Genomic DNA, 163,246 nt, shown 5'->3' on the forward strand with positions numbered 1-163,246 from the left:
AAAATAGAACCCGCTCCCAATACACAATTATCGCCTATCTCTGAGCCTAACATGATAATGGTATCTGCACCAATAAAGCATTGCTTTCCAATCTTTATACGTCCGAAAGCCCTTACATCTTTATACTTTTCGAAAAAATGTAAAGCGTTATACCCTCCATCATGATTAATGAAACGAACATTATTGGAAAGAGTAGTCTCGTCACCTATTTCAATTAAAAAAGGTTCCGTACCCAATTCGGGAACTTCCACAAAACGAACATTTTTTCCTACCTTTAATCCTTTAGCAATACAAATTTTGAGATAGATCCTCTTGATCAGGTATTGATAAGTAGTATGTATTTTTAATATGATACGATATATAAATATCATTCTTCTAAATTTGTTTTCCTCCTACAAAGAAAAGAATTTATATGATAAAAATTTCTAAAATAGAATATTATTTACCTGAATTAGTTCTTACTAATATGGATTTGGAAAAGGAATTTCCTGAGTGGAGTTCAGAAAGAATTCAGGAAAAAGTAGGGATCTCACAACGGCATATTTCTGCCGAAAATCAAACAGTGCTGGATCTGGCTATACAATCATCAGAAAAGATTTTTAAAGAGTATGACAGGGATAAAATTGATTTTATTCTTTTCTGTACTCAAAGCCCTGATTATTTTCTTCCCACTACAGCATGCATTTTGCAGGATAAGCTTGGACTGAGGAAAAATATTGGAGCCATGGATTTTAATTTAGGATGTTCAGGGTTTGTTTATGGACTGGCTATTGCTAAAGGATTACTTGTAGCAGGAGTCGCCAAAAGTGTTTTACTGGTAACCTCAGAGACCTATAGCAAACATATTAATCCAAAAGATAAAGGAAACCGTTGTATATTCGGGGATGCTTCAGCTTCAGCAATTATAGAGAAAAATGAAAATGCTGGAGATTATAAATTCTGTTTGGGAACAGATGGAAGTGGAGCGGAGAACCTTATGGTAAAAAAAGGAGCATTCAGAACAGATTTTACACTGAATCCAAATCATGAGTTCAATCCTGAGAATCTTTATATGAACGGACCGGAAATTTTTAATTTTACAATAGAAAAGATTCCTGGGCTAGTAAAGGAAACTATGGAGGTGAATGGCTTTACAATGGATGATATAGATTATTTTGTTTTTCATCAGGCGAATTCTTTTATGCTGAATTATCTGAGACGGAAAACTAAAATACCAGCCGAAAAGTTCTATATCAACATGGAAGAAACAGGAAATACCGTTTCTGCAACCATTCCGATCGCATTAAAAAATATGATGAATGAAGGAATGCTGAAAAAAGGAGATAAGGTATTGCTTGCCGGTTTTGGAGTAGGATATTCCTGGGGAGCTACGATAGTGGAATTTTAATAATCAAATCAATCACAAAATAAGAATATATGAAAACTTCCATTTTTTTAGAAAAACTACAAGAGGAATTAGAAGAAAATCAGGCGTTGAGCCTGGATACTAAACTGAGTGATCTGGAAAACTATGATTCTATCAGTTTACTTTCGGTAATTGCCTTTGTGGATGAAAATTTTAATAAGCAGCTTGATGTCAACCATTTTAAAGATATGGAAACCGTTTCCGATCTTGTGAATATTATTGGTCCGGAGAATTTTGAAAATGAATGATGATAGCTATCATCATTCATTTTGCTTTTGCTGATAAAGATTTTCAAGAATTTCTTCTACAGCATTGAATATTTTTTGATTATCAAATTGTTCTTCAATAGTTTCAAGATTCTTTCTGATTTTGGAGATCAATTCCGGATCGGTAAGAAATTTTTTCATTGCTTCATACATTTCGTTGGTGTCGTAGTTGATCAGGTATCCTGTTTCACGGTCTTTGATCATAATTCCTACATCACCGGTTTCAGTTGCAATAATTGGTTTTTGAAGAATCAATGCTTCGGCAATTACAAGTGGCCAGGCTTCTGATTCGGAAGGAAGGATGAAATAATCCGCATTTTTAATATAAGAATACGGGTTCATCTTATTACCACCCAAAATAAAGGTATCCTGAACATTATTATTTTTTATCTGCTCTGTAAGATTTTGCATTTCCTCTCCGTTTCCAAGTACAATGATGCTGTGATGAAAACCTTCATCAATAAGTCTTTTGTGAGCGTCAATAAGTTTATGGAATCCTTTTCTGTGATGAAGTCTTCCTACGGAAACGAATACGGGTCCTTGAGGAAATTTCTCTAGCTTTTCCTCAGCTTTTCTTTTTATCTCTTCAATAGGAATAGCATTAATTACAACACTTTCTGAAGGATATTTTAAATCAGGATAATAAAGATGCATCATCTCTTTGATTCTTTGGGAGCAGTAGATCATATGATCAAATCTCTGAAAATTCTCAATGATTTCAGGAACTGCTGGTTGTAAAGCAGGAAGATTGATCTCCGAGTGAAACCAACCTATTTTTTTTGAATCCTTATTGCTTGAGTTGTTGACAGCTGAAAAAGTAGCGTAAGAAGGGGAAATCTCTATATCATACTTTTGATTCCCAAGAATATGGTCTGATATTTTGTGATTTTTTAATATTCTTGTGAGTTTTAGTCTTCTTCGAACGAGCTGTATCTTATTAATAATAGGATTTTGGGAAAAACTCTCTTTGCCCTCGGTAAGATATATCTTTTTTACATGGTTGGGAATTTCGTTTCGAAGCTCTCCCTGATTCATGTTGAGACATATCGTTAAATCAAATTTATCTGGATTAAGATTGTTGAGCATACTTAATACCACCTTTTCTACACCCCCCATTTCCATAGAACGGTGCCTGAAAAGGACCTTTATTTTTTTATTTTCAGTCATCACTTGAAAAGTTTTTGTAAAGTAATAATAATTTTTTTCTTTATCCTATATAAAATTCCATTTTGATATTCTAAAAGAGCAAAAATCTCTTGTTGATTGGTATATGTTTCCGGGATTTTTTTTCCATTGATGTGAGTGAGCTTCCTTCTCTTCATGGTGTTAAAAATTACCTGGGCAAAGTAATCATAGGATTTTGCCTTGTTGTTATTTTGAGAAATCCCACCTGCATGTGCTCTGTATAAATAGTTGATGTCATCAATAAAGTATACATCTCCTTTTTCATACATTTTTAAGTAAAGATCCTGATCTTCGGCAATCCTTAGTTCAGTGTTTATTTTTTCAGTTTTTTCATAAACGCTCTTTCTGAATGTTGTAAAATGATTAATCTGATTAGGATAGTTGAAAAAATAAGGGTCTCCGTTTCTTACCTGCATTGCCGATCTGAATGGAGCTATTGATTTAAGATCTTTATTACAGCTCATAAACCGGGAATAGGTAAGCACTACATTTTTTTTCTTTTCAAAAACATGGATAGCTGATTCAATTGCTGAAGGAAGAATAGCATCATCGGGATCTAAAAAACCGCAAATTTCACCATTTGCTAATTCTATCAACTTACTTTTAGTAACTCCTACACCGCTATTTTTTTCATTTTCATAATACCTAAATCTCTTGTTTCCTGAAATAATGCTTTTTATCAGCTCCTTCTCGTTATCAAAAGATGCGTCATCGAGAATAACAGCTTCCCAGTCTGTGTAGGTCTGCTGAAGCAATGATTCATAACAATTTTTGAAGAAAACTGCATTGTTATAGTGAGCAATAAGTACGGAAAACTTCATATTATTTAAAAGGGAGTTAAGAACCAATTTTTACAGGATAACAATGATTATTAATGTCAAAGAATCTGTAATGGACTATACTATTTGTTAATTTTAAATACTTCAGAAAATGAAGGAAACGGTTCATTGTATAATTAAATTTCAAGTAGTAAAGAGAAATGTTTCATAAAGGATACCAGCTATATTTTTTTCATTTGAGCTACACAAATATAGCTTGTTTTTATATAAATGAGAAAAAAAACGTTTCCAACAATAATGTTTTTTCTCAATTCTTTTTAAGCTTCATAAAAAATATGCTTTTTGAATAGTAATTTTTTAATAAGCGTAACTTTTATTAAAGTGAAGTATTAACAATATTAGGGTGTTATGGTGTAAAGTACATATGAAAAAATTAAGAACTACTGCAACCTTATTTCAAAATAATCATCCCAATATATTCTTTACTCCTAGGCGGTAAAGAATAATAAATTACTGATTAGATAAAGAAATATTCTTGATGTGAATTTTTTTCATGAAATTCGAACAAACGTAATTGTTTTTCATGTAAATGAGAAAAATTATTTATTTTTGTTTTTATTAAAGGCAAAAGAGTGAGTGAAGTAGCAAGAGTTCTCAAAACATTTATCGGATATCTAAAAAGACCAGACCTTTATCCGGAATTAGGTCGAAAAATTATAAAGAACACTATCAATAGAGGTAATGCCTTTAAAGGAAAAGAAAAAACAAATTCCTGGGCAGCTGAAAGAGCAGTATCGCAGAAAGAAGCGGTTTTACATTTGTTTGGGGTTGATATAGATGGGTTTCGTAAAGATTATCAGGACATTTTATCGAATGCAGCAGAAAAAGAAAGGGTATGTCCGGTAAAAATGGGTGGTCCAGGAGCTTTGGAACTAATCTATTACGCTTGTGAATTTGCGAAAGCTGAGCATGTGGTGGAAACAGGAGTTGCCTATGGCTGGTCTTCATTAGCATCCCTTTTATCTCTGGTAAAAAGAAATGGAACTTTGTATAGTTCAGATATGCCCTACCTTGCACAGGATGGCGATCAGTATGTAGGATATGTAGTTCCGGAGAATCTTAGAGAAAACTGGAAGTTATTCCGTTTCGCAGACAAAGAATCTTTACCTAAAATTTTCACTGAAAACAAAGTATTTGATGTACTTCATTATGATTCAGATAAGAGTTATAATGGTAGAATATGGGCTTATCATGAACTTTACAGACACTTAAGAAAATGTGGTGTTTTCATCAGCGATGATATTGGTGATAATTCTGCATATCAGGATTTCTGTGAGCAAAATAATATTGAGACCACAGTAGTAGAGTACGAGGGAAAATATATTGGAGTTTTCATCAAATAAATTTTAGAAATTCCGGGATTCTGTCTTTTCTATTTTTTTGATAAATTGCGGAAAGATTTTGTTCCATGAAAATAATATACGGCATTGCTCTTACAGTAAAGTATAGAGTGGGGTTTCCAGGTGAAAAATATGTAAATAAAACTCTTAGTATTACTGTTTAGTAGTTTTATGAAGATTACTCAGATTACTTTTACCAGGTTTCTTGCGGCAATGGCAATTGTCATCTCGCATTTCAATAAAGACTTATTTTTATATAAAATTAATTATATATCAAATATTTTTCTGAAAGCTAATGTCGGGGTAAGCTACTTCTTCATTCTTTCAGGTTTTATTATGATTGTAGCTTATCATAAAAAGGATAAGATAGAATATTTTGATTATTATAAGAATAGGTTTGCGAGGATCTATCCCTTATATGTTCTTGGTCTTTTATTATATCTAGTAACCAGATTTTCCAATTTTAGTATTTACAAAGGATTCCTGTATTTGTTCGGATTACAGAGCTGGATTCCTGGGGAAGCCATGATTCTCAACTTTCCTGGCTGGTCTATTTCTGTAGAATTTTTGTTTTATCTGATTTTTCCATTGCTGTATAATCGTTTTTATTCCAAAGGAAACAAAAGCATATGGATAGTGACAATTCTTATCTGGCTTGCTACACAAGTAGTTTGCAGTTTATATGCCGACTCTTCTTATTATGAAGGACCTCATACAGAAAGCCATGAACTTTTGTATTATTTTCCGCTGATGCATATTAATGAATTTTTAGTAGGAAACCTCGCAGGCTTATACTTTGTGAAACATTCGGGACAGAAAAATTATGATGTTCCTGTAATTTTAATCTTCGGTGCCATTTTACTATCATTGATTTTTACTTCGTTTTTCTATCACAATGGGCTGATGGCATTATTGTTTATTCCGCTTATTCTTTTGATCTCGAAAAATAATGGAACACTTACAAAGTTGTTTTCATGGAAACCTCTGGAGTATCTGGGAGAAGCAAGCTATGCTGTGTATATTACTCATATTCCGGTTTTATATATTTTGAGAGAAGTAATAAAATGGAGCCAATATGATTTGAATATCAATACTGTATTTGGAATTTACACTATCGTTCTCATTATTACTTCTGTTGTATTTTATCAGTGTATTGAAAAACCATTAAGAGATTATTTAAGAAAACTGAATCTGTGGTGAAAAATTTTAGATAGTTGGGTTTAATCATTGAAAAATGAAAGAATAATTGTAAAGAGTCGTTGATTTTAAACCGAAAATTATTAGAAATAATATATTTTTGTAAAAACATAAAAGCAACCACAGTGATCGAAATAACAAATGTTCCCATAATAGCAAAGAGTATTATTACAGAAAAAGGCTCATTATTTATTTTGTTGAAAGAATAGACTGAAGACTGAAGTCGTAGGTATTAATAATTTCTAAAGCTATAATATGCTATTCAATTCAATAGGGTTTCTCATTTTTTTACCAATCGTTTTTTGTTTGTATTGGTTTGTTTTCAATAAAAAATTTCAACATCAGAATAGGCTGTTATTATTTGCGAGCTTTTATTTTTATGCTTGCTGGGATTGGAGATTTCTTTTTCTATTAATGTTTTCGATTGGATTAGATTATTTATCAGGTATTAAAATTGAGAATAGTAGGAGCAAAAAAGAAGCTAAATTCTGGCTCACCTTGAGTATTGTTATTAATCTTGGATTTTTAGGTTTTTTCAAGTACTATAATTTCTTTGTAGAAAGCTTTGCCGAGCTTCTTGGAGGTTTTGGTTTCAAAGCCAATGTTTGGCTTTTGAATATCATTCTTCCGGTAGGAATATCATTTTATACATTTCATGGCTTATCTTATGTGATTGATGTCTATAAAAAAAGAATCAGTGCAGAAAGAAACTTTACGGATTATGCTGTTTTTGTGAGCTATTTTCCGCTTTTAGTTGCGGGTCCTATAGAACGTGCCACCCATCTTTTACCTCAGATACAAAAAGAAAGAATTTTCAATTACGAACAGGCTGTAGATGGCATGCGGCAGATACTTTGGGGCTTTTTTAAAAAAATGGTAATTGCAGATAATTGTGCACCTTTGGTCAATGAAATTTTTAATAATTACCAGACAGAAAATCCAGTAAACCTGGCAATAGGTGCTGTTTTATTTGCTTTTCAGATCTATGGTGATTTTTCAGGGTATTCCGATATTGCGTTGGGAGTTTCAAGATTATTTGGAATAGAATTACTAAAGAATTTTTCATTTCCATATTTCTCGAGAGATATTGCCGAGTTCTGGAGAAGATGGCATATTTCGCTTTCGTCCTGGTTTAGAGATTATCTTTATATTCCATTAGGAGGAAGTAAAGGTGGGCTTGCTATGAAGATCAGAAATACTTTCATCATTTTCCTGGTTTCGGGCTTTTGGCATGGGGCGAACTGGACATTTATTATCTGGGGAGGATTGAATGCACTGTATTTTATGCCATTGCTGATCATGAATAAGAACCGACAGAATATTGAAGTAGCTGGCCAAGGGAAGATTTTACCGTCCTTTAAAGAATGTCTTCAGATGATAATTACATTTTTTGTGACGTGTATAGCTTGGATTTTTTTCAGGGCAGAATCTGTTTCTCAGGCATATCATTATATTGCAAGAATTTTGAGCAAAGATATATTTTCCTTCCCAAATTCATTACCTGTGAAAACAATGGCTCTAATAGGTCTTATGTTGCTCATAGAATGGATTAATAGGGAAAGATTCCATGGATTGGAAATAAAGAGATTCAGACCTTGGATAAGACGTGCTTTTTATATTGCGATCATTTATATTATTCTTCGTTATGCCAATTTTGGAAATAACGAATTTATCTATTTTCAGTTTTAGCATGAAGAAGTTTTTAATTAAAATAATACCTTATTTTGTTGCGATCATTATTGTGCTTGCTGTATTGGGTTCCTTTGCAGACGGAAATACGGATGACAATTATATGCACTTTGCTGTTAAAAAGCCACAAAACATTATCCTGGGTGATTCCAGAGGTTCACAGGGAGTTGTGCCGGGAGTTTTGAAGAAAAAGCTTTCTACACAATTTGATAACTTCTCTCTGAATATTGTAGAATCTCCTTATGGTCCGGTTTATTTTAAAGCAATAAAAAGAAAGTTAGATCCTGAAACGAAAAACGGTATTTTCATCTTAACAGTAAGCCCATGGAATCTTTCCGCAAGCTATGGAGCTAAAAGTGAAAAAGATTTTCCAGAATTGAAATCTCCACTGAATGATATGTATTTTTATGACAGGTCTCCTAATTATGAATACCTTCTGAAACGGTACACCAGAAGCTGGTTCAAAATTTATACTGAAAGAGCAGAAGTAGAACGTTCCAATACCTTTTTACATGAAGATGGTTGGCTGGAAGTAAATATTGATATGCATAAAGATTCTGTAGCCGCGAGAACTCATAAAAAAGAAATATTCTACAAAGACATTGCGAAAAATATAGATCTGTCTCAGGAGCGATTGAAAGCATTTAATGAAATAATAAACTATTTACGAACTAAAGGAAAGGTTTATCTGGTTCGTATTCCAACATCTCAAAGTCTTACTAGTCTTGAAAATCAAAAATATCCTCATTTTAGCAGGCTAATGAAAGATGTTGCCCATAAACAAAATGTCAAGTTCTTTGATTTCTCAAAAGATTATAATAAATATGATTATACAGACGGAAATCACATGTATAAAGAATCAAGTAAAAAGTTGACGGCACAGATTGCTGATTCTATTGTTTTCAGCAGAAAGTATTAGGTTTTTAGAATAAATTATTCCTGAAATTAATATTATAGATTCCAGATCGTATGCTCTGATAATCTGTAAACAGGTATTTAAAAATCATTCCCCATTTTTTAGAAGCAGGAGAATTGGCAATCTGAAAACTTCTGTACATTCTATTGATATGCTGTTTTACATGATCAGGGATTGTATTTTCATTTTCAGCCCAATCATTCACTTCTTTCCATAAAAGAACCCTGGTGGTTGCTGGATTTATTTTTTTAGAATCTATAAGTGTAATTCTGTTACTTTCATGAACCCCTCTTATAGCCACAGCTTTATCCAGAATTCCCGGATAAAGATCAAGATAATATGATAAACGGTATAAAAATTCGGTATCTTGGTGCAATCTCAAGCTGGACTTAAATAAAAGATTCATTTTCTTCATCAAAGAATCCCTACGAATCGTTAGTGCATCAATACTAAATAGCCCAAAGCTTCCCAGCATATAAATCTGACCCGGAAATACCTCCTTTGGATCATGCCTTTTATAAACTGTAGTCAGTTTATCTTTGAATAATGAATAATATTGTTCTTTTGCCTTTTCTGTGTAATAATGTACGCCAAGAGCACCATAAACGCCTTCTACTTCTGGACGTTTAAATAGTTCTTTTTCAGCATCAAATCTATTAGGAAGGTAATAATCATCAGCATCTAAAAATGCAATAAAATCACCTGTTGATTTTTCTATTCCCAGATTTCGAGAGGGACCAGCTCCATGGTTTTCCTTATCAGGATGTTGATAAAGTCTTACCCTATCATATTTCTCGGTAAGCTGTTCACATACTTGTAATGCTTGGTCAGGCGATTGATCCTCAACCAAAATAACTTCGTGCACTTCATCAAACTGAAGGGCAGATTCTACCGCTTGGGTTACGAATTTTTCGGCATTGTATACAGGAATAATGACTGAAATCTTCATGCTTTTATCAACTTAATTCTTTTAGATCATGTGTGTGGAAAGTGAATGCAAGATAATCAATTCTAAAGACTTATATCTTATTTTTTTACATTAAAAAAAGTAGACCTATTTTTAAGTGAGTTTTATATTGAAAAATGATATATAAAATAAGAAAACCTGCTTATCTCAGCAGGTTTATTTTTTTTTGTTGACAGGTATTCAGGATATCAAAGAATGCCTGAAATTAATATTATACAATCCGGATCTTATGCTTCTATAATCCGTAAATAAATACTTAATAATCATTCCCCATTGTTTGACCATTGGAGCTTTTGCAATTTCGAAACTTCGATGCATTCTTTTAATGTGGATTTTTACATCCTCAGAAATGTTGCTTTCGGTTTGTGACCAAAGATCTACTTCATGCCAAAGTATAGCTCTGGAAATTGCTGGATTTATTACACGCAGATCTACTTTTGTAATTCTGTTATTTTCGTGTACTCCTCTCACCGCTATGGCTTTATCTAAGATCCCGGGATAAAGATCTAGGTAATAAGAAAGACGGAAAAGAAATTCTGTGTCTTCATGAAGTCTTAAATGTCCTTTAAATAAAGGATTCATTTTCTTCATTAAGGATTCCCGACGTATCGTTAAAGTATCGATGCTGAAAAGCCCAAAGGTTCCCAACATATGAAGTAGCCCGGGGAAAACGTCTTTTGGACTGTGCCTTTTATAAACTGTGGTTAATCTGTCCCGAAATAGCTTATAGTATTGCTCTTTTGCTTTTTCTGAATAATAGTGAACACCAAGTGCACCATACACTCCTTCTACTTCCGGGTTTTTGAAGAGTTCCTTTTCTGCATCGAATCTATTGGGTAGGAAATAGTCATCTGCATCCAGAAACGCGACAAAGTCACCTGTTGATTTTTCAATACCCAGGTTTCTACTAGGTCCGGCTCCATGATTTTCTTTATCAGGATGTTGATAAAGTTTTATTTTACTATGTTTTTGGGCAAGTTCCTCACATACCCTTAATGCATTATCCGGAGATTTATCCTCAATCAATATGATTTCATGAACCTCATCAAACTGGAGAACTGATTCTACCGCCTGATGAATATATTTTTCTGCATTATAAACGGGAATAACTACTGAAATCCTCATTTTTATTTCTCCTTTTTACAAAAAATTAGAAAATTAATTGCGCTTTTATTTTTAGTACCTTTTAAGTACGAAATTTAAGATTTTAATTTCATTTTTGACTATTAAGAAATGTTTTTTTACATAAAATAAAGAGTTACTAACGTAGGAGTAGTTACAACGGTGATTTTACCGCTTAAGACACTCTTTTTTGTCTTATGAGAAACATTAAAATCTCTATGCTGGGAAAAATATTTTAACGAATTTTATCCTAAAATTGGAGTTTAAGGAGAAAATTTATAACATAATTTAATTATTTTTTATGAATGATAATAGGTGTATCTATATTTTGTCCTTAAAATATTTGGATTTTTAAGCATGACATTTAGGAGACAAATTGCTTTGGAAAATCCACTTTTTCCGGTAAGTTCAAATGCTTTTTTCTGAAGAAAAATATGCTGCGCTGCATCCGAATCTAATGGTAAAGATTTGGACCATTCATATAAGGAATTCCAGAAAAGAAACTGTCTTTGATTATACTGTGGAGAATACCGTACAATTTTAGTAATTCTGTTGTTATCATGAATTCCTCTCATCGCGACTGCCTGATCAATAATTCCTGATTTCAGGTAACAATGATAAGCAAGTTTTATGATGAAATCCGAATCCTGATGTACGCGAAGAACTTCATTGAATCTCAAATGATACTTGTCAATAGCAGACTTTCTTATCGTTAAGGCATTCAGATGAAAAAAAGTACCGAAAGTTTTCGGTGTAAGACTCAGAAGACCTCTGAATACTTCCTTTCCTTCCGCAGCGTAGTTGACAGTGGTAAGTGAACTGTCTGCAAATTTAGATTGAAATTCTGCCTTACCTTTTTCGGTTAAATATTCAATGCCAATCGCACTGAAAACACCTTCTATTTTAGGATCATTAAATATTTTTTCTGCATCGAATCTGTTGGGAAGATAATAATCATCAGCATCCAGAAAAGTAATGAAAGCGCCTGAGGATTTTTCAATCCCAAGATTTCGCGAAGCTGCTGCACCATGATTTTCTTTATCAGGATGCTGGAAAAGTTTTACTTTTGGATTTTCTACGGCTAATTTTTCACAGATTCCCAGAGAGTTGTCAGTAGATTTATCTTCTACCAAAATCACTTCTTTTACTTCTTCAAACGGTAATGCGGAAAGAACTGATTTTTCTAAAAATTCAGCAGCATTATATACAGGTATAATTACAGAAATATCAAGCATTATAATACAGTTTGGTTATTGTGAGCCCAAAGAGCAAGATTGAGAAGATTCCAGTGTTTATGATCCTTGTTCAGGAACTTTTGTGCTGCACCAAAATCAATATAATTGAATATTTTTTGATCTTTATTTTTCAAGAGATCATTGGATAGCTTCATTAGGTTTTCTTCTTCAAACCAGCTTTTAACACTAAGCCCAAAGCCTTGTTTGTGTCTTTTCCTGATGGTTTCCGTCCAATAAGATCCCATTGTTTCACGAAGGATGATTTTATCGTTTTCATTGGATAGTTTCAGCTGGTCAGGTAGTTGAATACAGAATTCTGCAAAATCCAGATCGAGGAAAGGAGTTCTTACTTCAAGGGAATTTGCCATAGCCATTCTATCGGATTTTACCATCATATTGCCAGGAACGTAATTTTCCATGTCTACTCTCATGATATCGTTCAATGAGTTCGGATTGGGAGTAAAGCTGTATCCCTGCTTATAATCTGTTGAGATACCAAGCATTCTTCTTTCTTCTCTGTTGAAGTCGTTTCTGACCGAATTGAGGTGGAAATCAAGAATAGAACTGTACTTCAGATTTTGTTGAGTAAGGAAAGATATAGGTTTTACTTTCTGGTAAAGATTCAGTCCAAATTTTGCAATAAGATTCTGATAGCTGAAATGATTTTTCAGTTTATTTTCTACAGTATAAAAATGATAACCTCCGAATAGCTCATCGCCCACATCTCCTGAAAGAGCTACCGTAAGATTTTTTCTTGCATTCTTACAGATTTCATAATGTGGTAAATAGGAAATATCAGCAAAAGGTTCATCAAAGAACGGCGAAATATTCAGCAGTGATTCTGACAGATCTTTTTTCTGTTCGTGAACTTCGATGTGATTGGTTCTATATTTATCTGCTATTTCCTTGGCATATTTCAGTTCACTGTCTTTGTGATCATAACCAAAGCTGATGGTGGTCTGATGAGGTAAAAATTCATCAACAAGTGCAACTACAGAAGAAGAGTCTAAGCCTCCACTTAAAAAGCTTCCCACCTCTACATCTGCAATAAGTTGTTTTTTAACTGCATTTTTAAGAAGGTAAATAAATTCTTCTTTAGCATCGGATAAACTGATGACTCTGTCCTTTGACGGAAGGCTGTAGTAGCGGGAAACAGAAACCTTTCCATCCTTCCATATCATCTGGTGAGCTGGAGGAAGAGTAAAAATATTGCTGTAAATACTCTGGTATGTGCTTACATATCCATATTGCAGGTAATTGGAAATGCCTTCAGGATTTACCTTAGGCTGAATTAATCCGGATGCAAGAATAGCTTTGATCTCTGAGGCAAAGATAAATTCATTATTCTTTCCGATGGCATAGTAAAAAGGTTTTTCACCAAAACGATCTCTGGCACAGTATAACTGTTGTTTTTTCTCATCCCAGATGGCGAAGGCAAACATCCCCGGAAGATCATGGATGAGGTTTTCTTGTTTTCTCTGATACATCGCAAGAATAACTTCTGTATCAGAACCTCCATGATAGGGATATTCTGAGTATTGTCTTTTAATATCCTGGTACCCGTAGATTTCACCATTCAGGACAATACATTCGTTTTTTGTATTGGAGAACATGGGTTGCTTTCCGTTTTCAGAGAGGTCTATAATGGACAGTCTGCGATGACCCAGTGCTGCATTTTCATAAAATTCATAATGTGAAGAATCCGGACCACGATGTATCATGGAGTCTGTCATCTTTTGGATTTCTTCCTGATAATTTCTGGCATTATTGCTGATAATTCCTGCTATTCCGCACATAATATTTTATTTTTCATCATTTATTTTCCAGTTTTGGATATGCTAATTTACGACAGATTAAGAAAAGTACTGCCTGGTTGAGATACCTTATTTTTAAAATCTATAAGTTTTGCAGCGTCTCCACTGATCTTTTTATAAGCAGAGGATAAGGTTTTATAGTTGCCGATATTACCCATCATAAGGTTTTTTAGCATACTTTGTTTGAGATGTTTTTTTTCAATTTCCAATCCATTTGGTATGCTTGGATTCATGATATTGGTTTCAATCCGTAGGTCGGGATACTTTTTTAGATCTATTTTACGGATAAGCTGTACGCCGTCATGTACTGCTTTACTTCTGGGAACAAGAAGTACCTTTTTTTGATGGAAATGAATTCTGTTTACATATTCGTCATCTTCTCCATAATGGAAAAAGTAAGGATTAAAACCTCCGATTGTTTCAATTGTCTTTTTTGGTAACAGCCAGTGGGCGGCATTGATAAAATGAATTTCGTAGTAAGGTTTTAAGGTCTGAAAATACAGGTCAGAGATCATTCTTGTTTTTTCATAATTTTTAGCAATATACTGATCTACAAAAATATCAAGGTATTTTTCGGTACCGTCTATATGAATTGGGCTGATAATTCCTATTTCATCTTTATTGGGATACTGATTATAGATTTCCAGTAAATTTTCCATGCTGTTTGCATAGAGCCATGCATCTTGGTTCATTAGGTAGAAAAATTCAGCTCCGTCTTTATATGCCTTTTCAATACCGATATTGTTTGCCTTTCCGAAGCCAAGGTTCATTTCAGATTGGGTAAAGTTAACTTCAGGAAAATTATTTCTGATATACTCTTGAGTTCCGTCTGTGGAACCATTGTCTACTACGAAGCATTGTATAGGAACAGAGGATTTTCTAAGGCTGTTAAAGCATCGTTCTGCCCATTTCATGGCATTATAGGTAACAATAATAACGTGGATCTTCGACATTTTTGTTTTAATATTTTGTTTCAGAAGCGTTTGGCATCCGTGTTTTACAGCAAATTTGAAATTCTAAAATACAAAAAATAGTATAGCTTCTTAAGTAAAGCATCAAATTCCGGGAAGACCAGGAATCCTTGGGTCATCAGCAGCATTTTCCAGGAAAGATTAAATAAAATCAATAAAACTGTAATAATGACCTGCTTTGCTGTAAGGACAATTTTCTGCTCAGTAGCAATCCAAATCGTTAATAAAGAGAAAAATATATAAGTCCATCTACCCCAATCTACCGCCATATAATATAACGGGATTAAGAAGAGTATCTGTACAATAAGGAATACTGTATTGATTTTAACTTTATTGAATCTGCAGTATATATAAAACGTCAGAGCACCGATTAGAATGCTGATAGAGTAGGTTTGATAATCATATAAATGAGACTTGTAGATATTGATCACATTATAATTTGGATCATAATCAAAGATTCCCATTTCGGTTAGAGCCAATCCGTGCGCTTTAAAGAATGTAATTGTATTTTCTGTTCGGAGGCTGATCCCGAATTTATAAAGGATAAGCATGATAATGACAGCCGGCAGGAATTGATAGATCAGTATTTTCTTTATTTTATAAACTGAAGAGCCACTATTGTTCATATAGTAAGCCATTCCTACAAATGGTAAGAAGAAAAATGCTGCCTCATGGGTTAAGATCGCTATGATGATAAAAAAAGTAATGCTAAGGTCCTTTACAATAACTTTGGAACGAAGACGAAGAATATAGATCAGATATAAAAGGAAGAACAAAATTTCCTTTCTTGTAGCAATATTTGGATCTTTTATCATCATTCCTAAACCAGCTGGAAGCAAGATTAAAGCTATAGAAAGAAGATTATTGTTTTCTTTCCGGAAAAGCTGGATCAAAAGATAAAATAGTGCCGTATACAATAGAAGTACAAATGCAAATACAATATACTCAAGAGGAATATTAGTAAGTTCATTGATCAAAATAAATAAAGTCCCGAAAAGTCCCCTGCGTTTAAAACCACCATCCTGGTAATTAATAATCCAGTCTCCAAAACACCAGCCTCCTTTTTGAGTCACAATAAGAAAATACGATGTCTTTATACTGACAACGTAGTAAATGACAAAAAGTAAGCTGATGATATAATTAATAATTTTCGTTTTCATATTTGTAATCTCAATCAGAATGAAGGTTTATACCTTTTTAAAAAAGTTTAAAATAAAAGAAATAATAGAGTTTTTTGATCAGGGTATCAAGTGCCGGGAAAGTCATGAAACCTGCTGTAAAAAGCATCATGGTCCAGAATGTATTGAATATGATCAAAGCAACGGCTATTATATCATGTTTTATAGTACTTGTCAACTGCTTTTCACCTGCGATAAAGATGGTTAATAAAGTAAAGAAAATATTAACCCATCTGCCCCAATCGTATGCGATATAAAACAAAGGAAGCAGGAAAAGGGTCTGGATGATAAGAAAACTTCTGTTGATATTAATCTTGTTTGTTTTACAATAGATAATAAAAGTAAAGGAAGCCAAAAATATACTTATCAGATAGGTAAGGTATCCATACGAATGTGATTGATAAAAATTCAAAGCATTGTAATGAGGGTCATACCCATAAATACCTTTAAGAACAAGCTTTAATCCATGATTTTCCAAAAACTGAATAGAGTTTTCCGTACTTATGCTGTACCCAAATTTATAAAGGATAAGCATTACAACCGTTGCAGGAACAAGATGGTAAAAAAGTATCTTTTTTATTTTGGTAATAGTCTGTGAAGGGTCTTTCACAAAATAGGTAAAACTTACAAAAGGAATATAAAAGAATGCGGCTTCGTGGTTCAGAATTGCAATAATGATGAAAAGCGTAACCATAATATTCTTTACTACTTTTTTTGATTCAAGGAGTAAAAAATAGATGAGGTAGAATATAAAAATAACAATTTCCTTTTTGGCAATAATAGTCGGATCTTTCAAGATCATGCCTAATCCTGCTGGAAGCAACAATATACTTATCGTAAGCAATGTGTTTTTCTTCCGGACAAAAAGAGAGATAAGAAGTGAAAAGAACAAAGAGTATAATGCTGCTACAAAAGCAAAAACAATGAACTCCAGTTTTATTCCGGTAAGTTCATTGATCCAGACAAATAAGGTTCCGAAGAGTCCTCTGCGTTTAAAACCTCCGTCCTGATAATTAATCAGCCATTCACCAAGATACCATCCGTTCTTATGAAAAACGATCTGAATGTAACTGTTTTGTATACAGATCCAATAGTAAATAATAAATATTAAACCAATTATGTAATTGATTATCCTTGTTTTCATATATCTGCTGATTGGTAGGTTATTGTTTTTAAATATTTTTTAATCAATAAAAACTTTTTTAAATGTATCCATCACGGGATGAGGTAAAAACTTCTGATAAAATTCTTTTGGAGAAAGTGTCAGGTCTGCATCCAAAATAATATCCTGAAGTTCTTTACTGTCATTATAGTAATAGGCATGGTCTTTCATATGGCTGATATGAGCCTTTTCCGGAGGGTTGGCAAAAGCAATGACTGGTTTTCCCATGATAGCAAATTCCGCAACGGTAATCCCAAAGGTTTCTCCTCTTTCGCGGGCATGAAGTAGTGCATTACAGGTATTGATGAATTTTTGCTTCATCACAATCTCTGAGCTTGGAGGAAGAAATATAACATTGGAAGGAAGTGATTTCCACCATTTCTTTTTAATAAAAGGATTTACGCCCATGAAAATAAAATAGACGTCTTTGTATTTAGATGCTATTTTCTCAATGGTTTTTTGCGCAAAAAGAATATTAAAACTGGCATGTCCGCCATAATATCCAAATACTTTTGCTTTGGAAGGAATATTAAGTTCTGCTCTCAGATCCTGTTCTGTATGGGTTTCAAAATTAACCATATGAGGAACGTAAGGGTATTTGGATCCTGTCATTTCTTCGCTTAGCCATTCCGAAACATAAGCATACACATCGCCGTGAGGTTCAAAATGAGTAAAGACGCTGTGTATTGCGGTTTTGCATTCTTTGGTGTCTATTCCGTCGACATATCCGTTTTTGATGGCATAAAACAGATCTATATTATTTTCACGAATCAGCTGATCTACTTCCTTGAAATCTGAATATCCATGTACACGGAAACGCTTCTCAAACTTTTCAATTCCGAGCGGGTGATTGGTTTTTGAGTTTTTGTTGTACACAATTATAGATTCATTTCCCAGATATCTTTCATTGAAATCTGCGTAATCGTAAACTGCGATGGAAGTTCCTCTGTAGTTGAGTTCATCCTCATGGAAAAGAATTTTCATCCTGATCGTGTTATTTAAATTTATTTTTCAATCTTCCTATGACTTTCTGAAGAAGTGTTTTCTTTGGATATTTGGTAAGGTCGTTGTGCATAAAAAGTCCTTCTCCCTGAGCTATTTTAAAGCTTTGCTTTACCCACCATGCCGCAATATTTCTTTCCAGAGAAGCCGTTTCCCCTGAAAAAGGAATAATGGTGTCCAGTAGGAAATTTTTTCTGACAAGATAAGGATTATTGGTCCAGTTTGCCCAGCGTGAAGTGGTAATAAAATACTCACCTTGTTTTTGTATTTTATCAGGAAACTCTGTGGCGGGATTCAGCCAATGTAAGGATTCCAGCAGGTGAGGGGAGGTGCATTCATGCCAGTCATCATAATAATCCAGTTCATTTCCTTTATGTCTTATCGAGATAAGAGGATATCCTGGATTTTTTCTGCTTCGGTAACGAACTACATCAAAACCATTGTCGAGCATTTCAAGTCCACTTTTAAGTCTTGAAAATGTGGCATTCTTGTCTTCAAGAAGTTCCCAGTCATGTTCTAGAAAGAGAATATTTTCGCAAGTAGCATTTTCTGCCAGCATTTTCATTCCTTTTCCGATCCCGATGTTTTCTTTCAATCCAATATACCTGATATTATATTGATCTGCCAGTTTTTTATCATCCTCAGTAACTTCCTGAAAAAGAATAAGAATATCATCAACGATATCCAGAAGACCGTATTTTTTGTAGGACTTTAGTGTGTTTTTCAGGGTTTTTCCGGTTTTCCAAGAAAGGATACAGATGCTTACAGGTAATTTTTCCATATAGATCGTGTCTTAAAGATTCAGGAATGGATGTTGCGCGGTCATAGAAGTTTTTCTTGCCGTTTCTATCTCTTTGAATTTTTTGGAAAAATACTGATATTGTTCCTTATAGAATTTGTATTCACTGATATTTCCTTTAGCTCCCATTTTCAGGGTAAAGGTGAGGAGTGCATTTTTCTCTTTTTTAGTATCAAAAGGATAATTGGGATCAAGATATTTTGTTTCCCGCTGCATGATCATGGAAAGTCTTTTGTTCTTTAACAGCTCTTCCCTGTTAGTAGGTTCTTTTTTATAAAATGACTGTACGGTGTCATGAACAACTTTACTTTGAGTACAAACCACTGTTTTAAGTCCGAAATAAGTAATACGGTTTACATACTCATAATCTTCAGCTCCATGGAAAAAGTAAGGATTAAAACCACCTACTTTCTCAATGATTCTTTTTGGAATAAACCAATGTGCCGCATTCACAAAACCTATTTCATAGAATGCTTTTGCTTCACCAAAATAAATATCGGAAAGCATTCTGTTGTGTCTGAGGTCTTTTGCAAGATAATCTTCAAAATGGAGATCAAATCTCTTTTCACTTCCATCAAGGTGCATCGGGCTTAGAATTCCTATCTGATTTTTGTCTGGATAAGAATTGTATACATCCAGCAGTTGTTGAATACTGTCCGGGTAGATCCATGCATCCTGATTCATCAGATAAAAGAAGTCTGCTCCTTCTTTATAGGCTTTTTCAATACCGAGATTATTGGCTTTTCCAAAACCTGAGTTTCCCGGAGACTGAATAAAATCAACTTCCTGAAAATGAGTTTTTATATATTCCTGAGTGCCATCCGTAGAACCATTATCTATGGTGATACATTTTACGGGAACAGAAGAAAGCTTTAGGCTTGTAAAACATCTTTCTGCCCATTTCATGGCATTATAAGTAACTATAATAACATACACAACCATTTTAAATATACTTTTGAGTTAACGTTTCCAAATAATTTTTCGGATCTATTCCTGAGAAAAATTTTGTAATATTATCATCAAAATCCACTTTATAGAAATCTCCTTCATTGGCTTCTGAATATATTCCCTTCTGGCTGGTCTCTTTTTCAATAGCAGTAATGATTTCTTTTAAATCATAATAGTAAGGAAAAGAACAGTTTACAATACAATTATCTAGAAGATGACCATTTAATTTTAAAAACAGGGTAATATCATCCATATCAATCAGTAATCGTCTGGCTTTGTTGTGTACGACAAACTGATTGTTATTGATAATCTGGCTTTTCAGATAATTAAAAAGTGTATTTGGATTTCCTCCTTTTCCTACAATATTACCAATTCTTAGGATGAGGTAGCTTTCCGAATTGTTTTTAATATACTCTTCCATTGCCAGTTTATGGAAAACATACAGGCTGTTTTGCTTTGACTGGTCTTTTATACTTAATGTGGAAAAATATATAAGTTTGACACCGCTGCTATTCTCTAAAGTATTTTTTAAAAGAGAGAATTCTCTTTCAAACTCAGAGCTTCTGGTTTCAAGGGAATTCGAAACACCGGATGCAAAGAATAAATAATCCTTTGAGTCAATACTTTTTAATGAATTAGCGATAAGCCCGTTTCCTATAATCATATTAGCTAATTATTTCCCTGTGTTAAATTGATTTTTTTATTGATATCTCCAGAATGCCTTATATAGTTAAAATACTTTTTCATTATTTCCACGTGATCCTTGAGCTTAAGCTTTTTGGGATAAAACTTCAAGGTAAATAAAATATTTGTTCGGTTGATCAGGTAATACGTGAAATAACGATAAAGGAAGCTGATAAATACACCTTTTTCAACTTCAGAATCTGTATATGAGTTGAAATTGGATCCTAATTTTAATTTAATAGCCACATTTGTATCAAACCAGCCCTTGCTCAAATTCCCTTCAGAAAAGTGTTGAATAAGGATATCATCTACAACGTAATTCTGAAATTTTTGAGAAGCTCTCAGGCTAAAGTCAAGATCGTATCCGTGAAATCCTTTCAGGTTTTCATCAAATCTGAGCTGAATATACTTTTCTTTTTTTATAGCTAAAAAAACACCATCAACAGCTAATACTTTCATTGTATTTTCTGTCATGGAATAGAGGTGTTTATATTCTGTATTTTGTTTATTTCCCTGTAAAATATTTACAAAATTATATTGTGTTGCTACGGTCCAGCTTGAAGGAGCTGTCGGAACATAAGAAGAACCGGCTATTCCAATGACTCCTGTTTTTTCTTTGTTTAGGTGATTTAAAAGTTTTTCACCCCAGTTTTTGGTATGAAAAATAATATCTTCATGAAGGAACAGAAGGTTTTCATACTGAGTTTTTTCAGTTCCTAAATTGTAGGCTTTTGTAATACTCATTAGATCAGGATTCCATATTTGAATAATTTCATAGATAAAATTATCGCCTATAGTCTCATTAATATTTTTAACAAGCTGGTCGTAATAGTACTGTTGATATGATGAAATTATGATGGATAGCATTCTTTTCTTTTTTATATGAATGAATCATATTCTTGGGATGTGTGTTGCCCTTCTTTATTAATCTTCCATGAAGAAGACTTATTTGCGGTCTCTATATAAAACAAATTTTCTTCTGTCATATTATTAGGATCAATATACCAGCCACCGTGTAGACAGGTATAAGAACCAGCCATCCTTATGGCAGTCATGAAATTAAATAAATTAAATAATGTTTTTGGATACTTGGGCTTATATAATGCAAAAGTTGTATCAATATTTGCAAAAAACAAATCTTTTTCCAGTTCAGTTTCCCAAAATCTTTTTTCCCATGCCTGTACTTTTTGCTTCAATGGATAATAATCCGGAATTGATTCGGTATCTATGGCAAATCCAATTTTATTAATTTTTTTATAGTATTTTAATAACAGACTGAGCATTGCAGAAGGAAAATCCTTTGGCAGATTCTCATTAGGAACAATATCTGCATCAGTCAAAAAATAAAATCCTCTTGCATATTTTTTCTGTAAGTCTTTATTTTTGAAAAAGACGTCATGACCCTCATTTATAGTTAGTTTCTCAACTTTTATGACCTTTTTATTTTCCTCATAATATTTTAATAAAGGAGGGTAAGTTGAAGCATTATCTATAATAACAATATTTTTAAATTCCCTTTTCAGTAAAAAATCAACTAGTTTTTTTAAAAAAAATAACTGATTAAAATTAATGATTATGATAGGGATTTCTTTTGGGTTATTAATTTGATTAAAAACCGTTTTGTCAAATTTCATCAGGAACTTGAGGTATAAGAAATCCAAATGTAGTTGAATTCTCCGTTTAGTAATCATTTCTTTATGTTTTTATTGATCTTTGTAATATACTTACTCATCGTAATATATCTATTAGGATAGCCTCTTAGAAGGAGTATTTTGAATAGATTTAACCTTGGAGAGATAAGGTTTTGATCACAGAATTTAAGGTAATCATTGAGCAATCTAATTAAAAAGCTTTTATCAAAATATTGAGAATAACGATTTAAAACAATTTCCCGCATGCTGTTATAAGCTCCGTCTTTTTTATTTTGTAATGAGAGATTTCCGGAAATGCTGGAAGTTGATATTCTTACATTCACATAAGCATTTGAGAGATAATAAATATCTTTGAACCCTGAAAAAGTTAATAATGCAAGATCATCTGTTCCCCATGCAAAAGGTATTTTTTCAAATTTATATTTTTTAAATGCGGCTAAAGAAAATATGTTTTCGGATAAACTGCTTGCAATAATTCCTTTATATTTCATTTTGAAAACTTCGGTGGAAGGAATAATCGTTTGACCAATATTAATAGATCTCAATATATTATTTTCTTCATCTATAAGATGGTGTGAAATTTTAATTGTAGATATTTTTTTTGATTCTACAGTTGATATATGCTTGTGAAATTCTTCTACAAAATTTGTGGAAATCATATCGTCATCTCCCAAAATCTGGAACCACTCTTCCTCTACGTTTTCTAAAATTCTTTCCCACTGTTGAGCCGGATTTTTGCCCCCCATATTATCTGAATAGTGGAAATATCTGTAGTCACCTTCTTTAAAATACTTTTCAATAATTTTTATAGGATCTGTAGAGCTTGCATCATTTCCAATATATAAAGTGAAGTTTTTATTTGTTTGTGCAGCAACAGATTGTATAGATTCTTCAAAAAAATCTATTTTATAATATGGAATAACAATCGCTAGTTTTTTCATTACCTATTAAAAATTGAAAATAATTTTTCCATTAATCGGTATCTTTTGGAACTAATTAATTTCTGTAGTTGTTGATTATAATATTCTGCTTTTGCTTGATTTTGTTCCTTTTCAAAGTTTAAATCATGTATACTTCCTAAATGTTGGTGGAAAAAATCCAGATGTTTTTTCTCAATATAGGAAAGCATCAACATTTTTCTTGCCCGGGTAAGTTCTGTGATCATAGAGTTTTCTTTGATTCTGTAATAAAAACATACCTCATCAATTCTATACACCTTACCTCCATCTTTTAAAAGAGAAATCCAGAATTCCCAATCTTCTAATCCATATAACATATTAATATCGTAACCGCCTACTTCTTCCCAACTTTTTTTTCTGAAAAATGCGGTACAAAATATTATATTGGTTCGGGCTAAAGTTTTAGGGGTGAAGTCAAGAAGTTCCCAAAATTCATTGATAACTCCAAATTTTTCAGCTTTGCAATAAATAACTTTGTAATCCTTATCAAAAACCTTTTCAGCTAATTCTAAATATTGATTACTGATTTTATCATCCGCGTCTAAAGGCAAAATCCATTCACCTGTGGCAACTTCTATACCAGCATTTCTAGCTGAAGATAATCCACCATTTTGTTTGTAGAGATATTTAAAACGGCTGTCTTTTTCAATCCATTTTTCCACAACCTCTTTTGTGTTATCGGGAGAGTCGTCATCTACAATAATACATTCCCAATTACTGTAAGTTTGGTTAAAAACAGACAGCAAGCACTCATCAAGATACTGTGCCTGATTGTAGCATGGGATGATAATGGAGATCTTAGCATTCATTTTATAAGTAATTGATTAAATCTGTTTTATCTTTTTCCGAAAGAAAAAATGATGAAAGAGTAGTTTTATTTTCATTTATTATTGTTGAATCAACTTGTTCTTTATTTTGTGATATCTGTTTTAAAAGGTTATATAAGTCTTGATGGTTTCTACAAAAAGATTCCATAGTATGATTAGCATTACTTATAAGATTGAAGTCAACATTATAGAAAATTGTTTTGAACTTTCTTTGAATACACTCAATTGAAGAGTATCCAGCAAAATCACCAATACTTGCATTTAGAAAGTAATCATTTTTGGTCGGATTTATTTGAGTTAGTGGAATAGATTTTTTTGTGAATTCTATTTCATTATTAATTTCAAATAATTTTGAAGTCCTGACAATATTATTATAAATAGCTGCATTAAAAACTTCACCAATGAACTTTAAATTAACGATTATTTTTTCCTTTCTAAGTAAATATAAGACAAATAAATAATCAGTAAAAAAGTCTTTGTCAACATCAATTCTGGAGATAATATTAAGTGTTATCATTATTAAGAAATAATTTAAATAAAGAGACTTTACAGTTTATATTTTTGTATTGTTTTACAATTTCCTCAATCTGGTAAGGGTTAATACAAATAAGTTCATTATTGACATTGCTAAATATTGCCTTGTCAAAAGGTAGCTGGTAATCGGGGTATTGTATGGCGTTGCCTACGTGCCAAAAGACCTTTTTCTTATGTCGAAAAAGATTATGATATGCTGATGCAACTCCTAAATTGATGAAATGAATTCTATCAAAATTTTTATTCAATAAAAATCTAATATATATATTCCAATAAAAGTCTTTACTGAAGAGATTTCTTAAAATGTCTTTTTTAGAGAAAATTTTAAACCGGATTACATCAATTTTCTTTGATTTAAAATAAATGTCATAGTATTCTTCTTCCAAATTGTTTGGAATCATTATTGTAGGATGTATATTGTGTTGTAAAGAAAAATCACAAATTTCCTTTATATATTTTTCCCCACCTCCTAATCTAAGGCAGTGATGTATGAAAAGTATCCGTTGCATTATCTATAACCATTTATTATTTTAACAATATACTCGTAGCTCATCTAGAACTGAAGAAAGTCATATTATTCATTTTCATCAATTTGTGATGGTATTTGTATGGTATAATCAAAATGAGGCCTTGTAATTCCTGGGTATAAATGTAACTTACTTCCTACCTTAACATTTTCAACTTCAAATCCGATGAAATTATCAAGAATGAATAGAGCTTCTGATTGGTCTTTTCCAAAAAACAATTTAAAATAATAATTACCAGCATTTAATAGACCTGGTGGGATATTGAACTCGACAGAATATACTCCTTTTCTAGAATCTTGATTTTTAGTAATTATTTTCCCTACATGAAAGATCGTAAGTTCTTCATAGTTTCTCAATTCAAAAGTTGTATCAAGATTAATATTAGGACAATTATTATGGAAAACTAATTTAACCTTTATACCAGAATCAATATCAATAAGTTTACCATTTAATGCAGATACAGAAAATTCTTTAATTCTGATTTTGTCGTTACCTAAAGCTTCTTCAATATTTCCATTGTAGTGATATTGAGTGATCGCCGCACTATTTTTTTGGTATTCTATAATTGTATTTAGCATACTTCCCTGATAATCTATAAGACCTTGATTCAAAAGTATTCCTTTTGTACATAGCTCTTTAACTGCGGTCATATTATGGCTTACAAACAAAATCGTTCTTCCTTCACCTTTTGTAACGTCTCCCATTTTTCCAAGGCATTTTTTCTGGAAATCAGCATCTCCCACAGCTAAAACTTCATCTACAATAAGTATTTCAGACTCCAGATGGGCTGCTACAGCAAAAGCCAATCGCACATACATTCCTGACGAATATCTTTTTACAGGGGTGTCAATATATCTTTCTACACCGGAAAAATCTACAATTTCGTCAAATTTACGTTTGATCTCTTTTCTGGTCATTCCAAGAATAGCACCATTCAGAAATACATTTTCCCTTCCTGTCATTTCAGGGTGAAATCCTGTTCCTACTTCCAGTAAGGAAGCGATTCTTCCGTTGGTGTATATTTGTCCTGTCGTAGGCTTGGTTACTTTACTTAAAAGTTTTAACAGAGTAGATTTACCAGCTCCGTTTCTTCCGATAATTCCTACAGCATCTCCCTGCTGTATTTCAAAATTAATATCACGCAGCGACCATACATATTCTGAATCTCCTTTGGAAGTTCTATCATTGGCTTCTCCTATTTTCAGATAAGGATCTTCTTTCCCTCTTACTTTATGCCAAAACCTATTCAGGTCATGAGATAAAGTTCCGGTTCCCACTTCTCCCAGTCTATATTGTTTTGATATATTTTCTGCTTTTAAAGCTAGCATGTTGTAATGTTTTAAATTTTTTATTCAGGTGTTTTTTAGATCTAAAATACAGTTTAAACCGTATCCATAAATGTTTTTTCAACCTTATTGAAAGTAACTACTCCTATAACGAGAAGAATTAAAATAATAACGGTACTGGCAATTAACATTGTCGGAGAAAAGTCTCCTACTCCCAACCAGCCATATTTGAAACATTCAAAAATACCTGTTAATGGATTGAAACTCGCCAGTTTTTTAAAATATCCAGGTAACATGGATACAGGATAAATTACTGGTGTTGCATACATATATAACGTTATACCAAAACCTAATAGCATGCTTAGGTCTTTATATTTTGTAGTCAATGCTGAGAAAATCATTCCTACTCCTAACGCGAATAAAGCCATAAGTATAAGTAGGAAAGGGGTGGCAAGAATCCACCAGTTTGGAGAGATCTCTTTATTGATCAGATAATATGTCCAGACAATAAGAAATAAAACAAATTGTACACTTAGGCGCATAAGATTGGAGATCACGATAGAGATGGGGGTTACCAGTCTTGGGAAATATACTTTACCGAAAATATTGGCATTTCCAGTAAAGGTAGCTGATGTTCCGAGCAATGCACCTGAAAAATAATTCCATAAGGTGACTCCTGCAAGGTAAAATAATACACCGGGAGCTCCATCTGTCGGAAGTTTAGCAAATCTACCAAAGATAATTAAATATGTGATCGTCGTGAAAATAGGATTAATAAAGAACCAAATAGGTCCTAAGATCGTTTGTTTGAAACTTGATATGAAGTCTCTCTTTACGAACATGTAAATAAGATCTTTATACTTCCATACTTCTTTGAGTTTTAAATCAAATAAAGAATGATTGGCTTCAATCGTTTCTGTCCACTTTTGCTGTGGTTCATTCATCTGTGTAAGGTTTTTACAAATTTATAATAATTAATTCTTACCATGCTTTTTGAGTTTGTGAATTATTGTTTACATAAACCTAAAAATTACAACTAATATATTGATATTTGTTGTTATGACAAAAAAACTATTGACTGTAAAGTCAATAGTCTGTAAATTTTATAAATTATATTGTTATTTTCTAACAAGTTGCTTCAGGTATTCACCATAGCCGCTTTTGCCATATTTAACTGCTGTTTCCAATAATTTTTCTTCATTAATGAATTTATTACGGAAAGCAATTTCTTCAATACATCCGATTTTAAACCCTTGTCTTTTTTCGATAACACTTACAAACTCAGATGCATCATGTAAGGAGTCAAAAGTCCCTGTATCGAGCCATGCGGTACCTCTGTCCAGAACACCTACTTCCAGTTTGCCATTTTTCAGATAGACATTGTTGATGTCTGTGATTTCAAGCTCACCCCTGGCTGAAGGCTGTATGTTCTTAGCGATTTCTACCACATCATTGTCATAGAAATAAAGTCCTGGGACAGCATAATTTGACTTTGGTTGTAAAGGCTTCTCCTCAATAGAAATAGCTTTTAAATTGTCATCAAATTCTACCACGCCATATCTTTCAGGATCCGCAACGTGATAAGCAAAAACAACTCCTCCCTCTGGATTAGTTTTGTTTTTTAATAAAGTCCCCATTTCAGAGCCGTAGAAAATATTATCACCTAATACAAGCGCGGCAGGGTCATTTCCTATAAATTTATCCCCCAGAATAAATGCTTGTGCCAGTCCATCTGGGCTAGGTTGTACAATGTATTCTATATTGCAGCCAATCTGAGAGCCATCACCTAAAAGTTTGATGAAACCTTCTTGATCGTGCGGTGTTGTAATAATAAGAATATCCTTTATTCCAGCCAAAAGAAGCGTAGAAAGCGGATAGTAAATCATGGGTTTGTCATAAACAGGCATAAGCTGCTTGCTTACAGCAATCGTTAGAGGGTAAAGTCTTGTTCCGGATCCTCCGGCTAATATTATTCCTTTCATCTTTTTATTATTTGATATTCTCTATTGTATAGTCCATTTCATTCTTAACATTCAAATCTATATAATTGTTTTCTGGTATGAAAGAGAATGAACTGTATAATGAAATTTTAAAATCATCAAAATCAAATTTTTTTGATGATTGAGCTGGCTTGTTCCTTTGTCAGTAATTCTTTAGGAGGATCTACCGAATAATTGAACATTTTAAGCTCTAATATTCTTTTGCATAATTAATCAATGCTTCTTTATAATATAATGTGAAACTTCTATAAATTCATCAATCAGTTTTTATTGATATGAATTAGACATAGCCGGCGGCGGGATCGACTGTGCGCCAGCTAAAGAAGATACAGTTATAAAAAGCAATAGAAAAATATGCTTCATTATCTGATTAGTTATATTGGTTTTCGTAATATTTCTGATAATCTCCGCTGGTCACATTTTCTAACCATTCTTTGTTTTCAAGGTACCAATCAATTGTTTTTCCTAACCCTTCTTCAAAAGTTACAGATGGTTTCCAGCCTAGATCTTTATTTAATTTAGTAGCGTCAATTGCATAACGCTTGTCATGGCCTGGTCTGTCTTTTACAAATGTGATAAGCTTTTCAGAATGACCTGCTGGTTTTCCAAGTTTAGCATCCATCTGTTTGATTAGTTCTTTTACAAGATCAATATTCTGCCACTCATTGAAGCCTCCGATATTGTAAGTTTCTCCTGTTTTTGCTTCGTTAAAAATCTGGTGAATTGCTCTGGCATGATCAATTACGAATAACCAATCTCTGGTATATTTTCCATCACCATAAATTGGCAAAGGTTTTTCATTGATAATATTTGAAATACAAAGAGGAATCAGTTTTTCTGGAAAGTGGTTCGGTCCATAATTGTTTGAACAATTTGAAACAATGAATGGCATTCCGTAAGTGTTTCCATATGATCTCACCAAATGGTCAGATGCTGCTTTAGAAGCTGAATATGGAGATTGAGGATCATAAGATGTTGTTTCAAGGAAGAACCCTGTTTCTCCTAAGCTTCCGTATACTTCATCTGTAGAAACATGGTAGAATAGGTTGGTTCTTTTCTCATCAGGGAATCTACCGTGAGTATGATCTTGGTTTAATGTCCAGAACTCTTTACAAAGATTAAGTAGGTTTGCCGTCCCATTTACATTGGTATTTATGAATGCCATTGGATCGGTAATACTTCTGTCAACATGGCTTTCCGCAGCTAAATGAACCACCGCATCAGGATTGTACTTTTCAAAAACCTTTCTTAGCTCTTCTGGGCTGGTAATGTCAGCTCTTTCGAAAACGTAGTTAGGCTCATTTTCAATATCTTTTAAATTCTCAAGATTTCCTGCATAAGTAAGCGCGTCAAGATTAATAATCATGCTATCCGGATTATTTTTTACAAACTCTCTTACAACATGGGATCCAATAAATCCAGCACCTCCTGTAATAATTATATTTTTCATTTATCTATTTTAATATTGTTTTTCTACCTATACTTTTATAATAAAATCCATTTTGCTCTGGAATTTCCAGAGGATACATATTTCTTCCGTCAAAAATAACTTTATTTTTCATTCTCTTAGCCATAAGCTCAAAATTGGGATTTTTGAATTCCGGCCACTCTGTCGCAATAAGTAATGCGTCTGCATCTTCTAATGCGTCATACATTCCCTTTGCATATTGTATGCTGTCACCAAGGATTTTTTGAACATTGGTTTCTGCAATGGTGTCATATGCTACAATTTTTGCGCCCTTTTTTAATAAAAGAGCAATATTGTCCAAAGAAGATGCTTCTCTGATGTCATCTGTATTAGCTTTGAAGGCAAGTCCCCACAATGCGATTTTCTTTCCTGCAAGGTTTCCATCAAAATATTTTTCAATTTCAGAAACAAGGATTACCTTTTGAGTTGTATTTACATTTTCTGTAGCTTCTAGGATTTGGAAGTTAAAATCTTCTTGCTTACCGGATTTAATAAGTGCCTTTACATCCTTAGGAAAACAGCTGCCTCCATATCCGATTCCAGGAAAGAGGAATCTGTGTCCAATTCTGTCATCGCTTCCCATTCCAAGTCTTACTTTGTCTACATCAGCACCTACCTTTTCGCAATAATTGGCAATCTCATTCATGAAAGTGATTTTCACCGCCAAAAATGAGTTTGCAGCATATTTTGTAAGCTCAGATGATTTTTCATCCATGAAAATAATAGGAATACCGGTATTCGTAAATGGCTGGTAAATTTTAGCCATGATGTCTTTCGCTTTATCAGAACTGGCTCCTACTACAACTCTTGAGGGATTCATTGAGTCTTCAACGGCAAAGCCTTCCCTTAAAAATTCAGGATTCGAAACTACATCAAAAGGGATATCTGTTTTAGAGGAAATAGCTTCTCTTACTTTATCAGCAGTTCCTACGGGTACTGTGCTTTTATTGACAATTACTTTATATTCCGTCATCATTTCGCCGATGTCATTGGCTACCTTTAATACATAAGAAAGGTCCGCAGATCCGTCTTCTCCCGGAGGGGTAGGAAGCGCCAGATATATAACTTCGCTTTTGTCTAAGGCTTCTTTAAGATTTGTAGTGAAGAATAATCTTTCAGATTGGATATTTCTAAGAAACATTTCCTCAAGGTTCGGCTCATAGATGGGAACTACGCCGCTTTTCATACCTTCTACTTTTTTTTCATCAATATCAACACAGTATACTGAATTGCCAAGCTCTGCAAGAGTAGTTCCTGTAACCAGTCCTACATAACCTGTTCCTACAATCGTTATATTCAAAATGTTTGTTTTTAAAATTCAAAGACAAAAATAATAAAAATACTTTCACGCGCTTCTTTAATTTATTGTAAATGAACGTTGCGCTATTTGTCTGATAATAAGATAATTTTGCTTTTTTAGAAAAAAAGCGTATATTTGCAATGGATTTACGGAAAAAATGGGAAGGCTTCGCAAGAAAGCCTTTTTTCGTACTGTAAATCAAGATAAAAGAATGTATGGAGTTTAAAAAAAGAATTGAAGAATTATTAAATGAATTCCTTGAGACCAGAAAAGATCTGTTTCTTATTGATCTTAAGATCTCTACAGGGGATGACATTACAGTGATTTTAGATGGTGATAATGGAGTTTCTTTGCAAGACTGCCTTGACGCGAGCCGTGCAATAGAATTCAATATGGATCGTGAAGAGCATGACTTTAGCCTTCAGGTGATGTCTGCAGGATTAAGTGAGCCATTATCTACTCCAAGACAGTTTAACAAGAATTTAGGAAGAGAGATCGAAGTAATGCTTGAAGATTCTTCTAAAATTGAAGGAGAGCTGTCAAAGGCAGATGAAGATAAGATCACACTTATTTTACGTTACCGCAAGCCGAAAGATATCGGAAAAGGAAAGGTAGATGTGGAGGAGGAAAAGGAAATTCCTTACTCTGAGATCAAAAAAGCATTAGTAGTAATTAAATTTTAAAAAAGAAAAAAGAATAGATGGATAATATAGCGTTGATTGAATCCTTTGGTGATTTTAAAGACGAAAAGGGGATCAGTAAAATTGATCTTATGGCAATTATTGAAGATTCACTGAAGACACTTTTGAGAAAAAGATTTGATTCAGATGATCATTTTGATGTAATTGTGAACCCGGATAAAGGAGATTTTCAGATATTTTTAAATAAAACAATTGTAGAGGACGAAATGTCTGAAGATGATGATTTGGAAATTGAAATTTCTGAAGCAAAGAAGATTGACCCTACTTTCGAAGTAGGTGAGGACTTTACAATGGAAATTCCTGTTGCTCAGTTAGGAAGAAGAAATATTCTTACTCTTAAGCAAATCCTGGCTACAAAACTTCAGGAACACAATAATGCTATGCTGTACGAACAGTTTAGAGATAAAATTGGGGAGATTGTAGTAGGAGAAATTCACCATATCCGTCACAAGCACGTGATTTTGTTGGATGATGAAGGGAACGAATTCATTCTACCGAAAGAAAACCAGATCCCATCCGATTTCTTTAAAAAGGGTGAGAATATCAGAGCTATTGTTGAAACAGTAGATTTTAAAGGTTCAAAACCACAGATTATTATTTCCAGAACTGCACCTAAGTTCCTTGAGAAGTTATTAGAGCTGGAAATTCCTGAGATCCAGGATGGAACAATTATCTTGAAAAAGGTAGTGAGAATCCCTGGAGAAAAGGCGAAAATTGCAGTAGATGCTTATGATGACAGAATTGATCCTGTAGGAGCTTGTGTTGGGGTAAAAGGATCCAGAATTCATGGGGTTGTAAGAGAGTTGAGAAATGAAAACATCGATGTTATTCAGTGGTCTAAAAATCCTGAAATTTTGGTGAAGAGAGCTTTAGGAAATGTTACCATCAATAAAATTGACATCAACGAAGATACTACCTATGCGCTAGTATATACTCCTGTTGAAGAGATTTCTAAAGTAATTGGAAAACAAGGACAGAATATCAGACTAGCTTCTTGGTTGTCAGGATATGAAATTGATGTATACAGAGAGTCCAGCGAGGATGACGATGTTGAATTGAGAGAATTTAATGACGATATCGAGCAGTGGATTTTGGATGAGTTTAAGAAAGTAGGACTTACAACTGCAAAATCAGTATTGGATAAAGAAACTGAGAGTCTTTTAAATATGGTAGACCTTGAAGAAGAAACAATCGAAGAGGTTAAACGTATTCTGAGAGAAGAATTTGAAGATTAAGATTTAAAATAAATCTTAATAAACAGTAAAAAAGAAATACTTTAATTTTAAAAATTAAAAAACAGTAAATAATATAGATGCCAAAAATTAGATTAAATAAAGCGGTTAAGGAATTCAACATTTCGATGTCCAGATTAGTAGAATTTTTACAGTCTAAAGGATTCGAGGTTGAAAGCAATCCTAACGCTCAATTGGAAGAATCGGCATATTCTGCATTGGAGGCTGAGTTTGCTAAAGATGGCGAACAACGAAAGGCTTCCCATGAGGTGGTGATCACTAAAGTTCCGGAAGAAAAGCTGGAAATTGAAGAAAAGAAAACCCCTGAAGTGATAAGAGCTAAAGCAAATAAACCAGAAACTAAAATTTTAGGTAAAATAGATTTGGAACCTACTAAACCTGAGGTGGAAGAAACCCCTGCTGCTCCTGTAGTAACACCGGTTGAAGAAAAGAAAGAAGAAATCGTGAAAGAAGAACCGGAAGTGAAAGCAGTTCCAGAAAAGCAGGAATTTAAGGTTTTGGATAAAATTGATTTGTCTCAGATAGAATCTAGAAATAGACCTGTGAAAAAAGACAAACCAAAAATGGAGGAGAAAAAAGAAGATATAAAACCAGTGGAACCAGTAAAAGAAACTCCAAAACCTGTAGTGGTAGAAGAGAAAAAAGTAGAGACTCCAAAAGCTGAGGCTGAACCAGAGTCTCAGGAACCACAAAAAATTGAAACAGTTTATCAGAAACTTGATGGTCCTAAGATCGTAGGTGAAAAGATCGACTTAACTCAGTTTGCACCAAAACCAGGTGCTGGAGCAAAAAAGAAAAGAAAGAGAATTGAAAAACCGGGCGGAGGTCAGAATAACCAAGGTCAAGGTGGAAACAATCAAAACTCTGGAAATAATAACCAAGGAGGTCAAGGAAACCGTCCACACAATAACAATGGTGGTGGACAAGGTGGAAACCGTCAAGGTCAGGGTGGACAAGGAAATCGTCCACAAGGTCAAGGTGGTCAAGGAGGAAACCGTTTCGGAAATAACCAAGGAGGAAACCGTCCAGGTGGACAAGGTGGTGGATTCAAGAAAGGTGGACAAAACAACAGACCTGGTCAAAGAGTTATGCCAGTTGAATTAACTGACGAACAAGTTAAAAACCAGATCAAGGAAACCTTAGAAAAACTTACCAATAAAGGAGGTAAATCTAAATCTGCAAAACACAGAAAAGATAAGAGAACTTTCCGTAGAGAACAGGATGAGCGTCAACAGGAGCTTGAAGCACAAGACAGAACACTTAAAGTAACGGAATTTATTACTGTAGGTGAATTGGCAAGCTTAATGAATGTTTCTCCAACAGAAGTAATTTCTGCTTGTTTCTCACTTGGGGTAATGGTTACCATGAACCAAAGATTAGAAGCGGATACTTTATTATTAGTAGCAGATGAATTCGGATACAAAATTGAATTCTCTGATGCTGATCTTGAAGATACAGATGCGGAAGATGAAATTGATTCTGAAGAAAGCTTAGTGTCAAGAGCACCAGTAGTTACTGTAATGGGACACGTTGACCACGGTAAAACTTCATTACTGGATTACGTTAGAAAAACAAACGTAATTGCAGGTGAATCAGGAGGTATTACACAGCATATCGGTGCTTATAATGTGAAATTGGAAAACGGTCAGAGAATTACATTCTTAGATACTCCAGGTCACGAAGCCTTTACGGCGATGAGAGCGAGAGGTGCACAGATCACGGATATTGCGATTATTGTAATTGCTGCCGATGATGATGTAATGCCACAGACGAAAGAAGCAATTGCCCACGCTCAAGCGGCACAAGTGCCAATGATTATTGCAATTAACAAGGTTGATAAGCCAAATGCTAATCCGGACAACATCCGTCAACAGCTTTCAGGTTTAAATCCTCCGGTTTTAGTTGAAGAATGGGGTGGAAACGTTCAGGCACAGGAAATTTCAGCTAAGTTTGGTAATAATGTTGACGTATTATTGGAGAAAGTTTTATTACAGGCTGAAATGCTTGAACTAAAAGCGAATCCAGAGCGTTCGGCAAATGGTGTTGTTATTGAAGCATCTCTAGATAAAGGTAGAGGTTATGTTGCTACAATGTTAGTACAAACCGGAACCTTAAGAGTAGGAGACTATGTGGTAGCAGGTAAAAATCATGGTAAAGTAAAAGCTTTACTTGATGAAAGAGGAAAAAATCTTGCAGAAGCAGGTCCTTCAATTCCGGCAACAATCCTAGGATTAGACGGGGCGCCAACAGCTGGTGATAAATTCCGTGTATATGCTGACGAAAGTGAAGGTAAAGCGATTGCAAATAAGAGAGAACAGCTTCAGAGAGAACTTTCTATCAGAACGAAAAAACATACAACACTTGAGGAATTAGGTAGACGTATTGCTTTAGGAGAATTCAAAGAATTGAATATTATCCTTAAAGGTGACGTGGATGGTTCAGTAGAGGCACTTTCTGATCAGTTACAAAGATTATCAACTGAAGAGATCAGCGTGAAAATTCTTCACTCAGGTGTAGGACAGATCACGGAATCTGATATCAACTTAGCGGCTGCATCTGATGCAATTATTATTGGATTCAACGTAAGAGCAGGTGCTAATGCTAAAGAACTTGCAGATCGTGAGGAGATTGAAATCAGAACTTACTCTGTAATCTATAAAGCAATTGATGAAGTAAAAGAAGCAATGGAAGGAATGCTTTCTCCGGAAATCCAGGAGCAGGTAATTGGTAATGTTGAAATCCGTGAGGTATTCAAGATTTCTAAAGTTGGATCAATTGCAGGTTGTATGGTTCTTACCGGAAAAGTTACAAGACAATCAAAAGTACGTCTATTGAGAGATGGTATCGTTAAGTTTGATGGTGAGCTTGAAAGCTTGAAGCGTTTCAAAGATGATGTGAAGGAAGTAACAAAAGGTTACGAATGTGGTCTTAACTTGAAAGGTTATAATGATATTGAAATCGGTGATATTCTTGAAGTTTACGAAGAAGTTGCTGTTAAGAAAAAGCTGAAATAATTATTCAGATATATTATAAAATAAGCCGTCTCATTGAGACGGCTTATTTTTTTTCTTTTATTTTGAATTTATAAAATTTTCTTAATTCTGATTAAGAAAAGTAACCAATTTGATTAGGTCTTCATCTTTGTCAAATTTGATCTTATTAGACTTAAAAAATGCTGTTAAAGCATCTTTTTTATCTGGGAACTCTGCTATGATTTCTTTTTGATTTTTTGGTTTCTTAATGAAGCCTTTTTCTGTTTTAATGTAATATATGGGGTCTAGATTACGGAAATTAGCTGGTCTTTCAGTTGCGTAGCCATTTGCTGCCGGAACAACATCTACAAACTTTGTTTTAATTTTTTTGTACAAAGAATTTTTGCCGTTTACAAGCTCAAAAAAATATCCGCTTAATTCATCTGATGTTTCAATTAGAATCATTGTTTGCTTAGGTGATGAAATTTCAATTCTTGCAAATTCAGCGCTTTTTGGAAGCACTTGAGTTTCGTTATTTTTTTTAAATTCTATTTCATCTGTATAACTATTGTATCGTACTGGTATCTGCTCATAGTTTGTTGCGATTTTAGCTGTGACAAAGTCTTTACTATAGTAAGGGGAACCAGCAATATCTTCATATTTAAATGTTTTGCCTGTTGTTGATTTTATACCATCAAATACTGATTGAGTATGTGTGGCTCCGTTTACTGAAAGTGTATTTTGTGCAAAGCTAAAATTTATACCTGCTAAAATTAATGTGGCTAAGACTGTTTTTTTCATTCTTTAAAATTATGATTTTTTAGTTTTTCTTTCAAAAGTAAGAATATATTATTCTAAATAGAAGTATTGAGATGCTTTTTTAGGTTTATGAAAAATAATATTTATTGTTTATTTAAGTAAAATACTAATATATAGACTTTAACTGATTGATTTTTTACTTTAAAAAGCAAGATGAGTTGAGAATAAGGGTTGTTGTAATTTAGATTGATTATAAATAATTTTACACTAACTGATTATTAATTGTTAAAATTTAATGTTTTGATTAATGATTTTAAAATTTGTTAAATTTGAGTGAATGAAAATTACGGAATCTTCTATATATAGTAGGTGAAGCTTGTAATATTGTGAATAAAAATGCTGTAGGACTGTATAAAAAATTTGCCAGTGTTAATATTTATTAACATATTTGCCTCTAAAATATATTAAAATTTGTTAATATGAATGTTAAACTACGTGTATTAACAGCTGGTGTTTTGTTTTTTACAGGACAGGCTGTATTTGCTCAGGAGGGTAAAAAAGACTCCAAAGACAAAGAAACGAAAATTGAGGAAGTAGTTGTTTTGGGATATAGTAAAACATCCACAAAAGCTAAGTCTACATCTTCTTCGGTAACTGTTGGAGCAGAAACATTAGAAAACAGACCTAACATTTCTGTTTTGAATTCCGTCCAAGGTACGGCTCCTGGAGTTGTTGTTAACTCAGGTTCTGGTTCACCTGGTTCAGGGAAATTCAATATTTTGATTAGAGGTATGAGTTCATTAAATGGTTCTACAGATCCTTTGTATGTAATTGACGGTGTTATTACTTCAGGATCTCAGTTTAGAAACTTGAACTCTTATGATATTGAAACTTTCAGTATTTTAAAAGATGCTCAGGCAACTGCTATTTATGGTAACAGAGCTGCAAATGGAGTTGTTGTGATTACGACTAAAACAGGAAGATTTAATTCTGGACTAAAAGTATCATATGATGCATTAACTTCTTTTAGTAAAATGCCTAATGTTGATTATAACATGGCACATGGTAAAGAGCAGTTACAAATACAGAAGAATTTTGGAACCAGTGATGGCGCAAAAATGACTCAGCAACAGATTGATAACTGGGGAGTAGATACAGATTGGAATAAACAATTTACTCAAATCGGTATTGGTCAACAGCATAATTTATCAATCACTGGCGGAGGTGAGAATATTAATAATTTCTTGTCTTTAGGTTATCTAGATCAACAAGGAACAATAAAATCTACAGACTTTAAAAGATTTACTTTAAGAAATAACCTTAATGGAAAGTCTAAAGATGGTAAATTGACTTTTGGAGCGGTTTTAGGACTAGGTTACTCTAAGAGAAATCAGTTAGATGATGAAGAAAATGCAGCAATTAATGCTAACCCATTACAGAACCCATTGTTCGGAGGTGTACTTTCTTCTACGTATAAAACTCCTTCTCCATATGCAAGTGGGCAAGAATTATTTAACAATATTGGGCAATCAATTACAGGTAATACCCAATGGATTCTTCAGGATAACATTAATGGAGGAATTAGAAATAAATATACTGAGCTAAGTATCTCTGCTAATGCTAACGTTAACTATAAGCTTACTGATTATTTAAGTGTAGGGAATAGAACTGGGATTGATTATAAAGAATACGAAAGAATCTTTGCTAGAGCTGCTCAAGGATATCTTGCGCTTTCTGTTGCAAGAGGTCAAGGAGCAAAATATGCCGGTATTGAAACATTTGATACAACACAGGATTTGACTTTTAATAGTATCACAAATATTACATTTAACAAGTCTTTTGGTGATCATACCATTTCAGCTGCGGCTTATATGGATTATATCAAAGTTCATGTTAATCGTAATAGCCAAACACAGAATGGACTAAATCCTTTACAGTGGCAATTTGGAGCGGGTACAGGTTATATTCCATTTAACCCGGATACACCAAACATTTACAGACCTACTATTTTTGCTACGAAAGTTACTGCTGGAACTTTAGCTTACTTTGGTACATTAGACTACGACTATAAAGACAAATATGGTGTAAGTGGGGTGGTAAGAAGAGATGGATCTTATCGTTTCCTTCCTACCAACAGATGGGAGACTTTCTGGTCTGTGGCTCTAAGATGGAATATTGATAAAGAAGATTTCATGGCTAACTCTGGATTCAGATTATTGAAACTTAGAGCGTCAATGGGAACAACAGGGAACCAAAACTTAGGTGTAGCAGTAAATAATGTTAACCCATTAGTTCAGCTTCCAAATAACTTCCTTGATTTATATAATGGTATTTCAGGATATCAAAATCTATTAGGATATAATTTCGCTAACTTATCGAATCCTTATTTAAGATGGGAGCAAGTAAAGCAAACCAACGTAGGGGTTGATTTTAACTATAAAGGTATTGTAGAAGGTAGCTTTGATTATTATCAAAAGAGAACTTCAAGAATGTTTAACAACCTACAAAGGTCTGCAGTTACTGGAGTTTGGGATATAAGAGGAAACGATGGAGTTCTTGATAACAAAGGAGTTGAAGGGTTAATCAGATATAACGCTATCAAAACCGAAAATACGAAGTTGTCAATTTTCGTAAATGGAGCTTATAACTCGAACAAGATTGTCTCAATGAACAATGAGGATATATCAGATGATATTGCAGATGCAATTGGAGGTCCAGCTAATCAGTTTATTATGTATCCTTATGTAGGTGTAAATCCTAATAATGGAAACATGTTATTCCTTGATATTAATGACAATATTACAGAGAATCCACAAACAACTGATAGAAGACGTACAGGGAAGTCTCCATATGCAAAATTTACAGGAGGATTTGGATTTAACTTCCAACATAAAGGATGGTTCTTAGATACATTATTCTCTTTCCAACAAGGAGGATGGATTTATGACAACTTACTTTCTTGGGCTATGAACCCTAGTTATTCAAGTGGTAATAATGTTTCTGCAGATTTATTAAACGCATGGACTCCAAATAATAGAAACACAGATGTTCCAGCTTTAGATGCTGAAAATACAGGTAGAGATGGTTCTTCTGACAGATTCTTAAAGAGTACGGATTTCATCAGACTTAAAAATGTTTCTTTAGGTTATAGCTTTACTAAAGATCAATTAGGAAAATTACCAGTTAGAGGTATTAAAGTATTTGTTCAGGCAGAAAACATTTATACATGGACTAAGTGGAAAGGGTTTGATCCTGAACCAGTTACAACATCTTCGTTAAATGTATACCCTAACCCTAAAACAGTGTCAGTAGGATTAAATGTTGATTTTTAATAGAAAAAAGTTATGAAAAGAATAATAAATACAATATTAACAGTTGCAACGTTATCGACAGTAGGATTCACTCTGAATAGCTGTCAGGATGCGTTAGATATTAAACAGGCAGGAGAATTGCAGCCAGATGATTTATTTACATCGGTAGCCAATCTTAATGATGCTTTAAATGGATCTGTTTATGCTCAGTTAGAGCCTATAGAAGAAATATATTTTACAGCCGTATTTACAGACGAAGTAAAGCCTGGTTTCGGTAGTGGTGGACAGGAGTATGAATTACATAGACATTTCTTAGATGCATCTTCCGCTACAGTAGGATCAAGTGCTTCTATTGCTGCTGGAGCAACTAGCTATGGAATATGGTTAAATCATTACAGAGTTATTAATAGAGTTAATAGATTACTTGAAGGGGCAAAAGGAATTACTCCTAAATCAACAGAAGTAGCTCAGTATAATAGTATTCTTGCACAGGCAAGAGCAATTAGAGCGTATTCTTATCTTCAGTTGGAGACTTTTTTCTCTACTGATATGAAAGATCCTAATGCGTTAGGCGTTATTTTATTGAAAGATGTTCCTGCTACAGATGCTAAATTACCAAGAGCTAAAAATCAGGATGTGTACGACTTTATTAATGCAGATTTAGATTATGCCAGAGGTATTTTACCAAATTCTACAACTGCTAGAAGATATGCTGTTGATAAGAATTTTGTAAATGCTGTTGCAGCTCGTTTAAATCTCTATAGAGGAAATATGGCTTTAGCAAAACAGTATGCAGAAACAGTAATCAATAATTCTGGTTTAACTCTTACGGTTGCAACCCCAATGACAGGTACGAACTCTGCAGTTCCAGTTACAGAAGCAAATGGAACACCATTTCAATCTGGTAACTTTACTGAACCGCCAACTAATAAGTGGAATATAGCATTTTATGGAGGTGTTACTGCTGCCAATGGAAATGGTATTGTAGGTGGATCTTTCAACCCATATAGAAGAATGTGGGCTGATTCTGATAACGGAGAAGTTATATTCTCTCTTAACAGACTTCCTTTAGGTGCCGGTGTAAATATAGGTTCAAGATGGAACACAAATGCATCTAATATTAATGGTAACCCAATGTGGAACTGGGGAAGAAATTTATACAATTTATTTGAGGCTCTTCCTGGAGATATTAGAAAGTATGCATATGTAGATCCTACTTTTGAGGATAACCCAGATTGGGATCAGCCAGGTCAAGATACTCGTGATGATGTTTTGATGATTGATAAATATCCTGGAAAGACAGGTACTGCAGTTAGAAATGATATTAAAGTTTTCAGATTATCTGAAATGTATTTCATTTTAGCTGAAGCAGAGGTGGCAGCAGGAAATATGACAGCAGCTCATGATTTGATTCAAAAAGTAAGAGTAGCAAGAACTTTTGCTGGGACTCCAACAACTCCTACTTATACAAGTACTCAAGTTGCATATGCTGACATTTTAAAAGAGCGTAGAATTGAACTTGCATTAGAAGGTCACCGTTATATTGACTTGAAAAGGTTAGCTGTAGTGGCTGGTGTTTCTATGGATAGAAATCCTACGGATGATATCATTACAGTAAAAAATCTACCAAACGGAGATTACAGGTATACACTACCTATTCCTTTGAAGGAAATATCTGCAAACCCTAATTGCGTACAAAACCCTGGTTATAACTAAAATATAATCATATTATATACAACCCCTGCTCAAAGCAGGGGTTTTTATTTACTATTATTTCTTATTTTTGCTGTACAATAATGAATAATGAAGTACATACTTTTCATACTTACTTTCTTTGGCTTTGCTGCACACGCACAGGTTGTTAATACACCGGATAATAATAAATCTCAACCAAAACCGGAAGATACACTTGTCATAGACTCAGGAAAAAAAGACTCCTTAAAGATTTTTAAACCCACTATCAATGATTATCAATATCAGACGCAGTTTTCAGAGAAAAAAGTGTTCGATACGGTGATGACATTTGATAAAACCTATATATTTTCACAGTATAACAATACAGATAACTTTGGAAGAGTACAACCTGGAAATATCGGGTCAGGTTTTAATCCTTTAGTATTCGAAGTGAATGCTGAACAGAATTTATCTCTATTACCGTCCAATAAATCTTACATGATTTTGGGAGCAAATGACGTGAAATATTATGATGTAAAAACTCCGACAGCAGCATTTGTCTATCACAATGCAATGAGAAATGGAGCAGCTTTAAGATCTACATATACTCAAAACATTGGTAAAAGGTTTAATTTTGCTTTAGAATATACAGGGCTTCGTTCACAAGGTCTTTATAGAAATTCATTGTCTGCCAATAACAATACAATATTCTCAGGACACTATACTTCAAAAAGTGGAAACTATGAACTTTTTGCTCACTACATTCACCAAAATGTAAATAACCAGGAAAATGGCGGTATCGTAGAAGATGATTTGTTTCAAGCTGGTAGCAGTGATTATAAAAACAGACAAAATGCCAGGGTTAATTTAGAATCAAGCAGCTCGCAATTTGCCTACAGAAGATATTATTTAAGTCATCAGTTTACTCCTTTCAATTCAGAGAAATTTCCTTTCAGCATCAGACATACAATTTCTCATCAAGGAAATAAATATTACTATAACCAAGGAGCATTGGAGGGATATTGGTATAAAGATCCTGTAGAATTAGTCAATGGATTTCCTTTAACAACAAAAAAATATTCAAGTAATTTCAGCAATACTTTAAGCTTGGTTTTTAACAATGAAAAATTCAAGTTGGATGCCGGAGTTCGTTATCAATCCATTAAATTGGGGATAAGAGATGTCGTTGCATTAAACGGAGTTCCTTTTCCTGAAGAACTTAAAGAAAACAGAATTGGTGCCGTAGGAAACTTACAGGTAAAACTTTGGGACAAAATTCAATTGAATTCATTCTTAGAATTTTCAAATGGAAGTCAATTTAAAAGTTATCTTAAAACAACCAATAATCTGAAGTTTGAGCCAATAAAAGATTATTTTGTGAATGCAAAAGTAAACTTTCAAAGCGCTTATCCTTCGTTCAACTACTTGTTAAACACATCTGTTTACAACAAATTCAATTATTATCTTGAAGATGCGAAAAACCAATCCGTAATGGAACTTGGCGGAAGTATAAATTTAAAATGGTTTAAAACGGAAATCTTCGCCAATTATTTCAGAATAGATAACTATACCTATCTTGATAGCAATGCAGCTCCAAAACAGAGCGAAAGTTCATTGAATATTTCTCAGATCGGAGGAGACGCAACATTCAGCTATGGTAAATTCCACCTGAACACAAGATTACACTTCCAAAATGCATTGACCAATAAAAATCTATTGCCAATGCCAAGCTTTATCGGAAGAGCTAACTTTTTCTATCAAACACTTGCATTTAAAAAGGCAGCAGAAATCCAGGCTGGGGTAAAAGTATATTACTTCTCTAAGTTTGGTTCAAGAGATTATTCTCCTATTCTTAACGAATATCTCCTTCCGGACTCAAAGGCTTTTGTCATAGGAGGGCAACCCATTGCAGATTTATATATTAATATGAAGGTTAAAAAAATGTTTTTCTTCATAGAAGGACAACAGATAGGAACCTTTATTTCTCATAACAAAGCATATGCATTTCCGCATTATCCGGTATATGACTTCAGATTGAATATCGGAATTGTGTGGTATCTGTTCAACTAAAAACTATACAAGTTGAAAACAATTAATAAAATATCATTTAACGATATAGAAAGCATACCTCAATTGGTAAAAGATTTTCTGAATCAAAAAATTGAGGGTTTTGAAAATAAAACATTTTCCTTAGATCACTTTAGCCAACAGATTCATCTGAAAAAAGAGTCCTTTTCTGAAGAGCAAAGAAATATCTTATCAGAAGTATTTGAAAAACAGCTTTCAGGTCTTTCCCTTTCTTCAAAGCAAAAAGAAAATCTGGAAAACCTTAAGTTGCCCAATACATTCACTATTACAACAGGACATCAGTTGAATTTGTTTTCAGGACCTGTTTTCTTTGTCTATAAAATTTTGCAGACCATTAAAACATGTACTTATCTGAAAGAAAACTTTCCGGATTTCAATTTTGTTCCTGTATATTGGATGGCTTCAGAAGATCATGATTTTGTAGAAATTAATCATTTTAAGACAGAGAATAATTACTACGAAACCAACGAAAAATCAGGAGGTCCTGTAGGTAGAATTGAAATTAATGATACTTATTTTATCTCAGAATTTGAAAATGAATTCAAAGATTCAGTTTTTGGGACAGAATTGATTTTGATGTTGAAGGAAGCTTATAAAGTAGGAAATACTTTAACTCAAGCTATTCAAATTCTTGTGAACCGTATTTTCTCTGAATTCGGACTTCTGATTCTTGATGGAGATTCAAGTGAACTTAAAGAACAGATAAAACATGTTTTCAAAGACGAATTGCTTCATTTTAGCTTACAGAAAACATCCAAAGAGAAAGTGAACTTACTGACTGAAAAATATGGAAAGGTTCAGGTAAACCCACGTGACATTAATCTTTTTTATCTTTCAGAAACAAGAGACAGAATTGATTTTAACGGACAGAAATATATTGTTGTAGACACAAATATTCAGTTTACAGAAGAAGAACTTCTGATAGAACTGGAAAATCATCCTGAAAGATTCAGTCCCAATGCATTGATGCGTCCCGTATATCAGGAAAAAGTATTACCCAATCTTGCATATATTGGTGGAAACGCCGAAATCATGTATTGGCTGGAACTTAAAGACTATTTTTCAAAAGTCAATATTCCTTTCCCGATTTTGATTCCAAGGAACTCCATGCTTTTCCTTAAAGAGAAAACATTAGGTAAAATTGAAAAACTGGATCTTAAAATAGAAGACTTCTTTCAAAACTTTACCGCTATTACCAATCATAAAATTTTAGAAGATAATACGATTTTAAAATTACTGGAAGAGAAAGAAGAACTGCTTGTTAATAATTTTAATCAATTAAAACTATCTGCAGAAAGCACAGAAAAATCCTTTGGAAATATGGTGAAAGCAGAAGAAGTAAGACAATTGAAATCATTCAAAAGAATGAAAAAGCGTTTGCTTCATGCTGAGAAAATAAAGCAGAATGAATTATTGGAAAGGCTTGAAAATCTGTTTATGGATGTTCACCCTTCTAAAACATGGCAGGAAAGAGTATATAACTTTAGTGTATTCTTTTCAGATTATGGGTATTCGTGGCTTGAAAATTGTTTGGAAGAGATGGTGGTTCAAGATTCCAAATTAATAATTGTTGCCATTTAATTTTAAAGAAGTATTTTTGTAAATTATAATTATCTAATATGATAAAGAGGTTTTTTATTCTATCCAGTTTATGTATGGTTTTGGGAGTTTCAGCCCAGAAATCACATACGGTTGTACAAGGCGATAACCCTTACAACATTGCAAAAAAGTATGGAATGACTGTAGATGAATTGCTGAAGCTAAACCCAAAGCACAAAGATGGTAAATTGGCTATCGGAGATGTTTTAACTATAAAATCAGAGAAGGCAGCAACTCCGGTTGTAACAAAAACTGCCGTAGCTGAAAAAGTAAATGCCACTGGTGGTGTTGCTGTAGGTAAAATAGTTTTACAGCCAAAACAGACCATTTACGGAATTACAAAACAATACCGAATCTCTGAAACTGATTTAAGAAAATTGAATCCCGAACTGGATTCTCACATGAAAATCGGTGACGAAATTACTTTACCTCTTGCAAGCATCAAAAAATATGGTGATCAGCAAACGGTGGTTGCTCCTCCTAAACATGTGGAAACCCCAGTTGAAAAAGTAGAAACTGCTACACCTGCTGTAGAAGGAGAATCTTATGTAATTCAGGCTAAAGATAATTATTACAGAATTACAAAACAGTTTGGTATCAGTCAACAGGATCTTTACGCTTTAAATCCAGGATTGGAAGAAAAAGGATTAAAACCTGGTGAGACCATCAAAATAAAAAGATCAAATAACAACGATACCGTTGTTGAAACAGCTAATCCAAAAGAAAAAATGGATTCAGGGAACGAAAAAACTTCCACTGTTTCCAATAATGTGGTTGTAGGAGAGGATTACGTTACTTATACCGTTCAGCAAGGAGACACAGTATTCTCTATTGTGAATAAATTTGGGGTAAGTATTGATGAATTAATAGCTCTTAACCCTGATCTTTCAAAAGGATTAAAAGCTGGAATGGTTCTAAAGATTAAGAAACAGGATCCAGTATATATTAAGAAAAATGGAGATGCTCTAAGTGTTGTATTAATGCTTCCTTTTGGATACAGTACCAATGAAACGCAATACAGAACAATGGCTCTTGACTTTTTGACAGGTGCTAAACTTGCAATCGAAAGAAATGCAAAAGGAGGGCAGAAATTGGATATTAAAATTGTAGACTCAGGAAATGAAGCTTCTTTCAAAAATTCCCTGACTCAGATTAATCCTGATAATACAGACCTTATTATTGGTCCATTCTTTAAGTCTAACGTAATTGATGTTTTAGATTTTACTAAAAATCAAAAAATTCCTGTGGTGGCACCATTTGCCAATACACCGGAACTGTACAACTATAGCAACTTGATTATCGTAGAAACGAACAATCAAACCTATGCAGACAAAATCGTAGAAGAAGTAAAAGGAGTATATTCAGATCAAAAAATATATGTAGTAGCAGATTCTAAAAAAGAAAATGCAAACTATATTAAATCAGGACTTGAAAAAGCTGTGAAAAATCCTAATATCGTGATTGTAAATTCCCCTGCGGAAATTCAATTAGACCAGAATATGATGACAGGACAATCTGCTCCGGTTATTGCAATTTTGGCGAATGATGATATGGGGGATGCCTTTGCAAACAAAATCGTAAGTCTTTCTAAAGAAGTACAGGGAGTAAAAGCATTCAGTATGTTCTATTCTCCGGTTTTCGAAAAGAAAGTAGATGAATTGAGCCAGGCTAGCTTAGTATACCTGATGGATAGAAAAATCAATACGGACGGTAATTTTGAAAAAGAGATCCTTGCAGCTTATAAAAACAAATACTGCAAAACACCTCCAAAATATGCCATCGTAGGATTTGATGTTGTTAATGATATGTTGACAAGAGAAAATAAAAAAGGAGAAATTTTTAAGCAAATGAACAAGGTTCAGACTCAGCTTGCAACAAAATTTGAGTTTGTAAAATCTAAAGCTAATGGTGCTTATGTAAACACAGGTTACAGAGTAATCAGGTTAGTTCCTTAATGATTTATAACTCTTACACAGAATATTGTTAACATTATAATTATATTTGCATAATATTTAATTCAATACATGAAAGCACTTGTATTTCCAGGTCAGGGTTCTCAGTTCGTAGGAATGGGAAAAGAATTGTATGATTCTAGAAAAGATATTAAAGATCTTATGGAATCTGCCAACGAAATTTTAGGTTTCGACATTCTTTCCATTATGTTTCACGGAACAGATGCGGATCTTAAGAAAACAGAGGTTACCCAGCCTTCAATTTTTATACATTCAGTAGCAGCATTAAAAGCAGTAAACGGGCTTGGAGCTGAGATGGTAGCAGGACATTCCTTAGGAGAGTTCTCTGCATTGGTAGCAAACGGCGTTTTATCTTTTGATGATGGTTTGAAACTAGTATCAGAAAGAGCTAAGGCTATGCAGGATGCTTGTGATGCAAATCCAAGTTCTATGGCAGCAATCCTAGGATTAGAAGATGCTAAAGTTGAAGAAATCTGTGCTCAAATCAGTGGAATTGTAGTTCCGGCAAACTATAACTGCCCAGGACAATTGGTAATTTCAGGAGAAACTCCAGCAGTGGAGGAAGCTTGTGCTAAGCTAAAAGAAGCAGGAGCAAAAAGAGCCTTATTACTACCGGTAAACGGAGCTTTCCATTCACCATTGATGCAGCCTGCACAAGAAAGACTAGCAGCAGCTATAGAAAAAACAAAATTCAGAAAAGCAACGATTCCTGTATATCAGAATATCACTACTACAGCTGTCACAAATCCAGATGAGATCAAACAAAATCTGATTGCTCAGCTTACAGGTCCTGTAAAATGGACACAGTCTGTTCAGAATATGATTAAAGACGGTGCATCTAATTTCGTAGAAGTTGGACCAGGAAAAACCCTTCAGGGATTAATCAAAAAAATTGACGGATCAGTAGATGCTACTTCTGCAATCTAATTAATAAAAAATATGAACGCGATATTTTCACCGGGCAAGCTTATGCTTACTTCAGAATATTTCGCAATAGATGGAGCTCTTGTCTTAGCGGTACCTACCAAGCTGGGACAAGAGTTTTTCTTTGAAGAAAAAGATGATAATCAATCATTGATTTTCTGGGAGGCGCTCCATCAAAACAAACCTTGGTTGAAAGCTGTCATCGATTATAAAAACTGGCAGATTCTAGAAACCAATATTCCTTTAAGCGCTGAATTTATTTTAAAGACATTAAAGAATGTTCAGCAGCTTTCTACTATTAAATTCAAAAAAGATTTTACATATCATTTAAAGACAAATCTTCAATTTCCCGCAGACTTTGGTCTTGGAAGTAGTTCCACACTAATGAATAATCTCGCGGAATGGGCAGAAATTGATCCTTTTTACTTAAATACTATCAGTTTAGGAGGAAGCGGATATGATATTGCAGTCGCAAAAGAAAAATCTGCAGTGCTTTTCCAGAGCAAACCTGAGATTAAATTTGAGAAGGTAGATTTTAATCCTTCATTTAAAAACGAATTAATTTTTATCCATTTAAACCAAAAGCAAGATAGCAGAGAAGGGATCAATCTTTACAAGTCTAAAAATAAATTTCCGGAGTTGATAAATGAATTTTCTGATATTACAAAGAAAATTTTATTATGCAATGAATTGGATAATTTTTCTGAGCTAATGATGATTCATGAGCGAAAAATTTCTGATTTTATTGAAATTCCTACAGTTAAGGAGAGGTTATTCTCAGATTGCCCCTCTTTTGTCAAAAGTTTAGGTGCTTGGGGCGGAGATTTCGTGATGAGTGCCAAATTTGGGGGTTATAAAGACTATTTTTGGGAGAAAGGTTTTACTACGGTTTTTGAATGGTCAAATATAATTGATTTATAATCAATAATTTACAATCCTGTTTTTTTATTTGTCATTCTGACTTATATCAGTATATTTAAACCACCTTTAACAAATAATTAATATTATTTTTGTTGAAGTCAATAAAGAAATAGAAAATATAAGTAAAATGAAAAACACTAAAATCATCCAGGATTTAGAGAAATTAGGGATTAAAGGAAACTATGAAGTAGTGTATAATCCTTCTTATGAAGAATTATATCAGGCTGAAGTTTCTTCTGAAAATCAGGGGTTTGAGAAAGCGGAACTTACAGAATCGGGCGCGGTATCAGTAAAAACAGGAATTTTCACAGGTCGTTCACCTAAAGACAGATATATTGTTCAGGATGATGTTACAAGAGATACAATTTTCTGGGATGGTAAAGTAAATTTACCAACTACGTCGGAAATTTTCGGGTCTTGTAAAGAATTAGTGATGAGCCAGCTTTCTGAAGCTAAGAAAATTTATGTTGTAGATGCTTTCTGTGGAACAAATGCAGATACAAGACTTAAAGTAAGATTTATTGTGGAAGTAGCATGGCAGGCGCATTTTGTTACAAACATGTTTATCCGTCCTTCTCACTATGAACTTGAGAACTTCGGAGAACCAGATTTCACAGTAATCAATGGTTCCAAAACAACTAACCCGAACTGGGAAGCTCAAGGATTGAACTCTGAGAACTTCATTATGTTCAACCTTACTGAAAAACTACAGATCATCGGAGGTACTTGGTACGGAGGTGAGATGAAGAAAGGAATGTTCGCTATGATGAACTATTACCTTCCATTAAAAGGTATGGCTTCAATGCACTGTTCTGCAAACGTAGGAGAAAAAGGTGATGTAGCTTTATTCTTTGGTCTTTCAGGAACAGGAAAAACTACTTTGTCAGCAGATCCGAAAAGATACCTTATCGGTGATGACGAGCACGGTTGGGATAACAACGGAGTATTCAACTATGAAGGTGGATGCTACGCTAAAGTAATTGATTTATCAGAAGAAAAAGAACCGGATATCTTCAGAGCAATTAAGAGAGATGCACTTCTTGAAAACGTTGTTATTAACAATGGAGTAGCAGATTATACAGACGGATCTATCACTGAAAATACAAGAGTTTCTTATCCAATCTATCATATTAACAAGATTGTATTACCATCTAAGGCTGGTCATGCGAAAAAGATCGTTTACCTTTCAGCTGATGCATTCGGAGTACTTCCTCCGGTTTCTATCCTGAACGAAGATCAGGCACAATACCACTTCCTTTGCGGCTATACATCAAAATTAGCAGGAACTGAAAGAGGAATCACTGAACCTCAACCATCTTTCTCTCCGGCATTTGGTGAAGCGTTTCTTACATTACACCCAACAATGTATTCCAAGACGTTGATCGGTAAAATGCAGGAGCACGGAGCTAAAGCTTATTTGGTAAACACAGGTTGGAATGGTACCGGAAAGAGAATTTCTCTAAAAGATACAAGAGCAATCATTGATGCTATCATCGACGGTTCTATTGATAACGCTCCTAAAACTCAGGTTCCAATCATGAATCTTGAAATCCCTACTGAACTTCCAAATGTTTCTACAGGTATCCTTGATCCTAGAGATACTTATGAAAATACTTCAGAATGGGAAGAAAAAGCGAAAGATCTTGCTTCAAGATATATCAAGAACTTTGAACAGTACTGTGATACTGAAGAAGGTAAGAGATTAATTGCTTCAGGACCTCAATTGCAAGAACAAACTATCTAATCAGATATTTATAAATAGAAAGCCTCATCATTGATGAGGCTTTTTTATTTTATATCTCGCTGATAACGCAGATTTTGCAGATATTTGCGCTGTAAATAAACACATGAAAATCAAGATCTGCTTCATCTGTTAAATCTGCGAGCAAATAATATTACATCTTGTATAAAGAGTAAGATTTGTTATTACTTCAAACTAATAATAGCCAATCTGTACCCATCCATCCCAAATCCGGATAAAACAGCATCGGTATTGGCAGCAGTTACAGATTTTTGTCTGAATTCTTCTCTTTTGTAAATATTACTGATATGAACCTCAACTTTAGGTTTTCTAATGTTTTTCAGACAATCTGCAATGGCATAAGAATAATGAGTGAAAGCTCCGGGGTTAATCACAACAGCATCAAAATCATCTTTCTGCAATCTATTAATAATTTCCCCTTCAATATTTGACTGGTAATATTGAATTTCATGAGATACAAATTCGGATTTTAAATTTTCCAAATAAGTTTCCATAGAAACAGTTCCATAGATTTCCGGTTCTCGGGTTCCTAACAGGTTAAGGTTAGGACCATTTATAATCAAAACTTTCATTCTATAAAATTAAAAAGTTTTTTTAATTAAAGGTTAAAAATATTTGCTCAGTATGACATTTGCTTCATTGAATTATTAATAATGATATTTGTCATGTTTAAGAAAGTGATAATTTTTGTAAGTCCTTATTTTAAGGGGTTTTAATATAATCTTATGTTAATTTTTGAAAATTTATCATGAAAAACAAATAAGTCTACTTGTTTTGTAGACTAAAAGTTTATAGCTTTGCAACCATATTTCGATCGGCTTATAAAGAAAGATGGAGGGAACTGACCCTGTGAAGTCTTAACAACCTGCTACGCGCAAGGTGTTACATTCAGCCTTTAAAGGAAAAATAAGCGTTTGGTTTATCGTATCAATCGATGCCCTTTGCTGACTTTTCTGCAAGGGGCAAAATTTTAATATATGATAAATAAAATTGATTATGATTAATAAAAAATTAATTAATTCTAAAATTTGGATACCACCTGTGGCAGCGTTTTTCTTAGGAATTGTAAGTGTAAGCGGGCAGAATTCCAAACCTAAAAAAGATACACTTAAAGAAAAAGAAATCGATGAAGTAGTGGTTGTTGCTTATGGTAAAGCTAAAAGAAATAGCTATACAGGTTCAGTGGCTACTATCTCCAGCGATAAAATCAATAACAGACCGGTAACCAATATTACAAAGGCATTGGACGGACAGGTGCCAGGTGTGCAAATCACAGGTGCTTCAGGACAGCCGGGAGCCATTTCTACTATCCGAATCAGAGGAGTTGGCTCTGTAAGTGCCTCAAGTGATCCTCTATACGTAGTGGACGGAATTCCTTTTGATGGAAATTTAAATTCAATAAGCCCAAGTGATATTGAATCTATCAGTGTACTGAAAGATGCTACGGCAAGTGCATTATATGGTTCAAGAGGAGCAAACGGGATTATCATCATTACAACAAAATCCGGTAAAAAAGGCGAGGCTAAGGTAAATTTTAACATCAGCCAGGGATTTTCTAACCGAGCAGTAAAAGATTATGAACAGGTAAATACTGATCAATATTTTCAATTGTATTGGGAGGCGATGAGAAACGGATATCAGTCTAAGCAAATTTCTGCACAACAGGCTGGGCAGATGGCTTCAGATAATCTTATTTACGGTCCAGGAGGTTTGTCTATCAATCCTTATGGAGCTAATTATCCTAAGCCAGTAGGACCAGATGGAAAATTATTACCAGGTGCAAAAGCATTGTGGAATGATGACTGGAGAGATATTTTACAAAGAGTAGCTTCCAGAAATCAGGTAGATTTAGATATTAGTGGCGGAAGTGATAAAAGTAATTATTTCTTTTCATTAGGATATCTTGATGATAAAGGTATGGCAATTGAATCCGGATTCAAAAGATATAATACCAGATTAAAGATCAATTCTGAAGTAAAAAGCTGGTTGAATGTTGGAGTGAATTTAAGCTATACCAACAGTATTCAGCAGGCGCCTCCTTCATCAGATTCTAAAGCAAGTAATATCATTCATGCTGCAAGATCTATTCCTTCGTTCTATCCTTATTATGAAAGAAATGATGACGGGTCTTATGTATTGGATAAAGAAGGAAATAAAATTTATGATTTTGGTAAATACAGACCTACGGCGGCTCTTCAGAATCAGAATGCTGCGGCAAGTTTACCATTGGATAAGAATGAGAATAAGGAAGATAACTTCTCTGGAAAAGGGTTTATGGAACTTACTTTCCTTCCGGAATTGAAGTTCAGATCGAGCTTTTCTGTAGATCTAGTGAATTATAACGGTCATTTATATTCCAATCCGCTTTTAGGACAAGGTTCTGAAATCGGAGGTTCGGTGACAAGATCGAACAACAGAACGCTTTCTTATACTACCAGTAATATTTTGACGTACGATAAGAGATTTGGTAAACATCACGTTAATGTTTTAGCGGGACATGAATTTTATAAATATGATTACCAGACTATTTCAGGAACAAGAAATAATTTCTCTCTTCCTTATTACTATGAGCCGGATGCGGCTTCTTTATTGGTGAGCTTCAGTGGAAACAGTGATAAATTAAGCTTATTGAGTTTCCTTGGGAAAGTAGAGTATGATTATGCTAATAAATATTTCATATCAGCTTCAGGAAGAGCCGATGCATCTTCAAGATTCTCTCCTGATAACAGATGGGGTAGATTCTGGTCAGTAGGAGGTTCTTGGAAAGTTTCCAATGAAGACTTTATTAAGGACCTGAATTTCTTCAACCTTTTAACACTACGTGCGAGTTATGGTGGACAAGGAAATGATAAGTTGCTAAGACCAAATGGATTACCTCTTTACTATGCTTATCAGGAGCTGTATAGAAATCAAAATCTTGGTGGTGAGGCGGGAACAACATTGGAAAAGGCAAGAACTGAAGATTTGAAATGGGAAACCAATCTTAACCTGAATGTGGGACTTGAGTTTGCAATTCTTAATAACAGAATTAAAGGTAATATCGAATATTTCCAGAGAAAAAGCCAGGATCTTTTGTTTAACATGCCTGTAGCCCCATCTGTGGGAATCAGTGATTTTCCTATGAATATCGGAACGATTAAAAATACAGGATTTGAGTTTTCATTATTTACAACCCCTATAAGAAATGATAATTTCCAATGGAATGTAGATTTGAACTTAAGTACTTTGAATAATACAATCACCAAGTTACCTGCAGGTTCTATAGTGTCAGGAACAACCAAACTATTAAGGGAAGGAGGTTCTGTATATGACTTCTTTATCCCGGAATGGGTGGGAGTAGATCCTACTAATGGAAATCCGCTATGGAAGACTATTTATAAGGATGCTAATGGCAATTCAGTAGAAGGAACAACTTCAGAATACGGTAAAGCAGTAAAAACATTACAGGGATCTGCATTGCCAAAAGTAACAGGGGGAATCAGTACAAGTATTACGTATAAAAACTTTGATTTTTCAGGATTGCTGACATTTAAGATCGGTGGGAAAATCCTGGATACGGATTATACTTCTATCATGCATAATGGTAGCGCAGGAGGACGTTCATGGAGTGCAGAAATGCTGAACAGATGGACTCCGGAAAACCGTTACACAGATGTTCCTGCTTTGAGTACAACAACAAATAACTGGACTTCAACGTCTTCAAGATTTTTATATTCAGGGACATATGCGAGACTTAAAAATGTGAGCTTAGGATATACTCTTCCATCTGATTATTTTGAAAAAATAGGACTTAAAAAGTTCAGAATTTATGTACAGGCAGAAAACCTTCTGACTTTCTACAAACATAAAGGAATGGACCCTGAGCAAGCGTTGGATGGTACAACATATTACAGATATCCGGCAATGAGAACGATCACTTTTGGCCTTCAGGCAACTCTTTAATCTTTAAAATTGAAACAATGAAAAAATTAAAATATTTATCTTTTGCTCTGATTGGATTATGGTCATTGACAAGCTGTGAAAGCGAACTGGATACGGCTCCTACAGATCAATCCAACAGTACAGAGGTTTTCAAAACAGCAGAAAGTGCTGAAACAGTTATCAACGGAACCTGGGCAAAATTCAATAATGACGGGACAACATTTGCGAACATTGGTTTTTCAACTGTTATGAGAGCAAGTGATGCAATGGGAAGCGATGTGGCTGTATTGACCAACAAATATGGTTTTGCAACTACTTATACTTTTTCCGAAATGGAAAATAGAACTGCTGGTCGCCCGTTATTTATTTGGGGAATGCTTTATTCTGCAATTAATAACATGAATAATGTTATTGCAAAAATTGACGCGACAGAAGGCAGTCAGGAAAAAAAGAACCAGGTGAAAGGTCAGGCAAAGGCATTGCGTGCTTTTTGTTATCTTAATATTGCCAGCTTCTATCAGTTTAGTTACCTTAAAGATAAGTCTGCATTAACGGCTCCGATTTATACAGAACCTTCTGCGATCACTACAGTTGGAAAAAGCAAATCCAGTCTTGAAGATATTTATACTTTGATCAAAAGTGATCTTACAGATGCAGACAACTTATTGAAAGATTATACAAGAAACAATAAGGATAAGATCAACAGAAATGTTGTTAACGGAATTTTAGCGAGAGTTTATCTGAATACCGGAGAATGGAGCAAAGCTGCAGCGTCTGCAAAGATTGCTAAAGAAGGATATCCTTTAATGGCTCCGGAAAAATATAAAGATGGCTTCAATGATATTACCAATGTAGAATGGATCTGGGGACACGCTCAGACTCAGGAACAGTCGGATGCAAGTTATGCTTTCCACTATCTTGATGTATCTTCATCAGGAAGTTTTTACTACAGTTTTATGGCTGATCCATACTTTAAGGCTTTATTTGATACCAATGATATCAGATACCAGTTGTTCTCATGGGATAATCTGCCTTCAAGAGAAGGGTTGCTGAAATATGCGAAATTTAAATTTAAGCCTACCCTTATCGGAGATATTGTGTATATGAGAGCTGCTGAAATGTACCTTATTGAGGCGGAAGCAGAGGCAAGAAGTGGAAATGTATCTCAGGCGGTAACAGTTCTGAACCAATTAAAATCAGCAAGACATGCTAATACTTACAGTGGTTCACTGGCTCAGAATAATGTAATAGATGAAATTCTGATCGAAAGAAGAAAAGAATTGTTTGGAGAAGGTTTCTCTCTTTCAGATATTATCAGAACACAGGGAACAGTAGTAAGAAAACCTTATGTAGATACAGAAGGAAAACCTATCAAAGTTCAGATTACGACTCCGAACGGAACTGTAAAAACGGTTGATGGAAGAGGACATTCTATCTTCAATTTCCCTGATAAAACAGAATTTGTACCGAACAGCAGATATTATTTATTCAGTATTCCACAAAAAGAATTTGAGAATAACCCGAATTTATAATCTATAGTCCATAATTAGATTTGATTTTTTAGCCACCGCTTTTGCGGTGGTTTTTGTTTTTACAAAAGGTTTTAAATTATTTACCTCGAGATCTGTAATAGACCAGAGAATCAAAAGTCTTCATAAATTTATTGAAGCTGATACTCTTTACACTGTCAAATTTTTCTCTTTCCCCAATAAAATAACGGTATTGCATTGATAACAGCCTTTTATTAGTCCTGATTTTAAACCTATCGGACATATAAATAGAATTAACTCTTCGTCCTATTTTTGTATTGTCATTGATAAGGTAAATCTGATTCTTGTCAAAGCTTTCTCTTAAAATAGCCCAGTCCTTTTCTGTTAATTTAAATCTAAGAGTATCAGAAGTATCCGGTTCGATCAGAAGATCCGATGTATAAATATCAGTTCCAAGAACTGTAGAAAGGTTTCTAACTGGGGTTAAAATAGTAATGTCATTACCTAATATTTCCTTTTCCTCACATGAAAATGTAATAAAACAGAAAGATATAAGAAGGGCTTTTATATTAAAATATTTCATTTAAATGTTGAATGTTTGTAGAGTTATATAAAGAATAAAAAGTAATATCTAAGTCATTAATTTATTTCTAAAACTTAACCTGTATACTATCCTTGATCACAAAATCATCCAGATAAATTTTATATTGTTCGTCCTTCCTGCATTCCAGCATTTTTTGTAACATTTCTAAATTATATGGAGTATTTAAAATATCTCTCATTTTGCTGAAACAAGTCTTGTATTCCTTATTTAAGACGAAGTTATTGTTGAATTTATATTCCAGCTGTTTTGTACTTTTTTTCTTGACGAATATCGCGGTAGGAAACAATGTCTTAATGTCATTTGGCGAAGCACTTGGACTTAAAGAAGAATTGATGGAGTCAATTTGTTTAGAAAAAACAGTTTGTTCTTGGTTGACAAGATATGCATTCACAGGTTTGTTCTCTTCAAGTTTTTCACTTCCCGAATGCTTCCCGTCAAAGTTCAATGTTTTGGAGATAATAACCAGGAAATCCTCATTGGTGTCATTATGCAACATCAAGTTGATCTTATTTTCTTTCTTCTCAAACGAATAAGATAATTCTATTCTATCACTATTGTTTTTTGTACAGGAAATAACACACAATAAAAATGATAATAAAATAAGGTGTTTGAATAATTTCATGGGTAAAATTCGGATGAGATAAATAAGCCTGTTTGATTTTACAAAGGTAAGAACATTATTTTGGGATCACAGAAAATTAGGAAATGATATTGGTTTTGGTAACAGATAAATATAGTTTGATAGTAAATACTAAAACTATATTAAAGACTTCAGGATTCACCCATTTTATAAAAAATCTTTACCTTTGTCACAATGAACTTCTTAAGATGGATATTGGCAATTTATTTCATGGCGTTATCACTGATGCCATGTGAAGATGTGTCCCGTCTTTCTTCGGATTCAGAAGGTCAGAAGATTTCATTAAGTATTCACGGAGCACATTCTACAGAAAACGGAGATATTTGTTCGCCACTTTGTGCATGCAGCTGCTGCCAGATTACGGTTTCAGCATTTAAAATGGATCCTTTATTGGAGATTCCTGAGCAAGTTCCTGCTTATTTTTCAAAAAAGATCTTATTTCATAAAAACGACTTTGCCTATCAGGTATACGATCCTATCTGGCAACCTCCTAAGATTTAATTTTTATTGATTTTTAGAAAGTTATGCTTTCTAAGCCTACTTGAAACTTTGCAATACCATTGCAGAGGTTTTCAAGATATTTTTGCTGCAGTATTTTATGCTGTGTGCATTTATTTTCAATATAAATTAAATAAAAATCGTGTTAGATAAAATCATAAAATTCAGTATCAAAAACAAGGTGATCATTGGTGTTATGACCTTGTTGTTGGTCATTTGGGGTGCCTGGAGTGCTACAAAATTACCCATAGATGCGGTGCCGGATATTACCAATAATCAGGTTCAGATCATTACGGCATGTCCTACATTGGCAGGGCAGGAAGTAGAACAGCTAGTAACCTTTCCCATTGAACAAAGTATTGCTAATGTTCCGGATATTCAGGAAACGAGAAGTATTTCCAGATTCGGACTTTCTGTAATTACCGTAGTTTTTAAAGAGAATGTAGACATCTATTTTGCCAGACAATTGATCAATGAACAATTAAAAAATGCTGTCGAAGAAATACCTAAAGGTGTCGGAACTCCAGAACTGGCTCCTGTAAGTACAGGTCTTGGAGAAGTGTATCAATACATTCTTCACCCTAAAAAAGGAAGCGAAAAGAAATACAATGCCAAAGAACTCAGAACCATGCAGGACTGGATTGTCCGAAGACAGCTTAACGGAACACCGGGAGTAGCTGAGATCAACAGTTTTGGAGGTGAATTAAAACAATACGAAGTTGCCATAGATCCTAACAGGTTGAAAGCAATGGGAACAAGTATTACCGAAATTTTTACAGCTCTTGAAAAAAATAATCAGAATACAGGAGGTGCCTATATTGATAAAAAGCCAAATGCCTATTTTATCCGTGGAATTGGTCTTGTAACGTCTCTTGAAGATATTAAGAATATTGCTGTTAAAAATGAAACAGGAAGCGTTCCTATTTTTATAAAAGATGTTGCAGATGTTCGTTTAGGGAGCGCTGTGCGTTACGGAGCTTTGACTTATGATGGAAAAGTAGACGCTGTAGGAGGTGTCGTAATGATGCTGAAAGGAGCAAACAGTAATGAAGTTGTAAATAATATCAAAGAAAAAATACCCACCATTCAGAAATCGCTACCTGATGATGTGGTGATAGAACCATTTTTGGATAGAACAGACTTAGTAGGAAGAGCGATCAGTACCGTTGAGAAAAACCTCATCGAAGGAGCCCTGATTGTTATTTTCGTTCTCGTTATTTTCCTTGGAAATCTGAGAGCCGGGCTTATTGTGGCTTCGGCAATTCCGCTTTCTCTTTTATTTGCTTTGGGAATGATGAATGTCTTTGGAGTAAGTGCCAACCTGATGAGCCTTGGAGCAATAGACTTCGGGTTGATCGTAGATGGAGCAGTTATTATTGTAGAAGCAACCTTACATCATTTAGGCTTAAGAAAATCCACCCGTGCATTGACGCAATCTGAAATGGATGAAGAAGTATTCCTTTCCGCCTCGAAGATCAGAAACAGTGCAGCATTTGGTGAAATCATTATCCTGATTGTATATATCCCGATCCTTACATTGGCTGGAGTAGAAGGTAAAATGTTTACTCCGATGGCGAAAACCGTAGGATTTGCAATCTTGGGAGCTTTGATTCTTTCATTGACATATATTCCGATGATGAGCGCCTTGTTTTTATCCAAAAAAATATCACACAAGGAAACATTCTCAGATAAAATGATGAATCGTTTACAAAGGATTTATCAGCCATTACTACACAAAGCGATTAAAGTAAAATATATTGTCGTTTCAGCTACAGCAGTTGTTTTTCTTATATCAGCTTTTACATTTAAAAATATGGGTGGGGAATTTATTCCTCAATTACAGGAAGGAGATTTTGCTTTCCATTGCATATTACCACAGGGAAGCTCACTTAGTCAGAGTATAGAGACTTCAATGCAGGCTTCCAGAATCATTAAACAATTCGATGAGGTGAAAATGGTAGTCGGAAAAACCGGATCCGCCGAAGTTCCTACAGACCCGATGCCGCCGGAAGCTACCGATATGATCGTCGTATTAAAGCCACAAAGCGAGTGGAAAACAAAAAAATCTTACAACGAACTGGCAGATGAGATCAGTGAAAAATTAGAAACCATTCCAGGGGTGTTTTTTGAGAAAAACCAGCCTATCCAGATGCGTTTTAATGAATTAATGACCGGGATCAGACAGGATGTAGCCGTAAAGATCTTTGGAGAAAACCTTGATTCACTGGCGGTATATGCTGATAAAGTAGGAAAGATCATTCAGACCGTTGATGGAGCTACCGCACCTCAGATTGAAAGGGTAAGTGGGCTTCCTCAGATCAATGTACAATATGACAGAACAAGAATTGCCAACTACGGATTAAATATAGAAGATGTAAACAATGCCGTGAGTACAGCCTTTGCAGGAAAATCGGCAGGGCAGGTTTTTGAAAATGAAAGACGTTTTGATCTGGTTGTACGTTTGGACAGTCTTCACAGAACCGATATTTCTGATGTTAATAACTTAATGATCACTTCTGCAACAGGAGCTCAGATTCCGTTATCCCAGGTTGCGAATGTAAGTTACAAGCTCGGTCCGGCACAGATTAGCCGTGAACAAGGGAAGCGTAGAATTGTAATAGGATTTAACGTTAAAGATCGTGATGTTCAAAGTGTGGTGAAAGATATTCAGACTAAATTAGATAAGGTGAAATTACCTTCAGGATATTACTTTACCTACGGCGGACAGTTCGAAAATCTTCAGGAAGCAAGTAAACGTTTAATGATTGCTGTTCCCGTATCGCTATTGCTTATTTTCATGCTGTTGTATTTTACATTCAAATCATTCAAGCAGGCAGCTTTGATCTTTACAGCCATTCCAATGAGTGCGATCGGAGGTGTATTTGCTTTGATCGTAAGAGATATGCCATTCAGTATCAGTGCCGGAATCGGGTTCATCGCCTTATTTGGAGTTGCCGTTCTTAACGGAATTGTATTGATTGGAACTTTTAATCAGCTCGAAAAAGAAGGAGAAAAAGACATTTTAAAACGTGTTTTTGAAGGAACCAAAACAAGGTTGAGACCCGTTCTGATGACCGCTACCGTGGCTTCATTAGGATTCTTACCAATGGCAATTTCCACCGGAGCCGGAGCAGAAGTGCAAAAACCTTTGGCAACAGTTGTGATTGGAGGTTTGGTAACGGCAACGTTCCTTACGCTTTTCGTTTTACCAATGCTTTACATCATTTTTAACACAAAGATTTTGAAAAGAAAGAATAATAACACACAATCATTCACAATTGTTCTTATTTTAGGATTAATGATGCTGGGGCAAAACTTTAAAGCTCAGTCCAGACCTATTTCCGTAGATGAAGCAGTAGAAATGGCAATGAGTAATAACTTAACCTTGCAGTCAAAGGATTTAAGTATAAAATCAGCAGAAGCTTTGAGACCTACAGCGAAAGAACTTCCCAAATTAAGCTTTGATGCTCAGTTAGGACAATACAACAGCCCGAAATTTGACCAGTCTTTTGCCATTTCACAGAGTATTCCTTTTCCGACATTGTTTAAAGCAAGAAAAGAACTCATCAATGAAACCGTTAAGAGTAAACAGATCGAGAAGGAAATCACAGTCAATGAGCTGATAAAAGACGTTCGTACCTATTATTATCAAATTGAATATCTTCAGTACAACAAAGAAAAACTGACAAGTCTGGCAGATTTTTATGCAGAATTTATCAGAATTGCAACAGTGAGATTTAAAGCCGGAGATATTAAAAAGATTGAAATTAATACAGCAGAAACCCAGAAAGGTGAAATAGATCTGCTGTTAAGACAAAATGAAGTGTATCTGAATAACGCCTATAAAAATTTAAAAACCCTTCTCAACACCTCAGAAAACCTTGAAATTCCATTCAAAAAAGATTATGAACCGCTGAAAGCAGAAAATGTACTGGATAGCGCTGTTGTAGCAAACAATCCTAATGTAAAAGCCTTCTATCATGAAATGGAAATTGCTGAGAAGAATAAGAGAGTAGAAAAAGCTACAGGATTGCCGGATTTTAGTCTGGGATATACCAGTCAGTCACTGATAGGCTTTCATACGATTAATGGACAGGAGAATTTCTATGATTCAGGGAAACGTTTTCAGTCGGCAACAGTAGGAGTATCTATTCCTTTGACATTTGGCGCTACCAAAGCAAGAATGCAGTCGTTGGAATATGAAAAACAAGTTGCAGAAACCAATGCAAAAATGCAAAAGAAACAGCTTACTGCACAGCTGGAGAATGCTTTTAACCAATATCAGCAGGATATACAGCAGTATGATTATTATAACAATCAGGCACTTCCGAATGCGGAGAAAATTGTAAAAGCAGCTCAATTGGGATACAAAACAGGAGAAATTTCCTACGTTGAATATCTTTTTGCCTTACAAACCGCTACCAACATTCAGTTGAAATATCTGGAATCGATTCAGCAGGTGAATCAGTCTGTAGTGACCATTAATTCAATCATTAATAAATAATATGAAGTCGATTTCAAACGACCTTAGAAAAAATAAAAATTCGAATATGAAACTCAAATATAATATCATACCCCTTGTATTCATCTCCATCTTAGCAATAAGTTGCGGAAAAAAAGAAGCTACAGAAGAAAAAGCTCCTGAAAAGACAGAACAGAAGGAGCATGCACATGAAGAAGCACCACAAACGATTGCTTCCCTTACAGAAGAGCAGATGAAATCAGTAGGAGTTACTTTGGGACCAATAGAAATGAAAGAACTTACTTCTACCATCAAGGCAAACGGTCTTTTGAGTGTTCCCAATAGTAATAAAGCAACCATCACTTCATTGTATGGCGGAATTATTAAAACCATCAATATCCAGGTCGGAAGCATTGTGAAGAAAGGGCAGGTGATTGCAACCATTGCCAATCCCGAATACATCCAGCTGCAAGAAGATTATTTGACCACAAACAGTCGAATTACTTACGCTGAGCAGGAATTCAGAAGACAAAGAGAACTTTTTGATAACGATGCCGGAGCAAAGAAAAACCTTCAAAGCGCAGATGCAGAATTGAAAACCTTAAGAACCAAAAGAGCATCTCTGTTAAAACAGCTTCAGATGATGGGAATAAGCCCAGGAAGTGTTAATAACGGAAACATGAAATCAGGATTGGTAATCACCGCTCCGATTAGTGGTACGATCAGCAGTATTTCAGCACAGATAGGAAGTTATGTAGATATTTCTTCTCCTGTTGCAACAGTGATTGATAACGGATCTATTCACCTGGATCTTCAGGTATTTGAAAAAGACCTCCCGAAAATGAGAGTAGGACAGATCGTACACTTCAAACTGACCAACAATCCGGAAACGGAATACGATGCAAGAATCTACAGTATAGGTTCCTCTTTTGAAAATGAAAGCAAAACCATTTCCATGCATTGCGAAGTAATAGGAAATAAATCAGGATTGATTGATGGAATGAATATCACCGGAATTGTAAGCCTTGATAAAAGTACTACACCTGCAGTGCCTACCGAAGCTATCGTAGAAGCAGACGGAAAATTCTTTGTCTTTATTCAAACCGATAAAAAGGTAGAGGAAGAACATGATGAAAAAGGAAAACCTCATCCTAAAACTTTAAACTTCGAGAAAATAGAAGTGGTAAAGGGAACTTCCGATATGGGATATACTGCGATTACCTCCGTAGGAGATATCCCGGACAATGCGAAAATTGTAGTGAAAGGAGCCTTTTTCGTTAATGCTAAGCTGGTGAATTCAGGAGAGCATGAACATTAATGAAGGAGATCAGAATCAGTGAAATGTCGATTTTTATGCTTAATTTAGAGCTGCTTACGGAATAGCTTTATTAAGCATAAAAACTGACTGAGGAAAGTAAAGATTATCTTACCCAATTTAATACATGAATCATTATGCTATTAAACAAAAAAATATCAGTCTGGTATTTCATCCGTGAAATAAAATCTCAAATTCTGTTTATAGGAATATTTGCCATTGCCATAGGACTTTTGGATATGTTGCCGTGGTTCAGAAAAATTTCACTTCCCTTGAATATTCCGGCACTTCTAGGAACAGCAGTATCATTACTATTAGCATTCCGAACCTCCCAGTCCTACGAAAGATGGTGGGAAGCAAGAACGGTTTGGGGAGCAATTGTAAATGATTCCAGGACATTCGTAAGGCTCGTGACTCAGTTCTTGCCTTCGGAAGATCACAACACAATCAGAGATTTTGCCGATAGACAGATCATCTGGACATATGCTTTGGGTGAATCCCTGAGGAAGCTGCCTTTTTCAGATAAAGTTCAGAAATATCTGGATGAAAATAATATCAATGGACTCAATATTCCTAATGCTCTTTTAGATGCACATTCAAAACAGATTAAAGATGTTTCGGCATCAAAAGGACTGACAGATTTTCAACAGATACAGTTAAATGATATGGTAACAAGGCTGTGTGACAGTATGGGGAAATGTGAAAGATTAAAGAACACTGTTTTTCCGAGATCTTACAGTATTTTAGTACATATTTTGATCTATGTATTTGCACTGGTACTTCCCTTCGGATTGGATGATTCTCAGCTGACCATAGAAATTATCATTACTTTCCTGATCCCGATTGTATTCATTGCCATAGAAAAAACTTCGATCATAATGCAGGATCCATTTGAAAACAGACCTGTAGATACTCCGGTAACTTCTCTGGCGCAAACAATAGAGATCAATATCAGACAAATGATTGGGGAGCAAAACGTCCCTTTGAAAAAAGAAAATACATCCTATTATGAAATGTAAATAATCATTAAGTATGGAAGCCAAAACACAAATACAAACTCCGTCCGCAGCAAGCCGGCATAAAAAAAATCTGCTGATTGTACTTTGTCTTAGCGGGACCTATCTCATCGCTGAGGTTATAGGCGGAATAGTTACCAATAGTCTTGCTCTATTAGCAGATGCAGCCCATATGTTGACCGACGTTGTTGGTTTATTACTGGCTTTTATAGCCATAAAAATAGGAGAGAAAAAAGCAGATCCATCCAGAACGTTTGGGTATTATCGTACAGAAATATTAGCCGCGGTTATTAATGCTGTTGTTTTGCTGGGGATTTCCATATATGTATTATTTGAAGCCTATAAGCGTTTTCAGAATCCGCCGGAAGTACAAAGTAAATCCATGTTGATTGTAGCTGGAATAGGATTGCTTGTGAATGTGATTGGAATGATGATTCTAAGAAAAGACTCTGAAGGAAGCTTAAATATGAAAGGAGCTTATTTTGAAGTGCTTTCAGATATGTTAACCTCTGTTGGAGTAATGATTGCCGGAATTATTATGCTTACAACAGGCTGGTATTATGCCGATCCGTTGATTTCAGCAGCCATCGGATTATTAATATTCCCAAGAACATGGAGATTACTGAAAGAAGCCATAAATGTACTGTTGGAAGGAACTCCGAATGATGTAGATATTCATCAACTTCGTAAATCACTGGAAGAAACTCCGGGAGTAAAGAATGTTCACGATCTGCATGTGTGGTCACTCACTTCTAGTGTAAATGCAATGAGCGCTCATATAATAAAAGATACAGGAACCTCTCAGAATCAATTATTAAAAACATTGACGGATACCACCGTTGAAAACTTTAAAATAAACCATACCACTTTTCAGATTGAAGAAGAAGGATACGAAGAAAATGAAGTACATCTGTAAAATTTAAAAAGTTTAAAATGAAAAAAGATATAGAAAACAAACTCATTGATAAAAATACCAAACCTACAAGCATGAGGATTCTGGTGTATGATTTTCTAAGCTCACAGGATGCAGCGTTATCTCTGTCTGAAATAGAAAATCACTTTGAGCATGCAGACAGAATTACAATATACAGAACATTAAAAACCTTTGAAGAAAAAGGAATTGTTCATAGCATACAGGAAAATACAACCACAAAATATAAACTTTGTGATGACGATTGTGATGAGAAAACCCATAAAGACTGGCACCTTCATTTCTATTGTAAAATATGCAAGCAGACCACCTGTAAAGAAGATATTTCCTTCCCTGAAAACATACAAACCAATTTCAGAATAGACGAAATAAGACTCTTTGCAAAAGGAATCTGCGAAAATTGTCTTGAAAGTTTGCAATAGCATTGCATCAGTCTCATCATTAAATTTGAATAAAAATATCAGTTATGGAAAAGTGCTGTAGTACAACCCCAGAAAAAACAGATCCAAAAGGACACAAACATAATCACTCAGAAGGAGATGGACATGACCACTCTCACGATACCGGAGATCAGAGTATCTTTCAGATGTTTCTTCCGGCGATTATATCCTTTGTGATTCTGTTATTAGGAATTGCATTCGACAATTATATAAAACCTGCGTGGTTTACAGGCTGGGTACGTTTGGTATGGTTCCTTGCTGCCTATATTCCTGTCGGATTTCCAGTATTGAAGGACGCTTATAAAAGTATCATCAAAGGAGATGTATTTTCAGAGTTCTTCCTGATGGGAATTGCAACTATCGGTGCCTTTGCTATCGGAGAATATCCCGAAGGAGTTGCCGTAATGCTTTTTTATGCAGTAGGAGAGGTTTTCCAATCTATGGCGGTAACCAGAGCAAAAGGAAACATCAAAGCTTTATTAGATCAGCGTCCAGATGAGGTAACGATCATGGAAAATAATCAGCCGAAAACCATTAAAGCAAAAGAAACCAAAATAGGAGATGTGATCCAGTTAAAACCTGGTGAAAAACTTGCGCTTGACGGAGAGTTACTATCAGATTCTGCATCATTCAATACAGCGGCATTGACAGGTGAAAGTAAACCGGATACCAAAAATAAAGGTGAAGTAGTACTGGCAGGAATGATCAATATGAACAGCATTGCTCTTGTAAAGGTAACTACAGCGTATGAAGACAGTAAGTTAAGTAAAATATTAGAACTGGTTCAGAATGCAACAGCTCAAAAAGCGCCTACAGAATTATTTATCAGAAAATTTGCGAAAATTTACACCCCAATTGTAGTATTTCTGGCAATAGGAATCACATTCTTACCTTACTTCTTTGTCAGTGACTATCTGTTCAGAGACTGGTTGTACAGGGCGTTGATTTTCCTTGTAATTTCTTGCCCTTGCGCGTTGGTAATTTCTATTCCTTTAGGATATTTCGGTGGAATCGGAGCAGCCAGCAGAAACGGAATTTTATTTAAAGGAAGTAATTTCCTGGATAGCATTGCAGAGATTCAAAATGTAGTGATGGATAAAACCGGTACCATGACAGAAGGAGTTTTTAAAGTTCAGGAAGTAAGCATTAATTCTGGATTTAATAAAGATGAAATCATGCAGTTGGTCAACCTTCTGGAAAGTAAAAGTACACACCCGGTAGCCACTGCTATTCATAATTATGTTGGAGAGATTAATTATTCTATTCCAATGGAAAATGTGGAGGAAATCGCTGGGCATGGGCTGAAAGCAACGGTCAACGGAAAAGAACTTCTGGTAGGAAACTTCAAGTTAATGGATAAATTCAATATCAGTTATGATATCAACCATGCAAATATTGTATACACACTTATTGCTGTAGCTTATGACAAGAAGTTCGCCGGGTATATTACCATTGCAGACAGCATTAAAACAGATGCTAAAGAAACGGTAGATAATCTTCACAAAATGGGAGTGAAAGCAACCATGTTGAGCGGAGATAAAGGAACCGTGGTAAAATATGTTGCGGATCAATTGGGTATTGATAATGCATTTGGAGACCTTTTACCGGAAGACAAGGTGAATAAAGTAAAAGAGATCAAAGCAAAAAATCAGACAGTAGCTTTCGTAGGAGATGGAGTAAATGACGCTCCGGTAGTCGCTTTAAGTGATGTAGGAATAGCAATGGGAGGTCTGGGAAGTGATGCCACCATTGAAACGGCAGATGTAGTTATTCAGGATGACAAGCCAAGCAAAATCCCGATGGCTATCAATATCGGTAAACAAACAAAAAAGATAGTCTGGCAGAATATTATTCTTGCATTTGCTGTAAAAGCGGTTGTGTTAGTTCTCGGAGCAGGAGGTCTGGCAACAATGTGGGAAGCTGTTTTTGCCGATGTGGGAGTTGCATTGCTGGCAATTTTAAATGCAGTGAGAATTCAAAGGATGAAATTTTAAGAAAACAGAAAATACAATAAACGTTCAACTAAATTATATTTAAAGGCTCTGCTGGTTTTCAGTGGAGCTTTTTTTGTTTATTGCCACGGATAGACGAAGGAATTAATTAGTGTATTCATGGCAATAAAAAAACAGCCCTCAATTTTATCAGAAATAAAATTCTTACTTCTTGTAACAAAATATATAGCAAAAAAAGCCCCGTTGAAAATCAACAAGGCTTGACAAGATTAAACTTTTATAAAGAACTAAATTTTTATTTTTTTGAGCGTTATAATCAAAGTTCGGGATAATGTCACGATGATAACAGATACAGTTTTGATAATTTTATGGGTAACAGATAAGTCAATCTTTTATTAACATCAGTTCAATCAAAATAATCAGCCAGAGATAAAATTTTTCCTAGCAAACATATAAGAAAAATTAGTGCATTTGTGGCAATTAAATAAGTATCCAACGTATTCATAGATTGAATCCTTATTCCTTACAACGGTTTTTTGTATTCGAACAGAACAAGCAGAACAACAAATGACATTCATCATAAACAGAACGGAAAACAATTTTGAAGTAGTATATTTGTAAAACAGAACAGAATAATTGAGGTTATTGATTTACATATCCATCATTTTTACCATTGCACTACGCCCGGTTTTGCCATTGGTAAACTATGTGGTAAATTATGATTATATTGTAAAGAACCTTTGTGAAAACAGAGAAATTCCTCAGTCTACCTGTAAAGGAAAGTGCTACGTAAAAAAAGAATTAGCAAAAACAGAAAAACAAACCGGGAATTCTCAAACCATAAAAATTGCAGGATTAGATGTTTTCCTTTCTCATGATATTCTTTCCTTTTTAGATCAAAAATATTTTGAAAAGTTGATTGCTATACCGGATTCAGGGTATGTGAATCTCCATTGTTCGGATTATTTCTCAAGGATTTTCCATCCTCCTTTGGTTTAATTTTTATTATTAAACTATATGTTTAGTTTATTGTAATTATCGCTTCAGTAGTCAATTAAGAATACTAAACGTATTACTTAGGTCTTCAAAAGATTTCTTTTTCGAATAAATAATACTCGTGTTATATGAAACTTTATGAGAAATTGAAAAACATTTTGGAGCAAATATTTTATAATTAATTACTGATCATAACTTTATTCAATACTATTAATTTCAATTTAACATTAAAATGAAATCTCCAATTATTTTGACTGCCCTGCTGTCAATATTACTTCTGTCGTGTGCAAAAGAACCACAGGTAAAGCATAAAATGAATATGAATTCTTCTAAAGAAAATATGAAGAATGTACAGGTTGTAAATGATGAAGATCCGATCTGCCATATGAAGACGGCACAGTTTCTGAAAGATACTGCTATGTATAAAAATAAAACATACGGTTTCTGTAGTTCATATTGCAAAGACGAATTCAAGAAAAATCCTGAAAGCTATGCCCAAAAATAAACAGACAACTAACAAAGGTAAGGTCATTATCCCAATTGCGGTTATTGCTCTGCTTTTTCTGGGAATCGGGATAGGAATGGGATACTTCAAAAAGAATCTTTATACAGTAATGAAGGTTCCTGATTTTGAACTGACCGATCAAAACAATAAAAAAATTACCAACAAGGATATGCTTGGAAAAGTGTATCTGGTAGAATTTTTTTATAGCAAATGTCCCACTATATGCCCCGTGATGAATACCAATATGAAAGCTATCCAAAATCAGATCAACAGTTCAGAATTTGGTATTGTATCCATCAGTATTGACCCGGAAAATGATACTCCGGAAGCTTTGAAGGAACATGCAAACAGAATTGGCGCGAAATCTCCTAATTGGCATTTTCTAACAGGAGACAGAACCTATATTGGAAATCTGGCGGATAAATTTAATATCTATGTAGGAGACAAAGAAGATGATGCAGAAAGTCTTAACCATAGCGGAATGATTGCTCTTGTGGATCAGGAAGGAAACATCCGTTGCCGATACAATAAAGAAAATATGCCGATCCTTTATTATTCAGGATTAAATTATGAAGATCCAGAAGGAAAGAACCCAAGATTAAATGGAAAATACCATCCGGATAGAGAAATTCTGATAGAGGATATTAAGAAGTTATTAAAGTAGGATGGAGGAAAGGGAGAAGGAAGCTGGAAGTACCGAAACTTAAGCAATTTTATAGTTGTCTTTAAAACTTCAATTACTTCCATATTTCAACATCAGGTTTCCATTCTTTAGAAGAATATTGTTTAACCATATAACAAAAACATTATGAAGATTATGAAAATAGCTGCTTTAGGGGCAGTATTTGCGGCTCAGTTTACACTGGCTCAGTTTAAGCAGACGCCTTTGCCATATGCGTACAATGCATTGGAAGGATCAATAGATGCACAGACAATGGAGATTCACTATTCAAAACATGGTGCAGCTTATGCAACGAACCTGAATAAAGCCATTGCAGGAACTCCACAGGAAAAACAAACGTTGATTCAGATTTTGTCTGAAACCTCAAAACTAACTCCTGCAGTAAGAAATAATGCCGGCGGGCACTATAACCACGAACTTTTCTGGATGATCCTTACACCAGAGAAAAATACTCAGCCATCTGCAAAATTAGCAAAGGCTATCAATGAAACATTCGGAAGTCTGGATGCTTTTAAAGAAAAAATGAGCAAAGCCGGAGCAGATCGTTTCGGTTCAGGATGGGCTTGGCTTTCGGTAGGTAAAAACGGGAAATTATTCGTTTCTTCTACGCCGAATCAGGATAATCCATTGATGGATATTGTAGAAGAAAAAGGAACTCCTATTCTTGGAATTGATGTTTGGGAACATGCTTATTATTTAAAATATCAGAACAAAAGAGCCGATTATCTTTCTGCAATCTGGAATGTGCTGAACTGGAAAGAAGTAAGCAAAAGATATGATGAAGCTTTAAGTAAAAAATAATTTCATGAAATTACTTTACAGCATACTTTTTACCTTTTATATGGTGTTCAGACCTCTGATACCAATGGTAGAGTATGCTGTAAACTATGATTATATCGTTAATACCCTTTGTGTCAATAAAAGTAAGCCTGAAATTCACTGTAATGGAAAATGTTACCTGAGCAAAGAACTGGCAAAAACAAATAACGATACAGAATCTACACCCTTCAATAAAGTGAAAAACTCTGGGCAGAAAATCCTTGATATTTATATTCTTCCCGAGATAGCAGAACTCATCATTACTGAAAAGATTCTTTTTTTCAATTTCTCTTTTACATACGAAGCAGCCTATTCTTTTCTGTTTCTGAAACATATTTTCAAACCACCGGTTTTTTAAGTAGGAAATCACTATTCAACTACAAACTACAAAAACTCTTAATAAACTTAAGAGGAAGAATTTCTTTGTGTTTTGTAGTAAAAAGATGAATGTTTTAAGCATTCAAAATCATCTTATTGTATTTACTCAACTTAAAAAATCAACAATGAAAATTTATAAATTTTTATCATTACTATTTATTGCCATTACTTTACTTTCCTTTTCATCTTGCTCAAGCAGAGACGATGATGATAATCCACAGGATACAACCCCGGGAAACCTTCAGATTAAATTTGAAAACGGTTTTAATAATTTGGGAAATATTGTACTGAACCAGACCGTACAAACCTCTTCACAAGGGCAAAAACATAATTTTTCAACTTTAAAATACGTCATCAGTAATATTACGTTGATCGATGAAAATGGAAAGGAGTTCAGATATAATGAAAATAATCCAGATAAGGGAGCATTTATCATTGATCAGGCAGATGCTGTGGCAGGAGTTGTTTACCTGAACCTGAATGATATTCCTAAAAATAATTATAAGAAAATAAAATTCGGATTGGGAATCAGTCAGAATGCTTATTTGCTGGGAATGGACGGACAGGCTGAATTCTGGAACAGAGCAAAACAGAAAGGGATGTCATGGTCTTGGGCAGCAGGTTATGTTTTCGTAAAACTGGAAGGAAAGTATGGAACCGGTTCAGCAACCACTGAATTTATGAATCACACCGGAAATATGGGTAAAGTAACAGAAAATAATACACCGGATCTGTACAGAGAAGTTACCTTGAATTTACCTACAACTGCAAGAGTAAATGGTAAGATCAGACCATCTATTCATATTCTTGCTGATCTCAACCAGTTCTTGAGCGGAGAAAAGCCATTAATACTTACAGAATCTAATGCAATGCTGATGGGCTCAAGCCAACATTTAGTAGATGTGACAAATAATCTAACAAAAATGTTTAAAGTAGACCATGTACACAATGATTAATTTCTTTTTGAAAACAGTATTATTTCTGACCGTTGTGTTGCTGAGTTTTGTTTCCTGCTCAGATGAGGTGATGCAGCCATTGGAAAAAGATGAAGCATATAATCTTAACTTTCCGTCTTACTTCCCGAAAATGACATTCGATCAATCTGCCAATCCGATAACAAAAAATGGAGTGGAGCTAGGCAGAAAATTGTTCTATGAAGGGAGACTTTCAAGGAATAATACTATTTCATGCGGCTTCTGCCATATTCAGGAAAATGCTTTTACGCATCATGGGCATACAGTAAGCCATGGAGTAGATGACCGAATCGGGATCAGAAATGCACCACCGATTCAAAATATGGCATTCTTAAAAAGATATATGTGGGATGGTGTTATTCATAATTTAAACGAACAACCTATCATTCCGATGACAGACGTTAATGAAATGGACAGTTCCATGCCGGAAGCGATTTCAAAAATAAAAGATGATCAGAAGTATAAAAAACTCTTTGCTGCTGCTTACGGCGATGAAAATATTACCGGGGAAAGGGTTTTAAAAGCATTATCCCAGTTTATGGCTTCAATGATTTCTGCAGATTCCAAATATGACAGAGTGAAACAGGGCAGAGAAAGTTTTACTTCCGAAGAATCTCAGGGGATGGCTTTGTTTAATAAAAACTGTGCTTCCTGTCATAGCGGAGGACTGTTTACTGATGAAAGTTTCCGAAATACAGGAATGTATTATAATAATCAGTTTAAGGATGCAGGTCTTTATCGTGTGACTCTGAGTCAAAATGATTGGATGAAATTCAGAGTCCCAAGTTTAAGGAATATTGAATATACAGCTCCATACATGCATGATGGAAGATTTTATACACTGGAAGCAGTGCTCAACTTCTATTCTGATAATGTAGAAGATAATCCAAACCTTGATCCGCAGCTGAAGCAGAACAATCACATCGGAATTGCCATGAACAGTGAAGAAAAACAATTGATCATTACCTTCCTGAAAACATTATCCGACAAAAGTTTCATTACCAATCCAAAATTTGCAGAATAATTAAATGTAGACATGAAGAAGATTATTTTAATCATAAGTCTGGTTTTAGGGACAATAAGTCAGGCAAAAACAATGATAGACAGTGCTTATATTCCTCAGGAATATTTCAGTACAATAGATTTTGATGAAGACTGTGATGCTTGCGGGTGTGCAGCAGGAAACGGATCATCTGGTTTTGAATCCTTATTGAATCCTCAGTTTATCGGAATTAAATATTTTGCCCAACATTATAAAGCAAAAGAAAACCTATTTGTAAAAGACCTTACGCAGGATCAGTATTTTAATACATTACAACTTTGGGGCAAGATTCCTTTAACTAAAAAATTAAGTGTGTACGCAAGTCTGCCCTTCCATTTTCATGAAAAGAAAACTATGCAGGGGGATATAAAGATCAATGGAATTGGAGATCTCAATGTAATGGGAATTTATAAGCTTCTTGTTTCTAAAGATAACTTTCATCAGTTAAGCGGAGGTTTGGGAATAAAAGTTCCTTTAGGAAAGTTTGATGAAAAAGGAGCATCAGGGGTCAATCCGAGTTTTCAGCTGGGAACCGGAAGCTGGGATTATCAGGCAGCCCTGAATTATAAATTTCAGAAAAATAAAGTGGCTGTATTAATCAACACAGATTATACTGTAAAAACTGAAAATAAAAAACATTACCGCTTCGGAAACCAATGGAATTATGCTGCTACAGGTTTTTATCAGATCGCAGGGAATGAAAAGACTATTTTTTCAGCAAAAGCCGGACTTCAGGGAGAAGTATATGATCAGAATAAACAGTTTAACGAAGCCTTACCTAATACTTCAGGAAGTGCTTTATATGGAAAACTGGGGTTTGAAGCTTCTTATAAAAAGTTCAGTTTGGGAAGCGAAATAATGCTGCCGGCATATACCAATCTGGCTGGAGGAGATATTGAAGCAAAATCACGTTTCAGTATTTTCTTAAACATTGGAATATAGTAGACTTTTAATTTTCTGACATCAAGAATCAGATTACCATAAGTAAAACGGGGTTATTTCATTTTGGAATAATCTCGTTTTTTATTTCTACAGTGAGCAGAACAAAAGTTGAAATATTGTGCAGACAGCTAAAATTAAAGTGTTGCTTTATTATATTTAATTTCTATATCAACAGTCACTATTCTGATCCATTCTTTTATAATATTGTAAATCATTTTGTTATTTGTGGCATTATATTAATAATTGCCTATCTTTGCCGAAATTTGGTGAGCCATAAAAAGCTCTTAAAAGGGAATCCGGTGAGAATCCGGAACAGACCCGCTGCTGTAAGCTCCGCACCAAAGATTTTGAAGATTATATCCACTGTTTTTTTAATGGGAAGGATTTCAAAAATGGAGTAAGTCAGAAGACCTGCCAGACAATTAAACGTTTGACGCTTTCGTGGAATAAAGCTTAGGACATCAATGATTCTGTGCAGTGAATGCTGTGCTTTGTCGTTGCTTTCTTACATCCATTAGCGTCATCATTATCCCTAAATGAGCTAATGGTGGCAAAACTGACTACATCTCAACTTCATAAAGTTGTTTTCACATTATGTGTGTTAACATCACAATTTCTGTTTTCCCAATCCAGAAAAAAAGACAGTATTAAGGAAGAAGCTATTAAGACTGTCAATATTTATAAAAAGAATTTTAGAGAAATCATTCCTGCTCAGGTTCTGCAAGGTGAAGAGCTTGAAAGACTGAACAGCCACTCTGTTGCAGATGCACTCCGTTATTTTTCCGGTGTTCAGATTAAAGATTACGGAGGAATGGGTGGTTTGAAGACCGTTAATATCCGAAGTATGGGAAGCCAGCACGTTGGAGTTTTCTATGATGGGATTCAATTAGGAAATGCTCAGAATGGAGTGGTAGATTTAGGGCGATACTCTCTGGATGATATTGAAGAAATATCATTATATAACGGGCAGAAAAGCGAAATCTTTCAGCCTGCAAAAGATTTCGGGTCCTCAGGATCTATTTATATGCAGCCCAAAACTCCTGTATTTAAAGGAACAAGAAAAACGAATCTTATCATAAGGGCGAAAAGTGCCTCTATTGATCTGTTTAATCCATCTTTCCGTCTTGAGCAAAAGATTTCCGAGAAAATATCCAGCAGTTTCAGTTCTGAATTTCTACAGAGTGACGGGGTTTATAAGTATCGTTACGGAAAAAAATACTCTAATGGGCAGACTGCTTATGATACGATTGCCAAAAGGTATGATTCCGATATTAAAACAAAACGTTTTGAAACATCCCTCAATGGAATTTTAAATAACGGAAACTGGAATGTGCGCGGTTATGGTTTTATTTCAGATCGGGGGATTCCCGCACCTATTGTGAACAACCGTTTTGATGCCAGGGGAGCCAGAATGAGGGATGAAAATTATTTTGTACAGGCAAATCTCAGAAAAAAGCTCTTCCCTAAATTTGAAACCCAGCTGAAGGCAAAATTTGCTTATGATTATACTTATTTTAATGATACCGTATTATCACAAGCTGTTTATCCTGCACAAAATACCTATATCCAAAGAGAGGTTTACCTTTCTTCTTCCAATATATATTCTGTCAATTCCAATTGGGATATTAGTTTGAGCGGAGATTTCCAGTATAATAATATGGATGCCGACTTAAAAAACTTTTCTTTTCCTACCCGATATACAACACTTGTGGCATTGGCTACAACGTATCAGTGGAATAGATTCAAATTCTTAGGAAGCCTTTTAGGTACTTTTACTTTTGAAGAAGTAGAGCGTAATCTAAGACCTGACGACAGAAGAGAGTGGACACCAGCCTTCTTTATGAGCTACCAGCCTGCTGCGATTCCGGAGCTTACCATCAGGGCTTTTCATAAACAGATTTTCAGGCTGCCTACTTTTAATGATTTGTACTATACCAATATCGGGAGTTCTTATCTGAAACCCGAATTTACCTATCAGTATGATCTGGGATTTACCTATCAGAAAAAATATGATAATGCTATCATGAAGGCTTTTTATATAAAGGTTGACGGATATTATAACAGGGTAAAAGATAAGATCGTTGCAATGCCTCAACTCAATTTGTTCCGTTGGACGATGCTGAATCTTGGAAGAGTTGAAATTATTGGAGCTGATGTGAATGTTCAGGCTGAGGTAATGCTTGGGCAGGTGAAATTGAAACCATTATTGTCTTACACCTATCAAAGTGCAGTAGACAAGACTAATAAAGGATCGGGAATTGATGATGGCGATACATTTTATAATAAGCAGATTCCTTATACACCATGGCATACCGGTTCATTTACCCTGATGGCAGATTACAAAGACTGGAGTTTCAACTATAGTACAATCTATGTAGGGAAGCGCTACGACGGACAGCTGGATAATATCAGAGCCAATTTTATTCAGCCTTGGTATACGCATGACCTTTCTGTTCAGAAGAAATTTAATCTTGACGGGCATCCGTTTAAGGTCAATCTTGAAATGAATAATGTTTTTAACCAAAATTATGATGTTGTACTCAACTATCCTATGCCGGGAAGAAACTTTAAACTCTCTTTAAATTTTACATTATGAGAAAGCTGAACTTATACTTTTTATTTTTTGCATTGCTATGTTTTACAGCCTGTCGTACAGATGACACGATCATTCCAATAGAAGTGGTAGACGGTCTTGCTCCTGTTGAAAATACAGCGATCAAAGGATTCTACGTCCTTAATGAAGGTAATATGGGAAGCAATAAATGTACACTCGACTTCTTTGATTACACAAAAGGAACTTACTATCGAAATATCTACGCCGAGATCAACCCTGAAGTTATAAAAGAATTGGGAGATGTAGGAAATGATATTAAAATCTATGGAAGCAAACTGTACATCGTGGTTAATGTTTCCAATAAAATAGAAGTGCTGGATGCTAAAACAGCAAAACGTATTAAATCTATTCCTCTTCAGAACTGCAGATATTTAACATTCAAAGGAGGGAAAGCTTATGCAAGTAGTTATGTAGGACCTGTAGATATCAATCCCAATGCACCCAAAGGAAAAGTAGTGGAAATTGATACCGTATCTCTTTCTGTGCAACGTGAAGCAACAGTGGGATATCAGCCTGAAGAGATAGAAATTGTGGGCAACCAGCTTTTTGTGGCAAATTCAGGAGGCTATATGGTTCCGAATTATGACAAAACGATTTCAGTGATAGACCTGAATACTTTTACAGAAATAAAGAAAATTGATGTAGCGATCAATCTTCACCGTCTTAAAAAAGATAATTACGGAGATCTTTATGTGACATCAAGAGGAGACTATTATGACGTTCCTTCCAATTTATACTTAATTGATGCTGCTACAGGAACCATCAAGAAAAACTTCCATATGGCTGTCAATGAAATGACAATCGTGAATGACAAGCTTTATTTCTATGGAAACGAATTCAATTACAATACCCATACCTACAAAAAAACATTTGGAATCATTGACGTAAAGACCGAGCAGGTGATTTCAAATAAAATTATTGATTCCGAGTATGAATCTATCATCAAAACACCTTACGGAATCGCTGTAAACCCAATCACAGAAGATATTTACATTACAGATGCCCGAAATTATGTGTCCATGGGATTTGTGTATTGCTTCGATAAAAACGGAAAGTTTAAATGGAAAACCGAAGGCGGAAATATCCCGGCTCACTTCGCTTTCTTATATAAATAGTAAAACTGAGAAACATGAATAAAAAAACTGTTAATTATGTTATAACCGGGCTTTTATCTCTTCTTTTTGCAGGAATGATAGCCTCTTGTAAACATGACGATGATGAGGTGAATACGCCTACAGATCCTATTGTGACAGAGCCTTTCAAAGGATTGGATTCGGCTTATACGATTGAGCGTTTCAGAGTATTGAGTATTCCTACGAATATTCCCAATAACATTACCTGGAGCATTAATGACTCTATTATTTCTCAGAATTCTGAATTGGAATTTATCAGTACCAAGGTAGCTACTTATCCTTTAACCTTAAAGATCGGAAGTACAGGAGAAGTATTTCATTCTAAAATTAAAGTAACAAAAGAAGCCGGTACAATGAGTAAATATATTTCTGATGTATTGGATTTCCGTCCGGCTGTAGGACAGTTTATGAACGAAATTCCTGAATATGAACCGGGACATACAGCTAATGATATACTTGCCAAAGTAAAAAAAGCACTAGTTGGTCCTACTACTTCAGATATAACTCTTGGTGGTTTCGGAGGTTACGTTGTTTTTGGCTTTGATCATACCATTCCAAATAAGGAAGGAAGAGATTTTAAAATCCTTGGGAATGCATTCTTTGGAAACGCAGCTACTGATCCCCGTTCAGGATCTTGTGAGCCGGGAATTATCATGGTTGCCTATGATCGAAATAAAAACGGAAAACCAGATGATAATGAATGGTATGAAATAGCAGGAAGTGAATATTTTAAAAATACAACAATAAGGAATTACAGCATCACTTATTTCAAACCGGATGAAAATAAAACACCTGTCCCAGGAAATCTGGGGTGGAATATAGATGTGGAATATATCAAATGGCAGGATAACCAAGGAAACAGTGGTTTCAAAACAAAGAATGTCTTCCATTTACAGAGTTATTACCCTCTTTGGATCCCTGGTCCTTCTTATGCTTTTACAGGAACAAGGCTTAAAAATAATTTTTATGATCAAAGTGGTAATGGATCGTATTGGGTAGGGAAATCATATGAGTATGGATATGCAGATAATGCTCCCAATCAAGATGAGGCATCCAATATTGATATTTCCTGGGCTGTTGACCAAAGTGGTAAATACGTAAAGCTTCCGGGGATCGATTTTGTAAAAGTATATACAGGAATCAATCAGGAAGCTGGAAGGCTGGGAGAGGTTTCTACAGAAGTTTCAGGAGCATATGATTTACATTTTAAATAAAAATCAATAATTCAACTATAAATTAATAAAAATGAAAAAGTTTTATCTTTTGACCCTGCTTTTTCTGTTTGCATTTTTTACGAATGCACAGATTCAGGTACAGGGTGTTCTGAGGAATGATATTCCTGGGACGGCGCAAAGCCAGCTTAGAGCAGCAGCTGCTCCATCAATCAGTTTTTCTGATATCAAGTATTGGGTAGGAACCGGTACCAATGAAGCTGCTTTTGTGGTACAGTGGAATGACAGTAAAAATCCTGATGCTCTAGTTTGGGGTTTCAGATGGAATGGAACGGCAACAGGAACAGATATGATCAAAGCAATTGCTAAAGAAGATCAAAGACTTTTTACTTTACTTTATCAGGGAACGCCACAGGGAACAGCTGTAGGAGGCTTCGGTTTTGACCTTGACGGACAGAATTTGCCAGGTCTATATTATAATGGAAATACATCTGCTCCGCTTCTTCCTGTAAACGGAATCGTTAATACAACAGCATATAATTTTGATGGTTATACTGCGATAGATACTAATGATCACTGGCAATCTGGTTGGGCAACTAAAGGATATTGGTCTTACTGGATTAAAAACCCTGCAAATGCTAATTTTGGATATTCAGGAGTAGGAGCATCTTCCCGTGTATTACAAAACGGATCATGGGATGTATGGAACTTTAATCCATCATTTAGTACAGTTCCAATTTCTTCAACATTGACACCTGTTTCTCCTTATGCTCCATCCGCTGCTTTAACAAGTGTGATGAATTTAAGGTCAGCAAATAGACTGAACAATTATACCAACGGATTCTTTATCGTAAATGAAGAATGGTTCGGACACACCAACGGATCTGTAAACTTTTTAGACAACAACGGAACCACTGAGTATAGAGTATATAGCAGTGCAAACAATAATCATGCTTTCGGAGCAACTACTCAGTACGGAACCATTTATGGAGACAAATTCTACTTTGTTTCAAAGCAGGAAGCTGATTTTGGTGACACACAATATACTCCTGGAGGAAGACTTGTTGTGGCGAATGCAGAGACTATGGAGAAATTAGCTTCATTCAATGATATTGGCGGTGGAGATGGAAGATCATTTGTCGGGGTGAATGAACACAAGGGATATATCGGTGCTTCTAATGGGATCTTCGTATTTAATATTGATAATCTAACGATAGGAAATATAATCCCGGGAACAGAAGGAACAGATCTTTACAGTGAGCAGATTGGGAATCTGATTCGTACCTCAAAGCATGTATATGCCGTAAAACAAGGAGTAGGAATTTTAGTCATTGATCCAAATACGGATACTGTAATTCACACGGTTGCTGGAGACTTCGATTCAGTAGTTCAGGCTAAAGACGGAAGTATCTGGGCAATTCAGCAGCAAGCTGTTGTGAATATTAATGCAGCAACATTTGCAACGCAATCTTACAATATCCCAACTTCAACTTACCTTAGTTCTTGGGGAGCTTGGACTGCAGGTAGTTTTGCAGCGAGTAATACTGAAAATGTTCTTTATTGGTTCAAAGCAGGAGCTGTATGGGGAATTGGTAGTGAAGTTGTAAGATTTGATGTGGCTACCAAAGCATTCAATGAAAGCTTTATTACAATACCTGGGCAACAGGCAGGAGTTGATAAGCAAAGTCCTTACGGTTCAGCATTACGAGTAAATCCGGTAACTGGAGAGCTTATAGTAAATACGACTAACAGTCAGTATAACAAGAACTGGGTACATATATATAATACTAGCGGAACGTTAACGAATACAAGATCATTGACTGATTATTACTGGTTCCCGGCATTAACGGTATTCCCGGATAATACAGCTCCAACAGTAAATAATACATTCCCATCACAAGCTACAGTTGGAAATATTACAACTATTGACCTGAAAACAGTAGTTTCAGATACGGATAATTTCAATGTTGCAATTGTAAAATCAATCAAATCAAACAGTAATTCTTCTGTAGTTTCAGCAGAGATCAATGCAAATGATGAATTAGTTTTAACTCCGCTTAGTGCAGGAACTGCAGATATTGTAATCAAATTTAATTCTAATGGAAAACTTGTTGAAAAAACACTTACAGTAAACAGTCTTGGTAATACTTTATCCACAGTTGAGGTGAAAAAACTTCAATTCAGTATTTATCCAAATCCAGCTACGGATATTGTTTATATCAAAACACCTGAAAAAATTATAAGCGTATCTATTTATGATGCTTCAGGTAAATTGGTTAACGCACATTTCAGTAATGGGCAGGTAAATGTAAATACGTTGCCAAAAGGAGTATACATTCTAAAAGCTACAACTGATAAAGCTTTGTATCAGGAAAAAATAATTAAAAAATAATTTTAGCATAGCTAATTTTTGTTTCACTCTTGCCTCGTTCAATTTTTTGGACGAGGTTTTTTTATATTAATGGAAAAGTTGTAGTGATGATATTTGAATCCGTGAAAGAATTTTTCAAGTGAATGTTTCTTAACTTTAAGAAACATTTCTATTTCTGTAGATGATATAAAACAAAAACGGCAGGCTTAAAAAGCCTGCCGTTTTTTCTGGTTGCAATATTTTATTTAATCATAATTTTTTGAGAGTAGATTTCTCCTTTTTTCGTTTGAAGAGTCATAATGTAAACCCCACGAGGTTGATTGGTCTCAAACGTATTTGACTGTAGTTTCGTACGGAAGACCTCTTTTCCTGATGTATTTACCAATGTTACTTCAGAACCTTCTGCCGGAAGACTCTTATCAAGAGTAACCTGCCCATTTTGACTAGCAACTTTCATGCTGATGAATGGATCTCTATATTGGTATCCATAATATACTCTAAGTTCACCACCCAAACTCAATAAACCTGCATTTACGTTAATTTTAATACGATCATAAGGGATATTCATTGTAAGTTCAATTTCTCCTTTACTAGGGTCTGTATCTCCAAGTTTAAGAATCTTGTTGGTTAAGTTTTGATAATCATTATTGGAAACATCACCATTGAAAGTCTCAATAGAAACACCTCCTAATACCTGAGCATTTAACGGAGTTCCATTAGAGCCAATACCAATAACTAGCTTGTTGGTATAAGTACTGTTTGGGAAAATTAATGTTTGTTCAGTACGTGCCAGTAACCCAACGGATACTTGTAATACAGAGTAATCATTTTCGTTAGGTCCAATTGCGTTAAGAGGATTTACCACTCCACAACCTATACAAACACCATATACCTGACTGGTTTGAGCATTTGCATAATACTTGGTGATCTGTGCAGAAGACATAGAGCTCATTAAGAACAAAAATAGGGCTGACATAGCGGCTTTTGCTGCCCCTAGTCTCACAAATAAATTGGTTTTCATATGTTGATATTTTAAGATTTTAGTTTTTGTAAATTTACATATAAAATGATTATGTTAGTGAATTTATTTCTTTTTTTTGTGATTTATTAATATTTCATTTAAATAAAATTAAAATTTTGCTTTTGTTTGAATGAAATGAAATAATTGTTGTTCTTGCTATTAAACATAAAAAAACGGTAACCTCCAGATGAGATTACCGTTTAATTTTGTTAAATTATTTGATGATAATTTTTTTAGAATAGGTTTTACCGTCTTTAGTTTGAACCGTTATAAAATAAACACCTTCAGTTTGATTAGACTCAAACGTTTTTGATCTTAATGTAGAACGGAAGACTTCTTTTCCTGAAATATTGGTTAATGCTATTTCAGCACCTTCCAAAGGAATATTTGCATCAAGGGTTACTTGTCCTCCTTGGCTATGAGCTGTAATATTGATCAATGGATCCTGATAAGCGTAGTAGATTCTAAACCCTCCGCCAAGACTTAATACACCTCCTGTTAAACCGATTCTTATTCCATCATAAGGTTTTTCTGGTTTGAATTCTACAGTACCTCTGTTTGGAGTTGCTCCAAGCTTTAATAAACTTACATCAATTGTTCTTCTGTCTTCATTGGATGTTCCACCATTCATTGTTTCAAGAGTTACGCCACTTAATAATTGTACAGATAGTGGAATATTATCTGTTCCGATGCCTACTACTAATCTTGTATTTGATCTAAGATCTGGAAATGTCAATGTTTGTTGGATACCACCTAATAATGCAGTCCCTAGCACCATAGTAGAATAATCATCTTGATTGTTTCCAATCGCATTCTGAGGATTCTCTACACGACATCCTAAACATGCTACTCCAAATACGCCTGAACTTTGAGCGTGAGCATAGATTCTGTTCTGTGCGAATGACATTGTACCTGCTGAAAATAAAAATAAAGCCATCAATGAAGCTTTAAAAGAGGAGCGATTTCCCAAAAGTAAATTAAATTTCATGTTATTTATTTTTAAATGAATAGTTTTATTCAAATTTAAGCATTAAAAGGAAAAGGGAAAAATAATATTTCCATTTATGGTGATTTTTACATGAAATTTAATATTACTATATAATGAGATATTGAGAATGCCCTTTTAAAAGGTTTTCTTAGATTAACTTTTGAAGATGTGCTCTAAAATATTAGGATTAAAAGAGCTATAGTATTGATGCAGGCTCTTGTGAATGTAGAAGTGATTATTAGATAAATAGGAGAGGTATATATACAAAAAAAAGGACTTTCGAAAAAGTCCTTTTTGGTAGCCCGTAGGGGAATCGAACCCCTCTTACCAGAATGAAAATCTGAGGTCCTAACCGATAGACGAACGGGCCCTCTATCTTCCATTACCGAAATAATGTGTTAGCTTTTGTTTTTATAAGTATCAACTCTTATTGTAGCCCGTAGGGGAATCGAACCCCTCTTACCAGAATGAAAATCTGAGGTCCTAACCGATAGACGAACGGGCCGGTTAGATTATGAAGTAATAGCTTTCTACTTTGTTTTTAAAAACCACTATAAAAACAAGTGGTTTTTAAAAATTAAGTAGCCCGTAGGGGAATCGAACCCCTCTTACCAGAATGAAAATCTGAGGTCCTAACCGATAGACGAACGGGCCGCTATACTTATTACGCTAATTTATTAACGTGTTTTGTCAATTTGCTTTTCAAGTTAGCCGCTTTGTTCTTGTGGATAATATTTTTCTTAGCTAATTTATCCAATAAAGCGATAACTTTTGGCAGTTGCTCTGTTGCAGCAGCTTTGTTTTCCTCATTTCTTAAGGCTTTCAATGCTGTTCTAGCAGTCTTGTGATAATATCTATTACGAAGTCTTCTAGTTTCGTTCTGTCTGATTCTCTTTAGTGCTGATTTATGATTTGCCATATCGTTCAAATGTGAGTGCAAAACTATAAACTTTTTTTGAAACTACCAAATTTATTTTTAAAAAATTTAATTTTCTTCTGAAAGGTACTTTCTAAGCTTATCTATTGCTTGTTCTATTTTTAAATTTTCTTGTTCTTTTTCTATTTTTTTGATCGTATTTCCCAACATGATCAGTGCGTTATTCCATTCTCCAGTAGTATTGGTGAAAGTAAGTCCATCTATTGTTACTTCAAAAGCAACCCTTTCTCCGGTCCTGTAAAGCCTGAAACTTATTTTATCATCCTTGCCTGTAATCCCTTCTTCATTGATTTGTAAATCATAACTTTTTGGGTTAGAGTGGATTTTCTTAAAAAGCAATTTCGCTTCTTGTATTTTTAAATCCGGCATGATATAAAATTTGATAATCTGTAGTCTCCTACAGACTGTGGGTTATCAATAATATTTTTCATCAGTGTCACCATATTTGTTGACCAATTATGGTTAAATTTATTAAAAAATTTTTGCAAATATAATGCTTTTGTGAGATATAACGTAAATAGAATGCTTTTTTGAAAGAAAAGTAATGGTGTTTTTATAGTGTTAGAAAATAAATGGCTCATTACCAATGTGCTATAATTCCAATATTTTCAGTGATGATCTTACAATTTAATGAAAATATCCAGTGAAAGAACAAGAAAATAGTCATTCAATGTTTTATACTGAGCCATAATAAGAGAGAAATGAGCCTCGTAATCCATAAAATGGACTGTGGTTAAAAAGTAGCCGATGGGTTATTTTTACTAAGAAATTTGGTTTTAATAGGAAAAGCATCAAATCACCAGAATAATATCTTTCAGATTAGCCTATAGTTTTAAAATAAAAAAAGGAGAAATGATCATTGTCATTTCTCCTTTTTTGTAGCCTATAGGGGAATCGAACCCCTGTTGCAAGAATGAAAATCTTGAGTCCTGACCACTAGACGAATAGGCCAAATTTTTGAGGTAGCAAAAGTAGAAAAACCTTTTGGAACCTCAAAATTATTTTTTAGTTATTTGTAAACTTTTTGAATCACGGTATTCTTAATTCCTTTGGCTTCAACTTCTTTCTGTAATTTCACAGCATCTTCCAAAGTATATACCTTTCCGTAAGTATAATAGAAAACGCCGCTATCCTTCTCTCTTTCTACATCTTTAAGGTTCTGAAGAATGTAAGAGTTTCCATTAAGTTTTTCACCCGTATAAACCTCAATGGTATAATATCCCATGCTTATTTTCTGATTAGGCATAAATCCTACAGCAAAAGCATTTCTGAAGCCTGCATCCTTGGCAGATTTAAGGTTGATATCCTTTACAGAAGCCATATTCGTTACAGCGTAATAATACTTGTATTGTCCGTTTTCCTTAATGGTAAGAATATAGCTAAGCCCTTTTAAAGCTGGGTCATTTTCATTGTATTTGGTAGGAGAACTCATCAGTAGTATTCTGAAATCATTTTTCAGAGGTACTTCGGCAGGCTTTTCAGGTTCCTGCTTTTTGATAGCAATAGACCCTCCAGATTTTCTGTCAATCGCTTTTTTATAATCGATGATAGCATTATAAATACTTTCAGAAATTTCATTCTGTCCTTTTTCGGATGCTATATAGTGACTTTCTTCCGGATGGTTAATGAATCCAGTTTCAATCAATACTGAAGGCATGGCATTCATACGAAGAACGTGAAGGTTCTTCTGGAAAACACCTCTTGAAAATCTTTTGTCTTTATTAACAAAGTTGCCTTCTACTAATCCTCCTAAAAGAAGACTTGATTCAAGATATTTACTTTGTTGAAGTTTCAATGCAATCAAAGATTCAGGAGAGTCTGGGTTGTAAGAACCGAAGGTCTGCTTATCTTTTTCATCCAAAAAGATTACATCGTTTTCTCTTTTTGCCACCTCAAGGTTTTCATTATTTTGATTCGGTCCCTGTACGTAAGTTTCCGTACCATAAGCGGTAGGTCTCGCTGAGGAATTACAGTGGATAGATACAAAAAGATCCGCTTTACTTCTGTTGGCAAGGTTTGTTCTGTCAGATAGAGATGGGTATTCATCAATCTTTCGGGTATAGATTACCTTAAAGTCTCTGTTTTTTTCTAGCATGGCGCCTACTTTTAGCGTAATTGCCAGTGTAACATCTTTTTCTGCTACTCTTCCAATGTCCGAATAAGACCTGTTAGCTCCATGATCACTTCCTCCGTGTCCTGCATCCAGAACGATTGTAAACTTCTTTTGAGAGAAAAAAAAGTTACTGATTAGAATAAGGAGAAATGATAAAATTATTTTAAAATTTTGTTTGTGCATCTTACAGTTATAAAAATTATATTAATTTTGGGCCTTAATTATATAGCATAAAATTGACCAAAACCGTCCTCAAAAATATATTACAAATTTTAATTATCCTAATTTTTAACAATTTTTTAGCACAGAAAACGCCCGAAAAATTGCCTAAAAATGTGGTTAATGATACTATTTCCAAAAAGGATACCATAGTCGCAAAAAAAGAAACTTTAGATGACGTACTCCGCACTAAAGCAGATGATCAGCGAAGAGATATCCCCAAGAAAATGACGTTCCTGAACAAGAACGCTCAGGTAAAATACCAGGATATGCAGATTGATGCAGATTATATTTCGATTGATGATAATAAAAATCTGATCTATGCTCGTGGTAAACAAGATTCTTTAGGAAAGATTATAGAGCCTGTAATCACTACTCAGGCAGGGAAAAAGTACGAAACCAACGAGTTTAGTTATAATACAAAGACAAAACAGGCAATCGCTTTCAATGCAAGAACAGAAGAAAGTGAGGGGGTAATCATCGCCCAAAAAACTAAGAAGTATAATGATACGGTTTTCGCAATGAGAAACGCAGATTATACGACCGATGATTATTTTATTAAGAAAAAAGATACTGCTGCCGATTACTTTATGAGAGCTTATTATATCAAGCTTATTAAAACCAAAAAGAAATCTCAGATTGTTACCGGTCCTATTCAAATGTATATAGAAAAGGTTCCTACGCCTTTATATCTTCCGTTTGCTATTTTGCCATTCTCAGATAAAAGGGCAGCCGGGATTCTTATACCAAGTTTTGGAGAAAGAGAAGATGTAGGTTTCTTCCTTAATGGAATTGGATATTACCAGCCGATAGGAGAGCACTTCGATCTTAAAGTTCTTGCGGATATTTATACAAAAGGAAGCTGGAATGTACGTCCGCAAATGAATTATCAGAAAAAGTACCGTTATTCAGGAACTTTCAATGCTGATATCGGAACAATGGTAAGAGGAATTAAAGGATTGGATGACTACAGCAGAAACAGCACATATAGAATCAACTGGAGTCATTCTCAGGATTCTAAAGCAAACCCTTTCCTTACATTCAGCGCTTCGGTAGATGTTGTAAGTACAAAGTTCTATAACAATCCGCTTAACAACAATTATATTTTCAACCAAAACGTTCTGAATACTCAGCAAAACTCAACAGTAACCCTTACCAAGAGATTTTTAAAGCTTCCGGTAACGATTACAGGTACCGCTTCATATTCTCAGAATTTTGCTACTGGATTTGCAGACCTTCGTTTGCCACAAATGAATGTTGCTATTAATCAATTTTATCTGTTTAAATCAAAAACAGGGGTAAGACAAGGTCTAATTGAAAATATTACAGTAAATACAGGTTTCAACCTTACCAATTTTGTAAATACTCAAGAGAACGAATTGTTCAAAAAAGAAATGTGGGACAAAATGCAGACAGGGCTTAAAAATAATATCTCCCTGGCTACAAATACTACATTGGCAAAATATTTTACTTTCAGTTTAAGTGCGAATATTGATAATGCTTTAACTACAAAAACATTGAACAGATATTATGATCCTGTGAAAAATGTTACCGTAGACGAAATCAATAAAAATTTTACAGGTTTTTCTACTTTTACTACCACTGCAAGTCTTCAGACAACATTGTATGGTATGATGAAATTTAAAAAAGGATCAATAGTAGAAGCGGTTAGGCATATGGTAACTCCAAGTCTTGGATTCAGCTATTCTCCGGATTTCTCAAGCCCAGGTTTTGGGTATTACAGAAACTACTACAATGCAAACGGAGCGATTACTCCTTATTCAATTTTCGAAAAAGGGATTGTAGGAAGCCCTTCAATAGGACCTGTTGGAGCATTAAACTTCAGTATCGGAAACAATATTGAAATGAAGGTGAAATCTAAGAGCGATTCTACCGGAGTGAAGAAGGTGAAGATTTTTGAATCCTTAAATATTACAGGAGGATATAACTTTGCTGCTAAAGATCACCCTTGGTCTTTGTTCAGTATTAATGGGCAGTCATCTTTCTTTAATAGCAAGCTTACAGTAAATACGAGTCTTACCCTTGAACCTTATAAAATTGCCTTTAACCCGGGAGAAACTTCAGGGATCAGAACAGAGCAGTTCGGGCATTTCAGTGTACAAGGATTCAATGTTCAGCTTTCATATCCGTTAAGCAGCGAGATCTTTGGAGAAAAGACAGATTATGCTAAAAAATACTCTTCAAAAGGAGAAGTAAGGAATGAAAATTATTATTTTGATGATGATAATTATGCTCATTTTGATCAGTCATGGACATTAAATGTAAACGCAAACTATGCTTATTCAAAAGGATTAAACAGGTTTGGAAGCAAAATTGCATCAATAGGTCTTGACGGAAGTATTAAGCTTACTCCTTACTGGAATATCAACGGAAGTACGCATTATGACCTGGTGACTAAAGAACTTGCATATACAAGGATTGGTTTCTCAAGAGATCAGCGAAGTTTTACAATCAATTTTAACTGGGTTCCGTTTGGGCAGTACAAAGTATATGACTTCTTTATTGGTATCAAAGCCAATATCTTAAGTGATGCACTGAAGTATAAGGACAGAAGTTTTACTCAGCCTAATGCACCTTTCTAATATCAGATTGGCATTTGTGAATATAAATTTTATATTTGCAACCAAAATAAACTTTAATGAAATTTCTATTGATTATCTTTTTTAAAAGTAAATAATGGTGATTTCATGCATAAAAATAAATATCCGAATATGAAACAAATAATCAACACGGTGAATGCACCAGCAGCTATCGGACCTTATTCACAAGCTAATATGGCGAACGGAGTTTTGTACATCTCTGGACAGATTCCTGTAGATCCGGCAACTGGTAAACTGGTAGAAGGAATTGAAAAAGAAACGCACCAGGTAATGAAAAATCTTGAGGCAATTCTTACTGAAGCCGGAATGACATTTAAGAATGTTGTAAAAGCAACCATCTTCCTTAAAAGTATGGATGACTTTGCTGTAATGAATGATATTTATGCTTCTTATTTAGATGCGGAAAGCTATCCTGCTCGTGAAACAGTACAGGTTTCTTGCCTTCCTAAAAATGTGGATATCGAAATTTCTATGATCGCACATCAGGATTAATGAATTTTATAAGAAATACAATTGCGGTGTTAGTGGGTCTTGGTATAGCAGGGCTTATCATTACCCTTGGTATTAGGGTTTTTCCGCAATGGGTTACTTTCGAGGCTTTTGCTCCTTTTGAACATTGGCAAAGGTTTCTTTTCAGTATGAAGGATGATAAGGCGTTTTTTGGTTTTCTTTTGTTTATTTCCGGACTGGGAACTACGATTGGAGGTGTTGCAACCGCTATCATCGTTAAATATGCCAAAGTTGCCTATGCTATTCTGATTGGTTTTATTATGCTTTTCATTGCGATGCTGGATGTGATTATATTTCCTTATCACCCTACATTCTATAAAATCTCAATCTTTCTTACTTTTTTTCCGTTTTCATGGATTGGTGGTAAGATTGTAGAAGTAATCTACGAGCGTAATAAGAAGAAAAGAATCTCAGAAAAAATAAATAAATCTAAATAACCTGAATTCAGGTTGATAAATAATTAAAAACCGCTGCAAATACTTGCAGCGGTTTTTCTTTGTGATATGAAAATAACTATTGTTTAGTTCTTGATTAAGGCATTTTAAATCCTTTAGTGTACATTCTTCCGTAGTCATCTACAAATTTCACCTGAACATTTCCTTGGTATTTATTCAGAATGCTTTCGATGTCTTTTTGCGAATTCACTGGCTTGCCATTGATTTCAATGATGATATAGTTGTCTACGATTCCGATTTTAGCCATTTCACCTCCTTCAGATACATTTTTGCTAACTACACCACTATTAAGACCATATTCTGTTTTGAATCTTTCAGTAAGAGGATCAAATTCAGCTCCGATTTTTTCCGTTACGCTAAGGTCAGCTTTAGTTCTTGTAGAAGTTCCTCCTTTCTGGTCTCTTAAAGTTACACTTGTTGTAGATTCTTTACCATTTCTTGAATAAGTTACCTGAACTTTATCACCAGGACGTTTGCTACCAATAGACATAGACAGGTCAGCAAAATCGGTGATGTCATAGTTGTCTATTTTAGTAATGATATCTCCTTTTTTCAATCCTGCATCTTCTGCACCACTATTATCTCCAAATCCAGTTACATAGACTCCGCTACCTGACTTAATTGTAGTCTTGTATTGTTTGTTGTAAGCCTGAACCTGTTGGTCGTTTGAAAGATCTAGCGATGAAACTCCTAAGAATCCTCTTTGTACGATACCGAAATTCTTAATATCCTCAACGATTTTTCTCGCTAAATTAGATGGAACGGCAAATCCGTATCCCTGATAATATCCTGTTGTAGATTGGATAGCAGAGTTAATACCGATAAGTTCTCCGTTAGTATTTACTAATGCACCACCAGAGTTACCCGGATTAATAGCAGCATCCGTTTGAATAAAGCTTTCTATTGGGTTAGTTGCTTTCCCCTGGCTTCCTAAAATACCAATTCCTCTTCCTTTAGCAGAAACAATCCCTGCTGTTACCGTAGAATTTAATCCCAGTGGGTTTCCTACTGCCAATACCCATTGTCCAACGTCAATATTGTCTGAGTTAGCAAAGTTCAAGTAAGGAAGTCCTTTTTCTTCAATCTTTAATAAGGAAATATCCGTATTCGGGTCAGTTCCTACTAAAGTTGCGATATATGATTTTTTGTTGCTTAGTACAACTTCAAGTTTATTGGCACCAGCTACAACGTGGTTGTTTGAGATGATATAACCGTCAGGAGAAATGATTACCCCAGAACCCATTCCTGAAGGCATATTTTCCGGAGCCTGTTGCTTTTGCCTTTGTTGTCCTCTTCCTCCAAATGGATCTCCAAAGAAGAAATCGAATAAATCCTGCTCAGAAGCTCTGCTTGCTGTTCTGCTTTGATAGTTTTTAATGGTAACTACAGCCGGAACGGTTGTCTTAGCTGCCTTTACAAAATCATCACCCACTGCTCCCGTATTCATTCCAGCGAATGATGCTGTAGGGGCTGCTGTTGTGAAATAAGATTGATCTCCATTATTAGAGCCATGACCAAAATATTGTATAGCTCCAACGGTAGTAGCTCCTGAGATTACTCCGACTACTGCAAATGGTAATAGTTTTTTTAAAGTACTCTTCATTGTATATCTTTCTTGTTTATTAATTAATTTATAATTATTGTTTTTGAGTAAACAAATTTAATGTTAAATAAGTAAGCAATTAGTATGCTATGTTTCAATTTTAACTAAAATTTAACGGGTATTATGTCATTTTATGCATTATGTCATAATTGTTAATGCCAGAGTTAACAAAAATTAAAAAAATATTAAAGGAAATGTGACGCAATATCACTTTGTAATAGTATGATCACAGAAAATAATAATATGAAAAAATGAACATTTACAGAAGCTGTAATTACTCATGATTTATCATTTATTAAAAATGACTATCTTTGCAAAAATATTTTTCTCACTTAAAACGTTTATAGCATGCAACTGTATAACACCTTAAGCGCAGAAGAAAGAGCTAAACTTATTGATGAAGCTGGTAAGGACCGCCTTACATTGTCTTTCTATGCGTACGCCAAAATTGAAGATCCCAAAAAATTTCGTGACGACTTATTTATAGCCTGGAATGCCCTTGATGCATTAGGTCGTATTTATGTTGCCCATGAGGGTATAAATGCTCAGATGAGTGTTCCTGCAGACCAGTTTGAGGCTTTTCGTGATACGCTGGAAGTTTACGACTTTATGAAAGGAATCCGTTTAAACGTAGCGGTTGATCAAGACAATTATTCCTTTTTAAAACTTACCATTAAAGTAAGAAATAAAATTGTTGCTGACGGACTGAATGATGAGACTTTTGATGTTACCAACAAAGGAATTCACTTAAAAGCACAGGAATTCAACAATATGCTTGATGATCCGAACACAATTGTAGTGGATTTTAGGAACCATTATGAAAGTGAAGTCGGTCATTTTGAAGGAGCAATTACTCCGGATGTTGAAAACTTCAGAGAAAGTTTACCGATTATCAACGAGCAATTACAGGATTTTAAAGAAGATAAAAACCTTTTGATGTATTGTACAGGAGGAATTCGTTGTGAAAAAGCGAGTGCCTATTTCAAACATCAGGGTTTCAAGAATGTTTATCAATTGGAAGGCGGAATTATTGAATATACGCGCCAGATAAAGGAAGAGAATATTGAAAGTAAATTCATTGGAAAGAACTTCGTATTTGACCACAGATTAGGAGAAAGAATTACAGATGATATTATTTCTCAATGTCACCAATGTGGAAAGCCTTGTGATAATCATACAAATTGCGCAAACGATGCTTGTCATCTGTTATTTATCCAATGTGATGAATGTAAGGCTGCTATGGAAAATACCTGTTCTACAGAATGTCTGGAAACTATTCATATGCCTTGGGAAGAGCAGGTGAAACTCAGAAAAGGTTTACAGGTTGGAAATAAAGTTTTCAGAAAAGGTAAATCTGATGCGTTGAAATTTAAAAATTCAGGAGACTTATCTACTCAACCTTTAGCAAAGGCTGAAACAAAGAATATCAGACAGAAAATTGCCGTTAAGAAAGTATTGGTTGGAAAAGCTGAGCACTATTACTCAAAATCAAAAATCGGACAGTTTTTAATTGAAAATCAAGAATTATCAATTGGAGATAAAGTTTTAGTTTCAGGACCTACAACTGGTGAGCAAGAACTTACAATTACTGAAATTTTTGCTAATGGAGGTCCTTGTGAAACAGCAAAGAAAGGAGATCAGATCACTTTTGAAATTCCATTTAGAGTTCGTTTATCAGACAAATTGTATAAGATATTACAACCCGCTGAAAACGCATAGCCTATAAATATACTGGTTCGGTAAGATTATTTTAATTATATTTAATAATGTTAAAAGCTGAACTTAGAAAAAAATATATGCAAAAAAGAAAAGCCTTATCTACTGATGAGGCTTTTTTGCTATCTGAAAAGATCTTTGCAAACTTTATAGACTACTTCAACCCTAAAGAATGCCAAAAAGCGCATGTTTTCCTTCCTATTTTGACTAAAAAGGAAATTGATACCCAAATCTTCATTAATTATTTTTTTGAGCATAATATCCGTGTTTTTGTCCCTAAAGTTGTTGGTGATGAACTTGTCAATATTGAAATTTTTGAGGGTTCGGCTTTTGAAACGAGTCAATGGGGAATTTCTGAACCTGTTTCTAATGAAGATTCGGGAGAGAAATATTTTGACTATGTTATTACTCCGCTTTTATATTGCGATAAAAAAGGAAACAGAGTAGGGTATGGAAAAGGTTTTTATGACGGGCTTTTTCAAAGTATTTCCCTTGAGACAAAAAAAATCGGAGTCAATTACTTTGACCCCGATGAATATATCGATGATGTCTGGAAGAATGATATTCCCCTGGACTATTTGGTTACTTCTACAGAAGTACTGTCTTTCTTAAGCGGCTTGGAATAAAAGTCTAAGAAATAGAACTTGAATTCTTTTTTCAGTTTGGATGTTGACAACAGGATATACTGTGCATTTTTCTCAAAACTTCCCAAAGACTTATTCTTATCGTCAAAATATTCTACATTGAATTTGGCGTAATCTAAGGTGTCTTTCTTATAGAATTCCTTGTAAACGTTAAGTGAATTTACCTTTGCTGCCTTTACTTTCATACTGTCGAGTTCTTTAAACATTCTTTTAAAGGTCAAAGAATCCGGCTTGTGGAAATAGCTTTCCATCTGAGAATATATAAAGCTGTCTACTTCCGTATTTCTGTTTCCACTTACATAAAGTGTGGAAAGATCAAGAAGTTCCTGAACTTTCTGCTTGGTAATAGTATTGATGGCCTGCATGCTATCCATTTGTACAGCCGGATAGCTCTTTGTGTTATTGCTGTTTCGAAGTTTATCTAAATCACTAGCTTCTGTCTTTTTATTACAGGCAAAAAATAAAGTCAGAAGTATAGAGAGAAGTAAAAAGTTATTTATTTTTTTCATCTGTAGTCGCAATTTTGAATTTAATGGATACGATCTTACCGTTGTCTTTTTTCATTTCTATTACATTCAGATTCTTGAGGGATGTAGTAGGGGTTGTAACGAGGGTGATATACTTTTGTTTGTCTATTTTTTCAATACCATAGGTGTTGTTGTCATACACCTGATAAATAACCGCATTATTACTGATTAAGTTTTCCAGCTGATTTCTTTTCTGCTTAATAAGGGCTACCTGTTCTTCTGAATTTCCTGTAATATCTTTTCTGGAGAAATAATAAGCCGCCATCTTGTAATCATCAGGTTTAAGCTCGATTTTTTCTTCTCCAGGAGCATTCTCCAGGTTTCTGTTGACTTCCAGCGGTTCATAAAATGCAGCACTGATCTTCATTTTAAGGTTTTTATCCTTGGTAGAATATGAAAAACACTCGCCTGGTTTTATTTTATACATCAAAGGAGATTCGTTTTCCTTGATTACCATTATGTCTAATGTGTTAATCACAGAAACACCTCTGTCCTTATCGATAAAACAATACGTGTAAGTTTTTGAAAAAAGAACGTCTTTGAATCCTAACAAACCAGTAATTGCAATTAATACTGAAGTAATAAGGGCCCAAGCATTCTTTTTGAAGAAATTTTTCTTAGTTGGAATTGTTGAAGTTTCAACTTCAGTTGTGGTTGTTGGTTTTTTATTAACTTCTTGATTTTCAGTGTTTGTTTTTTGTAAATCAGCGTTTTTGGGAGTCTGGATTTCAACTTTTTTAGGCTGAATTTCAGTTTTTAGAAGTTCAGGAGCTTCAGAAACTGTTTTTTCCAATTCATTGATGTCTTCTTCTTCCAGATTTTCATTTTCCAATAATAATTCTCCGGCAAAAAGATGCTGTTTTTTGAATTCGTACCATGAGTCGTAACCCGCATAAATACTCAATAAATTGAGCATGTCAATTCTTGGTAATTTGGTGACCGGTGAGTTTTTGAAATACGTGTAAAATGATTTTTCGCTGATGTTACCTTTCGCTTTTTTGCGTAGGTCTTCCTGAAAATATATGATATCTATACCCTTCCACTTGGATATGTCATCCTGCGAAGGGGTATATTCTTTTAAATATTGACCTTGGACATCCTTTTTTAGCTGTTCAAAGTGTAATAGATCTAAATCTGTCAATTTTTTTTAAAATAATTAAATTGTTGATTATCAGTTATGTTTTTTTGTAAAACTATTTTACAAAGGTATTACAATTATTTTTCATAGACAAACTTTCTAACTGCTATACCTTTGTCTTGTTCAAATAACAGAACAGAAGAAAATTTTATAAAACAATATTAACAAAATTAAATTTAATTTATTATGAAAAAGTCATTATTCGTAGCTGCTATCGCTGCAATCTCTCTAGTTGCTTGTAAAAAAACTGACGCTACAGCTACTGAAGGTACAACTGATTCTGCTGCTGCTACTGTAGCTGATTCTGCTGCTACTGTAACTGATTCTGCTGCTAAAGTTGTTGATTCTGCTGCAACTACTGCTGTAGAAGCTACTAAAGATGCTGCTGCTGCTACTACTGCTGCTGGAGCTGAAGTTGCTAAAGATGCTGCTAAAGGTGCTGCTGACGCTGCTAAAGGTGCTGCTGATGCTGCTAAAGGTGCTGCTGATGCTGCTAAAGATGCTGCTAAGAAATAATTCTAGCTTAAGCTTAAAAATAAAAGAACCGTTTCCCTGTGAAACGGTTTTTTTATGCTTTATAATCAATCATTCCCTTAGCCTGCATCGAAGGTGAAGTAGTCTATAATAAATAAAAGGAATATAGCGATGTTATATTCCTTTAGTGTTTATCCTTTCTTTTGTTTTAAAGATTCATAGCAGGTGATTGCTACGGCATTACTTAGATTTAAAGAATCTATACTTCCAGCCATCGGAATCAGAGTGTTTTTTCCTTTTCCAATCCAGAAATTACTTAACCCGGAATGTTCTGTACCAAATAAAACGGCAGAACGCTGCGTGAAATCTCTTTTATAAAGATCTTCAGCAGTTTCATCCATCAATGTTGTATAGATATTAAAACTGTTTTTCTTAAGAAATTCGAATGTTTCTTCGTTTTCAGCCTGATAAACTTCCATTCCGAAAAGGCAGCCTACGCTTGATCTGATTACATTTGGGTTATAAAAATCTGTTTTTCCATCAGCAACAATCAGGGCATCTACTCCAAATGCTTCACAGCTTCTCAGTATAGCACCTAAATTTCCCGGTTTTTCTACTCCTTCAACGATGATAACAGTGGAATTATCTTTTGGTTTATAAGATGTAAGAGGAGTGTCTTTTGTTTTATATACACCAATAATCCCTTCGGAACTGCCTCTGTAAGCTATTTTTTCATATACTTTATCGCTTACATAATGAATTTTCCCATTAGGAAGCTTTTCCTTAAAGATATTTTCACAGATAAAGAATTCCACAGGCTCAAAATCATATTGTATGGCTCTTGCATTTTCCTGCTGCCCCTCTACAACGAATACGTTTGATTTTTTACGAAACCTGTTGTCAGTAAGAAGCTTAGTGACATTTTTTATTTTTTCGTTTTGAAAACTTTCTATCAACATTTCGCAAAATTATGCAAAATTTATGATTGAACTTCTCTAGTTTTTATAAAAAGGGTTTTCCCAGTAATCTGAAATGTCTTTTTCTTCTTCTTTTTATCGTAAATCACGATACCTGTAATAAGAATTATAGATAAAAGTTTATAAAGGTTCCCATAAAAGTTTCCGGAAACATTCTCCGATACATTGAATACTTCCCAATATAGGTTCATGAAAAAATGTAGAAATATAGCAGCCCAAATATTGAAATCTTGTTCAAAATATACCCATGTGAAAAATACAGAACCTAAAAATGTAATGGCAAATATCTCAATAAGTTCTATTGTGTTCTGACTTTGATATAAGTGAACCTGCGCAAATAATAAAGATCCGAATAATATAGAAGAAAGAAATCCCAGTTTAGTAAACCTAAATAATATTCCTATGAGAAAGGCTCTGAATATGATTTCCTCAAAAAATGCTGATGAAATAGTATTGATGAACAGTGACTCAAAGCTGAGTGTATGTGCTATTTTAAAATGTAATATGTATCCAATTAAAATGGGAAAGGTTCCAATGAATGCTAGGGTAAAGCCTTTAAGTACATTTTGATCTAAAGAGAACAAGTTGAAGATTTTCTTCTGGGGAAATAAAATTTTCAGAGTAATGATTATAGGAATTAAAGTAATAGTGTATGCTAATACATGGGCTAGAGCCTTACTGCGAAATAATTCTTTTATAAAATGCTGTATATTTTTAAAGTAAAATAGATCAAAGAAATAATAGATTACAAACCCTAAGATAAAGATCAAAAAGAAGCGAATGTTTTTACTCATGTTAATTATTTTGAGCAAAAGTGTAGCTTTCCAGAATAGAGAACAATTTAATGTGATGAACATCAAGAAATAGTGACTAATAGCAAACCTTTATGTTTTAATATGTTGTAATTCGGGAATTATAATTGATATAAAGCTTCTCGATACCGGAATTTCAAAATCTATTTCCGGAAGAAATAATTTATAACCTTGAGCATTACCTTTAATATTCTTTACTTTTCCGAGGTTGATGATATAAGAACGATGACATCTTTTGATCGTTTGGGTTTGGATCTGAGTTAATATATTAGATAAACCTATTCTAAGCCATATTTTTTTAACTGTATTGCTTTCCAAATAATATAACGTACAGTAGTTTTCCATAGATTGAACACATAATAAATCTTTTTCAGCAATGGTCAAGATTGTATTGTTTGCAGAAATCCTAAGAATAGTATTTATAGAATGTTCTGGAGTTTCAATCTGCTGTGGAGTATTATTTGGGGTTATATTTTTATGGGAATTCAAATAAATATATCTTGATAAAATATAAATAGCAGAAATAGGAATACCTATAGAAAGGGAATACAAAAACATATAGCAATAATTTCCGAAACTAAGCGCTACATGACTTATAAATAATGAATTATAGAAATAAGAAAGAGTAGATCCCAGAAATAAAATCAAAAGTATTTTTAAAAGTTCCGAGATGATATTCCAATTCTTAAATCTGGAAGTGCAAAGATCTGAAGCAAAGAAAGAGCTTCCAAAAATAACAGTGTAAGGAAAGAGAATTAGATATTTGTAAGGATGATGGAAACTTTCCGTACCAAATGGCTGGAAAATAATCAGGAAAAGATATACTAAAATTCCTGCTGCCAGAGAGGAAAATAATATCTCTTTTATAGATTGGGATTTAGGATAGGGTGTAAAAGCAAGCATACCTTAGATTTTTACAAATTATAGGTTTTATCCTAAACTTTCTTAGAAGTAATCATAAGAATAATACTCCCCAATAATAGAGTGAAGCAGCTTGCCATCCAAAGAAAATATCCAGGTCCATATCCTGTAATTGGAAATTGATGTCCAGCTTCGTTTACTGTAATTTCGCCAACGGATAGATAGCAAAAGGTAAGTCCAAATGCAATCAGGCTGATGGCTGCTGATATTTTAGTTTTTTTTAATAAAAGAGAAAAAGCAGCAAAAAATAGAAGTGGATTTGCCAGCCATGCAATTCCGCCGCCCTCCATTTCTGCCCAGCCTAATAATGCGCAGGCTAGTCCGCTCATTTCATGGTCCTTTGCATATACTGCTGTGAAGGGAAGTGAAGCGAGATAAAAAAGAAGGCATATTAATAGGATAAGATTGGATTTTTTCATGGTGTTTCAGTTTTTATTCTATTAAATTACTGTTGTCAATGAGGCTTTGAGGGAGATCCTTTTTGTTTTTAATTCCCAATGATTTTAGTTTTTGAGTCTGGATCACAAGATTATCATTTCCCGTGTAAAGTTGTTTATAAGCATCATTGTAAACATTTTTGGCGAGATCAAGATTTCTTCCTACTTTTTCAAGATTATCTACGAACCCTACAAACTTGTCATATAGTTTTGCTCCTCTTTCTGCTATTTCAAGGGAGTTTCTGTTCTGGTATTCACGTTTCCAAAGGTCTGCTATCAGTTTCAGGGAGGTGATCAGGTTACTTGGATTAAGGAGAAGAATTCTTCTTTCGTAGGCATAGTTCCAAAGATTTTGGTCTGCCTGCATAGCCGCAATATAAGCGGGTTCACTTGGAATGAACATCATCACAAAGTCTAAGGATTTTCCATAATCGTCATATGCCTTTTGGCTAAGCTGCATAATATGGTTTTTGATGGAACCTAGGTGCTGATTAAGTTTCATCATATAAACATCCTGATCGGTTTCGTCTACCAATTCTGTGAAGGCTGTAAGGGAAACTTTAGAATCTATGATGACATTTCTTTCATCCGGATATTTTACAACAGCATCGGGACGCATTTTTTTACCGGAAAATTCTGAAAATAAAGCTTTGTTGTCTTCATCACGAAGCTCATGTTCCAGGAAATATTCCCTGCCTTTTACCAATCCTGATTTTTCAAGGATACTTTCCAGAATCATTTCGCCCCAATTTCCTTGGGTTTTACTTTCTCCTTTTAATGCACGGGTTAATTTTTTAGCATCTTCCGAAATCTGTTGATTCAGTTCAGCAAGTTCTTTTACTTTTTCAGCAAGAGAGAAACGCTCTTTGTTTTCTTTTTCATACGCTTCGTTGACTCTGTTTTTAAGGTCAGCGATTTTCTCTTGAAATGGCTCAAGGATGTTTTTTAAGTTATTTTGATTTAAAGTGGTAAACTTCTCTGTTTTTTCTTCCAGAATTTTATTGGCAAGGTTTTCAAACTGTAGTTTGGATTCTTCCTGAATTTTTGTAATTTCTTCTTTTTGGGTAATAAGAGATTTTTGCAGGCTTTCGTTTTGTGCAGAAAGTTCGGAGTTTTTAGCAAAGAAATTCTGCTTCTCAGCAATGAGAGTTTCTATCTGATAATCCTGTTTGGTAATTATTTGTTTTTGTTCCTGAAATTGAGCGTTCAGTGAAGAATGTTGAGCGGATATTTTTGCAAATTCATTTTTCAGATCATTCAGAAGATCTTGATGTTCTATATTTGAATCTTTTTCTTTAACAAGGTTTTGTGCCAGTTCCTGGATTTTTATATTTGAATTTTCAAGATCAGATTTGTTCTTGATATGTAAGAAATTTAATTCATCAAAAGAACTTCTTGAAACCGTAGACGATTTCAGGGCAAAGTATAAAATAATGGCTCCTAATGCTCCACCCACAATACATCCGATAAGTAAATATGTCATCTCCATTCTTCAAAATTATGAAAAAAGGCTGGAAGTTTGCATCCTATAATTCAGTTCTGAAAACTTTGGAAGTGATTCCCTCAACTTCCTTTCTTCAATCAGAATCCTTATATTTATGGGAAATTTCAGAAACATTATGAATATCTTATTGGTAGAGGACGATCAGAGAATTAGCAGTTTCCTCTTGAAAGGGCTTTCTGAGGCGGGACACAATATTACGCTTGCAGATTCCGGAGAAAAAGCCCGCGAAATTCTTCATACCTATGATTTTGATATTATTTTAATGGATATAATGCTTCCCGGATTGGATGGAATGCAGCTTACTCAAATTATAAGATTTAAAGGGAACTATACCCCAATTTTGGTTTTAAGTGCATTGAACAGTCCTGATGATAAAATTAAAATGCTGGATCTGGGAGCAGATGATTATTTATCTAAACCTTTTCACTTTGAAGAATTGATTTCAAGGATTAAAGCTTTAACAAGACGTAATAAATTAAGCTATCAGAAAGAAGATACTCTTTTGTCTTGTGGCACGATTACGATCGATACGGATCTTCATAAAGTGACTCAAAATGGGAATGAAATTGAATTTTCTCCTACAGAATACAAGCTTTTTACTTTCCTTATGGAGAATAAAAATAAAGTATTGAGCAGAACTCAGATTTTACACAACGTTTGGGGAATTGATTTTGACAGTGCAACGAATGTAGTAGATGTTTACATTTCCTATGTCCGTAATAAAATTGATGAATCGGAACAGAAAATTATTCATACGGTAAAAGGAACAGGATATTTAATTAAAGATTAAATGACGCTCAGAAGTAGATTTACCCTTATTTCCAGCCTTTCGTTTGGCATTGTTTCTATCATCACATCTGCGGTGATATTTTTTGCTTATTATGACAGTACGAAGATCTTTTATTTTGAAAAGCTAAGGAATACGGCGCTTATTTCTGCTATTTATTATTTGGAAAAGGATGAGTTGCCAAAGGACAGACATGCCCAGATCAAAAATGAATACAATCATCTGATCCAGAATAATAGAGTAGCGGTTTATAATCAGAATAATGAAGTAACGTTCGGGCAGAATCTAAATGACAAGAACATAAAACTATCTCATATTCAGGCTGCAAGGAACAATAAAGGAACGCAGTTTATGTCTGATAATCAGTTTTACTATGGGATTTTTTATCCGGATAATCAGGGGGATTTTGTTGTTTTCGTAAAGTCACCGAATGATTCCTTCCAATCGCAGATATGGCGGCTTTCCATTATTATGCTTTCTGTGCTTATTATCGGATTGCTGGCGATTTATTTCCTGAGCCGTTATCTTTCAAAGGTTGTTTATAAACCGATTTCAAATGTGGTGGAACGTATTAATAAAGTAGATTACAATAATATTTCTACAGCTATTACATCAACAAATACCAACGATGAGATTGAAGATCTTATCAAATCTTATAATAAATTATTAGGTCGTATCTCAGAAAATGTTTTGCTCCAACAGAATTTCATCAATTATGTTTCTCATGAATTCAAAACTCCTTTAGCTGCTATTTCCGGTAATCTTGAAGTTTTTGCTCAAAAAGACAGAACCCCTGAAGAGTATAAAAAGGTAGCCAAAGAATCTTTGGAAAACGTGTATGAAATTGAAAATATACTCAATAATCTTCTTTTAATGTCAGGAATGACTAAGCTAGAATCCTCACACAAACAGGTAAGAGTAGATGAACTGATCTGGAAGATTTATGAGAAGCTGGAATCTAAGGCAAAAGAGAAAAATTCAACTCTCAAAATAGATCTTCAGGTAGCAAAACCAACTTTGCTTGAATTACCCGGAAATGAAACTCTTTTATATCTTGCTCTTTATAATATTGTAGAAAATGCGATTAAATATTCTCAGAATCATCCCGTCGTTATTACGCTGTCTGAAAATAATAACAGATTGAATATTGAGGTCAAAGATCAAGGGAAAGGAATTGATGCTGAAGATCTTTTGAAAATTACAGATACTTTTTACAGAGGAAAGAATGTGGATGATGTTAAAGGAAGCGGCATTGGGTTGTCATTATCTAAAAGCATTTTTGATCATCATCATATTGTAATGAAAATTGATTCTACAATAAATGTGGGAACGAGTGTTTTGCTTTTGTTTCCTTCAATCTAAGTATTTTAAGTTTTGGCTAAAGCCAATTGGATTTTAAATACAGAGATAAACGGACTAAAGTCCGTTTCTATTGATGTTTGTATGGCTCTCGCAGATTTTGCAGATTACGCGGATGTTTGTGAAAAAAAATATTGTGTGATATGATTTTATCGTGTTATTTATGTTTAAAAAATCTACTCAATCTCCTTAATCAGTGGGCACAGTAAATAATTTTTTCATCAGAATTGATCTCCCAGCTTTCCATAACTTGTGTTCTTCGTGAAAAAATTGGTGTTATTCGTGTTAAAAAAATCTGCTAAATCTCCATAATCAGCGAGCATATTTAAAAATATTCTAATCGAACTCTAATGTTGAACTAATTGAATTTTAATTTCACTCGAAATTCCCTCTAATATTAGACGAATAGCTTTGTGGTCTTAAAATAAAGACCTTGAAGAAAATCTTTTTTACACTATTTTATATTCCTTGTTTCAGTTTCTTTTCAGCTCAGATTTCAGACACTTTGAAAATTGACAGAAAGGAAGCTGAAACAATTTTTCTATCCAAAAATCTGGATCTTATTGCTCAGAAACTTGAAATCTCTCAGGCAGAAGCAAGAGCTGTACAGGCTAAATACTGGCCTAATCCTACCTTAAGTATCAGTGAAGTAAATCTTTGGAGAACTTACGATATTGAAGAACAACCTGCACTTATTGGAAATTGGGGGAAGAATACTCAGATCTCTGCGGAAATAGAGCAGGTGATTCAAACGGCAGGAAAGCGAAGAAAAAATATTGAGCTCCAGAAAATAGAAGTAGAAGGTGAGAAATATGAATTGCAGGAAGTATTACGTGAAATTAAAAAGACGCTGAGAAATACGATTACGGAGATCCTATATAATCAGGAACAGCAGAAAATTTATCAGGGACAAATCGCTTCTATCGAAAAATTAACAAAGTCTTACAATAACCAATTAAACCTTGGGAATATCAGTAAAGCGGAATATATCCGTCTGAAGGCACAGGAAATTGAGTTTAAGAAAAAGCTTGTTTCGCTAAAGCAGGAAATTGAAGATCAGCAGGCAGAATTGAAGTCTTTGTTGATGATTCCTTCTAATCATTACCTCGTAATTTCAGATGCTTTTACCATGCCGGAGAAACAGCTTTCCGAAGTTGAATTAACGCAATGGCTGGATAAAGCAAAAGAAAATCGTCCAGACATTCTCATCTCTAAAAATAAAGAAAAACACGCAGCAAAGAATCTTGAAATTCAAAATGCGATGAAAACACCTGATGTAGCGGTTTCAATAGGATATGACCGTGGCGGAAATATTATGAAAGATTTTATTGGATTAGGTCTTTCCGTTGATCTTCCCATTTTCGATAGAAATAAAGGAAATATTCAGGAGGCGAAACTTGAGATTGAGAAAAGTAAGAATGAAACCCGTAAAAGTATGCTGAAATCTGAGAATGAAATTGTTTCCATCTTCAGAAATTATATCCGTACTCAGGAAGTTTCTGAAGAAATAGATGATACTTATGAATCCACACTGGATGGATTGTTGGTAAGCCATGAAAAGAATTTCAGATTAAGAAATATCAGCATGCTGGAATATATGGACTTTCTGGATACCTACATCGGAAATAAGATGATCATTCTGGATACTAAAAAAGAACTTAATCAATACTATGAAAACCTGCAATATGTTGTAGGACAAGACTTATAAGGCATCATGGTTTTAAAATAAAATTCCTCATTTCCTTATCAAAAACATAAACATCTATAATAATGAACACTACCAAATATATTGCAGCAATATACCTGTCTGCCCTAGTTACACTTACAGGCTGTAAAGATCAAAAGCAGAATGCTGAAGCAGAAAAAAACTATTGTATCAGTAAAGAACTTAAAAAAGATATTAAACTTGCCAAAGCAGAAATGCTTCCCATCGAAGAAAGTATAACGCTTACCGGAGAAGTGGAAAGTAATTCTGATAAAACAGTTCCGTTCGTAAGTCTTGTGGATGGAGTTGTTACAGATACTTATTTCTCTCTTGGAGATTACGTGAAAAAAGGGCAGGTGCTGGCAAGTGTAAAAAGTACAGCGGTGAATGAAATGCAGGACGATACCCAGACATTGCAGGCACAGCTTGCAGTTGCGAAAAGAAAGCTTGCGTCCGTAGAAGCTATGTACAAAGATGATATAGCCTCTCAAAAAGATCTTCAGGAAGCAAAAGCTGAAGTTACCATATTACAATCTAATATTTCCAAGACCCAGAAAAATATGCAGTTGTATTCCGCGGGAGGAAGTACACTTCAGATTAAAGCACCAGCAGACGGTTATGTGATCACTAAAAATATTTCTAAGGGAATGCCCGTGACTGCTGGCGGAGATCAGCTTTTTACTATTTCCAATTTGGATAAAGTCTGGGTGATGGCAAATGTATATGCTACCAATATGAGACATGTTTATGTAGATCAGCCGGTTGTTGTAAAGACTTTGGCTTATCCTGATGACAGCTTTTCAGGAAAGATCAATAATATTTCGCAGGTTTTTAATGAAAATGAAAGAGTATTAAAGGCGAAAATCATTATGGATAATAATGGGATGAAGCTAAGACCGGGAATGTCAGCAGATGTTGTTTTACCAGTTAACTCCCAGAATAAAAGTGCGCTGGCTATTCCAGCGAAGGCTTTAATCTTTGATAATAACCAAAGCTATGTAGTGGTGTATAAAAAAGATTGTGAACTGGAGATCAGACCAGTGACGGAAATAGCTTCCAACAACCAATACATCTATGTGGAGGGTAACTTAAACCAAGGTGAAAATGTCATTGCATCCAATGGATTACTGATCTACGAAAACCTGAAAACACAATTAAATAATTCCAAGAAGTAATGCGAAAATTTGTACAGAATATAGTTTCCTTTTCTTTAAAAAACTCATTGATCGTTCTTCTGGGGACTTTCCTTTTGTTGATTGGAGGAATCTATTCCTATATACATACACCTATTGAGGCATTCCCGGATGTTACCAATACAAGAGTAAGAGTAATCACCCAATGGCCCGGAAGAAGTGCCGAAGAAATAGAGAAATTTGTTACCCTTCCGATTTCCAAAGAAATGAATGCCATTCCCAATAAAACATCGGTGCGTTCCATTTCTTTATTTGGATTGTCGGTGGTTACCGTGATTTTTGATGATCATGTCAATGACTTTTATGCGCAGCAATATGCCTCCAATAAACTCGGGAATGTAGATTTACCCAACGGTGCGGAATATAGTATTGAGCCTCCATCAGGAGCAACCGGAGAAATTTACAGATACATTATTAAAAGTAAACTTCCCATTAAAGAAGTTACGGCTATTCAGGATTGGGTGGTTGAAAGAGAATTGCTTGCCGTTCCCGGAGTTGCTGATGTTGTGAGCTTTGGGGGAGAAGAAAAAACATATGAAATAAAAATTAATCCTACGGAATTACACAATTATGACCTTTCCCCCCTGGATGTGTATGAAGCGGTTTCGAGGAGTAATATTAATGTAGGAGGAGATGTTGTTGCAAAAGGAGATCAGGCTTATGTAGTGCGGGGGATTGGTCTTTTAGAGAAAAAAGAGGATATTGAAAACATTCAGATTGAAGTAAAAGGTTCTACCCCTATTTTGGTAAAACATGTTGCTGAAGTAAAAATTTCTGCAAAACCAAGATTAGGGCAGGTAGGTTATAATAAAGAAAATGATGTTGTAGAAGGAATTGTGATCATGCTTCGTGGCGAAAATCCAAGCGAAGTTATTGCAAGACTTAAAGACAGAATTGAAGAGCTGAATGGAGGAGAACTACCTGGCGATGTTCAGATTGTTCCGATCATTGATCGTACTGAGCTGGTGAATACAACTGTAAACACAGTTTCCAAAAACCTGATCGAAGGAGTTATTTTGGTTTCCATCATTGTATTTATATTCCTGTACAATTGGAGAACTACTTTTATTGTGGCTTCAGTAATTCCGTTGGCATTCCTTTTTGCTATTATTATGCTGAAAATTCAGGGACTACCGGCTAACCTTATTTCTATGGGAGCGCTTGACTTCGGTTTGTTGCTGGAAGGTACGCTCGTTATTGTAGAACATGTATTTGTCGCCCTCGAACTTAAAGCCAAGAAAATAGGACTCAGAAGGTTTAATAAAATTTCCAAGCTTGGAATCATTAAGAAGAGCGCCGGAAGTGTAGCAAGCTATATTTTCTTTGCCTTATTAATTCTGATTGTTGCATTGTTACCAATCTTCTCATTCCAGAAAGTGGAAGGTAAAATGTTCTCACCATTGGCATTTACATTAGGATATGCTTTGCTAGGTTCGTTGATTTTGAGTTTAACATATGTTCCGGCAATGTGTAAGCTTTTATTGACTAAAAATATTGAGGAGAAAGAGAACTTTATTTCGAGATTCTTCAGAGTGAATATCTATAGAATTTATGAATTCAGTATTCGTTATAAAAAAGGCTTTTTGATTGGTTTTCTCACCCTATTAGCAATTTGCGGATGGAGATTTTCAAACTATGGATCAGAATTCTTACCTAAGCTTAATGAAGGGGCAATCTATGTGCGTGCAACACTTCCGAATAGCGTAAACCTTGACGAATCCGTACGTCTTACCAAAGAAATGAAGGAGATTTTAATGAAGTATGATGAAGTGAAATTCGTAATGACCCAAACCGGACGTCCCAATGATGGAACAGACCCTACGGGATTCTTTAATATTGAATTTAATATCCAGTTGAAACCTGAAAAAGAATGGAAGAAAAAGATCTCCAAAGAAGAACTTCTTGAGGAAATGAGAACTTCCCTTGAAAAATATCCGGGAATCAACTTTGGTTTCAGCCAGCCGATTCAGGATAATGTGGAAGAATATGTGGCAGGAGTAAAAGCTCCATTGGTAATTAAAATTTTCGGAAACGATTTATTTGAACTCGAAAATTATGCGAATCAGGTAGCGAACTCCATCAGAACTGTTCCGGGAATTTCAGATGTCAATGTCTTTAAAAATATCGGACTTCCTGAATTGAGAATACAGCTTCACGATTCAAAAATGGCAAAATACGGAGTTTCCACAGCAGATGCACAGGCGGTTATTGAAATGACGATTGGGGGACAGGCAGCGACCAAGTTTTACGAACAGGAAAGAATGTTTGATGTCATGCTGAGATTTGAAAAAGATTATCGTGATACCCCTGAAAAAATGGGTAATATTCTGATTCCGACTCAGGATAATAAAAAAGTGCCATTGAAGGAAATTGCAACCATTGATTATCATACCGGACCATCTTTTATTTACCGTGAAGGGAACAGCCGATACATTGGAGTAGGATTTAATATTGAAGGGCGAGATCTGGGAAGTGCTATTAAAGAAGCAAAAGAAAAAGTAGATAAAGATGTGAAACTTCCAAAAAACCATAAAATGACGTGGGCAGGAGAGTTTGAAAGCAAAGAAAGAGCGGCAAAACAATTGGCAATGGTAGTTCCAATATCGCTTGTATTGATTCTAATGTTGTTGTATTTCAATTTCGGGAATGTAAAAGATACTTTGATCTCTTCCATTACATTGGCATTTGCATTCATCGGAGGATTCTTATCACTATGGTTTACGGGAACTATTTTCGGAATCTCTGCAGGAATTGGTTTTATTATCCTTTTCGGGGTAGCTACCATTGACGGTATCGTCCTGATTGGAGTGATGAAAGAAAACCTTCAGAACAGAATGTCTCTTAAAGAAGCGATCTCTGAAGGAGTGAAAAGCAGAATACGTCCGGTGGTAATGATTGCCTTGATGGGTTCCATGGGACTTCTTCCGGCAGCAATGTCCAACGGAATGGGTTCTGAAATCCAAAAACCTTTAGCAATCATGATCGTAGGAGGATTGATTATCTGTATGCTGTTATCATTTACAGTATTACCGATTGTATTTTACTATGCTTATCGAAAAAAGCATAAAGAAGCAATATAGTTTCTTTTTATTTGTTCATTATTTGGTCGGGATCCGTGAGGAAGATCCCGACCTTTTGTTTTTAGATTAAATAGACTTTGTAGATTCCAGAATCTCAATATTTTTTACAACATCATTACTTTCACATTTCTTAAGTTCTTTGAGAAGGGGAGGAGTAAGGATTTTCGGATTTAAAATCTGTGTGGCTACTTTAGCAGCTGCATAATCTACAATATTGATGACGGATTCTCTCAGGAAATTAGGAGTGTTTGATGCAATGACCGCTGTAGCCCATGAAGTGTCTCTTGCTTTTGAGATGGCAAAATCCAATACTGCATTATCCTTTCCATCAGAAAGCTGATCTATGAGTTGTACAGGATAGCATATCTTATTCAAAGAATCCTGAACCTTCTGATTAATGGAAGCAATGACATTATTAATATTCTCAAAATCCTTTTTCAAAGGATTGATCTTTCGGTAGGGCATAATGGTTGCTGCCGAGATTCCGAGATCCAGATTGATGTGAGCATTCATCCCCAGGAAAATATGTTGTAATATCAGGAGGTCCTTATTTTTGGTGGCTTCAAAAGCGATATACCATGAATGGGTACATTTCTTTCCTTTGCTGTAGTTTTCCCATGCTTCGAGATATCTTTGGGCAAAAGCAATATCCAGTAGAACCATTCTTGGATTATCTTCAAACTTTTTCTGTTGAATTCCTTTTAAAACCTGAGCGGTCATAATTCTGTAGGTACAGGCAAAATATCCGGCAGGACTTTTATTTTCCTTGCACCAGATGATAATTTCATCAAGTTTTTTCAGGACTTCTTCAATGGTTTTCATGGTGAATTTTCTTTATTTAAAGATAATAAAAAAGTGAGCCGGAAAGCTCACCTTGTATGTTGTTTATCGTGTTATGGGGTAATTATTATTGGATCTGGAAAAGGTTCAAGAATCAATGGTTTGCACATTGCAGCTGGTACACATTGGTTTCCCATGCATATAAAATTTGTCATTGTGGTAGAACCGTCAGGACATCTGATCATAGCTTCACCAGGGCATCCTCCAGGACATGGTGCGGGATATAAATATCCACCAAATACTTCTTTCAGATCTGTTCTCGAAAGCGGAGATAAATTCAATTTTTTCATGTGATTAATTTTTAATATTAGTTTGGTTTTGTAATAGTCTTATAATGAATAAACTATATTATTTTTTGATCATGTTAAATTAATAAAAATAAATCATTAAATAAAGAAATACTTAAGTGTTATTTTGTTTTTTATTTAATATAATTATTTGAAATATAGTATTTTGATAATTATATTGTATATTTAATTCAGTTTAGAGAGAAATAAAATAAGAGGTATCCGAAAATCTTAAAGAGTAGGAATGACTATAATTAAAACAACCATGAAAAACGTAAAAGCTTTAAACAGAAAAGAGTTAAAGTCTATCAATGGTGGTGAGTACACCAACTGTGAAGTTCCATTAGAATATGGAGTTTGCAAACCTGGATATACTTTCTGCAGCAACCCATATTGCTGTGTACAGCCAAGAAGACCTTATATGTGTATTGATTATTAAAAAGAGAAAAGAGGCTTTCACCATTGAAAGCCTCTTGTTATTATTGAATGAAATATTAAGGGTTCTCCTGTGTTACTTCATCATGATGTTTAAGATATAAAGGTAATGCCGCTGAACCATACCATGGGAAGATTTCATAACTAAAAACTCCAGCCTGAACAGCAGGGTCCGTTTTTACCCATTGTTCCGCTTCTTCCTTAGATTTTGTATTGAAAATAAACATTCCACGGTAGTTTTCCTTATTCTTTTCCAGAAAAGGTCCTGCTACAATAATTTTACCTTCATCAGCTAGTTTACCAATGTTGGTCATATGTCCTTTCATCAAGATTCCCATTTGAGCTTTGTCTTCAATTTTTGCGGAACCGGTAGTTAGCATTACAATGGTGTACGCTTTCATTCCATATTGATCTGCGCCAAGAGAAGTCGCTAACTCTTGATTAAACTTTGGTTTTTGGGTTTTCTTTTCCTGAGCAAAGGAGAATACTGATATAAAGAGAGATATAGTTAGTAATATTCTTGATTTCATCTTGTTTTATTTTGATAAATATAACAAAACCTTATTGAATTTTGAAAACTAAATTATGACACAAAAAAAAACCTCGATGGTTACGAGGTTATATTTAATAGTCTTAATGAGGTTACATTAATTTTTTATTCTTAAAAATTCTTTGGCAAGCTCGATCATTTTAGGATCACCCGTATATTTACCATGCTCATCAGAAAGTTTTACCGTAGGAATCCATTCTTTATTAGGAGCCTGTACACCGATAAGTTTCATGACAATATTCATTGGTTTTAATCCTACATCATTCGTAAGGTTGGTTCCTATTCCGAAAGAAATACCTATTTTTCCTCTGCAGTAATTTGTAATTTCCTCTACTTTTTCAAGATTTAAAGCATCTGAGAAAATAATATACTTAAACATTGGATTAATGCCATTTTTCTGATAATGAGCAATTGTTTTATCTGCAAACTCTAAAGCATCACCACTGTCATGACGTACACCATCAAAAAGTTTCGCGAATTTTTTATCAAACTGCTGGAAGAATACATCTGTAGTATAAGTATCAGAAAGAGCTACTCCAAGATCTCCTCTGTATACATCTACCCAATGCTCAAGGGCTAATTCATTTGCCATTTTGAAGCCATATTCCGCAGCGTGGAACATAAACCATTCATGAGCATGCGTTCCGATTGGTTTTACACCATACTTCATCGCAAAATGTACATTGGAACTTCCGATAAAAGTAGATTCTTTTTTCTGAGTTAAAGCTTCCATAACAAGGTTTTGCACCTTATAAGAATGTCTTCTTCTTGTCCCGAATTCGGCAAAAGTAACTCCTAATCTTGCCAGTGAATCTGCCTTTTCAATCGTTTTACTCATCACCACTTCATTAGAATCTCTTTCCATGTGATTCATCTCGTAATGAAGCTCGCTGATCAAAGCTAATAAAGGTACTTCCCAAAGAATAGTTCTGTACCAAAGTCCTTCAACGATCACGGAAAGATCTCCTCCCTCCTGGTGAATTTTTACTTCAGATGGATCATAATGATAGCCTTCAAGGAAATCAAGGTACGGAAGATCAATATAAGGACAGGTTCTTGCCATGAATTTCTTTTCATCCTTGGTAAGCTTCAGTTCAGCCATTTTGTTCACAGCTTCTCTTAAAGCTGCAGCAAAGCCTTCCGGAAAGTGATGTTTCCCTCTATTGATAAATTCATATTTTACAATAGAGCTAGGGAATAGTTTTACCACTGCATTCTGCATGGTTATTTTATAGAAATCGTTATCTAAAATAGAGTTTAGTCTTACGTCGTTCATAATATGTGTAATTTTAACGCAAATATAAAAAATTAAAATAAAAATCGCCTAAATGTAAGGCGATTTTTTTGAAATATTTTGATGATCTTCATTAGCTTATTTCCCCAGATAGGAATTGTACATCCAAACTTCTTTCTCCTGCTCCGTAATATAGTCGCTCATCTGAGAATTCGTTCCTTCATCTCCAGCCTTATCTGTAATGTCCAAAAGTTCTCTCTGAAGATCAATTACTACTTTGAAAGAGCTTAAGATCTGCTCAACACTTTTCGTACCATCTGATACCTCTTTGCTTTCCTTGATCGTTGCTACTTTTAAGTAATCCGAATAATTGTGAGCCGGAGTAGCACCCAACGTTAAGATTCTTTCGGCAATTTCATCAATTTTTAAAACAAGGCTGTTGTAAAGTTCCTCAAACTTTGGGTGAAGAGTAAAGAACTGATCCCCTTTGATGTTCCAGTGAGATCCTCTCGTGTTCTGATAAAATACAGAATAGTTGGCTAAAAGGATATTTAATTTTTCTGAAATGTTTTTGCAGTCGACTTCTTTAAGTCCGATAATACTAGCGTTTTTCATATGTATATATTTATTTTTTAAAGTTGTGTATCATCACCGAATTTTAGATTTTTAAAAGAAGATTATTGCGGTGATTGAATCATGTGATCTTCTTATCATATCAAATTTACGAAATATTGTGCCGAACTGCCTGCTTTACCAATAGAAGATAACTATGAGAAAGTTTTTTAAAATAGTTTGAATATATTGAAATTTAAACCTTAAAAATAATAATAGAAATATAGTTATATAGAATAATTATTTCTGATTTGCAGGTTTACTGCAGATGATCCTTATCTTTGAAACTTATATTTATCATTAATCATGAAAGCATTCCAACATATAAGATTACGAAGTTTTTTATGGTCTTTTATTATTTTTTTCTCTATTTGCCTGTTTTACTACATCAGTTCATCGATGAAAACAGAAGGACATTACACTTATCTTTTGGACGATGCTTACATTCATCTTGCTATCGCAAAGAATTTTGCGTTGTATGATGTCTGGGGAATGACGAAATACCAGTTTTCCTCTACTTCATCGTCACCATTATTCACCTATATTCTTAGTTTACTGATTACTCTTTTTGGGAATAATGATCAGATCCCTTTGTATTTCAATATTATTTTCAGTGCCGGAATTTTATATTTCCTTTCCACCTATTATGCTCAGGTTCTCAAAGGAGTAAAAGAAACTGTTCTGGGTGTTCTTTTCACTGTATTTTTTATTGTGCTTCAGATCAATCTTCTTTCAGGAATGGAGCATGTTTTTCAGGTATTTCTTTTTGTTGTTAATATCTTTTGTTTTTCCCATAAAAACCAGAGTAAAGTTGCTCTGTATGGTTTCTATCTAAGTATTTTGCTGATGGGGTTGGTTCGCTTTGAGAGTATGTTCTATTTCGTAATTCTGGCATTTATGTTTGCTCTTGTCAGAAAATGGAAAGATGCTATACTAATTTTACTATTGGGATTTATACCGATCATAGCTTTCTGTGCTTATAACTATCAGCAAGACGGATTCTTTTTTCCCAATTCTGTAGTGGTGAAAGGAACAAAGCTGAGTCTTGATTCCAATATAGTGCAGCAGTTGAAAGTAATTTTACTGGATAACTTTCTGTTGAATGTGAGTTTCTATAAAGTAGGTGTTTTTCCTGTTTTACTTTGTCTTATTGTGGTTTATAGGGATTTCAGAGTAAAGAATGTACAGGATGTATTAAAAGATAACTTTTTACTGATTGTATTTTCCCTACTTATGATCTGTCATTGCATGTTTGCTGATTTGAAAGGACATCTGCGTTATGAGGCTTATATCCTTACCGGATTCTGTATGGCATTGATTCCAAAGTTTAAAGAGCTGTTTTCTGATTTCCGGAATTATATTAAAAAGGAAAAATTAATTACCATATTGATTGCTGCCAATGCTTTCCTTCTTATATATAAAGGAGGAGTTGCTCACAAAATAATGATGGGTGGAGGGAAAAACATCTATGAGCAGCAGGTGCAGTCGGCAAAATTTCTGCATCAGTTTTATAATAATTCTAAAGTTGTAGCTAATGATATCGGAGCAATATGTTATTATACCAATATTCATTTGCTTGATATTGCCGGTCTGGGTTCTGTGGAAACCATTCATTTCAATGAAGGTAAAAAGAAGTTTGACGAAAAGTTTGGAAATTTCCTTACTCAATATAGTACAGATAATAGATATGATATTGCTGTTGTATATGAAGGTTGGTTGCAAGGATATGTTCCTGCCGGCTGGAAAAAAGCAGCTGTTGTGAAAATTGAAGAAAAGGTTACGGTAGCAAGACTTGAAGTTTCTATATATTCCATAGATGTGAGGAATCTGGAGCAGTTGAAACAAAATATTAAAAAATTTAATTGGAATAAAAACGTTACCGTCACAATCGTTGATTAAATGTAAGTGTCTGTTAATTAATTTTTAATAAAAAAGATTATTTATATGCAACCGCTTGTTAATTAAAAAAAAATTACTATTTTTGCACCCTAAAATAAAAAGCAATTAAATGCCTACTATTCAACAATTAGTAAGAAAAGGAAGAGCCACGCTTGCCAAGAAGAGCAAATCGGCTGCCCTTGATTCTTGTCCACAAAGACGTGGTGTATGTACGAGAGTATATACAACTACACCTAAGAAACCTAACTCTGCACTTAGAAAAGTAGCAAGGGTAAGACTTTCTAACGGTAAAGAAGTTAACGCCTATATCCCGGGCGAAGGACATAATCTTCAAGAGCACTCGATAGTATTGGTTAGAGGCGGAAGGGTGAAAGACCTACCGGGAGTACGTTACCACATCGTAAGAGGTGCATTAGACACAGCTGGTGTAAATGGAAGAACTCAGAGAAGATCTAAGTACGGAGCTAAGAGACCTAAACCAGGACAAGCAGCTGCTGCTCCTGCAAAAGGAAAGAAAAAATAATCATTAAATAAGGTACAGAAGCAATGAGAAAGACAAAAGCGAAAAAAAGACCGTTGTTACCAGATCCGAAGTTTAATGATCAATTGGTAACGAGATTCGTAAACAACTTAATGCTAGACGGTAAGAAGTCTATCGCATTCAAAATTTTCTATGATGCATTAGAGATCGTAGAAACTAAAAAAGGAGAAACTGAAAAAACTGCACTTGAAATCTGGAAAGATGCATTAACAAACGTTATGCCTCACGTAGAAGTACGTTCTAGAAGAGTAGGTGGAGCTAACTTCCAGATTCCTATGCCAATCAGAGCTGATAGAAAAATTTCTATGGCAATGAAATGGTTAATTAGCTACTCTAAAAAGAGAAATGATAAGTCTATGGCTTTGAAATTAGCTAATGAAGTTGTAGCTGCTTCAAGAGAAGAAGGTGCAGCTTTCAAAAAGAAAACTGATACTCACAAAATGGCGGAAGCTAACAAAGCGTTTTCACACTTTAAATTCTAATCTGAAATGGGTAGAGATCTTAAATTTACAAGAAATATTGGTATTGCTGCTCACATTGATGCGGGTAAGACTACCACTACAGAAAGGATTTTATTCTATACAGGTGTAAACCACAAAATTGGAGAAGTTCACGATGGTGCTTCTACAATGGACTGGATGGAGCAGGAAGCAGAAAGAGGTATTACTATTACTTCTGCTGCAACTACTTGTTCTTGGAACTTTCCAACGGATCAAGGAAAACCTGTTGCTGATACTAAACCTTACCACTTCAACATTATCGATACACCGGGACACGTTGACTTCACTGTAGAAGTAAACAGATCTTTAAGAGTATTAGATGGATTGGTATTCTTATTCTCTGCAGTAGATGGAGTAGAGCCTCAGTCTGAAACAAACTGGAGACTTGCTGACAACTACAAAGTTGCTAGAATGGGATTCGTAAACAAAATGGACAGACAAGGTGCTGACTTCCTTAACGTGGTAAACCAGGTTAAAGACATGTTAGGATCTAACGCAGTTCCAATCGTTTTACCAATCGGTGCTGAAGAAGATTTTAAAGGTGTAGTTGACTTAATTAAAAACAGAGCGATCATCTGGGATGAAGCTGGACAAGGTGCTACTTTTGAGGTAGTTCCAATTCCTGAAGACATGAAAGATGAAGTTCTTGAATATAGAGAGAAATTAGTAGAAGCTGTTTCTGAATATGACGAGACTTTGATGGAGAAATTCTTCGAAGATCCGGATTCAATTACAGAAGAAGAAATCAATGCTGCATTGAGAGCTGCTACTATCGATTTATCTATTATCCCAATGACTTGTGGTTCTTCGTTCAAGAACAAAGGAGTACAGTTTATGTTGGATGCAGTATGTAAATACTTGCCTTCTCCATTGGATAAAGATGATATCAAAGGTACTGACCCAAGAACAGACGCTGAAATTACAAGAAAGCCATCTGTAGATGAGCCTTTCTCTGCTCTAGCATTTAAGATTGCTACTGACCCATTCGTGGGAAGATTAGCATTCTTCAGAGCATACTCTGGAAGACTAGATGCTGGTTCTTATATCTTGAACACTCGTTCAGGAGATAAAGAAAGAATCTCTAGAATCTATCAGATGCACGCTAACAAGCAAAACCCAGTAGAATATATTGAAGCTGGTGATATTGGTGCTGCTGTAGGATTCAAGTCTATCAAAACTGGTGATACGATGTGTGACGAGAAAAACCCAATCGTTCTTGAATCGATGGTTTTCCCTGATCCGGTAATTGGTATCGCTGTTGAGCCTAAAACTAAAGCTGACCAAGATAAAATGGGTAACGCTTTAGCTAAATTGGCTGAAGAAGATCCAACGTTTACTGTAAGAACTGACGAGGCTTCTGGACAAACGATCATCTCTGGTATGGGTGAGCTTCACTTAGATATCATTGTAGACCGTATGAAGAGAGAGTTCAAAGTTGAAGTAAACCAAGGACAACCTCAGGTAGAGTACAAAGAAAACTTAACAAGAGTTGCCAACCACAGAGAAGTTTACAAAAAGCAATCTGGAGGTAAAGGTAAATTTGCTGACATTGTATTTGAACTAGGACCTGCTGACGAAGGTAAAATTGGTTTAGAATTCATCAATGAGATCAAAGGTGGTAACGTTCCTAGAGAATTTGTTCCTGCAATTGAAAAAGGATTTAAAGCTGCAATGAAGAACGGTCCTTTGGCTGGTTTCGAAGTTGAAGGTATTAAAGTTGTTCTTAAAGATGGATCTTTCCACGCAGTGGATTCTGATGCCCTTTCTTTTGAAATGGCTGCTAAATTAGGATTTAAAGAAGCGGGACGTGCTGCTAAGCCAGTAATTATGGAGCCTATTATGAAACTGGAAGTTGTAACTCCAGAAGAATATATGGGTAACATCATTGGTGACCTTAACAAAAGAAGAGGTACTATCAGTGGTCAGGAAGAGAAAAACGGTGCTGTTGTAATCAAGGGTTCTGTTCCACTTTCTGAAATGTTTGGATACGTAACTACTCTAAGAACACTTTCATCAGGAAGAGCTACTTCTTCTATGGAATTAGAGAAGTACCAAGCTACTCCACAAAACGTTGCTGACGATATCATCGCTAAAGCAAAAGGTTAATTTTTAAATTAAAGAAATGTCACAAAGAATCAGAATAAAACTAAAATCTTACGATTACAACTTGGTAGACAAGTCTGCTGAGAAAATCGTAAAAACGGTAAAGGCTACTGGTGCTGTTGTAAACGGTCCTATTCCATTACCTACGAATAAGAGAATCTTCACAGTGTTGAGATCTCCGCACGTAAACAAGAAAGCAAGAGAGCAGTTCCAATTATCAGCTCACAAGAGACTAATGGATATCTACTCTTCTTCTTCTAAAACTGTTGATGCTCTAATGAAATTAGAACTTCCTTCAGGTGTAGACGTTGAAATTAAAGTGTGATAACTGCATACTTTGCAATGATTATAGAATCCGTTCCTTTTTAGGGACGGATTTTTTGTTTTTAAAGCTAATTGTATTTTAGTATCTCAAACATTCTTGATATTTTTGAATTAAATTAATACCATGAAAAAACTAATACTGCTGCTATTCCCCTTATTGTTTAGTGCGCAGACCCATCGTTTTATTTACCAGTTTCAGTATAAAACAGACTCATTGGCAAAAGAACTGAGTAAAGACAATATGATTTTGGATATCAACCCTGATGATGTCAAATTTTATCCTTATTCCTACGCCGAAACAGACTCTTTAAATATTATTCGCGGTCAGAGAAGATCGAGATGGGATGATCACCTTCCTGCTCTTATCAGAAAAAAAGATTCTTTTGAAAATACTTCATTGATTTTACTGAATGATATTTATTCTTTAAAATCAATAGACAAAATGAACTGGAAACTGCTGAATGATACAAAACTGGATGGGCAATATACATTACAGAAAGCAACAACAACTTTTGGAGGCAGAAAATGGGAGGCATGGTTTTGTAAAGATATCAGTTTAAGTGAAGGACCTTATAAGTTCCGTGGACTTCCGGGACTGATATTTGAAATAGAAGATACTCATAAGAATTATATTTTCAAACTGGCTAAAAGTGTGAAACTTCCCAAAACCTATGAAACCTCATTTCTGGAAAGCTTTATGGGAAAGAAACCTATTCCTGTAAATGATAAGATCATCGCAAAAAAACAATTGGAACTTTATAATGATCCGTTACGTGACGTTGCAGAAGCATTTAAATCTAATACCAATCCAGACAATACATTTTATGTTTTAGGAGTGCAGATCAAAAGCATAGACCAGCTAAAAGGAATGTCTGATGAACGAAGAAAGAGGATCTTAAAAGAAAATAATCCTATTGAGATTGATAAAGCAGTAAAATATCCTTCAAAGTAAACAATCGATCTATATAAATTCATCCCTCGTTGGAATTACATAAAGTTTGAAAACATAGTGAAAGAAGTATAAGTTAAAGAAAAAGAATAACTCATTCTTAGACTTTAACAAATTGATATTCATATTTAAAGAGATACTACCATCCCGGAAGTATCTCTTTTTATTTTATACCCGATCATGTTTATTATTAAGATATTTTTTAATATCCCCAGTGAGATTATGAATGTCATAATTGGTAATTCTAGGCAATGACATATGTCACCTGATTTTATTTATTTAGAATCATTAAAAATAATAATTTTGCAAAAAAAATTATTGATGATAAGAATAGTATCTTTTTCTTTACTGGTTTTAGGGACAGCTTTTGTAAGCGCTCAAAAAAAGAAAGACTCTTTGAAGAGTAGTAATATTGATGAAGTGGTAATCACAGGATCAGGATATGCTCAAAAAGTAAAAGATGCTCCGGCTACGATTTCTGTGATCAGCCAGGCAGATATTAAAAAAAGAGCTTATAGAGATATTACAGATGCATTGCAGGATATTCCGGGTGTATTTATTACTGGAGGAGGAAGTACCAGTGACTTCTCAATAAGAGGAGCAGAATCTGGGCAGACTCTTGTTTTGATCGATGGTAAAAGAATAAACACCAGAGAAACAAGACCAAACTCTGATGGTCCTGGTATTGAGCAAGGCTGGATGCCACCATTAGAAACCATTGAAAGAATAGAAGTTGTAAAAGGTCCTATGTCTTCTTTATACGGATCAGATGCAATGGGAGGTGTTATCAATATTATCACTAAAAAATTAACTAACAACTGGAGAGGATCTGTTGCAACAAGCTTAATTCAGCAGGTGCACAAAGAATCAGGGAACACTTACCAGATCGATGGATATACTGCCGGTTCTTTAATAAAAGACCGTCTTCAGATGAAAATCACTGGAAGCTATTCTGACAGAAATGAAGATAAATTCGTAGGCGGATTTACTGAAAGAGTGATTAAAGCTTTCGGGACAGAATTCAGCCTTACTCCCAATGAAAAGAATGTATTTAAATTAAACTACGACTATAACCGTCAGGAGAGAAACCAGAATCCAGGATATTCATTGGCTCCTAATGCAAAAAGCTCTCGTAACAATTACGAAAGAAACGTTTTGTCGTTAAGCCATAAAGGAGATTATACAAACTTCCATACGAATTCTTATATTCAATATGATAATACCAATAACCCAAACAGGGATATGAGGTATGAAACTTTTCTTGCATACAGCTTCAATAACTTCAATATTAAAAAACACGTTATCAGCTTCGGTGGTGAGTACAGATATGAAAGACTGAATGATTTAGGAAACAAAATTAAATCAGAAGGGGAGATCGTTACCAAACTTACCCGTTGGAACTGGTCTGCTTTTGCAGAAGGAAACTGGAACCTTGTTGATAAACTTCACTTAGTAACAGGTGCCCGTTTAGACAACGATGAAAACTATGGTTCCAACTTTACGCCAAGAGGATATTTAGTATGGAATGTTAATAACAATTTTACCGTAAAAGGAGGTACTTCATGGGGATATAAAGCTCCCGGATTAAGAGCTGTAAACCCAGGTTGGGGACAGGTAACCGGAGGTGGAACTCAGGATGGAGTAATCATCGGTAATAAAGACCTTAAGCCAGAGAAAAGCTTTAACCAGGAAGTTACTGTGATGTTTGAAGACAATAAAAAGGTTATTAATTTAAGCGTAACCGGATTCAATACAGACTTCAAAAATAAGCTGGTAGAAGTAAGGAAATGTAACAATAGTGAAGAATGTAAACAATTTGAAAACATTTACAATCATATCTATGATTTCATTTCAACAAGAGAAAACTTAGGGAAAGCAAACAGCATGGGATTAGAAGCTAACCTTGGAGTAAATGTTAGCAAAAGCGTTGTATTAAAAGCCAATTATACCTATACAGATACAAAGATCAAGTCTGATGAGATTCCTGCACTTTACAACAAACCTTATGCAAGAATTCCTAAGCACATGATGAATGCCAATGTTTCATGGAAAGCAAACGACAGCTTTGAATTCTGGACAAGAGGAAACTACAGAAGCGAAAGCCAGCCTGGTGTAAGCAGAGGTAAAGCACAGGAATTCCCGATTCCTGCATACTTCCTATGGGATCTTGGAGCGGTCTACAGACTGAATAAACATGTACGTTTCACTTTTGGAGTTTACAATTTATTAGACAAGAATATACGTAATGATGCATCTGATCCTGCCAATAACTTTGGTTTCAGAATCGATGGAATCAGATATCAGTTCGGAGCGAACTATTTCTTCTAACAATTTTTAAAACCTTAAAATAAAGTATAAATGAAAAGCGCTTACATCAAAACTATCACAGTAGCATTTGCAACATTATTCGTTGTTTCATGTTCAGGAGACAAAAAGAAGGGAGTAGACTACAACCAGTTTAAGACGGAAGTAAAACTTACTCCTGAGCAGGAAAAAAGCTTCGATGAGATTACTGCAAAGTATCAGCAGTTACAGGAGCAAAACTATCAGGCTGCAAAAGCTCAGGGTGGAAATATGGACCGTGTGGCATTAGGGATCAAAGGTGAAGAACTGAGAGCACAGCAGGCTCTTGATATGGCTAAAGTTCTTGATGTTCAACAAATGGAAAAGTTCAACAAATTTGTTGATGAAAACTCAAGAAAAAGACCAAGATATAACAACGAGCTATTAGAAAGAATCAAAGCGGAAGCTCAACTTTCTGAAGACGAATTCAAAGTGGTAAATGCAGCAAATGATGCCTTCGAAAAAGCATTCAGCGATGCTCACGATGTATATCACGGGAACAATGATCTTGCAAAAGAATATTGGGAGAAATTTGATGCCCAAAGAAAAGCAGCTATTCAAAAAGCGTTAACGCCTGAGCACTATACAATTTTTGAAGAAATTGTAAAAGATGTTCAGTTCAAAGGACGTAAATAATCGATATTAATACCGGTGAAGGCTGAGAAGTATGAGTCAGAATGGCACTTACTTTTTACCTAAATTCGTATTGACTTTTTTTAATTTATTCATATCAATTTAAAAACATTAAGATAGTAAAACTGTCTTAATGTTTTTTGCTGTTAATACCAAAAATGAAAACATTGTTTAAAAGCCTTTACAGGAAAAGAAGAAAGAATGAATCAGTCATTAAATATGTAATGTGGATTATTCATCTTTGGCTTGGACTTTTATCAAGTATCGTCGTTTTTGTAATGTGTCTATCCGGGTGCCTTTATTCATTCAAAAATCAGATTATTGATTTTAGTAACAGGGATAAAGTTTATATCAGTTCAACATCCAGGCAGGTCAGGACTCCGGGTCAGATTCAGACAGAATTTTTAAAGCAGAATAAAGTGGTAACCTCCTTATTAATTCCGGATGATGCGGGAAGAAGTTATGTAATCGGCTACAAAGAAAATAATGTAGACAAAAGCACTTATTATAATCAGTATACAGGACAGGCTCTTGGGCAAGCAGATGTAGGATCGGGTAAGTTTTTTGATGTCGTTCTTGATATTCATAGAAATCTGATGATGGGAAATGTGGGACGCCAGATCTTGGGAGCCGGAGTGCTGATGTTTTGTGTATTATTGATTTCCGGATTGACTCTTTGGTTGCCTAAAAAGCTGAAGTTCCTGAAACAGGGATTAACAGTAATGTTCAAAGCCAAATTTCAAAGGGTGAATTATGATCTTCATAACACCCTTGGTTTTTACACGTTCCTGATGTTGTTTTTCATTGCAGTTACCGGATTGTATGTAACGTATCCTTGGGTAAAGAATGGCTTAATCGTCAGTCTGGGAGGAACATCGATTGATAATATTTCAAAAGATACAGATAGTGGAGACGATGCATTCGGTGGACTTTTGGAAGATATGCTTGAGAAACAGGATGAAAAGAAAAACCTTAAAGATTCGGAATCTGCTTCCATTGATAAGATTTTAAAACTGGCAGATCAACATCTTCCTTATCGAGCCGTTACAAGCATTGAATTGCCCAATAAAGATAATCCAAGATACGTCGTTATTAAAACCAATACACAAAACTTTTTGGGAATGATGCTTCCGGATGAAGTGACATTTGATAAAACCGGAACCTTTAAAACTAAAGAACTGTTTTCAGACAAACCGTTGAACAAACAATTTACTTCTCTGGCAAAGCCTCTGCATACGGGAGAAATCATGGGATTACCAAGTATCATCCTATACTTTATTGTTTCACTTATTGGCTGTTCTTTGCCCATTACAGGATTTTTGATCTGGTGGCACAGGTTTAGAAAAATGAAATAATAGGCAATAAGTATGGAATAACATGTTTTTTAAAGAAGAAGATTACTTCTTAAAGACTGTCATTGCAGCATTTCATAATAAAACGTCTATCCTCCATCTTCCGAATTCTACCTTTATAATCAATAGTATAGCTTTTTGTCCAAGTTAATTTTATACATTTATTATGTAAAATAACTTGATCATGGAGCATAAAAGTAAAAATCTGTTTGAGACATTTTCAAACTGGGCGGTAAAGTTTACGGGAAGTCCACATGCTTTTCTTGGAGCAATGGCAGTGGTGATTATCTGGGCAGTATCCGGACCCTTCTTTGATTACTCCGAAACGTGGCAGCTCGTTATCAATACCGGAACGACTATCATTACTTTTTTAATGGTTTTCCTGATTCAAAAAGCGCAGAATAAAGATTCAAAAGCCATTCAGATCAAGCTGAACGAACTCATTGCAGCTCATGAAAAAGCAAGCAACAGAATTGTAGATATTGAAGATCTTACTGAAACAGAACTGGATCAGCTTCATTACTACTATGAGAATCTGGCTCAATTTGCGAAAAAAGATGCAGATATACATATGTCCCATTCCATAGATGCCGCACAAAGAAATCAGGACTACAAATATGAATTCTTCAAAAGAAAACATGAAGAATGGCTGCAGAAAAATGGACAACAAAAAAAGGAATCGCAATGATTCCTTTTTATTTTATATCATGTTAAAAGCTGAATTAGTTTAAAAACTTCTTATCTCTTCATGAAATAGCTAAAGTAACTGCAGCTTCCCATAAGATTTTTTGTAGTTTCAGCATCTGAGTACTGGTTTTTCAACTGAGCAAAATAAGTTCTGTACTTTTGGTTTTTAAGATCATCCATTTGTTTTTGACGGGCATCTTCTTTCTCAGACCACTTCGGATCAGAGTAATCAAAATCTTTTGGAGCTTTTGCCTCATATTGGTAATACTTTCCTTGCTCGGCACTTGCCATTTGGAATAATATTCTTGCTTTTTCCTCCTTATTGGTTGAAAGTTTAAGAGCCTTCTGATAATAGTTGATTGCTAGATCGAAGTTATCAGGTTCAATATAAGAGGTATCAAGGAAATTCTTATAATAATACTTGTAAGGATTACCCTTATCATTATTCCAGAAGTAATATTTTCCGCCGTTGCTGTTGTCAATGTCCATCACAAAAACATGTCGGTAATACCCTAAAATGGAAGTGTTATATAGAAGGTTTCCAATAAGCTGGTTCGCTTTTGCTGCTTTTTCATCATTACCATTTCCAATCTTTTTAAGCTGAATCAGAATATTGGTAAGTTCCAGTTTATTCATATTATCCTTGATGAAAGGGAAGTCGGCATAGCCCTCAGACTTCATTGATTCCGCATCTGGACTTTGGTAGCTTTCCCATACATTATGCCCGAAGATTAGCCCTGGAATATTATTAAATCCATTGTATTCGGTAGAAGTGTATTTCTTTGGAGTAACTACTTGTCCTTCTTTTTCTGTCCAGTCATAATTTTCTCTTGGAACGCCGCCAAACTGCTGAGCCTTTTCGTAATATGATTTAGCTTTTTCAAAATCTGCAAGTCTCATCGCTCTGTCTCCGTAAATAGTATTAAAGAAAGCTTCAATATTTCCTACGCTGTTCATGTTTTTAGCAATGATCTGCTGTTCAAACTGAGTCTTATTTGGTTTTCTGTAGAAGTCTTCAACACTTTTTACAAGAGTCGAATTAGGATTGTATTGCAGATCCGAAAGCTCATTGTTCATCAGGAAAGATTTTCCGTCCTCACCCTGAAGGAGATATCGGTTTGCCATAACGTCTTTAAGGAAATCTGCTGTAGAAGGAGCGTCTCCATAATAGTTGTATTCACTATTAACGTTTGCAGTATCCTTTTTCACTTTTTTTTCCACAAAGTATTCCGCATAATCTTTCATCAGGTGATCTTCAAATGCAGCATCAACTTTTGGTTGAGAAACAATATCGTTCAGAACTTTCATCCTTTTGATTTCTTCCAGATATTCAGGATTGGTTGTCTTGATTTCGTTCAGGATTTCAGTACTTTCTTTATAGTCTTTCTTTAAGAACTTAAGATAAGCATCTGCAATCTGCCAATATTCATCTTTGGATTTTTCCTTAGTTTTCGAAGTGAATTTTTCAAGAGCATCAAGATAATCTTTAGTGTTGTCATCATATCCGCCATATCCCGTTGTGTAGAAAGGAATTCTGTTTGGGTTATTCAATAATTCATCATCACTCTGATCTGCTTTATTTCCGTTTCCGGATGCATCAGATTTAGAACCACCGAAAAGATTTTTGAAGAACCTTACAATTTTCTGCCAGAAAGAAACCTTTTCCTCCTTTATCTCTTTTGTTTCTGGGGCTACTTTATCGGTGTCAGCATCCTTTGATGCTTTGGTTTCAGTATTTCCTCTGTAAACGGATACTTTGCCATACGCATCAGAAGTGTAATAATAAGTTGGAAGGTAGCTTCTTTCCAGCTCATTGATACTTCTTACAGCCATTACTTTTAAAATTTCAGAATCAGGGTTGATGTCAAACATCTTTTCCATAATAGGAATAGGATTATTAAAATCTTCATACCCTAAAAGGAAATATGCCATATTCTTTTCCTCATTCGTGTTTGCTCTTTTCATGATATTACTGAAAGAAGCTGTATCCGAAAGCTTCATGGAAACAAAAGCAGATTCTTTTTTATCCTTTCTGTTCATGAATACCTGGAAGAAGTTCCAGTTGGCATCACCATTCATTTCAAGCCCTCTCTGAGCACCGGCTAGCTGATCCAATGCCATATAATAAACCGTACCTTTTAGTTTAACAGGTTCAATATAAGTCTTGAAAGCCTGTAATGCAGCATCGTAATTTCTTGTGTAGTGATTCAGACGCACCAGCTGATATCCATAACGTTGCTTGATCTCAGGATTTCTCGCTGCATTATATAAAGACGTAAGAGCAGCGATATTTTTATTATAATCAAGAGAAGTAGCATTTTCTTTGTTCTCATCTCTTCCATAAGAATAAAATGAGTTCTCGGTTTCTACGTAATTGATGCTCATATAAGGCTCCAGATACTTAGCCTCAATTAAATAATCAATTCCTTCTTTGTATTTCTGGTAAAATCCCGTTCCTAGCTTTTGTAAAAGAGGATTTGTCGGAGTTCCGTTTTTAAGAGCATTCAGATCATTCATGCTTATTTTATACACAAGATTCTGAGCCTCTGCATAACTAAGCTGATTGTTAAAATACTTTTTCCATGCCTCGATATTATCATCAGGGATCAATGACGGATTATAATTGCCATAGAACCTGGTGGAGTAAGTATGTAAAAAAGGAAGATAAGATTTATCCTTAATGATACTCTGCGTAAAAAGATTGAAGTATTCATAATCCGGATCTGACCACGCACAGGCGTCAGATTTTGTATAGAAAAGAGATACAACCGCAAGTGAAAGAATATACTTTTTCATAGGGTTTGTAGTGTTTTTTTAATTTTTTATATAATAGCTTGTAATTCGGGTGTGGACAGAAATATTTCAGTATATCAATACTTTATGATCTGTCTTTATCTTTAAAAGATTTAAAATTTTCGATCTAACACAAATTTACTATCTAATTGATAATAAATAATATTAAAATGCTGGATTTTTTTCTCCAGAAAGTTGGTTACATCTTCGAGTTGTTCATCAGTGATTTCTTCTACCTTTATTTTGAATCCTTTATTCAGATAGTTTCTAAAATAAAATCCGTCCTTCATGATCTCCACTTCATGATCGGATATCTTTTTGAAATTAGGGTTTTCAAGGTCCTTTTTTGATAATGCATTGATCAGTTTATGTTTTCCCAGATGATTCGTAATTATTCCCCACGAGTAAATGGGTAAAGCAACCTCGATATTTTTGATCGGGTAATCTTCTATTTTGGATAGGTAGCTTTTCAAAGTGTTCACATCCAGGATAGAATTTTTATCTGACTTTTCCAATGGCGAAGACGTGGAGTAGCACATCAGGTAAACCTTTTCCACAGGAGGAATTCCGGTTTGTTTCTTATCTTTTACCTGATGAAGTCGCAATGTACATGTGATATTTTTTCCTGAAACCCTCTTGAGTTCCTTTAAAAACTTGAAATAATCATCCCGCGTACCAGCTGTCCAGTCACAATCAATTTGAATTTCATTATTGACCTTTAAATGATATTCTTCTGTTTTCCTTTGTACCAAATGATGAATACTTTCCGCCAGAAAACTGATTTCCTCCTGAGAAATTCCTAGCATCGTTTGATTGGTAATAAAAACTGTTGGAACAATCTGTTTATCCGTTTGAAAGCTTTTGTCTTTTGTAATAACTGCAACGGGCTGAAATTTTCCGCTAGCTTTGTCAACATCAAAAAACCTCGTGTACAGAAAAGAAACAGAAGCTTGGTCTAACACTTTTTTTTCATCCTGATCCAGCTTCAGATTCGTTTTCCAATAGTAAAATGTATAAGGATGATTCTCTTTCTTATTGCAGGAAACAATAAAAAATAAAACCCATAAAAATTTTAATACTTTCATCCCGTATCTATTCGTATAATTCACTTTCGCAGTTACAAGTCTCTTTGTCTATACTTTCTCTGGCAGAGCAGCAGCCTTCAAGATTCTTGATATTTCCTTTTTCATCAGTAAGATAAATTTTGTCTTTATTAAACTTCAATAGAAACGTTTCCTTGTACTTTTTGAATTCTACTTTCATTATTTTATTGACAGCATATTTCCCGGCATTTACTTCTTCTTTGGTTTCCTTCCCATTAGCCTGATTTACCTGAACATATCCAAAATATACATCTCCATTCTTTTTCACATCCAAATAATAGTGCGGAGTTCCCGTCCCGCTATAACCTTTCAAAATATCAAAACTTCTATGTCCCACAAAAGGAACTTTGACCTGTGCCAGAGCAAAAATACTGATGCAAAGAATGATTAAGCTGAAAATCTTTTTCATATTATTTTTTTTCAAAGGTAAAGATATCTGTTGAACTCATAAATAGTGGAATCCCGGTAATTTTAGGCAAACAAAAAACCACTCCAAAGAGAAGTGGTTTATCTATAATTTAGTTTAAAATCTGAATTAAAAGACTGTTGCAGCCAATTGAATTCTTGCATACTTATTCGAAGGATTCCACATTGCCATCATAGAAACCGGAAGACTGTAATGTTCCGTGATTTTGATAACCTTTCCTGCTTTTACTCCTACATTCACAATATCAAAATTGTTTTTTCCATTTCCATACAGAAAGGTATCTCCGTTCAATGAAAATCCTGCCCCCACAAAAGCATCCAGATTTACTTTCTGTCCGCTGATCACAGGATAGCTTGCCTGAACGTAGGTGGAATATCTGTTTTTCTTATAGCTTCCATCCGGCTCCAGAATAACTTCTCCGGCATTCGCTCCTCCATATAGCATGATGTCTGCTTCAATATTGATCGGAAATGAAGATCCGAAAGTATAATTCGTTCTTAGATCAATAATATGAGCTGTTCTTCTCTGCGAATAACTGAAAATATCATCCGCAGCCACCGCCGTATTGATATTCCTGGAATTATAAAGGTCCCATAATCCGATGTAAAAACGTCCGTCAGAATATTGAATATAATAATTGATCTCTTTATAATGAGTGTTGTCCTTGTCATCTGCTAGGGCAGAAGCTCCCCAAATACCTACTTTCCATTTCTTTTCCGCATCCAGAGCATAAGAAAGATTTCCCATGACGACAGGTTTATCTGTAATGATCAAACCTCTCCATAAATGGTTGTTCTGAATATTAGCTGTAAAGTCTAAACGACTTTCTTTGGCTTCTTTTACGTCTCCATTTTCCTGAGAAAATAATCTTCCTGTGCCTAAAACGAGCAGGAAGATTCCTTTTAATATTTTCATCATTTGTGTTTCTATTTTAATATCATGAATAGTAATGCCGCAATTACAGCCCCTGCAACAGGTCCTACTACAGGAATCCATGCATAGCCCCAGTCGCTGCTCCCTTTTACCGGAAGAATGGCATGCATAATTCTTGGAGCAAGATCTCTCGCAGGATTAATAGCATAACCGGTAGTTCCGCCTAAAGAAAGTCCTATTACCCAAACCAGAAAGGCAACGGGTATGGCTCCTACAGTACCTAATCCTACTTTTGCATTAGGATCAGCCTGTAAAGTGATACTTGGATCCGAAATATAAAAAATAACGAATACCAGAACGAATGTTCCAATAATCTCACTGATAAGATTGGATGAAACTTTTCTGATCGCAGGACCTGTACTGAAACACGCAAGCTTGGCACCTTCATCTTCCGTTATGGCGAAATGATCTTTATGGAATAACCATACAAGAAAAGCACCCAGCATTCCCCCAATCATTTGGGCTGCAATATAAGAAGGTACCAGATCCCAGGAAAACTTTCCGGCAGTAGCTAAGCCTATAGTTACAGCGGGATTCAAATGGGCTCCACTTATTGGACCTGCAACGGTTACCCCAACAAATACAGCTAATGCCCAAGCGGTGGTAATAACGATCCATCCGGAATTATTTCCTTTGGTATCCTTTAAGACAACATTAGCTACAACACCGTTGCCTAATAAAATAAGAAGCATCGTCCCGATCACTTCTGCGATAAATGGAGTCATATGTGTATTTTTAAGGTAAGGAAATTAATCTTCTATCCAGCACTGTGCACGAGATACGGCTTTATTCCAGAAATGAACCATAGAATCTACTTTTTCTTTTTCCAATTTTGGATGAAAATCTTTATCTACAATCCATTGAGCTTGTATTTCGTCAATGTTTTTCCAATATCCCACAGCAAGTCCTGCAAGGTACGCAGCTCCTAGTGCGGTTGTTTCAAGGGTCTTTGGTCTTGTAATTTTAAATCCGAAAAGATCAGACTGTATCTGCATTAAAAGATCACTTGCAGAAGCGCCACCATCTACTCTTAGTTCAAGACTTGCTCTTCCGGAATCTGCCTCCATAGATTTTACAATATCATAAACCTGGAATGCAATTCCTTCCAAAGTTGCTCTTGCAATATGTCCGTCAGTAGTTCCTCTTGTAATACCTACAATCGTTCCACGTGCATATTGGTCCCAATGAGGAGCTCCCAGACCGGTAAGAGCAGGCACAAAGTAAATGCCGCCATTATCTTCAACAGATGCTGCAAGATCATTTACCTGATCAGAAGAATGAATCAATTTAAGACCATCTCTTAACCATTGAATTGCTGCCCCGCCTACAAATACACTTCCTTCCAAGGCATAATTTACCTCTCCATTAATTTTCCATGCAACTGTAGTTAAAAGGTTGTTTTTAGATAAAACAGCTTCTTTTCCGGTATTCATAAGTAGGAAACATCCTGTTCCATAAGTGTTTTTTACCATTCCCGGCTTTATACACATTTGTCCAAAAAGTGCAGCCTGTTGGTCGCCTGCAATTCCAGCAATAGGAATTTTAGTGGAAAATAGAGTAGTGGCTGTTTCTCCATATACTTCACTGCTTTGTTTTACTTCAGGAAGGATGTTCTTTGGAATATTAAATAATTCCAATAGATCATTGTCCCATTCTAATGTATGGATATTCAGAAGCATCGTTCTGCTGGCATTGGAAACATCAGTGATAAACATTTTTCCACGAGTAAGTTTCCATACCAGCCAGGTATCAACAGTTCCAAAACAAAGTTTTCCGGCTTCAGCTTTTTCTCTTGCTCCTTCTACATTATCAAGAATCCATTTCAGTTTGGTAGCAGAAAAATATGCATCCAGAATAAGCCCTGTTTTTTCCTTTATCATTTCTCCATGACCTTGTTCTTTCAGTTCATCGCAATATTTAGATGTTCTGCGGTCCTGCCAAACGATAGCGTTGTAAATAGGTTCTCCCGTTTCTTTATCCCAAACGATAGTCGTTTCACGCTGATTGGTAATTCCGATTGCGGCAACTTCCAGCCCGGAAATGCCTGCTTTGGCAATAATTTCTGCTGCTACGGAGATCTGTGATGACCATATTTCATTCGGGTCATGTTCTACCCAACCCGGAGTTGGGAATATTTGTCTGAAATCTTTTTGAGAGATATATCTTATTTCTCCGCTATGATTGAATAGAATCGCTCTAGAGGAAGTTGTCCCCTGATCTAAAGCGAGTATTAATTTTTCATTCATATATCGTGTATTAATTTAGGTTAATAACTTTAGGTGAATAAGGGATTAATAAATACCCTTTTGCTAATTCAATGAATTCATTTTCCTGCTGCTGAGCCCATTCTTCAGACTGTCCTCTTTCTTCTGCAATGATTCTTGCCACATTATGTGCGCTGTCTATCGCAGCTCTTGCGTCTAAGAATAATAGGCGAGCTCTTCTGGCAAGAACATCTTCAATAGTTTCTGCCATTTCATTTCTTACAGCCCATACCACTTCCGCTACAGTGAATGGATGGTCTGGGTGTATTTTCTGTGAAAATCGTGGATTGCTTTGTTGTAATGCTTTTATAGCAGGGATGTCGGACCCGTAGACATATAAATGATTCGTTCTGTCTACCTGTTCCGGTTTTATATTTCCGTGTATAGAAAGATGTTCTGTTTTGGAAGTTGTATTGCCAAGTTTGTGAACCTGCATAGCTTTATCAATAGTGTCTTCAGCCATTTTTCGGTAAGTAGTCCACTTTCCGCCAATAATAGAAATCAAACCTGTATCAGAGGCGATCACTTTGTGGCTTCGGGAAACCTCTTTTGTGCTTTTACTTCCGTCTTTTGGAGCGGCAAGAGGACGAAGTCCGGCAAATACAGATTTTACATCTTCACGGGTTGGCTTTTTAGATAAATATTGTCTTGCAGTATTTAAAACAAAGCTGATTTCTTCTTCCAACGCACGAGGCTCAAAACTTTCGTCTTTTAAAAGTGTATCTGTTGTTCCTACTAATGCTCTGTCATGCCATGGCACTACGAATAAAACCCTTCCATCTGAAGTTTTCGGAATCATGATAGCATCATCACTTTTCAGGAATGATTTATCCAATACTAAGTGGATACCCTGGCTTGGAACCACCAGTTTACCATGCTTAGGATTATTCATATTAAGAATATCATTCGTGAAAACACCAGTAGCATTGATAACAACTTTTGCGTAAAGCTGATATTGCTGTTTTGAAAACTGATCTTCTGCAACCACTCCGATGATTTTGTCGTTGTCATCTTTCAAAAGGTTAACCACTTTCACGTAGTTAACAGCGCTTCCTCCTTTCTCAATAATTGTTTGAGTTAAATTGATTGCAAGTCGGGAATCATCAAACTGTCCGTCCTGATAAACAACACCACTTGCTAAGTGGTTTTGTTCAATAGTAGGTAGTTTTTCAACAGTTTTTGATTTGCTAATATATTTTGTTTTACCCAAACTTAATTTTCCGGCAAGGAAATCGTAAACGGAAAGACCTATTTTGTAGTAGATTCCGCCCCACCAAGTATAATTCGGAATAATGAAAGATTGGTTTTTTACAATATGAGCAGCATTTTTTGCTAATAATCCCCTCTCTTTTAAAGCTTCTTTCACTAATCCTACATCTCCCTGCGCTAAATATCTTACTCCACCATGTACAAGCTTAGTACTTCTGCTGGAAGTTGCTTTCGCAAAGTCATGAGATTCAAGCAATAATGTTTTAAAACCTCTGCTTACTGCGTCTAATGCTGAACCTAAACCACTGGCTCCTCCTCCTATGACTATAAAGTCCCATTCTTTTACATTGGTTAATTTACTGAGTTCTTCGTTTCGTTTCATAAATGTTTCGTTTATGTTTCGTTTTCAAATATATAAATTAAAAATGAAAGCAAAAAGAAAATAAATGAAATTTAAATGTTTGAAAAAAAAACGTTAATTTTGAGGAAACGAATAAAATGGAAAAGCTAATTCCAAGGCATGATGAAATATTAAAAGAGCTTGATGAAAAAGGACATATTCTCGTTCAGGATTTGTGTGAAAAGCTGAATGTTTCTTCAGTTACAATTCGAAAGGATCTGAACTATCTCGAAAGTCTGGGGCTTCTTTTTAGAAATCATGGAGGCGCAAGTAAGCAGGTGAGATATGCTTATGAAAAAAATGTAGTAGAAAAAGAAAGTATTAATGTAGAAGCAAAACAATCAATTGCTAAAGCCGCTTTACCGCTGATTCAGGAAAATGACTGTATTATACTGGCGTCAGGAACTACAATGCATTATCTGGCAAGAATGTTGATGAATTTTGGTCCGCTTACAGTTCTTACATCTTCTTTAAGAGTAGCAATAGAGCTTTGTAATAATCCTAATATTAATGTTATTCAATTGGGAGGAGAAGTAAGGAAAAGTTCTACTTCTATTGTAGGTTCTATATCTGAAGGAATACTTAAGCAATTTTCATGTAATAAGCTTTTCCTAGGTGTAGATGGTATTGATTTGGAATTTGGAATCAGTACATCCAATGCTTCCGAGGCACATCTGAATCAAGTTATGATGGAATGCGCCGATCAAACTGTGGTTGTTGCAGATTCTTCAAAATTAAACAAGAAAGGTTTCGGTAAAATTGCTTCTTTGGATCAGATAGATTATCTGATTACGGATAATGGTATTTCCATCGAAGATCAGATCGGATTAGAAGAAATTGGAGTTAATGTCATTAAATAGTGATAAATACTGAAATCTGGTTAAGTTTTTGTTTTTCAAATACTTGTTTGTTTTAAAAATGTTTTAATTATTTTATCATCAATTGGTGATTTTTTTATTAAAAAATTTGCTTGTTTGCTTTTTTTTTAATTATTTAGTAAAACTAAAACAAAAAAATATTACCATGAAAAAATTATTCTTAGTAGCAACATTAATGGTTGCTGGTCTGATGAGTGCAAACACAATCGCTCCTGAAGTTGAAATTACAGAAGAAAATACACCTGCTGTAGAAGCAGTGGAAGCAGAATCGGCTTTTGCGTGTGTTTCTGCAACGCTTTCCTGTGGAATAGAAGGGGTAGCTTGTGGAGATACAACCGGAGATATTGTAGAAGTTGTTCTTATAGCTGATGCAATATTGTGTCCTTAATTATTAATACGATAATCTATATTATGAAGAGGATGTTAAATCCTCTTTTTTATTAATTAAAACTGAAATTTTTATGCAGAAACTTGGAATGGTGTTGTTGTGTTTTTTCCTTACCATTTATGTGAAAAGTCAGAAAGTAGTTAATTTGGATGTGGTGAAATCTCAATATGTTTATTTACTGACCAGTCAGAGAGATTCATTGGATGTTGAGAACAGAGGACAGGAGTATTTTGTTTTGCAAATAGGAAAGGAGAAATCGCAGTTTATGAGTTTGAATTCTTACAAGAGAGATTCCATAACAGCTGCTCTTATTGCTAATAAGTCTTCTATTTCTAATTTGAATTTAGGAAATATTCCAAAAACTGATTTTTCATTTAGGATCGTTAAAGACCGCGGACAGAATAGAATTGATTTCTATGATAAAATAATCAGGGCTGATTTTTCGTATGAAGAAAATCCTGGGTTCAAATGGGTAATTGCTGATGAGAAAAAGAAAATAGGTGATCTCAAATGTCAGGCTGCACATCTGGATTATGCAGGACGTCATTATAAAGCTTGGTTTACAAATGATATTCCGGTTTCGGACGGACCGTATAAATTTTATGGGCTTCCGGGGCTGATCGTGGAAATGGAGGATAGCAAAAATCATTACAAATTTGAATTGTTGAGCTATAAAAATCTTGCCGATGAAAAACCTTTGTGGATTTCGGAGGGTAAACTTAGTGGGAAAAAAGTATCTAAAGCTGATTTTTACAGAGCATTAAAAAACAGCCAGGAGAATATTATTCAGGAAATCTCGAAAAGTGGATTCAGTCTTAATCCTAATGCAGAAAGTCAGGTGAGGGAAAAGCTTAAGAAGCGTAATAATCCTATAGAATTGGTTCCATAACTTAATATGGATTATTAATAGTTAAAAGCCTATGAGTGATCATGAGGCTTTTGTTTTTTTAGAACCGCTATGTTTTTCAGTTATATTTTTATAGTAGGAACAAAAAAATATTTAATAGTTGGTCTGTATACTGATATTTTGACAACAGAAACGGCGAAATGTTTCATTATCGTATAGTTATGGCATTTATTTTGCTTCTTGCAGTAGGCTCTGAATTATTAAAATTAATGATTGGAGAAAAAAGTGCAATTTTTATGATTGATTCATTTTGGTAAAACCCATTTTCTTTCTGAAAATTATCTAAATGATTAAAAATCAAAATATTTTAGTTGAAATATTTGTCAGTTACAAAAATATTCATAAATTTGCACACTCATTTTAGGAGCGTAGTGTGCCTATATCAAAAGTAGAAATCACTTCAGACTTCCGAAAAATGGAAAAAAATAAAGGATAAATTTTATTATAATATAAACAATGTCAGGTATTATTGGTAAAAAAATCGGTATGACATCTTTGTTTAACGAAGAAGGAAAAAACATTCCTTGTACAGTTATTCAAGCAGGTCCATGCTCGGTTTTACAGGTCAGAACCTTAGAAAAAGACGGTTATAAAGCTGTTCAATTAGGTTTCGATGACAAGAGTGAGAAGAACGTTGGTAAAGCGTTAGCTGGTCATTTTAAAAAGGCTGGTTCTGCTCCTAAAGCTAAATTAGTTGAATTCTACAGAGAATTCGTTGATGAAGTAAAAGTAGGAGAAGAAGTAAAAGTTGATTTATTCGCTGAAGGTGAATATGTTGACGTAACAGGAACTTCAAAAGGTAAAGGCTTCCAGGGTGTTGTTAAAAGACACGGATTTGGAGGTGTAATGCAGGCAACTCATGGTCAGCACAACAGACTTAGAGCTCCAGGTTCTATCGGTGCTGGTTCAGACCCTTCAAGAGTATTCAAAGGGATGAGAATGGCTGGAAGAATGGGAGGTAAGCAGGTAACTGTTCAAAACCTTCAAGTGTTAAAAGTTGATCAAGAACAAAATCTTTTAGTAGTAAAAGGTGCTGTTCCGGGAGCTAAAAATTCTTATGTAATTATCAGAAAATGGAACTAGTAGTATTAAATACATCAGGAAAAGAGACCGGAAGAAAAGTAACTCTAGACGAAACAGTATTCGGAATTGAGCCAAATCAGCACGCGGTTTACTTAGAAGTTAAACAGTATCTTGCTGCTCAAAGACAAGGTACTCATAAAGCAAAAGAAAGAAGCGAAATTACTGCTTCTACTAAAAAGCTTAAGAAGCAAAAAGGATCAGGATCTGCTAGATATGGTGATATCAAATCTCCAACTTTCAGAGGTGGAGGTAGAGTATTCGGACCAAAACCAAGAGACTACAGATTCAAATTGAACAAAGCTCTTAAGAGATTAGCTAAAAAATCTGTTTTATCTCAAAAAATGAGAGACAACAGCATTAAAGTTTTAGAAGATATGAGCTTTGACGCTCCTAAGACTAAAGATTTCATCAATGTATTAAACGCATTGGAACTTAACGGTAAAAAATCTTTATTCGTTCTTCCTGAAGCTAACAAGAATGTGTATTTATCTTCAAGAAACTTGCCTAAAGCTAAAGTAATGAACTTCAACGAAATTAGTTCTTACGATTTAGTGAACGCTGGTGAGATTATTTTCTTCGAAGGTGCAGTTGAAAAATTCCAGGAAAATTTAAAGAAATAAGTCATGTCAGTTATTATTAAACCAGTTATTTCAGAAAAGGCTAACTACCTTACAGATTTAAGAGGTACTTATTCTTTCTTAGTTAACCCTAAGGCGAATAAGATCGAGATCAAAAAGGCTGTTGAAGCAGCTTACGGTGTAAAAGTAGCAGACGTTAACACAATGATTTATGCTCCGAAGGTTTCTTCAAAATACACTAAAAAAGGTCTTCAAGTAGGAAAGACAAACAAATTGAAAAAAGCGGTAATCAAACTTGCTGAAGGTGAGGTTATCGATATTTTTGCTGTAAATTAATTATTAATTATAAATAATAGTAATGTCTGTTAGAAAATTAAAACCTATCACCCCGGGACAGAGATTCAGAATTGTAAACAATTTTGAGGAAATTACTACCAACAAACCAGAGAAATCTCTAACAGTTGGTATTAAAAAGTCAGGTGGACGTAACCAAACAGGTAAAATGACCATGCGTTACACCGGAGGTGGACACAAAAAGAAATACAGAATTATTGACTTCAAAAGAAACAAAGCAAACGTTGAAGCAACTGTAAAATCTGTAGAATACGATCCAAACAGAACTGCATTTATCGCTTTATTAGAGTACGCAGACGGAGAGAAGAGATATATCATCGCTCCAAACGGTATCAAAGTTGATCAGAAAGTAGTTTCAGGTGAAAGCGTTGAACCAAATGTAGGTAACGCAATGAAGTTGAAAAACATTCCTTTAGGTACTGTTATTTCTTGTGTTGAAATGAAGCCTGGTCAAGGTGCAATTTTAGCAAGAAGTGCTGGTTCTTCAGCTCAATTAACTTCTAGAGATGGTAAATATGCAATCATCAAATTACCTTCAGGAGAATCAAGAATGATCCTTACTGAATGTATGGCAATGATTGGATCAGTTTCCAACTCAGATCACCAATTAACTGTATCAGGTAAGGCTGGTAGAAGCAGATGGTTAGGTAGAAGACCAAGAACAAGAGCGGTTGTAATGAACCCAGTTGATCACCCAATGGGAGGTGGTGAAGGACGTTCTTCAGGAGGTCACCCAAGATCTAGAAACGGTATGCCGTCTAAAGGTTACAAAACTAGAAAGAAAAACAAAGTGTCTAACCGTTACATCGTATCTAAAAGAAAATAATTATGGCAAGATCACTTAAGAAAGGACCGTTCATTCATCATACTTTAGATAAGAAGGTTCAGGCAAATATAGAGTCTGGTAAGAAGACAGTTATCAAAACTTGGTCTAGAGCATCTATGATCTCTCCGGACTTCGTAGGACAAACTATTGCTGTACACAACGGGAAATCTTTTATCCCAGTTTACGTTACAGAAAACATGGTTGGTCACAAGTTAGGCGAATTTTCTCCAACAAGATCTTTCAGAGGTCATGGTGGTAACAAAAACAAAGGAAGCAGATAATCATGGGATCAAGAAAACAAGATAGTTCAATCGCAAGAAAAGAAGCTAACAAAGACGTTGTAAAAGCTTCATTAAATAATTGCCCGTCTTCTCCAAGAAAAATGAGATTAGTTGCTGATATCATTAGAGGAGAGCAGGTAGACAAAGCACTTTACATCCTTAAATATTCTAAGAAAGAGGCTTCTAACAAGTTAGAGAAATTACTTCTTTCAGCTATTGCTAACTGGCAAGTGAAAAACGAAGGAGCTGACATCGAGGAAGCAAACCTTATCGTTAAAGAAATATTCGTGGATAGTGCAAGACAATTGAAGAGACTAAGACCAGCTCCACAAGGTAGAGGGTATAGAATCAGAAAGAGATCTAACCACGTTACATTAATCTTAGGTAATAAAGAAAATTAATCAAGGTATGGGACAGAAGACAAATCCAATTGGTAATAGATTAGGTATCATCAGAGGATGGGATTCTAACTGGTTTGGTGGAAACGATTATGGAGACAGAATCGCTGAAGACTACAAAATCAGAAGATACCTTGAGGCTAGATTATCTAAAGGTGGTATTTCAAAAATCTATATTGAAAGAACACTTAAATTAGTAACAGTAACAATCACTACTGCTAGACCGGGACTTATCATCGGTAAAGGAGGTCAGGAAGTTGATAAATTGAAAGAAGAATTGAAGAAACTTACAGGTAAGGATATTCAAATCAACATTTTCGAAATCAAAAGACCTGAATTAGATGCTGTACTAGTTGCTGATAGTATTTCTAAGCAAATTGAAAACAGAATTTCTTACAGAAGAGCTGTTAAAATGGCAATGGCAAGTACTATGAGAATGGGTGCTGAAGGTATCAAAGTTCAAATCTCAGGTAGATTAAACGGAGCTGAAATGGCAAGATCAGAATCTTTCAAAGAAGGAAGAATTCCATTGTCAACTTTCAGAGCTGATATCGATTACCACTGGGCAGAAGCTCACACTACTTACGGTAGACTAGGTGTAAAAGTTTGGATCATGAAAGGTGAAGTTTACGGTAAAAGAGAACTTTCTCCACTAGTGGGACAACAGAAAAAAGGAGGTCAGTCAGACAGAGGAAACAGAGGAGGAGACAGAGACAACAGAAGACCTAGAAAAAACAACAACAATAACAATAATAATTAAAATTTTAGATTAGAAATTTTGAATTTTAAATTACCGTTACTTTTTTAAAATTAAAAAAAATCTAAAATCTAAAATCTAAAATCTAAAATTTAGAGATTATGTTACAACCAAAAAGAACCAAATTCCGTAGAGTTCACAAGATGAAGATGAAGGGGAATGCCCAAAGAGGTAGTCAACTTGCATACGGAACTTTTGGGATCAAAGCAACTGAAGGTGCTTGGATCACTGCAAGACAAATTGAAGCTGCTCGTATTGCTGCGACAAGATATATGAAGAGAGAAGGTCAACTATGGATCAAAATCTTCCCAGATAAGCCAATTACTAAGAAACCAGCGGAAGTACGTATGGGTAAAGGTAAAGGTGCTGTTGAATACTGGGTAGCTGTAGTAAAACCAGGTAAAATTATGTTCGAAGTAGGTGGAGTTCCTTACGAAGTTGCGAAAGAAGCTCTTAGACTTGCTGCACAAAAATTACCAGTAGTTACTAAATTCATCGTTGCTAACGATTTTGTTAAACCTTTATAATCTTTGAGTACAATGAAAAATGCTGATATTAAAAATTTAAGCGCGGGTGATATTCAAGCTCAATTAACTGAAGCAAAAGCTCAATATTCTAAATTGAAATTGGCTCATGCAATCAGCCCAATTGAAAACCCGATTCAAATCAAAGATTTGAGAAGAACAATCGCTAGACTAAATACTGAGTTAACTAACAAACAATAATTTCATTTTACAATGGATAGAAATTTAAGAAAAGAAAGAATCGGAGTGGTTTCCAGCAATAAAATGGAAAAAACTATTGTTGTTAGCGAAACTACAAGAGTAAAGCACCCGATGTACGGTAAATTCGTTTTGAAAACGAAAAAATATACTGCACACGACGAGAACAACGAATGCACAGAAGGTGATACAGTTCTTATCCAAGAAACTAGACCTATGAGCAAGAGCAAGAGATGGAGATTAGTAAGAATCATTGAAAAAGCTAAGTAATAATGTTACAAACAGAATCAAGATTAAAAGTTGCTGATAATACAGGTGCAAAAGAAGTACTAGTTATCAGAGTTCTGGGAGGAACCAGAAGAAGATATGCTTCAGTTGGTGATAAAATCGTTGTTACGATCAAAGATTCTACACCATCTGGAAACGCTAAAAAAGGTCAGGTATCTAAAGCTGTAGTAGTAAGAACTAAAAAAGCAGTAAGAAGAAAAGATGGTTCATACATCAAATTCGACGATAATGCTTGTGTATTACTAAACGCAGCAGGAGAAATGAGAGGAACTCGTGTTTTCGGACCGGTTGCTCGTGAGTTGAGAGACAAAGAATATATGAAAATCATTTCATTAGCTCCTGAAGTACTTTAATTTTTAAAATTTTTAAAAGAAATGTCAAAGTTAAAAATAAAAAGAGGAGATAACGTAATCATTACTACTGGTAAGAAAGATATCAAAGGTAAGACTGGTGAAGTTATTGAAGTGATCAAGAAAGAAGGAAGAGACCCTAGAGTAATTGTTGCGGGACTTAACATCATCAAAAAGCACGTTAAGCCTTCAGCTTCTAACCCTCAAGGAGGAATCGTTGAAAGAGAAGCTTCTATTCATATCTCAAACGTAGCTTTAGTTGGTAAAGACGGAAAAGCTATCAAAATCGGTTACAAAATCGAAGGAGATAAGAAAGTAAGAATCAACAAAAAAACGGGTGAAACTTTATAATTTTAAATAACACATGGAATATATAGCAAGACCCAAAAAAGCATATAAAGAGACAATTGTTCCTGCAATGATGGAAGAATTCGGGTATAAGTCAGTAATGCAAGTACCTAAATTAGAGAAAATCGTTGTATCACAAGGTTTAGGTGATGCTACTGCAGACAAAAAAATCATTGATTATGCTATAGAAGAGCTTACAAATATCACAGGTCAAAAAGCTGTTGGTACGATCTCTAAGAAAGACGAAGCTGCTTTCAAATTGAGAAAAGGTATGCCTGTAGGAGCTAAAGTTACTTTAAGAGGAAATCAAATGTATGAATTCTTAGACAGACTTACTGCTTCAGCTTTACCACGTATTAGAGATTTCTCTGGAATCAAAGCTGATGGTTTCGATGGTAGAGGTAACTACAACTTAGGTATTACTGAGCAGATTATCTTCCCTGAAATCGTAATCGACAAAGTGAAAAAAATCCAAGGGATGGACATCACTTTCGTTACAACTGCGAAGACAGATAAAGAAGCTAAAGCATTATTAACTCACTTCGGTTTACCATTTAAAAAGAACTAAGAAATGGCTAAAGAATCAATGAAAGCGCGTGAGCGCAAAAGAGAAGCACTAGTTGCTAAATACGCTGCTAAAAGACAAGCTCTTAAAGAAGCTGGTGATTACGAAGGTCTTCAAAAATTACCTAAAAATGCTTCTCCTGTAAGATTACACAACAGATGTAAACTAACAGGTAGACCAAGAGGATACATGAGAACGTTCGGTATTTCCAGAGTAACTTTCAGAGAAATGGCAAACAACGGTCTTATCCCAGGTGTAAGAAAAGCTAGTTGGTAATAATTACTAATTAAAAATCGGGACAATTAAGTTGTCAAGATACTAAAGAATAAAAATATCAGACCGAAGATTTCTGACGTCTGATATTTTAATCTTCAAGTCTTTTCAATACTGATTGTTCTTTAACCAATAATTTATAAAAGAAAAATGGTAACAGATCCAATTTCAGATTTCCTAACAAGAGTAAGGAACGCACAAAGCGCAGGCCACAAAGTGGTGGAAATTCCTGCATCGAAAATCAAAAAGGAGATTACTAAGATCCTATTTGATCAAGGGTATATCTTAAACTACAAGTTCGAAGATAACGCTGTTCAAGGAGTGATCAAAATCGCTTTAAAGTACGATAAGCAAACTAACAAACCTGCTATTAAGTCTATCCAAAGAGCTTCAAGACCAGGTTTAAGACAGTACAAAGGTTCTACTGAACTTCCAAGAGTACTAAACGGTTTGGGTATTTCTATCATCTCTACTTCTAAAGGAGTAATGACTGACAAGAAAGCTAGAGAAGAGAAAGTAGGCGGTGAAGTAATCTGCTATGTTTATTAATTTTTAATCAGAGGAAAATGTCAAGAATTGGTAAAGCAATTATAACAGTTCCAGCTGGAGTTACAATCACTGAAAACAATGGTGTAGTAACTGTAAAAGGTCCTAAAGGAGAACTTTCTCAGGAGCTTACAGCAGGAATTACTATAGAACAAAAAGATGGTGAACTGAATGTAAACAGACCATCTGATTCTAAACAACACAAAGCGCTTCACGGTTTATACAGAGCGTTAATCAACAACATGATTGTTGGTGTAAATACAGGTTTCGAAAAGAAACTAGAACTAGTAGGGGTAGGATATAGAGCTTCACACGCAGGTCAAAAACTTGAGTTAGCTTTAGGATTCTCTCACGGTATCGTATTAGAACTTCCTAGCGAAGTAAAAGTTGATACATTGACTGAAAAAGGTAAAAACCCAATTATTACTTTAACGTCTCACGACAACCAACTTCTAGGAATGGTAGCTGCAAAGATCCGTTCTTTCAGAAAGCCTGAGCCATACAAAGGAAAAGGTGTAAGATTCGTAGGAGAAATTGTTAGACGTAAAGCTGGTAAATCTGCTTAATAAATTATAAGTATTATGGCATTAAGTAAATTAGAAAAAAGAATAAGAATTAAAAGAAGAGTAAGAGGGAAAATCTCTGGATCTTCTGAATTGCCAAGATTATCTGTATACAAAAGTAATAAGGAAATTTACGCTCAGTTAATCGACGATAAAAGTGGCAAAACTTTAGCATCAGCTTCTTCTAGAGAGAAAGGTGTAGACGCTAAAGGTACTAAAACTGAAATTTCTGCTGCTGTTGGTAAAGCTATCGCTGCTAAAGCTATCGCTGCAGGAATCGAAAATATTGTATTTGACAGAAACGGATTCGTATATCACGGTAGAGTGAAAGCTCTAGCTGATGGTGCGAGAGAAGCTGGACTTAAATTCTAATCATTAAATTTCGGAAAATATGTTAGGACTAGATAATATAGAAAGAGTAAAACCGGGAGGATTAGAATTAAAAGATCGTCTCGTAGCTGTTAACAGAGTAACAAAAGTAACTAAGGGAGGTAGAGCTTTCGGATTTTCTGCTATCGTTGTAGTAGGAAATGAAGAAGGTGTTATCGGTTTTGGTTTAGGAAAATCTAAAGAGGTTGCTTCTGCAATTGCTAAAGCAGTTGAAGACGCTAAGAAAAACCTTGTTAAAGTTCCTGTAATGAACCATACTATTCCTCACCAAACTACTGCTAGATACGGAGGTGCAGATATCTTCTTAAGACCTGCTTCTCACGGTACAGGACTTATCGCCGGTGGTGCGGTAAGAGCGGTATTGGAGTCTGCTGGTATTCACGATATCCTTTCAAAATCTAAAGGATCTTCTAACCCTCACAACGTGGTGAAAGCTACTTTCAAAGCGTTATTAGATATCAGAAGACCTGAAGAGATCGCTAGAATGAGAGGAGTTTCTCTAAGTAAAGTGTTTAACGGTTAATAATTAAAACAATGGCAACAATTAAAGTAAAGCAAGTAAGAAGCGCTATTGGTAGAACAAAAACCCAAAAGAGAACGCTTGAAGCATTAGGATTAAAAAAACTTCACCAAGTTGTAGAACACGAAGCTACTCCTTCTATCTTAGGAATGATAGCTGCAGTAAGTCACTTACTTGAAGTTCAAAAATAATTTTAAAAAAGAGAAATTAAAATGAATTTAAATAACATAAAACCAGCTGCAGGATCTACTTTCAACTCAAAAAGAATTGGTAGAGGTCAAGGTACTGGAAAAGGAGGTACTTCAACAAAAGGACACAAAGGTCAGAAGGCTAGAGCTGGTTATTCTCAGAAAATCGGTTTCGAAGGTGGACAGATGCCTTTACAAAGAAGATTACCTAAATTCGGTTTCAAAAACGTAAATAGAAAAGAGTTTAGAGGAGTTAACCTTGATACTATCCAAACTTTAATCGAGAACAAATCCATCACTGGAGATATCACGAAAGAAGTTTTAGTAGCAAACGGGATAATTTCTAAAAACGAATTAGTGAAAATTATGGGTAGAGGAGAATTGAAATCTGCGGTTTCAATCTCTGCTGACAAATTCACTAAATCTGCTGAAGAGCTTATTGCTAAGGCAGGTGGAAAAGCAATTACCTTATAATACTTACTAATGAAAGAATTTATACAAACACTTAAAAATATTTGGAGTCTTAAAGAATTGAGAGATAAAATTCTCTTCACTTTAGGTATTATCCTTGTGTATAGATTCGCATCTTATATCTCACTTCCCGCAATTAACCTTGCAGAGGTGGGAGATCTCTTAGAGCATTATAAAAATCAAGGCGGTAACAAGCAAGGAGCAGGTCTCCTTGGCTTGCTTTCGTCGTTTACGGGGGGAGCTTTCAGCCACGCTTCCGTAATGGCGTTAGGTATCATGCCTTATATTTCTGCTTCTATTATTGTTCAGTTGATGGGGATGGCTATTCCTTATCTTCAGAAGCTTCAGAAAGATGGAGAGTCAGGTAGAAATACATTGAACCAAATTACAAGATGGTTAACAATCGGAGTTTGTCTGGTACAGGCACCTTCTTACTTAACTTCTATTACTCAATTATTCTTACCGTATGCTCAATTCCAATCTGCATATTTTGTAGAACCAAATTCAATCATGTTCTGGTTACCAAGTATTGTTATACTTGTAGGTGGTTCAGTGTTTGCAATGTGGTTAGGTGAAAAGATTACCGATAAAGGAATCGGAAATGGTATCTCTATCCTTATTATGGTGGGGATCCTTTCAAGATTACCTGAGGCATTCGTACAGGAGATGGCCGTGCAGAACGGAAAAGGAGGAATGGGGTCTATCATGATCCTTATCGAAGTATTATTCTGGATGTTGGTAGTTCTTTTAGCTGTGATTTTATCAGTGGCTGTAAGAAAAATTCCTATTCAGTATGTAAGCAGAGCTCAAGCAAGAGGAGGTGTAAACAAGAATCTTATGCAGGGCGCAAGACAATGGATTCCATTGAAAGTAAATGCTGCTGGTGTAATGCCGATTATCTTTGCTCAGGCATTGATGTTCGTACCAGGATTATTAACAAAATTCGATGAGTCTAACACTTTTCTTGCAGGTTTCAAGAATGTTTTTAGCTGGCAGTACAATGTATTGTTTGCACTATTAATTATTATCTTCTCGTTTTTCTATACTGCAATTACAATTCCGGTGAACCAAATGGCTGATGACTTGAAGAGAAATGGAGGTTTAGTACCGAAAGTAAGACCCGGAAAAGAGACAGCTGATTATTTAGATGATATTTTATCAAAAATTACCTTGCCAGGTGCAATTTTTTTATCTATCTTTGCAGTCCTTCCAGCAATTGTGCATGGAAGCTTTGTTCAGACAGATGCGTTCGCCTTATTTTTCGGGGGAACGTCACTATTAATTATGGTGGGTGTAATTTTAGATACAGTTCAACAGATTAATACATATCTGCTGAACCATCATTATGATGGCTTAATGCAGTCTAAACTGTCTAGAACGACTGGATATTAATTTATGGCAAAACAAAAACATATTGAACAAGACGGCGTTATAACGGAAGCACTTTCGAACGCTCAGTTCCGTGTAGAACTTGAAAATGGGCATATTCTTATTGCTCATATTTCTGGTAAAATGCGAATGCACTATATTAAACTTTTACCTGGTGATAAGGTAAAACTAGAAATGTCTCCCTATGATTTAACGAAAGGGAGGATCACATTTAGATATTAAAAACATTTAGCCAAATGGAATTCTCATTCCATTTGGCATTTGTAAAAAATAAATACTATCAAAATGAAAGTAAGAGCATCAATTAAAAAAAGAAGCGCTGATTGCAAAATCGTACGCAGAAAAGGTGTACTATTCGTAATCAACAAGAAGAACCCAAAATTTAAACAAAGACAAGGTTAACATTAAATTATGGCGAGAATTGCAGGTATTGATTTACCAAAAAACAAAAGAGGTGTTATCGGTTTAACTTACATCTATGGAGTAGGAAGAAGTACTTCTTCTGAAATCCTTAAAGCTGCCGGTATCAGCGAAGACAAGAAAGTCAACGAATGGAATGACGATGAATTGGCTGCAATCAGAACATATATCTCTGAAAACGTAAAAGTAGAAGGAGAATTGAGATCTGAAGTGCAATTGAACATCAAGAGATTGATGGACATAGGATGCCAACGAGGAATACGTCACAGACTTGGATTACCTTTAAGAGGCCAGAGAACGAAAAACAACTCTAGAACACGTAAAGGGAAGAGAAAAACTGTTGCTAACAAGAAAAAAGCTAGTAAATAATCGTTAGGAATTATGGCAAAACAAACTAAAGTAGTTAAGAAAAGAAAAGTAAAAGTTGAAGCTATTGGTGAAGCTCATATTCAAGCTTCTTTCAATAACATCATCATTTCTTTAACAAATAAAAACGGAGAGGTTATCTCTTGGGCTTCTGCCGGTAAAATGGGTTTCAGAGGTTCTAAAAAGAATACTCCATTTGCTGCTCAGATGGCAGCTGAAAATTGCTCTGCTGTAGCTCACGAAGCTGGTTTAAGAAGAGTAAAGGTGTTTGTGAAAGGACCTGGTGCAGGTAGAGAATCTGCTATCAGATCTATCCACAATTCAGGAATTGAAGTTAGCGAAATCATTGATGTGACTCCTATGCCACACAATGGATGTAGACCACCAAAAAGAAGAAGAGTTTAATTTTTAGAATTTACCCATTATGGCAAGATATATTGGACCTAAAACTAAGATTGCTAGAAAGTTTGGTGCTGCAATCTACGGAGATGATAAAAACTTCGAAAAAAGAAAGAACCAACCGCCAGGACAACACGGTCCTAACAAAAGAAGAGGTGCTAAAAAATCAGAATACGCAGTTCAGTTAGCTGAAAAACAAAAAGCTAAATATACTTACGGTATTTTAGAAAGACAGTTTGCTAACTTATTTGAAAAAGCACACAGAAGTAAAGGTGTAACAGGGGAAGTTCTATTACAACTTTGTGAATCAAGATTGGATAACGTTGTTTACAGATTAGGTTTTGCTAAAACTAGATCTGGAGCAAGACAATTAGTTTCTCACAGACACATTACTGTAAACGGAGAAATTCTTAACATTCCATCTTACTTGGTAAAAGCTGGTGATGTAATCACTGTAAGAGAAAAGTCTAAGTCTCTTGAAGTTGTTACCAATGCATTGGCTTCTAAGTCAAACTATGAGTGGTTACAATTCAACGATGAGAAGAAAGAAGGTACCTTCATTTCTGCTCCTGAAAGAATCCAAATTCCGGAAGACATCAAGGAGAACCTTATCGTCGAACTTTACTCTAAATAATTTTTTAATCAAATTTTTGCTCAACCCAATAATATGGCAATTTTACAATTCATAAAACCCGATAAAGTAATTTTACTTAACTCTGATGAATTTAAAGGTCAATTCGAATTCAGACCTTTAGAACCAGGTTTCGGGCTTACAATCGGTAATGCTTTGAGAAGAGTGTTGCTTTCTTCTCTGGAAGGATACGCTATTTCATCTATCAAAATAGAAGGTGTAGAGCACGAATTTTCAACTATTCCAGGAGTAATCGAAGACGTTACCGAAATTATTCTTAACCTAAAGCAGGTAAGATTAAAAGCTGCAGCAGAAGGACAGGCTAATGAGCAGGTTGTTGCTAAAGTTTCAGGTCAAACGATTATTACTGCTGGTGATTTAGGAAAGTCGATCAACGGATTTGAGGTTTTAAACCCGGATTTAGTGATTTGTAACCTAAACAGTGATGTAACTTTCGAAATTACTTTCAATATTGAAAAAGGTAGAGGATATGTTCCTTCAGAACAGAATAAGTCAAACAATGCACCTGTAGGTACTATTGCTATTGACTCTATTTTCACGCCGATCAAGAAAGTACAATACAGCATTGAAAATTATCGTGTAGAGCAAAAAACAGACTACGAAAAACTTGTATTAGATATAGAAACTGATGGGTCTATCAGCCCTCAGAATGCTTTAACAGAAGCTTCTAAGATATTAATTTATCACTTCATGTTGTTCTCTGATGAGAGAATCACTCTTGAAACTGAAGCTGTAAAAGCATCTATCCAATATGACGAAGAAACTCTTCATACAAGACAACTACTTAAGTCTAAATTAGCAGATATGGATCTTTCTGTAAGAGCCCTTAACTGTCTGAAAGCAGCTGAAGTAGAAACTCTTGGAGAATTAGTTTCTTACAGTAAGTCTGATTTGATGAAATTCAGAAATTTTGGTAAAAAATCTTTGACAGAACTAGAAGAATTAGTGCATTCAAAAGGTCTTAACTTCGGTTTCGACGTTGCAAAATATAAGTTAGACGCTGATAAATAATTAATAATGAGACACGGTAAAAAATTCAATCACTTAGGAAGAACAGCTTCTCACAGAAGCGCTTTACTTTCTAATATGGCTTGTTCTCTAATTGAGCATAAAAGAATCAACACTACTGTAGCTAAAGCTAAAGCTTTAAGAGTATATGTTGAGCCTCTATTAACAAAAGCAAAAGAAGATACTACACATAACAGAAGAGTAGTATTCTCTTACCTTCAAAATAAATTTGCGGTTGCTGAATTATTCAGAACTGTAGCTCCTAAAATCGCTGAAAGAAACGGTGGTTATACAAGAATCATTAAGACAGGTTTCAGACCAGGTGATGCTGCTGATACTGCTCTTATCGAATTAGTAGATTTCAACGAGCTTTACAACCCTAATGCTGAAGAGAAAAAGACTACAAGAAGAAGCAGAAGATCAACTGCTGCACCTAAAAAAGCTGAAGCAGTAGTTGCTGATGCTCCTGCAGTAGAAGAGAAAGTAGAAGAAGCTAAAGCTGACTCTACTGAAGAAAAAACTGAAGAATAATATTCATTCAGATATAAATTAAAAACCATCCGGATTCCGGATGGTTTTTGTTTTTTGTAATGGTTATCGTATTTCTATTAATAACCATCATTTTATTAAATTTTTGTTCTTTTCAACTCAATAACATTATTACCTTGTTCCAGGTGTAAACTATCTCCTTTTACTCTTGCTGTCATATCATCTTTCTTATAGATGGTTTCCTCACCTTTAGTTTCTGTTTTAGGAAGAGTAAATGTTTTCTTGTTGCTGGTAATAGCTACGGTACTTTCCTTTGGATCATTCTTGAATATTACTTTTACCAATGTTCCGTCAGTTGCTTTGTATACAAAATCAGTTTTCTCAGTTTTCTGCCCATTCACATCTATTGTGGACGAACTTTGAGTGACAGAATCAATTTTTCCATTGTTGTCAGTAACTAGTGTTTCAGTGCTGTCTGTTTTAATCACACTTTTGTTTCCACTTTCACTTTTTTTGCAGCTTGTAAGAAGTAATGCAGAAGCTGAGACTGCTATTAAAAGTCCTTTTTTCATAATGGTTATTTTTTATGTATCGAATATAGGTTTTTCTTCCAATAAGAAAGTTTTTAATTATTTTAATGAAATCAAAAAGCAAACCAATGGTCTCAATTTTAACCTTGAAAATTACATAAAAGTAATGGAACTATGTATTTTTTTATGCTGAATTTGAAAGCTACTGGAATTTATAAAATTAACTAAAATTTAACTGATGATTTGTGGTAAAAGATCCCTTAGAAATACCCCCAAAAGTTTAATTTTGATTAAATTTGTATAAACTAAAAAAAATAAAAAATGAGTGCAATTTCTTACATAGAAGCAAGACAAATTTTAGATTCCAGAGGTAATCCTACCATTGAAGTGGATGTATTTACAGAAAACGGTGCTATGGGTCGTGCAGCTGTTCCTTCAGGAGCATCTACAGGAGAACATGAGGCTGTAGAATTACGTGACGGAGGTTCAGAATACCAAGGAAAGGGAGTTTTGAAAGCTGTTGAAAATGTAAAAGAAGTAATTGCAGAGCATTTAGTTGGTCAGCCTGTTTTTGAACAAAACTATATCGATCAGATCATGATTGATCTTGACGGAACAACTAATAAAGGAAATCTTGGAGCTAATGCAATCCTTGGAGTTTCTTTAGCAGTAGCAAGAGCTGCAGCTGCAGAACTTGGAATGCCTTTATATAAATATGTAGGTGGAGTAAATGCAAACACTCTTCCTGTTCCAATGATGAATGTAATCAACGGTGGTTCTCACTCTGACGCACCTATCGCATTCCAGGAGTTTATGATCATGCCAGTAAAAGCTGACTCTTTCTCTCACGCTTTGAGAAAAGGAACAGAAATTTTCCACAACCTTAAATCTATCCTTAAAGGAAGAGGTCTTTCTACAGCAGTAGGAGATGAAGGAGGTTTTGCTCCAACTTTTAATGGAACTGAAGATGCTTTGGATACATTGCTTCAGGCGATCGAAAAAGCAGGATATAAGCCTGGTGATGACATTATGTTGGCATTAGACTGTGCTGCTTCAGAATTCTACAAAGACGGAACTTACGATTATAGAAAATTCGAAGGAGATAAAGGAGCTCACAGATCAAGAGAAGAGCAGGTTTCTTACCTTGCTGAATTAGCTGCTAAATATCCTATCATCTCTATTGAAGACGGTATGCAGGAAGATGACTGGGAAGGATGGAAAATGTTAACTGATAAAATCGGTGACAGAGTACAATTAGTAGGTGATGACTTATTTGTAACAAACGTTGACAGATTATCAAGAGGAGTAAAAGAAGGAATTGCAAATTCAATCCTTGTAAAAGTAAACCAGATTGGTTCTCTTTCTGAAACAATGGCAGCAGTACAGATGGCTCAGAATAACAAATTCACTTCAGTAATGTCTCACAGATCAGGAGAAACTGAAGATTCTACAATTGCTGATTTAGCAGTAGCAATGAACTGTGGACAAATTAAAACAGGTTCAGCTTCAAGATCAGACAGAATGGCGAAATACAACCAATTGTTGAGAATTGAAGAAGCTCTTGGTGAAACTGCAATTTTCCCAGGTTTAGAAGCATTTAAAATTAAAAGATAATTGAATTTATAAATAACGGCAAGCGATAATTTTTGTTTGCCGTATTTTATGGAAAGTGGTATATTTAAAAAAAATAAATAAATAATGTCAGACAACAAAGTAATATTGAATTACGACGGTAATTCATATGAATATCCAATCGTGGATAGTACTATCGGAGACAGAGGGATTGATATTTCAAAATTAAGAGACCAGACAGGTTTAATCACTCTGGATTTAGGTTACAAAAATACTGGAGCTACTATTAGCGACATCACTTACTTAGACGGAGATAAAGGAGAATTATTCTATAGAGGTTATCCTATCGAGCAAATTGCTGAGAAATCTAACTTCACTGAAGTAATGTATCTTTTATTACATGGAGAATTACCTACTCAGGATCAATTTACTTCTTTCGACAACAACATTAAAAAATATAACTTCATCGCAGACGAAATGAAAAAGATCATTGATGTTTTCCCTCGTTCTGCTCACCCTATGGGAGTTCTTTCTTCTATGACTTCTGCTTTAACAGCTTTCAACCCGAAGGCAGTTAACGTAAACTCTAAAGAAGAAATGGATCATGCTGCTGAGCTTATGATCGCTAAATTCTCTCACCTTTGTGCTTGGACTTACAGAAAAACTCAAGGTTTACCATTAAACCACGGTGATAATAACCTAAGCTACGTAGAAAACTTCTACAAAATGGCATTCAGACTACCAAACGCAGATTTCGAAATCGATCCGGTAGTTGTAAATGCATTAGATAAATTATTAATTCTTCACGCTGACCACGAGCAAAACTGTTCTACTTCTACAGTAAGAATGGTAGGTTCTGCTCACACAGGTCTTTTCGCTTCTATCTCTGCTGGAGTATCAGCTCTTTGGGGACCACTTCACGGTGGTGCTAACCAGGCTGTAATCGAAATGCTTGAACTTATCGAGAAAGATGGTGGTGACGTATCTAAATATGTTGCTAAAGCTAAGGATAAGGGCGATAACTTCCGTTTAATGGGATTCGGACACAGAGTTTACAAAAACTTCGATCCAAGAGCAAAAATTATCAAGAAAGCTGCTGATGATATCCTTAAAGCATTAGGTATCCAGGATAAAGCTCTAGACATTGCAATGCAGTTAGAAAGAGTAGCGCTTGAAGATGATTACTTCGTAGAAAGAAAACTATATCCAAACGTAGACTTCTATTCAGGTATCATCTACAGAGCTCTAGGAATTCCTACAGAAATGTTTACAGTAATGTTTGCTTTAGGAAGACTTCCGGGATGGATTTCTCAGTGGAAAGAAATGAGATTGAAAGGAGACCCAATCGGAAGACCAAGACAGGTTTACCAAGGTGCTCAGGAAAGAAACTATATCGATATCGCAAGCAGATAATATTTGCTTATACCATATCAAAATCCCAAAGCTTGCTTTGGGATTTTTTTATAATAAAAAAAACCTGCTTGAAAAAGCAGGTTCTTATATTTATGGACACTGGCATCTGTCACATGTCCAGATATAACATTTACCGTTTTGATCCCATTCGCAACATCTTCTTCCTGTTGAAATAGGAGCACCTCCCATTACAGACTTCTGTTGATCTCTTCCTAGCTTTTGTGCGTTTCTCAGCACTGAATTGTTTTTAGTCATGATTTTGATTTTTGATGTTAATAGTAAGTTTTAAAATATATAATCTCGCGAAAATTATATCACTAATATAGGAATTTAAATTATAAAAATATCTGTTTTGTTGTGCTTATGTAGATGAAATATAGTATGTTGTAGATATTTGTATATGCTGAGTACTGTAGATGGCGTGATAGAAGGGAAAATTTACTAGAGGTCTTCAATTAAAGCATTTAAAATTAATATATAAAATAAACCAAAAGTTTTATAGGTAGAGACCTTTACTTATATTTGTAGTATTGCATAAATCTTTATGAGACTAAACATTAAAAACGAAACGGGTAGGCTGAAGTCTGTAGTACTAGGTCAGCCTAATTCATTGGGACCGGTTCCCACACTAGAGGAAAGTTATGACGCTAAGTCATATTACTCAATCGAGAATAATATTTATCCTAAAGAAGAGGATATCATTAATGAAATGAACGCTTTTGAAGCTGTTCTAAAAAAGTATGACGTAGAAGTATTACGTCCAAGCATCATTGAAGATTACAATCAGGTTTTTTCAAGAGATGTGGCATTTGTAATTGATGATAAGATGATCATTTCAAACGTGATTGCAGACAGAGCTGATGAGCAGGAGGCATATAAAAGCGTTTTCGAAAAAGTTGCATGGAGAAAAATTATCAACCTTCCGGAAACAGCACATATTGAAGGTGGAGATGTTATCGTATGGAATGATTTTATTTTCATCGGAACATGCTTCAGCGAAGATTACAGAAACTATAAGACGGCAAGAACCAACGAGTATGCCATCGAAATATTAAAAGAATATTTTCCTAAGAAAAGAATTATCGATCTTGAACTGAAAAAGAATGATAAAGTTCCGTTTGAAGGAATTCTTCACTTAGATTGTACTTTCAATCCTGTAGGTGAAGACAAATGTATTATCTACAAAAATGGTTTCGTAGACGAGAGTGATTATCGTTTAATCATTGACATTTTCGGAGAAGAAAACTGTTTCCACATCAATGATGAAGAAATGTTTGAAATGTTCCCGAATATCTTCTCTATCTCTCCTGATATAGTAGTCTCGGACAAAGCATTCACAAGAATGAACAATCATTTAAGAAACGAATGGGGAATGACTGTTGAAGAAATTCCTTACAGAGAAATCTCTAAAATGGGAGGCTTACTGAGATGTTCTACTATGCCGCTTGTAAGAGAGTAATAGGTTGTAGAGTAGAAGAGTTTTAAATCTTTTAATTTTTAATTCAAAAAAATGCAAACAACAGATACAGTATTAATGATAGAACCGATTGCATTCGGTTACAACGCAGAAACTGCGAAAAATAATTACTTTCAGGTAGAACAGACAGGTTCTGATATTCAGTCAAAAGCTTTGGCTGAGTTCAATACTTTTGTAGGAAAACTGAGAGGAAAAGGAATCAATGTAATCACCATTAAAGATACATTAGACCCTCATACTCCGGATTCTATTTTCCCTAATAACTGGGTAAGCTTCCATAAAGACGGGAAAGTGGTTTTATATCCCATGTTCGCATCCAACAGAAGAGTAGAAAGAAGAGATGATATTCTTGAAAGCATCAAAGCTCAGGGATTTGATATTACTGAAATAGACGACTGGTCTTTCCCGGAAACACAGGGACATTTCCTTGAAGGAACAGGAAGTATGATTTTTGATCACGATAATAAGATTGCTTACGGTTCAGTTTCTTTGAGACTGGATGAGAACTTATTCAGAGAATTCTGTGAGAAATATGGGTTTACACCAATCGTTTTCCATTCTTATCAGACAGTAGGAACAGAAAGACTTCCAATTTACCATACCAACGTAATGATGTGTGTAGCGGATAAATTTGTTGTTATTTGTCTTGACTGTATCGATGATGAACTGGAAAGAGAAAAAGTAATTGAAACGATTAAAAACTCAGGTAAGGAAATCGTTGAAATCTCTGAAGAACAAATGCAGCAGTTTGCAGGAAACATGCTTCAGGTTCAAAATAAAGAAGGGGAAAAGTTTTTGGTAATGAGCCAAACTGCTTATCAGTCTTTAACACCGGAACAGGTTTCAGCTATTGAAAAACACTGTGAAATCATTTATTCAGACCTTAATACCATTGAAGTAAATGGAGGTGGAAGTGCAAGATGTATGCTTGCAGAAGTATTTCTTCCAAAAAAATAATATATTTACGAAAAAATTAATTGAACCCATTATCAAATAAAGGTTTACATATTCTTCTGACTTTGGAAACAGAGTCAGAAGATTTGTTAATAGACAGTAACAGTTTCCTTGCATTCACAGAGAAGATGCTTGAAACTAAAGAAGTGGAAATCGTAGGGATTACCAATCATATTTTTGAGAATCAAAGTTTTACTTCGGCGGTTTGCCTTAAAGAGTCACATCTTTGCATCCATACATGGCCGGAGTTTAAACAACTTACCTTTGATGTATTTCTTTGCAATTATACTCAGGACAATACAGCAAAAGTAGAGCAGATTGCTGATGAAGTGGTTCAATATTTTAAAGCTAATACCATTCAGAAACACAAAATTTACAGATAAAATGGATCACATTTGTCCCATTTGTAAAACCAATAACAACCAGATGGCAATTGATTTTGCCATTGAAGAATTTATCTGCAGTCATTGTAAAAATCTCATTTCATCAGAAGGAATCTCTGTTAAGAAAAAGAAGGTCAAAGAACCTGTAGAAAATGTTGTATTGGAAGTAGGGAGTAAAGGCATACTTTACGGTACAGAATATTGGGTGATCAATATTGTCATCAAAAAATACGGTTCAGATACCTTTTGGCGGGAATATACCTTGAAAGACCGTGCCGGGAATAACATTTATCTTAGCGAAAGTGACGGACATTGGGTTTTTCTTCGTCAGGGAGATTTTAAATTGATAGAATATCAATATTATGTTGAAGCTGACGGAAAAAAATACAGATGGTATGAAACCACTCCATGCACAGTTCATGCTGCATCCGGCTTTTTTGAAGATAAGCTTCCGTTTGGTTTAAGTACCTATAAAGAATATGTAAACGGGACAGAAATGGTTTCCTGTGAGCAATACGGAAATGAATTTCAGTTTTTCAAAGGAAATCATATTTCAAAATCTGTAATAAAAAGAGCTTTTGGAATTACAGGTATGCCGTTTTATACAGGAATAGGGATTGTACAGCCTTTTTACTATAACGTCAAGCAATGTATCAATATCATGGCAATTACAGCTTTACTGATATGTTTACTTCAGCTTTATACCGTTACATCAAGAAGTAATCAGACTGTATTTGAACAGACCATTGCTTTTGAGGACGTGAACGACAAAGAACTGGTGAGTAAAAGCTTTACTCTCTCAGGAGGTTCTGCTCCGTTAAAAGTAAATCTTTTCTCTGATGTGGATAACTCCTGGGCTAACGTAGGCCTTGGACTGGTGAATGAAAAGACCAATGAAGTGATTTATGCTACAAAGGATATTGAACGCTATTCAGGTTTTGAAGACGGAGAAAGTTGGAGCGAGGGAAGTCAGAGCGAAAATTTCAATATGTGCGGTATTCCTCAGGGAGCCTATCATTTTATTGTTTCGGCAGAAAAAGAAGGCGGAGGCAAAAATCCGTTTCAGTCGGGATACAGACCTGAAAATGGAGATTTCTCTGTTATTCAAAATACAACAGGAACTTTCTTTCTTAAAAATGATAAGGATAAAAGTATCGAAACTTTTACAGATAAAGAGTCCTTGAAAAATGAAATTATATCGAGAACAGGGCTCCAGAATACTGAAAAAGAAATGAATAAAATGGATTCCATACTTGTGAATATGCCGCCTAATTATGATTACACAGCCAATGGCGAGAAAAACCTAAGTGTTAATATAAAAGCTACATGGTTACCGGTTTCATTTTGGAATTTTGGTATTGTTATCTTCATTTTGGCTTTGTTTACCGTAGCAAGTTATATCGCTAAAAGTATTTTTGAAAGCAGTAAATGGAACAATAGCTCAAATTCACCTTATTCTACTAATTAAGCGATGGAAAGATTAATTAATTACATCAGAGACAACTGGATGCTCTTTGCCATCGGAGGATTTTTCTTAGGATGGTTCGTTTATCTGACATTTACAGGAAATCAATTCTGTGATTGCGTAAAAACAGAAAACTATCGGGACGGAACCACAAGAAGCCATTCCAGAACAGGATTTTACAGATACTATCACAAATAAAAAAATTAAAACTATGGACAATATTAATCTAATACCTATATTCAATTCAGTTCTATATTCATTCCTGGGAATTGCTATTTTACTGATCTGTTATTTCATCATTGAGAAATTAACACCGGAAAAAACATGGCATGAGATCGCTCAGAATAAAAATATAGCTTTGGCTATCGTTTTCGGGGCATTTATCATCGGTATTTCAATGATTATAAGCGCTGCGATTCATGGATAAGAAGAGGATTCCTCTTGAACTGCTTTTACTGTTTTCTGTTTTTGTCATTGCGACATGTGGATTGATCTATGAATTGGTGGCTGGTGCATTGGCAAGTTATCTTTTGGGAGACTCTGTCAAACAGTTTTCCTTTATCATTGGCGTCTATCTGTTTTCTATGGGAGTAGGCTCCTACCTGGCAAAATTCATCAAGGGAAACCTTATTGATAAGTTCGTAGAAATTGAAATTCTGGTAGGAATTGTAGGAGGGATAAGTTCCGTGGTGCTGTTTATTCTCTTCAATACACTGGCTCATTTTGAGGCGGTTCTTTACCTGTTTGTATTTTTTACCGGATGTTTAGTGGGAGTTGAAATCCCGCTGTTGATGAATATTCTTAAAGACAGAATAGGTTTCAAAGATTTAGTGTCTAATGTTTTTGCCTTTGATTATATCGGGGCGCTTTTGGCATCAATCTTATTTCCATTGGTGCTTATTCCACATCTTGGAATTGTAAAAACACCTTTATTCTTTGGATTGATCAATGTTTCAATTGCAATATTTCTGTGTTTTTACCTTAAAAAAGAACTTTCAAAACCTATATTTTTAAAGATAAAATCTATAGGAGCCTTTTTACTTCTTCTCGCTCTTTTTATTTTTTCGGATACCATCCTTTCTTATTCTGAAGAGAAGTTATATGGTGAAAATATTGTTTATACAAAAAGCTCTCCCTATCAAAGAATTGTTTTGACGAGAAATAACAGGGAATTCAGATTATATTTAAATAATAACTTACAGTTTTCTTCTACCGATGAATACCGTTATCATGAAGCATTGGTACATCCTGCGATGTCAATGGCTAAGAATATTGATAATGTCCTGATTTTAGGTGGCGGCGATGGTTTTGCTGTCCGCGAAGTTCTGAAGTATAAAGAAGTAAAAAAAATAACGCTCGTAGATCTTGACGGAGAAATGACAGATTTCTTCAAAACCAATGAAACGATGCGAAGACTGAATCAAAGTTCATTATCAAGATCCAAAGTGGAAGTTATCAACAAAGATGCTTATATCTGGGTAAAGGAGAACAAGAAGAAATATGATGTCATTATTATAGACTTTCCGGATCCCTCCAACTACAGCTTAGGGAAACTATATTCATTACAATTTTACAAAGAGCTTGAGAGACTGACAACTCCGGAAACTAAAATTGTAGTTCAAACGACTTCGCCTTACTTTGCTCCAAAATCTTTTTGGTGTATAGAAAAAACAATGAACCAGATTTTCCCTTTTACATCAGCATATCATACCTATGTACCATCATTTGGAGAATGGGGATTTTCAATGGCTTCATTTGAGCCTGTCAATAATAAGATTTACAGGAGAATTTCTAATCTGAAGTATTATGATTATGATTTTTCACAATTATCATACTTTAATAAAGATATGAAAGTCAATGATGTTGAGGTTAACCGTCTGGATAATCAGATATTAGTTCGTTATTTCGATGAAGAGTGGGGAAAAGTACAGTAGGAAAGATTTCCTGAAAACATTGCTATTAGGTGGCATGGTGCTCCCTTTTCTGCAATACTGCGGAAAGAAGGTGAAGTCTCTGTTACTGAAAATAACCGGAACCGATCATGTTTTGGGGCATAAACTATGGGCTAAGGATTTTCCACAATTTTCAGAAGTTATCCACACAAAGTATCTTATTGTTGGCGGTGGAATCTCAGGACTTTCTGCATGCAGATTTTTTAATCAGAATAATGAGAAAGATTATCTTCTGCTGGAAATGGAAAACCATATAGGTGGAAATTCTTCAAACGGACAAAATAAATTTTCAAAATTCCCTTTGGGAGCCCATTATTTACCTTTACCCAACAAAGAAAACAAAGAGATCATCGAATTTCTTACAGAATGCGGAATCTGCCAGGGAACAGAAGAGAATGGAGAACCTATTCTGGATGAATATCAAATGACTTTTCCACAGCAAGAAAGACTTTTCTATAAGAACTCGTGGCAGAACGATATTGTTCCTCAGAAAGGAATTACAGCTGAAGTTCAGAAAGAGTTTAATCGTTTCTTTAAGTTGATGGACGAAATGCGTCAGAAGAAAGATGCTCTTGGAAATTACTGGTTTGCGATTCCTGTTCATGATTCCAGTAAGGAAGATGAAGCAATAAAGCTGGAAAAGATTCTTTTTAAAGACTGGTTGAAAGAACACGATTATAAGTCTGAGGAGCTGCTTTGGCTGCTGGACTATTCCTGTAGAGATGATTACGGATTAGGAATTGATTACGTTTCAGCTTGGGGTGGGATTCATTATTTTGCAGGAAGAAAAAACAACTGGAGTAAGAAATATAAAGATCAGGTCTTCACTTGGGCAGAAGGAAATGCAAGATTAACAAAGCATTTTGGAAAATATACGGGAGACAAGAAATTATCCGGACATTTGGTGTTTGATGTAAAGATCAATGATAAAGTTGAGGTATTAAGTTTTGATAATACCGGGAAGAAGACAAAGAAAATCATTGCAGAAAAGGTTTTACTTGCAACGCCACAGTTTGTAAATGAACGAATTTTAAATAATAAAAAAGCAGCTTCTTTTCAATATGTTCCATGGCTTTTAACGACTATAACCTTAAAGAATGAATTTGGTGGAGATGAAGAACTGGCATGGGATAATGTTATTTACGGATCATCAGGTTTGGGGTATATTGATGATCAGCATCAAAACCTTAACCAGATTATAGGTGAGAAAGTAATTACATATTACAAAAGCTTTTCCACCAGCAATTGTAGAAAGGCAAGGAAGAAGTTATATTCCATGAAAGAAGTAGAACTGAAAACTTTAGTTTTGGATGATCTGAAAAAAGCGCATCCTTTGATAGAAGACTTTATTCTTGAAATGCAGTTCCATAAGATAGGACACGCAATGATTGCTCCCATTCCTGATCAGATTTTTGGAGAAAAAACGAAAGCTGCTAAAGAATCTATTGAAGGAAAAATTTTCTTTGCTCACTCAGATCTTTCCGGAATTTCTATTTTTGAAGAAGCTTTTTATCAGGGACTCAGAACAGCCCGACAAATGATGTAAAACGTATATGAAACAACCTTGGATACATAATGCAAAAACAGATTGGTGGTTTATTTTATCGCCACCATTTTTGGTATTGCTGATTATTTTTCTGTTTCAGAAACAGATTCAGGGATTGGAAGATCATTATTCCTTTTATACATGGCTGCTACTCATTGTTTTTGTGGATGTAGCTCATGTATATTCTACTTTGTTTAAGACATACTTTGTAAAGGGAGAAGTGCAGAAACGAAAGTTATTGTACTTTGGAATTCCTGTTATAAGTTGGGTATTGGGAATTGCTTTATTTCAGTTTGGAAGCCTGACGTTTTGGTCTGTTCTGGCTTTGATTGCCGTTTTTCATTTTATACGTCAACAGTACGGTTTTATGAGAATCTACGCCCGTTTTGAACCTAATAATGGGAGCAAGAGAATAGATGAGGTTGCCGTTTATGCAGCTACCATTTATCCAATGCTATATTGGTTTAAAACTCCACGAGCGTTTACCTGGTTTGTAGATAATGAATTTGAATGGTTTAAAAATCTTCCGGATTATGTTAGTTTTATCACTGTTCTGTATGTGATTATTCTTACGGCTTGGATCACTAAGACAATTGTAGAAGCTTTTAAAACCAAATCACTTAATATCCCTAAAACAGCTCTCATTTCAGGAACATTCCTTTCCTGGTATTTTGGAATTGTATATTTTAATAATGATCTGCTTTTCACTTTTCTGAATGTTGTTTCCCACGGAATTCCTTACATAGCTTTAGTCTACATCAGTGAAATAGAACAGAAAGGCAATCATCAATTAAACTGGATGAAAATCTTTAAATCCTTTTCAGGAATCTTCCTGTTTGTAGGTATTATTTTATGCTTTGCCCTTTTGGAAGAATTTCTATGGGAAACCCTTGTCTGGAATGAACACTTTTCACTAGATCTTACTGTTTCAGAGCATTTATTACCATTTTTAGTCCCTTTACTGGTGGTTCCACAGCTTACTCATTATCTTCTGGATGGATTTATCTGGAGAAAACCTAAAAGTACTGCTTAAACATTTCTTCAATATTATTAAAAAACCTGCCGATAAATCAACAGGTTTGGATACAAAATAATTTGAATATGAAGAAAGATAGTTTCTATCTTGTTCTGCTTTTGATGGAATCGGAAGCTCCTTCGATATCTCTTACTTTTTTAATTTTTTTATTCCCGAAGGTATAAGTAGTCATTCCTTAAAAAGCTAATTTTTCATTTTGAAAATTATACTTGCCTAAGAAGATTTTGAGAACAACTTCGAGCCAAAAAAGAATTTG

General features: G+C 34.8%; 157 protein-coding genes, 4 tRNA genes and 2 riboswitches (1 of these 163 cut by a window edge). Of the genes, 102 read left to right on the plus strand and 59 right to left on the minus strand.

The genetic code is table 11. The features are described from left to right. Positions 1-371 carry the 5' portion of an acyltransferase gene (locus BW983_RS11835; RefSeq protein WP_076552143.1) on the minus strand. It extends 193 nt beyond the left edge of the window, so only the first 371 of its 564 coding nucleotides appear in the window; the start codon lies at positions 369-371; the stop codon falls past the left edge of the window. Between the two features lie 41 nt (positions 372-412). Here BW983_RS11835 and BW983_RS11840 point away from each other — a divergent pair, with 41 nt between their 5' ends. Beyond that, positions 413-1,387, plus strand: a complete 975-nt coding sequence (locus BW983_RS11840; protein WP_076552144.1) for a 3-oxoacyl-ACP synthase III family protein — start codon at positions 413-415, stop codon at positions 1,385-1,387. A gap of 29 nt (positions 1,388-1,416) precedes the next feature. Next, on the plus strand, positions 1,417-1,653 hold the full coding sequence (locus BW983_RS11845; protein ID WP_076552145.1) for a phosphopantetheine-binding protein: 237 nt from the start codon (positions 1,417-1,419) through the stop codon (positions 1,651-1,653). A 12-nt stretch (positions 1,654-1,665) separates the two neighbouring features. Here the strand turns inward: BW983_RS11845 and BW983_RS11850 are convergent, their stop codons facing one another. Both BW983_RS11850 and BW983_RS11855 read right to left on the minus strand, forming a co-directional pair. Then, entirely contained in the window at positions 1,666-2,838 is a 1,173-nt protein-coding gene (locus BW983_RS11850) for a glycosyltransferase (protein ID WP_076552146.1), read from the minus strand. Continuing rightward, the gene (locus BW983_RS11855; protein ID WP_076552147.1) at positions 2,838-3,677 is read right to left on the minus strand and encodes a glycosyltransferase family 2 protein; all 840 of its coding nucleotides are present in this window, start codon (positions 3,675-3,677) and stop codon (positions 2,838-2,840) included. The genes BW983_RS11850 and BW983_RS11855 overlap by 1 nt, the downstream gene beginning before the upstream one ends. Before the next feature lie 590 nt (positions 3,678-4,267). Here BW983_RS11855 and BW983_RS11860 point away from each other — a divergent pair. The 4 genes from BW983_RS11860 (at position 4,268) to BW983_RS11875 (ending at position 8,840) form a co-directional block, all read left to right on the plus strand. Then, positions 4,268-5,038, plus strand: a complete 771-nt coding sequence (locus tag BW983_RS11860) for a class I SAM-dependent methyltransferase (protein WP_076552148.1) — start codon at positions 4,268-4,270, stop codon at positions 5,036-5,038. A gap of 168 nt (positions 5,039-5,206) precedes the next feature. Then, a complete protein-coding gene (locus BW983_RS11865; RefSeq protein ID WP_076552149.1) occupies positions 5,207-6,235 on the plus strand; it encodes an acyltransferase family protein in 1,029 nt (342 codons plus the stop codon). 252 nt (positions 6,236-6,487) lie between these two features. Continuing rightward, the gene (locus tag BW983_RS11870; RefSeq protein WP_076552150.1) at positions 6,488-7,921 is read left to right on the plus strand and encodes an MBOAT family O-acyltransferase; all 1,434 of its coding nucleotides are present in this window, start codon (positions 6,488-6,490) and stop codon (positions 7,919-7,921) included. A gap of 1 nt (position 7,922) precedes the next feature. Then, complete coding sequence (locus BW983_RS11875; RefSeq protein ID WP_076552284.1) at positions 7,923-8,840, plus strand: hypothetical protein; 918 nt, start codon at positions 7,923-7,925, stop codon at positions 8,838-8,840. A 4-nt stretch (positions 8,841-8,844) separates the two neighbouring features. Here BW983_RS11875 and BW983_RS11880 read toward each other — a convergent pair whose 3' ends face one another. From BW983_RS11880 to BW983_RS11990, 21 genes are all read right to left on the minus strand, one after another. Next, the gene (locus tag BW983_RS11880) at positions 8,845-9,786 is read right to left on the minus strand and encodes a glycosyltransferase family 2 protein (protein ID WP_076552151.1); all 942 of its coding nucleotides are present in this window, start codon (positions 9,784-9,786) and stop codon (positions 8,845-8,847) included. 198 nt (positions 9,787-9,984) lie between these two features. Then, complete coding sequence (locus BW983_RS11885) at positions 9,985-10,929, minus strand: glycosyltransferase family 2 protein (RefSeq protein ID WP_076552152.1); 945 nt, start codon at positions 10,927-10,929, stop codon at positions 9,985-9,987. A 296-nt stretch (positions 10,930-11,225) separates the two neighbouring features. Further along, positions 11,226-12,161: a glycosyltransferase family 2 protein gene (locus tag BW983_RS11890; RefSeq protein ID WP_076552153.1), complete on the minus strand. Its 936-nt coding sequence runs from the start codon at positions 12,159-12,161 to the stop codon at positions 11,226-11,228. Further along, positions 12,161-13,957: an asparagine synthase (glutamine-hydrolyzing) gene (gene asnB / locus BW983_RS11895; RefSeq protein WP_076552154.1), complete on the minus strand. Its 1,797-nt coding sequence runs from the start codon at positions 13,955-13,957 to the stop codon at positions 12,161-12,163. Before asnB ends, BW983_RS11890 begins: the two co-directional genes overlap by 1 nt. Before the next feature lie 47 nt (positions 13,958-14,004). Then, positions 14,005-14,928: a glycosyltransferase family 2 protein gene (locus BW983_RS11900; RefSeq protein ID WP_076552155.1), complete on the minus strand. Its 924-nt coding sequence runs from the start codon at positions 14,926-14,928 to the stop codon at positions 14,005-14,007. 44 nt (positions 14,929-14,972) lie between these two features. Next, positions 14,973-16,106 carry a hypothetical protein gene (locus BW983_RS11905; protein ID WP_076552156.1) on the minus strand — a complete coding sequence of 378 codons (1,134 nt, stop codon included), beginning with the start codon at positions 16,104-16,106 and terminating at the stop codon, positions 14,973-14,975. Positions 16,107-16,143: 37 nt separating this feature from the next. Next, the gene (locus tag BW983_RS11910; protein WP_076552157.1) at positions 16,144-17,268 is read right to left on the minus strand and encodes a hypothetical protein; all 1,125 of its coding nucleotides are present in this window, start codon (positions 17,266-17,268) and stop codon (positions 16,144-16,146) included. 39 nt (positions 17,269-17,307) lie between these two features. Beyond that, positions 17,308-18,270 (minus strand): glycosyltransferase, encoded by a 963-nt coding sequence (locus BW983_RS11915; RefSeq protein ID WP_076552158.1) that lies wholly within the window; start codon positions 18,268-18,270, stop codon positions 17,308-17,310. A gap of 10 nt (positions 18,271-18,280) precedes the next feature. Then, entirely contained in the window at positions 18,281-19,069 is a 789-nt protein-coding gene (locus tag BW983_RS11920) for a glycosyltransferase family 2 protein (RefSeq protein ID WP_076552159.1), read from the minus strand. A 12-nt stretch (positions 19,070-19,081) separates the two neighbouring features. Then, entirely contained in the window at positions 19,082-20,029 is a 948-nt protein-coding gene (locus BW983_RS11925; RefSeq protein ID WP_076552160.1) for a glycosyltransferase family 2 protein, read from the minus strand. A gap of 1 nt (position 20,030) precedes the next feature. Then, entirely contained in the window at positions 20,031-20,699 is a 669-nt protein-coding gene (locus BW983_RS11930; protein ID WP_076552161.1) for a Rossmann-fold NAD(P)-binding domain-containing protein, read from the minus strand. A gap of 5 nt (positions 20,700-20,704) precedes the next feature. Next, complete coding sequence (locus tag BW983_RS11935) at positions 20,705-21,586, minus strand: glycosyltransferase (RefSeq protein WP_076552162.1); 882 nt, start codon at positions 21,584-21,586, stop codon at positions 20,705-20,707. Positions 21,587-21,597: 11 nt separating this feature from the next. After that, entirely contained in the window at positions 21,598-22,353 is a 756-nt protein-coding gene (locus tag BW983_RS11940; protein WP_076552163.1) for a glycosyltransferase family protein, read from the minus strand. A gap of 53 nt (positions 22,354-22,406) precedes the next feature. Then, the gene (locus BW983_RS11945) at positions 22,407-23,312 is read right to left on the minus strand and encodes a glycosyltransferase family A protein (protein ID WP_076552164.1); all 906 of its coding nucleotides are present in this window, start codon (positions 23,310-23,312) and stop codon (positions 22,407-22,409) included. Continuing rightward, a complete protein-coding gene (locus BW983_RS11950) occupies positions 23,312-24,139 on the minus strand; it encodes a glycosyltransferase family 2 protein (RefSeq protein ID WP_076552165.1) in 828 nt (275 codons plus the stop codon). Before BW983_RS11950 ends, BW983_RS11945 begins: the two co-directional genes overlap by 1 nt. A gap of 1 nt (position 24,140) precedes the next feature. Further along, entirely contained in the window at positions 24,141-24,674 is a 534-nt protein-coding gene (locus BW983_RS11955) for a hypothetical protein (protein WP_076552166.1), read from the minus strand. Positions 24,675-25,265: 591 nt separating this feature from the next. Further along, positions 25,266-26,546: an ABC transporter ATP-binding protein gene (locus tag BW983_RS11965; protein ID WP_076552168.1), complete on the minus strand. Its 1,281-nt coding sequence runs from the start codon at positions 26,544-26,546 to the stop codon at positions 25,266-25,268. A gap of 53 nt (positions 26,547-26,599) precedes the next feature. Next, the gene (locus tag BW983_RS11970) at positions 26,600-27,448 is read right to left on the minus strand and encodes an ABC transporter permease (RefSeq protein WP_076552169.1); all 849 of its coding nucleotides are present in this window, start codon (positions 27,446-27,448) and stop codon (positions 26,600-26,602) included. Between the two features lie 174 nt (positions 27,449-27,622). Continuing rightward, on the minus strand, positions 27,623-28,486 hold the full coding sequence (gene rfbA / locus BW983_RS11975; RefSeq protein ID WP_076552170.1) for a glucose-1-phosphate thymidylyltransferase RfbA: 864 nt from the start codon (positions 28,484-28,486) through the stop codon (positions 27,623-27,625). A gap of 388 nt (positions 28,487-28,874) precedes the next feature. Next, positions 28,875-29,954 carry a dTDP-glucose 4,6-dehydratase gene (rfbB, locus tag BW983_RS11985; RefSeq protein WP_076552171.1) on the minus strand — a complete coding sequence of 360 codons (1,080 nt, stop codon included), beginning with the start codon at positions 29,952-29,954 and terminating at the stop codon, positions 28,875-28,877. 4 nt (positions 29,955-29,958) lie between these two features. Next, on the minus strand, positions 29,959-31,272 hold the full coding sequence (locus BW983_RS11990) for a UDP-glucose dehydrogenase family protein (RefSeq protein ID WP_076552172.1): 1,314 nt from the start codon (positions 31,270-31,272) through the stop codon (positions 29,959-29,961). Between the two features lie 215 nt (positions 31,273-31,487). Between BW983_RS11990 and rimP the strand changes: the two genes are divergently transcribed. The 3 genes from rimP to infB all read left to right on the plus strand — a co-directional run bounded on the left by rimP (position 31,488) and on the right by infB (position 36,240). After that, positions 31,488-31,955, plus strand: coding sequence for a ribosome assembly cofactor RimP (rimP, locus tag BW983_RS11995; RefSeq protein ID WP_076552173.1), 468 nt, complete (start codon positions 31,488-31,490; stop codon positions 31,953-31,955). A gap of 17 nt (positions 31,956-31,972) precedes the next feature. After that, on the plus strand, positions 31,973-33,208 hold the full coding sequence (gene nusA / locus BW983_RS12000) for a transcription termination factor NusA (protein ID WP_076552174.1): 1,236 nt from the start codon (positions 31,973-31,975) through the stop codon (positions 33,206-33,208). Positions 33,209-33,285: 77 nt separating this feature from the next. Next, entirely contained in the window at positions 33,286-36,240 is a 2,955-nt protein-coding gene (infB, locus tag BW983_RS12005; protein WP_076552175.1) for a translation initiation factor IF-2, read from the plus strand. Positions 36,241-36,321: 81 nt separating this feature from the next. On the opposite strand, the gene BW983_RS12010 is transcribed toward infB, so the two are convergent. Next, positions 36,322-36,999: a hypothetical protein gene (locus BW983_RS12010; RefSeq protein WP_076552176.1), complete on the minus strand. Its 678-nt coding sequence runs from the start codon at positions 36,997-36,999 to the stop codon at positions 36,322-36,324. Between the two features lie 437 nt (positions 37,000-37,436). Here BW983_RS12010 and BW983_RS12015 point away from each other — a divergent pair, with 437 nt between their 5' ends. The 8 genes from BW983_RS12015 to pckA all read left to right on the plus strand — a co-directional run bounded on the left by BW983_RS12015 (position 37,437) and on the right by pckA (position 51,191). Then, positions 37,437-40,289, plus strand: coding sequence for a SusC/RagA family TonB-linked outer membrane protein (locus BW983_RS12015; RefSeq protein WP_076552177.1), 2,853 nt, complete (start codon positions 37,437-37,439; stop codon positions 40,287-40,289). Between the two features lie 12 nt (positions 40,290-40,301). Continuing rightward, entirely contained in the window at positions 40,302-41,984 is a 1,683-nt protein-coding gene (locus tag BW983_RS12020) for a RagB/SusD family nutrient uptake outer membrane protein (RefSeq protein ID WP_076552178.1), read from the plus strand. Positions 41,985-42,071: 87 nt separating this feature from the next. Further along, positions 42,072-44,012, plus strand: coding sequence for a putative porin (locus tag BW983_RS12025; RefSeq protein ID WP_076552179.1), 1,941 nt, complete (start codon positions 42,072-42,074; stop codon positions 44,010-44,012). A 12-nt stretch (positions 44,013-44,024) separates the two neighbouring features. Beyond that, a complete protein-coding gene (bshC, locus tag BW983_RS12030; protein WP_076552180.1) occupies positions 44,025-45,611 on the plus strand; it encodes a bacillithiol biosynthesis cysteine-adding enzyme BshC in 1,587 nt (528 codons plus the stop codon). A gap of 38 nt (positions 45,612-45,649) precedes the next feature. Next, on the plus strand, positions 45,650-47,584 hold the full coding sequence (locus BW983_RS12035; protein ID WP_076552181.1) for a LysM peptidoglycan-binding domain-containing protein: 1,935 nt from the start codon (positions 45,650-45,652) through the stop codon (positions 47,582-47,584). A 69-nt stretch (positions 47,585-47,653) separates the two neighbouring features. Further along, positions 47,654-48,529 (plus strand): ACP S-malonyltransferase, encoded by an 876-nt coding sequence (gene fabD, locus BW983_RS12040; RefSeq protein WP_076552182.1) that lies wholly within the window; start codon positions 47,654-47,656, stop codon positions 48,527-48,529. A gap of 12 nt (positions 48,530-48,541) precedes the next feature. After that, positions 48,542-49,447 (plus strand): GYDIA family GHMP kinase, encoded by a 906-nt coding sequence (locus BW983_RS12045; RefSeq protein WP_076552183.1) that lies wholly within the window; start codon positions 48,542-48,544, stop codon positions 49,445-49,447. Between the two features lie 127 nt (positions 49,448-49,574). Then, positions 49,575-51,191, plus strand: a complete 1,617-nt coding sequence (pckA, locus tag BW983_RS12050; protein WP_076552184.1) for a phosphoenolpyruvate carboxykinase (ATP) — start codon at positions 49,575-49,577, stop codon at positions 51,189-51,191. 182 nt (positions 51,192-51,373) lie between these two features. On the opposite strand, the gene BW983_RS12055 is transcribed toward pckA, so the two are convergent. Next, entirely contained in the window at positions 51,374-51,781 is a 408-nt protein-coding gene (locus BW983_RS12055; protein ID WP_076552185.1) for a type II 3-dehydroquinate dehydratase, read from the minus strand. Positions 51,782-52,025: 244 nt separating this feature from the next. Then, positions 52,026-52,122, plus strand: a riboswitch (SAM riboswitch). Between the two features lie 83 nt (positions 52,123-52,205). Here BW983_RS12055 and BW983_RS12060 point away from each other — a divergent pair. Together BW983_RS12060 and BW983_RS12065 are read left to right on the plus strand one after the other, a co-directional pair. Beyond that, positions 52,206-55,151, plus strand: a complete 2,946-nt coding sequence (locus BW983_RS12060) for a SusC/RagA family TonB-linked outer membrane protein (RefSeq protein WP_076552186.1) — start codon at positions 52,206-52,208, stop codon at positions 55,149-55,151. 17 nt (positions 55,152-55,168) lie between these two features. Continuing rightward, the gene (locus tag BW983_RS12065; protein ID WP_076552187.1) at positions 55,169-56,662 is read left to right on the plus strand and encodes a RagB/SusD family nutrient uptake outer membrane protein; all 1,494 of its coding nucleotides are present in this window, start codon (positions 55,169-55,171) and stop codon (positions 56,660-56,662) included. 76 nt (positions 56,663-56,738) lie between these two features. Here the strand turns inward: BW983_RS12065 and BW983_RS12070 are convergent, their stop codons facing one another. Then, a complete protein-coding gene (locus BW983_RS12070) occupies positions 56,739-57,203 on the minus strand; it encodes a hypothetical protein (protein WP_076552188.1) in 465 nt (154 codons plus the stop codon). Between the two features lie 67 nt (positions 57,204-57,270). Beyond that, positions 57,271-57,846 (minus strand): hypothetical protein, encoded by a 576-nt coding sequence (locus BW983_RS12075; RefSeq protein ID WP_076552189.1) that lies wholly within the window; start codon positions 57,844-57,846, stop codon positions 57,271-57,273. A gap of 192 nt (positions 57,847-58,038) precedes the next feature. Between BW983_RS12075 and BW983_RS12080 the strand changes: the two genes are divergently transcribed. From BW983_RS12080 to BW983_RS12170, 19 genes are all read left to right on the plus strand, one after another. Beyond that, positions 58,039-58,365: a DUF6660 family protein gene (locus tag BW983_RS12080; RefSeq protein WP_076552190.1), complete on the plus strand. Its 327-nt coding sequence runs from the start codon at positions 58,039-58,041 to the stop codon at positions 58,363-58,365. A 139-nt stretch (positions 58,366-58,504) separates the two neighbouring features. After that, the gene (locus BW983_RS12085; RefSeq protein WP_076552191.1) at positions 58,505-62,866 is read left to right on the plus strand and encodes a CusA/CzcA family heavy metal efflux RND transporter; all 4,362 of its coding nucleotides are present in this window, start codon (positions 58,505-58,507) and stop codon (positions 62,864-62,866) included. A 46-nt stretch (positions 62,867-62,912) separates the two neighbouring features. Further along, entirely contained in the window at positions 62,913-64,142 is a 1,230-nt protein-coding gene (locus BW983_RS12090) for an efflux RND transporter periplasmic adaptor subunit (protein WP_076552285.1), read from the plus strand. Positions 64,143-64,276: 134 nt separating this feature from the next. Next, entirely contained in the window at positions 64,277-65,158 is an 882-nt protein-coding gene (locus tag BW983_RS12095) for a bestrophin family protein (protein WP_076552192.1), read from the plus strand. 13 nt (positions 65,159-65,171) lie between these two features. Then, positions 65,172-66,071, plus strand: a complete 900-nt coding sequence (locus BW983_RS12100) for a cation diffusion facilitator family transporter (protein ID WP_076552193.1) — start codon at positions 65,172-65,174, stop codon at positions 66,069-66,071. A gap of 17 nt (positions 66,072-66,088) precedes the next feature. Then, positions 66,089-66,508, plus strand: coding sequence for a Fur family transcriptional regulator (locus tag BW983_RS12105; protein ID WP_065395863.1), 420 nt, complete (start codon positions 66,089-66,091; stop codon positions 66,506-66,508). 362 nt (positions 66,509-66,870) lie between these two features. Further along, positions 66,871-68,520, plus strand: coding sequence for a heavy metal translocating P-type ATPase (locus BW983_RS12110; protein ID WP_394333188.1), 1,650 nt, complete (start codon positions 66,871-66,873; stop codon positions 68,518-68,520). A 603-nt stretch (positions 68,521-69,123) separates the two neighbouring features. Continuing rightward, positions 69,124-69,477, plus strand: a complete 354-nt coding sequence (locus tag BW983_RS12115) for a hypothetical protein (RefSeq protein ID WP_228409001.1) — start codon at positions 69,124-69,126, stop codon at positions 69,475-69,477. 229 nt (positions 69,478-69,706) lie between these two features. Next, positions 69,707-69,979, plus strand: a complete 273-nt coding sequence (locus BW983_RS12120; protein WP_076552196.1) for a YHS domain-containing protein — start codon at positions 69,707-69,709, stop codon at positions 69,977-69,979. Next, complete coding sequence (locus BW983_RS12125; protein ID WP_076552197.1) at positions 69,966-70,643, plus strand: SCO family protein; 678 nt, start codon at positions 69,966-69,968, stop codon at positions 70,641-70,643. Before BW983_RS12120 ends, BW983_RS12125 begins: the two co-directional genes overlap by 14 nt. A 144-nt stretch (positions 70,644-70,787) precedes the next feature. Beyond that, a complete protein-coding gene (locus BW983_RS12130) occupies positions 70,788-71,462 on the plus strand; it encodes a superoxide dismutase (protein ID WP_076552198.1) in 675 nt (224 codons plus the stop codon). Positions 71,463-71,466: 4 nt separating this feature from the next. Then, on the plus strand, positions 71,467-71,838 hold the full coding sequence (locus tag BW983_RS12135) for a hypothetical protein (RefSeq protein WP_076552199.1): 372 nt from the start codon (positions 71,467-71,469) through the stop codon (positions 71,836-71,838). 145 nt (positions 71,839-71,983) lie between these two features. Beyond that, on the plus strand, positions 71,984-72,814 hold the full coding sequence (locus BW983_RS12140; protein ID WP_076552287.1) for an MbnP family protein: 831 nt from the start codon (positions 71,984-71,986) through the stop codon (positions 72,812-72,814). Next, positions 72,807-73,856: a cytochrome-c peroxidase gene (locus tag BW983_RS12145; RefSeq protein ID WP_084184455.1), complete on the plus strand. Its 1,050-nt coding sequence runs from the start codon at positions 72,807-72,809 to the stop codon at positions 73,854-73,856. Before BW983_RS12140 ends, BW983_RS12145 begins: the two co-directional genes overlap by 8 nt. Positions 73,857-73,868: 12 nt before the next feature. After that, complete coding sequence (locus BW983_RS12150; protein WP_076552200.1) at positions 73,869-74,816, plus strand: transporter; 948 nt, start codon at positions 73,869-73,871, stop codon at positions 74,814-74,816. A gap of 247 nt (positions 74,817-75,063) precedes the next feature. After that, a riboswitch (cobalamin riboswitch) is annotated at positions 75,064-75,249 on the plus strand. 111 nt (positions 75,250-75,360) lie between these two features. Then, positions 75,361-77,412 (plus strand): TonB-dependent receptor plug domain-containing protein, encoded by a 2,052-nt coding sequence (locus BW983_RS12155; protein WP_076552201.1) that lies wholly within the window; start codon positions 75,361-75,363, stop codon positions 77,410-77,412. Continuing rightward, on the plus strand, positions 77,409-78,545 hold the full coding sequence (locus BW983_RS12160; protein WP_076552202.1) for a YncE family protein: 1,137 nt from the start codon (positions 77,409-77,411) through the stop codon (positions 78,543-78,545). The genes BW983_RS12155 and BW983_RS12160 overlap by 4 nt, the downstream gene beginning before the upstream one ends. Before the next feature lie 14 nt (positions 78,546-78,559). Beyond that, positions 78,560-79,777: a cell surface protein gene (locus BW983_RS12165; protein ID WP_076552203.1), complete on the plus strand. Its 1,218-nt coding sequence runs from the start codon at positions 78,560-78,562 to the stop codon at positions 79,775-79,777. Positions 79,778-79,808: 31 nt separating this feature from the next. Continuing rightward, positions 79,809-82,127, plus strand: a complete 2,319-nt coding sequence (locus tag BW983_RS12170) for a DUF5074 domain-containing protein (protein WP_076552204.1) — start codon at positions 79,809-79,811, stop codon at positions 82,125-82,127. A gap of 220 nt (positions 82,128-82,347) precedes the next feature. On the opposite strand, the gene BW983_RS12175 is transcribed toward BW983_RS12170, so the two are convergent. The 9 genes from BW983_RS12175 to BW983_RS12215 all read right to left on the minus strand — a co-directional run bounded on the left by BW983_RS12175 (position 82,348) and on the right by BW983_RS12215 (position 87,348). Beyond that, entirely contained in the window at positions 82,348-83,127 is a 780-nt protein-coding gene (locus BW983_RS12175) for a T9SS type A sorting domain-containing protein (protein WP_076552205.1), read from the minus strand. 214 nt (positions 83,128-83,341) lie between these two features. Further along, positions 83,342-84,115 carry a T9SS type A sorting domain-containing protein gene (locus BW983_RS12180; RefSeq protein WP_076552206.1) on the minus strand — a complete coding sequence of 258 codons (774 nt, stop codon included), beginning with the start codon at positions 84,113-84,115 and terminating at the stop codon, positions 83,342-83,344. A gap of 295 nt (positions 84,116-84,410) precedes the next feature. Continuing rightward, positions 84,411-84,485: transfer RNA gene (locus BW983_RS12185), tRNA-Glu, on the minus strand. A gap of 63 nt (positions 84,486-84,548) precedes the next feature. Beyond that, positions 84,549-84,620: transfer RNA gene (locus BW983_RS12190), tRNA-Glu, on the minus strand. 77 nt (positions 84,621-84,697) lie between these two features. Then, a tRNA-Glu gene (locus BW983_RS12195) sits at positions 84,698-84,769 on the minus strand. 10 nt (positions 84,770-84,779) lie between these two features. Beyond that, positions 84,780-85,034 (minus strand): 30S ribosomal protein S20, encoded by a 255-nt coding sequence (gene rpsT / locus BW983_RS12200; protein WP_002983073.1) that lies wholly within the window; start codon positions 85,032-85,034, stop codon positions 84,780-84,782. Between the two features lie 66 nt (positions 85,035-85,100). Continuing rightward, positions 85,101-85,421 carry a hypothetical protein gene (locus tag BW983_RS12205; RefSeq protein WP_045491242.1) on the minus strand — a complete coding sequence of 107 codons (321 nt, stop codon included), beginning with the start codon at positions 85,419-85,421 and terminating at the stop codon, positions 85,101-85,103. A gap of 510 nt (positions 85,422-85,931) precedes the next feature. Then, positions 85,932-86,003, minus strand: a tRNA-Glu gene (locus BW983_RS12210). 58 nt (positions 86,004-86,061) lie between these two features. Then, entirely contained in the window at positions 86,062-87,348 is a 1,287-nt protein-coding gene (locus BW983_RS12215; protein WP_076552207.1) for an N-acetylmuramoyl-L-alanine amidase family protein, read from the minus strand. 53 nt (positions 87,349-87,401) lie between these two features. Here BW983_RS12215 and BW983_RS12220 point away from each other — a divergent pair, with 53 nt between their 5' ends. The 3 genes from BW983_RS12220 (at position 87,402) to BW983_RS12230 (ending at position 90,952) form a co-directional block, all read left to right on the plus strand. After that, complete coding sequence (locus tag BW983_RS12220) at positions 87,402-89,987, plus strand: putative LPS assembly protein LptD (protein ID WP_076552208.1); 2,586 nt, start codon at positions 87,402-87,404, stop codon at positions 89,985-89,987. Positions 89,988-90,116: 129 nt separating this feature from the next. After that, positions 90,117-90,497 carry a RidA family protein gene (locus tag BW983_RS12225; protein ID WP_045491236.1) on the plus strand — a complete coding sequence of 127 codons (381 nt, stop codon included), beginning with the start codon at positions 90,117-90,119 and terminating at the stop codon, positions 90,495-90,497. Next, the gene (locus BW983_RS12230; protein WP_076552209.1) at positions 90,497-90,952 is read left to right on the plus strand and encodes a hypothetical protein; all 456 of its coding nucleotides are present in this window, start codon (positions 90,497-90,499) and stop codon (positions 90,950-90,952) included. Before BW983_RS12225 ends, BW983_RS12230 begins: the two co-directional genes overlap by 1 nt. Positions 90,953-91,046: 94 nt before the next feature. Here the strand turns inward: BW983_RS12230 and BW983_RS12235 are convergent, their stop codons facing one another. Further along, positions 91,047-92,573: a trypsin-like peptidase domain-containing protein gene (locus BW983_RS12235; protein ID WP_076552210.1), complete on the minus strand. Its 1,527-nt coding sequence runs from the start codon at positions 92,571-92,573 to the stop codon at positions 91,047-91,049. Positions 92,574-92,921: 348 nt separating this feature from the next. Here BW983_RS12235 and trhO point away from each other — a divergent pair, with 348 nt between their 5' ends. Together trhO and BW983_RS12245 are read left to right on the plus strand one after the other, a co-directional pair. After that, complete coding sequence (trhO, locus tag BW983_RS12240; protein WP_076552211.1) at positions 92,922-94,292, plus strand: oxygen-dependent tRNA uridine(34) hydroxylase TrhO; 1,371 nt, start codon at positions 92,922-92,924, stop codon at positions 94,290-94,292. 77 nt (positions 94,293-94,369) lie between these two features. Next, positions 94,370-94,915 (plus strand): 5-formyltetrahydrofolate cyclo-ligase, encoded by a 546-nt coding sequence (locus BW983_RS12245; protein ID WP_394333186.1) that lies wholly within the window; start codon positions 94,370-94,372, stop codon positions 94,913-94,915. On the opposite strand, the gene BW983_RS12250 is transcribed toward BW983_RS12245, so the two are convergent. Both BW983_RS12250 and BW983_RS12255 read right to left on the minus strand, forming a co-directional pair. Beyond that, positions 94,864-95,442: a hypothetical protein gene (locus BW983_RS12250; RefSeq protein WP_076552213.1), complete on the minus strand. Its 579-nt coding sequence runs from the start codon at positions 95,440-95,442 to the stop codon at positions 94,864-94,866. The genes BW983_RS12245 and BW983_RS12250 overlap by 52 nt on opposite strands. Continuing rightward, positions 95,426-96,601: a hypothetical protein gene (locus BW983_RS12255; protein ID WP_076552214.1), complete on the minus strand. Its 1,176-nt coding sequence runs from the start codon at positions 96,599-96,601 to the stop codon at positions 95,426-95,428. Before BW983_RS12255 ends, BW983_RS12250 begins: the two co-directional genes overlap by 17 nt. Positions 96,602-96,784: 183 nt before the next feature. Between BW983_RS12255 and BW983_RS12260 the strand changes: the two genes are divergently transcribed. Then, a complete protein-coding gene (locus BW983_RS12260; RefSeq protein WP_065395887.1) occupies positions 96,785-97,114 on the plus strand; it encodes a hypothetical protein in 330 nt (109 codons plus the stop codon). 149 nt (positions 97,115-97,263) lie between these two features. Here BW983_RS12260 and BW983_RS12265 read toward each other — a convergent pair whose 3' ends face one another. The 5 genes from BW983_RS12265 to rmuC all read right to left on the minus strand — a co-directional run bounded on the left by BW983_RS12265 (position 97,264) and on the right by rmuC (position 101,708). Beyond that, entirely contained in the window at positions 97,264-98,031 is a 768-nt protein-coding gene (locus BW983_RS12265) for a TrmH family RNA methyltransferase (RefSeq protein WP_076552215.1), read from the minus strand. Between the two features lie 20 nt (positions 98,032-98,051). Further along, the gene (locus BW983_RS12270) at positions 98,052-98,843 is read right to left on the minus strand and encodes a CPBP family intramembrane glutamic endopeptidase (RefSeq protein WP_167369982.1); all 792 of its coding nucleotides are present in this window, start codon (positions 98,841-98,843) and stop codon (positions 98,052-98,054) included. A gap of 90 nt (positions 98,844-98,933) precedes the next feature. Further along, positions 98,934-99,764: a LytTR family DNA-binding domain-containing protein gene (locus BW983_RS12275; RefSeq protein ID WP_076552217.1), complete on the minus strand. Its 831-nt coding sequence runs from the start codon at positions 99,762-99,764 to the stop codon at positions 98,934-98,936. Positions 99,765-99,796: 32 nt separating this feature from the next. Continuing rightward, the gene (locus BW983_RS12280) at positions 99,797-100,201 is read right to left on the minus strand and encodes a hypothetical protein (RefSeq protein WP_076552218.1); all 405 of its coding nucleotides are present in this window, start codon (positions 100,199-100,201) and stop codon (positions 99,797-99,799) included. A gap of 13 nt (positions 100,202-100,214) precedes the next feature. After that, the gene (gene rmuC / locus BW983_RS12285; RefSeq protein ID WP_394333187.1) at positions 100,215-101,708 is read right to left on the minus strand and encodes a DNA recombination protein RmuC; all 1,494 of its coding nucleotides are present in this window, start codon (positions 101,706-101,708) and stop codon (positions 100,215-100,217) included. Between the two features lie 130 nt (positions 101,709-101,838). Here rmuC and BW983_RS12290 point away from each other — a divergent pair, with 130 nt between their 5' ends. From BW983_RS12290 to BW983_RS12310, 5 genes are all read left to right on the plus strand, one after another. Then, positions 101,839-102,513 carry a response regulator transcription factor gene (locus BW983_RS12290; protein WP_076552288.1) on the plus strand — a complete coding sequence of 225 codons (675 nt, stop codon included), beginning with the start codon at positions 101,839-101,841 and terminating at the stop codon, positions 102,511-102,513. Further along, on the plus strand, positions 102,514-103,872 hold the full coding sequence (locus BW983_RS12295) for a HAMP domain-containing sensor histidine kinase (RefSeq protein ID WP_076552220.1): 1,359 nt from the start codon (positions 102,514-102,516) through the stop codon (positions 103,870-103,872). A gap of 430 nt (positions 103,873-104,302) precedes the next feature. After that, positions 104,303-105,577, plus strand: a complete 1,275-nt coding sequence (locus BW983_RS12300; protein WP_076552221.1) for a TolC family protein — start codon at positions 104,303-104,305, stop codon at positions 105,575-105,577. A 62-nt stretch (positions 105,578-105,639) separates the two neighbouring features. Continuing rightward, complete coding sequence (locus BW983_RS12305) at positions 105,640-106,749, plus strand: efflux RND transporter periplasmic adaptor subunit (protein WP_076552222.1); 1,110 nt, start codon at positions 105,640-105,642, stop codon at positions 106,747-106,749. After that, positions 106,749-109,847 (plus strand): efflux RND transporter permease subunit, encoded by a 3,099-nt coding sequence (locus BW983_RS12310; RefSeq protein WP_076552223.1) that lies wholly within the window; start codon positions 106,749-106,751, stop codon positions 109,845-109,847. Before BW983_RS12305 ends, BW983_RS12310 begins: the two co-directional genes overlap by 1 nt. 66 nt (positions 109,848-109,913) lie before the next feature. On the opposite strand, the gene BW983_RS12315 is transcribed toward BW983_RS12310, so the two are convergent. Next, positions 109,914-110,669: a DUF5995 family protein gene (locus tag BW983_RS12315; RefSeq protein ID WP_076552224.1), complete on the minus strand. Its 756-nt coding sequence runs from the start codon at positions 110,667-110,669 to the stop codon at positions 109,914-109,916. Between the two features lie 71 nt (positions 110,670-110,740). Beyond that, on the minus strand, positions 110,741-110,968 hold the full coding sequence (locus tag BW983_RS23860) for a hypothetical protein (protein WP_139329262.1): 228 nt from the start codon (positions 110,966-110,968) through the stop codon (positions 110,741-110,743). A 271-nt stretch (positions 110,969-111,239) separates the two neighbouring features. Here BW983_RS23860 and BW983_RS23865 point away from each other — a divergent pair, with 271 nt between their 5' ends. After that, the gene (locus tag BW983_RS23865; protein WP_165602268.1) at positions 111,240-111,413 is read left to right on the plus strand and encodes a hypothetical protein; all 174 of its coding nucleotides are present in this window, start codon (positions 111,240-111,242) and stop codon (positions 111,411-111,413) included. Positions 111,414-111,468: 55 nt separating this feature from the next. Here the strand turns inward: BW983_RS23865 and BW983_RS12320 are convergent, their stop codons facing one another. The 3 genes from BW983_RS12320 to BW983_RS12330 form a co-directional block, all read right to left on the minus strand. Continuing rightward, positions 111,469-111,939: a YciI family protein gene (locus BW983_RS12320; protein ID WP_076552225.1), complete on the minus strand. Its 471-nt coding sequence runs from the start codon at positions 111,937-111,939 to the stop codon at positions 111,469-111,471. A 117-nt stretch (positions 111,940-112,056) separates the two neighbouring features. Then, a complete protein-coding gene (pncB, locus tag BW983_RS12325) occupies positions 112,057-113,235 on the minus strand; it encodes a nicotinate phosphoribosyltransferase (RefSeq protein WP_076552226.1) in 1,179 nt (392 codons plus the stop codon). A 96-nt stretch (positions 113,236-113,331) separates the two neighbouring features. Then, positions 113,332-113,808, minus strand: coding sequence for a Dps family protein (locus BW983_RS12330; protein WP_076552227.1), 477 nt, complete (start codon positions 113,806-113,808; stop codon positions 113,332-113,334). Positions 113,809-114,204: 396 nt separating this feature from the next. Here BW983_RS12330 and BW983_RS12335 point away from each other — a divergent pair, with 396 nt between their 5' ends. The 10 genes from BW983_RS12335 to BW983_RS12380 all read left to right on the plus strand — a co-directional run bounded on the left by BW983_RS12335 (position 114,205) and on the right by BW983_RS12380 (position 125,137). Continuing rightward, on the plus strand, positions 114,205-115,704 hold the full coding sequence (locus tag BW983_RS12335; protein WP_076552228.1) for a hypothetical protein: 1,500 nt from the start codon (positions 114,205-114,207) through the stop codon (positions 115,702-115,704). 109 nt (positions 115,705-115,813) lie between these two features. After that, positions 115,814-116,227, plus strand: a complete 414-nt coding sequence (rpsL, locus tag BW983_RS12340; RefSeq protein ID WP_002983146.1) for a 30S ribosomal protein S12 — start codon at positions 115,814-115,816, stop codon at positions 116,225-116,227. A gap of 23 nt (positions 116,228-116,250) precedes the next feature. Continuing rightward, positions 116,251-116,727, plus strand: coding sequence for a 30S ribosomal protein S7 (gene rpsG / locus BW983_RS12345; RefSeq protein ID WP_076552229.1), 477 nt, complete (start codon positions 116,251-116,253; stop codon positions 116,725-116,727). 6 nt (positions 116,728-116,733) lie between these two features. After that, the gene (gene fusA / locus BW983_RS12350; RefSeq protein WP_076552230.1) at positions 116,734-118,851 is read left to right on the plus strand and encodes an elongation factor G; all 2,118 of its coding nucleotides are present in this window, start codon (positions 116,734-116,736) and stop codon (positions 118,849-118,851) included. 16 nt (positions 118,852-118,867) lie between these two features. Beyond that, positions 118,868-119,173 carry a 30S ribosomal protein S10 gene (rpsJ, locus tag BW983_RS12355; protein WP_002661363.1) on the plus strand — a complete coding sequence of 102 codons (306 nt, stop codon included), beginning with the start codon at positions 118,868-118,870 and terminating at the stop codon, positions 119,171-119,173. Positions 119,174-119,296: 123 nt separating this feature from the next. Next, entirely contained in the window at positions 119,297-120,124 is an 828-nt protein-coding gene (locus tag BW983_RS12360; RefSeq protein WP_076552231.1) for a GLPGLI family protein, read from the plus strand. A gap of 318 nt (positions 120,125-120,442) precedes the next feature. Then, positions 120,443-122,449 (plus strand): TonB-dependent receptor domain-containing protein, encoded by a 2,007-nt coding sequence (locus BW983_RS12365; RefSeq protein WP_139329264.1) that lies wholly within the window; start codon positions 120,443-120,445, stop codon positions 122,447-122,449. Positions 122,450-122,479: 30 nt separating this feature from the next. Further along, entirely contained in the window at positions 122,480-123,100 is a 621-nt protein-coding gene (locus tag BW983_RS12370; protein ID WP_076552232.1) for a hypothetical protein, read from the plus strand. Between the two features lie 155 nt (positions 123,101-123,255). Continuing rightward, the gene (locus BW983_RS12375; RefSeq protein ID WP_076552233.1) at positions 123,256-124,452 is read left to right on the plus strand and encodes a PepSY-associated TM helix domain-containing protein; all 1,197 of its coding nucleotides are present in this window, start codon (positions 123,256-123,258) and stop codon (positions 124,450-124,452) included. Between the two features lie 181 nt (positions 124,453-124,633). Beyond that, on the plus strand, positions 124,634-125,137 hold the full coding sequence (locus tag BW983_RS12380) for a low affinity iron permease family protein (RefSeq protein WP_076552234.1): 504 nt from the start codon (positions 124,634-124,636) through the stop codon (positions 125,135-125,137). Between the two features lie 50 nt (positions 125,138-125,187). Here the strand turns inward: BW983_RS12380 and BW983_RS12385 are convergent, their stop codons facing one another. The 7 genes from BW983_RS12385 to BW983_RS12415 all read right to left on the minus strand — a co-directional run bounded on the left by BW983_RS12385 (position 125,188) and on the right by BW983_RS12415 (position 134,247). Next, a complete protein-coding gene (locus BW983_RS12385; protein WP_076552235.1) occupies positions 125,188-127,932 on the minus strand; it encodes a hypothetical protein in 2,745 nt (914 codons plus the stop codon). A gap of 110 nt (positions 127,933-128,042) precedes the next feature. Next, positions 128,043-129,014 (minus strand): hypothetical protein, encoded by a 972-nt coding sequence (locus tag BW983_RS12390; protein WP_076552236.1) that lies wholly within the window; start codon positions 129,012-129,014, stop codon positions 128,043-128,045. 7 nt (positions 129,015-129,021) lie between these two features. After that, positions 129,022-129,441, minus strand: a complete 420-nt coding sequence (locus BW983_RS12395; RefSeq protein ID WP_076552237.1) for a hypothetical protein — start codon at positions 129,439-129,441, stop codon at positions 129,022-129,024. A 126-nt stretch (positions 129,442-129,567) separates the two neighbouring features. After that, positions 129,568-130,377, minus strand: a complete 810-nt coding sequence (locus BW983_RS12400; RefSeq protein ID WP_076552238.1) for a hypothetical protein — start codon at positions 130,375-130,377, stop codon at positions 129,568-129,570. Between the two features lie 8 nt (positions 130,378-130,385). Next, on the minus strand, positions 130,386-131,117 hold the full coding sequence (locus BW983_RS12405; protein WP_076552239.1) for an MIP/aquaporin family protein: 732 nt from the start codon (positions 131,115-131,117) through the stop codon (positions 130,386-130,388). A 24-nt stretch (positions 131,118-131,141) separates the two neighbouring features. Beyond that, positions 131,142-132,638 carry a glycerol kinase GlpK gene (gene glpK, locus BW983_RS12410; protein WP_076552240.1) on the minus strand — a complete coding sequence of 499 codons (1,497 nt, stop codon included), beginning with the start codon at positions 132,636-132,638 and terminating at the stop codon, positions 131,142-131,144. Between the two features lie 10 nt (positions 132,639-132,648). After that, positions 132,649-134,247 carry a glycerol-3-phosphate dehydrogenase/oxidase gene (locus tag BW983_RS12415; protein ID WP_076552241.1) on the minus strand — a complete coding sequence of 533 codons (1,599 nt, stop codon included), beginning with the start codon at positions 134,245-134,247 and terminating at the stop codon, positions 132,649-132,651. A 116-nt stretch (positions 134,248-134,363) separates the two neighbouring features. Between BW983_RS12415 and BW983_RS12420 the strand changes: the two genes are divergently transcribed. The 31 genes from BW983_RS12420 (at position 134,364) to rplQ (ending at position 150,704) form a co-directional block, all read left to right on the plus strand. Then, positions 134,364-135,125, plus strand: coding sequence for a DeoR/GlpR family DNA-binding transcription regulator (locus tag BW983_RS12420; protein WP_076552242.1), 762 nt, complete (start codon positions 134,364-134,366; stop codon positions 135,123-135,125). Between the two features lie 163 nt (positions 135,126-135,288). Further along, positions 135,289-135,531: a hypothetical protein gene (locus BW983_RS12425; protein ID WP_139329265.1), complete on the plus strand. Its 243-nt coding sequence runs from the start codon at positions 135,289-135,291 to the stop codon at positions 135,529-135,531. Positions 135,532-135,604: 73 nt separating this feature from the next. Continuing rightward, positions 135,605-136,420: a GLPGLI family protein gene (locus BW983_RS12430; protein WP_076552244.1), complete on the plus strand. Its 816-nt coding sequence runs from the start codon at positions 135,605-135,607 to the stop codon at positions 136,418-136,420. 474 nt (positions 136,421-136,894) lie between these two features. Further along, positions 136,895-137,521: a 50S ribosomal protein L3 gene (rplC, locus tag BW983_RS12435; protein WP_002983195.1), complete on the plus strand. Its 627-nt coding sequence runs from the start codon at positions 136,895-136,897 to the stop codon at positions 137,519-137,521. Beyond that, a complete protein-coding gene (rplD, locus tag BW983_RS12440; protein WP_065395918.1) occupies positions 137,512-138,141 on the plus strand; it encodes a 50S ribosomal protein L4 in 630 nt (209 codons plus the stop codon). Before rplC ends, rplD begins: the two co-directional genes overlap by 10 nt. A 3-nt stretch (positions 138,142-138,144) precedes the next feature. Then, positions 138,145-138,435, plus strand: coding sequence for a 50S ribosomal protein L23 (gene rplW, locus BW983_RS12445; RefSeq protein ID WP_045491154.1), 291 nt, complete (start codon positions 138,145-138,147; stop codon positions 138,433-138,435). 22 nt (positions 138,436-138,457) lie between these two features. Then, complete coding sequence (gene rplB, locus BW983_RS12450; protein ID WP_034678013.1) at positions 138,458-139,279, plus strand: 50S ribosomal protein L2; 822 nt, start codon at positions 138,458-138,460, stop codon at positions 139,277-139,279. 2 nt (positions 139,280-139,281) lie between these two features. Then, complete coding sequence (rpsS, locus tag BW983_RS12455) at positions 139,282-139,560, plus strand: 30S ribosomal protein S19 (protein WP_002983209.1); 279 nt, start codon at positions 139,282-139,284, stop codon at positions 139,558-139,560. A 2-nt stretch (positions 139,561-139,562) separates the two neighbouring features. After that, complete coding sequence (gene rplV, locus BW983_RS12460; RefSeq protein WP_029297778.1) at positions 139,563-139,961, plus strand: 50S ribosomal protein L22; 399 nt, start codon at positions 139,563-139,565, stop codon at positions 139,959-139,961. Positions 139,962-139,968: 7 nt separating this feature from the next. Then, entirely contained in the window at positions 139,969-140,718 is a 750-nt protein-coding gene (gene rpsC / locus BW983_RS12465; protein WP_034694675.1) for a 30S ribosomal protein S3, read from the plus strand. 98 nt (positions 140,719-140,816) lie between these two features. Continuing rightward, entirely contained in the window at positions 140,817-141,242 is a 426-nt protein-coding gene (rplP, locus tag BW983_RS12470; protein ID WP_002983219.1) for a 50S ribosomal protein L16, read from the plus strand. Positions 141,243-141,254: 12 nt separating this feature from the next. Beyond that, the gene (rpmC, locus tag BW983_RS12475) at positions 141,255-141,440 is read left to right on the plus strand and encodes a 50S ribosomal protein L29 (RefSeq protein ID WP_027371716.1); all 186 of its coding nucleotides are present in this window, start codon (positions 141,255-141,257) and stop codon (positions 141,438-141,440) included. A gap of 12 nt (positions 141,441-141,452) precedes the next feature. Continuing rightward, complete coding sequence (rpsQ, locus tag BW983_RS12480) at positions 141,453-141,707, plus strand: 30S ribosomal protein S17 (protein ID WP_027387210.1); 255 nt, start codon at positions 141,453-141,455, stop codon at positions 141,705-141,707. Between the two features lie 2 nt (positions 141,708-141,709). Next, positions 141,710-142,078, plus strand: coding sequence for a 50S ribosomal protein L14 (gene rplN / locus BW983_RS12485; RefSeq protein ID WP_002983226.1), 369 nt, complete (start codon positions 141,710-141,712; stop codon positions 142,076-142,078). A 21-nt stretch (positions 142,079-142,099) separates the two neighbouring features. After that, a complete protein-coding gene (rplX, locus tag BW983_RS12490) occupies positions 142,100-142,426 on the plus strand; it encodes a 50S ribosomal protein L24 (RefSeq protein ID WP_047096816.1) in 327 nt (108 codons plus the stop codon). A gap of 13 nt (positions 142,427-142,439) precedes the next feature. Then, a complete protein-coding gene (gene rplE, locus BW983_RS12495; RefSeq protein ID WP_076552245.1) occupies positions 142,440-142,991 on the plus strand; it encodes a 50S ribosomal protein L5 in 552 nt (183 codons plus the stop codon). Between the two features lie 3 nt (positions 142,992-142,994). Further along, on the plus strand, positions 142,995-143,264 hold the full coding sequence (rpsN, locus tag BW983_RS12500) for a 30S ribosomal protein S14 (protein WP_002983233.1): 270 nt from the start codon (positions 142,995-142,997) through the stop codon (positions 143,262-143,264). A gap of 147 nt (positions 143,265-143,411) precedes the next feature. Then, a complete protein-coding gene (gene rpsH / locus BW983_RS12505) occupies positions 143,412-143,810 on the plus strand; it encodes a 30S ribosomal protein S8 (RefSeq protein ID WP_034694686.1) in 399 nt (132 codons plus the stop codon). Positions 143,811-143,827: 17 nt separating this feature from the next. Further along, the gene (gene rplF / locus BW983_RS12510) at positions 143,828-144,373 is read left to right on the plus strand and encodes a 50S ribosomal protein L6 (protein WP_076552246.1); all 546 of its coding nucleotides are present in this window, start codon (positions 143,828-143,830) and stop codon (positions 144,371-144,373) included. 15 nt (positions 144,374-144,388) lie between these two features. Then, positions 144,389-144,742: a 50S ribosomal protein L18 gene (gene rplR, locus BW983_RS12515; protein ID WP_076552247.1), complete on the plus strand. Its 354-nt coding sequence runs from the start codon at positions 144,389-144,391 to the stop codon at positions 144,740-144,742. A gap of 19 nt (positions 144,743-144,761) precedes the next feature. Continuing rightward, complete coding sequence (rpsE, locus tag BW983_RS12520) at positions 144,762-145,283, plus strand: 30S ribosomal protein S5 (protein ID WP_042721505.1); 522 nt, start codon at positions 144,762-144,764, stop codon at positions 145,281-145,283. Between the two features lie 11 nt (positions 145,284-145,294). Then, a complete protein-coding gene (rpmD, locus tag BW983_RS12525; protein ID WP_029297759.1) occupies positions 145,295-145,471 on the plus strand; it encodes a 50S ribosomal protein L30 in 177 nt (58 codons plus the stop codon). A 21-nt stretch (positions 145,472-145,492) separates the two neighbouring features. After that, complete coding sequence (gene rplO / locus BW983_RS12530) at positions 145,493-145,942, plus strand: 50S ribosomal protein L15 (RefSeq protein WP_076552248.1); 450 nt, start codon at positions 145,493-145,495, stop codon at positions 145,940-145,942. 9 nt (positions 145,943-145,951) lie between these two features. Next, positions 145,952-147,331, plus strand: a complete 1,380-nt coding sequence (gene secY / locus BW983_RS12535) for a preprotein translocase subunit SecY (protein WP_045491124.1) — start codon at positions 145,952-145,954, stop codon at positions 147,329-147,331. A 3-nt stretch (positions 147,332-147,334) separates the two neighbouring features. Next, positions 147,335-147,550 carry a translation initiation factor IF-1 gene (infA, locus tag BW983_RS12540; protein ID WP_034684855.1) on the plus strand — a complete coding sequence of 72 codons (216 nt, stop codon included), beginning with the start codon at positions 147,335-147,337 and terminating at the stop codon, positions 147,548-147,550. Between the two features lie 63 nt (positions 147,551-147,613). Further along, on the plus strand, positions 147,614-147,730 hold the full coding sequence (gene rpmJ, locus BW983_RS12545) for a 50S ribosomal protein L36 (protein ID WP_007839480.1): 117 nt from the start codon (positions 147,614-147,616) through the stop codon (positions 147,728-147,730). 9 nt (positions 147,731-147,739) lie between these two features. After that, on the plus strand, positions 147,740-148,117 hold the full coding sequence (gene rpsM / locus BW983_RS12550) for a 30S ribosomal protein S13 (RefSeq protein WP_002983260.1): 378 nt from the start codon (positions 147,740-147,742) through the stop codon (positions 148,115-148,117). 12 nt (positions 148,118-148,129) lie between these two features. Beyond that, positions 148,130-148,519 (plus strand): 30S ribosomal protein S11, encoded by a 390-nt coding sequence (gene rpsK, locus BW983_RS12555; protein ID WP_002983263.1) that lies wholly within the window; start codon positions 148,130-148,132, stop codon positions 148,517-148,519. 19 nt (positions 148,520-148,538) lie between these two features. Continuing rightward, positions 148,539-149,147 (plus strand): 30S ribosomal protein S4, encoded by a 609-nt coding sequence (gene rpsD, locus BW983_RS12560; RefSeq protein ID WP_047096812.1) that lies wholly within the window; start codon positions 148,539-148,541, stop codon positions 149,145-149,147. 33 nt (positions 149,148-149,180) lie between these two features. Further along, positions 149,181-150,176: a DNA-directed RNA polymerase subunit alpha gene (locus BW983_RS12565; RefSeq protein ID WP_027371705.1), complete on the plus strand. Its 996-nt coding sequence runs from the start codon at positions 149,181-149,183 to the stop codon at positions 150,174-150,176. Between the two features lie 6 nt (positions 150,177-150,182). Further along, a complete protein-coding gene (gene rplQ / locus BW983_RS12570; protein ID WP_065395926.1) occupies positions 150,183-150,704 on the plus strand; it encodes a 50S ribosomal protein L17 in 522 nt (173 codons plus the stop codon). 95 nt (positions 150,705-150,799) lie between these two features. Here the strand turns inward: rplQ and BW983_RS12575 are convergent, their stop codons facing one another. Continuing rightward, positions 150,800-151,234, minus strand: a complete 435-nt coding sequence (locus BW983_RS12575; RefSeq protein WP_076552249.1) for a hypothetical protein — start codon at positions 151,232-151,234, stop codon at positions 150,800-150,802. Between the two features lie 279 nt (positions 151,235-151,513). Here BW983_RS12575 and eno point away from each other — a divergent pair, with 279 nt between their 5' ends. Next, the gene (gene eno, locus BW983_RS12580; RefSeq protein ID WP_076552250.1) at positions 151,514-152,806 is read left to right on the plus strand and encodes a phosphopyruvate hydratase; all 1,293 of its coding nucleotides are present in this window, start codon (positions 151,514-151,516) and stop codon (positions 152,804-152,806) included. 84 nt (positions 152,807-152,890) lie between these two features. Then, the gene (locus BW983_RS12585; RefSeq protein WP_076552251.1) at positions 152,891-154,177 is read left to right on the plus strand and encodes a citrate synthase; all 1,287 of its coding nucleotides are present in this window, start codon (positions 152,891-152,893) and stop codon (positions 154,175-154,177) included. Positions 154,178-154,267: 90 nt separating this feature from the next. Here BW983_RS12585 and BW983_RS24040 read toward each other — a convergent pair whose 3' ends face one another. Further along, entirely contained in the window at positions 154,268-154,432 is a 165-nt protein-coding gene (locus BW983_RS24040; protein ID WP_165602257.1) for a hypothetical protein, read from the minus strand. Positions 154,433-154,721: 289 nt separating this feature from the next. Between BW983_RS24040 and BW983_RS12590 the strand changes: the two genes are divergently transcribed. The 9 genes from BW983_RS12590 to BW983_RS12630 are packed head-to-tail and all read left to right on the plus strand — an operon-like array spanning position 154,722 to position 162,987. After that, positions 154,722-155,636: a dimethylarginine dimethylaminohydrolase family protein gene (locus BW983_RS12590; RefSeq protein WP_076552252.1), complete on the plus strand. Its 915-nt coding sequence runs from the start codon at positions 154,722-154,724 to the stop codon at positions 155,634-155,636. A 51-nt stretch (positions 155,637-155,687) separates the two neighbouring features. After that, positions 155,688-156,611, plus strand: a complete 924-nt coding sequence (gene ctlX, locus BW983_RS12595; RefSeq protein ID WP_076552253.1) for a citrulline utilization hydrolase CtlX — start codon at positions 155,688-155,690, stop codon at positions 156,609-156,611. A 20-nt stretch (positions 156,612-156,631) separates the two neighbouring features. Then, the gene (locus tag BW983_RS12600; protein WP_076552254.1) at positions 156,632-156,991 is read left to right on the plus strand and encodes an S-adenosylmethionine decarboxylase family protein; all 360 of its coding nucleotides are present in this window, start codon (positions 156,632-156,634) and stop codon (positions 156,989-156,991) included. Position 156,992: 1 nt separating this feature from the next. After that, a complete protein-coding gene (locus tag BW983_RS12605; RefSeq protein WP_076552255.1) occupies positions 156,993-158,459 on the plus strand; it encodes a DUF4178 domain-containing protein in 1,467 nt (488 codons plus the stop codon). 3 nt (positions 158,460-158,462) lie between these two features. Next, a complete protein-coding gene (locus tag BW983_RS12610) occupies positions 158,463-158,654 on the plus strand; it encodes a hypothetical protein (protein WP_076552256.1) in 192 nt (63 codons plus the stop codon). Between the two features lie 13 nt (positions 158,655-158,667). Then, positions 158,668-158,883, plus strand: coding sequence for a DUF350 domain-containing protein (locus tag BW983_RS12615; protein WP_065396003.1), 216 nt, complete (start codon positions 158,668-158,670; stop codon positions 158,881-158,883). Beyond that, positions 158,876-160,390 carry a polyamine aminopropyltransferase gene (locus BW983_RS12620; protein WP_076552257.1) on the plus strand — a complete coding sequence of 505 codons (1,515 nt, stop codon included), beginning with the start codon at positions 158,876-158,878 and terminating at the stop codon, positions 160,388-160,390. Before BW983_RS12615 ends, BW983_RS12620 begins: the two co-directional genes overlap by 8 nt. Further along, positions 160,365-161,954 carry an NAD(P)/FAD-dependent oxidoreductase gene (locus BW983_RS12625; RefSeq protein WP_185116866.1) on the plus strand — a complete coding sequence of 530 codons (1,590 nt, stop codon included), beginning with the start codon at positions 160,365-160,367 and terminating at the stop codon, positions 161,952-161,954. Before BW983_RS12620 ends, BW983_RS12625 begins: the two co-directional genes overlap by 26 nt. A 7-nt stretch (positions 161,955-161,961) precedes the next feature. Further along, the gene (locus BW983_RS12630) at positions 161,962-162,987 is read left to right on the plus strand and encodes a hypothetical protein (protein ID WP_076552258.1); all 1,026 of its coding nucleotides are present in this window, start codon (positions 161,962-161,964) and stop codon (positions 162,985-162,987) included. Positions 162,988-163,246: the final 259 nt, after the last annotated feature.

Source organism: Chryseobacterium ureilyticum (assembly GCF_900156735.1).
GTDB classification, from domain to species: Bacteria; Bacteroidota; Bacteroidia; order Flavobacteriales; family Weeksellaceae; genus Chryseobacterium; species Chryseobacterium ureilyticum.

Bases quoted from the DNA above. Each gene is read 5' to 3' on its own strand.
- BW983_RS11840 (WP_076552144.1), top strand. From the start codon at position 413: ATGATAAAAATTTCTAAAATAGAATATTATTTACCTGAATTAGTTCTT.
- BW983_RS11845 (WP_076552145.1), top strand. From the start codon at position 1,417: ATGAAAACTTCCATTTTTTTAGAAAAACTACAAGAGGAATTAGAAGAA.
- BW983_RS11850 (WP_076552146.1), bottom strand. From the start codon at position 2,838: ATGACTGAAAATAAAAAAATAAAGGTCCTTTTCAGGCACCGTTCTATG.
- BW983_RS11855 (WP_076552147.1), bottom strand. From the start codon at position 3,677: ATGAAGTTTTCCGTACTTATTGCTCACTATAACAATGCAGTTTTCTTC.
- BW983_RS11865 (WP_076552149.1), top strand. From the start codon at position 5,207: ATGAAGATTACTCAGATTACTTTTACCAGGTTTCTTGCGGCAATGGCA.
- BW983_RS11870 (WP_076552150.1), top strand. From the start codon at position 6,488: ATGCTATTCAATTCAATAGGGTTTCTCATTTTTTTACCAATCGTTTTT.
- BW983_RS11875 (WP_076552284.1), top strand. From the start codon at position 7,923: ATGAAGAAGTTTTTAATTAAAATAATACCTTATTTTGTTGCGATCATT.
- BW983_RS11880 (WP_076552151.1), bottom strand. From the start codon at position 9,786: ATGAAGATTTCAGTCATTATTCCTGTATACAATGCCGAAAAATTCGTA.
- BW983_RS11885 (WP_076552152.1), bottom strand. From the start codon at position 10,929: ATGAGGATTTCAGTAGTTATTCCCGTTTATAATGCAGAAAAATATATT.
- BW983_RS11890 (WP_076552153.1), bottom strand. From the start codon at position 12,161: ATGCTTGATATTTCTGTAATTATACCTGTATATAATGCTGCTGAATTT.
- asnB (WP_076552154.1), bottom strand. From the start codon at position 13,957: ATGTGCGGAATAGCAGGAATTATCAGCAATAATGCCAGAAATTATCAG.
- BW983_RS11900 (WP_076552155.1), bottom strand. From the start codon at position 14,928: ATGTCGAAGATCCACGTTATTATTGTTACCTATAATGCCATGAAATGG.
- BW983_RS11905 (WP_076552156.1), bottom strand. From the start codon at position 16,106: ATGAAAACGAAAATTATTAATTATATCATCAGCTTACTTTTTGTCATT.
- BW983_RS11910 (WP_076552157.1), bottom strand. From the start codon at position 17,268: ATGAAAACAAGGATAATCAATTACATAATTGGTTTAATATTTATTATT.
- BW983_RS11915 (WP_076552158.1), bottom strand. From the start codon at position 18,270: ATGAAAATTCTTTTCCATGAGGATGAACTCAACTACAGAGGAACTTCC.
- BW983_RS11920 (WP_076552159.1), bottom strand. From the start codon at position 19,069: ATGGAAAAATTACCTGTAAGCATCTGTATCCTTTCTTGGAAAACCGGA.
- BW983_RS11925 (WP_076552160.1), bottom strand. From the start codon at position 20,029: ATGGTTGTGTATGTTATTATAGTTACTTATAATGCCATGAAATGGGCA.
- BW983_RS11930 (WP_076552161.1), bottom strand. From the start codon at position 20,699: ATGATTATAGGAAACGGGCTTATCGCTAATTCATTAAAAAGTATTGAC.
- BW983_RS11935 (WP_076552162.1), bottom strand. From the start codon at position 21,586: ATGCTATCCATCATAATTTCATCATATCAACAGTACTATTACGACCAG.
- BW983_RS11940 (WP_076552163.1), bottom strand. From the start codon at position 22,353: ATGAAATTTGACAAAACGGTTTTTAATCAAATTAATAACCCAAAAGAA.
- BW983_RS11945 (WP_076552164.1), bottom strand. From the start codon at position 23,312: ATGAAAAAACTAGCGATTGTTATTCCATATTATAAAATAGATTTTTTT.
- BW983_RS11950 (WP_076552165.1), bottom strand. From the start codon at position 24,139: ATGAATGCTAAGATCTCCATTATCATCCCATGCTACAATCAGGCACAG.
- BW983_RS11955 (WP_076552166.1), bottom strand. From the start codon at position 24,674: ATGATAACACTTAATATTATCTCCAGAATTGATGTTGACAAAGACTTT.
- BW983_RS11965 (WP_076552168.1), bottom strand. From the start codon at position 26,546: ATGCTAGCTTTAAAAGCAGAAAATATATCAAAACAATATAGACTGGGA.
- BW983_RS11970 (WP_076552169.1), bottom strand. From the start codon at position 27,448: ATGAATGAACCACAGCAAAAGTGGACAGAAACGATTGAAGCCAATCAT.
- rfbA (WP_076552170.1), bottom strand. From the start codon at position 28,486: ATGAAAGGAATAATATTAGCCGGAGGATCCGGAACAAGACTTTACCCT.
- rfbB (WP_076552171.1), bottom strand. From the start codon at position 29,954: ATGAAAAATATAATTATTACAGGAGGTGCTGGATTTATTGGATCCCAT.
- rimP (WP_076552173.1), top strand. From the start codon at position 31,488: ATGGAGTTTAAAAAAAGAATTGAAGAATTATTAAATGAATTCCTTGAG.
- nusA (WP_076552174.1), top strand. From the start codon at position 31,973: ATGGATAATATAGCGTTGATTGAATCCTTTGGTGATTTTAAAGACGAA.
- infB (WP_076552175.1), top strand. From the start codon at position 33,286: ATGCCAAAAATTAGATTAAATAAAGCGGTTAAGGAATTCAACATTTCG.
- BW983_RS12010 (WP_076552176.1), bottom strand. From the start codon at position 36,999: ATGAAAAAAACAGTCTTAGCCACATTAATTTTAGCAGGTATAAATTTT.
- BW983_RS12015 (WP_076552177.1), top strand. From the start codon at position 37,437: ATGAATGTTAAACTACGTGTATTAACAGCTGGTGTTTTGTTTTTTACA.
- BW983_RS12020 (WP_076552178.1), top strand. From the start codon at position 40,302: ATGAAAAGAATAATAAATACAATATTAACAGTTGCAACGTTATCGACA.
- BW983_RS12025 (WP_076552179.1), top strand. From the start codon at position 42,072: ATGAAGTACATACTTTTCATACTTACTTTCTTTGGCTTTGCTGCACAC.
- BW983_RS12035 (WP_076552181.1), top strand. From the start codon at position 45,650: ATGATAAAGAGGTTTTTTATTCTATCCAGTTTATGTATGGTTTTGGGA.
- fabD (WP_076552182.1), top strand. From the start codon at position 47,654: ATGAAAGCACTTGTATTTCCAGGTCAGGGTTCTCAGTTCGTAGGAATG.
- BW983_RS12045 (WP_076552183.1), top strand. From the start codon at position 48,542: ATGAACGCGATATTTTCACCGGGCAAGCTTATGCTTACTTCAGAATAT.
- pckA (WP_076552184.1), top strand. From the start codon at position 49,575: ATGAAAAACACTAAAATCATCCAGGATTTAGAGAAATTAGGGATTAAA.
- BW983_RS12055 (WP_076552185.1), bottom strand. From the start codon at position 51,781: ATGAAAGTTTTGATTATAAATGGTCCTAACCTTAACCTGTTAGGAACC.
- BW983_RS12060 (WP_076552186.1), top strand. From the start codon at position 52,206: ATGATTAATAAAAAATTAATTAATTCTAAAATTTGGATACCACCTGTG.
- BW983_RS12065 (WP_076552187.1), top strand. From the start codon at position 55,169: ATGAAAAAATTAAAATATTTATCTTTTGCTCTGATTGGATTATGGTCA.
- BW983_RS12070 (WP_076552188.1), bottom strand. From the start codon at position 57,203: ATGAAATATTTTAATATAAAAGCCCTTCTTATATCTTTCTGTTTTATT.
- BW983_RS12075 (WP_076552189.1), bottom strand. From the start codon at position 57,846: ATGAAATTATTCAAACACCTTATTTTATTATCATTTTTATTGTGTGTT.
- BW983_RS12080 (WP_076552190.1), top strand. From the start codon at position 58,039: ATGAACTTCTTAAGATGGATATTGGCAATTTATTTCATGGCGTTATCA.
- BW983_RS12090 (WP_076552285.1), top strand. From the start codon at position 62,913: ATGAAACTCAAATATAATATCATACCCCTTGTATTCATCTCCATCTTA.
- BW983_RS12095 (WP_076552192.1), top strand. From the start codon at position 64,277: ATGCTATTAAACAAAAAAATATCAGTCTGGTATTTCATCCGTGAAATA.
- BW983_RS12100 (WP_076552193.1), top strand. From the start codon at position 65,172: ATGGAAGCCAAAACACAAATACAAACTCCGTCCGCAGCAAGCCGGCAT.
- BW983_RS12105 (WP_065395863.1), top strand. From the start codon at position 66,089: ATGAAAAAAGATATAGAAAACAAACTCATTGATAAAAATACCAAACCT.
- BW983_RS12110 (WP_394333188.1), top strand. From the start codon at position 66,871: ATGGGAATTGCAACTATCGGTGCCTTTGCTATCGGAGAATATCCCGAA.
- BW983_RS12120 (WP_076552196.1), top strand. From the start codon at position 69,707: ATGAAATCTCCAATTATTTTGACTGCCCTGCTGTCAATATTACTTCTG.
- BW983_RS12125 (WP_076552197.1), top strand. From the start codon at position 69,966: ATGCCCAAAAATAAACAGACAACTAACAAAGGTAAGGTCATTATCCCA.
- BW983_RS12130 (WP_076552198.1), top strand. From the start codon at position 70,788: ATGAAGATTATGAAAATAGCTGCTTTAGGGGCAGTATTTGCGGCTCAG.
- BW983_RS12135 (WP_076552199.1), top strand. From the start codon at position 71,467: ATGAAATTACTTTACAGCATACTTTTTACCTTTTATATGGTGTTCAGA.
- BW983_RS12140 (WP_076552287.1), top strand. From the start codon at position 71,984: ATGAAAATTTATAAATTTTTATCATTACTATTTATTGCCATTACTTTA.
- BW983_RS12145 (WP_084184455.1), top strand. From the start codon at position 72,807: ATGATTAATTTCTTTTTGAAAACAGTATTATTTCTGACCGTTGTGTTG.
- BW983_RS12150 (WP_076552200.1), top strand. From the start codon at position 73,869: ATGAAGAAGATTATTTTAATCATAAGTCTGGTTTTAGGGACAATAAGT.
- BW983_RS12155 (WP_076552201.1), top strand. From the start codon at position 75,361: ATGGTGGCAAAACTGACTACATCTCAACTTCATAAAGTTGTTTTCACA.
- BW983_RS12160 (WP_076552202.1), top strand. From the start codon at position 77,409: ATGAGAAAGCTGAACTTATACTTTTTATTTTTTGCATTGCTATGTTTT.
- BW983_RS12165 (WP_076552203.1), top strand. From the start codon at position 78,560: ATGAATAAAAAAACTGTTAATTATGTTATAACCGGGCTTTTATCTCTT.
- BW983_RS12170 (WP_076552204.1), top strand. From the start codon at position 79,809: ATGAAAAAGTTTTATCTTTTGACCCTGCTTTTTCTGTTTGCATTTTTT.
- BW983_RS12175 (WP_076552205.1), bottom strand. From the start codon at position 83,127: ATGAAAACCAATTTATTTGTGAGACTAGGGGCAGCAAAAGCCGCTATG.
- BW983_RS12180 (WP_076552206.1), bottom strand. From the start codon at position 84,115: ATGAAATTTAATTTACTTTTGGGAAATCGCTCCTCTTTTAAAGCTTCA.
- rpsT (WP_002983073.1), bottom strand. From the start codon at position 85,034: ATGGCAAATCATAAATCAGCACTAAAGAGAATCAGACAGAACGAAACT.
- BW983_RS12205 (WP_045491242.1), bottom strand. From the start codon at position 85,421: ATGCCGGATTTAAAAATACAAGAAGCGAAATTGCTTTTTAAGAAAATC.
- BW983_RS12215 (WP_076552207.1), bottom strand. From the start codon at position 87,348: ATGCACAAACAAAATTTTAAAATAATTTTATCATTTCTCCTTATTCTA.
- BW983_RS12225 (WP_045491236.1), top strand. From the start codon at position 90,117: ATGAAACAAATAATCAACACGGTGAATGCACCAGCAGCTATCGGACCT.
- BW983_RS12230 (WP_076552209.1), top strand. From the start codon at position 90,497: ATGAATTTTATAAGAAATACAATTGCGGTGTTAGTGGGTCTTGGTATA.
- BW983_RS12235 (WP_076552210.1), bottom strand. From the start codon at position 92,573: ATGAAGAGTACTTTAAAAAAACTATTACCATTTGCAGTAGTCGGAGTA.
- trhO (WP_076552211.1), top strand. From the start codon at position 92,922: ATGCAACTGTATAACACCTTAAGCGCAGAAGAAAGAGCTAAACTTATT.
- BW983_RS12245 (WP_394333186.1), top strand. From the start codon at position 94,370: ATGCAAAAAAGAAAAGCCTTATCTACTGATGAGGCTTTTTTGCTATCT.
- BW983_RS12250 (WP_076552213.1), bottom strand. From the start codon at position 95,442: ATGAAAAAAATAAATAACTTTTTACTTCTCTCTATACTTCTGACTTTA.
- BW983_RS12260 (WP_065395887.1), top strand. From the start codon at position 96,785: ATGAAAAAGTCATTATTCGTAGCTGCTATCGCTGCAATCTCTCTAGTT.
- BW983_RS12265 (WP_076552215.1), bottom strand. From the start codon at position 98,031: ATGTTGATAGAAAGTTTTCAAAACGAAAAAATAAAAAATGTCACTAAG.
- BW983_RS12270 (WP_167369982.1), bottom strand. From the start codon at position 98,843: ATGAGTAAAAACATTCGCTTCTTTTTGATCTTTATCTTAGGGTTTGTA.
- BW983_RS12275 (WP_076552217.1), bottom strand. From the start codon at position 99,764: ATGCTTGCTTTTACACCCTATCCTAAATCCCAATCTATAAAAGAGATA.
- BW983_RS12280 (WP_076552218.1), bottom strand. From the start codon at position 100,201: ATGAAAAAATCCAATCTTATCCTATTAATATGCCTTCTTTTTTATCTC.
- rmuC (WP_394333187.1), bottom strand. From the start codon at position 101,708: ATGGAGATGACATATTTACTTATCGGATGTATTGTGGGTGGAGCATTA.
- BW983_RS12290 (WP_076552288.1), top strand. From the start codon at position 101,839: ATGAATATCTTATTGGTAGAGGACGATCAGAGAATTAGCAGTTTCCTC.
- BW983_RS12295 (WP_076552220.1), top strand. From the start codon at position 102,514: ATGACGCTCAGAAGTAGATTTACCCTTATTTCCAGCCTTTCGTTTGGC.
- BW983_RS12305 (WP_076552222.1), top strand. From the start codon at position 105,640: ATGAACACTACCAAATATATTGCAGCAATATACCTGTCTGCCCTAGTT.
- BW983_RS12310 (WP_076552223.1), top strand. From the start codon at position 106,749: ATGCGAAAATTTGTACAGAATATAGTTTCCTTTTCTTTAAAAAACTCA.
- BW983_RS12315 (WP_076552224.1), bottom strand. From the start codon at position 110,669: ATGAAAACCATTGAAGAAGTCCTGAAAAAACTTGATGAAATTATCATC.
- BW983_RS23865 (WP_165602268.1), top strand. From the start codon at position 111,240: ATGAAAAACGTAAAAGCTTTAAACAGAAAAGAGTTAAAGTCTATCAAT.
- BW983_RS12320 (WP_076552225.1), bottom strand. From the start codon at position 111,939: ATGAAATCAAGAATATTACTAACTATATCTCTCTTTATATCAGTATTC.
- pncB (WP_076552226.1), bottom strand. From the start codon at position 113,235: ATGAACGACGTAAGACTAAACTCTATTTTAGATAACGATTTCTATAAA.
- BW983_RS12330 (WP_076552227.1), bottom strand. From the start codon at position 113,808: ATGAAAAACGCTAGTATTATCGGACTTAAAGAAGTCGACTGCAAAAAC.
- BW983_RS12335 (WP_076552228.1), top strand. From the start codon at position 114,205: ATGAAAACAGAAGGACATTACACTTATCTTTTGGACGATGCTTACATT.
- rpsL (WP_002983146.1), top strand. From the start codon at position 115,814: ATGCCTACTATTCAACAATTAGTAAGAAAAGGAAGAGCCACGCTTGCC.
- rpsG (WP_076552229.1), top strand. From the start codon at position 116,251: ATGAGAAAGACAAAAGCGAAAAAAAGACCGTTGTTACCAGATCCGAAG.
- fusA (WP_076552230.1), top strand. From the start codon at position 116,734: ATGGGTAGAGATCTTAAATTTACAAGAAATATTGGTATTGCTGCTCAC.
- rpsJ (WP_002661363.1), top strand. From the start codon at position 118,868: ATGTCACAAAGAATCAGAATAAAACTAAAATCTTACGATTACAACTTG.
- BW983_RS12360 (WP_076552231.1), top strand. From the start codon at position 119,297: ATGAAAAAACTAATACTGCTGCTATTCCCCTTATTGTTTAGTGCGCAG.
- BW983_RS12365 (WP_139329264.1), top strand. From the start codon at position 120,443: ATGATAAGAATAGTATCTTTTTCTTTACTGGTTTTAGGGACAGCTTTT.
- BW983_RS12370 (WP_076552232.1), top strand. From the start codon at position 122,480: ATGAAAAGCGCTTACATCAAAACTATCACAGTAGCATTTGCAACATTA.
- BW983_RS12375 (WP_076552233.1), top strand. From the start codon at position 123,256: ATGAAAACATTGTTTAAAAGCCTTTACAGGAAAAGAAGAAAGAATGAA.
- BW983_RS12380 (WP_076552234.1), top strand. From the start codon at position 124,634: ATGGAGCATAAAAGTAAAAATCTGTTTGAGACATTTTCAAACTGGGCG.
- BW983_RS12385 (WP_076552235.1), bottom strand. From the start codon at position 127,932: ATGAAAAAGTATATTCTTTCACTTGCGGTTGTATCTCTTTTCTATACA.
- BW983_RS12390 (WP_076552236.1), bottom strand. From the start codon at position 129,014: ATGAAAGTATTAAAATTTTTATGGGTTTTATTTTTTATTGTTTCCTGC.
- BW983_RS12395 (WP_076552237.1), bottom strand. From the start codon at position 129,441: ATGAAAAAGATTTTCAGCTTAATCATTCTTTGCATCAGTATTTTTGCT.
- BW983_RS12400 (WP_076552238.1), bottom strand. From the start codon at position 130,377: ATGATGAAAATATTAAAAGGAATCTTCCTGCTCGTTTTAGGCACAGGA.
- BW983_RS12405 (WP_076552239.1), bottom strand. From the start codon at position 131,117: ATGACTCCATTTATCGCAGAAGTGATCGGGACGATGCTTCTTATTTTA.
- glpK (WP_076552240.1), bottom strand. From the start codon at position 132,638: ATGAATGAAAAATTAATACTCGCTTTAGATCAGGGGACAACTTCCTCT.
- BW983_RS12415 (WP_076552241.1), bottom strand. From the start codon at position 134,247: ATGAAACGAAACGAAGAACTCAGTAAATTAACCAATGTAAAAGAATGG.
- BW983_RS12420 (WP_076552242.1), top strand. From the start codon at position 134,364: ATGGAAAAGCTAATTCCAAGGCATGATGAAATATTAAAAGAGCTTGAT.
- BW983_RS12425 (WP_139329265.1), top strand. From the start codon at position 135,289: ATGAAAAAATTATTCTTAGTAGCAACATTAATGGTTGCTGGTCTGATG.
- BW983_RS12430 (WP_076552244.1), top strand. From the start codon at position 135,605: ATGCAGAAACTTGGAATGGTGTTGTTGTGTTTTTTCCTTACCATTTAT.
- rplC (WP_002983195.1), top strand. From the start codon at position 136,895: ATGTCAGGTATTATTGGTAAAAAAATCGGTATGACATCTTTGTTTAAC.
- rplD (WP_065395918.1), top strand. From the start codon at position 137,512: ATGGAACTAGTAGTATTAAATACATCAGGAAAAGAGACCGGAAGAAAA.
- rplW (WP_045491154.1), top strand. From the start codon at position 138,145: ATGTCAGTTATTATTAAACCAGTTATTTCAGAAAAGGCTAACTACCTT.
- rplB (WP_034678013.1), top strand. From the start codon at position 138,458: ATGTCTGTTAGAAAATTAAAACCTATCACCCCGGGACAGAGATTCAGA.
- rpsS (WP_002983209.1), top strand. From the start codon at position 139,282: ATGGCAAGATCACTTAAGAAAGGACCGTTCATTCATCATACTTTAGAT.
- rplV (WP_029297778.1), top strand. From the start codon at position 139,563: ATGGGATCAAGAAAACAAGATAGTTCAATCGCAAGAAAAGAAGCTAAC.
- rpsC (WP_034694675.1), top strand. From the start codon at position 139,969: ATGGGACAGAAGACAAATCCAATTGGTAATAGATTAGGTATCATCAGA.
- rplP (WP_002983219.1), top strand. From the start codon at position 140,817: ATGTTACAACCAAAAAGAACCAAATTCCGTAGAGTTCACAAGATGAAG.
- rpmC (WP_027371716.1), top strand. From the start codon at position 141,255: ATGAAAAATGCTGATATTAAAAATTTAAGCGCGGGTGATATTCAAGCT.
- rpsQ (WP_027387210.1), top strand. From the start codon at position 141,453: ATGGATAGAAATTTAAGAAAAGAAAGAATCGGAGTGGTTTCCAGCAAT.
- rplN (WP_002983226.1), top strand. From the start codon at position 141,710: ATGTTACAAACAGAATCAAGATTAAAAGTTGCTGATAATACAGGTGCA.
- rplX (WP_047096816.1), top strand. From the start codon at position 142,100: ATGTCAAAGTTAAAAATAAAAAGAGGAGATAACGTAATCATTACTACT.
- rplE (WP_076552245.1), top strand. From the start codon at position 142,440: ATGGAATATATAGCAAGACCCAAAAAAGCATATAAAGAGACAATTGTT.
- rpsN (WP_002983233.1), top strand. From the start codon at position 142,995: ATGGCTAAAGAATCAATGAAAGCGCGTGAGCGCAAAAGAGAAGCACTA.
- rpsH (WP_034694686.1), top strand. From the start codon at position 143,412: ATGGTAACAGATCCAATTTCAGATTTCCTAACAAGAGTAAGGAACGCA.
- rplF (WP_076552246.1), top strand. From the start codon at position 143,828: ATGTCAAGAATTGGTAAAGCAATTATAACAGTTCCAGCTGGAGTTACA.
- rplR (WP_076552247.1), top strand. From the start codon at position 144,389: ATGGCATTAAGTAAATTAGAAAAAAGAATAAGAATTAAAAGAAGAGTA.
- rpsE (WP_042721505.1), top strand. From the start codon at position 144,762: ATGTTAGGACTAGATAATATAGAAAGAGTAAAACCGGGAGGATTAGAA.
- rpmD (WP_029297759.1), top strand. From the start codon at position 145,295: ATGGCAACAATTAAAGTAAAGCAAGTAAGAAGCGCTATTGGTAGAACA.
- rplO (WP_076552248.1), top strand. From the start codon at position 145,493: ATGAATTTAAATAACATAAAACCAGCTGCAGGATCTACTTTCAACTCA.
- secY (WP_045491124.1), top strand. From the start codon at position 145,952: ATGAAAGAATTTATACAAACACTTAAAAATATTTGGAGTCTTAAAGAA.
- infA (WP_034684855.1), top strand. From the start codon at position 147,335: ATGGCAAAACAAAAACATATTGAACAAGACGGCGTTATAACGGAAGCA.
- rpmJ (WP_007839480.1), top strand. From the start codon at position 147,614: ATGAAAGTAAGAGCATCAATTAAAAAAAGAAGCGCTGATTGCAAAATC.
- rpsM (WP_002983260.1), top strand. From the start codon at position 147,740: ATGGCGAGAATTGCAGGTATTGATTTACCAAAAAACAAAAGAGGTGTT.
- rpsK (WP_002983263.1), top strand. From the start codon at position 148,130: ATGGCAAAACAAACTAAAGTAGTTAAGAAAAGAAAAGTAAAAGTTGAA.
- rpsD (WP_047096812.1), top strand. From the start codon at position 148,539: ATGGCAAGATATATTGGACCTAAAACTAAGATTGCTAGAAAGTTTGGT.
- BW983_RS12565 (WP_027371705.1), top strand. From the start codon at position 149,181: ATGGCAATTTTACAATTCATAAAACCCGATAAAGTAATTTTACTTAAC.
- rplQ (WP_065395926.1), top strand. From the start codon at position 150,183: ATGAGACACGGTAAAAAATTCAATCACTTAGGAAGAACAGCTTCTCAC.
- BW983_RS12575 (WP_076552249.1), bottom strand. From the start codon at position 151,234: ATGAAAAAAGGACTTTTAATAGCAGTCTCAGCTTCTGCATTACTTCTT.
- eno (WP_076552250.1), top strand. From the start codon at position 151,514: ATGAGTGCAATTTCTTACATAGAAGCAAGACAAATTTTAGATTCCAGA.
- BW983_RS12585 (WP_076552251.1), top strand. From the start codon at position 152,891: ATGTCAGACAACAAAGTAATATTGAATTACGACGGTAATTCATATGAA.
- BW983_RS24040 (WP_165602257.1), bottom strand. From the start codon at position 154,432: ATGACTAAAAACAATTCAGTGCTGAGAAACGCACAAAAGCTAGGAAGA.
- BW983_RS12590 (WP_076552252.1), top strand. From the start codon at position 154,722: ATGAGACTAAACATTAAAAACGAAACGGGTAGGCTGAAGTCTGTAGTA.
- ctlX (WP_076552253.1), top strand. From the start codon at position 155,688: ATGCAAACAACAGATACAGTATTAATGATAGAACCGATTGCATTCGGT.
- BW983_RS12605 (WP_076552255.1), top strand. From the start codon at position 156,993: ATGGATCACATTTGTCCCATTTGTAAAACCAATAACAACCAGATGGCA.
- BW983_RS12610 (WP_076552256.1), top strand. From the start codon at position 158,463: ATGGAAAGATTAATTAATTACATCAGAGACAACTGGATGCTCTTTGCC.
- BW983_RS12615 (WP_065396003.1), top strand. From the start codon at position 158,668: ATGGACAATATTAATCTAATACCTATATTCAATTCAGTTCTATATTCA.
- BW983_RS12620 (WP_076552257.1), top strand. From the start codon at position 158,876: ATGGATAAGAAGAGGATTCCTCTTGAACTGCTTTTACTGTTTTCTGTT.
- BW983_RS12625 (WP_185116866.1), top strand. From the start codon at position 160,365: ATGAAGAGTGGGGAAAAGTACAGTAGGAAAGATTTCCTGAAAACATTG.
- BW983_RS12630 (WP_076552258.1), top strand. From the start codon at position 161,962: ATGAAACAACCTTGGATACATAATGCAAAAACAGATTGGTGGTTTATT.